General features: G+C 60.3%; 187 protein-coding genes and 7 tRNA genes (1 of these 194 running past the window's edge). 57 read left to right on the top strand and 137 right to left on the bottom strand.

The features are described 5' to 3' along the window. Positions 1-1,622, bottom strand: partial view of an ATP-dependent chaperone ClpB gene (gene clpB / locus DWW73_RS03325; protein ID WP_117778748.1) — the 5' portion only. Its footprint begins 1,006 nt before the window's first position; only the first 1,622 of its 2,628 coding nucleotides appear in the window; it begins with the start codon at positions 1,620-1,622; its stop codon lies beyond the left edge, outside the window. 845 nt (positions 1,623-2,467) lie between these two features. On the opposite strand from clpB, the gene DWW73_RS03320 reads away from it, so the two are divergent. Continuing rightward, positions 2,468-3,115 carry a hypothetical protein gene (locus DWW73_RS03320; RefSeq protein WP_117778747.1) on the top strand — a complete coding sequence of 216 codons (648 nt, stop codon included), beginning with the start codon at positions 2,468-2,470 and terminating at the stop codon, positions 3,113-3,115. Positions 3,116-3,325: 210 nt separating this feature from the next. Here the strand turns inward: DWW73_RS03320 and DWW73_RS03315 are convergent, their stop codons facing one another. The 5 genes from DWW73_RS03315 to dnaK form a co-directional block, all read right to left on the bottom strand. Further along, positions 3,326-5,626 (bottom strand): hydratase, encoded by a 2,301-nt coding sequence (locus tag DWW73_RS03315; protein WP_117778746.1) that lies wholly within the window; start codon positions 5,624-5,626, stop codon positions 3,326-3,328. A 380-nt stretch (positions 5,627-6,006) separates the two neighbouring features. Then, on the bottom strand, positions 6,007-6,423 hold the full coding sequence (locus DWW73_RS03310; RefSeq protein ID WP_006235210.1) for a heat shock protein transcriptional repressor HspR: 417 nt from the start codon (positions 6,421-6,423) through the stop codon (positions 6,007-6,009). Between the two features lie 72 nt (positions 6,424-6,495). Beyond that, positions 6,496-7,461, bottom strand: a complete 966-nt coding sequence (locus DWW73_RS03305) for a DnaJ C-terminal domain-containing protein (RefSeq protein WP_035136622.1) — start codon at positions 7,459-7,461, stop codon at positions 6,496-6,498. Between the two features lie 108 nt (positions 7,462-7,569). Next, positions 7,570-8,412: a nucleotide exchange factor GrpE gene (locus tag DWW73_RS03300; protein ID WP_117778745.1), complete on the bottom strand. Its 843-nt coding sequence runs from the start codon at positions 8,410-8,412 to the stop codon at positions 7,570-7,572. Positions 8,413-8,414: 2 nt separating this feature from the next. Further along, positions 8,415-10,307 (bottom strand): molecular chaperone DnaK, encoded by a 1,893-nt coding sequence (dnaK, locus tag DWW73_RS03295; RefSeq protein ID WP_117778744.1) that lies wholly within the window; start codon positions 10,305-10,307, stop codon positions 8,415-8,417. Positions 10,308-10,965: 658 nt separating this feature from the next. Between dnaK and DWW73_RS03290 the strand changes: the two genes are divergently transcribed. Next, positions 10,966-11,151, top strand: a complete 186-nt coding sequence (locus tag DWW73_RS03290) for a DUF362 domain-containing protein (protein WP_006235216.1) — start codon at positions 10,966-10,968, stop codon at positions 11,149-11,151. Positions 11,152-11,389: 238 nt separating this feature from the next. Here the strand turns inward: DWW73_RS03290 and DWW73_RS03285 are convergent, their stop codons facing one another. The 4 genes from DWW73_RS03285 to nadA are packed head-to-tail and all read right to left on the bottom strand — an operon-like array spanning position 11,390 to position 15,257. Next, the gene (locus tag DWW73_RS03285) at positions 11,390-11,935 is read right to left on the bottom strand and encodes a transcription repressor NadR (RefSeq protein WP_117778743.1); all 546 of its coding nucleotides are present in this window, start codon (positions 11,933-11,935) and stop codon (positions 11,390-11,392) included. Beyond that, positions 11,935-12,795, bottom strand: coding sequence for a carboxylating nicotinate-nucleotide diphosphorylase (nadC, locus tag DWW73_RS03280; protein WP_117778742.1), 861 nt, complete (start codon positions 12,793-12,795; stop codon positions 11,935-11,937). Before nadC ends, DWW73_RS03285 begins: the two co-directional genes overlap by 1 nt. 3 nt (positions 12,796-12,798) lie before the next feature. After that, on the bottom strand, positions 12,799-14,175 hold the full coding sequence (locus DWW73_RS03275; protein WP_233509104.1) for an L-aspartate oxidase: 1,377 nt from the start codon (positions 14,173-14,175) through the stop codon (positions 12,799-12,801). Positions 14,176-14,231: 56 nt separating this feature from the next. After that, complete coding sequence (nadA, locus tag DWW73_RS03270) at positions 14,232-15,257, bottom strand: quinolinate synthase NadA (RefSeq protein WP_117778740.1); 1,026 nt, start codon at positions 15,255-15,257, stop codon at positions 14,232-14,234. 293 nt (positions 15,258-15,550) lie between these two features. Here nadA and DWW73_RS03265 point away from each other — a divergent pair, with 293 nt between their 5' ends. After that, positions 15,551-16,273, top strand: a complete 723-nt coding sequence (locus DWW73_RS03265) for a LytTR family DNA-binding domain-containing protein (RefSeq protein ID WP_117767183.1) — start codon at positions 15,551-15,553, stop codon at positions 16,271-16,273. Beyond that, on the top strand, positions 16,273-17,550 hold the full coding sequence (locus DWW73_RS03260; protein WP_117778739.1) for a GHKL domain-containing protein: 1,278 nt from the start codon (positions 16,273-16,275) through the stop codon (positions 17,548-17,550). Before DWW73_RS03265 ends, DWW73_RS03260 begins: the two co-directional genes overlap by 1 nt. Before the next feature lie 64 nt (positions 17,551-17,614). Here DWW73_RS03260 and DWW73_RS03255 read toward each other — a convergent pair whose 3' ends face one another. Further along, entirely contained in the window at positions 17,615-18,190 is a 576-nt protein-coding gene (locus tag DWW73_RS03255; RefSeq protein ID WP_117778738.1) for a hypothetical protein, read from the bottom strand. Positions 18,191-18,326: 136 nt separating this feature from the next. Here DWW73_RS03255 and trxA point away from each other — a divergent pair, with 136 nt between their 5' ends. The 8 genes from trxA to DWW73_RS03215 all read left to right on the top strand — a co-directional run bounded on the left by trxA (position 18,327) and on the right by DWW73_RS03215 (position 25,544). Next, the gene (gene trxA / locus DWW73_RS03250; RefSeq protein ID WP_055250861.1) at positions 18,327-18,647 is read left to right on the top strand and encodes a thioredoxin; all 321 of its coding nucleotides are present in this window, start codon (positions 18,327-18,329) and stop codon (positions 18,645-18,647) included. Positions 18,648-18,868: 221 nt separating this feature from the next. Beyond that, the gene (locus DWW73_RS03245) at positions 18,869-19,117 is read left to right on the top strand and encodes a hypothetical protein (protein WP_006235225.1); all 249 of its coding nucleotides are present in this window, start codon (positions 18,869-18,871) and stop codon (positions 19,115-19,117) included. A gap of 1 nt (position 19,118) precedes the next feature. Then, positions 19,119-19,631: a nickel-responsive transcriptional regulator NikR gene (nikR, locus tag DWW73_RS03240; RefSeq protein WP_118205863.1), complete on the top strand. Its 513-nt coding sequence runs from the start codon at positions 19,119-19,121 to the stop codon at positions 19,629-19,631. 42 nt (positions 19,632-19,673) lie between these two features. Continuing rightward, the gene (hypF, locus tag DWW73_RS03235; protein ID WP_117778737.1) at positions 19,674-22,130 is read left to right on the top strand and encodes a carbamoyltransferase HypF; all 2,457 of its coding nucleotides are present in this window, start codon (positions 19,674-19,676) and stop codon (positions 22,128-22,130) included. A gap of 130 nt (positions 22,131-22,260) precedes the next feature. Further along, positions 22,261-22,521 (top strand): HypC/HybG/HupF family hydrogenase formation chaperone, encoded by a 261-nt coding sequence (locus DWW73_RS03230; RefSeq protein WP_055250830.1) that lies wholly within the window; start codon positions 22,261-22,263, stop codon positions 22,519-22,521. Further along, entirely contained in the window at positions 22,521-23,636 is a 1,116-nt protein-coding gene (gene hypD, locus DWW73_RS03225) for a hydrogenase formation protein HypD (RefSeq protein ID WP_117778736.1), read from the top strand. Before DWW73_RS03230 ends, hypD begins: the two co-directional genes overlap by 1 nt. Before the next feature lie 81 nt (positions 23,637-23,717). Further along, on the top strand, positions 23,718-24,752 hold the full coding sequence (hypE, locus tag DWW73_RS03220; protein ID WP_117778735.1) for a hydrogenase expression/formation protein HypE: 1,035 nt from the start codon (positions 23,718-23,720) through the stop codon (positions 24,750-24,752). 123 nt (positions 24,753-24,875) lie between these two features. Then, positions 24,876-25,544 carry an HAD family hydrolase gene (locus DWW73_RS03215; RefSeq protein WP_233509102.1) on the top strand — a complete coding sequence of 223 codons (669 nt, stop codon included), beginning with the start codon at positions 24,876-24,878 and terminating at the stop codon, positions 25,542-25,544. Positions 25,545-26,055: 511 nt separating this feature from the next. Here DWW73_RS03215 and DWW73_RS03210 read toward each other — a convergent pair. The 4 genes from DWW73_RS03210 to DWW73_RS03195 form a co-directional block, all read right to left on the bottom strand. After that, on the bottom strand, positions 26,056-26,613 hold the full coding sequence (locus DWW73_RS03210; protein ID WP_117634513.1) for a hypothetical protein: 558 nt from the start codon (positions 26,611-26,613) through the stop codon (positions 26,056-26,058). A 235-nt stretch (positions 26,614-26,848) separates the two neighbouring features. Continuing rightward, positions 26,849-27,385 carry a PTS glucose transporter subunit IIA gene (locus DWW73_RS03205; protein ID WP_055310775.1) on the bottom strand — a complete coding sequence of 179 codons (537 nt, stop codon included), beginning with the start codon at positions 27,383-27,385 and terminating at the stop codon, positions 26,849-26,851. Between the two features lie 139 nt (positions 27,386-27,524). Continuing rightward, positions 27,525-28,964 carry a glycoside hydrolase family 1 protein gene (locus DWW73_RS03200; RefSeq protein ID WP_117778733.1) on the bottom strand — a complete coding sequence of 480 codons (1,440 nt, stop codon included), beginning with the start codon at positions 28,962-28,964 and terminating at the stop codon, positions 27,525-27,527. Positions 28,965-29,219: 255 nt separating this feature from the next. After that, complete coding sequence (locus tag DWW73_RS03195; protein WP_117778732.1) at positions 29,220-30,212, bottom strand: AraC family transcriptional regulator; 993 nt, start codon at positions 30,210-30,212, stop codon at positions 29,220-29,222. 114 nt (positions 30,213-30,326) lie between these two features. On the opposite strand from DWW73_RS03195, the gene DWW73_RS03190 reads away from it, so the two are divergent. From DWW73_RS03190 to DWW73_RS03180, 3 genes are all read left to right on the top strand, one after another. After that, on the top strand, positions 30,327-32,915 hold the full coding sequence (locus DWW73_RS03190) for a glycosyl hydrolase (protein WP_117778731.1): 2,589 nt from the start codon (positions 30,327-30,329) through the stop codon (positions 32,913-32,915). A gap of 113 nt (positions 32,916-33,028) precedes the next feature. Then, the gene (locus tag DWW73_RS03185) at positions 33,029-33,883 is read left to right on the top strand and encodes a MurR/RpiR family transcriptional regulator (RefSeq protein WP_117778730.1); all 855 of its coding nucleotides are present in this window, start codon (positions 33,029-33,031) and stop codon (positions 33,881-33,883) included. Positions 33,884-34,064: 181 nt separating this feature from the next. Further along, positions 34,065-34,283, top strand: coding sequence for a hypothetical protein (locus DWW73_RS03180; RefSeq protein ID WP_147343542.1), 219 nt, complete (start codon positions 34,065-34,067; stop codon positions 34,281-34,283). A gap of 12 nt (positions 34,284-34,295) precedes the next feature. On the opposite strand, the gene pyrE is transcribed toward DWW73_RS03180, so the two are convergent. Continuing rightward, the gene (gene pyrE / locus DWW73_RS03175) at positions 34,296-34,976 is read right to left on the bottom strand and encodes an orotate phosphoribosyltransferase (protein WP_117778728.1); all 681 of its coding nucleotides are present in this window, start codon (positions 34,974-34,976) and stop codon (positions 34,296-34,298) included. A gap of 436 nt (positions 34,977-35,412) precedes the next feature. On the opposite strand from pyrE, the gene mgtA reads away from it, so the two are divergent. Beyond that, positions 35,413-38,181, top strand: a complete 2,769-nt coding sequence (gene mgtA / locus DWW73_RS03170; RefSeq protein WP_117778727.1) for a magnesium-translocating P-type ATPase — start codon at positions 35,413-35,415, stop codon at positions 38,179-38,181. A gap of 110 nt (positions 38,182-38,291) precedes the next feature. Here the strand turns inward: mgtA and DWW73_RS03165 are convergent, their stop codons facing one another. The 5 genes from DWW73_RS03165 to DWW73_RS03145 form a co-directional block, all read right to left on the bottom strand. Then, a complete protein-coding gene (locus tag DWW73_RS03165; protein ID WP_117778726.1) occupies positions 38,292-39,836 on the bottom strand; it encodes a helix-turn-helix transcriptional regulator in 1,545 nt (514 codons plus the stop codon). A gap of 391 nt (positions 39,837-40,227) precedes the next feature. Then, positions 40,228-41,139: an ROK family protein gene (locus DWW73_RS03160; RefSeq protein WP_117778725.1), complete on the bottom strand. Its 912-nt coding sequence runs from the start codon at positions 41,137-41,139 to the stop codon at positions 40,228-40,230. A 111-nt stretch (positions 41,140-41,250) separates the two neighbouring features. Then, positions 41,251-41,439 (bottom strand): DUF5605 domain-containing protein, encoded by a 189-nt coding sequence (locus DWW73_RS10360; RefSeq protein WP_117778724.1) that lies wholly within the window; start codon positions 41,437-41,439, stop codon positions 41,251-41,253. Positions 41,440-41,546: 107 nt separating this feature from the next. Continuing rightward, entirely contained in the window at positions 41,547-42,860 is a 1,314-nt protein-coding gene (locus DWW73_RS03150) for a DUF4038 domain-containing protein (protein WP_117778723.1), read from the bottom strand. A 208-nt stretch (positions 42,861-43,068) separates the two neighbouring features. Beyond that, the gene (locus DWW73_RS03145) at positions 43,069-44,496 is read right to left on the bottom strand and encodes a PTS transporter subunit EIIC (RefSeq protein ID WP_117778722.1); all 1,428 of its coding nucleotides are present in this window, start codon (positions 44,494-44,496) and stop codon (positions 43,069-43,071) included. Between the two features lie 486 nt (positions 44,497-44,982). On the opposite strand from DWW73_RS03145, the gene DWW73_RS03140 reads away from it, so the two are divergent. The 6 genes from DWW73_RS03140 (at position 44,983) to DWW73_RS03115 (ending at position 52,813) form a co-directional block, all read left to right on the top strand. After that, positions 44,983-46,320 carry a prolyl oligopeptidase family serine peptidase gene (locus DWW73_RS03140; RefSeq protein WP_117778721.1) on the top strand — a complete coding sequence of 446 codons (1,338 nt, stop codon included), beginning with the start codon at positions 44,983-44,985 and terminating at the stop codon, positions 46,318-46,320. A 266-nt stretch (positions 46,321-46,586) separates the two neighbouring features. Continuing rightward, positions 46,587-48,098 (top strand): nucleoside hydrolase-like domain-containing protein, encoded by a 1,512-nt coding sequence (locus DWW73_RS03135; RefSeq protein ID WP_117634543.1) that lies wholly within the window; start codon positions 46,587-46,589, stop codon positions 48,096-48,098. Between the two features lie 348 nt (positions 48,099-48,446). Next, complete coding sequence (locus DWW73_RS03130) at positions 48,447-49,184, top strand: DUF4428 domain-containing protein (RefSeq protein WP_117778720.1); 738 nt, start codon at positions 48,447-48,449, stop codon at positions 49,182-49,184. Positions 49,185-49,208: 24 nt separating this feature from the next. After that, entirely contained in the window at positions 49,209-50,531 is a 1,323-nt protein-coding gene (locus DWW73_RS03125; protein WP_117778719.1) for a hypothetical protein, read from the top strand. Between the two features lie 48 nt (positions 50,532-50,579). Beyond that, positions 50,580-51,821, top strand: coding sequence for an SPFH domain-containing protein (locus DWW73_RS03120; protein WP_117778718.1), 1,242 nt, complete (start codon positions 50,580-50,582; stop codon positions 51,819-51,821). A gap of 80 nt (positions 51,822-51,901) precedes the next feature. Further along, a complete protein-coding gene (locus tag DWW73_RS03115) occupies positions 51,902-52,813 on the top strand; it encodes a hypothetical protein (protein ID WP_117778717.1) in 912 nt (303 codons plus the stop codon). 41 nt (positions 52,814-52,854) lie between these two features. On the opposite strand, the gene DWW73_RS03110 is transcribed toward DWW73_RS03115, so the two are convergent. From DWW73_RS03110 to DWW73_RS03035, 16 genes are all read right to left on the bottom strand, one after another. After that, positions 52,855-53,475 (bottom strand): response regulator transcription factor, encoded by a 621-nt coding sequence (locus DWW73_RS03110; protein WP_117778716.1) that lies wholly within the window; start codon positions 53,473-53,475, stop codon positions 52,855-52,857. Beyond that, complete coding sequence (locus tag DWW73_RS03105; RefSeq protein ID WP_369833028.1) at positions 53,472-54,965, bottom strand: sensor histidine kinase; 1,494 nt, start codon at positions 54,963-54,965, stop codon at positions 53,472-53,474. The genes DWW73_RS03110 and DWW73_RS03105 overlap by 4 nt, the downstream gene beginning before the upstream one ends. Positions 54,966-54,967: 2 nt before the next feature. Then, positions 54,968-56,767 carry a histidine kinase N-terminal 7TM domain-containing protein gene (locus DWW73_RS03100; protein ID WP_158563775.1) on the bottom strand — a complete coding sequence of 600 codons (1,800 nt, stop codon included), beginning with the start codon at positions 56,765-56,767 and terminating at the stop codon, positions 54,968-54,970. Positions 56,768-57,199: 432 nt separating this feature from the next. Beyond that, entirely contained in the window at positions 57,200-58,630 is a 1,431-nt protein-coding gene (locus DWW73_RS03095) for a 6-phospho-beta-glucosidase (protein ID WP_117778713.1), read from the bottom strand. Positions 58,631-58,973: 343 nt separating this feature from the next. Next, positions 58,974-59,618: a DUF4867 family protein gene (locus tag DWW73_RS03090; RefSeq protein ID WP_117778712.1), complete on the bottom strand. Its 645-nt coding sequence runs from the start codon at positions 59,616-59,618 to the stop codon at positions 58,974-58,976. 123 nt (positions 59,619-59,741) lie between these two features. Beyond that, positions 59,742-60,722: an alpha/beta hydrolase gene (locus tag DWW73_RS03085; RefSeq protein WP_117778711.1), complete on the bottom strand. Its 981-nt coding sequence runs from the start codon at positions 60,720-60,722 to the stop codon at positions 59,742-59,744. A 105-nt stretch (positions 60,723-60,827) separates the two neighbouring features. Continuing rightward, complete coding sequence (locus DWW73_RS03080; protein ID WP_158550168.1) at positions 60,828-62,198, bottom strand: PTS transporter subunit EIIC; 1,371 nt, start codon at positions 62,196-62,198, stop codon at positions 60,828-60,830. A 68-nt stretch (positions 62,199-62,266) separates the two neighbouring features. Next, entirely contained in the window at positions 62,267-63,106 is an 840-nt protein-coding gene (locus DWW73_RS03075) for a PRD domain-containing protein (RefSeq protein WP_117646431.1), read from the bottom strand. A 200-nt stretch (positions 63,107-63,306) separates the two neighbouring features. Next, a complete protein-coding gene (locus DWW73_RS03070) occupies positions 63,307-63,795 on the bottom strand; it encodes an S-ribosylhomocysteine lyase (protein WP_117583665.1) in 489 nt (162 codons plus the stop codon). A 169-nt stretch (positions 63,796-63,964) separates the two neighbouring features. After that, positions 63,965-65,455: a glycerol kinase GlpK gene (locus DWW73_RS03065; protein ID WP_117778710.1), complete on the bottom strand. Its 1,491-nt coding sequence runs from the start codon at positions 65,453-65,455 to the stop codon at positions 63,965-63,967. A gap of 56 nt (positions 65,456-65,511) precedes the next feature. Then, a complete protein-coding gene (locus tag DWW73_RS03060) occupies positions 65,512-66,453 on the bottom strand; it encodes a transketolase family protein (protein ID WP_117778709.1) in 942 nt (313 codons plus the stop codon). Beyond that, positions 66,446-67,282, bottom strand: a complete 837-nt coding sequence (locus tag DWW73_RS03055; protein WP_197736868.1) for a transketolase — start codon at positions 67,280-67,282, stop codon at positions 66,446-66,448. The genes DWW73_RS03060 and DWW73_RS03055 overlap by 8 nt, the downstream gene beginning before the upstream one ends. Before the next feature lie 2 nt (positions 67,283-67,284). Then, complete coding sequence (locus tag DWW73_RS03050; RefSeq protein WP_117778708.1) at positions 67,285-68,685, bottom strand: L-fucose/L-arabinose isomerase family protein; 1,401 nt, start codon at positions 68,683-68,685, stop codon at positions 67,285-67,287. A 257-nt stretch (positions 68,686-68,942) separates the two neighbouring features. Then, positions 68,943-69,953: a LacI family DNA-binding transcriptional regulator gene (locus DWW73_RS03045; RefSeq protein ID WP_055252157.1), complete on the bottom strand. Its 1,011-nt coding sequence runs from the start codon at positions 69,951-69,953 to the stop codon at positions 68,943-68,945. A gap of 226 nt (positions 69,954-70,179) precedes the next feature. Beyond that, a complete protein-coding gene (locus DWW73_RS03040) occupies positions 70,180-71,154 on the bottom strand; it encodes a nucleoside hydrolase (protein ID WP_117564514.1) in 975 nt (324 codons plus the stop codon). Between the two features lie 4 nt (positions 71,155-71,158). Further along, positions 71,159-72,154, bottom strand: coding sequence for a ribokinase (locus tag DWW73_RS03035; RefSeq protein WP_117735886.1), 996 nt, complete (start codon positions 72,152-72,154; stop codon positions 71,159-71,161). 187 nt (positions 72,155-72,341) lie between these two features. Between DWW73_RS03035 and DWW73_RS03030 the strand changes: the two genes are divergently transcribed. Next, a complete protein-coding gene (locus DWW73_RS03030) occupies positions 72,342-74,558 on the top strand; it encodes an acyltransferase family protein (RefSeq protein ID WP_117778707.1) in 2,217 nt (738 codons plus the stop codon). 545 nt (positions 74,559-75,103) lie between these two features. On the opposite strand, the gene DWW73_RS03025 is transcribed toward DWW73_RS03030, so the two are convergent. From DWW73_RS03025 to DWW73_RS02990, 8 genes are all read right to left on the bottom strand, one after another. Then, positions 75,104-76,300, bottom strand: coding sequence for an Nramp family divalent metal transporter (locus DWW73_RS03025; RefSeq protein WP_117769790.1), 1,197 nt, complete (start codon positions 76,298-76,300; stop codon positions 75,104-75,106). Between the two features lie 74 nt (positions 76,301-76,374). Beyond that, complete coding sequence (locus DWW73_RS03020; protein WP_117778706.1) at positions 76,375-78,219, bottom strand: magnesium transporter; 1,845 nt, start codon at positions 78,217-78,219, stop codon at positions 76,375-76,377. A gap of 328 nt (positions 78,220-78,547) precedes the next feature. Next, entirely contained in the window at positions 78,548-79,954 is a 1,407-nt protein-coding gene (locus tag DWW73_RS03015) for a polysaccharide deacetylase family protein (protein ID WP_233509100.1), read from the bottom strand. Between the two features lie 72 nt (positions 79,955-80,026). Continuing rightward, positions 80,027-80,782 carry a PRC-barrel domain containing protein gene (locus DWW73_RS03010; protein ID WP_117634575.1) on the bottom strand — a complete coding sequence of 252 codons (756 nt, stop codon included), beginning with the start codon at positions 80,780-80,782 and terminating at the stop codon, positions 80,027-80,029. Beyond that, complete coding sequence (locus DWW73_RS03005; protein WP_117778776.1) at positions 80,782-81,171, bottom strand: YtxH domain-containing protein; 390 nt, start codon at positions 81,169-81,171, stop codon at positions 80,782-80,784. The genes DWW73_RS03010 and DWW73_RS03005 overlap by 1 nt, the downstream gene beginning before the upstream one ends. Before the next feature lie 136 nt (positions 81,172-81,307). Beyond that, positions 81,308-82,141 (bottom strand): hypothetical protein, encoded by an 834-nt coding sequence (locus DWW73_RS10260; protein WP_233504106.1) that lies wholly within the window; start codon positions 82,139-82,141, stop codon positions 81,308-81,310. Positions 82,142-82,165: 24 nt separating this feature from the next. Continuing rightward, positions 82,166-83,539 (bottom strand): hemolysin family protein, encoded by a 1,374-nt coding sequence (locus tag DWW73_RS02995; protein ID WP_117778705.1) that lies wholly within the window; start codon positions 83,537-83,539, stop codon positions 82,166-82,168. Between the two features lie 110 nt (positions 83,540-83,649). Continuing rightward, positions 83,650-84,333, bottom strand: coding sequence for a hemolysin III family protein (locus tag DWW73_RS02990; protein WP_197032173.1), 684 nt, complete (start codon positions 84,331-84,333; stop codon positions 83,650-83,652). 186 nt (positions 84,334-84,519) lie between these two features. Between DWW73_RS02990 and DWW73_RS02985 the strand changes: the two genes are divergently transcribed. Further along, on the top strand, positions 84,520-85,485 hold the full coding sequence (locus tag DWW73_RS02985) for an alpha/beta hydrolase (protein ID WP_117778704.1): 966 nt from the start codon (positions 84,520-84,522) through the stop codon (positions 85,483-85,485). A 131-nt stretch (positions 85,486-85,616) separates the two neighbouring features. On the opposite strand, the gene DWW73_RS02980 is transcribed toward DWW73_RS02985, so the two are convergent. The 6 genes from DWW73_RS02980 to DWW73_RS02955 form a co-directional block, all read right to left on the bottom strand. Further along, positions 85,617-86,822, bottom strand: coding sequence for a DUF362 domain-containing protein (locus DWW73_RS02980; protein ID WP_117769774.1), 1,206 nt, complete (start codon positions 86,820-86,822; stop codon positions 85,617-85,619). Between the two features lie 203 nt (positions 86,823-87,025). Beyond that, positions 87,026-89,692 carry an ABC transporter permease gene (locus DWW73_RS02975; protein WP_117778703.1) on the bottom strand — a complete coding sequence of 889 codons (2,667 nt, stop codon included), beginning with the start codon at positions 89,690-89,692 and terminating at the stop codon, positions 87,026-87,028. Between the two features lie 8 nt (positions 89,693-89,700). Next, entirely contained in the window at positions 89,701-90,414 is a 714-nt protein-coding gene (locus tag DWW73_RS02970) for an ABC transporter ATP-binding protein (RefSeq protein ID WP_117564507.1), read from the bottom strand. Between the two features lie 254 nt (positions 90,415-90,668). Next, a complete protein-coding gene (locus tag DWW73_RS02965) occupies positions 90,669-91,874 on the bottom strand; it encodes an ABC transporter permease (protein ID WP_117778702.1) in 1,206 nt (401 codons plus the stop codon). Then, positions 91,861-93,048, bottom strand: coding sequence for an ABC transporter permease (locus DWW73_RS02960; RefSeq protein WP_117778701.1), 1,188 nt, complete (start codon positions 93,046-93,048; stop codon positions 91,861-91,863). Before DWW73_RS02960 ends, DWW73_RS02965 begins: the two co-directional genes overlap by 14 nt. Positions 93,049-93,058: 10 nt before the next feature. Beyond that, positions 93,059-93,997, bottom strand: a complete 939-nt coding sequence (locus tag DWW73_RS02955) for an ABC transporter ATP-binding protein (RefSeq protein ID WP_117778700.1) — start codon at positions 93,995-93,997, stop codon at positions 93,059-93,061. A 210-nt stretch (positions 93,998-94,207) separates the two neighbouring features. Between DWW73_RS02955 and DWW73_RS02950 the strand changes: the two genes are divergently transcribed. Both DWW73_RS02950 and DWW73_RS02945 read left to right on the top strand, forming a co-directional pair. Next, entirely contained in the window at positions 94,208-95,353 is a 1,146-nt protein-coding gene (locus DWW73_RS02950; RefSeq protein ID WP_117778699.1) for a sensor histidine kinase, read from the top strand. Continuing rightward, a complete protein-coding gene (locus tag DWW73_RS02945; RefSeq protein ID WP_117778698.1) occupies positions 95,350-95,979 on the top strand; it encodes a response regulator transcription factor in 630 nt (209 codons plus the stop codon). The genes DWW73_RS02950 and DWW73_RS02945 overlap by 4 nt, the downstream gene beginning before the upstream one ends. Positions 95,980-96,570: 591 nt before the next feature. Here DWW73_RS02945 and DWW73_RS02940 read toward each other — a convergent pair. The 7 genes from DWW73_RS02940 to bilR form a co-directional block, all read right to left on the bottom strand. Continuing rightward, complete coding sequence (locus DWW73_RS02940) at positions 96,571-96,912, bottom strand: 4Fe-4S dicluster domain-containing protein (RefSeq protein ID WP_117564062.1); 342 nt, start codon at positions 96,910-96,912, stop codon at positions 96,571-96,573. Between the two features lie 7 nt (positions 96,913-96,919). After that, positions 96,920-98,008, bottom strand: a complete 1,089-nt coding sequence (locus DWW73_RS02935) for a nickel-dependent hydrogenase large subunit (protein WP_117564061.1) — start codon at positions 98,006-98,008, stop codon at positions 96,920-96,922. Between the two features lie 5 nt (positions 98,009-98,013). Beyond that, positions 98,014-98,730 carry an NADH-quinone oxidoreductase subunit C gene (locus tag DWW73_RS02930; protein WP_117778697.1) on the bottom strand — a complete coding sequence of 239 codons (717 nt, stop codon included), beginning with the start codon at positions 98,728-98,730 and terminating at the stop codon, positions 98,014-98,016. Continuing rightward, positions 98,730-99,302, bottom strand: coding sequence for an NADH-quinone oxidoreductase subunit B family protein (locus DWW73_RS02925; protein ID WP_117778696.1), 573 nt, complete (start codon positions 99,300-99,302; stop codon positions 98,730-98,732). The genes DWW73_RS02930 and DWW73_RS02925 overlap by 1 nt, the downstream gene beginning before the upstream one ends. Positions 99,303-99,314: 12 nt before the next feature. Next, a complete protein-coding gene (locus DWW73_RS02920) occupies positions 99,315-102,197 on the bottom strand; it encodes a proton-conducting transporter membrane subunit (protein WP_117778695.1) in 2,883 nt (960 codons plus the stop codon). 287 nt (positions 102,198-102,484) lie between these two features. Beyond that, entirely contained in the window at positions 102,485-102,880 is a 396-nt protein-coding gene (locus DWW73_RS02915; RefSeq protein ID WP_117564058.1) for a helix-turn-helix domain-containing protein, read from the bottom strand. A 449-nt stretch (positions 102,881-103,329) separates the two neighbouring features. Further along, entirely contained in the window at positions 103,330-105,360 is a 2,031-nt protein-coding gene (gene bilR / locus DWW73_RS02910) for a bilirubin reductase, long form (RefSeq protein WP_233509098.1), read from the bottom strand. 497 nt (positions 105,361-105,857) lie between these two features. Between bilR and DWW73_RS02905 the strand changes: the two genes are divergently transcribed. After that, entirely contained in the window at positions 105,858-107,171 is a 1,314-nt protein-coding gene (locus DWW73_RS02905; RefSeq protein ID WP_117778693.1) for a CdaR family transcriptional regulator, read from the top strand. 22 nt (positions 107,172-107,193) lie between these two features. On the opposite strand, the gene DWW73_RS02900 is transcribed toward DWW73_RS02905, so the two are convergent. The 9 genes from DWW73_RS02900 to DWW73_RS02860 form a co-directional block, all read right to left on the bottom strand. After that, positions 107,194-108,186, bottom strand: coding sequence for a flavodoxin family protein (locus DWW73_RS02900; protein WP_117778692.1), 993 nt, complete (start codon positions 108,184-108,186; stop codon positions 107,194-107,196). Between the two features lie 194 nt (positions 108,187-108,380). Continuing rightward, positions 108,381-109,457 (bottom strand): NADH-ubiquinone oxidoreductase-F iron-sulfur binding region domain-containing protein, encoded by a 1,077-nt coding sequence (locus tag DWW73_RS02895; RefSeq protein WP_117778691.1) that lies wholly within the window; start codon positions 109,455-109,457, stop codon positions 108,381-108,383. Positions 109,458-109,474: 17 nt separating this feature from the next. Beyond that, entirely contained in the window at positions 109,475-111,607 is a 2,133-nt protein-coding gene (locus tag DWW73_RS02890; RefSeq protein ID WP_117778690.1) for an FAD-dependent oxidoreductase, read from the bottom strand. A gap of 133 nt (positions 111,608-111,740) precedes the next feature. Continuing rightward, positions 111,741-113,246, bottom strand: a complete 1,506-nt coding sequence (locus tag DWW73_RS02885; RefSeq protein ID WP_117778689.1) for an FAD-dependent oxidoreductase — start codon at positions 113,244-113,246, stop codon at positions 111,741-111,743. Between the two features lie 255 nt (positions 113,247-113,501). Next, entirely contained in the window at positions 113,502-113,711 is a 210-nt protein-coding gene (locus DWW73_RS02880; RefSeq protein WP_055251515.1) for a hypothetical protein, read from the bottom strand. Between the two features lie 283 nt (positions 113,712-113,994). Continuing rightward, positions 113,995-114,071, bottom strand: a tRNA-Met gene (locus DWW73_RS02875). A gap of 99 nt (positions 114,072-114,170) precedes the next feature. Further along, positions 114,171-115,598, bottom strand: a complete 1,428-nt coding sequence (locus DWW73_RS02870; protein ID WP_158563774.1) for a DUF4038 domain-containing protein — start codon at positions 115,596-115,598, stop codon at positions 114,171-114,173. Between the two features lie 69 nt (positions 115,599-115,667). Continuing rightward, positions 115,668-116,912 carry a glycoside hydrolase family 1 protein gene (locus DWW73_RS02865; protein ID WP_199413456.1) on the bottom strand — a complete coding sequence of 415 codons (1,245 nt, stop codon included), beginning with the start codon at positions 116,910-116,912 and terminating at the stop codon, positions 115,668-115,670. Between the two features lie 92 nt (positions 116,913-117,004). Beyond that, positions 117,005-117,760, bottom strand: coding sequence for a ChbG/HpnK family deacetylase (locus tag DWW73_RS02860; RefSeq protein ID WP_117778687.1), 756 nt, complete (start codon positions 117,758-117,760; stop codon positions 117,005-117,007). A gap of 230 nt (positions 117,761-117,990) precedes the next feature. On the opposite strand from DWW73_RS02860, the gene DWW73_RS02855 reads away from it, so the two are divergent. The 3 genes from DWW73_RS02855 to DWW73_RS02845 all read left to right on the top strand — a co-directional run bounded on the left by DWW73_RS02855 (position 117,991) and on the right by DWW73_RS02845 (position 121,773). Then, the gene (locus DWW73_RS02855; RefSeq protein ID WP_117778686.1) at positions 117,991-119,889 is read left to right on the top strand and encodes a transcription antiterminator; all 1,899 of its coding nucleotides are present in this window, start codon (positions 117,991-117,993) and stop codon (positions 119,887-119,889) included. Between the two features lie 15 nt (positions 119,890-119,904). Then, a complete protein-coding gene (locus DWW73_RS02850) occupies positions 119,905-121,317 on the top strand; it encodes a family 1 glycosylhydrolase (protein WP_117756952.1) in 1,413 nt (470 codons plus the stop codon). A 96-nt stretch (positions 121,318-121,413) separates the two neighbouring features. Continuing rightward, the gene (locus DWW73_RS02845) at positions 121,414-121,773 is read left to right on the top strand and encodes a PTS lactose/cellobiose transporter subunit IIA (RefSeq protein ID WP_158563773.1); all 360 of its coding nucleotides are present in this window, start codon (positions 121,414-121,416) and stop codon (positions 121,771-121,773) included. Between the two features lie 254 nt (positions 121,774-122,027). Here the strand turns inward: DWW73_RS02845 and DWW73_RS02840 are convergent, their stop codons facing one another. The 6 genes from DWW73_RS02840 to DWW73_RS02820 all read right to left on the bottom strand — a co-directional run bounded on the left by DWW73_RS02840 (position 122,028) and on the right by DWW73_RS02820 (position 124,661). Next, the gene (locus tag DWW73_RS02840) at positions 122,028-123,290 is read right to left on the bottom strand and encodes a PTS sugar transporter subunit IIC (protein WP_117778684.1); all 1,263 of its coding nucleotides are present in this window, start codon (positions 123,288-123,290) and stop codon (positions 122,028-122,030) included. A gap of 14 nt (positions 123,291-123,304) precedes the next feature. After that, a complete protein-coding gene (locus DWW73_RS02835) occupies positions 123,305-123,610 on the bottom strand; it encodes a PTS sugar transporter subunit IIB (protein ID WP_117778683.1) in 306 nt (101 codons plus the stop codon). A 143-nt stretch (positions 123,611-123,753) separates the two neighbouring features. Then, positions 123,754-123,879: a hypothetical protein gene (locus tag DWW73_RS10255; RefSeq protein WP_233509096.1), complete on the bottom strand. Its 126-nt coding sequence runs from the start codon at positions 123,877-123,879 to the stop codon at positions 123,754-123,756. 8 nt (positions 123,880-123,887) lie between these two features. Continuing rightward, positions 123,888-124,265, bottom strand: coding sequence for a restriction endonuclease (locus DWW73_RS10405; RefSeq protein WP_158563772.1), 378 nt, complete (start codon positions 124,263-124,265; stop codon positions 123,888-123,890). Continuing rightward, a complete protein-coding gene (locus tag DWW73_RS10110; protein WP_158563771.1) occupies positions 124,208-124,354 on the bottom strand; it encodes a hypothetical protein in 147 nt (48 codons plus the stop codon). The genes DWW73_RS10405 and DWW73_RS10110 overlap by 58 nt, the downstream gene beginning before the upstream one ends. Before the next feature lie 230 nt (positions 124,355-124,584). Further along, positions 124,585-124,661, bottom strand: a tRNA-Met gene (locus DWW73_RS02820). A 197-nt stretch (positions 124,662-124,858) separates the two neighbouring features. On the opposite strand from DWW73_RS02820, the gene DWW73_RS02815 reads away from it, so the two are divergent. Continuing rightward, positions 124,859-125,632: a type III pantothenate kinase gene (locus tag DWW73_RS02815; protein ID WP_117778682.1), complete on the top strand. Its 774-nt coding sequence runs from the start codon at positions 124,859-124,861 to the stop codon at positions 125,630-125,632. A gap of 100 nt (positions 125,633-125,732) precedes the next feature. Here the strand turns inward: DWW73_RS02815 and DWW73_RS02810 are convergent, their stop codons facing one another. From DWW73_RS02810 to DWW73_RS02795, 4 genes are all read right to left on the bottom strand, one after another. Beyond that, the gene (locus DWW73_RS02810) at positions 125,733-126,929 is read right to left on the bottom strand and encodes an ATP-binding protein (protein WP_117778681.1); all 1,197 of its coding nucleotides are present in this window, start codon (positions 126,927-126,929) and stop codon (positions 125,733-125,735) included. Between the two features lie 251 nt (positions 126,930-127,180). Then, complete coding sequence (locus DWW73_RS02805; protein WP_117778680.1) at positions 127,181-127,882, bottom strand: hypothetical protein; 702 nt, start codon at positions 127,880-127,882, stop codon at positions 127,181-127,183. Beyond that, positions 127,883-129,622, bottom strand: coding sequence for a dihydropteroate synthase (folP, locus tag DWW73_RS02800; protein WP_117778679.1), 1,740 nt, complete (start codon positions 129,620-129,622; stop codon positions 127,883-127,885). A gap of 94 nt (positions 129,623-129,716) precedes the next feature. Then, positions 129,717-130,469: an NAD-dependent protein deacylase gene (locus DWW73_RS02795; protein WP_117778678.1), complete on the bottom strand. Its 753-nt coding sequence runs from the start codon at positions 130,467-130,469 to the stop codon at positions 129,717-129,719. A gap of 135 nt (positions 130,470-130,604) precedes the next feature. On the opposite strand from DWW73_RS02795, the gene DWW73_RS02790 reads away from it, so the two are divergent. Continuing rightward, positions 130,605-131,423, top strand: coding sequence for an exodeoxyribonuclease III (locus DWW73_RS02790; protein WP_117778677.1), 819 nt, complete (start codon positions 130,605-130,607; stop codon positions 131,421-131,423). 536 nt (positions 131,424-131,959) lie between these two features. Here DWW73_RS02790 and DWW73_RS02785 read toward each other — a convergent pair. The 5 genes from DWW73_RS02785 to DWW73_RS02765 all read right to left on the bottom strand — a co-directional run bounded on the left by DWW73_RS02785 (position 131,960) and on the right by DWW73_RS02765 (position 137,361). Then, on the bottom strand, positions 131,960-132,658 hold the full coding sequence (locus tag DWW73_RS02785) for a DUF6580 family putative transport protein (protein WP_233509095.1): 699 nt from the start codon (positions 132,656-132,658) through the stop codon (positions 131,960-131,962). A gap of 121 nt (positions 132,659-132,779) precedes the next feature. Next, positions 132,780-133,217: a hypothetical protein gene (locus tag DWW73_RS02780; protein ID WP_117778675.1), complete on the bottom strand. Its 438-nt coding sequence runs from the start codon at positions 133,215-133,217 to the stop codon at positions 132,780-132,782. Between the two features lie 78 nt (positions 133,218-133,295). Then, positions 133,296-134,486 (bottom strand): MFS transporter, encoded by a 1,191-nt coding sequence (locus DWW73_RS02775; protein ID WP_158563770.1) that lies wholly within the window; start codon positions 134,484-134,486, stop codon positions 133,296-133,298. Positions 134,487-134,500: 14 nt separating this feature from the next. Next, the gene (locus DWW73_RS02770) at positions 134,501-136,147 is read right to left on the bottom strand and encodes an amidohydrolase (protein ID WP_117778673.1); all 1,647 of its coding nucleotides are present in this window, start codon (positions 136,145-136,147) and stop codon (positions 134,501-134,503) included. 2 nt (positions 136,148-136,149) lie between these two features. Beyond that, positions 136,150-137,361, bottom strand: coding sequence for a nitrate/nitrite transporter (locus DWW73_RS02765; RefSeq protein WP_117778672.1), 1,212 nt, complete (start codon positions 137,359-137,361; stop codon positions 136,150-136,152). 201 nt (positions 137,362-137,562) lie between these two features. On the opposite strand from DWW73_RS02765, the gene DWW73_RS02760 reads away from it, so the two are divergent. Continuing rightward, positions 137,563-138,345 (top strand): helix-turn-helix transcriptional regulator, encoded by a 783-nt coding sequence (locus DWW73_RS02760; protein WP_117735860.1) that lies wholly within the window; start codon positions 137,563-137,565, stop codon positions 138,343-138,345. 24 nt (positions 138,346-138,369) lie between these two features. Here DWW73_RS02760 and DWW73_RS02755 read toward each other — a convergent pair whose 3' ends face one another. Both DWW73_RS02755 and DWW73_RS02750 read right to left on the bottom strand, forming a co-directional pair. Next, positions 138,370-140,013, bottom strand: a complete 1,644-nt coding sequence (locus DWW73_RS02755) for an ABC transporter ATP-binding protein (protein ID WP_117778671.1) — start codon at positions 140,011-140,013, stop codon at positions 138,370-138,372. Continuing rightward, positions 140,013-140,900, bottom strand: a complete 888-nt coding sequence (locus DWW73_RS02750) for an energy-coupling factor transporter transmembrane component T (RefSeq protein WP_233506729.1) — start codon at positions 140,898-140,900, stop codon at positions 140,013-140,015. The genes DWW73_RS02755 and DWW73_RS02750 overlap by 1 nt, the downstream gene beginning before the upstream one ends. Positions 140,901-141,099: 199 nt before the next feature. On the opposite strand from DWW73_RS02750, the gene glmU reads away from it, so the two are divergent. The 5 genes from glmU to gltA all read left to right on the top strand — a co-directional run bounded on the left by glmU (position 141,100) and on the right by gltA (position 147,179). After that, positions 141,100-142,512, top strand: coding sequence for a bifunctional UDP-N-acetylglucosamine diphosphorylase/glucosamine-1-phosphate N-acetyltransferase GlmU (glmU, locus tag DWW73_RS02745; protein WP_117778670.1), 1,413 nt, complete (start codon positions 141,100-141,102; stop codon positions 142,510-142,512). A gap of 192 nt (positions 142,513-142,704) precedes the next feature. Then, positions 142,705-143,691 carry a ribose-phosphate pyrophosphokinase gene (locus DWW73_RS02740; protein ID WP_089573682.1) on the top strand — a complete coding sequence of 329 codons (987 nt, stop codon included), beginning with the start codon at positions 142,705-142,707 and terminating at the stop codon, positions 143,689-143,691. Between the two features lie 244 nt (positions 143,692-143,935). Beyond that, positions 143,936-144,565, top strand: coding sequence for an aminoacyl-tRNA hydrolase (gene pth / locus DWW73_RS02735; protein ID WP_199413455.1), 630 nt, complete (start codon positions 143,936-143,938; stop codon positions 144,563-144,565). A 374-nt stretch (positions 144,566-144,939) separates the two neighbouring features. Then, the gene (locus DWW73_RS02730) at positions 144,940-145,779 is read left to right on the top strand and encodes a sulfide/dihydroorotate dehydrogenase-like FAD/NAD-binding protein (RefSeq protein WP_006235793.1); all 840 of its coding nucleotides are present in this window, start codon (positions 144,940-144,942) and stop codon (positions 145,777-145,779) included. Beyond that, a complete protein-coding gene (gene gltA, locus DWW73_RS02725) occupies positions 145,770-147,179 on the top strand; it encodes an NADPH-dependent glutamate synthase (RefSeq protein ID WP_117778669.1) in 1,410 nt (469 codons plus the stop codon). Before DWW73_RS02730 ends, gltA begins: the two co-directional genes overlap by 10 nt. Positions 147,180-147,639: 460 nt before the next feature. Here gltA and DWW73_RS02720 read toward each other — a convergent pair whose 3' ends face one another. From DWW73_RS02720 to purF, 11 genes are all read right to left on the bottom strand, one after another. After that, positions 147,640-148,263: an AAA family ATPase gene (locus DWW73_RS02720; protein ID WP_055251542.1), complete on the bottom strand. Its 624-nt coding sequence runs from the start codon at positions 148,261-148,263 to the stop codon at positions 147,640-147,642. A gap of 170 nt (positions 148,264-148,433) precedes the next feature. After that, positions 148,434-149,072 carry an amino acid ABC transporter permease gene (locus DWW73_RS02715; RefSeq protein WP_055285379.1) on the bottom strand — a complete coding sequence of 213 codons (639 nt, stop codon included), beginning with the start codon at positions 149,070-149,072 and terminating at the stop codon, positions 148,434-148,436. Positions 149,073-149,075: 3 nt separating this feature from the next. After that, positions 149,076-149,822: an amino acid ABC transporter permease gene (locus tag DWW73_RS02710; RefSeq protein WP_035136546.1), complete on the bottom strand. Its 747-nt coding sequence runs from the start codon at positions 149,820-149,822 to the stop codon at positions 149,076-149,078. A gap of 25 nt (positions 149,823-149,847) precedes the next feature. Continuing rightward, positions 149,848-150,723 (bottom strand): transporter substrate-binding domain-containing protein, encoded by an 876-nt coding sequence (locus DWW73_RS02705; protein ID WP_099432436.1) that lies wholly within the window; start codon positions 150,721-150,723, stop codon positions 149,848-149,850. An 8-nt stretch (positions 150,724-150,731) separates the two neighbouring features. Next, a complete protein-coding gene (locus tag DWW73_RS02700) occupies positions 150,732-151,463 on the bottom strand; it encodes an amino acid ABC transporter ATP-binding protein (protein WP_022094215.1) in 732 nt (243 codons plus the stop codon). Positions 151,464-151,823: 360 nt separating this feature from the next. Next, complete coding sequence (locus tag DWW73_RS02695; protein WP_006235801.1) at positions 151,824-152,267, bottom strand: GatB/YqeY domain-containing protein; 444 nt, start codon at positions 152,265-152,267, stop codon at positions 151,824-151,826. A 54-nt stretch (positions 152,268-152,321) separates the two neighbouring features. Further along, positions 152,322-153,542, bottom strand: a complete 1,221-nt coding sequence (locus tag DWW73_RS02690) for a peptidylprolyl isomerase (RefSeq protein ID WP_117778668.1) — start codon at positions 153,540-153,542, stop codon at positions 152,322-152,324. Positions 153,543-153,677: 135 nt separating this feature from the next. Further along, entirely contained in the window at positions 153,678-154,142 is a 465-nt protein-coding gene (locus DWW73_RS02685; protein WP_117778667.1) for a PTS sugar transporter subunit IIA, read from the bottom strand. A gap of 152 nt (positions 154,143-154,294) precedes the next feature. Then, positions 154,295-154,996: a phosphoribosylglycinamide formyltransferase gene (gene purN / locus DWW73_RS02680; protein WP_117778666.1), complete on the bottom strand. Its 702-nt coding sequence runs from the start codon at positions 154,994-154,996 to the stop codon at positions 154,295-154,297. Further along, positions 154,986-156,089, bottom strand: a complete 1,104-nt coding sequence (gene purM / locus DWW73_RS02675; RefSeq protein ID WP_055251557.1) for a phosphoribosylformylglycinamidine cyclo-ligase — start codon at positions 156,087-156,089, stop codon at positions 154,986-154,988. Before purM ends, purN begins: the two co-directional genes overlap by 11 nt. Positions 156,090-156,246: 157 nt before the next feature. Further along, positions 156,247-157,917: an amidophosphoribosyltransferase gene (purF, locus tag DWW73_RS02670; protein WP_055251559.1), complete on the bottom strand. Its 1,671-nt coding sequence runs from the start codon at positions 157,915-157,917 to the stop codon at positions 156,247-156,249. A gap of 287 nt (positions 157,918-158,204) precedes the next feature. Here purF and DWW73_RS02665 point away from each other — a divergent pair, with 287 nt between their 5' ends. After that, entirely contained in the window at positions 158,205-159,434 is a 1,230-nt protein-coding gene (locus tag DWW73_RS02665) for a putative ABC transporter permease (RefSeq protein WP_117778665.1), read from the top strand. A 90-nt stretch (positions 159,435-159,524) separates the two neighbouring features. On the opposite strand, the gene DWW73_RS02660 is transcribed toward DWW73_RS02665, so the two are convergent. From DWW73_RS02660 to DWW73_RS02615, 10 genes are all read right to left on the bottom strand, one after another. Further along, complete coding sequence (locus tag DWW73_RS02660) at positions 159,525-159,941, bottom strand: molybdenum cofactor biosynthesis protein MoaE (protein WP_117646157.1); 417 nt, start codon at positions 159,939-159,941, stop codon at positions 159,525-159,527. A gap of 67 nt (positions 159,942-160,008) precedes the next feature. Continuing rightward, positions 160,009-161,007 carry a class B sortase gene (locus DWW73_RS02655; RefSeq protein WP_117778664.1) on the bottom strand — a complete coding sequence of 333 codons (999 nt, stop codon included), beginning with the start codon at positions 161,005-161,007 and terminating at the stop codon, positions 160,009-160,011. A 35-nt stretch (positions 161,008-161,042) separates the two neighbouring features. Further along, positions 161,043-161,507, bottom strand: a complete 465-nt coding sequence (purE, locus tag DWW73_RS02650; protein ID WP_006235810.1) for a 5-(carboxyamino)imidazole ribonucleotide mutase — start codon at positions 161,505-161,507, stop codon at positions 161,043-161,045. A gap of 217 nt (positions 161,508-161,724) precedes the next feature. Beyond that, a complete protein-coding gene (locus DWW73_RS02645; protein WP_158563769.1) occupies positions 161,725-168,138 on the bottom strand; it encodes a discoidin domain-containing protein in 6,414 nt (2,137 codons plus the stop codon). 511 nt (positions 168,139-168,649) lie between these two features. Continuing rightward, positions 168,650-169,090, bottom strand: a complete 441-nt coding sequence (locus DWW73_RS02640) for a MarR family winged helix-turn-helix transcriptional regulator (protein ID WP_158550938.1) — start codon at positions 169,088-169,090, stop codon at positions 168,650-168,652. A gap of 104 nt (positions 169,091-169,194) precedes the next feature. Continuing rightward, positions 169,195-169,521, bottom strand: a complete 327-nt coding sequence (locus tag DWW73_RS02635; RefSeq protein WP_117646153.1) for a hypothetical protein — start codon at positions 169,519-169,521, stop codon at positions 169,195-169,197. 195 nt (positions 169,522-169,716) lie between these two features. Next, positions 169,717-170,544, bottom strand: a complete 828-nt coding sequence (locus DWW73_RS02630; RefSeq protein WP_117646152.1) for a PTS system mannose/fructose/sorbose family transporter subunit IID — start codon at positions 170,542-170,544, stop codon at positions 169,717-169,719. After that, positions 170,544-171,401 carry a PTS sugar transporter subunit IIC gene (locus DWW73_RS02625; protein WP_089572605.1) on the bottom strand — a complete coding sequence of 286 codons (858 nt, stop codon included), beginning with the start codon at positions 171,399-171,401 and terminating at the stop codon, positions 170,544-170,546. Before DWW73_RS02625 ends, DWW73_RS02630 begins: the two co-directional genes overlap by 1 nt. A 72-nt stretch (positions 171,402-171,473) precedes the next feature. Continuing rightward, positions 171,474-171,962, bottom strand: a complete 489-nt coding sequence (locus tag DWW73_RS02620; RefSeq protein WP_089572604.1) for a PTS sugar transporter subunit IIB — start codon at positions 171,960-171,962, stop codon at positions 171,474-171,476. A 79-nt stretch (positions 171,963-172,041) separates the two neighbouring features. Next, on the bottom strand, positions 172,042-172,476 hold the full coding sequence (locus DWW73_RS02615) for a PTS sugar transporter subunit IIA (protein ID WP_089572603.1): 435 nt from the start codon (positions 172,474-172,476) through the stop codon (positions 172,042-172,044). A gap of 308 nt (positions 172,477-172,784) precedes the next feature. Here DWW73_RS02615 and DWW73_RS02610 point away from each other — a divergent pair, with 308 nt between their 5' ends. Then, a complete protein-coding gene (locus DWW73_RS02610; protein WP_158551165.1) occupies positions 172,785-173,567 on the top strand; it encodes a GntR family transcriptional regulator in 783 nt (260 codons plus the stop codon). A gap of 215 nt (positions 173,568-173,782) precedes the next feature. On the opposite strand, the gene carB is transcribed toward DWW73_RS02610, so the two are convergent. From carB to rpsF, 12 genes are all read right to left on the bottom strand, one after another. Continuing rightward, on the bottom strand, positions 173,783-177,097 hold the full coding sequence (gene carB / locus DWW73_RS02605; protein WP_117646150.1) for a carbamoyl-phosphate synthase large subunit: 3,315 nt from the start codon (positions 177,095-177,097) through the stop codon (positions 173,783-173,785). A gap of 1 nt (position 177,098) precedes the next feature. Then, positions 177,099-178,538 (bottom strand): glutamine-hydrolyzing carbamoyl-phosphate synthase small subunit, encoded by a 1,440-nt coding sequence (gene carA / locus DWW73_RS02600; protein ID WP_117778662.1) that lies wholly within the window; start codon positions 178,536-178,538, stop codon positions 177,099-177,101. Between the two features lie 208 nt (positions 178,539-178,746). Beyond that, positions 178,747-179,712: a hypothetical protein gene (locus tag DWW73_RS02595; protein WP_117564028.1), complete on the bottom strand. Its 966-nt coding sequence runs from the start codon at positions 179,710-179,712 to the stop codon at positions 178,747-178,749. A gap of 19 nt (positions 179,713-179,731) precedes the next feature. Further along, complete coding sequence (locus tag DWW73_RS02590; RefSeq protein WP_117778661.1) at positions 179,732-181,504, bottom strand: ABC transporter ATP-binding protein; 1,773 nt, start codon at positions 181,502-181,504, stop codon at positions 179,732-179,734. A gap of 247 nt (positions 181,505-181,751) precedes the next feature. Beyond that, positions 181,752-182,447 (bottom strand): NUDIX domain-containing protein, encoded by a 696-nt coding sequence (locus DWW73_RS02585; RefSeq protein WP_199413454.1) that lies wholly within the window; start codon positions 182,445-182,447, stop codon positions 181,752-181,754. 21 nt (positions 182,448-182,468) lie between these two features. Beyond that, positions 182,469-183,773: a phosphoribosylamine--glycine ligase gene (gene purD, locus DWW73_RS02580; protein ID WP_117584036.1), complete on the bottom strand. Its 1,305-nt coding sequence runs from the start codon at positions 183,771-183,773 to the stop codon at positions 182,469-182,471. Positions 183,774-183,890: 117 nt separating this feature from the next. Next, complete coding sequence (locus DWW73_RS02575) at positions 183,891-185,177, bottom strand: adenylosuccinate synthase (protein ID WP_117778660.1); 1,287 nt, start codon at positions 185,175-185,177, stop codon at positions 183,891-183,893. 93 nt (positions 185,178-185,270) lie between these two features. Then, positions 185,271-186,668, bottom strand: a complete 1,398-nt coding sequence (gene dnaB / locus DWW73_RS02570; protein WP_117778659.1) for a replicative DNA helicase — start codon at positions 186,666-186,668, stop codon at positions 185,271-185,273. A gap of 218 nt (positions 186,669-186,886) precedes the next feature. Next, positions 186,887-187,426, bottom strand: coding sequence for a 50S ribosomal protein L9 (rplI, locus tag DWW73_RS02565; protein WP_117778658.1), 540 nt, complete (start codon positions 187,424-187,426; stop codon positions 186,887-186,889). A 15-nt stretch (positions 187,427-187,441) separates the two neighbouring features. Continuing rightward, positions 187,442-187,708: a 30S ribosomal protein S18 gene (gene rpsR / locus DWW73_RS02560; protein WP_117778657.1), complete on the bottom strand. Its 267-nt coding sequence runs from the start codon at positions 187,706-187,708 to the stop codon at positions 187,442-187,444. 72 nt (positions 187,709-187,780) lie between these two features. Next, positions 187,781-188,233, bottom strand: a complete 453-nt coding sequence (locus tag DWW73_RS02555; RefSeq protein WP_117778656.1) for a single-stranded DNA-binding protein — start codon at positions 188,231-188,233, stop codon at positions 187,781-187,783. A gap of 48 nt (positions 188,234-188,281) precedes the next feature. Beyond that, positions 188,282-188,575, bottom strand: a complete 294-nt coding sequence (rpsF, locus tag DWW73_RS02550; protein ID WP_006235831.1) for a 30S ribosomal protein S6 — start codon at positions 188,573-188,575, stop codon at positions 188,282-188,284. Between the two features lie 505 nt (positions 188,576-189,080). Between rpsF and DWW73_RS02545 the strand changes: the two genes are divergently transcribed. The 4 genes from DWW73_RS02545 (at position 189,081) to DWW73_RS02530 (ending at position 191,680) form a co-directional block, all read left to right on the top strand. Continuing rightward, positions 189,081-189,171 (top strand) — tRNA-Ser (locus tag DWW73_RS02545). Positions 189,172-189,219: 48 nt separating this feature from the next. After that, a tRNA-Ser gene (locus DWW73_RS02540) sits at positions 189,220-189,310 on the top strand. Positions 189,311-189,738: 428 nt separating this feature from the next. Beyond that, positions 189,739-190,428: a trimeric intracellular cation channel family protein gene (locus DWW73_RS02535; RefSeq protein ID WP_233504599.1), complete on the top strand. Its 690-nt coding sequence runs from the start codon at positions 189,739-189,741 to the stop codon at positions 190,426-190,428. A gap of 106 nt (positions 190,429-190,534) precedes the next feature. Then, positions 190,535-191,680, top strand: coding sequence for a polymer-forming cytoskeletal protein (locus DWW73_RS02530; RefSeq protein ID WP_117778655.1), 1,146 nt, complete (start codon positions 190,535-190,537; stop codon positions 191,678-191,680). Between the two features lie 148 nt (positions 191,681-191,828). Here DWW73_RS02530 and DWW73_RS02525 read toward each other — a convergent pair whose 3' ends face one another. The 17 genes from DWW73_RS02525 to DWW73_RS02445 all read right to left on the bottom strand — a co-directional run bounded on the left by DWW73_RS02525 (position 191,829) and on the right by DWW73_RS02445 (position 214,534). Then, positions 191,829-193,529, bottom strand: a complete 1,701-nt coding sequence (locus DWW73_RS02525) for an isopeptide-forming domain-containing fimbrial protein (protein WP_117778654.1) — start codon at positions 193,527-193,529, stop codon at positions 191,829-191,831. A gap of 123 nt (positions 193,530-193,652) precedes the next feature. Next, complete coding sequence (locus tag DWW73_RS02520; RefSeq protein WP_117778653.1) at positions 193,653-195,335, bottom strand: isopeptide-forming domain-containing fimbrial protein; 1,683 nt, start codon at positions 195,333-195,335, stop codon at positions 193,653-193,655. Then, positions 195,289-199,038 (bottom strand): Spy0128 family protein, encoded by a 3,750-nt coding sequence (locus DWW73_RS02515; RefSeq protein ID WP_117778652.1) that lies wholly within the window; start codon positions 199,036-199,038, stop codon positions 195,289-195,291. The genes DWW73_RS02520 and DWW73_RS02515 overlap by 47 nt, the downstream gene beginning before the upstream one ends. Positions 199,039-199,462: 424 nt before the next feature. Then, positions 199,463-201,301 carry a translational GTPase TypA gene (typA, locus tag DWW73_RS02510; protein WP_006235837.1) on the bottom strand — a complete coding sequence of 613 codons (1,839 nt, stop codon included), beginning with the start codon at positions 201,299-201,301 and terminating at the stop codon, positions 199,463-199,465. A 117-nt stretch (positions 201,302-201,418) separates the two neighbouring features. Continuing rightward, entirely contained in the window at positions 201,419-201,868 is a 450-nt protein-coding gene (locus DWW73_RS02505; RefSeq protein WP_089572580.1) for a hypothetical protein, read from the bottom strand. A gap of 30 nt (positions 201,869-201,898) precedes the next feature. Beyond that, complete coding sequence (locus DWW73_RS02500; RefSeq protein ID WP_117778651.1) at positions 201,899-202,255, bottom strand: hypothetical protein; 357 nt, start codon at positions 202,253-202,255, stop codon at positions 201,899-201,901. Between the two features lie 30 nt (positions 202,256-202,285). After that, positions 202,286-202,786, bottom strand: a complete 501-nt coding sequence (locus DWW73_RS02495; RefSeq protein ID WP_117756926.1) for a bifunctional nuclease family protein — start codon at positions 202,784-202,786, stop codon at positions 202,286-202,288. 158 nt (positions 202,787-202,944) lie between these two features. Continuing rightward, positions 202,945-203,021: transfer RNA gene (locus DWW73_RS02490), tRNA-Ile, on the bottom strand. Positions 203,022-203,025: 4 nt separating this feature from the next. Further along, positions 203,026-203,101: transfer RNA gene (locus DWW73_RS02485), tRNA-Ala, on the bottom strand. A gap of 67 nt (positions 203,102-203,168) precedes the next feature. Beyond that, positions 203,169-203,245, bottom strand: a tRNA-Ile gene (locus DWW73_RS02480). Positions 203,246-203,544: 299 nt separating this feature from the next. After that, positions 203,545-206,256 carry a DNA gyrase subunit A gene (gene gyrA, locus DWW73_RS02475; RefSeq protein ID WP_199413458.1) on the bottom strand — a complete coding sequence of 904 codons (2,712 nt, stop codon included), beginning with the start codon at positions 206,254-206,256 and terminating at the stop codon, positions 203,545-203,547. A 41-nt stretch (positions 206,257-206,297) separates the two neighbouring features. Continuing rightward, positions 206,298-208,328: a DNA topoisomerase (ATP-hydrolyzing) subunit B gene (gene gyrB, locus DWW73_RS02470; RefSeq protein ID WP_117564019.1), complete on the bottom strand. Its 2,031-nt coding sequence runs from the start codon at positions 208,326-208,328 to the stop codon at positions 206,298-206,300. A 105-nt stretch (positions 208,329-208,433) separates the two neighbouring features. Continuing rightward, positions 208,434-208,997 carry a DciA family protein gene (locus tag DWW73_RS02465; protein ID WP_117778650.1) on the bottom strand — a complete coding sequence of 188 codons (564 nt, stop codon included), beginning with the start codon at positions 208,995-208,997 and terminating at the stop codon, positions 208,434-208,436. Next, a complete protein-coding gene (locus DWW73_RS02460; RefSeq protein WP_117564017.1) occupies positions 208,984-210,090 on the bottom strand; it encodes a DNA replication/repair protein RecF in 1,107 nt (368 codons plus the stop codon). Before DWW73_RS02460 ends, DWW73_RS02465 begins: the two co-directional genes overlap by 14 nt. A 9-nt stretch (positions 210,091-210,099) precedes the next feature. Further along, a complete protein-coding gene (gene dnaN, locus DWW73_RS02455; RefSeq protein WP_022094338.1) occupies positions 210,100-211,203 on the bottom strand; it encodes a DNA polymerase III subunit beta in 1,104 nt (367 codons plus the stop codon). Between the two features lie 238 nt (positions 211,204-211,441). Continuing rightward, positions 211,442-213,166 carry a DnaA ATPase domain-containing protein gene (locus tag DWW73_RS02450; RefSeq protein ID WP_117564016.1) on the bottom strand — a complete coding sequence of 575 codons (1,725 nt, stop codon included), beginning with the start codon at positions 213,164-213,166 and terminating at the stop codon, positions 211,442-211,444. A gap of 15 nt (positions 213,167-213,181) precedes the next feature. Continuing rightward, the gene (locus DWW73_RS02445) at positions 213,182-214,534 is read right to left on the bottom strand and encodes an ATP-binding protein (RefSeq protein WP_117564015.1); all 1,353 of its coding nucleotides are present in this window, start codon (positions 214,532-214,534) and stop codon (positions 213,182-213,184) included. Positions 214,535-214,879: 345 nt separating this feature from the next. Here DWW73_RS02445 and rpmH point away from each other — a divergent pair, with 345 nt between their 5' ends. From rpmH to DWW73_RS02400, 9 genes are all read left to right on the top strand, one after another. Next, on the top strand, positions 214,880-215,014 hold the full coding sequence (gene rpmH, locus DWW73_RS02440) for a 50S ribosomal protein L34 (RefSeq protein WP_019127408.1): 135 nt from the start codon (positions 214,880-214,882) through the stop codon (positions 215,012-215,014). A 20-nt stretch (positions 215,015-215,034) separates the two neighbouring features. Then, the gene (gene rnpA, locus DWW73_RS02435) at positions 215,035-215,373 is read left to right on the top strand and encodes a ribonuclease P protein component (protein ID WP_082435526.1); all 339 of its coding nucleotides are present in this window, start codon (positions 215,035-215,037) and stop codon (positions 215,371-215,373) included. Then, positions 215,370-215,594: a membrane protein insertion efficiency factor YidD gene (gene yidD, locus DWW73_RS02430; protein WP_022093804.1), complete on the top strand. Its 225-nt coding sequence runs from the start codon at positions 215,370-215,372 to the stop codon at positions 215,592-215,594. The genes rnpA and yidD overlap by 4 nt, the downstream gene beginning before the upstream one ends. 29 nt (positions 215,595-215,623) lie before the next feature. Then, positions 215,624-216,394, top strand: a complete 771-nt coding sequence (locus DWW73_RS02425) for a YidC/Oxa1 family membrane protein insertase (RefSeq protein ID WP_117564014.1) — start codon at positions 215,624-215,626, stop codon at positions 216,392-216,394. 44 nt (positions 216,395-216,438) lie between these two features. Beyond that, the gene (locus tag DWW73_RS02420) at positions 216,439-217,008 is read left to right on the top strand and encodes a R3H domain-containing nucleic acid-binding protein (protein WP_022093802.1); all 570 of its coding nucleotides are present in this window, start codon (positions 216,439-216,441) and stop codon (positions 217,006-217,008) included. A 168-nt stretch (positions 217,009-217,176) separates the two neighbouring features. Then, positions 217,177-217,842 (top strand): 16S rRNA (guanine(527)-N(7))-methyltransferase RsmG, encoded by a 666-nt coding sequence (gene rsmG, locus DWW73_RS02415; RefSeq protein WP_233509094.1) that lies wholly within the window; start codon positions 217,177-217,179, stop codon positions 217,840-217,842. Positions 217,843-217,976: 134 nt separating this feature from the next. Next, a complete protein-coding gene (locus DWW73_RS02410) occupies positions 217,977-218,777 on the top strand; it encodes a ParA family protein (protein ID WP_055251322.1) in 801 nt (266 codons plus the stop codon). Further along, positions 218,770-219,675, top strand: a complete 906-nt coding sequence (locus tag DWW73_RS02405; RefSeq protein WP_187362344.1) for a ParB/RepB/Spo0J family partition protein — start codon at positions 218,770-218,772, stop codon at positions 219,673-219,675. Before DWW73_RS02410 ends, DWW73_RS02405 begins: the two co-directional genes overlap by 8 nt. Continuing rightward, positions 219,665-219,919 (top strand): hypothetical protein, encoded by a 255-nt coding sequence (locus DWW73_RS02400; protein WP_117564012.1) that lies wholly within the window; start codon positions 219,665-219,667, stop codon positions 219,917-219,919. The genes DWW73_RS02405 and DWW73_RS02400 overlap by 11 nt, the downstream gene beginning before the upstream one ends. Positions 219,920-220,117: 198 nt before the next feature. Here the strand turns inward: DWW73_RS02400 and rlmN are convergent, their stop codons facing one another. Then, positions 220,118-221,170, bottom strand: coding sequence for a 23S rRNA (adenine(2503)-C(2))-methyltransferase RlmN (rlmN, locus tag DWW73_RS02395; protein WP_117778649.1), 1,053 nt, complete (start codon positions 221,168-221,170; stop codon positions 220,118-220,120). 85 nt (positions 221,171-221,255) lie between these two features. Here rlmN and DWW73_RS02390 point away from each other — a divergent pair, with 85 nt between their 5' ends. Then, complete coding sequence (locus DWW73_RS02390) at positions 221,256-222,221, top strand: D-alanine--D-alanine ligase (RefSeq protein WP_117564010.1); 966 nt, start codon at positions 221,256-221,258, stop codon at positions 222,219-222,221. After that, on the top strand, positions 222,215-225,109 hold the full coding sequence (locus DWW73_RS02385; RefSeq protein ID WP_117564009.1) for a helicase C-terminal domain-containing protein: 2,895 nt from the start codon (positions 222,215-222,217) through the stop codon (positions 225,107-225,109). Before DWW73_RS02390 ends, DWW73_RS02385 begins: the two co-directional genes overlap by 7 nt. Here DWW73_RS02385 and DWW73_RS02380 read toward each other — a convergent pair. Together DWW73_RS02380 and DWW73_RS02375 are read right to left on the bottom strand one after the other, a co-directional pair. Continuing rightward, on the bottom strand, positions 225,106-226,023 hold the full coding sequence (locus tag DWW73_RS02380) for a YafY family protein (protein WP_117778648.1): 918 nt from the start codon (positions 226,021-226,023) through the stop codon (positions 225,106-225,108). The genes DWW73_RS02385 and DWW73_RS02380 overlap by 4 nt on opposite strands. Then, a complete protein-coding gene (locus DWW73_RS02375; protein WP_117564007.1) occupies positions 226,010-227,032 on the bottom strand; it encodes a YafY family protein in 1,023 nt (340 codons plus the stop codon). The genes DWW73_RS02380 and DWW73_RS02375 overlap by 14 nt, the downstream gene beginning before the upstream one ends. Positions 227,033-227,230: 198 nt before the next feature. Between DWW73_RS02375 and DWW73_RS02370 the strand changes: the two genes are divergently transcribed. Both DWW73_RS02370 and DWW73_RS02365 read left to right on the top strand, forming a co-directional pair. After that, positions 227,231-230,407, top strand: coding sequence for a hypothetical protein (locus DWW73_RS02370; RefSeq protein WP_117564006.1), 3,177 nt, complete (start codon positions 227,231-227,233; stop codon positions 230,405-230,407). Between the two features lie 21 nt (positions 230,408-230,428). Then, entirely contained in the window at positions 230,429-230,647 is a 219-nt protein-coding gene (locus DWW73_RS02365) for a hypothetical protein (protein WP_022094153.1), read from the top strand. Positions 230,648-230,686: the final 39 nt, after the last annotated feature.

The following is a 230,686-nucleotide window of genomic DNA, read 5'->3' as shown; positions in this document are numbered from 1 at the left end:
GCGATCTCATCGGAGGTCACCTGTTCGTTGAGGCCCTCGCCGTCCTGCTGCTTTTGCGCCTCGAGCGCAGCCTCGGAATCCTGAATCTGCTGCTGCAGACCCGGGATCACAGAATAGCGAAGCTCGGACGCACGGCCCAGATCGCCGTTGCGCGTCGCGCGCTCCTCTTCGCTCTTGGCCGCGTCAAGCTGGCCCTTAAGCTCCTGCACGTGGTCGATGGCGTTCTTTTGGTTGAGCCAGCCGGCCTTTTGCACGTTGAGCTTTTCCTGGACTTCGGCAATCTCTTGGCGCAGAGCCTCCAAACGCTCCTTAGAGGCGTCGTCGGTCTCTTTCATGAGCGCCTGTTCCTCGATCTGCAGCTGGGTGAGCTGACGCGTGGTGGCATCGATCTCGACCGGCATGCTGTCGAGTTCCATGCGCAGGCGGCTCGCGGCCTCATCGACCAGGTCGATAGCCTTGTCGGGCAGGAAGCGGTCGGCGATGTAGCGGTCGGAGAGGTCGGCGGCAGCCACGAGCGCGCTATCGGTGATGTGTACGCCGTGGAAGATCTCGTACTTCTCCTTCAGGCCACGCAGGATTGAAATGGTGTCCTCGACGGTAGGCTCGCTGACCATCACGGTCTGGAAACGACGGGCGAGCGCCGCGTCCTTCTCGATGTACTTGCGGTACTCGTCGAGCGTGGTCGCGCCGATCGCGTGCAGGTCGCCACGAGCGAGCGCCGGTTTGAGGATGTTGCCGGCGTCCATGGAGCCCTCGGTGGCACCCGCGCCCACGATGGTATGGAGCTCATCGATGAACAGGATGACCTTGCCTTCTGATTTTTGTACTTCCTTGAGCACGGCCTTTAAGCGGTCCTCGAACTCGCCGCGGTACTTGGCGCCGGCGACCAGCGCGCTCATGTCGAGCTCGATGAGGTCGCGATCGCGCAGGGTACTCGGCACGTCGCCGGCCACGATACGCTGGGCGATGCCCTCGACGATGGCCGTCTTACCGACGCCCGGCTCGCCGATGAGCACGGGGTTATTCTTGGTGCGGCGGGACAGGACCTGAATAGTACGACGGATCTCGTCGGTACGGCCGATGACCGGGTCGAGCTTTCCGGCGCGGGCCAGATCGCAGATGTTGCGACCGTACTGCTCCAACGCCTCAAACTGGGTCTTGTCCTCGGCAGACGTCACGCGGTCATCGCCGCGCAGCTCCTCGTAGACCTGTTCGATACGCTCCTTGGTAACGCCGGCGTCGCGCAGCACGCGGCCCGCGTCGCCCTTGTCCTCGGCAAGCGCCATCAGCAGATGCTCGGTCACCACAAAGCTGTCGCCCATCTTGGTGGCCTTTTTCTCGGCTTTCTCGATGACGCGGACGAGCTCATTGGAAAGACCCATCTGCTGGCCCTCGCCCGAAACCTTGGGCGCGTGGTCGATGGCATCCTGTGTGGCGCGCGCAAGCTGGACCGGGTCGGCACCGATGCGCTCGATGATCACGGAAATGTTGCGCTCGCCGGCACCGAGCAGGGCGGACAGCAGGTGGATGGGCTCCACCGCGCCGGCCTGTGCGTCGGCGGCGATGCCCATGGCAGTCTGCAACGCCTCGCGCGACGTCATTGCTAGCTTATCGATTCTCATGGAATCACCTCTCTTGGGGCGGCCGCCCTACGGGGCGGCTTCACGTTGTTCGAGAAGTATTGTTGCCAGCTTTGCGCGATCTTATACACAAATCTAAGTCTCTATATATAAGATTTTCTGAGTGATTGATGGATAGGGTACTGAGATGTCAGCCCGTCGCTGCCCAGGCGCACTACCATCTCGATCTATAACATCTAGCAGCCATTTTTGATCCTAGATGTTACAGATCGAGATGAAATGACCAGCGGCAACCGTTTGTCTCAATCTGTAACATCTACTCGGCAAATTAGGGTCTAACTGTTACAGATCGAGACAAGCCACGAAGGCTCATCTGAAAATCTAAATCTGTAACAGCAGGCTTACTTCCAACAGCCCAGATGTTACAGATCGAGACAAACGGAACCACCACAAAGGTGCCTGTCCCCTTTGTGGTGGTCCCAGTCTATTTTTAGCGTCCCACAAGATCCAACGAGAACACAGCGACGAAATCGAGAGCCACCGATAGCCCGTTCGCGCAGATATAGATGGAGATTCAAGACAAGGGTGCCGGCTTAAACGGCTTGGTTATCGTACGCCACAATACTCTCGTCATCGTCCCCGTCGTTTTTATAGTGCTTATAGTGAAAATAGCGGGTTTAGTGAGAATAGTATTGCGCAAAACTCGTGAACTCAATTTTTGACCCCTCGCCCAGAATGAGGGGAGGCAAATATTCCTATTAGAGATCGAATCGAAGCCCAATAGGGCCTTTTAGCCCCCCATTTCGAACGATCGCTTTCTTTTGAATATTGTCGTAAGCTTGTATCATTTATCTTAATGATTGCATATTGCATGAGAGGTGCCCACCGTGAAACGCTCCACCTATATCGGCCTGCTCGTCTTAGCGTTTGCAATTACCGCAGTCGGCGTAGGCATTATCTATCTCGCATTTCTCCCTGCCTCGGCGACGCAGGCGGCGGTTGAAACCATAAGCTATCCCATCGAAATCCTCACCGATATCGTCAAACCCGATTCAATCACCGTCGATTTCGACGGTACGCCCGCAGCGCTTGGGGTCAGCAACTATCCCCGAATCGAACTTGGAGCCACGCGCTATACCCAAGATGAGCAGCTTATCGGCAAGGCAACCAGTTTACTCAAAGGCAAGACGTTTAATCGATGGTACGGCGCCGCAATATATCGAGCCAAGAAAGGCCAAATGAATGGCGGGTATTATTCGACCCTTGAACTCGACGCGGCAAACGGGAGCATACTGTGCAACGTCTCATACGACCCCGGCTACGTGGACAACGAAGGGCCGGGAGTCTATATCTCGGATGGCAACGTGATCTACGTCATGGAAGGCGACCAGACGGCAGTCGTCGATTTTATGGATCGGTGTACCGAGGATGCCTACGAACAAACCTGCGAGCCCGATCCGCAGACAGCGCGCGACAGCGGCTCAGCACGCACTTGGCTATTTGACGATGAGATAACCTGGACCCCATCGAAATAAGAACCCGCTGGACAGGCACCTTTGTGGTGGTCCAAAAAGAAGCCGCCCCGATAACAGGGGCGGCATCAAGCAACTCTATTTATTAGCGTCCCTCAAGACCCAACGAGGACGCAGAAATGTAGCCCGGGGCTTACCCTTTCCCGAACGCGGCCCTCGTGAAGCGCGTGAGCGGGCGGGAAAGGGTAAGTCCCGGGCGGACAATTAAGTGCGTTACTCGGCAGTGGCCTTGAACTTGTTGTAGTTGATCAGGCAGCCGGCCTTGACGATGGCACGCTCCTCTGCCGTCATATCGGCAATGTAGAGCTTAATCTGCTCGACCGCACCGTCGGCGCGCACCACGTAGGCGGCGATGTCCTTTAGGTCGCCGTCGAGCGCGGCGCGGATACCCGGCACAAAGACGTAGTCGCCCACCTCAAAGTTGGGCTCGGCCTCCATCTGAAAGGGCACCATGCCCCAGTTCATCACGTTGGAGCGATAGCGCTTGGTGGCATACTCGTGGACGATGTTGGCCAGGCCGCCAATTACGCGCTGGCAGCTCGCAGCCTGCTCGCGGGCAGAACCGTCGCCCGGCTTCTTGGCATAGAGCATGGAGCCGTACTCGGTCGCCTTGGCATCGGCCGCGACACCCGCACCAGCCAGCGCCTCGAACACACCGGCAAGCTCGGCATCGAGCGCCGCCAGGTCGCCCGCGGCCTCTCCGGCCACGCGGCGCTTCTCCACGGCGTCGACCTCCTTGGAGCGGCCCACGTAGGCCGGATCGCGACGGCTCAGCGTAAACTCGGCCAGGCCCAGCGGGTTGGAGCGGAAGGAACTCGTCTCGCCCGAAGGAATGAGCTCGTCGGTCGTGGTGACCGGGTCCATGATCTTGGAGCACACCTTGAGCAGGATATCGTCGCCGAGCGGCTCCATCGCGGGCCACGGCTTGATGTTGGGGCCCTCAACCAGCTCGTCGGCAGGCTCCGCCTTGCCAAAGCCCCAGTACACACGCTTTTTGTACGGTGCGTCATCAAAGGTGTACTCGCAGGCCTCGTCCCAAGTCTCCTCGGGCAGGTCGGTCGCCGGCGTCAGAACGCCGCCGTTGGCAGCCGTCGCCGCAATGGAGCGGGCGTCCATCAGGGCCACGGCGCTCAGCTGGCCATTGCCCGGCTTGGAACCCTCGCGGTTGGGGAAGTTGCGCGTGGTGTGGCGAATGGACAGGCCGTTGTTGGCGGGCGTGTCGCCGGCGCCGAAGCACGGGCCGCAGAACGCCGTGCGCACGATCGCGCCGGCCTCCATGAGGTCGTAGATATAGCCGCGACGTGTAAGCTCGAGTGCCACAGGCTGGCTCGTGGGATAGACCGACAGCGAGAACTCGCCGCAGCCGGTGTTGGCGCCCTTGAGCACGCGGGCAGCCTGGACCACGGAGTCGTAGTTGCCGCCCGAGCAGCCGGCGATAACGCCCTGCTGCACGTGCAGCTTGCCGTCGACGATTTTGTCGAGCAGACTAAAGTGTGTCTTGCCCTCGCCGATCTTGGCGGCCTCGAGCTCCACCTCGCGCAGGATGTCCTCGAGGTTCTCGTTGAGCTCGTCGATCTCAAAGCCGTTGGAAGGATGGAATGGCAGCGCAATCATGGGCTTGATGCTCGACAGATCGACCTCGACGCAGCCGTCGTAGTAGGCAACATCGGCGGGCTTGAGCTCGCGGTAGTCGTCGCCGCGGCCGTGCATGGTCAAAAACGCGTGCGTGTCCTCGTCGGTGGCCCAGATGCTCGACAGGCAGGTGGTCTCGGTGGTCATGACGTCGACGCCGTTGCGGTAGTCGGTCGTCATGCTCGCGATGCCGGGGCCCACAAACTCCATGACCTTGTTCTTAACGTAGCCCTTGGCAAAGACGGCTCGGATGATGGCGAGCGCCACATCGTGCGGGCCGACACCGGGACGCGGGGCGCCCGTGAGGTAGATGGCGACGACGCCGGGATAGGCGACGTCGTAGGTGTCACGCAGCAACTGCTTTGCCAGCTCGCCGCCGCCCTCGCCCACGGCCATGGTGCCCAGGGCGCCGTAGCGGGTGTGCGAGTCGGAGCCCAAAATCATCTTGCCGCAGCCGGCGAAGTTCTCGCGCATAAAGGAATGGATGACCGCGATATGGGGCGGAACGAAGATGCCGCCGTACTTTTTGGCAGCCGAGAGACCGAAGACGTGGTCGTCCTCGTTGATGGTGCCGCCCACGGCGCACAGCGAATTATGGCAGTTGGTGAGCACGTAGGGCAGCGGGAACTGCCCCATGCCCGAGGCGCGCGCCGTCTGGATGATGCCGACAAAGGTGATGTCGTGGCTCGCCATGGCGTCGAAGCGAATCTTGAGCGCCTCGGGGTCGCCGGACGTATTGTGTGCCTGAAGGATCGAATACGCGATGGTGCCGCGCTTGGCATCCTCGGGCGTCTGCGTAATGCCGCGCTCAGCGGCCTCGGCTGCAGGCACAACCTCGCTGCCGCCGCGCAGGTAGATGCCGTCCTCGTACAGCTTAACCATACTGTCTCCCACTCTGCCCGAAAGGCTCGGGCGCATAGCATACATTCGTTCAATATCGTGCCATAGAACGGTTGCGAGCGGGTTACGAATCTGCGCGTTCACTTTATCTCAGTAAAGCAAAGGACGAGCCCGGTGTGGGCCGACAGATTTGGCGCAAGAGTGTCCCTTTCGACTAGTCATTTAAGAACGTCCCCAATGACTACCGCATCCGGAGCAAGGCAACGCCGCAGGTAGAGGACGGACAGCGAGCGACGTCCGGAGCGAACAAGTTGGCATGAAAAAGGCAAGGCATAGACCTTCTGGTCATGCCTTGCCCTTTGAATGACAAATTGTCGCTCCGGACGTCGCGCAGCGTCGGCCGTTCGGTAGAACGGCGGAACCTAGAGATCTCCGCCGGCGCCCAGTAGCTTGCGCATGACTTGCTCGGGGTTGACCGAGCCGTCGCGCGGGGCCAGGGCAGTGATCTTCTTCTGCATCTTGTACTCGTGCAGCTCGTCCTCGAGCTGGCGCACACGGGCGCGGAGCTTTTCGTTCTCGCGCTCGCGCTCCTCGGCACGCTCCTTCATATCGAGGATGCGCACCACGCCGGCAAGGTTGATGCCCTCGTCGGTCAGCTGGTTGATGAGCTCCAGGCGCTCGATATCGGCACGCGAATACAGACGCGTGTTACCGCCCGAGCGCTGGGGATTCACCAAGCCTTTGGACTCGTAGACGCGCAGAGTCTGCGGGTGCATGCCGGTCAGCTCGGCCGCCACGCTGATCATGTACAGCGGTTTGTTCCTATTGTCCTCGGCCATGCTACCTGACCCCTTTCCGTCTCGTTATCGTCCATCATAAGCCCGTGGACAGGCGCGGGCGCCACGACCGCCCTAGTACGTCGCCTTGTAACGGTTGACCTTCTCACGATAGTCGCGCGTGTCGGCCTCGCGTAGCTTGGTCATAGCATCGCGCTCGTCATCGGAAAGGTTCGTGGGGACCTGCACCTTGATCTCGACGAGCAGCGCACCCGTGCGGCCGCGATGCTTAACGTCGGGTGCACCCATCTCCTTAAAGCGGAACTTCTTGCCCGTCTGGGTACCCGCGGGCACCTTCAGACGAACCGTCGCACCGCCGGGCGTCGGCACGTCCACCGTGCAGCCGAGCGCCGCCTCATAGACCGAGATCGGCACCTCCATGGTCACGTCGGCACCTTTACGCTTAAACAGCGGATGCTCCTCCACGTGCGTGGTCACGACCAGATCGCCGCGCTCGCCACCCGCAACGCCATACTCGCCGCGACGCTTGTAGCGCAGCTTGCCGCCGTCGACCGCGCCCGCAGGCACCGAGACCGTAATGGTCTGTTGCTCGCCCGTCGAGGGAATACGGTAGGTGACCTTGTGCGTCACGCCGCGAAACGCGTCCTCGGCCGTCACATCGACGGTCAGCGATAGGTCGCCGCCCTTGCGAGCGCGGCTGCGACCCGCGCCGGCACCGGCAGCGCCCGCAGCCCCGGCAAAGCCCGAGCCCCAATCGCTACCCCAGGCGCCATTGCCGCTGAAGATGCTGTCGAAGATATCGCCCCAGCCGCTGGCGCCCGCGCCGGCACCGTAGCCGCCGCCATACGCGCCGCCCGCGCCCGGCATGCCGCCGAACATGAGCATCTGGTCGTACTCTTTGCGCTTCTTCTCGTCCGAAAGCGTCTCGTAGGCCTCGCTGATCTCCTTAAACTTGGCCTCGTCGCCGCCGGCATCGGGGTGATATTTTTGCGCGAGCTTGCGAAACGCGCTCTTGATCTCTTTGTCGGAGGCGCTCTTGGATACGCCCAGGATGTCATAGAAGGTTTTGCCTGCAGCCATCGTAGCTCCTCTCCTGTTACGTCCGCCGCCCATGCAGACGACGGCTCATGCTTTCATATGGCACTAGGCCAGAAAGGGCCCCGGGTGTTGCCCCGGGGCCCTTCTCAATTACTCCTCGGTGCTCTCGGCCGTATCGGCCGAAGCATCCTCGGGCGCCGCTTCGGGCTCCGGTGCGGGGCGCTTCTCGCCACCGTAGGTCACCGTCACCATCGCGGAACGCAGGATGCGATCCGCCATGCGGTAGCCCTTCTGGTACACGTCGTTGACGGTCTCGTCGTACTGCGATGCGTCCTCGACGCGACCCACAGCCTGGTGCTCGAGCGGATCGAACGCCTCGCCCTTGGGGTCGATGGGCTCAACGCCCTCGTGCGCAAACACATCGAGCAGCTTGGCATGCACCGCGTCGACGCCATCGACGAACTGCTTAAAATCGTCGGAAAGCTCCTGGCTACGGGCATGGTCGATCGCGCGCTCGATATCGTCAATCACCGGCAGCAGCGCAGTGACAAGCTTCTCGGTCGCGCGCTCGCGCTCAGCGATGCGCTCGTTGGCGGTGCGGCGACGGAAGTTCTCCCAGTCGGCCTGCAGACGGGCGGTGCGCTCGGTGGCGTCCTTTGCCTTGTCCTCGGCGGCCTTCTGGGCCTCTGCCGCAGCATCGAGCTCGTTGCGCACATCGGCAAGCTCCTTTTGGGCCTGCTCGAACTTGAGCTTAAAGTCGTTGTCGGCGGCTTCTTCACCGGCGCGGATAGCGGCTTCCACCATCTCGTCCTCGGTCATCGTCGCCTCCTTGTTGGAATCCTCTACCTGGTTCTCGGCAGCCTCGGCGGCCGGGGCCTCGTTGGCCTCGGTATCGTCGACGGCCTCTACGGGAATCTTCACGTCCTTCTCCTCAGAGTCAACGGGGGCGGTGCCAGCGGTGGCCGCCTCCGTGCGAGCTTTACGGGCGGACATGATTACTTGTCCTCGTCGTCCACAACCTCGTAGTCGGCGTCGACCACGTCATCGTCGGCAGGCTGGGCACCGGCGGCACCGTCGGTCTGCTGCTGAGCATCGGCGTAGACAACCTGGGCCAGCTCGTAGGCCACGGACTGCAGGGACTCGCCGGCGGCCTTGATGGCCTCGACGTCAGAGCCCTCGAGCGCCTTCTTGGCGTCGGCGATAGCGGTCTCGGCCTTGGACTTCACATCGGCGGAAACCTTGTCGCCCAGCTCGTTGAGGGTCTGCTCGGTGGAGTAGCACAGGCTATCGGTCTGGTTGCGGACCTCGACCTCCTCCTTCTGCTTCTTGTCCTCCTCGGCATGGGCCTCGGCGTCCTTGACCATGCGATCGACTTCGTCGTCGGACAGAGCGGTGGAGCCGGAGATGGTGATCTGCTGCTCCTTGCCGGTGCCCTTGTCCTTAGCAGAGACCTTGACGATGCCGTTGGCGTCGATGTCGAAGGTGACCTCGATCTGCGGCACGCCGCGGCGGGCAGCCGGGATGCCGGTCAGCTGGAACTTACCGAGCGACTTGTTGTCGCGAGCAAGCTCGCGCTCGCCCTGGAGCACGTTGATCTCGACGCTGGTCTGGTTGTCGGCAGCGGTGGAGTAGACCTCGGTCTTGGAGGTCGGGATCGTGGTGTTGCGGTCGATCATCTTGGTCATGATGCCGCCCATGGTCTCGACGCCCAGCGACAGCGGGGTAACGTCGAGCAGCAGGATGCCCTCGACGTCGCCGGTGAGCACGCCGCCCTGGACGGCAGCGCCGTCGGCAACGACCTCGTCGGGGTTCACGGACATGTTGGGCTGCTTGCCGGTCATGGTCTTGACCAGATCCTGGACAGCGGGCATACGGGTGGAGCCGCCGACGAGGATGACCTCGGTCAGATCGGAGAGCTTGAGCTTAGCGTCGCGCAGGGCGTTGGTGACAGGCTGCTTGCAGCGCTCGAGCAGGTCGCGGGTGATCTTCTCGAACTCGGCGCGGGTCAGCGTGTAGTTGAGGTGCAGCGGGCCAGACTGGTTCATGGTGATGAACGGCAGGTTGATGGTGGACTGCTGGGCTGCGGAGAGCTCCTTCTTGGCGTTCTCGGCGGCCTCCTTCAGACGCTGCAGGGCCATGGGGTCCTGACGCAGGTCGACACCGTTCTCCTGCTGGAACTTATCGGCCATCCAGTCGATGACGCGCTGATCCCAGTCGTCGCCGCCCAGGTGGTTGTCGCCCGAGGTGGACAGAACCTCAAACACGCCGTCGGCGAGGTCAAGGATGGAGACGTCGAAGGTGCCGCCGCCCAGGTCGAAGACCAGAATGCGCTGGTCGGTGCCCTGCTTGTCCAGGCCATAGGCCAGAGCAGCAGCGGTCGGCTCGTTGACGATACGCTTGACGTTGAGGCCGGCGATCTTACCGGCGTCCTTGGTGGCCTGACGCTGGGCGTCGTTGAAGTAGGCCGGGACGGTGATGACGGCGTCGGTGACGGTCTCGCCCAGATACTTCTCGGCGTCGGCCTTCATCTTTGCGAGCGTCATGGCGCTCACCTGCTCGGCGGTATAATCCTTGCCCTCGATATCGACGACGGCACGGCCACCCTGGCCCTCCTTGACCTCATACGGCACGGTCTTGATCTCGGAGGTGCACTCGGAGTACTTGCGGCCCATGAAGCGCTTGATGGAGAACACGGTGTTCTTGGGGTTGGTGACAGCCTGGTTCTTAGCGGCCTTACCCACAACGCGGTCGCCGTCGGCACGGAAGCCCACGACGGACGGGGTGGTGCGGTCGCCCTCGGCGTTCACGATAATGGTCGGAGAACCGCCCTCGAGAACGGCCATGGCGGAGTTAGTAGTACCAAGGTCGATACCAAGAATCTTACTCATTAGAAATTCCCTCTCTCTTTTGCGTTCGCGTCGCCTCGACGGTCTGTCGCGCGGCGCTTCGGCTTGTCTTTCAGGATGTAGTGTATCCCCTTATGGGCTGGAATATACAAAATCTAAGTCAATTCATATAAGATTTCTTATTGCTGAGAGTTTAGGTTCTTAAATGCGCAGGTAGATGCGCTGATTGAGTTCTCGGCAAATCTATTGAGATCTATGTAGAGATGGCTGAGGTTTGCGTCCGGGGGTGCCTGGGGGCCGTCTTGCGGCAAGCGTATCCCGGTTTGAGCGTGGATTCCGGGTCGCAGTTTCCGTCTGAAGGCTCAACCGGAAACCGCATCCCATTTTGAGAGCTGATACCGGGTCGCAGTTTCCGCTAGCGGGCCCAACCGGAAACTGCGACCCGGTTTTCGGCCAAATAACGGGATGCCCTTTCCGCAGGCGCGCTCAATAGGTCAATATTACAAGTCACCTATAGCTAACATTTGCGCAGCTCAACGGCCACACCTGCGCGTTTTTTAGTAAACCTTGGCATACTCGGCGAACGGTATGAAGATGCCGGCCAGAGGGTATTGCAAACGGTCGCTCCCGTGGTATGTTTTTGCCCGAATCAAACCGACGCGCATCGCCTGTAGCGTCGGTCAACAGAGAGGAAACTACCATGGCTCATCCCGTAATTGATGCCGACGAGTGCATCGCTTGTGGCGTTTGCGTCGACTCCTGCCCCGCTGGCGTTCTGGAGCTCCAGGACGTTGCTACCGTCGCTGACGAGGACTCCTGCGTCGCCTGTGGCGCTTGCCAGGACGCTTGCCCCGCTGGCGCGATCACCGAGATCGTCGAGGAGTAACAACTCCCCCACTTGCACACTCAAAAGTACACCGTGCACAAAAAAGGAGGCTTCCGCATCGCCGCGGAGGCCTCCTTTTTTGTGCGGATAACCAATTAGGCACCATCGCAGGTTGAGCTCACGTCAGCGAAAACGTCCCTAAGCGAGCAAGGTGACGTGAAAGAGGAGGGAAGCGTACTTTTGTACGCGACCGACGATTGAACGTCAGATTGCCGCTTAGGGACGTTTGCAGCATCGGCTACGATAGATCGTCCTCGTAAGGCATTAAATCGGCAAGGTAGCCTTTCTCCTTGAGCATGGCCTCGATCTCGTCGAGGGTCTGCTCGTCTTCCGCCGCGATGCGATGGAAGTGGTAGCCGCTCGTCACCGTCAGCAGCGGGAAGCTCTTGCCGCTCTCGATATCGTGCAGATAGCGCTCAACATCGCGACGATTGCGAATGTCCAGGTCGGCCGTGATCTTACCGTACACGCGGTGATTGACGATCACGTTGAGCACGGCGCCGCCCGCGTCGACGATGCTCGTGAGCTCATCGCCCGCCTGCTCCACGCCGTGGCGTACCTTGACCAGACGCGTGGGCACAGCCGGGCTACTCGCGGCTTCCTGCAGCACGTAGCCGCGGTTGGTCGCCACGATATCGTGCCCATCGGCACGCAACAGGGCAATATCCTGAACCACGACCTGACGGCTCACGCCAACCTCGCGGGCAAGTGCGCTGCCCGAAACGGGCTCCTTGGCTCCTTCGAGCACGCCCATGATGGCACGGCGACGCTCGCGGGCGTTCATTATTTACCGTCCAGCAGACGCAGGTGCTTAAGCGAGAGGTCGAGGATCGGCGCGGAGTGCGTCAGGGCGCCCGAGCTAATGTAGTCGACGCCCAGGTCGGCAAGCGCGCGGATATTGTTAGCGTCCACGTTGCCCGAGCACTCGGTCTTGGCGCGACCGGCGATAAGCTCGATGGCGGCGGCCATGTCGTCATGGGTCATGTTGTCGAACATGATAATGTCGGCACCGGCCTCCACGGCTTCGCGTACCATGTCCAGGTTCTCGCACTCAATCTCGACCGTCGTGGTAAACGACGCGTGGGCGCGCGCCATCTCGATCGCGCGCGTCACGCCACCGGCGGCATCGATGTGGTTGTCCTTGAGCATGACGGCTGTCGACAGGTTGTAGCGATGGTTGCTGCCGCCGCCGATCTCGACTGCGGCTTTCTCAAAGACGCGCATGCCCGGCGTGGTCTTGCGCGTGTCGACAAGCACGGTCTTGGTGCCCTCGAGCGCAGCCGCCATCCGATGCGTGTAAGTAGCGATGCCGCTCATGCGCTGCAGGTAGTTGAGCGCCACGCGCTCGCCCGAAAGCAGTACGCGCGCATCGCCGCGCACCTGGCCCACGTGGTCGCCGGCGTGCACCTCGTCGCCGTCCGCGACATCTAACAACACAGAGCTCTGCGGATCCAGCAGCTCAAAGGTGCGAGCGAACACATCCAAGCCCGCGATGATGCCATCGGCCTTGGCGATAAGCTCCACCGTGGCGGGACGCGCCGTGGGACACACGCTCGCCGTGCTCACGTCCTCAAAGGTAATGTCCTCGCGCAGAGCCTGCAAAATCAGGTCATCGACGACGAGCTTCATGGTAATGGGATTCATGGTCTACTCCTCCACGGCCTGCGTGCCGGCAGCGCGGGCCAAATCATCGATTGCAAGGGTATCGGCACTCAGGGCGCGGTGACGCCCGTCAAGCGCGGGCTCACCGGCCTGCTCCACGGCCAGTGACTCGCCGGTACGCATGTACCACGCGGCGCGACGACCCCAGACCAGCGCCTCGAGCAGGCTGTTCGATGCAAGGCGGTTCTTGCCGTGTACGCCATTGCAAGCCGTCTCGCCGGCGGCGTAGAGCTCGGGCATCGAGGTGCGGCCGTCCTTGTCGACCCACACGCCGCCCATAAAGTAGTGCTGCGTGGGTGTGACGGGAATGGGCTCGTCCAAGATGTCGCGGCCGTCCTCCAGACAGCGCGCACGAATATTGGCAAAGTGCCCGGTCACCACGTCGCGCTCGACGGGGGCAAAGCTCAGCCACTCGTGCTCGACGCCGTCCCGCTTCATCTGCTCGCGGATGGCGGCAGCGACCACATCGCGCGGCTGGAGCTCATCGGTAAAGCGCTCGCCGGCGGCGTTGAGCAAAATCGCGCCCTCGCCGCGGCAGCTCTCGCTGATCAGGAAGGTGCGGCCCGGTTGCGGCGAGAACAGTCCCGTGGGATGAATCTGCACGTAGTCCAGGTGCTCCATCGTGATGCCGTGCTCCTGCGCGATGTAGCAGGCGTCACCGGTGAGCTGCGGGTAGTTGGTCGAATGGTCGTACACGCCACCGATACCACCCGTTGCCCACAGCGTATGGCGGGCATGGATCTTAAACGGCTTGCCGGCATGTACGCCCTCAGCGGCATTTGCCAGCTCGTCGGCGGGACGAACCGAGTTATCCTCGTCCACGGGAACGGCGACGACGCCGGCGCACACCGTAGCGCCATCGCGCTCGGCGGTCAGGATGTCGGTCATGGCAACGTGTTCGAGAATCTGCACGTTGTCCAGCTTGCGGACAGCCTGGAGCAGCTTGGTCGTAATCTCCTTGCCCGTAATATCGGCATGGAAGGCGATGCGCGGGCGGCTGTGTGCGCCCTCGCGGGTAAAGTCGAGGCTGCCGTCGGCCTTGCGCTCAAAGTCCACGCCCATGGCCAGCAGGTCGTTGATGACCGAACGGCTCGAGCGAATCATGATGTCAACACTCTCGCGGCGGTTCTCGTAATGGCCGGCGTGCATGGTGTCCTCAAAGAAGGCATCGTAGTCAGAACCCTCGGGCAGTACGCAGATGCCGCCCTGCGCGAGCATCGAGTCGCACTCGTCGACAGCGCCCTTGGAGAGCATGATCACGCGCGTGCTCGTCGGCAGATTGAGAGCCGCATACAGGCCTGCCACGCCGCAACCGGCAATGACAACGTCACACTCCATATCGGGGTATTGTTTGGTTTCCACAGGAATCCTCTCCCTTGTAATGTGGCATAAGGAATGGTCCCTCATGTCACATTGGCTTAGCGCGCCGCGTACTCGAGCATGCGGTCGAGCGTGAGCTTGGCCTGATCGGCGGCCTCGTCCGACACGCCAATCTGCACCTCGCCCTCGCCCGTCTCCAGGCAGTGCACGAGTTTTTCGAGCGTGATGAGATCCATGTTGACGCAGGTGGGCTGCACCGCAGGGAAGTAGAACTTCTTGCCGGTGCCCTGGCAGCGGCGCTCGAGTTCGTAGAGCACGCCACGGACCGTCACGATAATGAACTCGCTCGCGTCGGACTCCTCGGCGTACTTGATGATGCCGGCGGTGGAGCCGATGTAGTCGGCCTCGGCCAAGACGTCGGCCTTGCACTCAGGATGCGCCAGCACGAGCGCGTCGGGGTGGGCCTCCGTCGCGTCAACGATCTGCTCGACGGTGATGATGTGATGGCGCGGGCAGTAGCCGTTGTTGAGGATGACGTGCTTTTGGGGCACCTGCTCGGCTACGAAGCGGCCCAGGTTCTGGTCGGGAATGAACAAGATGTGCTGCTGCGGCAGCTCGGAGACGATCTTGACGGCGTTTGAGCTGGTAACGCACACGTCACTCCAGCTCTTGATCTCGACCGTGGAGTTGACGTAGCAGACCACGGCCAGGTCGTCGCCGTACTCGGCGCGCGCCGCATCGACCGTCTCGCGCTTGACCATGTGCGCCATGGGACAGTCCGCGCCCGGCTCGGGCAGCAGCACGGTCTTGGTGGGATTGAGCAGCTTGGCGCTCTCGCCCATAAACTCCACGCCGCACAGCACGATGGTCTGCTGCGGCAGGCTCTTGGCAAGCTTTGCCAGGTAGAAGCTGTCGCCGACGTAATCGGCCACAGCCTGAACCTCGGGCGCCACGTAATAGTGCGCCAGGATCACCGCGTCGCGTTGGGTTTTAAGTTGCTGAATGGCCTCGACGAGCTCTGCGGGCACCAGTGCCGCGCGCTCCGTTGCCGTCGTTGCCGATGCTAGGCCGGCCGCGATATCGCGTGCAAGCTCCGACGCATCCATGTTCGCGCTCTGTGCCATCAAGGCCCCTCTCTTTTGGCGAATCTTGGGGCTTTAGTATGACACCTAGGTTTACAGCTGACAAGACAGCTGTAAACCTAGGTGTAAAGTTGAAATAAAGATTCGACCATGCGGCAAGTCCATATTCGAACTGGCAAGCTGAGGATAGCCGAGCTCTCGATAGCGCAGGAGGCATCTTTCGCCACCGCAATTCCGCTCGGCGCGAGTTGCACGCCGTGGGGCGCAAACGGGACACGCCTCCGCGAGCGGTCCGCGCCCAATGTGGCAAAATCGAACTACTAAGGGGGCTCAGAATGCTCAAGATTATTGCCTGCGACGATGACGTCGCTTTTCTAGATAGACTGCACCGGATGATCGACCGTTGGTCGATCGAGACGGGCACGGCGGTCGATGTTGCGCTCGTTACGCGCGGCGAGGACCTGCTGGCGCGCCATGCCGCGTCGCGCGCCGACATCATCCTGCTCGACATGATCATGCCGCTCGTCAACGGCATGGACACCGCACGCGAATTGCGCCAGGCCGACACCGCCGTGCGCCTGGTGTTCCTCACCTCGTCGCCCGAGTTTGCACTGGAGTCCTACGAGGTCCGCGCCTTCGACTATCTGCTCAAGCCCGTGACTTACGAACGCCTGGCGCAGTTACTCGACGAACTTTCGAGCATGCGCCCGGCGGCAACCGACGAGCTCGTGATCAAAACGTCCTTTGGCTACCACGCCCTGCGCCTGTCCGACATCGAATATGCCGAGGCGCGCAACAAGCACGTGGTCTTCCATCTGCGCGACGGACGCGATATCGAGGCACTCGAATCGTTCCGCAGCGTCGAGGACCGTTTGGCGCAAAATGCCACCTTCTTTAAATGCCACCGTAGCTACCAGGTCAACTTGCGCAACATCGACCACTTCGATCGCACAGACATCGTCATGCGCTCGGGCGCGTGCATTCCGCTGTCGCGCAGCAGCAAGCAGGGGTTCCAAGACGCCTACTTTGCGGTGCGCTTTGAGGGCGGGAGGCGCTGATGATCTCCTCGGTCGAAATGGTCCTTTGGGCAATCCACCACGCCACGACGCTGCTCTTTGGCGTCTTTGCCTCGGCGGCGCTGTGCGGTATCGAAATCAATCGACGCCATGCACTCGAGTTGGTGGGGGTCGGAGCCGCAACCGGCGCTGCCTTTTCGATCGCCAATGTCGTTGGCGGAGAGCTTTTTGCCCGTCAGGTCTATCCGCTCGTCGTGCACTTGCCGCTTACCGTCTACCTATGCGCGCGCTACCACTTGAGTCCGCTACTCGCGACGTTGGGCGTCACCAGCGCCTATCTGAGCTGCCAGTTCAGCAATTGGATGGGCATCGCCGCATTTGCCGCAACCGATTCTCAGATCGCGTACTATCTGGCACGCATCGCTACCACGCTCGGCGTCTTTGCCGTCCTGCTGCATTGGGCCGGCGACATTGGACCCCGCCTGGCGATTAAAAGCCCCACCGAGCTGGGCATCCTTTTAATCCTGCCGCTCGTCTATTACATCTTTGACTACGCCACCAACGTCTACACCACGCTGTTCCACTCGGGCTCGGTGGTGACGGTTGAGCTTTTGGCATTTGCGCTCTGTGCCTTCTATCTTATGTTTCTTGCCGTTTACCTGCGCGAATACGAAGAAAAGGAAACCGCCGAGCGAGAGCGTTGGATGCTCGAAACCCGCGACAGCGCCGCCATCAAAGAGCTCGAGGCTTGGCGTCAATCTGGGCGCGAGCTGTCGATTCTTCGCCACGATATGCGCCACTTCCTACGCGGCCTGGCGGCTTTAATTGAGGAGGGCCACACCGACGAGGCGCTCAAACGCATCGACGAACTCTGCGAAGCCGGCGACCGCACCGCCGTACGCCGCTTCTGCGCCAACGAGACCGTAAATATCGCGCTTTCGTCATTCAACTCAGATATCAATAGAAACGGCATTACCGCCAACCTGCGCGCCGCCGTACCCGAAACCGTCCACGTAGGTGACGCCGACCTGTTTAGCGTGCTCTCAAATGCCTTGGAAAACGCTATCACCGCCGCAAGCGCCGCACCCCAAGGAAAGCGATTCGTCGACCTTGACCTGCGACTTGAGGACGGCCAGCTGTTGCTGTTAGTTTCCAACACGTTTGACCGCGCGCCGCGCATGGTCGACGGCATGCCCGTGACCCGGCATGCGGGCCACGGCTTTGGAACCAAGAGCATCAAACTTGCCGTGGAGCGCATGAACGGCAACTGCCAGTTCCGCATTAACGGCGATCGGTTTGAGCTGCGCGCTGTGATGTAGAAGTACGGCGCCGATCTCGCGGCGCGCCTCGCCCGCCAGGCAATCGCTCGCCGGTGCCGATCCGCTACAGTGGAGCGACCGCCGGGGTCAGCTGCTTGATGTAGGCCCACATGCGCTGCTTGGCCGCTTTGTCGGTCAGCGCCGCCTCAAAGCCATCGAGCGCGAGCACGCGGCGGCCCTGCACATGGGCGACCAGGCCGGGCTTGAGCATGGCGGTGTCGAAGTCATCAATCGCCACGAGCATATCGGCGTAGGTTTCGCGCATGACATCGGCCGCGCTGTTATCGAGCAGCAGCACCGCCTCGGGATCCAGAGCCTCAAGCGCCTCGCGGAACAGCTCGCACGGCAGAGTCTCGCCCACCGCGACCGCTCCGTCGCCTGCGCCGGCGACGCTTGCCAGCACGCAAAAATCCTCGGGCGCGTAGCCGATGGCCCCAAGCGCCTTGCGCAGCGCAGCACCGTCCGGACCGGCAGCCAGCTCGCCGCCCGAACGCTCGGCCTCGTCCAAATCGCCTTTGACCAGCACGATCGGCGAGCACGCGTTGCCCACGATGCGCACGCCACGGACCGCAAGCGATGTGAGCTCCTGCTCGGCCGCCTGGGCGATGGCTTCTTTTTTCTGGCTTTGTGACGTGGACATGCGCTCTCCAATCGTTTGCGTGCCCACCATTATATAAAAGAGCTGCCCGCGAGTGGTTGCTTTGCGGGCGGCTGGGTATAAGCACGGTCGTACTGAGTTTTACGCGGCCGAGCCGCGTCGTATTATGGAGGTCACCATGGCTGACATTAAGCAGATTACCCCCGAGAACTTCGATTCCATCGTTAACGACAGCCTGCCCGTGCTGGTCGATTTTTGGGCGCCGTGGTGCGGGCCCTGCCGATCGCTCTCGCCCATCGTTGACGAGGTTGCCGATGAGCTGGCGGGCAAGCTTGCCGTTGCCAAATGCAACGTCGACGACAACCAGGACCTGGCCATGAAGTATGGCGTCATGAGCATCCCCACGCTGATTGTGTTTAAGAACGGCGAGGAGATTGACCGCTCGGTTGGCGCTCTGCCCAAGGCGAGGCTGCAGGCGCTGCTGGAGAAGCATCTGTAATACGCTTGTTACTTGCCCGCCGTCCATGAGCGGTTTTGCACCGCTCGCCGGACTGCCGGGTGCGGCGCGTGCGACCATGGATAGTATGGTAGTTACAAACAGCCCCCAGTGAACGGGTGCGAGTCGCACAGACTCGCACCCGTTTTCTTATGCAGCGGCGCGCAGAGCGGGCGTAGTAAAATCTGAATCACTGGATTACCGTCCACACAAGGAGATTTCCCATGCATGATGTTGGAATGAACATGAGCCAGCTTGCCATGAGCGTCAAGCAGGTCGACGACACCATCGAGCTCGCTCACGAGTGGAGCCATCAGTTGCTGCATGCGACCGAGAATTTTGACATGGAGCGCATCGGCGCCAAGCTCGAGGCAGCCATGGCCGCGCTGCACGAGGCCCACGACGCACTCGAGGGCTACGAAGAGGCCATCGAGGCCGACCACAACTCCGTCGGCTCCGTGAAGCTGGTGTAACGTGGCCGAACACGAGCACGGCTGCGGGTACGAGCACGAGCATCCGCACGGGGCGGACGGTGACGCAGGCTGCCACTGTAGTGGCTCCGGCTCCGAGCTGGTCCGCTTTTCGGTTACCGCACCGGACGACCTGCTGCGCCGTTTTGACGAACAGATCGCGCGCCGCGGCGACGTGGCCAACCGCTCCGAGGCCGTGCGCGACCTGATTCGCGCCTCGATCGCCAAGGAGCAGATGCGCACGCCCGATGAGCATGTTATCGGGTCGCTCACCATGATCTACGACCACCATACCGGCGACCTGACGCGCCGTCTGGACGAAGTGCAGCACGACTACACCGACGAAATCGTATCGACCATGCACGTGCATCTGGATCACCACAACTGCTTAGAGATTCTGGCGCTCAAGGGTCGCGGCGAGCGCGTCTACGAGCTGGCCGACCGTCTGCTGGGCCTGCGCGGCGTTAAGCACGGCGAGCTCACGTGCGCCGCCACCAAGCAGAGCCTGGGACTGTAGCGCACCTGTCCCTATTTGGTCGGTTTTGATGAGGGGTGTCGCATGCGACATGTGCATATTCATGTAACGGGCATTGTGCAGGGCGTTGGCATGCGGCCGTTTGTGTATCGCGAGGCCATGGCGCATGGCATTTGCGGATGGGTGCTCAACGCGGGCGACGGCGTGCATATCGAGGCGCACGCTCCGGCCGATGCGCTCGATGCTTTTGTTGCCGCGCTTTCTGAGCATGCGCCTGCGGCAGCCCGCGTAGAGTATGTCGAGGTTGTGGACCTGGCAGCCCACGGTTGGGATACCGCCAATGAACAGGGTTTTCGCATCGTAGCATCGCAGGACCAGACCGCGCACACGACGCTCGTCTCGCCCGATATCGCCACCTGCGATGATTGTCTGCGCGAGTTGTTCGACCCCGCCGATCGGCGCTATCACTACCCTTTTATCAACTGTACCAACTGCGGACCGCGCTTTACCATCATCCGGTCGCTGCCTTATGACCGAGCGGCCACGTCGATGAATTGTTTTCCTATGTGTCCTGAGTGTGCCGCGGAGTATGCCGACCCACTCGACCGGCGTTTTCACGCGCAGCCCGATGCCTGCTTTGATTGCGGGCCGCATATCATGTGGCGCGAAGCGAGCGTGGGCGATGAGCCGGGCGAAGCCGCCGCGTTGCCGGCCGTCGGCACCACGCGCGAGACCAGCGACGCCATTATCGACCGCTGTGTTGAGCTGCTGGCCGGTGGCGGTATCGTCGCCATCAAGGGTCTGGGCGGATTTCACTTGGCATGCGACGCTTCCAACGAGCAGGCGGTAGCCGAGCTTCGCCGCCGCAAACGCCGCAGCAACAAACCGCTTGCCGTTATGGTACGCGACCTTGCCGACGCTGAACGCCTGTGCCATGTCAACGACGTTGCACGCGGCTTGCTGGCCGGCAGCATTCGCCCCATTGTGCTGCTGCGCCGACGTGCTGCTTGCGAGAGCGGCGGCTCCCCCGACGCCCTCGCGCTCGCGCCGTCCGTCGCGCACGACCTTCCAGAGCTCGGTATTATGCTCCCCTACACCCCGCTTCAGCATCTGTTGCTTGCCGCGGCAGAAGCCCGCGGTATGCACGCGCTCGTCATGACCAGCGGAAACCTGAGCGAAGAGCCCGTCGAGACCGATGACGATCTTGCCTGGGAGCGCCTCGTTGCCGCCGGCATTGCCGACGCGCTGCTCGGCAACGACCGCGCGATTCTCTCGCGCTACGACGACTCCGTGGTGCGCGTGGTCGACGGCGCCGTTATGCCTGTGCGTCGCGCGCGCGGATATGCGCCGCAGCCGTTAGCGCTGCCGGCGCTCGACGGCACTGCACCCTGCGTGCTCGCCTGCGGGCCGCAGCAAAAAGCTACGATCGCGCTCACGCGCGAGGACGCCGACGGCCATGTGGCCTGTTTTGTGTCGCAGCATATCGGCGATGTCGAAAACGGCGAGACCTTCGATGCCTGGAACGCCGCGCGCACGCGCTTGGAAAACCTCTTTGACCTGGCGCCTGCCGCCTTGGCATGTGACATGCATCCCAGCTATCTGTCGAGCCAGTGGGCGCGTGAACTGGCACGGAAGCACAATCTGCCGCTTATCGAAGTCCAACATCATCATGCGCATATCGCGAGCGTGATGGCCGAGGCCATCGCCGCGGGCCAGCTTACAACCGACGCGCGTGTCCTTGGCATCGCCTTTGACGGCACCGGCGCCGGCACCGATGGGACCATTTGGGGCGGCGAGTTTCTTGTTGCCGGCCTTGCCGATTTTGAACGCGCCGCGCACCTGCGCACCTGGGCGCTCCCCGGCGGGGCGGCCTCCGTGCGCGACGCCCGCCGCAATGCCTTTGCCCTGCTGAGCGAGCTCGGCCTGCTCGAGCACCCGGGTGCCGCGGGGCTATTGGGCGCCCTCGACGAGCAAACGCGCAGCGTGACAGCCACCATGATCGAGCGCGGCATCAACAGCCCGCGTACCAGCAGCATGGGGCGTCTCTTTGATGCCGCGGCGGCAATTCTGGGCATCTGCGACAAGGCAACCTACGAGGGCGAGCCCGCCATCGAACTCGAAGCCGCCGCCTGGCGCGCGCTCGGCGGTAAGACCGTTCGTCTCGACGGCAATCATGCAGGCGTATTCACGTCTGCCGACGACTCCCCCATCTTGGACCCCCAACCGCTCATCGAATCTCTTCTGAATGGAATTGAGGCAGGCACGCCGGCCGACAGGCTCGCCCTCGAGTTTCACATCGCCATTACGCACGCTACGACCCACATCGCGTGCGAGATCTGCAATCGCGAAAACCTCGATACCGTCGCGCTCTCGGGCGGTGTGTTCATGAACCGGCTTTTGCTTCAGCTCCTTACCCACGAACTCAAAGACGCCGGTCTTGCCGTCTTGGTCCCCCATACTGTGCCCGTCAACGACGGCTGCATCGCCTACGGTCAGGCCGCCATCGCTCGCGCTCGCCTCGCGCAGACAGCATCGCGATAGGCGTTTTGCCAGCCTGCGCGCCGCCGTCTCACAGGTGTAACGCGTTTGCTCGTGACTCCCGCGAGCGCTACCATCAACTGATGGGTAATTAGGCGCCTATCCAGCGCAAAACGTATAAAAGGGGAACATTATGTGCCTTGCCGTTCCCGGTAAAGTGGTCAAACGCGACGACGACCTTAAGGCGACCGTCGACATGATGGGCATCGAGCGCCCCGTTTCGCTGCGCCTCGTGCCGACGGCACAGGTAGGCGACTATATTCTCGTGCACGCCGGCTTTGGCATTCAGATTGTCGACGAGCAGGAAGCCCAAGAGACACTCGAGCTCGTCAATACCATGACCGAGCTGGCCGAAGAGGACCAGCTCGCCACTAACCCGGCCGAGGCATACTAGTGGCGGCGGCGCAGCCGGTTCGCTCCGGTATCGACTTTTCGGCATTTCGCGACCCCAAGCTGGCTCGCGAGCTCATCGATCGTATTCATGAGCTTGTCGGCAACCGCAGCATCAACCTTATGGAAGTCTGCGGTACGCATACCGTGAGCATCGGTCGCTATGGCTTTCGCTCCATTATGCCTGCCGGGCTCAAACTGCTGAGCGGTCCGGGTTGCCCCGTCTGTGTTACCGCCAACCGCGATATCGACCATGCAATCGCGCTCGCCAAGATGGACGGCGCCATCATCACCACCTTTGGCGACATGATGCGCGTGCCCGGGTCGTCTACCTCGCTCGCCGCGCAAAAGGCGGCGGGGCGCGATATTCGCATTGTGTACTCCCCGCTCGATGCACTCGATATCGCCAAACACAACCCCGATCGCCCGGTCATCTTTATGGGCGTCGGCTTTGAGACCACGACGCCCACCATCGCCGCCGCCATTTTGGAGGCCGATGCACGCGGACTCCAGAACTTCTCGGTCTATTGCGCCCACAAGACCACGCCGCCGGCGCTGCGCGCCATCGCCAACGATCCCGAGACCACTATCGACGGCTTTATCCTTCCGGGACACGTCGCTACCATCACGGGCCTGGCACCCTTTGGGTTTTTGGTCGATGAGTTCGAGACCCCCGGCGTAGTCACCGGGTTTGAGCCGGTCGATATCCTGCAAGGTATCTGCATGCTGGTCCAGATGGTTGTCGAGAAAAGGCCGGCGATCGACAACGCCTACCGCCGTGGCGTCAACGCTGACGGCAACCCCGTAGCGCGCCAGCTGGTCGAGCAGGTATTTGAGCCGTGCGACACCACGTGGCGCGGACTGGGACCGATTGCCAACTCGGGTCTTTCCATCCGGCCCGAATTCGCGCGCTTTGATGCCGGCGCCCGCTTTGACGTACCCATTGAACCGACGGTCGAACCACGCGGGTGCCGCTGCGGCGACGTGCTGCGCGGCGCCATCACGCCGAGCGACTGCCCGCTGTTCGGCCACGCATGTACGCCCGAACATCCCGTCGGACCGTGCATGGTGAGCTCCGAAGGTAGCTGCGCGGCGTACTACCGCTACCGCGACCATTAGGTTCCGCCGTTCTAACGAACGGCGGACCGGTCGACGCTGCGCCTCACCCATATAATTCCACCCACGATTGGAGTTTTCGATATGTCCCGTACTGCCACCGATAGCATTGTCCTGCTGGGCCACGGCTCCGGCGGCCAGATGATGAAGCGCATTATCGATGAGGTCTTTCTGGATGCCTTTGGGTCGCCCGAGCTGCTTGCGGGCAACGATGCCGGTGTCGCCGCGCTGCCCGCAAGCGGGCGAATCGCCATGTCGACCGACAGCTTTGTGGTAACGCCGCAGTTCTTCCCCGGCGGCAATATCGGCCGCCTCGCCGTATGCGGAACCGTCAACGACGTCGCGACCTCGGGCGCCAACGTGCGCTACCTCTCATGCGGCTTTATCCTCGAAGAGGGCTATCCCATGGACAAGCTGCGCCAGATTGTGCAGACCATGGCCGAAACGGCACATGAGGCAGGTGTGAAGATTATCACCGGCGACACCAAGGTGGTCGAGCGTGGCGGTGCCGACGGCGTCTACATCAATACCGCCGGCGTGGGCGAGGTGCTCGCAGGCGTGACGCTCAGCGGTGCCAACTGCCGCCCCGGCGACGTCATCCTGGTATCGGGTACGCTAGGCGACCACGGCATCGCCATCATGAGCCAACGCGAGGGCCTGGCGTTTTCGAGCGCCATCGAAAGCGACGCCGCACCGCTCAATCATCTGATTGCCGACGTGCTCGCCGCCGCCCCCGACACCCGCTGCTTCCGCGACCCCACGCGCGGCGGCCTGGCATCCACGCTCAACGAGTTTGCCCAGGCCAGCGGTGTTGCCATCGAGGTCAACGAGGATGCCGTGCCTGTGCGTCCCGACGTACAGGCCGCCTGTGAGATGCTCGGCTACGATGTGCTGCAGGTGGCAAACGAGGGCAAGATGGTTGCCGTCGTGCCGGCCGAGCAAGCCGATGCCGCGCTGAGCGCCATGCGCGCCGCCCGCTACGGCGAGAATGCCGCCATCATCGGTCGCGTGCTGCCACTTGCCGAGGGCGCCCATCCCGCCGTGCGCGTGCGCACCGGCTGGGGCTCGACCCGCATTCTCGACATGCTCGTGGGAGAACAGCTGCCGAGAATTTGCTAGGGCGGAACCGCACGGTCGGCGCAATGTGACCTGATATCCCTGAAGATGTTCAGATTCCAAGCACGCCCAACGCGGAAGCCCAGTATTATGAGGTGCGTTTTAAACCCAATGACGGGAGCTTTCATGGCAGCAGCTTTTTCCCATGTGATCTTTGACCTGGACGGCACCATCCTCAACACGCTTGAGGACCTGGCGGCAGCCGGCAACCATACCTGCGAGACGCACGGCTGGCCCACGTTTGCCGTCGACGAGTACCGCTACAAGGTGGGAAACGGCATGCTCAAGCTGGTCGAACGCTTTATGCCTGCCGAGTATGCGGGCGACGGTCGCATGTTTGAGCAGACGCTTGCCGAGTTTAGGGCCTATTACGGCGAGCACAAGGAGGACCACACTGCCCCCTATGCCGGTACTATCGAGATGCTCGACCGCCTGCGCGCCGCGGGTGTGCAGCTTGCCGTGCTCACTAACAAGGACCACGTCTCGGCCGCTCCGCTTATCGAGAAATACTTTGGTTCCGAGCGCTTTGCGCTGGTGCAGGGCCGCGTCGATGCGCTTCCTCCCAAGCCCGAGGCGCCTGTTACGCTGCATGTGATGAAAGAGCTAGGCGCCGACCCGGCAACCACACTCTATGTGGGCGATTCCAATGTCGACGTCCTGACCGGTCACAATGCCGGCCTCAAGAGCGCCGGTGTCAGCTGGGGCTTCCGCGGCCGCGCAGAGCTGGAGTCCGCCGGCGCCGACTACGTGGTGGACACCCAAGACGAGCTCTCGGCGCTGATTCTGGGCGAGTAGCGGGGCTGTCGCTCAACACGGCTGGATAGATTCTGTCGCGCGGAAAGCGCATCCCGTTTTGCCGCCTCAGAATGGGATGCGCTTTCCGGTTGAGCCTTGTCGGGGAAACGGCATCCCGTTTCAGAGCAATATTCCGGGTCGCACTTTCCGCAACCCACGCCATCCGGAAACCGTGACCCGCTATTCGGCCAAATACCGGCTCGTCTTTTCCCGAGCATTCGATGCAACGCTGGCGCAAGGAGCGTCCCCAACTGCCGGCAGAAAAGGAACATCCCCAACTGCCATCTTCGGCAGCGATGGCAACGCCACAGGTACAAGTGCCACCTAAGCCAGCCAAGGAAACGCCGTTGTTTTGGCAACGACAGCGAAAGCCCGCCAGAGCGAGCAAGGTGCCTTGAAACGAGGCGGCATTGACCTTCTGGTCATGCCGCCGAAGTTGAAAGGCAGATTGCCGCTCTGGCGGGCTTGCAGCGTCGAGCAGTTGCGGCGTTTGGTAAAACGCCGCAACAAACTAGCTCATCATGGCATTCATCATCTCGTTGGTTGCGGAATCGTCGGCAGACCACTCGCCATCGTCATTGCAGGAATACTTGAAGGTGACCTTGGTGTCCTTGGTCTTAGCAGCCTTGGTCACATCGACCATAACCTGACCGGCCATCTTGTACAGCTCGTCATCGGAAGGCATCGAATCGAGCGCGGCGACCTTCTCCTGATACTGGGTGGCAAAATCCTCAACGATCTGGTTCATGGACTTGCAGGTAATGGTGACCTCGGCAGTTGCGGTGCCCTTGTCCTCGTCGACCGTCACGTCACCGATCTTGTAGTCAAAACCCTCGAGATAGCTCTTGGCGTACTCCTTGGGATCGATACCCAGCTGCTCGAACTCGTCGCCCGAGGCCTCTTCCAGGCCGGCGAGGAAGTCGTCGCCGCCGTTCTTGACCTCGTCAAACTGCGTCGTAAGATCCTCGGTGATGAGCTCCTCAACCGAAGGACCTCCGCAGCCGGAAAGCACAACCACGCACGCGACCAGAACAGCCATCAGGGGCGCAAGCAGCAGCTTCTTCTTCATGACATTCCTCCCAACAAGCGGCACCGCGCTTCCCGACGCGGTGCGCGTCGTAACAATAAGGCCATACTAGCCGATAACGAACACCCCCGGCAAAGCAAAGGCGCAGTCGGCTCGATTTAACGTCCGAACGGTTTACCGGTCCGCCCAACGCGCAATAAAACGTTCCGCCGCATTGCAATAAAAAAGGGCGGCCGGATAACCCGACCACCCCAAAACACCCTTATGTTGCCGCAGACTACTTGCGGACGACCTTGACGATGGCATCGCCGGCGGCGACAGCGGAGTCAGCCTCGACGGCGAGCTCGACGTCGGCGAACTCGGCGGTGTTGGACACGGCCACCACGACGCAGTCCTTGTAGCCGGCAGCGGCGATCTTGGCGCGGTCGATCTTGAGCATGGGCTGGCCAGCCTTAACGACGTCGTCGGCCTTGACGAAGCCCTCGAAGCCGTCGCCGTTCATGTTGACGGTATCGACGCCAACGTGCACCAGAACCTCGATGCCGCTATCGGACTGCAGGCCCACGGCGTGACCCATGGTGACGGTCACCTTGCCGTCGCAGGGAGCGTAGACCAGATCGTCCTCGGGCCACACGGCGCAGCCCTTGCCCAGAACCTCGCCACCAAAGACGGGATCGGGCACGTCGGCCATCTTGATGACCTTGCCCTTGACGGGCGAGCACAGCACGTCGGCGCCGGCAGAAGCAGAGATGGAGGCCGGAGCAGCGGCAGCCGCGGGCTCAGCCTTCTTCTTGAACATGTCAAACAGACCCATACGTTTTCTCCTCTTGATCAAGCGCAACGTTATGCGCATGCCTATGGTGATTATAGTGCCAAATGGTTCAAATGCTAAGGTGGGGACTCGAATCGCGAGCCCGTACCAAGGCTTTCCCCGGTGGCACTCATCTTGTCAATTAAGCCAGGCCCTCGGTACCGTTGGACTTGATGATCTTCTGGTAGGCGAAGAAGCTGTCCTTGCGGCGGCGCTCGTAGGTGCCGGTGCCGTCATCGTACTTATCGACGTGGATAAAGCCGTAGCGCTTGCGCATCTCGCCGGTGCCGGCGGACACCAGGTCGATGGGACCCCACCAGGTGTAGGCGATCAGGTCGACGCCGTCGGCAATGGCCTCGCCCATGGCCTTGATGTGGCTCTGCAAGTAGGCGATGCGGTACGGGTCGTGGATGGAACCGTCCTCCTCGACCTCGTCGTAGGCGCCCATGCCGTTCTCGACCACCATCAGCGGAATCTCGTAGCGGGCGTAAATCTCGTTGAGGGCGATGCGCAGGCCCAGCGGATCGATCTGCCAGCCCCAATCGGTGGACTCCAGATAGGGGTTCTTGCCGCCAAAGGTCATGTTGCCCTCGGTCATCTCGTGATCCTTGTGGGTGCCCACGGTGCCGGACATGTAGTAGCTAAAGGTGTAGAAATCGACCTTGCCGTCGGCGATATCCTGCAGGTCGCCGTCCTCCATCACGAGCTCGACATCGTTCTCGGCCCAGAAGCGCTTGGCATAGAACGGATACTTGCCGCGCACCTGCACGTCGGAGCAGTACCAGTTCATGGTATTCATCTCCTGCTGCGTGGCGAACACGTCGGCCGGATCGCACGTGGCGGCATAGGAGAGGACGAAGCAGTCCATGTTGCCCATCTTAAACTGCGGATAGTGCTCGTGGGCATAGCGCACGACGCGGCCGCTGGCGACAAACTGGTGGTGCAGGGCCTGGTAGCGCTGCTGAGCGGTGGTCTTGATGGCGCTTGCCGGACCCTCAAAGCCCTGGATCAGACCGGTCTCCATCATGGCACCTATGTCCATGGTGCCGCAGTTGATCTCGTTGAAGGTGAGCCAGAACTTGACCTTGTCCTGGTAGCGGTCGAAGACGGTCTGGCAGTACTTCTCAAAGAAGCCGATGAGCTCGCGGCTCGCCCAGCCGTTGTATTTCTCGACCAGGTGATAGGGCATCTCGTAGTGGCTGAGTGTGACGAGCGGCTCGATGTTGTGCGCGCGCAGGCAGTCGAAGACGCGGTCGTAGAAGGCGAGGCCGGCCTCGTTGGGCTCGGCATCGTCACCGTTGGGGAAGATGCGGCTCCAGGAGATGGACATGCGGAACATGGTAAAGCCCATCTCGGCGAACAGCGCGATGTCCTCCTCGTAGTGATGGTAGAAGTCGATGCCGTCGTGGTTGGGGTAGAAGCGGTTGGGGTCGATGTCGATCGTAATCTGGCGCGGCTCCTTGTAGCTGCCGCCCAGGAAATGGTCGTCTACGCTGGGGCCGCGGCCGTCCACGTCCCAAGCGCCCTCAAACTGATTTGCGGCCGTGGCGCCGCCCCAGAAAAATCCCTTGGGAAATCCCATAGGTGCCTCCTCGCAACGGGTTTTATGTGCTGAGTTGAGTATCGCGCGCACTTGGGCGCCCAAGGCGCGGAGGCGCTGCATTGGACACTTCTTTTCGCCCCGGCACGTCCGCCGGCTGACACTTTTTGATACCGAGGCCTAGACGAGGCAAAAATCGACCTGACGGCCACCTTCCAACCCGGATGGATGAAACGAAACATGAGACACAGTATTTAGGTGTGGCATATCGATAGCTAAAAGCCCGTTCCGTCTTGCTCATCCACGGTATTTTGCCGGGGTGCAGCCGTAGGCGGCGCGGAACTTGCGGTAGAAAAAGCTCATGTTCTCGTAGCCAACGGCACGCGCCGCTGCCTCGGCCGTGGCGCCCGCGCGCAAGAGCTCCGCGGCACGCGCGAGCCTGCGCTCCTGGACCAGTTGCCGATAGGTCTTTCCCACCTGCTGCTTAAGCAGCGCCGACGCGTAGTTGGGGCTCACATGAAAGTGTGCCGCCATCTCCTCGAGCGAGCAGGCGGCAAACGAGCGCTCGATGTAGCCGAGCATTCCCGTCACCAGGGCAGTGGGCCCCGCCGCGCCGTCCGCCACGCCGCGCACCAGCTCGCGCTCGTAGCAATCCATGAGCTCGGCCAAAAACAGCTGAAACAGACGCAAGACGATCTCGGGACCGTTGGGGCTCGGGTCGTACAGCTCGCAGAGCATCTCCTGCATGTAGCGCCGAATCCGACGGCTCTCGCCGCAATGAAAACGGACATGGCCCCGATGGTCCGTCTCGCTGTTGAGCGCGTTGAACAAAAACCGCGAGACCGCGCTCTCGCGCGAGAGGCTCGACTCGAGACTCCGACGCAAAAAAGAGCGTGAAACGGTCATGCTCAGCATGATGTCGTCCTCGCCAAGCGCCGCCACGGCATGCGGGCAGAGGGCGTCGAGCAAAAGCACCTCGTTGCGGCCCAGCTCGAGCCTCTCCCCCGCCACCGTCTGCGGGCAGTGCCCGCGATACACATAGCTCATCTCAACGTAGTCGTGCACATGCTCGGGCACGGCATTAAAACGCGAGTTTGTCCTTATCGTCAGGCCACGTGGCATGCCGGGCTGGGCGTAGGCAAACCCGACCTGCCCAATCTTTCGCACCGGACGTCCGTCGATTTCGACATGCTCGGTCATAATCGACCAATCAAACGCCAAGCCGTCTCTATACGCAATCTCGCTGGCACTCAGTTCGCTGAGCCTACGCTCGAGCTCGTCGATCTCCATCGCTCACCAATCGTTGATTTGGTCATAGTTCGTTGTGATTCGGATATTAGCAGAGCGCGCTGACACGTCCATAATCTGTGCCATGCAGCTAATCGACCGAGCCGAGGAGGATCCATGACCGCGTACTACCAGCAGGTGCTCAACGGCGCCTACGACAACCACGTGCTTCCGTTTTTGTGGATGAAGGGCGAGAGCCATAAGACCATTGCCGAGTATCTGGAAAAGATCGCCGGCGCCGATATCCACGAGGTCTGCCTCGAGAGCCGCCCGCACCCCGATTTTTGCGGCGAGGGTTGGTGGCGCGACCTGCGCTTTGCGATCGACATATGCAAGCAGCTGGGCCTCAAGATCTGGATTCTGGACGACGCACACTTTCCCACCGGATACGCCAACGGCGCCGTCAAGGAAGCCGCGCCCGAGCTCCGCAAGATCGTGCTCACACACCGCACGCTCGACATCGTGGGCCCCACGCCGCAGGCGAACATCGTGCTCACCAACCTGTTCGACAAGACGGAGCGCTTCTATGGCGTAACGTTTATGCAGGAAGGGCACGCCGTCGAGGTAGAGCACCGCGTCATCGAGGACGAGCACGGCATACCCTACCGCCTGGTCTTTGACGCGCCGGCCGGCATCACGCAGGCGTGCGTGATGTTCACGAGCGGCAAGACCTCCTACAACGAGGACTACATCAACATGGTCGACCGCGCCTCGGTGGCACAGCTCATCGACGCTGTGTACGAGCCGCACTTTACGCATCTGGGCGATGAGTTTGGCAAGACCATCCTGGGCTTTTTCTCCGATGAGCCCGGCTTTGCCAACGAGAAGGGCGTCACCGGCGCCGACGGCATCTCCGACACGCTCATCGGCAAGGCCACGGCTCCCCTGCCCTGGTCGGCCGAACTCAAGCGCCGCCTGCGCGCGGCGCTGGGCGAGCGCTACCTGGACGAACTCCCGCACCTGTGGGATCGCGAGCCGGCGGGCGCGCACGTGCGTCATGTGTACATGGACATCGCAAGCACGCTCTACAAGGAATGCTTCTGCGACCAGCTCGGCGGCTGGTGCCGCGCGCACGGCGTGCAGTACATCGGCCACGTGATCGAGGACAAGGACTGCCACGCGCGCTTGGGCGTGGGCGCCGGACACTACTTCCGCGCCGTGGGCGGCCAGGACATGGCGGGCGTGGACATCGTGATCAACCAGCTCGTCCCCGGTATGGACCAGGGGTTCCACTCCTACGGCCGCGGCGTATGGGACCTGGAGTTCTACAATTACGTGCTACCCAAGCTGGGCTCCTCGGCGGCGCATCTCGACCCCAAAAAGCAGGGGCGCTGCATGGCCGAGGTCTTTGGCGCCTTTGGCTGGCACGAGGGCCTGCGCGAGATGAAGTGGATCGCCGACCACTTTATGGTGCGCGGCGTTAACTGGTTTGTGCCGCACGCCTTTAGCATGGCTGCCTTCCCCGACTGGGACTGCCCGCCGCACTTCTACGCGCACGGCCAAAACCCCCAGTTTGCGCACTTTGGCAAGCTCATGAGCTACATGAATCGCACGGCGAGCCTGCTTTCGGGCGGGCGGGCCGCCACACCGGTGGCGCTTCTGTACCACGCCGATGCCGAGTGGGCCGGCGAAGCCTCGTTTATGCAGCACGCCGCCGCCGAGCTCATGCGCGCGCAAATCGACTTTGATATTGTGCCGGCCGAGGCATTTGAGGATGCCGAGCGCTATAACGTGGCGTTTACCGCGGACGGCGGGTTTACTGTAAACGGGCAGGCATACCGCTGTCTGGTCATGCCCGGCGCCGAGTTTGTCGGCGGGGCTGTACTTGACTTTGCCGCGCGCGCCGCGGCCGCAGGCGCTGCCGTGTATGCCCTGGATAAGCTGCCGAGTAAGCGCTATGACGGCGATATTGCAGGACGCGAGGGCTTTGCCTCCGTGGATGCCAGCGAGCTTGCAGGCGTTTGCGTTGTTGCCACTTCCAAGCTTGCGAGCGTGCTTGCCGCGGCCGGCATGCAGACCGTGGCATGCGCCGAGCCGCAGCCGTGGCTGCGCGCGCTGCGCTACGATCGCGCGGGCGAAAGCTACCTCATGCTGGTAAACGAGCATCCCAAGCAGGGCATCTCCACTCAGATTGCGTTTGCCGACGGCACGCCCGTTGCAGGCGCGCGCCTCGACCTGCTCAACGGCAGGGAGCCTGTCGCCTTTGAGGGCACGCTCGAACTTGCGCCCTACGAGAGCTGCATCGTGGTGCTCGGGGCCGCAGGTTCCGCGCGCGCAGCAACAGCAGGAACTGAAGCCGCATGCATCGACGGGCCCTGGACGGTCGCCTTCTCTGCCCCCGGCACCGATGCCTTTGACGAGTCTATTGAGCTTGCAGGCCTGCACGACCTTTCCTTTGCCGAGTTCCCCGGCAAGGCGGGCACCTTCCGCCACCAGGCGAGCCTCAGCGTTGACAAGGGCCTCACCAGCGCCGCGCTCGATCTCGGCGAGGTCTTTGAGACCGCAACCGTCACCCTCGACGGCACGCTCCTCGGCACGCGCATCTGTCCGCCCTACCGCTTTGAGCTCGGCACCCTTGCCGCCGGCGAGCACGGGCTCACGATCGATGTGATCAACACCCTCGACCACGCCATCCCCGACATGTTCGGCATGACCGAGCCCTCCGAGCCCAGCGGCCTGCTCGGTCCCGTCCGCGTGCTCGGGTAGCGACCCCGCGCAACAGCCCCTTACGAGACGCCCGGCTTGCTTTCCCCAGCCAAGCCGGGCGTTTTATTTACCGTTATGATTGATACATCGCGATACGAATGCATGGGAGCCATATGGATATCAAGCGCAAAATCACCCAGGGCAAGGGGCTCACCCCCACCGAGCAGCAGCTCGGGCAGACGGTTCTCGCCATGGGCGAGAACGTTCGCGGGCTCTCCATCAAGGAATTTGCGCGCCAGGCCAATGTCTCCGTTGCGAGCATCCACCGCTTTTGCAAAAAGCTCGGCCTTGAGGGCTTCAAGGAGCTCAAGGTCGAGCTGGTGCGCGCAGCCTCGTACGCAGACTCCGCCCCCGAGGTGGATATCGACTTTCCCTTCGATGCCACTTCCACCCCTGCGCAGGTGATGGAGCGCATGGAGGGGCTCTACCAGACCACCTTGGCCGAAACGCAGGAGCTGCTCGACCCTGCACAGCTCGACCACGCCGCCAAGCTCATCATGCGCGCCGGCACCGTGGACATCTACACGGGCTCGCATAACCTATATCCAGCGGGAATGTTCCGCGATCGCCTGCTTTCCGCCGGCAAAAGCGCGACGTGCCACGACAGCGTCGAGGCGCAGGTGCGCACGGCGCTCGCCTCGGGTCCCGACCATGTGGCAATCATCATCTCCTACAGCGGCCTTGCCCCCAACCTCAAGGAGATCTTGCCGATCCTTAGCAGTCGACATGTCCCGGTCATCGTCATCGGCACGCCGTACTGTACCCGCATTCACCCCGGCTTTGCCGCCTATCTCACGGTAAGCGACCACGAGAGCATGACGCACCGCATCACGCAGTTCGCCAGCCATATCGCCGTGCAATACGTACTCGATTCGCTCTATAGCAGCTACTTTGCCAAAGATTACGCCCGCTGCTCCGAGTTCTTAGAGCGCTCGTTCCCCTACACCCGCCTCCCCGGACTCAAGTAACAACGAGCGAGGATTATTGGACACTCAAATAACGAGCGTGGATAATCTCCCGTTTTTGACCTGGATGCAGGCTCAAAGTGGGAGATTATCCACGCTCATTTTGCGGGTAGTCATTGGGGACGTTCTTGAATGATTAGTCGTTTAAGAACGTCCCCAACGACTACATCAGGAGTGTCCCCAGGTGTCGGCAGAAAAGGAACGTCCCCAAGTGCCGCATCTGGACCAGGACAACGCCGATGTTTTGGTAGCGACAGCGAAAACCCGCCAGAGCGAGCAAGGTGCCTTGAAACGAGGCGGCATTGACCTTCTGGGCATGCCGCCGAAGTTGAAAGGCAGATTGCCGCTCTGGCGGGTTTGCAGCGTCGAGCCGTTACGCGGTTTGGTAAAACCGCGTAACTAACGGAGGCGGAACCTACTTGACGCCGTACTGCTCGTAGTAGGCGTCGATGGCGGTCTTGAGCTCGTCGTCGATGACGACTTTGCCGTCGATCTCGTGGTTGTAGAGGGTCTCAACAACCTCAGCCATGGAGACGATGCTCGCGACGGGGAAACCGTACTTGGCCTCGATCTCCTTCTGCGCGGTGGTCACGCCGCCCTTGCCGACCTCCATGCGATTGAGGGACACGATGAGGCCCTTGATCTCGACATCGGCAGCAGCCTTGACCTTGGGATAGGTCTCGTCGATGGACTTGCCGCTGGTGGTGACGTCCTCGACCATGACCACGCGGTCGCCGTCCTGGGGCTCGTAGCCCAGCAGGTTGCCCTTGTCGGCGCCGTGGTCCTTGGCCTCCTTGCGGTCGCAGCAGTACTTGACCTCCTTGCCGTACAGCTCGTGGTAGGCAATGGCGGTCACGACGGCCAGCGGAATACCCTTGTAGGCGGGCCCAAACAGGACATCAAAGTCGTCGCCAAAGTTATCGTGGATGGCCTGGGCGTAATACTCGCCCAGCTTCTTAAGCTGATAGCCCGTCACATAAGCGCCGGCGTTCATAAAGAACGGGGACTGGCGGCCGCTCTTGAGCGTAAAGTTGCCGAACTTAAGAACGTCGGACTCGACCATGAACTTGATGAACTCTTGCTTGTAAGCCTCCATGCGGGCTCCTCTCGTAATCGCGTACGTGCCTTCCAGTTTAGCGCAGGCAGGGCGTCGATGCGGGTGCGCTTTGAGGCCACGGCATTCTGTAAAGGCTTTGTCAGGGGCAATGGTTTTCCGAACAATGGGGTTGACACGGCAAACCCCCTCATCAAAAATACGGGCGGATTAAAACGGGTGCGAGACACCCGAAGCGCATTGCGCCCGGCCTTAAGGAGGTGTGCCATGGAAGGCAGCCATAGTCGAAAAACCTGCATGTCGCCCTCGGCACGCCGCGAGGATTCCGCACGCGCATAAGCGCCAACAGCCGATCGTCAAAACCACCACAAAGGTGCCTGTCCCTTTGTGGTGGTTCGAAAGCATGACGTGAGCGACATCTAGGTTTTTTGAAGCACATACGACACGTACGCTAACTCCCTTCAACAAGGAGGACCCTATGCTGATGCTCAAAACCGCCACGGTACTCGAAGCCATCTCCAAGCGCCGCCGCACGGCGCGCCCCGCCGCTCATACCGGCATGTCCAAGAACACCATATTCGCCGCCACCCATAGCGCCGAGGATGCCCTCGTGCTGCTCGACGCCACAGCCGACGGCCTCACCGCCGAGCACGCCGCCGAGCGCCTGAGCGCCGTCGGCCCCAACACCATCGAAGCGCCGACCAAGACGCTCGCCCGCCGCATCGCCGACGCGTTCGTCGATCCCTTCGCTGGCATCCTCGCCGCCCTCGCACTGGTCTCGCTCTACATCGACGTGCTCGCCGTGCCCGAGCTGCAGCGTGACCCCTCCACGGTCATCGTCATCGGCATCATGCTGCTGGTATCGGGCGGCATGAAGTTTATCCAGGAAGCCCGCAGCGGCAATGCGGCCGAGGCCCTTAAGGACCTGGTCTCCAACACCTGCTGCGCCCTGCGCGACGGCGAGCGCGTCGAGATCCCCTTCGACGAGCTCGTCCCCGGCGATGTAATCCGCCTCTCTGCCGGCGACATGGTGCCGGCAGATGCCCGCATCATCACCGCGCGCGACCTGTTTGTGATCGAGTCCGCACTCACCGGCGAGAGCGAGGCCGTCGAGAAGACCGCTGCCATCACCGTCGTCGAGGGTGCCGACGGCTCCGCGCTACCACTCTCTGCCTGCAAGAACATCGTCTTTACCGGCACCTCCGTGCAAAACGGCACCGCCATGGCGCTTGTCGTTGCCACCGGCTCGGACACCTACCTGGGCGGCATCGCCAAGATGCTCAACGGGCGCGGCGAGAAGAGCGCGTTTGACCGCGGCGTCTCGAGCGTCTCCATGCTGCTCGTGCGCCTCATGCTCGTTATGGCGCCGGCGGTCTTTGCCATCAACGCCGCCACCAAGGGCAACGTCATCGATGCGCTGTTGTTCGCCACGAGCGTGGCCGTGGGCATCACGCCGCAGATGCTTCCCGTCATCGTGACCACGAGCCTGTCGCAGGGCGCCAAGGACCTCGCCCGCCGCCAGGTTATCGTCAAGGAGCTGCCGGCGATCCAAAACCTCGGCGCGATGGACGTCCTGTGCTGCGACAAGACCGGCACCCTCACCGAAGACCGCATCGTGCTCGAGCGCTACCTCAACACCGACGGCAACGAGGATGCGCGGGTGCTGCGCCATGCGTTTTTGAACAGCTTCTTCCAGACCGGCCTCAAAAACCTTATCGACCTGGCCGTCATCGACCGTGCCGATGTGACGCCCTCGACCGTCGTGCCCGATTCTATGCTGGGCCAGAGCCTGCGCGACCGCTATACCAAGGTCGACGAGGTGCCCTTCGATTTCTCGCGCCGTCGCCTGAGCGTAGTTGTCGCCGACGCCCAGGGCAAAACCCAGATGGTCACCAAGGGAGCTGCCGAGGAAATGCTCGAGATCTGCTCCTTTGTCGAGGTCGATGGCGCCGCCCAGCCGCTTACCGAAGATAAGCTCGCCCAGATTCGCAAGCAGGTCGCCGGGCTCAACGCCGAGGGCCTGCGCGTGATTGCCGTGGCGCAGAAAACCAATCCGCGCTGCGTGGGCGAGTTTGGCATCGCCGACGAATGCGACATGGTATTGATGGGCTTTTTGGCCTTCCTCGATCCGCCCAAGGCGAGTGCCGCGGGCGCCGTCGCCACGCTCGAGGCCAAGGGTGTGGCGGTCAAGGTCCTGACCGGCGACAACGACCGCGTTGCCGCCACCGTCTGCGAACAGATCGGTATCGACGCGAGCAACGTCTTGCTCGGCTCCGAGATCGATGCGCTCGATGACGCCGAACTTGCCGAGCGCGCCGAGAACACCCACCTCTTCGCCAAGCTCTCGCCGCTGCAGAAGGCGCGTCTGGTGCGTGTCATGCGCGAGCTGCTCGGCCACACCGTGGGCTTTATGGGCGATGGCATCAACGACGCCGCCGCCATGCGTGCGAGCGACTGCGGCATCTCGGTCGATTCGGCCGTCGACATCGCCAAGGAATCCGCCGACATCATCTTGCTCCAGAAAGACCTGGGCGTGCTCGAGCGCGGCATCATCGAAGGCCGCCGCACCTACGGCAACCTGCTCAAGTACCTCAAGACCACGGTGAGCTCCAACTTTGGCAACGTGCTGTCCGTGACCGTCGCGAGCCTGTTCTTGCCGTTCTTGCCCATGAGCGCTCTGCAGCTGGTGCTGCTGTCGCTGGTCTACGAGATCGTGTGCATCGCGCTGCCGTGGGACACCGTCGACGACGCCTGGACTGCCCGTCCGCGTGCTTGGGACGCCGCGTCCATCAAGGGCTTTATGCTCGAGCTGGGCCCCGTGAGCTCACTGTTTGATATCGCGACTTTCGCCGCGCTCTTCTTTGTGGTGTGCCCCGCCGCCGTGGGCGCAAGCTGGGCAGAGCTTGCCGCTATAGGCGACGTCGCAGGCATGGCGGCCTTTACGGCGCTCTTCCAGAGCGGTTGGTTTGTCGAGTCCATGTGGTCGCAGACGCTCGTGGTCCACATGCTGCGCTCCCCGCGCCTGCCACGCCCGCGCGACCACGCCGCGCCCGCGCTGTGCCTCCTCACCGTGCTAGGCCTGGTGCTCGTCACCTGGCTGCCGGCAAGCCCCATCGCCGATGCGCTGGGTCTCATGCCGCTGCCGCCGAGCTTCTTCGCGCTGCTCATCGGCATTGTCGCCGCCTACATCGCGCTCACCCAGCTGGCAAAGCACCGCTACATTGCCCGCCACGGTGAGCTGCTGTAACTCCACAGGCGCTCCCGTCAAAACCACCACAAAGGTGCCTGTCCCCTTTGTGGTGGTTCGCGCTGGCAGTGGCTGCCCAAAACAGCTAAAAAAGCCCCGTCCCAAATGGGCTAGTCCTTGGGCGCCCAGGTCCAGAAAAAGTTGATGAGGGCCACACGTGAGGAGGCGCCGGTCTTTTTGTTGATCGAGGCGATATGACGGTAAAGCGTGGAGCGCGAAAGGAAGAGCGTTGCGGCGATGTCTTGAACACTCTCGCGCGATGCGACCAAGGCCTCCAAAATATCGCGCTCGCGCTGCGTAAGCTCAAAGGCGACGGCGAAGGTATCGAGACGCTCGTCGAGTGTGGACTCCGGCACCTCTGCGGGGGCGGGCTCGCTCTGGGCGGATACGGGATCCGTGCCAAGGTCGCTAGCAGCAAACGCCAGGTCGCCGCGCACTTCAACGTCATAGACCTGATGCCCAGACTGTCCCAGCAGCGAGATCGCAATGCCCACAAGCAGTACAAGCCCCACGCCCACTGCCAACAGCACGTTCTGGCTCGAGACAATCGCCACCGCCGGTGCCGTCACGAACATCGCGCAAACGTTATTGATGACGCGGCCCATGCACGGCCACAGATACGACCAATGCGCATACACCGAAATGGCGGCAAACTTCGCCGTGAAAAACACCACGAAGAAGCCCGCACCCAGATAGAAGATGACGGTGGCGGCAAGTATGTTGGCGCCGTTGGCATCGGTGATAAGCACAGCGAATGAGAGCGTGGACAACATGGCGGCGCAGGTCATGATGATGTTCATACACGAGCGCCCGCGCAGGTCAAATAGGGCGCCGGCGAGCAGAGCGCTCACGCCCATCAGCAAGCGCGACCAATCGCCCAAGTCAACGGACCCGGCGGCGTGCGAGATCGTGAGCCCCGCATTGAGGGCGGCAAACACCCCGGTAAGGCAGGCGGTTGCAATCGTCAGACGCACCACGGCGCGCCGAAAAGCCGCCGTTGACTCGGGATCGTTTTGCCATTTGGCGCCAAACTCCGATGCATCCACCGAAAGCTCGGAGATATCGGATTCAGGCCCAAACTCAGATTCGCCGCGCAGCTTGGCACGGCGGACGCCGTGGAGGAGCGCCACCTGCGCGACCGCACAGGCAACAAAAACAAACTGCTGCGGAATCCCCGCGGGTATCACCATGTGGCTGAACACCTGAAGCAGGACGCCCAGAGCATATGAAAGCGCCGCCGCGCGCGCCAAGTACGGCGTCCGCGCAAAGCGCCGCGCAAAGTTGGCGTGAGCGGTCGATCCGCAGTAGCCCAGCGTGCAACACGCCATCAAACCGCCGGCAATTACCACCTCAAACCGAACCGCCATAATCATCAGCAGCAATGCCGACACCAGCAGCACGCCCGTGATGTCGCTCGTCGTATCGATCGCGCGGGGGCGGCGATAGTACAGAATAGGACGCACAAAAAAGCCGATTACGCTCGCACCGACGATGAGGGTCTCGTAGGTAGCAACCTCGCTCGGCGGCACAAACTCGGCCACGCGCATGTCGAAGAGGTACTCGCCAGCCAAAAACGTAAAATAGAACAGCGCCAGGCATATAATCTCCCGAATGCCCCAACGCAAATACGCTGTTGTGTCTCCCATACCTTTCATGAATACCCCCCCCCCCGCAGTCGCTTAATGGCCTGCAAACTCATTCTATTAGAGAACCAGTCCTAATATCGAACCTATCCTCAAAATGTCGCTAATTTGACCCCAACAGCCCACGGCGTAAACCGATTTTGAGCCGCAAGGCCCAGAAGGGGCGCGCACGGCTTGCAGCTCGGCAAGGAGTGTCCCCAACTGCCACTCATTTAAGTACGTCCCCAATGAGTGCAAGTGCCGCAAGTGCCAATCAAATGACGAGAGCGGATAATCTCCCACTTTGAGCCCGCATGCAGGCCAAAAACGGGAGATTATCCACTCTCATTCTGTGGGTAGTCATTGGGGACGTTCTTAAACGACTAGTCAAACAAGAACGTCCCCAATGACTATGTCCAATGCGCTACACCAGGCGCATGGCCTCCTGGACAGCACCGTAAAGGTTGGCGTCGTTGCCGAGCTCGGCCGCCTTTATCTGCGGCACAGGAATGCCGGCAAGGGTCCCTTCGTAACTCGAGAGGGCCAGCGGCATCTGCGCACGCAGGGCATCGACGAGCTCGGGATGGCACGAGATGCCGCCTGCGATCACAAAGACCTCGGGGTCGAGCACGGCCTGCAGGTTGATGAGCTGTCCGTCAAATGCGCGAGCGTAGCGGTCGAGCGCGCGCTGCGCCGCCATATCGCCATCCGCGATCCACTCAAAGACGCGGCGGCCGTCCACCGGAGAATCCGCAGGCAGGCCCTTCTCGGCAACGGCGGCATCGCGGAGCGCACGCCAACCGCCCGAACCCGCAAAGGAGTTTTCCATGCTCGCAGCAGTCGTGACATCGTTGCGCAAGAAGCTAAACTCGCCCGCAAAGCAATGCGCGCCGCGCAAGACCTTGCCGTCGATAACGATGCCGCCACCGATACCTGTGCCGACAGCGAGCACCACGCCAAAACGCGTCCCGCGCAGAGCACCAGCCGCATACTCACCGAGTGCACAGCACTTACCGTCGTTATTGACGGCAATCGGCACCCCCAGAGCCTCGCGCATAAGCTTTCCGAGCGGACAGCCATCCATAAACGTGAGCGCACCACCGCGATGGATCGTTCCTGTGACATCTCCCTCGTAGATGCCGCCGGGCGCACTCACGCCCACGGCGCTCACGCGCTCGCGATACGGCTCGACGAGCGAGATCAGCGCCGCGACCGTCTCATCAGCCGTGGTAAAGCCCGTCGGCAGGCTTCCGCGCTCGCGGATGGAAAAATCCTCGCCCAGCACAGCCCATTTAACGGCCGTACCGCCCACATCGATTCCAAAAAACCCCTGCATGTTCACTCCTTACAAGCGTAGCTCCGGACGCGCATCGCCGCGACCATCACAGGGGCTACCCCCCTGCGATGGTCGTGCAGCAAGTCACGCCCGGAGCCGATTATCTCTGTTTTACGCCTCTAATTTGGTCAGGCGAAGCATCATATACTGCTTACTTGGGAGATCGATGCGGAACTTGCCCTCAAAGGTTCCGGGAAGCTCCTCCTCCGTCATGCCCCATGTGTCCACGACACTCACCTTGTATCGAGCGCCCGACTCGCCCTCAAACTCACGAGACCACTCATTTAAGTACGTCCCCAATGAGCGTGGCGGAATGGCTCCCCTTGGCAGCTTAAAGCCGTCATGCAGGAACCATTCCGTCGCAGCCTAATGAAAGGGGCTGGGCTGTAAATATTGGAGAAGAGCCGTTAGCGCCCGGGGGCCAGGATCACCAGAGCGTCGTGCTCAAAGGGATGCTGAGCCACGCGCACGGTGCCGTCACCGTTATCGCGGACGGGCAGCTTGGCGATGCGCTTGTCCTCCATGTCGAGGACCGTCGCCGTCCAGCCGCGCGCGCCGTCGAGCTTAAACTTGAGCGCCGTGGTGCGCGGCAGGTACGTGACGACGCGATCGCCAACGCGCGCCACACGAATGGCCTCGCGCGCGTCATCGAGCAGCTCCTGCGCCGGAACCACGGCAAGCGCGTCGTCGGCAGCCGTGGCACCCAGGCCGGCAAGCACATGCTCAATCGCGCCAAAGTCCCACACGCCCGCAAACTGCAGGCACTCTTGCCAGCGGAACGGCATGTCGAAGCCCTCGCCCAGCACCGAGCCTTGGCTGCGCGATGTCTGCCAGTTCCAAACGCCGTGTGCGCCGTAAGTTACGCCGGCACTGGCGCCGGCAAGAATCGACGACCATACGCTCGCGCGGCAATCCTGCGCGGTGAAGCGCCAGTACACATTGCGCGACGCACCCATCTGCTCGTAACAAGGCTCAGAGTTGACCATCGGCTTTTTAGGGTAGTTGGCGATAAAGTCCTGCGGCAGACGCCATGCCTCGGGCTGGCCCTCGTAGTTGTGGCCGGGCTGGAACATATAAAAGTCCAGACGGTCCAGATACTGCGCCGGAATGGTGCGATTGGCGCGGTTGATATGCATGGTGCGCAGCGCCTCGGGCGCGCGCTTGACGACCTCGTCGAGCGCGTCCTCGTAATAGGCGATCGCCTCGTCGCCGGCAAAGTCGGTATCGCCCGTCACCACGTAGACGGGGTTGAACTCGCCCAGGTTCTCGACGACGCGGGCAACGTGGGCACGGACCTCCTCACGCGGCATAACCTCGGCGCCGCAACGCTCGGCGATCTTGGCACCCCAGGTACCGGGCACGTAGTTGCACCACATAAGCACGAGCGCCGGACGGATGCCGTGCTCGACGGCAGCACGGCACATGGCGGCGGCGCGGTCCCAATATGCCTGGTTGGGACGGGACCAATCAAAGTGCACGCCGTCCTCGCTGGCATAGGGCCAAATGCCCAGGTCGGGGCAGCAGCGGTCCCACTGCGGCAGCGTGTTGATCTGCAGCACATTCATGCCCTGCTCGGCACGGCGGGTCAGGTAGTAGTCCCAGTCATCCTCGGCAATGCTCGTAAATGCGCTCCAGCACGTATCGGCAAACCAGAAGAACGGTTTGCCCTCGCACAAAAAGCCGTCCTGGCGACCGTTGACGGTCAGCTTTCCCAAACTCATCTGCATGTCCTTTCGTTTGATAAAGGATTTGCGAACCGCCGGGGGCTTTCGCGGTAACCCCGTGCGAAAGCCCCTGCCGCTTGGCAAACCCTCGCGGGCGAATCCCGTCCGCCCCATCAGTCTACCTTGCAAGAAGGGCCCCGCCGGGCTTACGCCTGACGGGGCCCTGTCGTGTAGGTGAGGTCATATGTGACCGAACGGTTTGGCCTTAGGCCTCCATCTCGGCGAGCTCCTCCTTGGAGAAGCCAGTGGCAAAGACGACGGCAGCTGCGATGACAAAGGAGATTGCCATACCGACGATAGCCCAGACGGTGTTCATCTGGCCACCCTGCAGGTAGTTGGTGAAGACCAGGAAGTTGGCGGCACCGCCGGCCAGGTAATAGGTAACACCCATGAGGCCGGAGAACACGGCGCCGATGGCACCGCCGATGAACATGCCAAGCATGGTGCGGCGGAAGCGCATGAGGATACCGAAGAGCGCGGGCTCGGTGACGCCGCCGGCGATGGCGGAGATGACGTAACCCAGGGCAAGACCCTTCTCGTCGGGGTCCTTCATCTTGAGGAAGGCACCGAAGGCGCAGCCCCAGACGGCGGCCATAGCGCAGTTGGTGGAAACGAAGACGAAGGGATCGTAGCCGGCGGCGATGATCTGGACCTGAGCGAGCAGGATGACGGGCATGTGCATGCCGCAGACCACGAAGAGCTGCCAGAAGGCACCGAGGATGGCCATGACGATCAGGATACCGATACCGCCAAGGTCAGCAAGACCAAAGAGGGCGTTGGCGATGAGGTTGCCGATCTCGTTGCCGATCGGTGCAAGGACGATGAAGGCGATGGGAATGGTGACGATCATGGTGCAGAACGGCGTGAAGACCGTGGACAGCACGTCGGGCATGACCTTCTTAAAGAACTTCTCAACAAAGTACAGGACGGGCGCCGAGAGGATGATCGGCAGGACGGACTGCTGGTAGTTGGCAGCGGCGATCTGGATGCCGTAGACGGAGATGATCCCGCCACCCTCCTGAGTCGCGACACTCACGACGGACGGGGCCATGAGAGCGCCGCCGAGGAGCATGCCCAGAACCGGAGAGGCGCCGAGCTTCTTGGCAGCGGCATAGCCCAGGTAGATGGGGATAAAGGTGAACGTGGCCTCGTACAGGGTGGTGTAGAGGAACGTATAAGTCGGGTCGGTGTCCGAAATAACGCCCAGCATGGTGGGGCCAAGGACAGCCGCGATGGTGCGGAACAGACCGCCGGCCATGAGCAGCGGGATCAGCTGGGTCATGGAGCCCGACAGATAGTCGAGGATGATGTTGGGCAGGTTCTTGAGCTCGAACTTCTCCTTGGGAGCATCGAGATTCTCGTCAACGGCAGCACCCTGCTTGACGCCGGAGATGGCGACGAACTCGGTGAGCACCTTGGGCACGTTCTGGCCGATGATGACCTGGAGCTGGCTGCCGGCGAACTGGCAACCCAGAACACCCTTGACCTTCTTGATCTTCTCCACGTCGGCCTTGCTGTTATCCTTGAGCGTCAGACGCAGGCGCGTCATGCAGTTGGTGGCGACGGTAACATTCTCCGCACCGCCCACGAGCTCGAGGACATCGGTGGCAATCTGCTTGTTATCTACTGCCATGGGACCCCTCCCCATATCTTCGTGTGCCTACTCGCTTGTGTAAGCACGCCTTTGGCTCGGCGACTATAACCCCTTACGGTTGCCGAACCCTTGGATACGCTGTCGTAAACAATTTGTTTACTGAACGTTTACGGGCTTTAGTTTACACGGAGTGCCTGATTTGTGGCAATTTTGCCGTCTGAAGTCCGGTGAACGGTAGGAAATGGGGGGTAAGCGTATTTAGACGGTAGAAGATGTCTATTTGACCAGATATTGATATATGGCTATTTACGTGGGCTTTTATTTTGATAAACACCTTTGTAACGAGCTAGCTCATCAACAAAAGTCCTGCTAGTTAATAGTAAACGTCTGTTTAGTAGTTCATTGCGTGTTCAGTTTTACCGTTTACCGAGTTCATCTGCTCATTCTACAGTTCTGCATTAAACTAAACATGTTTAGTCTGTATTGCCGCCCTTGTTTAGTACTTGCGGCACAAAGGAGTAGCTCATGGAACTCAAATCGTGTACCTACGCAACCGTCACCACGCTGGGCGATTTTGGCCCCTGGATCAACAAAGTGGTGCTCGACCTGCCGTGTGTTGTGCGCGCCAACGACGTGAACGAGCACACGTTCAATATCTACTGTGCCCGCCACGAGCGCGCCGGCGAGGTTCTGATGCGCAAGGAGCACGGGGCCGATCACGCAGCGCCCTCCGTAGGCTACGTGCCGGTGCTCGCCGCCTACCCCTGTGATGAGAACGGTCAGCGCCTGCCCAAGGGCACACACGTAGCGCTCGAGACGCCCGAGGTGCGTCTCACCAAAGAGATCGAGGGTGGCGTGCTGGGTTCGCGCTATATAGAGAACCGCCTGCGCGTGACGCAGCTTGTGGCGCTCCCGGGCGAAGACGGCGACGACCCCACCGCGGGCCTCGTCTTCGATCGCAGCCGCGGCGACATCTGTCCCGCGCTCAAGGGCTGGCATAACGCCGTGCAGCAGACGCCCGTCGACGGCATCGCACTCGAGTACGGCTATTTTGAGCCGAGCTTTGAGGCCGCTGACTCCGCGCTCTTCAACCCATTTGCGCCTGAGGACACGCCCGCCGTCGAGAAGGCACCGCTGATCGTGTACCTGCACGGCGCCGGCGAGGGCAAGGGCGCCACGCAGGGCGAGGGCGCCACGCGTGCCTACACCGGCAACCGCGTGACAGCGCTCTCGCAAAAGCAGATCCAGCGCTACTTTGGCGGCTTTGCCTGGGTGCTCGTGCCGCAGTCGCCCACGTTTTGGATGGACAACGGCGTCGAGCAACTCGGTCGCTCCAACCAGAGCATCTACTCCCCCGTGCTCAAGGCGCTCATCGACGAGTTTGTCGCCGAGCATGCCGATCGCATCGATACCGACCGCATCGTGGTCGCCGGTCTTTCCAACGGCGGCTTTATGACGCTGCGCCTGTGCGCCGACTATCCCGAGCTCTTCGCCGCGGGCCTTCCCTGCTGCGCCCCGTGGTACAACGCCACGGACGAGGACGTGGCCGCGCTCGCCAAGACACCGCTGTGGTTTACGCACTCTAAGGGCGACGAGCTCGTGTGCCCACAGCAGACGGTGCTGCCGTTGTTCGCGCGCTTGCGCGGGGCGGGCGCCAACGTGCACCTCACCTACTTTAGCCATGTCGAGGACCTGACCGGCGTGTATCGCGAAGCCGATGGCTCGGCCAAGAAGACGTTCAACCACGGCGTGTGGATCCACCAATTCAACGACCTGTGTTATCAAGACTTCGATGGGGGCAACGTACTCATCGACGGCGAGCCGGTGGGCTGCTGGGAGTGGTCGGCCAGGGTTTCGAGGTAACCATCCCATCGGGGGCTCTGACCTTTAGTTTTGTAAACGTCCTCGCGCATGAGCCCCGCTTATCCTGCTCCTTCGGAGCATCGGATAAGCGGGGCTCGCGCTGCGGAATGTTTACAAAACTAAAGGTCAGAGCCCCCTAAGTTAACGTTGTTCGAAACGCTGGTCGGCCGCTTCCGGCGGGCCGCCGGGTCGCGGGCGATGGGGGCGTGGGTCCCGTCTTGCCTTGCGCGTAACTGGCTGAATTGATTTTGATTGGAGCTGTTCCTATGTCCCAGAAGTTGACTCGGGTGATTGTTACCACTGATATGGAAGTCGATGATATGAACTCACTTGTTCATTTGGCTCTGTATCTCAACTTGCTTGATGTTCAGGCTGTGGTGTATACGGCTTCGCAGTATCACTTTCTTGGGGATGGGGTTCATACGCTCGGCGAGGTGAATTCGCATTGGCGGACCAAAGGGCGGCGCTCTTATGAGTGGGCTGTTGTGCCTCATGAGCCCGATCCGCTAGCCGGCGAGCTTCGTGAGTATCGGCCGTTTCCCGAGCATTGGATTGAGAGTCTCTGGAGTAATGAATATGCCCAGGCTTGGCCGCAGTTGCAGGCAAATGCGGCCGCTGCCGGTGAGCCGCCGTTTCCCACGCCCGCCCAGATGATCGAGCGCACCTTTGTGGGAAATGTTGCCTTTGAGGGTGATGTGACTGAGGAAACTGAGGGGTCTCGCGTAATTGCGCAGGCGATTCTGGATGATGATCCGCGTACGTTATGGTTGCTCAGCTGGGGTGGTATGAATACGATCGTTCGCGCCCTCATGAGTATTGCCGAGCGCTATCGCGCCACGCCCGAGTGGCCCGCCGTGCAGCAGCAGGTCTATCAGAAGGTGCGCGTGATGGGCGTTGCCGATGGCGTGGGACAGGACAACTCGTGGCTCGACCATGGGCGCGAGCTCTTTCCCGAGCTCATCTTTTGGCGTACGCCCTATATGTATGGCAACTATTTCGACGCCAAAACAGCTCAGCCCGATACGCTGCCGCTGTTTAAGGCTCCCTGGCCCGAGCAGAATCTCACGCAGGGCAACGGCCCCCTCATGGCACGCTATATGCTCTATGGCGATGGTAAGGTCTACGAAAACGAGCCTGAGCGCTTTCAGTTTGGCAAGCATGCCCGTCTGGATTGGGGCCTGGAAGGCATGCCCGCGATGCAGTTTGAGCGCGGCGATTTTATGGCCGAAGGCGACAGCATGACCTATATTCCGCTGCTGCCGTTTGGCCTGCGCGGTATCGACGACCGCGGCTTCGATACGCTGCTGGGACGCATGTTTTTTGATGGGCATCCCGATGCGAACGCGCCCGCCGGTTTTGCCTCCATCGGCACGCCCGCAGACGACAATCTCAATCCCTATCTGCGTGCCTATCAGGAAGACTTTGCCGCCCGCGCGCAATGGTGTGCCCATGATCCGGCCATCTGCTCGCATCCGGCGCATGTTGTCGAGGTCACTGCCGACCGCAGCGCCACAGCCGGCGAGCGCGTCAACCTTACAGCGACCATCGTCGACCCCGACGGCAAGGGCTTCGATGCACATTGGGATGTGGCCGTAGACCCATCGAGCTATGCAGGCGTCCAGGATCTGTCGATGTGGCAAGAATGCACGGTAGACACCGCTTTCATCGTGCCCGCCGACGCGCGACCCGGCGACCGCCTTGTGCTCACCCTCACCGTCCAGACGCGCGCCGAGCGCCCCTGCACCCGCTACGCCCAAATCGCCGTAACCGTGGCATAGCAAGGGCGGCGCCCACATTCGGCAGCCGCCGCATTCGGCAAAGAGTGTCCCCAGGCGTCAAACGAGCGGGGATTTTTGGACACCCAAACAACGAGAGTGGACAATCTCCCACTTTGAGCCCACAAGCAGGCCAAAAATGGGAGATTATCCACTCTCGTTCTGCGAGCACTCATTGGGGACGTACTTAAATGAGTAGTTTCACTCATTTAAGTACGTCCCCAATGAGTAGGAAAAATGGGCCATGTGTCCCAGTTGCGGAGACTCCTTGAGCCGTCTGGGTATCGCGAAGGATCGCGCACTCCCCCATCATCAAAAGTGACACACGCTACCAGTTGATGGGAGGCAGCCATGGGCTTCTTTGACAAGATGTTCGAGAAGAAAGAGTGCGCGACTTGCGGTACCGAGCTGGGACTTCTAGGTAAGACAAAAATCAATGAAGGCTACCTGTGCAAAGAGTGCGCCGGCAAGCTCTCCCCCTACTTTCACGGCTATCGCTCCAGCACCGCGGACGATATCCGCGAGCAGCTCGCCTACCGCGAGGCCAATGCCGAGCGCCTGGCGTCGTTCAACCCCACGCGCACGCTTTCTGCCGGGCGCACCAATATTATGCTCGATGAGGACGCGGGCCTGCTGATCATCACTTCGCAGAGCCGCTGGCGCGACGCCAATCCCGACATCATCGAGTTCTCGCAGGTACTCGGCTGCGATATGGATATCGACGAGCATCGCACCGAGATCTATCGCGAGACCAAGGACGGCGAGCGCGAGAGCTACAACCCGCCGCGCTACGACCTGGATTACGACTTTAATCTGACCATCCACGTCAACACGCCGTACTTTACCGAGATCGACCTGCGCGTGAACGACTCCACCATCGATCAGCGCGGCTCCATCGAATACCGCGAGGCCAAGCGCCAGGCAACCGAGGTGCGCGAAGCGCTGGTGCAGCTGCGCCAGGAGACGCGCGATAGCGCCGTGGCCGCCAAGGCCCCCAAGACCGCGGTGACCTGCCCCTTCTGCGGAGCCACCACCATTCCCGATGCCAGCGGGCGCTGCGAATACTGCGGCGGCGCCATCGGCGCATAGCCTCCGGCACGGAAAGGACCGATCATGGCCTTCGAGAGCGTTAACTATCAGTGCCCTGCCTGCGGTGGTCCCCTGCATTTTGCCAGCGCCGAGCAAAAGCTCGTCTGCGACTACTGTGACTCACGCTTTGAAGTCGAAGAAGTCGAGGCCCTCTATCGCGAGCGTCAGGACAAGGCAGACGCCAAAGCCGACGCGGCGGCGGCAGCACCCAAACCCGTGGCCGACGCCGCGGTACAGGAGCTCGCCCAAAACGCCGGCTACATCTGCTCGTCGTGCGGCGCCGAGCTCGTGTCCGACGGCACCGTCGCCGTCACCACCTGCCCGTACTGCGGCAACTCCGCCGTGGCGCCCGGCCAGCTCTCTGGCGACTTCTCGCCCGACCTGGTGATTCCGTTTAAGCTCGGGCGCGATGACGTCACGGCCGCACTCAAGGAACACTACAAGGGCAAGATCTTGCTGCCCAAGAGCTTTGTCACCGGCAACCACATCGACGAGGTCCAAGGTGTCTACGTGCCGTTTTGGCTCTACGGCGCCCGCGTTGACGGCGAAGTGTATTTTGACGCGACCAACGAGACCGTGACCGATGAATCCGATCGCACCGTCACGACCACCGACCACTACGATGCCTATCGCAAGGGCAATATCTCGTTTAAGCGCGTGCCCGTCGACGGATCGTCCAAGATGCCCGACGGCCACATGGACGCCATCGAGCCGTTTGACTACGACGCGCTGCGTCCGTTCTCGGTCGCATATATGCCCGGCTACATCGCCAACCGTTACGATGAGGATTGCGAGACGTGCAAGGCGCGCGCCGAGCGCCGCATGGAGGAGAGCACGATCTCGGTCCTGCGCGAGACCGTCGTCGACGAATACGACGATGCCACGGTCGAAAGCAAGCAGCTCGACTACACCTGGGAAGACAGCGACTACGCCCTGTTCCCCGTCTGGATGCTCTCCACCTCGTGGAACGGCAAGAGCTACCTGTTTGCCATGAACGGCCAGACCGGCCGCTTGGTCGGCGAGCTCCCCTGCTCCAAGCCCAAGCTCGCTATTGCCTCGGTGCTGTTCTTTGTGATCGGATTTATCCTCTCCCAGGTTCTCTTTATGGGGGAATACGCCTTCGATCCAGATTACCTCACCTTCGATATCGAGGGCATTCTCATCAACATCATCGCGCCGCTGATCATCGTGATTATCGGAGACGTGCTACTGGTAGGCCAGCTCAAGACGGCCAACGAGGCCGCCCACGCCGACGAGTACTGCGGCGAGCTCGACCTGACCGAGAAGCACGACACCTTCAGCCACACCGAGACCACCGTTGTCATGAAAGACGACAAGGACGACTAAGCAATCCAACCAATACCACCCGGCCTTTGACGAGAAAGGAAGATCACCATGGGACTCTTGAAAGCTGGATTGGGAGCTGCCGGCGGCGTCATGGCCGACCAGTGGAAGGAATTTATCTATTGCGAATCGATGCCTGCTGACGTCTTGGCCTGCAAGGGCAGCAAGCGCACCGGCGGTCGCAGCTCCAACACGCGCGGCGAGGACAACGTTATCTCCAACGGCTCCGTCATCGCCGTTAACGACGGCCAGGGCATGCTCGTGGTGCAAAACGGCAAGATCATCGAGGTTGCGCTGGAGCCCGGCGAGTTCGTCTTTGACACTGGCAGCGAGCCGAGCGTCTTTAGTGGCAACCTGGGCGACTCCATCAAGGAGACGTTCGCCAATATCGGCAGCCGCTTTACCTTTGGCGGCGACGCGGGCAAGGACCAGCGTGTCTACTTCATCAACACCAAGGAGATCATCGGCAACAAGTACGGCACCGCCTCGCCCGTGCCCTTCCGCGTGGTCGACAACAACATTGGCCTGGACGTTGACATCTCCGTTCGCTGCAACGGCGAGTATTCGTACCGCATCACCAACCCGCTGCTGTTCTATACCAACGTGTGCGGCAACGTGACCGATAGCTACACGCGCGATAAGATCGACAGCCAGCTTAAGTCCGAGCTGCTCACCGCTCTGCAGCCCGCCTTTGCCAAGATCTCGGAGATGGGCATCCGCTACAGTGCCATCCCCGGCCACACCACCGAGCTCGCCCGCGCGCTCAACGAAGTCCTCTCGGCCGACTGGCGCGACCTGCGTGGTGTCGAGATCGTGAGCTTTGGCGTCAACTCCATCGCAGCCTCGCAAGAAGACGAGCAGATGATCAAGGACCTGCAGAAGGCCGCAGTCATGCGCGATCCCACCATGGCGGCAGCCAACATTGCCAGCGCCCAGAGCGACGCAATGCGCGCGGCAGCCGCCAATCCCAACGGCGCGATGGCAGGCTTTATGGGCATGGGCATGGCAGGTGGCATGGGCGGCATGAACGCCAGCCAGCTGTTCGCCGCCGGCCAGGCACAGCAGCAGGCCGCCCCGCAGCCGGCTCCGACACCCGCTCCCGCACCGGCTCCTGCCGCTGCTCCCGCGGTCGGCACATGGACCTGCAGCTGCGGCGCCACCAACACCGGCAAGTTCTGCTCCGAGTGTGGCAGTCCCGCACCCGCCCCGGCACCGGCCAAGTGGTTCTGCCCCAACTGCGGCAGCGAAAACGGCGGCAAGTTCTGCAGCAACTGCGGAACGCCCAGGCCCTAGCCCCTCTATCTGGTAATTGGCGGGGGATCCGCCACCCCCGCATTTGCTTCTATGGGTTTCGTTCGATAAAGGAGGACACCATGAAGACAACGTTCAAAAAGTCCGTACTCGCATTTCTGACATGCGTCCTTGCGCTCGCCTTTGCCCTGACGGGCTGCAGCAGCGGCGGCAAAGACCCCAAGGCCAACTTCGTCGGCAGCTGGGAACTCTCGGGTGGAACCCTGGAGGGCGAAGAACTGACCGATGAGTACATGAAGATGCTCGAGGATTGGGGTGTGCACTGCGTCCTGATTCTCGATGAGGACGGTACAGGTGCCCTCGACCTGTTCCTTGAAGTCGTCGACCTTAAATGGGAGGCAAAGGACGCCACCACCGTAACCATCACCGCCGAAGACGAGTCGCATGACATGAAGCTCAAGGACGGCAAGCTCATCCTCGAAGAGGATGACGGCAATCTTGTCTTTACCAAGTCCGACAAGGACCTGTCCGGCACGGTGAAGAAGGATCGCGAGGCGGCCGAGAAGGAAGAAGAGATCGACGAGGCCGTCGAAGACGACGACGTCCAGAAGATTGAAATCTCCCCCGCCGTCACCGTTGCCGATGACGACCTGTGCACCATCACCATCACCGAGAAGTTCAAGGACGAGTGGGGCGACATCGGTTTTGTCGTCAACATCACCAACAAGAGCGACAAGGACCTGACCTTCTACGCTCCTTCCGGCAAGACCAACGTCAACGGCACCATGAAGGAACCCTGGTTCTCGGCTCACCTGATGCCCGGCACCAACGCCACCGAGGAATTCACGTTCTCGAGCGGCGAGCTTGACAGCCTTGACGACCTGGTCAAACACGACCATCGGCATCGACGCCTACCTGACCGATTCCTACGAGGACGTCGCCTCCTACAGCGCAACCATCGCGTAGCGGTAGACCACGACAGCCGCGGATTGGCGGACACATCCGCGCACACCAGACGGGGCCGCAGGAGTTGATCCTGCGGCCCCGTCGCTTTTATGCCGATGCGTAACGAGCGTTAGCGCTCCATGTTGGGAACGATGCTGCCCTCGGTCACCGCGCGCACGGCCAGGCGCATGATGTTGTCGTAGCCGGTCTTGTTGAGAATCTCCGAGATGCGGCGTTTGATGGTGCCCTCGCTCATAAACAGCTCGGCCGCAATCTCGCGGCGGCTTTTACCCTCGCAGGCAAGGCGCAAGATCGACAGCTCGACATCGTCGAGGGCCGCCGTGCCGGAGAAGATGCTCTCGGGCGGCTTGGGAAACGTGCAGTAACCCGCCAGCGTGGAGCGCATCACGGCGAATAGCTCGTCGATACCGACGTTCTTGTACACAAAGCTGTCGACGCCCGCCTCGCGCGCCTGGTCCACAAAGGTGATCTCGGGCATACCCGTCATGATGATGACGCGACACTCGGGCAGTTGTTCTTTGATGCGCGCCGCCGCCACGATGCCGTTGGAATCGTGCTCGGTGCACACATCCATCAGTATCATGTCCGGACGCTCCTTGAGCACAACGTCCAAGGCATCCGAGGCGTCGGCGATCGCGGCGATAACGGTCATGTCGGGCTGGTCGCCCACGGAACGCGCCAGGCTCTCGCGCAAGATAGCCTGGTCTTCGACGATTAAAACGCGGATCATGAGCTTCTCCTTTGGACCGTGGCGTTGGAGGCGAGCGGGATGGACACCGCAAGCGTAAAGGGCGGGGCGGCGTGGACTTCCAGGCTGCCGCCCAGATTCTGTGCGACATGCCTCATACCAGGGATACCCGTTCCCTCGCGATACGATACGGGTGCCGGCGCGCCGTCGTTAGAAACGGTCATCCGCGCAACAGCACCGTCTTTCGACGTCTCCTGCCACAGGCGCACATGGACCTGATGGGCTTGTGCATGCTTGGTGGCATTGGTCGAGGCTTCGCGGATAATCTGCAAAAATGCGGCGGCGACACGCGCGTCGCTTGGCAGCTCTCCCTCCACATCGATCTGCACGCTCACCAGGCCAAAGGCATGGACGATATCGCCCAGTTGCTCTGCCGGTTCGGTGTCACCCCTGCTATGCAAGTCGGCGGCAATCGAGCGCAGCAGCGGATCGATCTGCTCGAGTGACTCGTCATCCAGGCGCCCCTCCTCAAGATAACGATGGAGGATGGACAGGCGCTGACCGATCACATCGTGCACACGGGCGCGCATACGCAGATAGGCCGCATTATCAGCAACTTTTTTGACTTCTTCGATCTGGGCTTGGAGCTCTTGGCCCGCAAGCTCAAGCAGGTGGTTGGCTTGCGCCAGGCGGTCATGGGCATGTGCGTACTCCGTCACGTCCAAGCCGATGATGCGCTCCAAGGGGCGACCCGAAACCATAACGTCGTCGCACACAAACAGGCGAATCTCGGAGGGAGAAACCTCGACCACCGCGCGTGTCTCACCAAAGCGATCCAGGTCAATTCGAACGCGGTCTTTGCTGCTCTCGGGCATCTGGGCGCTGAGCTTTCGAAGGCCGTTCCATGTGCCGCTCATATCGTGCAAGTCGGTGGGCATGTGAAGCTCAGCGAGGTTTTTGCGCATGCAGCGGTTCATGAGCAACGGATGGCCCTTTGAATCCAGATACAGGATGCCGACGGGAATCACGTTGATGGTTTCGATCGTCGAGAACGCGGTGATATCCTCCTGGCGGTTACGGACGTCCATCAAGAGCGCCGCGATGGAACGGAACAGGAAGAACGCTCCCTCTGCGATAAGGACAACGGCCCACGCCGAGCCCAGGGCAAAAACCACCGGCGGTGTCACGGCGGCAACAAGCAGCAGCTCGGCCAGCATGACGGGGCGACGATAGTGCACCATAAGCACTACGCCGTAGGCAAAGATCGCGGCATTGAGCCACAGCGCTCCGCCCATTGCCCCGGCGCAAACGTCAAGCGGCGCCACCAGATATGAGCCAGACGACGCGAACAAAATGACAGCCGAGATGACCAAGTGAAGCACAAGGCTCGTCTCGTAGGCGCAAATCACCTTACGGTTATAGGACGAGCGGCGCGATGCGATGAGCGGGACGTGGATCATCTGCAGACACGCAGCCAGGGCAAAGACAACATCGAGCGCAACGATTTGGGGAAGGATGAACGAAATCTGCATCGTCACTCACCCGCCCTCGGCATCAAGACGATCATGCGCAGCTGGCCGGGCTCGCCCTCAAGGCGGTATGCCACGTTGCGCCCTTGCAGAGCGCTTTCGAGCTCTTGCGCAGCGGGCGTCTGCGAAAGATCTTCATCATCGTTGGAAAAAAGCGTGGCGCGCAGCTCGACACTGCACCGGTCATGGTCGCCCAAGTGATACATAAGCGCCGGATGGTCGGTGGTGTAGGCAAAAAACGCAAAGTCATACACGCAGTCGTACAGGGCGCTTACCGTACTGGCGTGCATCGGGCGCCGTATGGCGATAATCGAGGCGCAATCGACATCGATGGTGCGTAGGTCACTTGCAAGCTCGTTGGCGATGAGCTGAATGCGGTCGCGGTCAAAACCGCTCTCCCCGTGCTGTGCCAACGTGAGCGACCCCTTGCGTTTGCAATAGGCGACGAGCATCTTGGCGCGCTGCAGCATGCGGTAACGCTCGTGCGAAGATGCCTCATCGGTCAACGGCGGCAGCGAGCTCAGCAGGTCGTACATCCCTTCGAGCGCACGGGCAAGCGCTTGGTCCACGTCTTGGACCAGTAAGGTCTCGGCCTCTTGGTCTGCCAAATGTGTCTTAAGGTCGTAGTCGGCGGCAAGCAGCTCATTTTGGCGTTGCAGCTCCATGCGACGATGCGCCAGTTCGCGATTGAGTTCGTTGAGCTCCGAGACGCCCTGGGCAAGGAGAGCCGATCCACCCAGCAGCGGAAAGGCGCGATACATTACATCGGGATCGGACGCCACGGCAAAGGCGTGAGCGTGCCCGTGCTCTTGGACCCGCAACTCCTCACGCACGCCTACCGGCATTGGCTTTGACACCGGCGTGACATAGACTTCCTGCAGGTCACGCGTTAGAACTTTGAGGTCAAGCGGCAAGGTGCCGAAAATACCGGCGATATCGTGGTACGACGGGATGACACCGCAATCGAGACAGATTTCCATCGCCACCACGCACAGGACGCAGTAGACAAGTGAAAAATTAAGCCTCCATGCCCAGGGCACACGCAGCGCATATGAAATGGCAAAGAACGCGCCGCCCAATAGGACAAGCGCGGCCGTGCCCGAGAAACGCTGAATACGAAAAGACGAGGACCGTCCTACCAAGATAAAAAAGGCAACGAAGTTAAAGGCTGTCCATACCAGAACGGTACCGTAGCCCCAACCATATGTGTAATCGTTGCTCCAGGTTCCACTCGATCGATCGAAATGGAAGACCTGCTGATGAACATCGTTAGTAAGCACAAAGCCGATAAGCAGGACAGCCATGACCCACAAAACGGTGCGGTACCGACGCCCCATACGATGCTGTTCCAAACCCGCGAGGCGCAGACCGCACAGCTGGTAGACCAGCGGAATGAGCGTCATGGGCACGTAGTACAGGTACCACAGCACGGTGGCATAGAACGGCGTGAACGACTTATATTTGAGGATGACCTCGATCATCCACAGGGCACAAATGGCGGCGATGGCAACAAGGCGGCGGCGCAAGACGTAGTCCAAGCAGCGTAGGTACGCCAACACACCCCAGATTGAAAATGCAATTGCGGCGACAAGCAGCGGGAGAGAGCTCGAGTGGACGAGCGCATCCACGACCTCTTCGGACACCTCGCTATAGGCGGGCACGGCGTTAGAAAGTTTGGGGTCGAAGGCGAACAGCGCCGGCAAGACTGCCAAAACCATGAGGAACAGCGCGGTGATGGCGCCGGCGATAGCAAAGACGCGGTGACGGTACACCCGATGTGTTATGCCAACAAGGAATCGCGGCATGGCGAAGAGCCTGCCGCCCCTGGGATCCGCCACGGGTGCGGATCGGGCGGCCGCGTGGCCGATATGTCGCTCGCAGGTACCCATAGTGCTTTTAGTGTACCGACAGGCGGGCCCAAAAAGCGGGCCACATGTCCCAAAATCCGCCGACGGCAAAGGGTGTCCCCAGCGACTAGTCGTTTAAGAACGTCCCCAATGACTAAGACAAAACGAGCGAGGATTTTTGGACGCCCAAATGGCGAGAGTGGATAATCTCCCACTTTGAGCCCACAAACAGGCTAAAAACGGGAGATTATCCACTCTCATTCTGCGGGCACTCATTTAAGTACGTCCCCAATGAGTGCTTTCACTTCTTTTAACAAAACGCCCGGCGGGCATTAACTGCTCGCCGGGCGTTTTGGTTAGGAAACTCTGAAGTTGAGTGTCTCGGCTTCCTTAGGACAGATCCTCACCATTCGTTTCAATGACATGCTTGTACCAGTCGAAGCTCTTCTTTTTGGAACGCTTGAGGGTGCCGTTGCCCGCATCATCGCGGTCGACATAGATAAAGCCGTAGCGCTTGGACATCTCGCCCGTGCCGGCAGACACCAGGTCGATTGGGCCCCAGGTGGTGTAGCCCAGCAGGTCAACGCCGTCCTCGGTCACCGCATCGCGCATCGCGGCGATATGCTGGCGCAGGTAGTCGATACGGTAGTCGTCGTTGATGGAGCCATCCTCCTCGACAACATCCTTGGCGCCCAGACCGTTCTCGACCACAAACAGCGGCTTCTGATAACGGTCGTACAGGTCATTAAGGGTGATGCGGAAGCCCAGCGGATCGATGGCCCAGCCCCACTGGCTCTCCTGCAGGTAGGGGTTCTTGGCGCCGGCGAAGGCGTTGCCCTGGGTGCGCTTGACATCGGGGTTGTCGGCACCGGCAGAGCAACGGGTGCTGTAGTAACTAAAGCTGATGAAGTCGACGGTGTTGGCAGCCAGGACCTCGCGGTCCTCGTCGGTCATGCCCACATCGATGCCCAGGCGCTCGAGTTTCTTGACGGCATAGGCCGGGTAGTAACCGCGGCTCTGGACGTCGACGAAGAAGTAATTGTCCTGGTTGTCAAGCTGAGCCTGGCGTACATCGCCCGGACGGCAGCTGTAGGGATAGTAGGTGCCCGCGGCGAGCATGCAGCCGATCTTGACCTCGGGGTCGATCTCGTGGGCGATCTTGGTTGCCCAAGCGCTGGCGACGAGCTCGTTGTGGGCGGCCAGGTACTCGACGGCCTCCTTGTTCTCGCCCTCCTCAAAGACCAGACCGGCACCCATAAACGGCAGGTGCAGGATCATATTGATCTCGTTGAAGGTAAGCCAGTACTTTACCAGGCCCTTGTAGCGGGTGAAGATCGTGGTCGCGAGGTTCTTGTAGAAGTCGATGAGCTTGCGGTTGCGCCAGCCGCCGTACTCCTTGATGAGGTGAATCGGGCAGTCGAAGTGCGTGATGGTCACGAGCGGCTCAATGCCGTGCGCCTGACACTCGCGGAACACGTCCTCGTAGAAGGCCAGGCCGGCCTCGTTGGGCTCAGTCTCGTCGCCGTTGGGGAAGATGCGGGTCCAGGCCAGGCTCATGCGGAAGGTCTTAAAGCCCATCTCGGCAAAGAGGGCGATGTCCTCCTTGTAGTGGTGATAGAAATCGATGCCGGTCTGCGCGGGGTAGTAATAGCCGTCCTCGAAGTCGAGCATCTTGCGCTGGCCGGAGACCACCGCATAGCGCTCAGGGCCGTGCGGCGCCACGTCCACGTTGGCCAGGCCGCGGCCATCCACGTCGTAAGCGCCCTCGCACTGGTTGGCAGCCGTTGCGCCGCCCCACAGGAAGTCATTACGGAAAGCCATGCATCAATCCTTTCGCACGCTGTTGTCATAGGCTCAGTATCCCTGCAAACAACGCGTCGCTCAACGGCAACGGCGCAGGCCGACACTTCTTTTCGCACACGGCGGCCCGGCAGCCGCCCCTGCCTGACACTTTCTGATACCGCCGCCCCAAACCACCACAAAGGGGACAGGCACCTTTGTGGTGGTTTGGGGCGGTTTGTCTCGATCTGTAACAGGTAGGCAGCCAAAACCGGGCTTGGTGTTACAGATCGAGATTTTCGGGCAGCCCCCCGCAGTTTGTCTAAATCTGTAACAGGTAGAGACGATTTAGCCCGCTAGATGTTACAAATCGAGACGGAAGATGCTAGTCACAGGCGATGTCGAGGTTCTTGCCGATGAGGCCTACGTAGCCGCCCTCGGCAGCCTTGGGGCTATCGGCGTGGCAGAGAACCCACTTGTCGGCCTTCCAGTAGCAGTAGCTGTCACCGGCGGCAGGCATGTCGGCTGCAGCCTCGGGGCGCGGGCCGTTGGTGCCCGCCGGCAGCGCCACCATCACCTGAAAGCCGCCGTCGTCGACCATGCAGGGCGTGTAGTGAAGCGTGGTGGCGTAAACCTCGACGAGCGTGCCGGCGGGCGCGCGAAAGGCCTTGACCTGAGCGGTGTCGAGCTTGCCGTCGACAATTTGCTCGCGCTTGGCCAGCAGCAGAATAAAGTCGCGCGCACCCAAATTAAACTCACTGGCACGGTGATACTCCAGACAGTTGAGGCGCGTGTTGTGGCCGTTGCACCAGCCCGGCTGGAACGGACGGCCGCCGTACATGAGCAGGCCGAGCGTGTCGACACCCTCAACCTGCTCGAGCTCGGGTGCGGAGGCCACGTACTTGGTGCCCTCGGGAATGGGAGTAGCCGCAAGCGCCTCGACAAGCGGGGCGGTCAGGTTGGACGGCACGTCGTCCCACACGCGACCATAGGATTTGAACTCGGGATCTGATACAGAGTAGATATGCATGTTCGCTCCTGTTCGTTTATGTGACAGTATGAACATTCTAGAACATCATTCATCCACGACCACGATCAATACCGAAAACATTGCATGACGAAATCACCCGCTCAAAAAGCGACATGCAGCTTCCTAGTCGAGATAATCTTTAAGAAACTCAATAACGCTCATACACCAGTAGTCGGTCTCCGGCGCATGGGGCTTCATCAATGCGTGCCCCCCTTCTGAATACATGACTCCCTCATGGTGTACTCCAGCTGCATCCAGAGCATCGACCATCTTTTCATAATTGTCGGGCGATACAATATCATCGTCAGCGCATTGCCAAAGATATGTCGGAGGATACTGCTCCCACACATGCTGATTAATACAGAAATCATCGAGCGAGTCGCGACCAGCCCCGCCGCACACCGAATCAAGAAATCTATTGTCTGATGCGTTCTCAAAGCCACGAAGATCAATCGGTGCATAACACAGGACCAAGGCTTTGGGTGCCTCGCATCCGTAGGACGCAAATCCCTTGTTGTCCGTCCCCCACTCGGCAGTTAAATGCGCACCAGCAGAAAAGCCGATAACTGCATAACTTTTTGCGACATTAAATTTCGCTGAATTCTCGAAGACAAAACGGACAGCTCGATTTAAATCGTCGATTGGACGCGGCATCAAAGGCTCGACCCTCACCCTGTATGACAGTACGAACACGTTATAGCCCGCATCGTTGAGCTCGGGGGCAACGGGAAAGCCTTCCATTTGATGACAAACGCTCTGATAACCTCCGCCCGAAACCGCAATGATAAAGGGAGCCCCGGGTCTCCCGGGAAAGAAGAACAGTTTCGTGTTGCGTCGAGTCGGATCACGGATGCAGTCGGCTTCATCCCATATATCGTAGGCAACTTGCCTCCCGTCATCCACGAGCTCGACAATCCGATTCAATCCACGCAAAACGCGAGTAGTTTCATATGGATTAGCATCAGAATTCATATGAGACACGATGGGTTTATTCCACATGCGCTCCCAAGTTGAAGGCCGGCAAAGCATAAGGTGCTCGCCAAAGCCAGCGAACTCAGGAAGGAGCGCGATTTCGCCAAACGTCATATCGGCTGTAATTGTCATAGCTAGTCACTCCAAAAATGAGGGTGGGCTCGCGTGAATCAACGGCAAGCCCACCACATGCAATCTGCCGCGGGGTTTTCGGCAGCTTACATCCCAAATAATTGTCTACTCCACTACTGCCTCTTCATCAGGGCGATACAGGATGTAAACGAGAACGAAGTTAAGAATTAAACCGACGACATTGCAAAGAATTGCGCCGATGAGGCTGCTCATATCACCAGAAGGATCCATATAACCGGGGAAGCTAAAAATGCCGCTCGACGTCATAACGAACGTACAGGTGTTGAAAATCGCCGGGATAACAGCACTGATTGCTCCGGCGACCATGGAAGCGATAATGATCTTCTTGTGCTCCAAGATGATGCCGTACAGCGCCGGTTCCGTAATCCCGAAAAAGCCCGTAATGGCACAGCTGAACCCAAGACTCTTTTCACTCGGGTCCTTCGAGCGGAGGGCAAACGCCAAACAAGCGCCGACAACACCCATGCTGCAGCAGAGAAGTCCAAGGATAGGATCGGAGCCGACGGTCATAATATTGTTGATGGAAAGCACGATCAGGGCCCAATGGAGTCCAAGGGGGATCATAACGAGACCGAATATCGGCCCGAGAATAACGCCGCAAAGGACGGGGCTGAACTGATAGACCGCCAGCACTGCAGTCGCAAGCAAAGAGCTCGCCTGCTGAATAACGGGGCCGATCACAAGGAGCGAGACGGGGGCGGCAACAGCAACCGTCAGGAACGGGACGAGCGCAAATGCCACAACATCGGGAAGAACCGCCCGCAGCCACTTATTAAGAACGGATGCGAACCAAGCCGCCACGATAGCAGGAAACACCGTGGAGGAATAGCTCACCATTGTGAACTTCATGCCGAGCAAATCCAGCGCATCGCCCGCTCCGGCCGCAGCAACGAAAGTCGGATAAATCAGGATTGCACCGAGTACCGCACCGATATATCGATCGGTTCCAAAGAACTGAGCAGCAGATGATCCGACAAGAACGGGCAGAAAATACATGCAGGCATTTCCCATGCCGTACAGCAGAGTGTATATTCCGCTCTCGGCGGAAACAGCACCCGCCGTCGTCAGAATACTAAGGACGGCGTTTATCATTCCGCATGCGATCAAGGCAGGAAGAACGGGCATCATGATGCCGCTGATGAGCTTCATTAGCTTTCCCAGAAAGCCCTTAGTCTCTCCTTCGCTTGCCTCGGAATCTCCGGCATCAATCCCGGTTTCCTTGGCAACGACTTCATAGACCTTATCGACCTTAGGTCCCACAATCACCTGATATTGCCCCGCGGAATGGCGAATGTCGATCACGCCATCAATCGCCTTGACTTTTGCATCGTCTACGATGCTTTCGTCCTTAAGGTTGAACCTTAAACGAGTCATGCAGTGAGCTACAAATGTAACGTTGTCTGCGCCGCCCACCATCTCGAGAATCTCGGCAGCGAGCTTGGTTGTATCTGCCATAAATACCATTTCTCCCATGTTGAGTTTTATATGTAACCATCAGCAAAGCGCGCGCCTTTGCCAACTAATTACCTTGTTTTCGATGCAATTCGATTGATGTGCATCATGAGGTAGAGTCTTTCTTCGTCTATAAGTTCCCGCCCCGTCAGTCGGCTGAGAACAGAAGCAATATCATCGGCGCACATTGATGCCACCGGATATTCTTTTTTGAGCGAGAGGTACATCTTGCGGTTGTCGCTCACGATGCTTTCGCCAGAGTTCAACCTATTGAATAAGTACTGAAGATGGGTTGCGAACCTTGCGTAATCGAAACCTTCCCGATCAACTTGAATGCCAAGCCGATTTTCAACAGCAACGGTTGACTCCTCCAGAACACGATCGTAGATATCCGCGCTAAACTCTTTAACTACTTCGCATGAGTCCGAATCGGCCATGTTATTGATAAACGCCATGGCAATTCCAACTGCCTCATGAGCTGGAAGCCTAACGTTAAGACGTTTCCTGATTATCTTAAGTGCATACTCGCCGATTCTAAATTCGACGGGATATTGTTGGCGGACATCAAACGATAAAGGCATGCGGACAACGATATTTTGCTCTTTGCGCTTAACCGCATACGCGATATGGTCCGCAAGGATAAACGGCAAATTAGGGCTCACCTCATAAGACAGCAAACCTGTCGACATATCAATAACATCCGAGGTAAGCTCGAGAAGCTCGTCGGGGACCTCGTCAACGAGAGCGATGTAGCGAGAGCTAACGTTATAAAACGTTCGTTGAATCTCCGAAAGAGGGACCTCGTCTCCGACATTCTTAAACCCCAGACCACGGCCGAATGCAACCAACTGTCTGCCATTTCCATCGACGCAGAGGACAGCGCTGGTATTAATTCGTTTAACAATTTCCATGTGTCCCCCCCTAAACAGAACAAGGCTCCCGAAGCAGAATCCGACAATCAATATCGACAGATGCTGCTTCAGGAGCCTTGCCTGAATATCACTCTGAGGACTAGTTTAAGCGAGCTAGTGCTAATGACCTCGAATAAACACTTCTAAACAGTTAAACGGTCGATATCTCCGTGTGAACGGTTTGGAGGCAGAGGGCGGCCCTATGCCTGCTGATAGTGCAGGTGCTTCTCGTCGATATCGGCCAGGTCGCGGTCGAGATAACGACGCGCAAGCCAGTTGGCCATGGGGAGGTTCTGGTCCAGGTAGTTACCGCACTCCTCGGGAGCGGCACCGGGAACATCGCCCTCAAAGCCCGCGACAAACTCGAACAGCTCGCGCACGAGCGGCAAGATTTCCTCGCTCGTCAGCTCACCAAAAACAACCAGGTAAAAGCCCGTGCGGCAGCCCATGGGACCAAAGTAGACAATGCGGCTCGACCACTCGGCATGATTGCGAAGGAACGTGGCACCCAGGTGCTCGATGGTGTGGCACTCGGCCGTGTTCATGACCGGCTCCTTATTGGGCGTGGTCAGGCGCAGGTCAAAGGTGGTGACGGCGGCGCCGGTCGCCGGATCGCGGTCGATGCGGCTCACATACACGCCGGGCTCGAGCAGCAGATGGTCAACGGAAAAACTCGCGATACGCTCCATGGCAGTTCCTCTCGGTAGTTAAATTGGGACGGGGCTCTTTTAGCTGGTTCGAATGGTCGCACCAATCATACCAGTCAAAAAAGCCCCGCCCCAAATGAGCTGCCTAGGACGGGGATCAATGAGTTTTTTATCCCCGTCCCAGAAAAATCCTTGGGCACCGCGCAGCCGCCTAGGCAGTGTATGCAATTGTGGCGTCGACAGCATGGCGCCAGCCGGCGATCTTTTTGGCTCGCTCGTCGGCAGGCATGGCAGGCTCCACGATGCCGCGGGCGCCGTAGACGTCAACGACATCGCGCGTGTACATGCCCAGCGCAATGCCGCAGGCCCAAGCCGCACCCAGGCCGCTCATCTCGTCGTTGCTCGCAATGCGGATGGGCGAGCCGACCAGGTCGCTCTCAAACTGCATCAGGTACGCGTCGCGCGTGGGACCGCCGTCAACACGAAGCTCGGCCAGTGCCGCGCCCGAATCCTCGACCATCGCATCGATCACGTCGAAGATCTGATAGGCGATCGACTCGTCGGCGGCCTTTACGAACTCCGCACGGCCCGTGGTGCGCGTCATGCCAAAGACGCAGCCCTCGGCATCGCTCGCCCAGTGCGGCGCGCCCAGGCCAGTGAACGCCGGCACAAAGTAGACGCGGCTCGCCGGATTGGCGGCGTAGCACAGGTCGGTGACTTCCTCGGGATTGTTGATGAGCTCCAGGTCGTCGCGCAGCCACGTCTTGACGGCGCCGGCGTAGCTCACGTTGCCCTCGAGCACATACTCGGTCACACCGTCCATACGCCACGCAAGCGAGCTCGAAAGCCCGTGCGAGCTGGCGACGAACTCGTCGCCGACGTTCATCATGACCGAGCTGCCGGTGCCATAGGTCGCCTTTGCCATGCCGCGGCTATGGCAGCCCTGGGCAAACAAGGCGGCATGGCTGTCGCCGAGCACGCCGTGAATGGGCACGGGCGCCGGCAAAAAGCCGCCCAGGTTCGTCATGCCGAACAGGCCATCGGAATCGGTCACCTGCGGCAGGCAAGCCGAATCGACGCCAAAGGCCTCGCACACCGGCTCGCTCCAGCAGCCACGGCGCAGGTCAAAGAGCTGCGTGCGGCTGGCATTGGACCAGTCGCAGCGAAACTCCGCGCCGCCCGTGAGCGTCCAGACCACCCAGGCATCGATGGTGCCCAGGCACAGCTCGCCCGCCGCAGCGGCCTCGGCAGCCGCGGGAACGTTCGCGAGGATCCAGGCCATCTTGCCCGCCGGGTAGTAGGGCGAGAGCACCAGACCCGTCGTGTCGCGCACCAGCTCGGCCACGCCTTCGCGCGCAGCAAGCTCGTCGCACAGCTCGCGGGCGCGGGCGCACTGCCACACCACGGCGTCGCACAGCGGCTCGCCCGTCGTGCGCTTCCAGGCAACGGTAGTCTCGCGCTGGCTGGAGATGCCGATGCCGGCGACGTCGGCCGGATCGACCCCGGTCTCCTCCACCACGGCGCGCGCCACGGCCAGCACGTTAGCGGCGATCTCGGCTGGATCATGGCTCACCCAGCCGGCCTCGTTGACAATCTGGCGATGCGGGCGATCGGCACGATGAATCAAATGGCCGCCCTCGTCCACCAGCAGCGCCTTGGTGCCCTGCGTGGATTGATCGATTCCGATGATGTAGCGGCCCATGGCCACCCCTTTCAAAACGAATGTGACAAAGGGGCGGTCCCTTTGTCACATTCCAGTTACTCTGCGGGCAAGAACTCGGCGACGGTCTGCGCGATTCCGGCACCCGTCAGGCCGTAGTGCGCAAAGACCTCGGGGCTCGTGCCGGTGATGACCGGCGCATCGGGCAGGGAGAGGCACTTGACCGGACACGGGCAATGCTCGCCCACGACCTGCGCGACCATGGAACCCAGGCCGCCGAAGGGGCTGTGCTCCTCGACGGTCACGACGGCGCGCGTGGCACCGGCGGCCTCGATCACAGCCTCAGCATCGAGCGGCTTGACGCAATACATGTCGAGTACCGTTGCCGAGATGCCCTGCTCGGCCAGCAGATCGGCGGCGTCCACGGCATGGCGGACCATCTCGCCGGTGGCGACAATCGTCACATCGGCGCCGCGACGCACCCAAGTGGCGCGATCCATCTGGAACGGGCACTCGTCCTCGGTGTACACGTCCTCCACCGGGTTGCGGCCCACGCGGATGTAGGCCGGCTTGTTGTCGGCGACCAGGGCACGCACGAGCTCGGCGGTCTGGAATCGATCGCTCGGCAGATACACGCGCATGTTGGGAATCGCGCTCATGGCGGCGATATCCTGCGCGGAGTGATGGCTCATGCCTAAGGCGCCGTAGGACACGCCGCCCGAGATGCCGATGAGCTTGACGTTGGTGTTGGAGTACGAAACGTCGACCTTGCACTGCTCATACGAGCGCGTGGTCACAAAGGACGCCGGCGAGGCGGCCCAGGCCTTCTTGCCGCACGAGGCCATGCCGGCGGCGATGCTCACCAGGTCCTGCTCGGCAATGCCGACCTCAACGGACTGCTGGGGATACTGGTCAAAGAACGGCGTGAGCGATGCAGAGCCGCGGGAGTCGGAGCACAGGACGACGATGTCTTTATCGGTTGCGGCGGCCTCGAGCAGCGTGTCGCAGATAGCCTTGCGGTTGGCGATCTTGTTAGCCATTGATGGCCTCCTTATGGGCAGCGAAATCGGCGATGATCTGGGCATATTCCTCATCGTTGGGCAGGTGATGATGCCAGGCGGCCTTGTCCTCCATAACCGGCGAGCCGTAGCCCTTCACTGTGTTGAGGATGATGACCGTGGGCTTACCCTTGGTCTCGGCGGCCAGCGTCAGCGCGGCGTCGATGGCCTGGACGTCGTTGCCCGGAATGGACAGCACGTTCCAACCGAAGGCGGCCCAGCGCTCCTCCTGCGAATCCTGCTTCATGACGTCCTCGGTGCTGCCGCTGATCTGCAGGCGGTTGCGGTCCACGAGCGCGCACAGGTTATCGAGCTGGTAGTTGCCGCCGCTCATGGCACCCTCCCAGACCGAGCCCTCGGCAAGCTCGCCGTCGCCCATGATGGTGTAGACGCGGTAGTCGCGGCCATCCATCTTGCCGGCAAGCGCCATCCCGACGGCCACGGGCAGGCCATGACCCAGCGAGCCCGAGTTCATCTCGATGCCCTTGAGCTTGTTGTTGGGGTGGCCGATGTAGGGGCTGCCGAACTTAGAGAAGCGGGCCTTGACGTCGTCGAGGTCCAGATAGCCCTCGTGGCAGAGCACCGCGTAGTAGGCCTCCATGGCGTGGCCCTTGGAGAGTACGAAGCGATCGCGGTTGGGATCGTCGACGGTCTCGGGAGAAATGTTGAGGTGGTTGGCATAGAGGGTCATCAGCGCATCGATGACCGACATGTCGCCGCCGATGTGCCCGCCAGCGCCAGCCATGATGATATCGACGCAATCGCGTCGAAGGTCCCAACGCAGGGACTCAAGCTCTTCGATAGTTGCCATTTCTACTCTCCTCGCAGGTAAGCTTTGACGTCTTCTTCGATGGGGTCGTACAGGTCGGGGACAATGCCGATGTACTTGCACGCCTCGTAGAGCACCGGCACCACGTTGGCGTGAATGGCGACGCAGTGGTGGATGTAGGGACCCTCGACGATCTTGGCCTCGAGGCGCTTGAGGTTGTCGACCTCGACCCACAGGTAGGTGCCCATGCCGGCCGGGCCGTCGATGCCGCGGGCGTTGCCCAGCAGCAGCGAGTACTCGCCGTTGTCGCCGTCAAAGCGGGCAAGGGTGAGGTCGCCGTGCTTGGCCTCGGCCGTCAGCGCGCCGGGGTGATCGAAGGCCAGCGGATAGGTGAGCTTGGGCTTGACGGCCGCGCAGCTGCAGGGCCAGGGGCCGCAGTGCTGCAGCAGCTCGCCGTTCTCGTTATCGGGATGACGCACGGTCCAGTCGGCGAACATGCCGCGGTGACGGCCCAGGTCGGCGGCCTCGACCATCAGCGCGGTGATAGCGCCATGGATGTCGGTCTCGCAGACGATGGGGATGCCCATCTCGTTGAGGATTGCGTTGGCGGCGCAGGGCATAATGCCCAACTCGTCCTGCAGGGCGTTCCAGCACTGGATGGCGCCGGCGTTGCAGCCGTACTTCTCGACCAGGCGCTTCATGGCAATGGCGAGTCCTGCGACCGCAGGAACCTTGTCTTCGGGGATGCAGATCTCAAAGCTGTCACCAATGTGGGCGAGCATGGTTGCCATGGCCTGCTCGTCAGCCTGGGCGTCGCGCACGGCCTGGACAAGCTCGGTCATGGGGATGGGCGAAAGCTGGATGTTGAACTTCTCGAGCAGCTCGCCCTCGTTGCACATGGTCGACCAGAAGTCGAACGGACGGGTGGCCATCTGCAGGATGCGGGTGTGCTTGAAGGTCTTGACCACGTTGCAAACGGCCAAAAAGTCCCAAACGCCGCGCTCGAACTCGGGGTCGGTCAGGCGGCAGTTGGTCATGTAGGTGAAGGGAACCTGGAAGCGGCGCAGGACCTTGCCGGTGGCGAACAGGCCGCACTGGCTATCGCGCAGGCGTGTGCCGTCGGGCTCGGGGCGCTCGTCGCGCGGACCCCACAGCAGTACGGGTAGACCGAGCTCGCGGGCAAGGCGAGCGCAAACGTACTCGGTGCCAAAGTTGGCGTGGCACAGCATAATGCCATCGACGCCCTCGGCGCGGAATTTCTTGACGATGGGCTCGATATGGCTGTCGTCGAACAGCAGGCCCTCTTCATTGATGTCGTCGATATCCACGATGTCGACGCCGATCTCGCGCAGGCGATCAGCCGTCAGGCCGCGATACTTGATTGCGTCCGGCGCGCTAAAGATACTGCGGCGCGTGGGCACAAAGCCGAGCTTGATCTTGTCCATGTACGTCCTCCCCTAATCACATGTTCAGTAAACAGACGCATGTTTCGTTTTGTTCTGTTTACTAAATGTTTTACTCTACTGTTTAGTAGTTTAACGCGAAATACCCGTAGACGGTAGAGAAATCAGCCTAAACGGTATGTAAACAAACTGAACATACAAGGGCATCAAAAAGAGGGCCCAAAGGACCCTCTCTTAGTAGCGTTATGTATGGCTGCCTTAGCGAGCTTTGCCTCCCTACGGCCCAGCGTTGCCTTTGCCTAGATCTCACGCACGCTTTGGCGCTCGACAAAATAGGTCGACACGGCCGTCTTGCAGGTATAGCTCTTGGGATTGCGGATGTTGCCCACCAGGCGGCGCACCGCGATCTCGCCCACCTCGTGCTTGGGAACGTGCACCGTGGTGAGCGGCGGATTGGAGAAGGCGCCCAAAGACAGATCGTCAAAGCCGATGATTGAGACATCCTCGGGGACACGTATGCCGTGCTCGTTCAGCGCGCGCATGGCGCCTACGGCGAGCACGTCGTTTTCGGCAAAGAAAGCCGTCGGCAGGTCGTCGCGCGAGACGCTGTCGAGCCATGCGCCCATGTCGCGATAAGCACCTTCGAGCGTGGTGCCCAATGTGACGCGCCATGTCGGGTTGGCCTCAAGGTCCGCATCCTCAAGCGCTTGGCGATAGCCGCGCTCGCGATCCTTAAAGTTGCGGATGCGAAGGTCGCCTGCCAGATAGCCGATTTGCTTGTGACCCTTCTCGATAAGGTAGTCCACGGCGCGCAGCACCGAGTCGGTGTTGGCAATGACTACGGCATCGAAGTACTGACGATCGCTCCAGCCATCGAGCACGATCAAGTGGGCGGCAGCGTTGGCGAACAAGGCATAGTCTTCCTCACCCAGCTCGGTACCCATCAGCACGATGGCGGCCGACGGGTCGGCGATCAGGCCCTCGACCTGCGGGCGCACGGCGTCCAGGTCGCTAAAGTCGAGCGAGACAAAGCTCGTGCTCATGCCGTGGCGACGCGCCTGGCGCTCCACGCCCTCGATGACCGCGGGGTGGAAGGTGCTCTCGTCCAGGATGGCGCCCGTCTTGCGCGCGAGCACAAACTGGATGCTCTCGAGCTGCGTCGACTGCTGATAGCCGAGCGACTGCGCGCACTCCAGGATGACCTTGGCGGTCTCCTCGCTCACGCTGCGCTTGCGGTTGAGCGCGTTGGACACGGTTGCGGGCGAAAAACCGGTGATGCGGCTGATCTCGCGAACACTTGCTTTGGCCATTGTTCCCCCTAGCAACGGTCGTGGCGGAGCATCGTGGCCTGACCGCCCCGTGACTCGACAACTAAACGACCGCAAATTCAATCTAAACAGAATAGTAAATGTTTAATAGCTAGTTTAGCCTGTTGTCAAGCGAAGCGACGCGACTATTCCCCCAACGGGCGTATTTACTCGGTAGCTAAAAAAGCCCGTCCCAAATTGACTACATGGGACGGGGCGTGAAAATCATTTAGCCCAGGACACGAGCCATACGGGCCTTGAACTCGGACAGGAAGCGCGGGGCGTCCACGGTGAGCGCCACGAGCGCGCTCTTATCCGGATCGGACAGACGGTGCTCGTCACAGATAGTGCGGCCGCGGTACTCGCCCAGCAGGTCGACACGAAGATTGCAGCCGAGCGCACCCACGAGCGTGGGATCAATCGCCACGGCAACCGCCAGCGGATCGTGCAGCGCGCAGCCGCCCAGGTAGGGCGCGTTCATTTCGTACGAACCGATATAGTGCTCGACCATGCTCGCAAACGCGCAGCCAGCCATAGTGCCCGAGCCCGTCCAGCCGGCAACGTCGCGACGTGTGAGCACCACGCGGTGCGTCACATCCAAGCCCACCATGGTGAGCTTGCGGCCCGAGCGCAACACGGCGTCGGCAGCCTCGGGGTCGCCCGCCATGTTGGCCTCGGCGCCCGCGCTCACGTTGCCGGGCACGGTAAGCGCACCGCCCATCACGACCACGCGGCCGATGGACATCATCGCCGCCGCATCGCGCTCCAGGGCAAGCGCCAGATTGGTGAGCGGGCCGGTCGCAACGTAGACCAGATCGGGACCATAGGTACGCGCGGCATCAATCAGGTAATCGACCGCCGCATTGCCATCGGCCGACGTCGCGCCCACTGGCTCGTACGGCGAGGCGGGCACGCTTGCGCCGCCAATACCGTTCTTGCCGTGGATAAGCGTGGTGGACGCCGGCGGCGTGTAGGGTTCGGTCGCCTTCATGGGACGATCGGCGCCCAGGTACACCGGCACCTCGGGACGACCCAACAGGTCGAGCACCGCCAAGCAGTTGTGCGCCGACTGCTCGACGCGCACGTTACCAAAGCACGTGGTGATGCCGACGAGCTCCACCTCGGGGCTTGCGATGGCATAGGCGAGCGCCATCGCATCATCCACACCCATATCCAGATCAAGGATCAGCTTCTTGGTTGCCATTGTTCTACTCCGCTTCTCCGTCTACATCCAAACCGTCTAAACCAAACTTGTGCTCGACTTCCGTACGCGTGGGAATTGATTGCTGAGCGCCCAGGCGCGACACCGTCACCGCCGAGGCGCGAGCGCCCGCCGCCATGCACTCAAAGAGCGGCAGGCCCTCCAGACGAGCTGCAGCAAGCGCGCCAATAAATGTATCGCCCGCGGCCGTCGTATCGACCACCACGCTCGAAAGCGCCGGCATGCGCAGCGGCTCACCGCCATCGCCGAGCGTAACCGAGCCGGCGCCGCCCAGCGTGATGACCGCAGCCCCGGCGCCCTTATCGAGCAGCGCATTGAGCGCGGCGACGCAGCTCGCATCATCTGTGGGCAGAATGCCCGTCAGCACCTGGCACTCGGTCTCGTTGGGGCAGACCAGGTCGACCGCAGGCCACGCTCCTGCCGGCAGGTCGCAGGCGGGCGCCGGGTTAAAGATCGTATAGAACCCCAGCTCGTGAGCGCAAGAAAGCGCCGCGGCCGTTGCTGCAAGGTCACATTCGCCCTGGGCAATAAAGACGCTTCCGGCAGCCGGGGCAATCTCGCTGGCATCGCCGTCGAGCTCGTCGGCCACCAAGCGCCTCAGTGCGCGGGCAACGTCCTCGCCCGCAAGCGCATGGTTGGCGCCCGGCGACAGCACGATGCGGTTGTCGCTCTCACAGCGAATGATAGTCGCGGTACCGGTCTCCACGTCATCGCGACGCGCCACAAACTCAACGCCCACGCCGGCATCCTGGAGCCCTGCCACAAGCGCATCGCCAAAGGTATCGCGCCCAACAGCGCCAATCATGCACGTGCGCGCACCCATGCGCGCAGCGGCAACGGCCTGATTGGCTCCCTTACCGCCGGCGTTGGTGATAAAACCGCTGCCACCGACGGTCTCGCCCGCGCGCGGCATGCGCTCGCACGCCACCGAAAGGTCCATGTTCATGCTGCCGAACACCGCAACGATGCTGTGATCCGCCATGGAAACCTCCTCGTCTTCAGGCTTTGCGCCCACCGTCGACCAACGATTGTGCACTCTCGCACCCCCTATAACTTTAGTCCACTTTGATGTGGACGCGCGCTTGAGCTTGCGCCAGCAGCAAGCATTCACAGGGGCAGGCAGCTACAATGAATACGTGCTGATTATTCTCGTCATTGGATGATGTTTTATGGAACAATTCTCGCAATCGGGCTCGCGCGGTCGACGCCGCACGGGCAACGAGCCGGCGCCGCACGAACGCGTGAAGGGCGAGCGCCGTGCCAACGAGCCGCGACGCACCGCGAGCCCCCATCGCGCTTCTGCCAACAACGCGGGCCGCGCCAACACTCCCGCCGCGGAGCAGACGCCTGCTCGCCCCAAGCCCCGCTACATCCCTGCGCTCGACGGTCTGCGCACGCTTGCCGTCGTCGCGGTGGTGCTCTATCACCTCAACCTCACGTGGGCTCAGGGCGGCCTGCTTGGCGTCACGATCTTCTTTGTGCTTTCGGGCTATCTGATCACGCGCCTGCTACTCAACGAAGTCGCTAAGACCGGCCGCATCGACCTTAAGAGCTTCTGGATTCGCCGCATCCGTCGCCTGGTCCCCGCCGTGGTGACCGTTGTGATTGTAACCTGTGCGCTGTGCACCGTCTTCAACCACGTGATGCTCACCAAGATGCGTCCCGACATTCTGCCGTCGCTGCTGTTCTTTAACAACTGGTGGCAGATTATGCAGGACGTCTCGTACTTCAACGCCCTGGGCGACCCCTCGCCGCTTACGCACTTTTGGTCGCTCGCCATCGAGGAACAATTCTACCTGGTTTGGCCACCGCTGCTGTTTGCCATGGTGTCCATGCATGTGAGCAAACCCAACACGCGCCGTGTGGTCCTGGGACTCGCAACGGTATCCGCCCTTGCCATGATGGTGCTCTACAACCCTGCCGCCGACCCCAGCCGCGTGTACTACGGCACCGACACCCGCGTCTTCTCGCTGCTGCTGGGCGCCTGGATGGCCTTTATCCCCGATCGCGACCTGGCGCCGGTGCGTCTCGCTCATCGTTTGGGGCTCAATCGCCTGGCTGGCGCCGCCAAGCACGGCAAGAACGCCGAGGGCGAGCCTGGCGAGAAGGCCGACAACGCAGCCGAGACCGTCCCGGCACAGCCGAGCGCCCTCGTGCGCTTTTGGTCCTCGCCCGCATCCATCGATGTGCTGGGCGTCGTGGGTCTGGTTGGCCTTGCCGCCATGGTCGCGCTCACCAACGGCTACACCGCGTTCCAGTATCGCGGCGGCACGCTGCTATGCTCCATCCTCACGCTCATGGTCATCGCGGCCTGCGTGCAGCCCCAGGGAATGGTTGCCCGCGCACTGTCCGCCGAGCCGCTCGTGTGGGTTGGCAAGCGCTCGTACAGCATCTACCTGTGGCACTATCCGCTACTGTTGCTCATGAACCCGGTCGCCAACATCAACGATACGCCGTGGTGGCAGTACATTTTGCAGGTGTTGTTGGTGGTCGCCGTAGCCGAATGTTCATATCGCTTTATCGAGACGCCGTTTAGAAAGGGCGCCTTTGGGCGCACCGTATCCGAGTTTCGCGACGGCGCCACCACGCCCGCCAACTGGGTACGCGCGCACGTCCCTGTCTGCGCAGCCTGCGCTGTCGTGTTGGTCGTTGCACTGGGCGGCCTGGTCTTTGTGCCCGAGACGTCTGCACTGAGCGGTGAGGGCGCCGAAGTCCTCAACAAGGAAGCCAAGAACACCGCGCCAACGGACCAACAGGCAGCCGACGACACCGACAAGGACAACGACGGCTTCCCCGATGGCTCCTACGACCTGTTGATGATCGGTGACTCCGTGTCGCTGCGCGCCGTTGATTCCTTTGACGGCGTGTTCCCGGACAGCCATATCGATGCCGAAAAGGGCCGCCAGTTTGATGCGGGCCGCGCGACATTTGAGGGCTATCTCCAACAGAACCTTGCCGGCAAGATCGTGGTCTTTGCACTGGGCACCAACGGCTTGGTAACCGACGACCAGATCGACGCCATCGTGACCGATGCAGGAGATAAGCGTATTGTGGTGTTTGTGAACACGCGCAGCCCGCAGCCGTGGGTTGACTCTACCAACCAGGCCATCGCCAACGCTGCTACGCGCTACAAGAACGTGCGCGTTATCGACTGGTACGGATACAGTGCCAATCGCAACGACCTGTTCGATGGCGATGGCACGCACCTGTCGACCACTGGCGTGACTGAGTACCTCAACTTGATCCACGATGCAGTCAAGAAGGACCTGCCCGTGCATCCCGAGGATCACGTCAACGATCCGCAGCCGGCGGCCGTCAAGTCTGCCACCGACGCGCTCGTCAATGCGCTCGCTCTCAAGCCGCACAAGCTGGGCACCGACAAGTAACCTGCAACGCAAACTTCCCACATCCGGAGGGGGTGCCTGCCACGGCAGGCACCCCCTCCGGCAGTTAGGGACGTTCCTTATGTGCCGGCACCTAGGGACACTCCTGACACAGCCGAGGAACGCCCTCCTTGCGACCGAATTCTGGGCACCTCGCCACCCCGAACGTTGTTTCCAAGCCCACACCCGCAGCAAACAACCCAAAATCACTCTTTTCGAGCCGGCTCCAAGGGGTCGTGGACAAAAAGGGGCAAATATGAGTACTGTTACCATTTTAGTAGCAGGCAAAACCACCCAAAATGGCGCTCATGCGGTAGCGCGCGACCCTTCCAGTTGACCAGAATGGCCGGCTTAGGACTTGGAGACCCGCTTTTAATAAACAGATTCTTAACTATGTTCATTATTTTCTTGGTCGTAAATGCTATCGGCAAGGCAACAGTACTCATATTTGGCATTTTTTGTCCACTGCCATATAACTAACGCCCTATAGCGGGCAAAAAACAGGCCGCAGTCCATCGCTGCGGCCTGTTTGGAGTCCAAAAGAGGCGCTAAGCGCTGTAACCCATCGCCTGTAGAACAAACATGACGACCGTCAGCACCGTAATCACACCGATAGTCGCCCAAGTGAGCACATTCCACACGCGGCCGTTGCGGTTAGTGCCCATAATGTGACGGTCAGCGGCGATAACCACCTGGAACACCAGAACCACGGGCAGTAGCACGCCATTGATGACCTGCGAGGTCATCATAATCTGGAACAGATCGACGCCGGGCATAAGCACCAGCACGGCAGAGATACCGATGATGGCCGTAATGATGCCGCGATAGACCGGGGCCTCGTCCCAGCTGCGGTCGGCACCGCGCTCCCAGCCAAATGCCTCGCAGATAGCGCTCGACGTAACGCCCGGTAGCACGCAAGCAGCCAAGAAGCTCGCCGCGACCAGGCCCGAGGCAAACAGCACCGTGGACCACTGACCCGCAATAGGCTCCAGCGCGCGGGCAGCATCGGCAGCATCGCTAATCTGAATACCCGCCGGGAACAGCACCGTACCGGTCGTGATGATAATAAAGCCCGCAATGATATCAGCAGCGATCGAGCCGCTCACGGTATCAATACGCTGCAGCACGATGTCGTCCTCGCCCGCATTCTTATCGACCACGTTATTCTGCGCCAAGAAAATCATCCACGGCGCGATGGTGGTACCGATCGTTGCGACCACGAGCGACACGTAGCTGGGGTCATTTTGAATGTTAGGCACGACCAGGTCGACCGCGACCTCACCCCAGTTGGGGCCAGCCATAAACGCGGCGACGATATAGGTCACGAACACGCAGCTCACCAGCAGCAGAATCTTCTCGATGCGCTGGAAACTACCCGACATGGTAAGCATCCACACCAGCAGCGCCACCAACGGCACCGAGATGCTCGCCGGCACGCCAAAAAGAGCAAGGCCGCTGGCGATGCCCGCAAACTCCGAAATGGTCACAGCCGTGTTGGCGATCAACAGCGCCGCCATAGCAAGTACACTCTTGCGCACGCCAAAGCGCTCGCGAATGAGCGATGCCAGGCCCTTGCCCGTGACGCAGCCGCAGCGCGCCGCGGTCTCCTGCGTCACGATGAGCAGCACGGTCATGACAGGAAGCATCCACAGCATCTTGTAGCCATAGCTGGCGCCCGCGCTGGAATACGTTGCAATGCCGCCGGCGTCATTGCCCGAAAGCGCCGCCAGCAGACCAGGACCCATAGCGCCAAAGATGGCCGCGATGGTCAACTTTTGCTTGGTGCCCGACTTTTGCTTGGTATTTTGCACGCGACCACCTAACCCATGACCGACATGGCGAGCAGCACCGCGGCGATGCAATACGCCACGCACGAGATCATGACGGCAATAACGTTCATGGCGGTGCCCGACGTGTTGAGGTCATGCTCGTCACGCCAGAACAGCACCATCAGGTAAATCACGGCGCTCATGTTGCCAACCAGGCAAATAATGGCAGCGATATTAAAGCACCCGGTAAAGAGCTGCTCCTCAAACATGGGCGCATCGAGGAACGCAGCGGTGCGCACCAGCTGGGCGCACAGGTAGGTCACGAGTGACAGAATCAGGCCCATGCCCGTGCTCTGGAAGAAGAACCCCAGATACGGCTTGGGCTCGTCGTCGTGACCGTCATACTCCAGGAAGTAGTTCTTGACGAACGACACCATGCGCGAGGCCGCCAGCAGCACGAGCGGCATGGCGCACATGGGGAACACCACCAGATGCGCGGAGCCGAGCGCCGTCCCCAGCACGGTCGCCATGATGCACGACGCGATGCCCCATACAACAACCCAGTACTGGCGATGCACGAACCAGCTGAGCACGTTCGTCGAGTCGTCCGACGCGCTATCGCCCGAGCCGACACCGGCGATCTGCAGGTCCTCCTGATGCTCCTCGGCGATAACGTCCATGGCGTCGTCGAAGGTCACGATACCAAGGATATGACGGTTCTCGTCGCAGACAGGGATGGCAACCAGGTCGTACTTGGTCATCTCGTCCGTCACGTCTTCCTGGTCCTCGTCGGGCGACACATAGACCAGGTCGCGATAGGCCAACTGACCCAGCGTGGCGTCGCGGTCGGCTACGATCAGCGTGCGCAGCGAAAGCACGCCGGTCAGCATGCCGCTCGGATCCTCGGTATAGACGTAGTAGACGCTCTCGAAGTCCTCGTCGAGCTCGCGAATCGCCTCGATGGCGTCACCGACCGTTGCCGTGGCGGGCAGGGAGACAAACTCCGAGGTCATGATGCGGCCGGCGGTGTTGTCCTCATACCCCAGCAGGTTACGAATCGCTTTCTCTTCCTTGACGCCCATCAGGCGCAGGAGCTTCTCGGCCTTCTCGTAATCGAGCTCGTCGATCAGATCGGCGGCGTCGTCCGGGTCCATCATGGCCAGCATCGACGATGCGTCGGTGTCGGACAGGCCCTCGAGCATCTCGGTCATAAGCTCGTCGTCATCGAACTCCGAGATGGCCTCGGCGGCCTGGGCAGTATCGAGCTGCGCAAACACCTGCGCACGCAGACGCGGGTCGAGCTGCTCGATAATGTCGGCGATGTCGGCAGGGTGCAGCTCGCCGAGCGTCTTGTGCGACACCGAGAGTTGAATGTTCTTGGTCGAGCGGTCGAGCAGGTCCATGTAGGACCAAGCGATGATGTCCTCACTGAGCGGCTTGCCCAGGTGCTTCATAAAGCCTTCGACGATATGCTCGAGCGCGGGGCTGATGGCGCGTAGCAGACCGCGAGCACCGACCTCGGCGCCCAGCAGGCGCAGCTGGTTTTCGCCCGACATGGAAAACTTGATGTCGTTGACGCGCACGACCTTCATGCCCTGCGTGTCGACAATCTGCTTGTTGAGCACGTCGCGGGCAAGCAAGAGTTCGGTCGGCTGCAGGTACGAAAAACGGATTTCGGTGGCCGACGTCTTAAGGTGTACACCCGTCTCGTCGATACGGTCGACCCATTTGCGCCAGCTGATCATAAACGGCGTCTTGCCGGGACCGCGGAACGCGAGCGACGTCACGTGCGGAAAAACTTCGCCGGTAGCAATACCAAAATCGTTGACCACGCCGAGCTTTTCGCCGTCGACGTCCAAGACCGGCAATTTGAGCATCTCACTCAGATAATTCAATGGTGCTCCCCATCATTATTCCCCCGGACGCGGCCGCGCGCGCGGCGTCCGGGGGCTTCTGGATATGTATACGCATGCGCGGGCGGCACGCCGCTCGACGCTTACACCCCGTGCATGCGCAAAAAGCACCTGCATGGGGTCATCGACTGTATGGTCGAGGTTTGGATTTCACCTGTAACCTTTCTCTTGACCCTCATTAACCGCAGTAACTATAGCATCAGCATCGCCCTGCGGCATCGAATTTATGCGCTGCACATTGCAGGCATACCAAACGCTGACGCATCCGTGACATAGTCATTGGGGACGTTCTTAAATGACTACCCAATAACTACTCTGTGGTGTCGTTGTCCTCGGCAAGTTGGGGGAACACGGCATCCTTGGGCATGGTGACCTTCGTCAGCGAGGTGAGCTTTTTGCTCAGCGACGCGTCCGTCTTGACCAGGTCGCTGAGCGTCACGATCTTGTAGCCGTCGGCAATGAGGCCGTCGATAATCTGCGGCAGCGCCTCGAGCGTCTGCTCGGCGCATTCGTCTCTATCGGTGAGCAGCACGATATTGCCCGGCGTCACCGAATCGAGCACCGTCGAGACCTGCTCGTCGGCACCGTTGAGCAGCCAGTCGCCCGAGTCAATATTCCACGAGACCACGGCGGAGACCAGGTCCATCGCATCAATCCAGTTTTGCTCGTCAAAGGCAGCGTAGGGAGCACGCAGCAGCATCGTCTTCACGCCGGTCGCCGACTTAATCGCATCGGTGCCTTTCGTGATCTGTTCGCGTACCGCCTCACGGTCCTGACCCTTGAGCGAATCGTCGCCGTAGCTGTTGGATCCGATCTCGCACCCGGCATCGACAATCGCCTTGGCCGTGGCAGGCGATGCCTCGGCCGCATCGCCCGACAGGAAGAACGTCGCGGTGACGCCCTTTTCCTTGAGTACCTGCAAGATCTGCTTGGTAGCGCTGCTCGGACCCTCGTCAAACGTCAGCGCCACGTACTTTTTGTTGCCCTTGGGCGCCACGCTGGCGCACGCAACGACGCAATCGGTGGCGGGCACGACCTCGCCGCGGTCCTGTGTCTTGCCCGATTGCTCGCCGACCCACACCTCGGAGCGGCCCTGGACACCCCACGTCTGCACATACTCGATAGCGCCCGTACCCTCGACCTTGAGCTTGGGCTCGATAACCGTAGCCTGAACCTCGTGCTTCTCGTAGGTGTTACGGCCATCCTTGACCGTCACCTTCTCGCCGCCCTCAAGTTCGCGGCTATCCCATTTGCCCTGCTTCACGCGCTTGCCGTCGACCTTCACCGACAGCTTTTCGCCCCCATGGCGCTTGAGCACGCTGTCATCGACGGCCAGCAGGTCGCCTGCGTCGTAGGTGTCAGTCAACTCCTGGTCGTCGATGAGATTCTGCAGCGTAGAGCCCACACGCACCGCTGTCTTCTGGCCGTTGAGCTCCACGTCCACACTGCGGTTGACGTAGCCCACGACGGCAGCGATAAACAGCACGAGCGCGCAACCCACGGCGATGAGCGCGTAGGGCAGGCGAGACGAACGACGGGGTGTGCGGCTGTTGCCGATGCGCGCGCTGCGATCGCTAAAGCCGCGGCTATGGTTGAGATACATCGCGCCGGGCTTACGGTGACGGCGGCGCTGACCGCTGGGCAGCTGCCCCAGGTCGCGGCGCGCCGTCGGACGCGCACCCGAACGCCCGTTTAAGTTGGATCCGTTTTGGCGCATGTGCCCTCCCCCATAAACACAGCAAGCCGGAGCAACAGGTCTCCGGCTTGCCTCCCATCATTTGGTACGTCACTATTTTGTAGCTTTTGACGAGCCTCCGCTCGCCTTTTGGTATTCGTCCTTAAAGGCCTTGAACATGCCGCGCGTCTTGCCGAGCTGCTTGCCCAGTGCGCGGCTGCCCTTGTCCACGGCGACCGATCCCTTGTCATCGAGCACCTTGGCGCCCTTCTTGACCTTATCGCCCACCACGACACTGGCCTCGGCAGCCTTGGCGGCCGCGCCGCCCGAATACCCGAGCGCCTTGACCTCATCCGAGACAATCATCGCGCCGTTCTCGTAGCCGCGCAGCATCGTCGGCGGCACCTGCGTGTCACCAACCAAAACACTCGAAGCAGCACCAGCGGTCACATAGAATGCCTGCACGATGCCCGAGCGCGGCTTGAACTCGACGTCCGAGCAATAGCCCACGACGTCGCCCGATTCCGTGCGCACGTCCATACCGACCCAGATGATGCAATCGTCCAGGTTGATGTCGAGGCGCTTGGCGGCGGCGGCATCGTACGTGTCCTTGACGTCATCGACCGCAATGGCGCCCTCGTAGACACCAATGGCGTCGAGCGCTACGAATCGATCGGGACGCTCGATCATGCCCGCGATATCGGACTGGCGGACCATAAAGCCGACCACGCGCGTACCGCCCGGGGTAAAGACCGGAAAGTGAATCTTTCCGAGCTTTTTAGGGCTGCGCGGCGTGCCGTCCTTTTTGGTGCGCTTGTCCTCGGTAGGCTTGCGATAGATCTTGGCGCCGACAAAATCCCCGGCGCGCATTATGCCTCGGTCGAGGGCTCCGCAGCCTCGGCATCGGCCTCGACGGCGTTCTCGACCACGACGTCGGCGGCAGGCGTCACGTTGCCACCCGAAATGGCGTCGTTGAGCTGCTCGCGCAGCTGGTCCATGCGCTCGCGGGCCAGGTCGACCTTGGCGCGCAGGTCGTCGGTCTTGGCGTCGACCATCGGGCCAAAGTCATTCACCGCAGCACGGGCCTCCTCGGCGCTGTGCTCGTAGGTGTCGCGCATATTGTCCCAGGCGTCGTTGGCGATATCGGCAGCCATGGCGCGGGTCTCGGCGCCCGAGCGCGGGGCCAGAGCAACACCGATAATAGCGCCGGCAGCGGCACCAAAAAGTGCGCCGGAGACAAAGCTGAAAGTCTTACCCATGATCATTCCTCTCCTGCGGGCACGTCGGTGCCCACCGTTTGAATGCTGTCCATTATACCCGCAGCGCATCACTTGCCGCTCCGCTCATCTGCGTACGGCAAAGACGCGGGTACGTGATGGTGATAAACGCGTAGGCCTACTCCTGAGGCATAGCCGGCATGGCCACCGTGGCACCCGGGTCCTCGCCGGCGCCGTCCACGAGCGGCAGGCCGCCCTCATGCGCAGGTCCTGCCGGAACCGTCGCCGCACCGCCAAAGACGGCAGCGGAGGCCTCGTGGTTCTCGGCAACCGCGCCCTCGGTATCAATCGCCACCTGGGGCTCGTCGTCAAAGTTGGGGACGCCCTGGGGCTCGGTGGGAACGGGCTCGGCGGTCGCATCGGCAACGGGCTCGGCGTCGACCGGCACATCGCCCTCGTCAGCGCCCTCGTCCTCGGCAGCATCTTCGCCGTTCGCAGCGGCGACGGCCTCGTGAGGATCCTTGCCCTCGGCCTCGGCGCGCATGCCCAGCACCAGGTTGCGCAGGCCCGCGACCGTACCTTCCACGTCGGGGGCAGGCTGGTCGGCGTGCAGGTACGCCCAGTCCATCATAAAGGTGGCCGACGACAGCGCACCGATGGCCAGTGCGTCGTCGGGGCACGAAAGCTCGACCTCAAAGACACGCTCGTCATGCTCGCTTACGCGCGTGCGGCCGCACGAGATGCTACCGGCAAGACCGGTCTCGTTCATGAGCTCGACCGTCACGTGCTCCAGCAGGTGGCAGAGCTCGGTCTGACCCATGCAGTCCTGGAACTCGCGGCCGGAATCGCCCAGGCACAGGTGCTTGGCAATCGCCGGCACCAGGTAGTACACGCGCGCCGTGGCCTCGATATCCTCCGAGGTCATGAGCGGCATGCCGGGGTTCACCAGCACGTGCGCGCAGATCTTGTCCTCGCTGACGGTGACCTTAAGGATGTTGAACAGGCCTGCCATAACTCTCCCCTACTCTTCCTTGTCCTACTCGTCGCCGTCGTGCGGATTCGCGGAACCCGCACCCGACGTCGTCGGCTCGTCTACCGAAGACTCGGAATCCTTCTTATCGGTTTCGGCCGGAGCGATCACGCGAATGAGCGAGATGCGCTGGCCACGCATCGACTGCACTTTAAACTTGTACCCCGCGACCTCAAACACCTCTCCGATGTCGGGCACCGAGTCGCAAAGCTCCAAAATCCAGCCGGCGATGGTCTCATAATCATCGCTTTCCTCAAGCGGCCAACCAAGCTCAATCGCGTCATCGCACGAAAAACGCCCATCAACGAGCCACTCGCGGCGCGAAAGGCGCGTGAGGTACTTGTTGTCGGGGTCGAACTCGTCCTCGATCTCGCCCACGATCTCCTCGACGATGTCCTCGATGGTGATGATGCCGGCCGTGCCGCCGTACTCATCCACGACGACCACGATCTGGTCGTGCGAGGTCTGCATCTCGGACAGCAGCGGCAGGATGTCCTTGGTGTCGGGCACAAAGGTGGCGTCGCGCAAAAAGCCGGCGATGGGCTGGTCGCCCTTGCCGTCGAGCGCGGGCTGGATCAGGTCCTTGATGTGCGCGATGCCCGCGACGTTGTCGGGGTCCTCGTGATAGACGGGGATGCGGCTGAAGCCGGTCTGGCGCATGGTGGATAGCACGCTGGCGACCGTCTCGTCGTCCTCGCACATGGTGGTGTCCACGCGCGGCACCATGACCTCGCGGGCAACGGTGTCGCCCAGGTCAAAGATCTCGTGGATCATGCGCTTTTCCTCGTCGAGCAGGTCGTCCTGCTCCGAGACCATGTACTTGATCTCTTCTTCCGAGACGTTCTGACGGTCGTCGGCACTCTTGATACGCAAGATGCGGGCCAGGCCATCGGAGCAAGCGCCAGTCAGCCACACGAGCGGACGGGCGATCTTCTGGAACACGGAAAGCGGGCCCACGACCTGCTTGGACACGCCCTCGGCATTGGCCAGGCCGATGCGCTTGGGGACGAGCTCGCCGATCACGATGGACACGAAGGCGACCGCGACGGTGATGATGACCGGCGCCAGGCCGCGCGCGATGGCGGAGAGCGGCGCGATGCCAAAGCTCATGAGCCACGTGGCAAGCGGGTCGGACAGACTCGTCGAGGCGACGGCGGACGAGGCGAAGCCCACGAGCGTGATGGCGACCTGGATGGTGGCGAGCAGCTGGTCGGAGTCGGCGGCCAGCTTAATGGCACGCTCGGCGCGCTTGTCGCCTTCCTCGGCCTCATGCTCCAGCACGGCGCGCTTGGCCGTGGTGAGCGCCATCTCGGACATAGAGAAGTAGCCGTTGATGAGGGTCAAAACGAGGGTAGTGATAAGGGAGATGGTTATGTCCATCGGGAGTTTCTCGAACCTCCAAGATTCGGGACGTCAGGTCAAAACGTTGATGACGGATACGGCAATTGCACCGGCGCCCAAACGAGGACGCGGGCGCGCAGGCGCGGTCGCTAGATTACGAAGAGAATCACCGCCATGAACTGGAAGATGCTGCCGGCGAGCACCCACAGGTGAAACACACTATGCAGATAGCGCACGTTTTTGGCGATGTAGAACGGCACGCCCACGGTATAGCACACGCCGCCGACAGCGAGCAGGGCAAGTGCCACGGGGTTGAGCAGCGACACGAGCTCGGGCAGCTTAAAGACAACGAGCCAGCCCATCAGCAGGTAGACCAGGCCGCTTACCCAGTGCGGCTGGCGCTCGCGCATAAAGCACTCGAGGGCGATGCCGATAATGGCGATGGCCCATACGGCGAAGAACAGCGCAGCGCCGCCGTCGTTTGCGAGCGTGATGAGGCAAAACGGCGTATAGCTGCCGGCTATGAGCAGGTAGATGCAGCTGTGGTCGATGATGCGAAACACGCGCTTGGCGCGCGCGGGTTGAATCGCATGGTAGAGCGTGGAGGCTAGGTATTCGAGGATGATGCTGACGCCATAGACAATTGCCGCGGCCATGTGGGCCGGGCCACCGCCGCGCAGTGCAGCGAATACGATCAGGAGCACCAGACCCGCAATACCCAGCAAGCAGCCGACACCATGGGTGACGGAGTTCATAATCTCCTCGCCCACCGTGTAGTGCGGAACGGCCGCGGCCTTGGGTCGCGGCTTGGAACTGTCGCTCGAATCGGACATGCCGGTTACATCCTCCAACGTAAAGAGTTCTCAACACTATATCAAAGCGTCTGGGTGCGTGCGAAATTTGCACCATACGTGACCCTTTGTTTACCCATTCTTTGCCTGTTGACGCATCAACGGTGAACGTCCATAATGCGCTTGCATTAAATGTTGATGTATTAACATCTTATAGGAAAGCTTCTTATGTCTCAAAACGCACGTTCCCATCGAAAGCTCAAGATAGCCGGCGTCGTTGCGCTGGTGGTTGTCATTGCGCTGCTCGGATTTGCCGGCAACTTTCTGTTTGACTTCGCGCTGAATCCCCGCGCGCCATACACCATGAAGATGATGCAGGACGGCAAGGACGGCAAAGAAAGTGAGCAGCCGGATGCCGAGGGAACCGAGGCGCGGGCGTGGTTTAAAGAGAATCGCGAGAGCAGCGGCCTCACCGCAGATGACGGGACCGAGCTTGCCGCCTGGTATTTTGCTGCGTCGGAGAGCACGCACGACTACGCCGTCTGCCTGCATGGATATACCAACGAGCCCATCGGTATGGCCCGATACGTCAAGCGATTCCACGACCGCGGCATGAACGTACTCGCACCCGCCGCCCGCGCCCACGAGCGTTCCGGCGGTGACTACATCGGCATGGGCTGGCCCGAGCGACTCGATGTCGTCGCGTGGATCGGGCGGATTGTTGCGGCCGATCCCAAGGCGCGCATCCTGGTCTTTGGTGAGTCGATGGGCGCGGCGACTGCCATGAACGTAGCGGGGGAATCTCTGCCCGCAAATGTGAAATGCATTATCGAGGACTGCGGCTATACAAGCGTTTGGGACGAGTTTTCCCTGCAGCTCAAGGATGTATTTGGCCTGCCCAGTTTTCCCTTGCTCGATGTAGCAAACTTGGTGTGCAACGTGCGCGCGGGCTACGACTTTCATAAGGCGAGCAGTGTGGAGCAACTCAAACACGCGACGGTTCCCATGTTGTTCATCCACGGCGACCAGGACACCTTTGTGCCGTACGACATGCTCGACCAAAACTACGACGTGTGCGCCAGCAAGGTCAAGCAAAAGCTCACCATCCATGGCGCCACCCACGCCAAGAGCGCGCAAGTTGACCCCGAGCTCTACTGGAATACGGTCGACGAGTTCCTCGACAAGAATTTTTAAGCAAATAGTACGGTTTACTGGTCTATCTGGCCCCTAGCACTTCCAAAAAGCCGCCCGTGGGCGCTGTGCTCACGGGCGGTTTTTACTAACGTTGCGCTACAAAAGCGCTTGATATGTCCAATAGCTAGGCGCTATTTGACCTCGATGAGCTCGTACTCGCTCGTGCCCAGGCCAATCTTCTCGGCATGCGCGATGCACGCGCGCCAGTCGGTGTCGGGATGCGTGATGCAGAAGGGATCCTTGGCCTGCTCGCCCTCCAGATGCTCGTGATTATGCTCCATCTTGGCCGCGCTGTCGGTAAGCTCGGTGTTAGGCAGCGGCTCGGACGCCAGGACGGCGTCGGCGCAGGCCTGGTCGATGGCGACCGGGTCGAAGCTCGCGAACATGCCGATGTCGTTGACGATGGGCGTGTCATTCTCGGGATGGCAGTCGCAGTTGGGGCTGATGTCCATGGCGAGCGAGATGTGGAAGCTCGGGCGGCCGTCGACGATGGCCTTGGTGTACTCAGCGATCTTGTAGTTGAGTACGTCGGCCGCGGCATCATAGTCGGGCTTGATGCAGTCCTGGTTGCACGCCGCAATGCAGCGTCCGCAGCCCACGCAGCGATCGTGGTCGATGGCAGCCACATGAACCGTGCGAGTGCTGCCGTTGGCAAGCTCGCGCTCACGCGTACCGTCAAACGTGATGGCGCTGTGCGCGCATATCTTCTCGCAGGCACGGCAGCCAACGCAGTTGGTGGTATCGACGCTCGGCTTGCCAGCGGCGTGCTGCTCCATCTTGCCGGCACGGCTACCGCCGCCCATACCCAGGTTCTTCATGGCGCCGCCAAAACCGGCCTGCTCATGACCCTTAAAGTGCGTGAGGCTGATCACGATGTCGGCATCCATGAGTGCCTGACCAATCTTTGCCTCGCGCACGTACTCGCCGCCCTCGACCGGAACGAGTGCCTCGTCGGTGCCCTTGAGGCCGTCTGCGATGATGATCTGGCAGCCCGTGGCATACGGGGTAAAGCCGTTCTGGTAGGCGGTATCGATGTGCTCGAGCGCGTTTTTGCGGCTACCGACATAGAGCGTGTTGCAGTCGGTGAGGAAGGGCTTGCCGCCCAGCTCCTTGACGACATCCGCGACGGCGCGGGCGTAGTTGGGGCGCAAAAAGCTCAGATTGCCCAGCTCGCCAAAGTGAATCTTGATGGCGACGAACTTGTTCTCAAAGTCGATCTGCTCGATACCGGCGCGGCGAATGAGGCGCTTGAGTTTGTCGAGCTGGCTCTCGCGAGCATGCGTGCGCAGGTTGGTGAAGTACACCTTAGCGGGTGCTGCGGGTGCAGTTGCGGTCATAGATCTATCCCCTCGGTCTATATGGCGTTACAGACATAGAGGATGGTACCCGTTGAAGTGGGGTTGAAGTCAAGCACGGCCACTCATTGGGGACAGACTTTAATGAGTGCCGTCAGGGACAGTCCCCGCCAGCCCGGCCGACGAGCCGGCAATCCGACAAAGACTGTCCCCGATGACTAGTCGTTCAAGAACGTCCCCGATGACTACTCTTGCACCTTGAGGGCCTCGGCTAGGCTGACGTGCTTGATAGAGCGCGTGTGTAGCAGCGCCACGACCAGGTAAGTTGCAAAGCCGATGCCCACGCACGCCGCCATGGACCAAGTGGGCACGTAAATCTCGATATTGCCGTTGTAGGCGAGCAGCATCGAGCGGAAGATGGCCGTGAGCGAGCCAATAATGACCGGCAGGCTCAGCACGAGCGACGCCGCCACGCACAGCGTGATCGAGCGGATGTACAGATGCGAGATCTCACTATCGCGATAGCCAAAGACTTTCATGTAGCTGATCGAACGGGCGCTGTGGTCGATCACCGCTTTGGTCAGCAGGTACATAAACAGCAGGAAGATAAACACCGCGAGCCCGACCATCATGCCGATCATTTTGCTCATCATGCCGATGAACTGGTCACCCACGGCGCGCATGTCGTCGGGCGTGGTGTCGCCGGCAAAGTAGCGCGCGTCGAGGTCGAGCTTCTCGTCGCTCACATAGCCGTTAAAGTAGGCGGCGTCGTTGTCGAACAGCTCGTTAAAGTCGTCGATACTCATATAGATGTTCATGTCCGACTTGGAGCCCCAGGCACAGTCCTTGCCCGCGTACTCAAAGGAATAATGCTCACCCTCGTACTTGTCGCTGAGCGTGACCTTCTGGCCCTCGCTCCAGCCAAACTTATCGAGCAGACCGCCGCCAAAGACGACGCGGCCATCGCCGATGTTGAGGCCCTTCCAGTAGCGCGAATCGGACGAGATGCCGTAGACAGAAATCGTCTCCTCGCCATTGCCGTCGCCACGGTCGTACTGCAGCTGGTGAACGGCATATTTCTCGGCCTGCGCGATTGCGCCCGCGCCGTTGTCGGTCGTATTGACCGGGTGGATATCGTCGTTGTCAGTGTCGATCTTAGAGGCCTTGTCGATCAGATCGATGGCCTCATCGCGGTTGCAGCCGAGGGCATCGGCAAGATCGTCAAGGCGCGCGTAGAGCGCATCCTTCTTGTCCTGGACCTTGGCAAGCGCATCCTGCGCTGCGGTCAGGCTCTCGGCAGACGGAGATGCGGTCGCGGCATCGGCTGCCGTCTGCGCCGCATCGGCCGCGCCGTCAAGCTCGTCATCGGCATCCTGGGCGGCAGAAAGCAGCGCGCCGTCAACCGACTGCAAGCGCTCGAGTGCCGACCACTGCTCGCGCTCCTCGGTAGTGCCCTCGAGCTCCAGCGGCGCCTTGAGTGTGTACTGATGCTCGGCGACCAGGCTCGTCTCGAGGTTGTCGGCGTAGTGCGTCATCGTGGGCAAAATCGCCAGGCCAAAGAGCAGTAGCAGCGACGCAAACGCAATGCCCACGAAGAGCGTGGCGAAGTTGCCCAGGTTGCGCAGGAAAACGCGCAGACGGAAGCGGGAGACAAAGCCCATGCGTTCCGGCAGCTGCAGACCGCGCTTGGTACCCGACTTACCGCTCGCCTCGTGACGAAGGAACTGCAACGGCGTCTTGCCCATCTTGCGGAGCAGGCCCACCAGCGTAATGAGGATGAGCGCGGCGGCGGGAACCACGGCGCACTTCACGAAGATCTCCCAGCTCCAGTACACCTGGAAGGGAGGCAGGCTATACGAACCGTAATAGAGGCCGCGCATGGGCTCGGTAAAGAACGCAACGCCGAGTGCGGTGCCCAAAAGCGCCGCGACCACGCCCACGATGGCGGGAAGTGCCAGGTAGTGCAGCACGATCTCGCGGCGGCGATAGCCGCTGGCGAGCAGCGTGCCGATGATGGCGCTCTCCTCCTCGATGGTGGCGTCGGTGAGCACCACAAAGACAAACGCCATGATCACGATGATGATGTCGAGCAACGTCATCCACATCATGGAGTCGCCGTCCACGTCGTCGCGCGCATAGCCAATGCCCTGGTTGGAATCGGCATCGATCAGATCGTCCACGCGCGCATCGGCATCGGTCAGCGCCTCGACCATATCCTGCTCGGCATCAATGCGATCCGCGGTGGGGAGGTCGCGATCGGCAAAGGTGAAGGAGTAGGTGTAGGCAGGCGCGCCACCGGCATCCTCGAGCGCGGCAAAGCCGGCGTCGGTGACCTCGGCCACGCCGTACGTGATGGTGTTCACCGTAAAGTCCGAATTGTCGAGGAACAACGCCTGGCTATCGGGCTGGGTCATGATGCCGCAGATGGTGTAGGTGCGGCCCTCAAGCTCGACCTTATCGCCGATGGCGAGGTCGTTATTGGTGGCAAAGACGCGGTCGATGGCCACCTCGTCGTCCGCCTTGGGTTCCTTGCCCTCACAGTAGGACGCAATGTCCACCTTAGCGCGGTGCGCATAGGTGCGCAGGGTCCGCTTGGTGCCGTCGTCGCCGGCAGTCTTTTTGATGATGGCGTCGATAGAGAAGTTCTTGTAGAACGTAACGCCGCCGACGTCCTCAGCCGCGTCTTCGGCAGCCTTGAGCTGATCTTTGGTGGCCTCGAAGGAGGTAGTCACACGGCCGTCCTCGATCGTGTATGCATCGCGCATGTCGTCAATGAGGCAGCCGATGGAATGCGCCGCGAGCAAAAAGCCCGACGTGAGGGCGATGCTTCCGCACATAAGCAAAAAGATGCCCAGGTACTTGCCGATATTGCGGCGCAGCTCGCGCGGGAGACGTTTTGCGAGAGGTGTCATGGCGCCGCCTACCAATCGAGCTCGGCGGCCGCGACGGGTGACTCGTTGAGCTCATCCTCGACGATGCGCCCGTCGCGCAGGCGCAGCACGCGATTGGCCATGTGCGCGATGGCCGCATTGTGGGTGACAATGATGATGGTGCAGCCGTAGGTGCGGTTGACATCCTCCATGAGCCGCAAGATTTCCTTGGATGTCTTGTAGTCGAGCGCGCCCGTGGGCTCATCGCACAGCAGCAGGCCCGGATTTTTGACGAGCGCACGGCCGATGGCGCAGCGCTGCTGCTGGCCGCCCGAGACCTGGCGCGGAAACTTGTTGCGGTGCTCGTAGAGGCCCAGCGAGCGCAGCAGATCGTCGACATTGAGCGGGTTTTTGGACAGGTGCGCCATGACCTCGATGTTTTCCTTGATGGTAAGGTCGGGCACCAGGTTGTAGAACTGGAAGACAAAGCCCAGCTCGCGGCGTCGGTACTCGCCCAGATCGGCGGGCTTGAGCGCCGTGAGATCGCAGCCGTCCACCATGATGGAGCCGCCGTCGGCATCCTCCAGGCCGCCGATCAGGTTGAGAAAGGTCGACTTGCCCGAGCCCGAGGGCCCCAGCATGACGCAGATCTCGCCGCGGTTGATGGACGTGTCGATGCCGTCGAGCACCGTCAGGCGTGCATCACCGTCGCCATAGTGTTTCTTGAGTCCGTTGACCTGGACGTAGGCACGCTTTGTCGCCATGCTATCCCCCGTTGTTAGCCTTCTGCTACTTTTCTAAGGTAATAGTAAACCCAGGTGAACTATTTTTAAGCGACAGGCGCAATTTTTTCCAACCTACTCATTGGGGACAGACTTAAATGAGTGAAATCGCTCATTTAAGTCTGTCCCCAATGAGTGCCGGCAGGAAAGGAACGTCCCCAAGTGCCGACATATTGGGACAGTCCTTGCCAGCCCGGCCGGCGAATCGGCAAAGACTGTCCCCAATGACTAGGTGGCTAGGCGCGGGATTTGGCGTGTGCGAGAGCCAGGCCTACGGCGGCGATGGCAGCGGCAAAGAGCACCGTGACGCCCAGGTCGCAGGCGATGTCGCCCAGCACGGTAGACGTCAAATCAGAGGCAAGCGCCTTGCCGATCGCGTCGTTCACCCAAAACGTCGGTACAAAGTGCGCCACCGTCTGCACGGCCGAGCCCATCATCGAAAGCGGCATCCAGGCGCCGCCCAAAAACGTCATGAGCAAGCCAAGCAGGTTGCCCACACCGTTGAGTAGCTCTTCGCGCGCGCCCAGGCTCGAAAGGGCAAAGCCAACGGCCAGCGGCGTGCACGCCAGGGCAAACGTTGCCGCCAGCGCCAGGCACACACGGCCCACGCCGACCTCGGCGACCGCGCCGGCAAAGCCCACGACGCCCATCATGCTCGACACAAACCAGATACAGACAGTGAGCACGGCGGCGGCCGCGAACACGGCAAGCGAACGCTGGCGCTCGGAGAGCGGACCGGCCTCCATGCGGCGCACGCGCTCGGGCTCGTTCATGCCCGAGAACACCAATCCCACCGACACGATGACCGACGAGATGATCGCATACGCGCCAAAGTTGAAGTACGACTCGAGCGTGGCGGCGGCAGTCGAGTCAACCTTGACCTGCTCGATCTGGACCTCCGCACGCTTTGCGGCAGCATGCTCGGCGGCCTTGGCGACATCGCCGTCGGAAGCAGCTGGCTCAAGTGCGGCCGCAGCGCCCGCAAGCGAGATCCACCGCGAGGCCTCGGCAGACGAGAGCGCCGCCGCCATGGTGCCGGAGCCGTACGTCACATCGAGCTTGGGCAGGTCTTCCCCCGCACGGGCGGCTGCAACAAGATCGTCCTCAAACCCCTCCGGGATAAAGAACACGCAATCGGCGCTGCCCTTGGCAATGTTGCTCTTGGAGAGCGCGTCCGCAAGGTCGTACGTGTCGTCACCAACGCCCGTGACCAGGTCAAAGCGTGAGCCTAGGTGCTTGGTAAGCGCCCGCGAAAGGTCGCTATTGTCGCGGTCGACCACGATCACGTTGGTGTCGTAGGGCTTGTACTCGGTAAGCTGCGACGAGTTCCAGCTCACCGAAGCCGCGATGAATACGCCCATGAGCGAGATGAACACCGTATAGATGAGCAGGTATAACGGGTGTGCCAGCGCCATGCGAAGCGCGGTCTTAAAGGTGCTCATAGCGGCTCCTTCCAAAGATCAGCGTAGCGGCGACGACAAATACCAGGGTCATCAGGACGAGCGCGCCGGCGCGGACGGCGAAGGGCCCCAGGTCCTCAAAGAAATATAGGCGATTGAACATATCGCAGATGAGCTTGACGGGGTTGAGCCAGCACTCGGCCGGGAAGGCGCGGGCGACGTCGTCGGCAAGCGCCATCGCCGGCTCGCCGTAGAGGCCGGCGAACAGGGCGCACGTGGTGGCAAAGCCCGTGAGGATACCGGACTTGGACGCCTTGCCGCCCTTAACGGGAAGCGTGCCCACAAAGAGCCCCAGGCCCGTGGCGGCAAGCGCGGATGCAGCACCGCCCACCAGACACAGCCCCTCGCGCCCGCCAAAGTCGACGCCAACGACTAGGCGCACGTAGCCAATCGCGACCGCCATCGAGACAAAGGAAACCAGCCACGAGCCGACAAAGATACCGGCCAGCGACGCCGTCTTGGAAAGGCCGCCCACGCAGCGGCGCGCACCAAGGCCCGACAGATTGGGCTGCAAATCGACGACGCTCAAAGCGGCAAACTCGGCAGACATCATCGCGACCAGGCCAAAAAGCGCGTAATAGTAGATGACCGTGCCATCGGGCGTGGTGCGCGTCAGGCTCACGCGGCGGGTTCCGCCCTCGAGCGACAGGGCGCGCGCAACCGCCTCCGGGTCGGCGAGCGCCGCCGGGTTGTCTTGGGCAATCTGGGACATGAGCTCGGCATTTTGCGTATACGAGCTTGCCACCGTCTCAAGGATGCTGCGGTCGGTGAGCACCGTCGACGCACGCGAGCTGTCATAGCTCGAAAGCAGCGTGAGCTTGGGCGTGCCCGCGGCATCGACTGTGTAGATGCCCGCGACTTCGCCGGCCTTGAGTGCACGGTTCGCGGCGTCCACATCCTCGCACTCGTTGATCTCGAGCAGTTGATCGTCACTCTCCTTGGCAAGCGAGGTCGCCACGTCCTTAAAGGTCGAGACGTCCCAGGCCCCATCCGCTACGACGGCCACCGGCACCGGGTCGACCTTGCCGTCGGAGCTGAGGTTCGCAAACATAAACATGAACATCGTTGAAAGCGCAATGGGAAAGATCGCGCCCCAAACCCATGTACTCGGTCGACGCAATAGCGTCTTGAGCGTGGTGATGATGGTGTTGAACATGGCCGCCCCCCTAGTCGCGCAGCTCGCGGCCGGTGATCTCGAGGAACACGTCGTTGAGAGTCGGCGGCTCGCTCCACACGCGGCCGAGCGCCACGTCGGCAGCACGCAGCGTGTCGAGGATGTCGACCAGATTGTGCGGGCTCGCCTCGCAGGTGCAGACGAGCTCGCCGCCGGACAGCTCGACCGAAAGCACGTGCTCGAGGGCGCGCAGTCGCTCGACCGTGGCGGCCTCGACGGCACCGACCTCAACAGTCACGCGCTCGCCCATCTGGATCATGCGCTTAAGCTCGTCGTTGGTGCCCTGCGCCAGCACGCGGCCGCCGTCCATGATCATGATGCGGCTGCAGATCTGCTCGACCTCCTCCATGTAATGGCTGGTATACACCACCGTAGCGCCCTCGTCGCGCAGGCGGCAGATGCCCTCCAGGATGGCGTTGCGGCTCTGGGGGTCGACCGCCACCGTGGGCTCGTCAAAGAAGATGAGCTCGGGCTTGTGTGCGATGCCGCAGGCAATGTTGAGGCGGCGCACCAGTCCGCCCGAAAGCTTGCCGGGACGAAACTTGGTAAAGTCGCCCAGCCCGACAAAGTCGATCGCCTCGTCCACCAGCGCGCGGCGGCGCTTGCGGTCGTTAACGTAGAGGCTGCAGAAATAGTCGATGTTCTCGCGCACCGTGAGCTCGTCAAACACCGCCACCTGCTGCGGCACCACGCCGATGCGGCGCTTGAGGTCGTAGCGGGCGGGCGTCATGGGCTCGCCGAACAGCTCGATGGTGCCTTTGTCGTAGGCGAGCAGCTGCAGGATACAGTTGATGGACGTGGTCTTGCCCGAGCCGTTGGGGCCCAGCAGGCCAAAGATCTCGCCGGGGGCGATGCTCAGGTTAAAGTGGTCGAGCGCAATAAGATCGTCATAGCGCTTGACGAGGTTTTCGACATGGACGATGTCTGTCATGAGGCGGCCCTTCTGTTGGTCGTGGCCCGGTACGATTTCATCATCGCAGGAGCGGGCGGCGCGCACCAGTGAGCTTTGTCACGAGTGAGGGGGGCGGAGGCGAAACCCCCGCTCGCGCGAGCGATCGACGCCGATTTGCCGCGCGGGAGGAATGTCACGGTTGCCCCGGGCGGCCCCTCCACCACGCGCGGCTTCGCGTACAATACCCGTATGAACAGGCTTTTCGACAAATCGATTGTGCTGGCGTGCTGTATCGCAGCCGCTCTGGGCCTTGCTGTGGACGCTCGCCTGGTCGCGGCGTTTTGCCTTGGCGTTATTGCCACCTCGCTGGCTGAGCTCGCGCAGGGGAAAAGCGCCCGGCGCGCGAGCGAGACCGCGAGCTGCGCTTACATCATCGCGGCTGTCTTCGTGCCGCCGTTTGTGCCGTTTGCGCCTCTCGCCCTCTATGACATCGCGCGGCGGGTGCGCCGTGAGCACGCCTGGGCCGCGCTGGGCATTGGCGCCACCTTTGTCTTTGCGCTTGTCGCGGACCTTCGCACCGACGCGCTCACCGCCCGAACGCTCCTGCTGACTGCCATCCTTTCGGTTGCCGCTACCTTGCTATCGCTGCGCACCGCCCAGTTGGAACGCGAGCAGCAGCGCATGCGCCGCACCCGCGACGAGCTGCAGGAACGAGCCCTCGCGCTCGAAGCGCGCAACCGCGATCTTGCCGATCGCCAGGACTACGAAGTCGAGCTCGCGACGCTCGCCGAACGCGCCCGCATCGCGCGCGAGATCCACGATAACGTCGGGCACCAGCTCACGCGTACCTCGCTGCAGACCGAGGCCCTGTGCATAGTCCACGCCGATGAACCCGGCGTCGCCGCCGATTTCGCCGACGTCAAGCACACCGTTGACGAGGCGCTCCAGCTTGTGCGCACCAGCGTCCACGCGCTCAACGACAACGCCGTCGATCTTTCCGTGCAGCTCGAACGCATTGTTGAAGGCGCACGCTCGGACGGCGGCCCGCAGATTGAGCTTGAAGTTATGACCGAACATGCGCCCGCAAACGTCGCCAACTGCTTTGCGGCGGTCCTGCGCGAGGCGCTATCCAACACCATGCGCCACGCCCGCGCGCAAAACGTTGCTGTGCGATGCATGGAGCATCCATCGTTTTACCAGCTCATCGTTACCGACGATGGCATGGGCGGGACCCAGACGGGCGGTCGCGGCGCCGCCGAGGGCATGGGGCTCGGCTCCATGCGCGAGCGCGTCGAGGCGCTTGGCGGCACCTTCACCGCCGGCCCGCGCGCCGGCGTCGGCGGCTGGCGCGTGTTTGCCACCGTCCCCAAACAGCAAGGAGATGAGGCCCGATGAGGCTCATTGTTGTCGACGACGACCGCCTAGTGGTCGATTCGCTCAAGATTATCCTGGGCGCCCAGCCGCAGATCGAGGTAGTGGGCACCGGCGCCAACGGCAACGACGCGGTTTCGCTCTATGCCGAACACGCACCCGATATTGCACTGCTCGACATTCAGATGCCGGGACGCGACGGCCTATCGGCGGCGCGCGAGATCCTCGAGCGCGACCCTGCGGCGCGCGTGGTGTTTCTGACAACATTCTCGGATGACGAGTACATTGTGTCGGCGCTCAAGCTGGGCGCCCGCGGCTACCTGATTAAAACCGATGTCGCCGCCATTCCTCCGGCGTTGGCGCAGGTCATGAGCGGCAAACGCGTGCTCGAGGGTAAGGCGATCGAAGATGTTGACTTTGACGGGATGGGCAACAAGACGGGCGCGCCCCACCGGCCCGCGGCCTTTGCCGGTCTGACCGACCGCGAGTTCGAAGTCGCCGAGCTCATCGCCCGCGGTCTCGATAACAAGGAAATCGCCGCCACCGCCTATATGGGCGAAGGCACGGTGCGCAACCACATCAGCTCGATCCTTGCAAAGATGGGCCTGCGCAACCGCACGCAGATCGCCATCGCCTACCTGCGAGGGTAATTACCCAACGGTCAACCGCCCCGGCACAGCAAAATGGCTGTAACCGATTTAATGCCATTTCAAAACTATGCCGGTTTACGGGGCTAAACTCAGGACCCCCATCCATACCCGCGTTTTCTGCAAAATGACGACTCGTCTACCTGCGGTTTTATTTTCACGAATATCGGCATGGTTGGGGACTCGTGACTCAGCCCCGTAAACCGGCATAGTTTTGTTCGGGCGGCCCTGCACGAGTGCCCCCGCAAGCCTTGCGGGACCAAAATGATCCGTTTTCCTCCGTCCCCAAGGGATCAGCCGGAACCGCTCGCCACGAAACCTGCCCATCTACTACGTTTGACTCGATACCCCCGACCATACCCCCGTTTTCCAGAAAACCGCAGGCGTTCTACCTGAGGTTTTGTTTTCACATTTTTTGCCGTGGTTGGGGGTTGGCGCCCAAAAGTAGTAGATGGGCCCATTTCGTGGCAGGCGGGTCATTTTCGGGCTGGACGGGTCGCGTGGCGGCCCACCCGCGCGTTCACGCGCGGGGCCGGCGGGGCATTTTTGCCCCGCCGGCCCCTATTCCAGCGCTATACCAGCCCCATTCCAGCGCTACTCCGGCTTGGTTTCCACCGTGGGAGTCTTGTCCGCTGCGACTGGAGTGCGGGCGGTGTCCATAGTCAGGCAGTGCTTGGGGCAGCTCTCGATGCACTCACCGCACACCACGCAGGCATACGGGTCAATCGACCACATTCCGCCCTTGCGATCGACCGCAAGTGCACCCGCCGGGCAACGGCGCGCGCACATGCCGCAGCAGATGCACACGTCCATATCGTTGACGATATGCCCGCGCAGGCGCTCGGGTGCCGCGAGCTTCTCCTGCGGATAGCACACCGTTACCGGCTGCTTGACCATAGAACCCAAGGCCGTCTTGGCAAATGTCAGCAAACTCATGCCGCGCCTACCTTTCCGTGCAGCTAATACAGGGGTCGATGGTCAGGATAATCATGGGCACGTTGGCAATGAGCACGCCCTGCAGCGCATGCGTCAGACCCGCCAGATTTTGCGACGTCGGCGTGCGCACGCGAAAACGGTCCAAGTTCTTGGTGCCGTTGCCGCGCACATAGTAATACGCCTCGCCGCGCGGCTGCTCAATCACAACCTCGCCGCGTGCGCCGTCGGCCGGCGTAAGCTTGGCGCGCCCGCCGATCCCGTCGTGCGGAATCTTGCCCACAAGCTCCTTGATGATGTCCATGGCCTGCGTGACCTCGGCGCAACGCACCTGGCAGCGGGCATAGCAATCGCCATCGGTAGCAACGATGGGCTCAAACGCAGCCAGGTCCGCATAGGCACCGTCGCCGAACATGCGCACGTCGTAGTCCACGCCCGAGGCGCGCCCAAACGGGCCGACCATCGAAAGCTCCAGCGCGTCCTTCTTGCTGATCACGCCCACGCCATGCAGGCGCTCGCCGCAGCTATTGTCGTCCAAAAACGTATGCACCAGGGCCTCGTAGTCGGGGCGCATGGCATCGAGCGCCTGGACAATGCCCGCCAGCTCAGAGTCCTCAATGTCGTGTTTAAGGCCGCCGATTTCGTTGATCGACAAAATCACGCGGCCGCCGCAAGTGCTCTCAAAGATCTTGAGAATCTGCTCGCGCAGGGTCCACGAACGATAGAACAGCGCCTCAAAACCAAAGGCATCGGCAAGCAGACCCAACCACAGCAGATGCGAATGAATGCGCGAAAGCTCATGCAGAATGGTGCGGATATACTGCACGCGACCAGGCACCTCGATGCCGAGCATACGCTCGCAGGCGCTGGCGTAGCCGCAGCTATGGCCCACGGCGCAGATGCCGCAGATGCGCTCGGCGATGTAGCCAAACTGATGCATGTCGCGCTTTTCGGTGAGCTTCTCGAGTCCGCGGTGCACAAAGCCGATCTGCGGAATTGCCTCGATGACGCGGTCGTCTTCGATCACCAGGTCCAGATGAAGCGGCTCGGGCAGCACCGGGTGCTGCGGGCCAAACGGAATAACGGAGCGATGTGCCATGGACCTTACGCCTCCTTTTTCTGCTTGTCGCGGGCGGCCTTGGCGGCAAGCGCCGCGCGGACCTTGGCCGCTTTCTCGGGATCCATGGCGGCGAGCTTTGCCTCCATCTCGGCGGCCTTGAGCGCCGCCTTCGCAGCAGCCTCATCGTGCTGAGCATCGGAGCCGGCAGCCGCAGCGGGCTGAGCAGCGACGCCCGCGGCATCGCCGGCGCTCGCAGCGCCCTCCCCTGAAGCAGCCGCAGCCGCGGCGGCCTTCTCGGCCGCGGCCTTGCGCGCCTTGGCCTCGGCAGCGGCACGGACCTTCATGGCTTTCTCTCGCGCAGCCTTCACCTCGGGCGTGATAACGCTCATGGGCTCGGCAGTCGAGACCTGGTAGAAAAAGCCCTTAAAGTCGATCTGCATGTCGGTAATGGCAAGACCAAACAGGTCGTGGACCTCATTTTCAAACGGGAATACCGCCGGATAATACGAGCTGATGGACGGAATCTCCTGGTACCGGTCGATTCCCTCGACTACCAGGTTCTCAATCGCATAGCTGCCGTCCTGCGCAATATGCTCCCGAGCGGCATGAACGTTGATAAACGTATAGACCAGGCGATACGTGCCGTCGTCGACGTTGCGCTCGGCGTGCATTTGCACAAAGCGCGCGCCGACGCCCTTGAGCGCCTGGACATGCGACAGCAACTCATCGATCCCGACTGTGGTATAGATTGCCTCTTGCATTACTCGGCCTCCTTTGCAGCGACGGACGCGGCGGGCGTCCCAGTGGGCGTGTCGCCGGCCCCCGCGGCCACAAACCCGTCCTCGCCCAGTTCAACGCCACCGTCCCAGGTTGCGGCGCCGCCCACGGTAAGCGGGTCGCCGCCGGCGCGCATCACGGCCTCCTTCTGGTCCAGGATGCCGCACGCCTCCACGATGGCATCGATCACGGTCTCGGGGCGAATGGCGCATCCGGGCGCGTACACGTCCACGGGAATCGCGCGGTCCACGCCGCCGATCACGTTGTAGGCATCGCGGAAAACGCCGCCCGAGCACGCGCAGATGCCGCAGGCCACCACGCACTTGGGCTCGAGCATCTGGTTGTAAATCTGGCGCACGACGGGCAAGTTCTGAGCGTTGACCGAGCCCGTCACCAAAAAGATGTCCGCATGCTTGGGGTTGCCGGTATTGACCACGCCAAAGCGCTCCGCATCGAACAGCGGCGTGAGCGAGGCCAGCACCTCGATATCGCATCCGTTGCAGCTCGAGCCGTCGTAATGAATAACCCACGGCGAGCGCGACATTTTATGATCCATGGATGCCGCCTCCTAAATAAACACGTCGACGAGGATGGGCATAAGGTTGAGCAGGCCAAACACCAGCGCCACGCCCCAGCCGAGCTTAAAGCAGCTGCGCCAGGTGCTGCGGGCGAAGGTGTTGTCGATCAGTACCTCGACAAAATACGTCGCGACCATCACGACCAGGGCGACCACCCAGCTCACCGGGTTGTCCCAGACAAAGAACATGCCCACCCACATCAAAAACAGCACGGTCTCGCACCAGTGCATAAGGGTCATCTTGGCCAGCGTGCTGCCGCTCATCTCGGTGGCGACGCCCTGGACAATCTCCTGATGCGCGTGATGCGAGTACGAAAGGTCAAACGGCGACTTGCGCAGCTTGATGGTAAGCACCGCGAGCAGCGCGAGGAAAATGGGCGCGCTGTACACGATGATGGGGGCCGACTGCCCCGTCACGGCGATGGAATCAAAGCTGTCGGTGGCAAGGTAGAGGCCCACGCTCATCAGCAGAACGGCGGGCTCGTAACTCATGACCTGCAGCAGCTCGCGGTCGGCGCCAACCTGGGCAAACGGGCTTTGCGTCGAGGCGGACGCCAACACCACAAAGATCGCGGCGAGCGTCACCATAAAAGCGCACAGCAGCGTGTTGGAGCCCGACACAAAGATGCCGCCGCCCACGACGGTAAAGATGAGCGCGCACGCCATATAGGTATCGTCCATGGTGTTTACGCTGGCGGGGGCCTTGCGCAGCAGCTTGGCAACGTCGTAGAAGGGCTGCAGCAGGCGCGGACCCACACGGCCCTGCATGCGGGCCGAAAGCTTGCGGTCAAGGCCGTCGATCAGGCCACCCACAAGCGGCGCAATCAAGGCAAACGCCACGGTACCAATAAATATGCCCACGACACCCGAACCTTCAAAATACTTACCGCGCAGCACCGAGGGCGCACTCATGGCAAGTCTCTCGGGCCCAATCCACGCGCAACACAGCAGCGCAAACAAGATAATGCTGCAGCACACGACGCTACCCGCGGGGCCAATACGCTTCTCGCCAAGGGCGTCCTCCGAGTACCAATTGCGCTTTTCGGCCTTCACCTCGTGTCCCATCGAGCCGCGGAAATGGCGGTAATTGTCGGTTCCCACGCCCGAAAGATATACGTTTACGTGCGGTTTGTTGCTCACGCGGAATGAAGTCAGCAGCACCACGGCGATAAACGCCACGATAACCACCATCAGATACATGGCATCCTTGCCAATAACGTACGGCACGCGGCCAAACACCATGGCCAAGTAAGGCGACACCAGGCCGCTCGAGATGAGCGGGAACGCCACGCAGCAAAGAATCAGCAGCGCGGCGATGGTGTTGAGGGCCATCCATTCGGTCTTATGGACATTGACCTCAACGTTTTGAGCCGTGGGGTCGACGCCCGAAAGCTTGGCAAGCCACTTGCCCCAGAAGAAGAACGTCGCGGCCGAGCCAAAGGCAAGCACCATGATCATGAGCACGTTGCCGGTCTGCGCGAACGCCACCAGGGCGCCCCACTTGGACACGAGCATGCCAAACGGTGCCACGAACATGCCCATGATGCCCAGCATCATCAGACGCGTAAGGTGCGGCATGCGGCTGAACATACCGTCCATGTCCTCGATATTGCGGCTGCCGATATGATGCTCGGCCGTGCCCACGCACAGGAACAGCAGCGACTTGGCCACCGTGTGGAACAGGATCAGGAAGATGGCGGCCCATACGGCCTCGGGCGCGCCGACACCCAAGCAAGCACTGATGAGGCCCAAGTTGGAGATGGTGGAGTACGCGAGGACGCGTTTGGCGTTGCTCTGCGAGATGGCCATGAGGGCAGCGAGCAAAAACGTGATGGCACCCACGCTCGTGACCATAAAGCCGGTCACGGGATAGATGGCATAGAGCGGGCTGAGCTTGACCATCAGGAACACGCCGGCTTTGACCATGGTTGACGAGTGCAGCAGGGCACTCGTGGGCGTGGGGGCAACCATGGCACCCAATAGCCAAGTGTGGAACGGCATCTGTGCGGCCTTGGTGAGCGCGGCAAGCGACAGCAACAGGACCGGCATCACCAGCAGCGCGGATTGCGCGGTTCCGGCGCTGGAAAGCTCGATCATGCCCGAGATGGTCAGCGGCATGCCGTTAACGTGCAGGTACATGAGTCCGGCCAAAAACGCGATGCCGCCCAGCATGTTGAGGATGATCTGGGTGAAAGCGTTTTTTATGGCCTCGGGCGTGCGCGTGTAGCCAATCATGAGGAACGAGCACACGGTGGTGATTTCCCAGCCACAGAACAGCCACTCAAGGTTGTCGCTTGTCACGATGACGAACATGGCCGAGAGGAACAGGAACATAAGCGCCAGGAACTGCGGGCGTCGGTCGGGCGCCGCCTGCCCGCGCAGCGCTGCCTCGTGCTCGTCGTGGGCCTGGAAGTCCTTCATGTAGCCCAGGGCGTACACGCAGATAAGGCTGCCGACAATGCCGACGGCAAGCACCATGATCACACTCATGTAATCCAGGTAGAGCGGCGTGGCGGTGACAACCTCGGCCGCGGGCAGCGTCATGGCAGCGAAGGCAACCGAACCCACCAGCTGCACCACGCCGAGCACCGTGGTGAGCGTGCTCTTATATTTACGCGCGTTGTACAGGATGACGGCGCACAGGATCACGTCGATGACGGAGCTGATGATCGAGAGCACATGCGAGGTGCCGGGGGCAACCTCGAAGCTCTGCGGGCCCGTGCCAAAAAACATGACGGCGACTACAACCGTCACCGCCATAATGATGCCAGAACCTACAAGCCCTACCGCATCGCGGGCGCGGTCACCGCGCGCGAGCAGCATGCCCAGCGCCGGTACCAGCGGAAACAGGGTAAGGAAATACAGTAGCGTCATACCATCACTCCCCCATGCAAAAACGCTGCAATTGTTTAACGTTATAGCTCAGTTGAGGAGTAGCGGCAGCGAGTTTTCGGTCAACTGGGGAGTTTTAGGCGCACGGGGCAAGGAGTCTGTCCGCTTTGGAGCAGAGAGGCGACGCTCCCCCTATCGCGGCGGCGGGCGCACGGGCCACTGCGCGCGGTTTATTAACCACTTTGGAGGATGTTCCAGTAGGCTCACGACGGTCCAAAAAGTTGGCGCGGCAAGAAAAATGCGCCCCTGTGGGCGCACCATCCCGTTCGCTATTCCGCTTTTTTAACGCGCGGCTTGCGACCGCGCGGCTTATCAACCAGCGCGGACTCACCGCTCTCGCGATACTGGCGGCACCAAGCCTTGACCGAAGACTCGCTGGGAATCTTGTGCTTGATCATGGCCTCGCGAACCGTTAAGCCGTTTTCCAAGCGGTCCTTGACCACGGCGAGCTTAACTTCGTACGAATAGGTGTGATGATGCGAACCGGCGTTGAGAACGGCGTCGGCACCGCCCACGGCATACGCGCGGGCCCACTGACGAGCCGTGGCCTGGGGAATGCCAAGCTCCGCGGCGAGGGCGCGATGACCGACCCCCTCTTGGAGGACCTCGACGGCGCGCTGCCTAACCTCGGGCGCATGCGTGCGAGTCCTAGTTGCTTCCGACATACCTGCCACTTCTTAGCCTTAACCGTTAATCTGCTTTCTTACGTGCAAGTTAGATAGTAGCATTTTACTGTTTGCTCAAAGCAGTTAATTAAAATAGACGCGGTGTTATCTGGGCATTTGGCACCAATTTACGACATTTCTTTATCGATTATTTACGCTGGTAGCTGACTCGCAGCCAATCGTCATTCGCTTGTCAACAAAATTGGCATCTCTTTATGTCCTTTGCTATAGCGGATATGATTATTAACCCCTCCCCCAATTATTTTGAGTAATCGGCAAGGCAGTAGACGTCCTTACTCCTCATGATTACCGCGCATTGCCATCCACCGGAGCAAAACAAAAAGGGCGGGGCCTGCTGCGCTTGCAGGCCCCGCACCGGTTGACACCCGACGGGACACAGCCGGGCGAGACGGATCCGTGCTACCGTCCCGCCTGGCCGCGATGTTCAGCTACAGCTCGTTGGCCGCATGATACGCCGTGCGAATGGCGCTCGCGATGTCGGCGGTGCGCTCGCCCGAGCAGTCGCCCACGCAGGTCACGGGCGCCGTCACGCCGTCCAGGTCAAACGCGTTGGCCTTGGAGCCCACGGCCATCACCACGTAATCGCAGGCGATCTTCACCGGCTCCTCGGCGCCATCCTCGGTGGTGCGAACAGCCTCCACGCCCTCGTCGGTAATGGCGGTCAGGCGGGTCTTCACGTGCTGCTCCACATTGTGCTCGGCAAAGTCGCTCATAATCAGCGGCAGAATGGTCTCGGACTCGCCCGCGGCAATCTTGTCGAGCATCTCCACGATCGCCACCTCGCAGCCGTGCTGCAGCAGGTACTCGGCAGTCTCGGTGCCCACCAGGCCACCGCCAATGACGGCGACGCGCCCGCTGAGCTCCACCTTGCCGGCCAGCACGTCCCAGCTCGAGACGACCTTCTCCGAGTCGGCGCCCGGAACGGGGATGACCACGTCGTGCGCGCCCACGGCCACAATCGCGGCGTCGGCGGCGTTGAGGTCCTCAGCGGTAGCGGCATGGTTGAGCTCAACCTTCACGCCCAGGCCAGGCAGAATCTTCTCGTAGTACTCGACGGAGCGCATAATCTCGTCCTTGCGCGGAGGCGCAGCAGCCAGCACAATCTGGCCGCCCAGATGATCGCTCGCCTCGTAGACAGTCACGTCGTAGCCGCGCTTGGCCGCCACGCGCGCGGCCTCCAGGCCGGCGATGCCGCCGCCCACCACGGCGATCTTCTTGTCGCCCTCGCCCGGCTTGATGGCGATGGTCGCCTCGTCACCGTTCTCGGCATTAAGCACGCACGAGATGTACTTGCGGTTTTGAATCGCGTCGACGCAGCCCTTGTTGCAGTTGAGGCACTCGCGAATGGGTTCGCCCGTCGCGGCCTTCAGCGCAATGTCGGGGTCGCACATGAGCGAGCGGCCATAGGCGATGATGTCGGCCGAGCCATCCTCCAAGATCTTCTCGCCCGCCTCGACCGAAACAACGCGGCCGACGGTTGCCACCGGCACGGAGACCAGGGCCTTAACGCGCTCGGCCACAGGCAGCGTCCAGTTGTAGGGCATGGCGCCCATGGGCGGAATGGTGTCGCCCATGTTGCCGGTGTGGTTTGCCTGCGCGACCTGGATCATATCGATACCGGCGCCCTCGAGCAGCTTGGCGAACTCGCAGGCCTCGTCGGGCAGCAAGCCGCCCTTGCCGCGCGACGTGCCGTCGGGGTTCTCCATGATCACGGGGAGCTTGTACTCCACCATCAGCTCCGGCGCGGCCTCCTTAATGGCCGCGACGACCTCCAGCGCATAACGAACGCGGTTCTCGAACGAGCCACCGTACTCGTCCGTGCGCTTGTTGAGGATCGCGGAGCACAGCGAGCCCACCAGACGGTCGCCGTGGACCTCGATGGCGTCGATGCCAGCCTGCTGCGCGCGGGCGGCCGAGGCGGCGATGGCCTCTTTGATCTGGGTGAGCTGCTCTACGCTCGCCTCATTCACAAAGTGCTGCATATCGTGGTGCAGCTTGGCGTAGGCCTGCTTGCGGATCTCGTTGGACTCGGCCATCTTGGCGGCGAAGGTCTCCTCGTCGCCGGCGGCCTTGGCCTCCTGCGCGGCCTTGGCGGCGGCCATGGAGCCCATGACCATGCGGCCGACGCCGGGCACGTCGTACTCGGGGTGGAACAGCTGCAGCGCGACCTTGGCACCGTGCTTGTGGACGGTGTCGGCCAGCGCCTTAAACGTGGGGATCTGGGCGTCGGTCGCCAGCTTGGGCGTGGGGCTCGCGGTCATGACGGGAGCGACGTCGCCAATGACGATGTAGCTCACGCCGCCACGGGCCAGGCGCTCGTAAAAAGCCAGGCTGCGCTCGCCAATGGAACCGTCGCGCTCCTCGTAGCCGGTGGTCAGCGGCGGGAACATAATGCGGTTTTTAAGCTCAAGGGGGCCAACCGTAATGGGCTGGAGCAGTTTGGATGCGGATGCGGTCATGGACATTCCTCTCTTGTAGGCGCGGCGGCGATGTTGCCGCGTAGTTGTTTAGAGGATATGGCATGGGAGCACAGTGGCGCAACGGAAATCGGCAGACAGCAGGTAGCGGCAGGTGGATGGGGCGGGGCGGCCCGTCGGTTTGTCTCGATCTGTAACAGTAAGACCCTATTTTGCCGAGCAACTGTTACAGATTGAGACAAACCAATCTAGCCTGCCGAAAGATCTAGATCTGTAACAGTTACTCAGTAAAAACCGTCCCTCGTGTTACAGATTTAGACAAACGAAGACCGTCCTGCCGAAACATCTCAATCTGTAACAACTACAGACCAAAACCGGACCCACCTGTTACAGATCGAGACATTCTCCAACAACAGCGCCGCCCCGTTCGAGGAAACGACCGCCACACTCACCTTTTTAAACAACCTAATACTGCACAGCCTGCGATAATAATTTGGTCACGCGTCGACTACGGCGAAGACGCGGCAGAAGGGACACCCATGCAACCGAGTACCACCGATACGTCTACCGCAAAGCAAGCGCTGCTCGAGGCGCTCTTGAACGACGCGGGGCTCAAGAACCTCACGCAAACGGCCTCTGCCGCTATGGACAACCCGGTGCTCGTCGTCGATCCCGTGTACCGCTATGCCGCCCGCGGCGGCTTTGAGCTCGACGATGACGACGACTCCCCCTTTGCAGCCATCACCCGCGCCGAGCTCTCCGAAGGCGACATGCTGCAGGACGAAGCCGTACGCTACATCATCAAATGCGGCTTAGACGAGGAGATTGCCCGCTCGACAGGCCCGCTTACACGCTATAACGACATGTTCCGCCTCAACACCATGACCGATGCGATCAAGGTGCACGGCACGTGTCTGGGCCGGGCGATGATGATCGAACGCAATCACGCCTTTGGCGATAGCGATCGCGAGGTCTTTGAGTTCTTTGTCCGACTGCTCGCGCAAGAACTGCAGAAAGGTGGCTTTCTTTCGTTGGGCGGCCCGCAACAGGGGCCATATTTTCTCTCGCGCCTCCTGGACGACGAAATCCCCAACCCCATCACCTGCACACGCAAAATGCAGCTCGTCGGCTTTGCGCCGCTTCCCGCCCTCTACGTTGTATGCCTGCTCAAAAAAGATTCCCAGCTCGAGGCGCGCGAGGCGGAGAGTATCCGAGGACAATTGCAGCCGCTACTGCACCATAGCCTTATCACCATGTACGAAGGTGAGCTCGTGGCGCTGGTAAGCCGTCCGCCCTCCACGCAGCTACCCGCCAACGACGAGGCGATCCTTGCCCGCGTTGCTGCCACGAACAATTTGTTCATTGGCATCAGCAACGAGTTTTCCCAGGCAACCGATGTGCGTTCGCACCTCAATCAGGCACGCGCCGCCATTCGATACGGCTCGACCTTTACCAAAATCCTCGAAGACACCCATGTGTATCGCTATTGCGAATACACCTACATGGAAATGCTCGACATCTGCAACGACCACATCAACCTTATAAACTACTGCCATCCGGCAATCTGGGCACTTTGGAAGCATGACCAGTCGCACGATTCCGAGCTGGTCGAGACGCTCTTTGCCTTTATGCAGCACAGCTGTAACACGGTGCGCACCGCCGCGATCTTGTCGCTTCACAAAAACACGCTGCTCTATCGCATTAACCGCATAAAGGAAATCACCGGTAACGACTTGGCATCGGGAGAGGACCTCTTTTTGTTCCACCTCTCGATTCGCACCCTAATCTACCTTGGCTTTCTTGAGCCGAGGATTAAGCCCCGCACCAGCGCCGACCTGCACTGCCGCAAGTAGGCCGGGCGGGGCTTGGGCAAAACTAGTCGCGCTTAATCTCCAGCGTGGGGAACGTCATCTTGGCGTACTTTTCCATGAGCGGCTTTACTTCGTCCATATGGGCGAAGAACTCGTCGCGGGTCTTGTTGATCTCGTTGAGGTGCTCGGCGCGCGCGTGGTCGTCGTTGCGGTCGCGAATCAGACCGTTCTCGGCAATCTTGAGCTTGGGGCGACCGGTGCGCTCGTCGGTCACGATATCGCCGCCTGCGCCACAGACCGCACACTCCCACGGAAACTCGACACCGTCCCAATGCTTGTCGCCGGGGTACACCAGGGAGCTGTGGCAGTTGGGACACACGCCGTCATCCGGATCGCCCAGCCAGCAGCGCTCGTCAACAGGCGTGCGAATGGCCTTGACGATGTTCTCGCCCATCTTGTGGGCGCGGGCGATCTGTCCGCCCCACTCCACGTCGTCTCCCCACACAAAGGCATTGCCCGGGCGGCCGTCGCGCTGCGCCATATAGCGATCGACGACAGTCATCGACATGGTAAACATAGTCGCCTGCAGGCTCTCCAGTGCCAGGGACTGCCAATCGTGCATGGAGCCGCCAACGGAAATAAGGCCGGCAACGGTATGCGGATTCTCCTTTACGGCACCGATGGCAAGCAAGAACGAAAGCTCGTATGCCAAGAAGCGCTGGGCAAAGCGGGTGTACACCGAGCTGGGCGTAAGGTCGTAGGTCGGAACCGAGAAGATCACGCCCTGGCAGGTCTGCAGTTCGCGAATAATCACATCTACATCGTCTTTGTTTTTAAGAACGCAGCCGTGATATTCCTTTTGCAGGCCGGCGCCCATCTTTCCCATCTGCATGGTGCAGCCCTCGCAACCGGTGCAGGGCAAGATGTTATAGTCGAACAAATTGATCAGCTCGACCTCGCCGCCAGCCTCGCGCACCGCGCAAAGGGCCTCTTTGGCCAAAGCCTCGCCGTTGCCACCGTGCCTGCCGGCACAAATCGCCATCACTTTAAACGACATGGTCGCTCCTCTCCAGAGCATTTTGGACACGGATTCTGCCCGTGTGTACTTCGCAAAAAGCGTACGGCAGACGCAAAACATGCGCACCGTCCAGGCAACCAAGGCCCGCTCGGTATTTGCGGAATACCTCGTGCAGATAAACAAAGGCCCCTCCCGCATGCCTACAAGGGACAAAACGGAAGGGGTCGGCGCTCTTATTTGCGCTTAAAGGGAATGGGTTTGGGCGGGCACTTGGGCTTGACGGCCCCAGCCGTGACGATCGCGGCGTTGTCGCAGATATCCAGGCAGGCACCGCACTGGGTGCAAGCCTTTTGGTCGATCACGTGGATGAACCGCGGCCTTCCCAGAATCGCGTCCTCCTCGCAAACGTCCGAATCGACACACTTGTTGCATGCCTGGCATTTGGAGGCGAGGATATGGAAGGTCAAGAATGCCTGGCATTCCCCGGCAGCACAGACCTTCTTGGTGGTGTGCTGCATGATCTCGCCCTCGAACAGGTCGAGGAACGACTGCACCGTGCGCGCCAGCACGCGACCCTGCTCGCACAGGCACTGCGCCTGCATCACGGGGCAAAGGTCGCGAAGGAGCGCCAAGTCACCCGGCTTGCCCTTCTTGCGACAGATATCGGCAAGAATCGTTGCAATCTGATGCGAGCCCTCGTAGCCAAAGACACAGCGTCCGCAGCTCTCGTGACGATAGAGCGTGCAAATGTCCAAAAGCGCCTTTGCCATGCAGTTTTTGGCGGTGTAGACGCGCACGTAGTCGCTGCATAGCTCAATCTTTGAGGTGTCATCGGGCCTCAGCAGCAGACCGCTGGGATAGCCAATCCCCACCGCTTTAGCGTCGTCGGCGCCCGCCGCGGCAACCAAGGATTCCGCACTCACGACACGGTCGACCTCAACGGGCTCCTCGGCCCCGTCAATCCACACCCAGCGCTTGCCTTCGGCGGCAAGTAACTCTGATCCGCTCAGGCAGCGGTCGGCGCCATCGCCCTCGCAGCAAGATGGGAGAGGCTTTTCGCCGTCGAGCATCTTGGCCGCGGCCGAACCGTTGGCATAGACAAAGCCCAGGCTCGGGTCGCACTCGATCACGCGGCAGGACTCGCCCAACGCATCCGCGAGCGCGGCAGAGACCTCATCGCCTGCCGGCACCAAAACCGCCTGGGCACCGGCCCCTGCAATTTTTTCCGCAGCGGCCGCCACGTCCTTCTTAAGGAGCCAGAGCGCGACGGGGGCCTGCTTATGCGCAGGCATAAAGTTGATGATCGTCATGGGTTATCGCTCCTTTCCTAGTATTCGTTCCACAGGCGCGGCGTACTGATCGTTAGGCGCAAATCGCACTGCAAGCAGCGGCTCGCCTCGCACGTAGCCTCATGGTCGGTATAGGGGCACTCAAACGTATCGAAGTTATCCTTACGCGTCTGGGCATCGACAAACTCGGGCTGCACGGCATCGTCGTAGAAGCCCTCGGGGACACGCCCAATCCACTGCTCGGGAGCATCATGCTCGGTCAGCTCCTCGTCGATGTTGCCATCGCCACCCAAAGCGCGGTCGATGGCCGAGGCGCACGTGCGACCTGCGGCGATTGCCGCGATCACCGATTTGGTACCCGTCACGCAGTCGCCCGCCGACCAGATGCCTTCAACGCTCGTCTTGCCTTCGGTATCGGCCACGATATACGGGCCGTGCGTAAGCTCAAGGCCCATCTGGGCCGTGCCCTCGGGCTTTTGACCCACGGCAAAGATCACGCAGTCGGCATCGATGGTCTTCTCGCCGCCGTCGAGCAGTTCGGTGACGGCGCGGTGGTTCTCGTCAAAGTAGAACCGCTCGATCTTGTGGATCGTCATGGAACCGACCTTGCCAGAACCGTCCTCGGTCTCGTTAATGCTGGTAAAGGCATAGGCATCGTGCAGGACCACGCCTTCCTCGGCGGCCTCGGCACGCTCCTCGGGCGTCGAGGTCATCGCGTCTTGGGCCTCAAGGCAGGCGACATCGACCGAGGCGGCACCCAGACGCACGGCAGTGCGGGCGCAGTCGTACGCCACGTTGCCGCCGCCCAGCACCACGACGCGCTTGCCCGTCAGGTCCGGGGCGCTGCCCATACGGGCGGCCTTCAGAAAATCGGTGTTACGCAGCACGCCTTCGAGGTCGTGGCCGGGCATGGGAAGCACCGTTCCGTCATGCGTGCCCACCGCAACCAGCACGGCATCGAAGCCCTGGTCAAGAAGAGCCTTGGGATCGGCGATTCGCTCGCCACAGCGCAGCTCAATGCGCGGCTCGGCGTCATCACCCTGGGCGATTTCCAAAATCGTCGCGACCTCGGCGTCGACCGTGGCATCGGGCAGGCGATACGCCGGAATGCCGTAGCGCATCTGGCCGCCGACCTTCTCGTTGGCCTCGAACACCACGACCTTGTGGCCCTTCTCGGCGCAATAGAGTGCGGCGGTCAGACCGGCGGGACCGGCACCCACAACGGCGACGCTCTTGCCGCTCAACGGCTCATGGCGCACATTGGCCTTCCAGTCGCCCGTATCGCGCACGGCCGCCGCGCGCTTAAGGCGGCAGACCGAAACCGGCGTGCCGTTGAGCTCGTTGCGCTTGCAGGCATCCTGGCAGCTATGGACGCAAATGTCGCCCAAGCTCTCGGGGAACGGGACCTTCTCGCGCACCACCGCGGCGGCTCGGGTGTACTCGCCGTTGCGGATGTGACGCAGGTAGCGCGGGATATCCACGTGGGCGGGGCAGCCCGAGCGACAGGGGACCACGTTATCGGCATAGGACTTGTTCTCATCGAACATATTGAGCGTGTCGACGATCGAGCCGGTGGGACACACTTCGATACAGGCACCGCAAAAACGGCATCCGGCCTCTTGCAGACTCACGCTGCCGTCCGTACCAATGCGAATGCCGTCCTCGGTGCGCTGGTAGTCCAAGACGCCGGCGCCGCGCAGCTCGCGGCACGCGCGCACGCAGCGACCGCACCGAATGCAGCGGGTGAACATATGGGTGATCAGCGGGTTCGATTCGTCCGTGGCGACCGGACGGCTCTTGGTGCGCCAGCGCGCAGGCGAAACTCCCAGGTACTGATACATAGACTGCAGCTCGCACTTGCCGTACTTGGGGCAGCCGGTGCAATCGGCGGGATGCGTGGCCAAGATAAGCTCCATTGCCAGCTTGCGCACGCGCTCGGCCTGCTCGCCTGTCGTGTTGACGACCATCCCCTCGGCAACCTGCGTCTTGCAGGCACACACCGGCTCATCTTGGCCTTCGATCTCGACCATGCACAGACGGCATCCGCCGACGGTCTCAAGATCGGGATGTTTACACAGATGCGGAATATAGATACCGGCATCGAGCGCGGCTTCCAGGACATTTTGCCCTTCGCGTGCCTCGACCTCGGCTCCATTAATCGTTAGCTTCATTCGTTCCCCTCAAAACGTCGCTCTTGTCCAGAAAGGCGCCCGGGACCAAAGCGATCCCGAGCGCCTCGCTTGTAGGGCAAATCCCCGCCCGCACCCAACGCGTGGGTGTCTGCAGGCGCGAATAGCTGCGGTGTTACGACCACTCCTCGTCGCCCGCGTCCTCAAAGAGGGCTGCGGCGGCGTTTTCACCGGCGATGCGACCCGAGTTAAGGCAGAAGCCCATGGTGTTACCCGGAATGCAGTAGTTATAGGAGTCGCCATAGATGGTGCAGGCATCGGTGCCAACGCAGTACAGGCCGGGGATGACCTCATAGTCGTCGGTCATGACCTCCATCTTGTGGTTAATGAGCACGCCGCCCAGGGTGCCGTAGGCGCCACAGTACTGCTTGCAGCAATAGAAGGGGCCCTTCTCGAGCGGCTTCATAAACTCGCGCTCTTTCTCAAAGATGTCGTCCCAGCCGTTGTCGCACATCTCGTTGTACTCGTCGACGTTGGCGAGCAGACCCTCCACGTCGATACCCGCCTTCTCGGCAAGCTCCTCCAGCGTATCGGCCTGGCAGATCGCTGGATAGCCGGCCTCCAGGTCGCGGTTCCACTGCTCCTCAAAGCCGTCGTACAGGTCGTGCGGATGAACGTGGCTGACGATATCCGGACCATCCTTCTTCCAGTGCTTGAGCATACGGGAATCAAAGATGGCATAGGCGACCTTGCCGGGAAGATGGTTGATGGCGTTGCCGACAAAGGTGGTGTTGAAGATCTCGTCCTCCGGCATAAAGCGCTCGCCCAGGCGGTTGCACCAGTAGCACGGCTGACGGAATGCGCCCTCGACATAGAAGTGGTTCATGTTGTCGGGGATCTGGTACATGAGCTCCATGGTCACCGGGGTGTGGCCGCCGCCGACCTCGTGGCACATGTTGATGCCGTCGCCGTCCATGCCCGGAATGGCAAACGAGAACAGGTCTTTACCCCACTCAAAGTCGAGCTTCTCCTTGATGAGCTTGGCGTTGTGGCCAAAACCGCCCGTGGCGACAATCGCGGACTTGCACGAGATCTGGTACTCCTCGCCGTCCTTGTCCTTGGCGGTCACGCCGCAGATAGCGCCGTCCTCGCCCTTGATAAGACCGGTGCCCGGGCACTCAAACATAAACTCGACACCCAGGTCCTGGGCACGCTCGGTCATGCGCTTGGTCATCGTGGTCGCCGCGCGAGGACCGGGCTCCGAGCCATCCTCAGGCTGCACGACATGCCAGGTGTACTCGCCGTCGGAATAGGCACGCGTGCGCTCGCGGGCGCGGAACGCCGGACGCACGGAGTTAAACACCACGCCCATATCCTGCAGCCATGCGATGGTATCGCCCGACTTAAAGTAGTAGTCGCGTACCAGGCGAGCATCGACCTGGTAATGGGTGTAGAACATATGGCGACGGAAGAGCTCGCCAGGCGTGATCTCGATCATCGAGGCCTTCTGAAGCGGAGAGCCAGCGGCGGCAGGCCCCATGCCCATGTTGGCAGCGCCACCGGTAATGGGGGCCTTCTCCAGGGCAATGACGCGAGCGCCTGCCTCGGCTGCAGCGACCGCTGCGGCAAGGCCACTCAGACCCGCGGCAACGACAACGACGTCGGTCTCTAACTGTTTCATGCGAATCCTCCTTTATAGGGCTCTTGGACGAACCCGGACTTCATGCGAATTGCATGCGTATCGACAGCCATACTTTCGCTCGAAAACAGACTCAAAGCCATGTGCAGGCGCACCGATGTTTGCCCATAGCGACCATGGGCTTTGTGCGGATGAACCATGCGTTTGGGCAACGCTTTCGAGCGCATGGCCCTGGCGCCACACGTACAGGGGGGGGCGGTGTGCTTCACGGCGTCCGCCCCTGATAATCGAGTTTTCTTATTTATGGTTCCGCCGTGCCTCGAGCACATCGAGCGGCGTAAGCGCCTGAATAGCGCGCTCTTTTCCAAAGATTGCCGAGCACACGAGCGTTCCCGACATAACCAGGCAAACCGCGAGCGCGATTCCAAAGGCCCAGAATGCGAAGAGGTGGCCAAAGTTGATCGGCTGCTGCAGCATAAACGTGAAGAACGACGTGGCAAGACCCATAAAGACGCAGGGCACATTGGAGCAGATCGAGACAAACCAAAACCGTCCCGGCAGAAAATCTCAATCTGTAACAGTTACTCGGCAAAATCCATCCCTCGTGTTACAGATTTAGACAAACCGTCCAGGCGGGGACTCAACATCTCGATCTGTAACACCTAGCCGCCCAAATCGGGTCTAGATGTTACAGATCGAGATTTTGTTTGAGAGGCCGAGAATTGGACCGAAAACACGGTCCCGGAATAACAAAAAAGCTCGCCGGCTAGGCCGACGAGCTGCAAGTTCTTGGTCGCGGGGGCAGGATTTGAACCTACGACCTCCGGGTTATGAGCCCGGCGAGCTACCAGACTGCTCCACCCCGCAATGTCTGGACGCGCCTTTGCGCAAGAGAGTTATTACGCTCCCGCCTGCGCGATTGCAAGCCGGCTGCCCAAGGTTGTGAAGGTTGCTCCACATTCAGTCTTACCACGCGAACACTTTATCAAGTTTTCCAACCTCCACAGGCCCCCCGTACGAGCAGAGATATATTGGCGCCTCGCTGCGCTCCGCATCGGCCATGAGCAACCAATCCTCGCCTTCTCCCGCGCTCGGGGCACGCACAGTAGCGCACCCGTCGGCTACGATCTCCGGCACGGGACCACATATATCACCGTTGCGCGGGCTGTACCACCAGCACCATGCTGTCACCCAGCCCTCGGGCATCTGCAGGCACGCGGTGCCGCCGCTGGGCAAGTAAGCGAAAAGGCGCGCGCCATCTTCCGCACAACTCACCTGCACATGCGCAGCCAAATCATCCGTCTCAGGCGAAACCACGGCATGCGGACACGGAAGGGAGCCAACAACACCAGACTCATCGAGGAAGGCTCGCAGATAGCGCATCTGATTTGCTCCCTCGGCGTCGAGCGCTTCAAACCAATCCACGTGAAACATATCATTTCGTTCCTTCTCGGCAATGGAGCTCCACACCGAGCAGTGTCCATAGGTAACTCCAAACGCCCCGGCGAGCACCGACCAGTACGCTCGGCGTCGCACCATCCATGCCCCGTGACGTGGACCGGTCGGCGGCCAACTCGTGGGCATGTCCTCATACGCAGGCTCGCCATCCCAAACGGGACGCGCGGAACCAGGCTGTTCATCCTCCGCCTCGACAAGCTTCCAACTGCACACGCCTGGGCCATGACCCGACTGCAGCATGGTTAGCGCAAGCCATCGCTCGTCATCGCCCCAATAGGTAGAAGACGAGCAGTGATTTTGGTCTTCACAACTTGGATGATAGGCAAGGGGCAACCGGCGCCACGCCTCGCGGGGCGCATCAGCGGGCAGCGGGCTGCCGAGGACGCCCTCGGCAAGGCCCTCTGCCATACGCCGCCACACCGAACGGTAATCAACACCGCGGTGAACCGGCTGCCGGTCGCCGCCCAAACACCACACGATGTTCTTTCGTGAGGCATACCGCGCGCCAATCCACTTGCCAAAGTCGTAGGCGTTCTCGTCGGTCACCGTTATACCAAACGTGCCACCCATCCAGTTGTCGCCTGTCACCAACTGTCCCCACACAGGAAGCAGAAGCACGTGAAAGCCGTAGTGTTCAGCACGATCGAGCACCCAATCAAGATAGGAAAAATAGCGCTCATTGGGATGTTCGAGGTCACCGTTGATAAGTGCTGGCTCGCCCGCGGGTGAGCGCATGAGTGCATCGCGCTCGGGGTCAAGGGCAACCATCTGCAGCACAGTAAAGCCCTGCTCTTTACGGCGACGCAGATAGTATTCCACGTCATCGGCTTTTATACGCTGCGGCAGCGTCCAAGCGGTGTCGGCTATCCATGTAAAGGGCGCGCCGTCCTCCGTCACAAGATACCTGCCGTTATCACTTACGCGCAGCGCCTGCATACGCCATCTCCCCTTTCCTTCGCAACACCGATATAGGCGCCGCGTGCCCATCTCCTTGCACGAACGTATCTACATCCGCCCATTGAGCGTGCGAACCACATCCGCGTACACGCGCGCGCTTGGCTTTGCGATGCGGTCGTACGTACCGTCACGACGATCGACCTCATAAAGCCCCAGTCGACTGTCAAAAGCAGAAATCCACTCAAAGTTGTCCATAAGCGTCCAGTGGAAGTACCCCAGCACTGACAGCCCGCGCCGCACAAGCCCCGCAAGCGCGGGCAGCGATGCGCGGATGAAGTCGCAGCGCAGATGATCGTCCTCGGTAGAGATGCCATGCTCTGTAACCACGACTGGAAGGCCCGTGAGCTCGTGGATGTAGAGCACTGCACCCGCAAGCGAGCCGGGCTCCACCTGCGTGCCCATACCGTTGATGGGCTGGGTAGGATCGGGTGCGATGAGCCCTTCGTCGCCAAAGACCATGCGCTCGTAGTTCTGCACGCCGATGAAGTCATCCCCTTGAATGGCATCAACCCACTTGCCATAGCAGAGTTCGCGCTTACGCTCGCAAATTGCACGGCCGGCGGGTGTGGCCCAGTCGTCGTCCACTACTGAAAGCGAGAGTCCCACAGGGGTACCCGGCGCTACCTCACGCACCACCTCCACAGCACGGCGATGAGCGCGCGCCATAGCCTCGTCCATAGCGTCGAACTCGTCGATGTCCTGCACGTTGCCCGCACGGTAATGCGCAACGCCCGCCTTTGCCGCTGCGGCATGCAGCACCACCTGCTGGAAGGCAAACGCCTCGGGAGGCATCGCACCGTTGGCGAGGAGCTGGTTGAGGTTGGGCTCGTTAAGTGTCACCACCGCAGCGGCGCGGCCGCGGGCGAGCTCCATAACGCGCCGCACATGCGCCGCAAAGAGGTCGACGGCGTCGGGCGCGAGCCAACTACCCCGTTTGGCAAACCAATGAGGACAGGTAAAGTGGCAAAGCGTGAGCACCGGCTGAATACCGCGCGCCAGGCAACCATCCATCAGGCGGTCGTAGTGATCGAGGGCCGCCTGGTCGATGACGCCCTCCTCCTGCTCGATGCGACACCACTCAACGGAGAAGCGATACGCGTTGAGCCCCATCTCAGCAACACAGTTGAGGTCGTCCTCCCAACGCTCCCAGCTGCGGCAGGCGTCTCCCGCGGGCTCCTTAAAAACCGTCGGCTCCACATGCTCCAAGAAGGTGGTGTCGGCAGCCGCGTCGCCGCCGTCGGTCTGGTGGCCCGCCGTCGACACGCCCCAGAGGAAGTGGTCGGGTTTATTCATATTCATCCTTTCTCTATGGTGCACCACCGTTACAGCACGGGCGTCCGAAGCCAGATGGCGCCCCCGCTCTTAGCTGCGACTTGCGCAACATCCTAGTCCTCGCAGCAGTTTTCAAAATTCACCAACTGCACGTGTTTCTGTTCGATCCACTGCTCAAGCTCCTCACTCACCAGAAACGCCGTTTCCATGGGACGAATCAAGGTAAAGGACGAGTGGTCGAGCACATATTGATCCAGGTACCCCGGGTGGAATACGAGCATGCTGCAGGCGTGACGCGCAATGTCGGCCTCGTCGTCAAACAAGTACTTGCGCGGATCGTACAGGCCTCGATCATCGAGGTGATAGGGTTTTGCACACACCACACCCCACTTCTCACTCCAGACCGGATCCATGGGGTTGATATAGAAGAGCCCATTGCGCTCCGCGACGTTCTGAAGTGCCTGAAAAAACGTCGGGGAGAACACGGCATGGCCCTCAAAGTACGCCGGGTCGCGCCCGGTCAGCGCACGAAACCGATCGAGCTGCGCCTGTATTTCGCGCTCCGCTTCCTCGAGCACGATGGTGTCCTCCGTGCGCGCCCTGATGGTTCTGCTAGAACAGAACTCCCCGTGTTCATCCACGAGTGAGGGAATGGACGCGGGGTCAGAAACCGGCTTACCAAGACAGATGTTTGTATGTTGCCCCACACTCACACCGCTTGCAGCAACGAGGTCGAAGCCGTGGGAGGCAGCAGGCATGTTGGGCATGAGCCCAACGCTCTTAATCGGTCCGCAAGAAATGGCTTTGGCGATACCGTAGTTGATGCCCTCGCTCATGCCCAGGTCGTCTGCCCTAAAAATGACCTTCATCCCAAGCGCCTCCTTTACGCGCACAGCGAGAACAGACTCACTTTGTGCCATCGGTTGTACTCTGCCGTTTGCCACCCATGGTATAGGACGTCCCCGTCCGCTCAAGGACGGCTTTTTCCGCGCACAATCCGGTAAATGAGGCAATTGAGCTGCTAGGCGCAGCGCTCGTATAGTATTTCTATCAACGATATCTGAATGCGGCGAAATGCCCCGATGCCCTAGGGGGCGACATGGATAGGGAGCTCCTCAATCTTCTTGAGCTCATCGAGCAGAGCGACTATGTAACGGCAGAACAACTTGCCCAACATATTCAAAAGAGCGAGAAGACGACGCGCACGCGCCTTAAGGCGCTCCGGCAGAATCTTGCAGAAAGTGGCGCCGAGCTTGTCTCCAAGCCACGCCACGGATACCGCCTCGAGATTAACGACGCTGAGCGCTACCATGCCTGGCGACAGCGTAGCCTACAACGCATTGCCCGCCACACGCCTGAAACCGCCGAAGAGCGTCTTATGTATCTCGTAGAGCGCTTCATAAGCGGATCGTTCTTCAAGCTCGCGGACGAGTCGGAAGCCTTGTTTGTCTCTACCAAGACACTCTCGCAGGAAATTCGCCATGCAGAGTCTATCCTTACACGCTCCGGCCTCACGGTGGAGCGTGTCCCTGGATACGGGATGAGAGCCATCGGAGACGAATTTGCCTTCCGCAAGGCAATCATGCACTGCTTGCGATTCCATACGGTCGGTTTTGATGATTGCCGCAGCGTACAAGATCAAGCCGCGGCAATCATCGGAGATCTTGTCGTGCAGACCTTTGCTGCCGAAAACGTCGTAATGTCCGAGGCTGCCCTCGAAACATTCATTCTCTATCTCGTGGTGTCAAGCGCACGCTGCCACCGTGGCCACATCATAGAGGACGTTTCCGGGCGAAACGCCTGGGAAGGCGCGGAGCATGACCGACATTGCGCGCACGTCGTTATAGAACAGCTGGAAGAACACGACATCCCGCTTGACGACACCGAAGGCGAGGTCCAGCTCATAGCTGCCTTCGTTGCCGGCGGTGTCGTGCGCCACGACGCATTCGGACTCGATGGGAACCTCGTTATCTCGGAGGATATCCAGCGTCTCATCGACCCTATGCTCGATGCCATCTACGATATGTACGGCGTCGACTTCAGCGATAATTTGCGTCTGCGCCTTATGCTGGGAAACCATCTCATTGCATTTGATATACGCATGCGCTATGGCATCGAAATCACAAACCCCCTGCTTGCAGAAACACGACGCGCCTACCCCTTCGCCCACGCACTGGCGCAGCAGGCGGCATTGCCACTCGCTGCTCACTACGGACGCCCCGTATCCGAGCACGAGATTGCCTACTTCACCATAATGTTTCAAATGGGACTCGTCATGCAGCGACGCATTCCTCATAAGAGCCGTGTGCTCCTGGTTTGTGCGACGGGTAAATCGAGCTCGCGCTTTTTTGCTTATCAGTTTGAAGAAGCATTCGGCGATTACATCAGCGAGCTCACCGTCTGCAGCGTCTTTGAGCTCAACCACATCGACCTCAATACATTCGACTACATCTTCTCGTCCGTCCCCATTGACCGAGCGGTTCCCAAGCCCATCATGCAGGTGAACAGCTTCCTTGAGGCGCGCGATATGAACCGCGTACGTCGTAGACTTGAACTGGGGGATAGCTCATATCTACGCCGGTTCTACCGGCCAGAGTTCTTTTTCACGGGCCTCACGTCGCGGCGTCGAGACGACGCGCTCGCCGAACTCTGCGAACTCGTCCGACAAGTGCGACCCCTACCGGACAACTTCCTCGGCTCCGTGTTGGAGCGTGAGAAACATGGAAGCACCGATTTTGGTAACCTGGCAGCTCTGCCTCATCCCGTAGAGGTGCTTCCCGACGAAAACCTCGTGGTCGTGGGTGTTCTCAAGCGCCCCATCCGTTGGAAAACCAATGACGTCCAACTCATCATCCTTACGTCGATCTGCGACTCAACCGCAGACGAGACCCAACGATTCTATCAGACGACCGCACGGCTTCTTACCGACGAGAAGCGGGTACGCTGCATCGTAGAGGGTGGCAACTACGAAACCCTCATGCGTGCCCTGTGCGGCTAGAAGGAAGGGGTGCGCATGGCGTTACCAGCTGATTTTCTATGGGGAGCCGCTTTGGCGGCAAATCAATGTGAGGGGGCCTATCAAGAAGACGGCAAGGGTCTCTCGGTTGCCGATGTGATGACCGCCGGCGCGGTCGATACGCCTCGACGTATAACGACCGACGTTGAGGCAGGGGTCTACTACCCGAGCCACGACGGCGTGGATTTCTATCATCGCTACAAGGAAGACATAGCGCTCTTTGCCCAGATGGGACTCAAGGTCCTGCGCCTCTCCATCGCATGGAGCCGCATCTTCCCCGAAGGCGACGAGATCGAGCCCAACGAGCGCGGCCTCGCTTTCTACCGTAGCGTATTTGCCGAGCTTAAGCGCTACAACATAGAACCTGTTGTTACGCTTTCGCATTACGAGATGCCACTTGGCCTCGTGAGAAAGTACGGGGGTTGGCGCGATAGGCGTCTCGTGGACTTCTTCGCGAGGTACTGTGATATATGCTTCCGGGAGTTCGGCGATACTGTGCGCTATTGGCTCACGTTCAACGAGATCAACGTTGCCGAGTACAATCCGTGGTCGCCCACCGGCATCAATAAGCGACCGGGAGACGAGGGCTATTGGCCCACCATCTATCAGGCGGTCTACCACCAATTTGTCGCAAGCGCTAAGGCGGTCATCCGAGCGCACGAGATCGATCCCGGCCTCAAGGTCGGTTGCATGACACTCGCGGGCATTGTGTATCCAAAAACCTGCCACCCGCTCGACGCGAAGGCGGCAGACGATTTCCAAAACGATATGCTCGCCTTTGCGGATGTGCAGGTGCGCGGCTATCTCCCCTCCTTCTTAAGCAAGGCCATGGGGCGACGCGGGGTTACCCTTGTGCGCGAGGCGGGAGATGACGAGATTCTCCGCGCCGGTACGGTAGACTTCGTTGGCTTTAGCTACTACTCATCGATGGTGCAAAGCGGCACCGAAGCCGACGCCGAAAAGACAGGCGGCAACATGGTGAGCGGCGTGAAGAACCCCTACCTCGAAACGAGCGCTTGGGGTTGGCAGCTCGACCCCATGGGCCTGCGTCTGACACTCCGCCTGCTTTACAACCGCTACCAAAAGCCGCTCTTTGTGGTAGAAAATGGCCTCGGCGCAGCAGACGAGGTGGTAGATGGGCGCGTTGATGACGACTATCGCATCGCCTACCTTCGCGCGCACATAGCTGCCATGATCGACGCGGTCGATGAGGACGGTGTGGACCTGATGGGGTACACGCCCTGGAGCGCGCTCGACCTCGTCTCCGCCGGCACGGGAGAGATGAAGAAGCGCTACGGCTTCATCTATGCCGACCGGGACAACGAGGGCGCTGGCACGCTTGAGCGCATTCCTAAAAAGTCATTCTTCTGGTATCGCGACGTCATCGCATCGAATGGTACGAACCTGTAATTCGCCAATCAGTCACACGGCTGTTTATGTCACATGGACAAGCGAGCGCAACGCTGCCTTGTTGCGCTCGCACAACAACAGAAAGGATATTGCACCATGACTCCCGATGAAGAACTGCAAGTTTTTAAGCTCATCAGCACGGCAGGCACTGCAAAGAGCGCCTACATGGAGGCCATCAAGCACGCGAAAGATGGCCGAGCAGATAAGTCTCCCGCCCTCATTGCAGATGGCGATGCAAACTTTCTGGAAAGCCACGACGTTCATCTGGAAATGATCTCCTCCGCAGCTCAGGGAGTCAATGCCCCGGCATCGCTTATTCAAGTTCATGCAGAGGATCAGCTCATGACGACCGAGGTCACCAAGGCTTTTGCACGCGAGCTGGTTGACCTGTACCGCATGATCGACGCCATGCAGAACCGTATCGATGAACTGGAGAAGAAGGTCAACGCAGCGTAAATCTTGTGCGCCATAACCGGCTAGAGATAATCGGCAACGCCAAGTACAGGGCCCCGGGCATTCAGCCCGGGGCCCTTCTTGTGGGGAGGCGTCGTCCTTGTGGTGGAGGTGTCGTCCGCGCCGTCCAATCCATACGGCGCTACGAATCGAGCCCGCGCAATACGCGGCGTCGGTATACAAAACGAGGTGGGCAGCGCTTCTGCAGCACCTCCCACCTCGCAAAACAAACGCGGCAATATGAAGGGGACTTGTTACTATGCCACCTGTGCTTCCTGCTCCGCCTTGAGCCTGGTGGCGTCCATCGCCTTGATAAACGGAATCCAAATCAAGATATCGATGATGAGAAACACGACCTCAGCGATGGCAATGCTGATACCACCGGAAAGCATGCCAGTGATGACCACCGGGATGTTGAACGGCAGGATGCCGACGCATTTTGCCACAATACCCAGGGACTGCAGTGCGTACATTCCAATGACATTGACAAGAGGCGTCACGATAAACGGAATAGCAGCCACGGGGTTCAGCACAATGGGGAGGCCGAAAATAATCGGCTCGTTGATGCCAAAGAAACCGGGCGCCAGCGCCACCTTGCCGACCGTACGCAGCTGAGCGGAACGGGCGACCAAAAGGATGGCAATGGGAACGGCGGGGTAGGCAATTGCGATGGTCGTAATGTAATTGAAGTTCATACCGATGATGTTGGGGAGAGCCTCGCCAGCAGCGTAGGCGGCCTGGTTGGCACCATCGAGCATCATGAAGAGCGGGCCGATGAGGCTCGTGATAAAGCCGGGATGAATGCCGAAGCACCACAGCAGGCACATGATCACGCTAATGAGAACAACGGAAGCGATGTTGCCGCCAATCAGGCCCTGGATGGGCATCTGGATGAGAGCGTAGAAACAGCTGAACGCGTCGCCCCAGGGAGTCAGCGCAAAGATCATGCGCACCACGATAGCGCACAGCGCAATGGCAAACGCGGGAATGAGCGAAACGAAACTGTTGGACACAAAGTCGGGCGTGCCAGTGGGCATCTTAATAACAATGTTCTTAGAAACAATAAGGTGGAAGAGCTTCGTTGCAAGGAACGCAATAACGATGCCCAAGATCATGCCTTTAGTGCCCAGATAGTCAAAAGCAAGCGACGTCACACCATCTTCTGAAGTCAACGTAGGCATCAGCGCAACATAGACAACAAGGGCGAGCACACCGGCGGCAGGAGCCTTAACCCCGATGTTCTCACCGTACGAGCGCGCAACACCGTAGGTGAAGAACAGGCCGAGCATGTTGGTGGTTGCGTTCACCACGGCAGAAAGCGCCACATTGACGCCGCTCGTTGTAAGGAACTCCTGATAAGCCGGAATGGGAATGCCCGAGAACAAGCTTGCGAACGATCCGACGATGATGATGGGGAACATCGACATGATGCCCGACGAAATCGCCTGGAGAATCGTATTTTTGCTGACAGCGTTACCCCAAGAAGAAATCTTGGCAATGATACCGTTAATGGATGCCATGTGCGACGCGCCTCCTAGTTCTCACCCATAAGGGATTTGGCCTGGGCAAGCGCAGCGTTGCCATCCATCGTGCCGTACGCCACCATGTCAATGACGGTAACCGGCACGCCCGGGCATGCCGCGCGAACTTCATCGGCTTGGAACTGAATCTGAGGGCCCAGCAAAATGCAGTCGGCATCCGAGGCGACTTCTGCCGCCTTATCAGTGGAGTAAGCGGCAATGGCGCACTCGAGGCCCTCGGTGGCGGCGGCATCCTTCATCTTCTGAACCATGAGGCTCGTAGACATGCCGGAATTGCACAAGAGGATAATCTTCTTCATCGGCTTCCCCTTCTCGTTATCGTTATCGTGGAACCGTTCGAAGTGCATGCGAAGCTTCGATGACACCACTATATGAGGGGAAGTACGGCCACTCCATAGCCGTTCTTGCCACGTTCGAATCCGGCAAGGGTGGGTAGGCCCCTTTAGCGCTTGAGCTTTTCCTCGCGGGCGACGAGGGCCTGCTTGAGCGCACCGAGGTCGCGCTCGGTGCGCTTGGCGCGGCGCGACAGAACAAACGCGTAAACCGCAAGTGCGAGCCAAATGCCCACATAGGCAGCTATAACAAAAGGAGCGGCCGGGAGAACTCCTCGAACGGCACGCCGGTCCAGCCCCTGCCCTCGAAGAAGTCGCACTTGAGCGTGCCGAAGAACCCCTCGGCACGCGCGTTGTCGGGGCTCCGGGCCCTCCTCGACATCGAGCGCCTGACCCCGGGCCCGCACGCCTCGCGCCACTCGCGCCCCATGTAGACGGCGCCGCCGTCGTAGCGCTTGCATTGAATCGCCCACCATTCCCCCGCCTCGGCGGTCTGGGCCATGAGGTCGATTCCGTTGTCTTGGGTGTCGTGGACGGGACAATCGTCCCATTCGAGTGCCTGGGCTATCGTCCCGACACGGGAAAGAACAGCGCGTAGAAGGGGTCGTTCTTGAGATAGCAAACGCAGGCCGCCTCGTACTTGTCGCCCTTCTCCTTGGTCGTTGCCGACCCGTTGACGATGGGATCAAGGGCATCGTAGACGGTCTTCATATAGCGATTCCCTTGTTGTTATTCAGACGTCACTATTTTAGCTAAGGACCGCCGGAACTCTTTCTAATTGGAGTTTATCGGTCGACAAGTCAAACCGCCCGGCCCGCGATTATCAATGGTTTATATGCTTCACAAAATAAACTGCCACAGGATTCACCCGCAATTCACCCGCAAAGTAAACCAATAAAGAAAAAGCTCGGAAGCAATTATGCTTCCGAGCTGCAAGTTCTTGGTCGCGGGGGCAGGATTTGAACCTACGACCTCCGGGTTATGAGCCCGGCGAGCTACCAGACTGCTCCACCCCGCAATGTCTGGACGCCTCATGTGCGCAAGAAAGAATATTACGCGGGAGTTCGGTAAGCGGCAAGGAAAATCTCGTAGAGCATAATTCCTTCATATTTAGAACTCCTCAGCCCCTATCACCGTGAACGAATCGCAGCCGAGCGCCGCCGGCGGCGCGTATACAATGGTGCGCGTCCTTTTACGCCGACACCTGGAGTAGACATGCTGCTCGCTATCGATATGGGAAACACGCAGACGGCCATGGGCCTGTTTGACGGAGACGAGCTGGTGCAGTCGTGGCGCATGCCCACCGACCGCTCCTATACCGCCGACGAAATCCACGTGCGCCTGATGGGCTTCTTTAAGATGTACGACCTCTCGCTCGGCGCGGTCGACGCGATCGCCTTTGCCGGCGTGGTGCCGCAGCTCTCGCGCGAGTGGCACGCCGTGGCCAACCGCATCGCGGCAGACGCCATCGTCATTGGGCAGCAGACGGCGGCCGTGACCAAGCTGCGGGCGGCGCGTCCCCAGGCCGTTGGTGCCGACCGCATCGCCAACGCCGTCGCTGCCGAGACCTTCTACGGCGCTCCGGCGATCGTGGTGGACTTTGGCACCGCAACCAATATCGACGTTATCGACGAGGACGGCTATTACATTGGCGGAGCGATTGCGCCGGGCATCCGCATTTCGATGGACGCGCTCGCCGCCCGAGCCGCCAAGCTCGCTAGCGTTCCGCTCGAGGCGCCCGAGCACGCCATCGGCCGCGATACCGAGGAGTGCATCAAGGTCGGCGCCGTAACGGGCGCCGCCGCCATGGCCGAGGGCCTGGTCGCGCGCATGAAGCGCGAGCTGGGGCGCGAGGACGCCACCGTTATCGCCACGGGCGGCCTCGCCAGCATCGTCGCCGATTCGACTGATGCCTTCGACATAGTCGACGGCCAGCTCACCATCAAAGGCATCTGCGAAATCTACCGCCGCATGCAGAAGCTGGGGTAAGGCGGGGTTTAAGTCGAGCGCGAGCGGCGAACTAGGCAACGCATCGGTCCTATTCCTCAAAATCGAAATATTTTTCGATTTTGAGGAATAGGACCTTTTGCTAAGCCTCGCCGCACAACCACCTCGCCAGGTCCACGATCTGCACCCCATCGCGATCCGTGGCCTCGTGATGCGTGCGAGCAAGAATCATCTTGGGATACGCATCGCCAATGCTCAGCAGTGGCGAAATCTCGCGTTCAAACGTCTTATCCGAGCTAATGTCGTCGCTCACCTGGATATAGAGCTTCTCGCTCCGTTTGATTGCTACAAAGTCTATTTCCTTTTTATAGAGCACGCCGACGTATACCTCGTATCCGCGCCGCAGCAGCTCGATGGCCACCATGTTCTCGTATACGCGCCCCCAATCCATATCACGTGTACCAAGCAGTGCGTATTTGAACGCGTGGTCTGCCAGGTAATACTTCTCGCCGCTCTTAAGGTATTTTTTGCCGCGAATGTCGTACCGACGAACTTTATAGAAGGCAAACGCATCGCACAGGTACCCCATGTACGTGCCGACCGTCTTGTTCGTAATCTTTAGCCCATCCGCATTCAAAACATCTGTAATGCTGCGTGCCGACGTTATGTTGGAGACGTTGTCCATCATGTAATCGGCAATGCGCAGCAGTGCCGATTCGTTTCTCACATTATGCCGCTGCACGATATCCCTCACGATGAGCGTTTTGAAGACATTGGAAAGATATTGGTAGCGCTGCTCCTGCAGTGGATAAGGGTAAGAGCCGGACATACCGCCGGTTCTCGCATACTCATCGAAGTCGTGATCGACCTCGCCCTCGTCACTATAGAAGCGATACTCCTCAAACGAGAATGGGAAAACCTCGATCTCGAACGTGCGCCCCGTAAAGAGCGTCGACAGATCGCTCGACAGCAAAAAGGCGTTCGATCCGGTGGTGAAGATGTCGTACTGCTCGGATGCATGGAGGCTGTTAATCGCGCGTTCAAAGCCGTCGCACATCTGAACCTCGTCGATAAGCAGGAAGTTTTGCTTGTCGGACACTCGATGCTCTTTCACATAGGCGAGCAGGGCATGATATTCGAGCAGGCCCTCGAACTCGTCGAGGTTGTAATTGATATGGATGACATTCGAATTGGACAGATTTGCCTCCACGTAATCGCGGAGGGCCTCGAGCAATTTTGACTTACCGCTACGGCGAATGCCCGTTATGACCTTGATGTCCGGTACGCCAATAAGGCTCGTCAACGTGTCCATATATGACGTTCTATTGATGAGTTTCATTGGGCCCCCTCGCGGTCTTTTATCGCTATTCCTCAAAACTGAAAAATTTTCAGTTTTGAGGAATAGGCTCTGTAACGAATATACCTCGCGAAAGGCCGAGCTGGCTTAATCCTATTCCTCAAAAACGAAAATTATTCAGTTTTGAGGAATAGGATCGAGATGCCGCCCTGCAGTCACGCAGAAGCCCTCCCCGGTGCAAGCCGAGGAGGGCTTCTGTCGTCATCGTTATCTTTGAGCGCGGGCGCCTCGCGCTACAGACCGCGAATGCGCACGGCCTCAGGCGGAAACTCTTGCTCACTGGCGTCGGTCTTAATGGTCGCGCGGCCCCAGATGTCCAGGCCCGCAAACACGCCGACCGCGAGCGGCAGGCCGTTGGGCGACACCGCCGCGACCTGGCGACCCAACAGCGGCACCATATCGAAGTACTCACCCAGCACCGGGGCCAGCGGGCCGGCAGCGCCCTGTGGTGTGTTGGCGGCAACCGCCCAGGCGTCCACGCGAGCGAGCACCGCCGCGGCCAGTGCCTCGACCAGTACCTCATCGCCCATATCCACGCCGAGCTCGCCCAGCGCCGCACGCTCAACATCCACCGTCACCGCGGCAAACATGCCCGCGGCACCGGCACCGCCGTTGACGGCGACGCGCGCGAGCGACGTCTCAAACGCAGGCGCGCCGCACACGATGTCACTCGGCCACTGGATGCCCACTTTGCCGGCAAGCCCCAGGCCCGGCGTTGCGGCCGTGCCCGCGAGCGCGTCCATCATGCCCATTGCGGCCACAAACGGCAGACCGTGGAAGGCGTGCATGTTCACATCGGGGCGCACGACCAGCGAAAACGTCAGCGATGCATCGCCCGCGCTCCATGCGCACCAGCCCGCGGACACACCCTCGCGGCCCGCGACGCGCGCAGCGTCAAGCTCGGTACCGGCGGCTACAGCATTCGTCCCAATCATCTACATGCGCCCCAATTCGCCCACGATATGGCCCACGCGGTCCTCGGGCTCCTTGACCTCGACACCGTTGTAGCGGAAGAACCGTGCCGGGTCGTGCATCAGGTCTTCGAGCGGCACCAGCACAAAGTCGCGCTCGCCGATCAGCGGATGCGGCAGGCGCAGCTTCTTGCCGCCGTGAGTCTCGCCATCCATCCATAGCAGGTCCAGGTCGATGGTGCGCGGGCCGTTTGCCTTGGCCTTTTTGGAGCGGTCGCGGCCCAGCTCGGCCTCGATCTTCATGAGCTCGTCAAGCAGCACCAGCGGAGCCAGCTCGGTCTTGATCTCGATGACGGCGTTGGCGAACGCGTCCTGGCGCATCTCGTAGGCCGGCTCGCTCTCGTAGATGCGCGAGCAGTTGGACACGCAGGTAAGCGGGATCTCGGCAATCATGTCGCGCGCAGCACGGATGTTGTCGCAGCGATGCCCCAGGTTGGAGCCCACGGCCACAAACGCGCGGCGCGGCTGCGGCTTGGCAACGGCCCAGTAACCGTTCAGGAACTGCGCAAAGCCCGCAACGTCATGCACACGCACGATGTTGGCGCCGGCCTGGATGGCGCCCAGGCACACGCCAAACGTGGCGGCATCGCGCGCGGCGGCTTCGGTCACGCCCGAGACGGCTCCCACAAAACGTTTGCGCGACACGGCGCACATGAGCGGATAGCCCAGCGACGCCATCTTGGCGGTCTCGCGCTGGATGACGATGTCCTCGTTGGCCGTCTTGCCAAAGCCCGGACCGGGATCGATGCAGATGCGGTCGCGCGACACGCCGGCATGAATGAGCGTGCGGGCCTGGTCGGATAGAAAGCCCATGACACGGCGCATGATGGGCGCCGAATCGGGCAGGGTGAAGCGGCGGAGCTGAGAGGTGGGCACGTAGGCCTCCTCGCGGCGGGCGCTGCGGCGCATCATGGCCGCCAGGTGGTCATTGGGCTCCGGCGCGGGCTCAGGGGCCGTGGCGGCCTCGGCGACAGGGGCAGCCTGCTCGGCGACCGGCGTCTCCTGCTTCTGCTCGTCCACGGGCGCGGGTGCGGGCTCGGGCGCGGGTTCCGGATCTCCAAACGGCAGCGAAGGCTGCACCACACCACCCGGAAGCTTGGCCTCCGTCTTGGGCTCGCCCAGCAGCTTGCCACGGCGACGGCGGGCAGGCTTCTCGGCCTCGCGCGCAGCCTCGGCGGCCGCCTCGCGCGCCTTCTCGGCAACAAACGCCGCGGCCGAGGTATCGAGCTGCACCGTTGCATGCGTGCGGGTGGGCGCCGCGACCTCGCCGGCGTGCATCACGATGACGCCGCAGGTGCTCGTTGCGACAAACTCGACCATCTTGGGGTCGGTGAAGCCCGTCACGTCGTTGACGATCGAGGCGCCGCAGCGCACGGCAGCCTTGGCAACCGCCACGTGACGCGTGTCGATCGAGACGATGGCGCCCTCTTTGGCCAGCGCGCGCACCACGGGCAGCACGCGGCGAGCCTCCTCGTCGGGGTTGACCGGGGTAAAGCCGGGGCGCGTGGACTCACCGCCCACGTCGATGATGTCAGCGCCGGCGTCGAGCATCGCCAGGCCGTACTCGATAGCGGCATCCGCATCGAAGTGCTCGCCGCCGTCGCTAAACGAATCGGGCGTCACGTTGAGGACGCCCATGATGCGCGGACGGTCAAAGCTGAGCTCGTACTTTCCGCACCGCCATGTCTTGCTATCGTTCGCCATGAACATCCTCCTAAAATGCCCGCGCCGCCGCGCCTGGGCGCTGGCGGCGGGGCCGCTTTGCAATCAGTCTTTCTATTGTATCCGCGCGCGCGGGCTAGAACGCAAACGCAGCCGCGATGTCGCAAGAAATCAGCAGGTCGGCATTTGTATCCTGATCGGTGGGAGCAAGATTGCAAATGGCCAGCGTATCGCCGGTAAAGTAGCGCGTAAGGCCCGCCGCCGGATACACCACGAGCGAGGTCCCGCCCACAATGAGGGCATCGGCCGCGGCGATGGCGGCAACGGCACCGGTAAATACGCGCTCGTCGAGCGGCTCCTCGTAGAGCACCACATCGGGCTTGATGCGCCCGCCGCACGCAGGACACACGGGCACACCCGCGGCACCCTCGTGCTCGCGCGCGCAAATCCACTCGGCGCTATAGACCGCGCCGCACGCCTGGCAAATGTTGCGGTGGACCGAGCCGTGCAGTTCAAACACGCGCTGCGAGCCTGCCATCTGATGCAGACCGTCGATATTTTGCGTCACCACCGCATCCAGCTTGCCGGCCCGCTCCAGCTCGGCCAGCTTGGTGTGGCAGCGGTTGGGCTTGGCGCCAAGCGCGATCATCTTGGTACGGTAGAAGTCGAAGAACTCGGCCGGATGCGCCTCGTAAAAGCTGTGCGAGAGCATGGTCTCGGGCGGATAGGCAAACTGCTGATGATACAGGCCGTCCACGCTGCGGAAATCGGGAATGCCGTTCGCCGTGGAAACGCCCGCGCCGCCAAAGAAAACCACGCGCTCGTGGGCGTCGAACAGCTCCGCCAGCGCCGCGGAGGCCTGCTTGGGGTCCGATATTGCCTGCGTCATATGAGTCCTCCGTCCGTGTTGGTCGGGCCGCGTCGGGCGATGTCATGCACGCAGCCTTTGAGTCGGCACACGCGGAGCCCGCCGGCGCCCCTGTTGCGCTAATCTTAAGCCTGCCAACCCCGTCGAAAGGACACCATGCCTCAGACTTACACTTTTGCCTCGTGGAACGTCAACGGCCTGCGCGCCGTGCTCAAAAAGGACCCGAGCTTTATCCAGATCGCGCAGGAGCTCGATGCCGACATCCTGGCGCTGCAAGAGACCAAGCTGCAAGAGGGCCAGGTCGATATCGACCTGCCCGGCTATCACCAAACCTGGAGCTACGCCGAGCGCAAAGGCTATTCGGGCACCGCGGTCTTTAGCCGCCAGGAACCGCTGCGTGTGCTGCACGCCGATGCCCTGCTGCCCTACGCCGGCGAGGGCGAGGCGGCCGAGCTCGTAGCGCAGGCTGCAACCGAGGGCCGCGTCTGCGCGCTCGAGTTCGACAAGTTTTGGTTTGTCGACGTCTATACGCCCAATGCCCAAAACGAGCTCGCGCGCATCGACGTGCGCATGGCGTGGGACGATGCCTACCGCGGCTTTTTGGGCGCACTTGAGCGCGAGGGCGGCAAACCCGTCGTAACCTGCGGCGACTTTAACGTTGCGCACGAGGAGATCGACCTTAAGAACCCCAAGTCCAACCGCGGCAACGCGGGCTTTTCGGACGAGGAGCGCGGCAAGTTTACCGAGCTGCTCAACGCCGGCTTTACCGACACCTGGCGCGCGGCAAACCCCGACGTCGAGGGCGTCTACAGCTGGTGGAGTTACCGATTTAATGCGCGCAAGAACAACGCCGGCTGGCGCATCGATTACTTCCTGGTGAGTGACGCCATCGCCGGCAACGTACGCGACACCGGCATCCGCGGCGACATCTTCGGCAGCGACCACTGCCCCGTCACCCTCGCGCTAGAGCTCTAGCCCCAGCTGATCCCCTGGGGACGGAGGAAAACGAATCATTTTGGGCCTCGTGGGGGTATCCACGTGACCCATCCGCCACGAAACACGCCCATCTACTACGTTTAAGCCACCACCCTCAACCACAGCGAACAACGCAAAAAGAAAACCGCACGTAGAAAGCCTGCGGTTTTTCATAAAACGCGGTCATGGTCGGGACTATCAAGCTAAACGTAGTAGATGGGCCAGTTTCGTGGCAAGCGCCGCCAACTGATTCCCTGGGGACATCTGGGGACGGAAGAAAATGGATCAATTTGGCTCTCTGAGGGTCACGATGCCCGTCATATCAGCCGGCCATTCCAAAACTATGCCGGTTTACGGGGCTGAATCGCGAACCCCCAACCATATGCAATTCCGAGATAATAAAACCGCAGGTAGACGGTGTGCCCTATTTCGAAAAATGCTGGTATAGTCGGCCCGCGCCAATCTAGCCCCGTAAACCGGCATAGTTTTGAAATGGCACTTCGGCAGTATTGATTCCCGCCCCGGCGCAACCAGCCCTACAGCCCGTATTTCACGACGACACGGTTAATGCGACGGCACCAAGGCTTGTACAAGGCGGCCAAAAACACGCAGGTCGCAAGGCCGTGCGTAATATCGAACGGCACTGCCGTGGCAAGACGCGCCACGGCACCCGCCCAAGTAAGCGGCTGTACAAAACCAATGATGTCATACGCGTTGATCACGACGCCATACAGCAAGCCCGACGCAAAGCCATACGCCAACAGTGCCGGCATTCGCACGGTGCCGTCGGCGCGGTCGAACGCGCCCGCATGCGCCAGTGCGCCACCGATATAGCCCACCAGACCCCAGGCATACATCTGCCACGGCGTCCACATGCCCTGCCCAAAAAAGAAATTGCTGGTCAGCGCTGCCAACGCGCCAACCATAAAACCATTGCGGCGACCAAGCGTCGCCCCCGCGATAATGGCGATGGCGCTCACCGGTTTAAAGTCGGGAATGGGGCCAAACAAGATGCGCCCCGCCGCGGCCAACGCCGCCAACACCAGCGTGGGCATAATCTGGCGCAGGCCCGGGCGCGACGCCTCGTAACCCGCAAAGAACAGCGCAAGCACCAGCGCCACCACGACAAGCATGGCAAGCGCCGCCTGCTCAATACCTGCCAGCAACGCTGCAGCCATCACCGCAGGAACCGCCAGCAGCAGCGGGATTTCCATATGTTGCAAGACACGCGACAACGGCAGCCCCCATCAAACGAATGTCCGTTTATGGTAGCACGGGCAAAATGAGGCCGACCAATCCCCCGGCCGGCCTTGGCTGCCAGTCGATCAGGCTTTCGCCACGCGACCGGTCTTGGCGCTATTCGCCCGTAACTTTAGCGGCAATGGCCGCGACAAAGGGATCAAACAGCAAGCCGCCCACAACGACAAAGGCCCATCCGCCCACCACGAGGCGAACCCAACGCGAGAAAAACGGCACACCGTCGATAACGCCAACGCCTGACTGAAACGCGACTTCAAATAGCCCGATAATGCAGAAGAGCAGAGTAGCGCCCACAACGGTTCCGCAAATCCGTGCGCCCGGAGTGTTCCGATCAAAACCAAAAAACTCAACGCACGTCTCAATTGCTTTGCCAAAGAGCGGCAAAAAACCCACGAACTGTGCAATACCGATGGCCAGAATAAGCTGCCCCCAGAAACCAGTAAGTCCCTGAAAATCTAAGCCAGGCTTTCCCTCAACAATCGGCAGAAATGAACACATGAATAGAGGATTAACGATGCCGTTGAGAATGGTCACAGCGGTACTCTTTTTTAGTGTCAAGTAGACCAACTCCTTTTGCCCTTGTCGGCCAGGCCCAAAGGGCGAAAACAGGTGTTACATAAGTGAATCGGGAGACGGCAGGAATGGAGACGCCAGCGCCGTCGCGCCAAACAAAACAGCGCACCCAAATAGAAGCGTTTCATAGCTCTCGCCAATGCAGAAGGAGAGGGCCACGGGAATCAAAAACGTAAGCCCCAGCGAAACGGTGCTCACCACGCCACCGGCGCTTCCTGCAAGCCCCTCGCGCACCTCGGGCAACATGTAGGGTAGCGACTGAACGACCGGACCGGCGACGGCAGTCGAAACGCCAATCGCAAACATGAGCCCGACAGAAGGCTGAGAGACAAAAGCCTCTCCGGCCCACATAAGGGCACTCCCCGCCATTGCGGCGATGGCCATAAACACGCGATAGTCGCCAAATTGCGCTCGCGCGTAGGGACCGGCCACGCTGCCGACAATCGACCCAAGCGTCACGAAAGAGGCAAGAAGCCCGGCGACCTGGGGCTCGGTTGAAACCTCAAGTGCCGAGACAAGATAACCCGAGTACGCCGTAGCCGATGCAAGGGCGACTCCAAGCAGTATCGCCACGAGCCAAACCATCGGCATCTTGATTACCGTCGCAAACGCACTTGCCGACGACGAAGCAGGCTCCGCACCCTGAACGCCAAGGCCATCTGCAGCCTGCAGAACATCTGCCGATGGCGCAACCAGCAGCCACAGCAATCCAAACATGGCAAATAAAACGGCAGCAAGGGCATATGCTCGTCCGGACGTTGCAAAGAGAGGAGAGGTTGCAAGCGAGCAGGCGATTCCGCCCGACCCCGCAGCGTAGAACCATCCCATGGCCCTATCGGTTTCTCCGCCAAAAGCGGAACCAAGCACTTTTAGAACGATGGCATTCACGACGCATGGTGCCGCGCCCAGAAGCATGGTCGCTGTGAACAGCGTCGCAAACGATGCGCACTCCGCGCGAGCAACCGCTGCAATTGCAGAAATCGCCGATGCGATGAATACGAGCACCTTCACGCCATATCGATCGGCGCAAACGCCGACAGGCATGCCGAATACAACGGCAGGAACAAACGGGGCAAACAGGACGGCTGAAAACTCGGCCGAGGTCAGATGCAGGTCCGACACAACCAGATGTGCCAATCCCGACACCTGATACTGCGCGTAGTTCGCAGCAAACACGATGCCGCACACCACAAACAGCAGGGCATATTTTTCGACCGTCCCTTTGCTCACGTTCATCACCCTATCTATGCTTCATCCTTGCGATAGACGACGCGTCCGTTAAAGATCGTCGTCTCGACTTCGAGATCGCGAAGCGCCATCGGGTTCATTTCAAACGGATTGCCCGACAGGATGACGATATCGGCAAGCTTGCCGGCGGCAAGGCTGCCCAAACGGCGCTCAAAGCCCTCGACATATGCTGAGCCGAGCGTGTGCGCTTGCAGCGTCTCGCCGAGCGTCAGGGCATTCTCGCGGAAGTATCCCTCCGCCGGGTGCCCGTCAAACTCGCTACGCGTCACCGCAGCATACACGGTATCGATAGGATCGATTGACATCACCGCAGGCCAGTCAGTACCAAGCCCTAAGTGGATTCCGCCATCGGCCTCTTCCCTATAGCGCCACATGTGGCTCATGCGCTCTTCGCCAAGAGACTCCTCGTACACGCCCTGCCCAAGGCCTCCGATGGGATGCTGCGGCTGAATCGCAGCATTAATGCCCAGGCGCTTCATGCGAGCAATATCCTCGAGCTTCAGGTTATCTGTATGCTCGATAGCAAAACGCGCCCCCTTGTTGCCGCACACCTCCTCGGCACGCTCGACGGCATCGATAATCATCGTGGCCGATGCGTCGCCGATAGCATGGATACGAACATCGAAACCATTCTTGTTGGCCTCGAGCACCATACAGTCAAGCGTCTCCTGGTTGCACGCCGGCTCGCCGCGGAAGTCCTTTCCCGTGGGGGCGTTAAGATACGGCTCGTGCATGTAGGCCGTGTAGGCCTCGGGGCAGCCGTCCAAAATGTACTTGAGACCCGCCATGCGCACGCGCTCGCTGTGATGACGCGCACGCAGCGCCTGCGACTCTGCCATCGGAGCATCGAGCGCAGAATAGTAGCTGATGCGCAGCGTGCTCAGGTCCTCGCTCGCCAGTCGGTCATAGATGTCGTACACGCCGGGCGTGGTCACGCCCAAAGGATACATATCACCAATCGAAGTGATGCCGAGCTTGTTGAACTTGCGCATCGACTTGAGCAACGACGCATCAAGGTCCGGTTTGTTGAGCACAACATCGAGCAAGATGTTCGTCGCCTGGGGCTCGGACAGAAAGCCATTGGGCTCGCCGTTGTCAAAGTGGCGGATAAGGCCACCTTCAGGCGTCGGGGTATTGCGGTCGATACCGACCGCCCTGAGCGCGGCAGTATTGCACCACACCACGTGCATTGAAAAGTCCGAGAGCACGATTGGGCGGTCGATATCGAGCGCATCGAGGCTGCGGCAATCAGGGTCAGTCGGGTTTTCCCACGCGGGCGAATACCAACCCTGACCGTAAATCCACGGATTGTCAGGATGCTCGGCGGCAAATTTGGCAACAGCATCCACGCAAGCCCGCTCGCTCGGCAGAAACATCAGATCGCAACAGAAGTCTTCATCCTTCTGGATTGAGCCGAGCGCAAAGTGCATGTGCGAATCGTTGAATCCGGGCATGACCAGTTTGTTGCCGGCGTCAATGACCTCAGTATCGGGACCGATAAACGGCTGCACCTTGTCGGGCGAGCCCACAGCCACGATCTCGCTGCCGCGAACTGCAACGCATCCGGCGTGAGGCTCAAGTTCCTCGGCAGTAAACAACGCCGTCGTCTTAAGGACGATATCAGCGGGAACTACCGCCTCCATGGCTACTCACCATCCTTAGCGGCGGCAGCCTGCATGGCCTTGCGGCCGAGCTCGGGCAGGAAGAAAACCGGAACTACGGAAAGCAGGAAGCAGAGGCTCTCGAGACCCATGTTCACAGTGTAGTCGGCACCAGCAACGGCAGAGATACCGATGGGCAGGAAATAGCTCATGAGCAGGGAGATGGTGCCCACGATACCGCCAGCGGAACCGGCATACTTATCACCAATCTCGGGAAGGAGAACAGGCATGGACTGCATAATCGGGCCGTTGATGGCGGTAAAGAAGCCATTGATGACCAAAATCGTCCACAGAAGGAAGCCGACCGGGGTGTACCACGTCACGAACATCGATATGGCACCGATGAGAGTAGTGACGATGAGAAAACCCTTGAACTTTCCAAGCTTATCGCAGAACGCAGGCCCCACGATGCAGCCGAAAAAGCTGCCAACGGTAACAATTGCGGCCATGAAACCAGCAGTGGCGACGTCTATGCCCTTGCCAAGCTGAAGCGCCTGAGGCAGGAAACCGGCATAGGCAGTGGTAGAAGCAAGTCCAAAACCGACGCCAGCGGAGATTAGCCATACGCCAGGACTCTTGATAGCAACCTTAAGGTAGTCGAGCACGGGCTCGGGCTCGGGGAGCGATTGCCCCTCGGGCACATCTCGGTCAAGCACAATCCAAAGAACCCAGGAGATGGTCATGACGACAGCAGCGACCATATAAGAGTTAAAGACGCTGCCGAACAAGCCAGCACAGATCTGAGCGACAACGATGGCAACGCACGAAGCCGCGTAGAACAAGCCCATGGCGAAACCAGTCTGTTCACGGAACCAGGTGCCGAGCACCTTGATGAGGTTGGCGTTGAGTGCCGAGATTCCCATGCCAATCAGGAACATCGATGCCATCTGCATCGTGAACGAATCGAGCGTAAAGCAACGGAGAAAACCGCCGGCAACCGAAATTGCGGTGCAAACCGTGACAACTTTCTTAGAACCGATACGGTCACCAAGGGCACCCAGCGGAATTGAGAAGAAAACGGCGGTAAGCATAGGAACGAGGAACAGCATCGAAAAGCCGACGGTATCGATATTGAGCATAGGCATGACCTCGACGGCGAGTGCTGAGACCTGGTACTGCATGTAGTTAGCCATAAAGCACAGCAAGCAAACGACTGAAACAATCGCCCAACGCCATGAAGGAAGCTTCTCTTCCATGATGACTCCTTTAATAAGTCGGAATAATCAAACAGCTTGGAGAACCGGGCCCTGGCTCTTAGGTATTCATATTTTGCGATTGGCCCCTCACCGAAACCATTCGGCTAACGGCTTATCATCATTCGAAAAAAGGAGTAGTATCTCTACGCAAATTAACTAAAATGCCAGCTAAACCACTACGCAATCTCATCGGAGGTCATCTTGAGCTTTTTGTCCGATTCTGAATGGCTCTGCTTAAACGATCTCGTGCTTTCGATTAATTCCATCGACAGCGACCGCGAGTTTCGCTCGACCGTCCTCAAAAAGCTGCGTTTTCTCATCCCCTACGAGTCGGCTGCATTTTTCCTGAGCGACCTTTCCAGGGATCTCGTATCCACCCCGCAAGAATGGAAAACGCGCGTCTTTCTTGACCCTCTTGGCATCGATGTCCCCGCTGGGATGCTCGAGCTCTACACCGAAAAGTACTGGCAGCAGGACATGATCGTCGCCCACCGCAATCTTACGCGCTCGACGGTGCTGCGCGAGTCCGATCAGCTCAGCCCTGGCGATATCGACAGCAGTTATATGAAGGATTATCTTGGCGGCCGCCACGTCGTCAACGTCAGTTTCTTTAATGACGAGGGCTTTTTGGGATCGCTCAATCTTAATCGCAAGAAAGAAGAAGGCGACTTTAGCGATCGTGAAGTTCAAATCCTTGAGCTCATCGAACCGCACCTCACAAACCGACTATCAAAATGGCGTGTACGCGCCGACCGCAGTTCGTCTGAAATCGTATTTGCTCACGACTACGACGTCTCAGCGCGCGAAATCGATGTGTGTCGTTGCGTGTTATCGGGCATGGACAATGCGGCCATCGCCGAAGAGCTATCCATCAGCACCGGCACCGTTAAAAAGCATCTGGAGAACATCTTTCGAAAAACACAGGTCAACAGCCGCGTTGGGCTCATGGCGCTCCTTCAGCAGTACACGGCGCTCAAGCAGTAAGACCGTTCTCGCCCGCGAACCCGCTCACGCCCTATAAAACACGTTGTCGGCAAAGAAGTCGGTCGGCGGCTCCATGCAGGCGATCTCGCCGCCAAACATCATGGCAATGTCATCGGCAACCTGCTCGGCAAAATCCAGATCGTGCGTGGCCATAATGACGGTGCTGCCAGCCTTCGCATGGTCACGCAGGGCGCGGGCGATAATGCAGCGACTTGCCAGGTCAAGGCCCTTGGTGGGCTCATCAAGCAACAGCAGCTCGGGGCCGATCAGCAGCAGCTTTGCCAACGCAAGCAGCTGGCGCTGTCCGCCCGAAAGATCGTAGGGGTGGCGCGTCTCCAGGCCGTCCAATCCCAGTTGCGCCGCACGCTCCCGCGCCAAGTTCTCGTCATATCCGCAGGTCGAGGCCCATTCCATCAGCTCGTCGCGCACCGTCTCGGCAACCAGCAGGGCCTTGGGGTTCTGCGGCAGCAGCGCAGCCGAAGCCGCCCCGCGCACCATGCGGCCGCGCTGCAGCTTGGCGGTCTTCGCCAGCACCGAGAGCATCGTCGACTTACCGCATCCGTTGCCGCCCACGATCACATGCACCGCACCGGCCGAAAACGCCACGTCGAGCCCGCGCAGCACCCAGCCGCCCGCGCGATCGTAGCGAAACCAGCTCCCTGCCAGGGTGGTAGCCGACCCGCCGTGCATTTTTTGGAGTATTCTGCTCCCATCCGTGCGCGGAAAGGCTTCCGAGCCGTTCTCGAGCGACGTTTGCGCCACAAATTCGGACGATTTGTCCAATTCCGAACTTTTTTTCGCGCTCGATACGTCCCCGGGCGGCTCCAGAGAGCCCAAATTGTCCTCACGCCTGCTGAATACTCCGTTTTTTGCACATCGGACGGCACCCCACCCCAACATGTCGTCGGAAAACAACGATTCTCGGCGTCCCAAAGAAGCCATATCCGCCACCTCGCGCACGCGACCGTCCTCAATCCGGTACGCACACGTCGCATACTCGAGCATTGGGCGCGGTTGATGCGTAGCCACAACAACCGTGCAGCCCAACTCACGGTTCACGCGAAACAGCGCGTGCAGAAAATTCTTCTCGGCAACGGGATCGAGCTGAGACGTGGGCTCGTCGAGTAGCAGCACACGCGGACGCAGCGCCAGAACGGCGGCAAGCGACAGCAGCTGCTTGCGGCCGCCCGAAAGCGTATCGGTATCGCGATGAAGCCAGTCCTCCAGACCAAAGAAATAGCTGGTCTCAGCTACGCGACGGCGCATCTCATCACGTGCTAGCCCCAAGTTTTCCAGGCCAAACGCCATCTCGTGCCACACGGTTTCGCACACGATCTGGTTCTCGGGATCCTGGAACACATAGCCCACGCGCTCCGCCGATGCCCGCACGTCCATGTCGGCAACGTTCTCGCCCAGCACGCGCGCATCACCAGTGCGCTCGCCCGCCGGAGCGATCTCGGGCTTGAGCAGCGACAGCAGCGTCGACTTACCCGAACCGGTACCGCCAACAAGCAGCGCAAATGCACCTTGGGGAACACGCCAATCAAGCCCCTCGAGCACCGGTGCCTCGGCCCCGGGATAGGCAAAACTAAGGCCCTGCACCTCAATCGCCGGCATATCCGGGCCGCACGCCGTGCCCGACACCGGGCCCCTATCCAACCGAGCCATCAGCCAAACCTCTTCTCATCAATCGCATGAAACGCGCAAGGCAGCACCATCCAGGCAGCGTACACGACATAGCCCGGCCACGGCGCCGGCACCGAGAGCTGCGGATAAAACGAATACTGCGTCGTCGCGGTCCACGCCACTGCCACCGCGGCAGCACCAAACAGTGCGAGCCCGGCCAGCGCGGCAACGTCGCTGCGCCCCAGTCGATACCGCGCATACGTCGTACGACGCGTCGCGGCACCCCACCCGCGCGAGCGCATCGCGTCCGCACGCTCCAGCGAATCTTCCATGCCCCAGCCCATCAACACGCTCGACGCCCGCAGGCGCGAGCGCACGGGGTCGGCCGGCGCGCGGCCCGGCACGTCAATCGCATCTTGCACCGCCAGTACCGTGCGGCCGCGGCGCAAAAACTGCGGGATAAGCCGCATGCACATCGAGATCATGAGCGCAATCACCGGTGCGGCATTGCCCAGCAGCGCGAGCACCTTGTCGTATTCGAGCATCGACGCCGCGGCCTCAAACCACAGCACGCTCGCCACAAACAGCCCGCCCATGCACAGGCCGTATACCATGCTCTCCAGATACACCGCGCGCATGCCAATACGGAACAGCTCCGTCGAGCCCGAGGCGCTAAACAGCGGATTGAGCACCGCGACGATCAAAATCACCGGCAGCTGCCAGCGGAGCGCGCCCAGCGTGCGGGCAGCCCCACGCGTCGCAAATCCATACGCCAGCCCGCCCGCAAGTGACAGCGCAATCAGTACCGGCTGCATCGAGAACATAGTGAGCCCCAGCGTCAGCACTATATAGAGTGCCGGCACAGCCGGATGCGACATCGAGAATGCCGCGACGGGCTCGCCGCCAAACTCCTCTCGTATGTTATCCACGGGCACCCCCGTTCCCTCGCTCAAACAACAGCTCCGCAGCACCGCCAACGCCGCACGCACGCAGTGCAAACGCCACGCCGGCGGCGCAAGCCTCAACCGCCGCAAACCAATCGTTACGCGCTCGTCATATGCCTGCGGTATCATATTGCGCCGTGTATCGTTTCCAAACACACGTCTCTATAACGTAACAGGAGATCACATGGACGCAACCGCAATTATCCTCGCTGCCGGCGAGGGCACCCGCATGAAGTCGAACCACTGCAAGGTTTCGCACAAGATCCTGGGTAAGCCCATGGTCCAGTGGATCGTCGACGCTACCATCAAGGCCGGCTGCAGCCGCGTCGTGGTTGTCATCGGCAGCCACGCCGACGAGATGCGCGCCCTCATCGACGGCGCCTACGCCAACAGCGCCACCAAGGTCGAGTGCGTCGAGCAGACCGAGCGTCTGGGCACCGGTCACGCCGTGAAGGTCGCGCTCGAGGCCTGTGGCATCACGCAAGGCCCCGTCGTGGTGCTCAACGGCGACCTGCCGCTCATCACCTCCGACACCGTCGCCAAGTTCGCGCAAACCGTCGCCACCGGCGAGCTCGCCTGCACCGTCATGACCATGACCCCGCCCGATCCTTTTGGCTACGGCCGCATCAAGCTGGGCGCTGATGGTCAGATCGAGCGCATCATCGAGCAGAAGGACTGCACGCCCGAGCAGGCCGCCACGCTGCTGGAGTGCAACGCCGGCTGCTACGCCTTTGACGGCGCGCAGCTCGCCGCCCACATTAACGAGATCGGCAACGACAACGCGCAATCCGAGTACTACCTGCCCGACATGCTCGAGATCATCAAAGGTCACGGCCAGGCAGTCTCCATCTTCCACTGCGACGACTACCGCGACGGTCTGGGCGTCAACAGCCGTATCCAGCTCGCGCAGCTTACCGCCATCGCGCGCGACCGCATCAACGAGCACTGGATGGCCGAGGGCGTCACGTTCATCGACCCCACGCAGGCTTGGATCGGCCCCGACGCCGTTATCGGCCGCGATACCGTCGTGTGGCCGCAGACGCACCTGATCGGCCACGTCACCGTGGGCGAGGAGTGCCAGCTCGGTCCCAACAGCCGCCTCACCGACACCACCGTCGGCAGCGGCTGCGTCATCGACGAGACCATCGCCATCGAGGCCGTCATCGAGAACGGCGTCGACTGCGGCCCGCGCGCCTACCTGCGCCCGGGCACCCACATGCTCGACGGATCCAAGGCCGGCACGCACGTGGAGATCAAGAAGTCCACGATCGGCGAGGGCTCCAAGGTGCCGCACCTGTCCTACATCGGCGACACCACCATGGGCTCCGGCGTCAACGTGGGCGCGGGCTCCATCACCTGCAACTACGATGGCGTGCACAAGCACAAGACCGTCATCGGCAAGGATGCCTTCATTGGCTCCGACACCATGATGGTCGCGCCCGCCCAGATCGGCGACGGCGCGCTCGTGGCCGCTGGTTCCGTCATCACCGAGCCGGTCCCGGCCGACGCACTTGGTCTGGGCCGCGCCCGTCAGGTAAATATTGAGGGCTGGGCCGCCGATTACCGCCGCCGCCTGCACGAGGATGACGAGGTATAACGTTTTACCAAGCACAAAAGGAGCTGCTCCATGGGGGCGGCTCCTTTTTCTATCGTGACCTGCGCAACCGGATGAGTGGTCGGTTCGTGTCCGTTGGCGGTAAAGACGTTATCAGGACCCGATAAACCCCGCCGCGCGGTTACAATGCAACAAGGCATCTATATGGCATTCGATGTATAAAGGAGAAGGGTAATGCCGATTAATGATCCCGAGAAGTCGGAGAATATGCGCAAGTCCATCCGCGTGTATTCCGGTTCCTCCAACCGTCCCCTCGCTCAGAAGATTGCTGAGTACCTTGGGGTCGAGCTTTCGGGCCTTACGCTAAAGCAGTTCGCCAATGGTGAGATTTACGCCCGCTACGACGAGACCGTCCGCGGCGCCGACGTCTTCCTGATTCAGTCCGTGGCCGGCGGCAACGTCAACGACATGCTCATGGAGCTGCTCATCGCCACCGACGCTGCCAAGCGCGCATCCGCCCGCTCCATCACCGCCGTTATCACCCACTACGGCTATGCCCGCCAGGACCGCAAGGCCGGCCCGCGCGAGCCCATCACCGCCCGCCTCGTCGCCAACCTGCTCGAGCGCGCCGGCGTCAACCGCATCATCACCCTCGACCTGCACCAGGGCCAGATCCAGGGCTTCTTCGATATCCCGGTTAACCACCTGTCCGCACTGCCGCTGTTTGGCCAGTACTACAACGACATGCACTTCGACACCGACAACCTGGTTGTCGTCTCCCCCGACGTGGGTCGAGCCAAGGCCGCCAAGAAGCTGTCCGACATGCTCGGCTGCGACCTGGCCATCGCCCACAAGGGCCGTCCGCGCCACAACGCCGCCGAGGTCATGGGCATCATCGGTGACATCAAGGGCAAGACCTGCATCATCAACGACGACATGATCGACACCGCAGGCACCCTGTGCGCCAACGTCAAGGAGCTCAAGGCCATGGGCGCCGGCGACATCTACGTGTGCGCCACCCACGGCATCTTCTCCGGCCCGGCCATCGAGCGCCTGAACGATGCCCCCATCGTCGAGTGCGTCGTCACCGACGCCATCCCCGTCGAGGTCGGCGGCAAGATCAAGACTATCTCGGTCGCCGAGGAGTTCGCTCAGGCCATCTCCGCCGTTTACCACGAGGAGCCCGTCTCCACGCTCGTCGGCGGCGACTTCGCGCTGTAGTCGCTCGACCCTCGCATCCCTCCGGAAGCCCCGGACGCGCCTGCGGGGTTATCACGCGAACGTCCTCGCCGCTTTGCGGCTGCGGGATGTTCGCTTTGATAACCCCTCCCGGCGTGTCCGGGGCTTCCTGCTGTCTCGGGGCAGCTGTTTTCTGAAATGACTTTGCTGCAACCTTTCCTCGCCTTCGGCGGGCGTGGTAGCCTTTGTCGTTGATTAAACTTTTATGTGTAACGGAAGGACAAATATGGCAGCTGCACAGCCGCTTAAGATTCGCATGGTTGCCGGACTTGGCAACCCGGGTGAGGAATATGCCGAGACCCGCCACAACGCCGGCTTTAAGGCGATCGATGAGCTGGCCCGTCAGGCCGGTGTCACGTACTGGAAAAACCAGGCCGGCGCCGAGGTCGCACTCATCAACATCAACGATCCCGAGGAAGAGGGTGGCAAGCGCCAGATCGTGCTGGTCAAGCCGCAGTCGTACATGAACACCTCGGGCGGACCCATCTCCAAGCTCTGCCGCGAGTACAAGATCAAGGCCGAGGAGCTGCTCGTGATTCACGACGAGCTCGACATTCCCGCCGGTGACGTGCGCGTCAAGGTGGGCGGAGGCCATGCCGGTCACAACGGCCTGCGCTCCATCATCGACAAGATGGGCAGCCGCGACTTTAGCCGTATCCGCACCGGCATCGGCAACCCTCCCGGCAAGATGGCCGTGGCAGACTATGTGCTCAAGCAGCTGCGCGCCCGCGAGGCCGAGGACTTCCAGGACACCTGCGCCCGCGCCGCAGATGCCGCCGGTCTGGCCATCGTCCACGGCGTAATCTACGCCCGCGACCACATCAACGGCGCCGCCTCCGCCAACGGCAAGCACTAAAACCTACCGTTTAGGGACAGGTTTATTTTGGCAGGTTTTATCTGCGGAAACGCCCCGGTGGCCGCATCGCAATAAACCCCGCGCCGCCATACACGCATAACACCCCAAAGGGGGCCGGCCTCATCACAACCCGAGGCCGGCCCCCTTTGCCGTTTTGCCTGATAAAACCGACCAAAATAAACCTATCCCTATTTGGTAGGTCGAAGTGGATAAACCCTTTTCCCAACCGCCGAAGACACACGTAAACAGCATGTCCATGAGGGTATAATTTGCACCGTATGTTTGCACAACGCCTGTGCGCGTACGGTTTTACTCGGGCTACCGTCCATTTCCGTGGAGGCACGGTTCGGCGGCCCTAACAAGAGAGGGGTTCTATGTATAAGATCCTGGAGAAGACGCAGTTCTCGGAGAAGGTGTTCAAGTTCCGCATCGAGGCGCCCGCGATCGCCAAGCATGCGCACGCTGGACAGTTCCTCATGGTTCGCGCCAACGAGACGGGCGAGCGCGTCCCGTTTACCCTAGCTGGTTGGAACGGTGACGAGGGCTGGGTCGAGTTCATCTTCATGGTGATCGGCAAGACCACCGAGATGCTTTCCACCTATGAGGCCGGCGAGTCACTGCGCGACGTCGTGGGCCCGCTGGGCGTTCCCACCGAGATGGCCGAGGGCCCCTGCGCCGTCATTGGCGGCGGCGTCGGCCTGGCAATTGCCTTCCCGGTCGCCAAGCACCTGGTCGAGACCGGCCACGAGGTCCACGCCATCATGGGCGCCCGCACCAAGGACCTCCTGCTCATGGAGGACCAGTTCCGCGAGCTCCTCGACGAGGACCACATCCATATCACCACCGATGACGGCTCCTACGGCGAGCAGGGCGTTGTCACCGCTCCGCTGGAGCGCCTGCTGCAGGACAAGGCCGTGAGCCAGGTCTTCTGCGTCGGCCCCGTTCCGATGATGAAGTTCTCGACCCTCACCGCCCAGAAGTACGACACCCCCATTACCGCGTCCCTCAACCCCATCATGGTTGACGGCACCGGCATGTGCGGCTGCTGCCGCGTCGAGGTGGGCGGCGTGACCAAGTTCGCTTGCGTCGACGGCCCCGACTTCGATGCCACCCTGGTCGACTGGGATGACCTTCGTGCCCGCCAGGCCGCTTACCGTTCCGAAGAGGGCGAGTCCCTCAAGGCCTATGAGGAAAAGAGCTGCGCATGCCACTAGTTAACGGTCGTTTCGTTGCCGATATGAAGTCGCCCCGCACCCCCGATAACGAGGAGCCGGCTGCCGAGCGCGCCTGCGACTTCCGCCCCGTCGACAAGGGCTTCACCGAAGAGATGGCGCTGGCCGAGGCCGAGCGCTGCCTCAACTGCAAGAAGCCGTTCTGTGTTGAGGGCTGCCCCGTCAACATCAACATCCCCCGCTTTATCGAGCAGATCCGCGCGAAGGACTTCGGCGGCGCTCTCGATACCATCCGCGAGGACTCCATGCTTCCCGCCATCTGCGGCCGTGTCTGCCCGCAGGAGAACCAGTGCGAGGGCAAGTGCATCCGTGGCAAGAAGTCCGAGCCCGTGGCCATCGGCCAGCTCGAGCGCTTCCTGGGTGACCGCCCCGAGCTCGCCTCCACGCCCAAGATGGCCCCCAAGAACGGCAAGAAGGTCGCTGTCGTCGGCTCCGGCCCGTCCGGCATCACCTGCGCCGGCGAGCTCGCCCGTAACGGCTTTGACGTTACCGTCTTTGAGGCCTTCTTCACCGGCGGCGGCGTGCTGGTCTACGGCATCCCCGAGTTCCGCCTGCCCAAGGCGGTCGTCAAACGCGAGATTGACGGCCTGGAGGACATGGGCGTCAAGTTTGAGTACAACTCCGTCGTGGGCAACATGGCCACGGCCGAGGAGCTGTTCGAGCAGGGCTTCGACGCCATCTACGTGGCGACCGGCGCTGGCCTGCCCAAGCTCCTCAACGTCCCCGGCGAGAACCTGCCCAACGTCTTCTTCGCGAACGAGTACCTCACCCGCGTGAACCTGATGAAGGCCAACAAGTTCCCCGAGTACGACACCCCCACCAAGCACGGCAAGAACGTCGTCGTCTTTGGCGGCGGCAACGTGGCCATGGACGCCGTCCGTACCGCCAAGCGCCTGGGCGCCGAGCACGCCATCATCGCCTACCGTCGTACCGAGGACGAGATGCCCTGCCGTCGCGCCGAGCTGCACCATGCTAAGGCCGAGGGCGTCGAGGTTCTGCCGCTCGTCTCCCCGCTCGAGTTTGTCGCTGGCGAGGACGGCTCCGTGTGCGCCGTCAAGGTCCAGAAGATGGAGCTCGGCGAGCCTGACGAGTCCGGCCGTCGTCGCCCGGTGCCCATCGAGGGCGCCATCGAGGAGATCCCCTGCGACGTCGCGATCTCGGCTATCGGCACCAACGCCAACCCCTTCGCAAAGAAGATCGGCGGCAAGATGGAGCTCAACAAGTGGGGCTACATCGTCGCCGACGAGGAGACCGGCCAGACCACCGATCCCCGCATCTGGGCCGGCGGCGACATCGTCACCGGTGCCGCTACGGTCATTCTGGCGATGGGCGCCGGCAAGAAGGCCGCCGCTTCCATCACCAAGAGCCTGCTGGGCGAGTAATCACCTACAGCACTAGCTATCAAACGGCAAAGTCCCCGTCGAGCACACGCCCGGCGGGGACTTTTTCTATGCCGGCCGCCCAAACCACCACGATGGGGCAGGCACCTTTGTGGTGGTTTGGGACTTGCCCGGTCGTTTTGTCTCAATCTGTAACAGCTGGAGTCCGTTGAGCCCTGCAGTTGTTACAGATCAAGATATTGTGCCGGCCGGCCACGCTGCATCTCAATCTGTAACAGTTAGAGACCAAATATGCCGCCTGGTGTTACAGATCAAGACGTTGGGCTGACGGCCGAACGGTTCATCTCAATCTGTAACAGTTAGAGCCATTTTCGCTGGCTTGGTGTTACAGATCGAGACTATGCAAAAGCCGAGGATAGGCACTGCCGCCAAGGCCTTCCCCTCGGCCTAAAACAAAAACCACCACAAAGGCGCCTGTCCCCTTTGTGGTGGTTTCGACCGGTTAGCCTTCGAGCTGAGCCACCTTGTAGCGGTAGGCAGCGGCGATGACGTCCTTGCAGCCCTCGCGGCCCAGCTTGGCGCGGTTGACGACGATGTCCTTGCCGCTCGTCATCTTCCACTTGCCGGCGCTGTAGCGCTTATAGAACGCCTCGCGCGCCTTCTGCTGCTGTTTGACCAGCTTGGCACCTTTCTTTTTGTTAAGTCCGCGCTTCTTGCGCACAATCTCGACGCGGTCCTCAAAGGGTGCGGTCACCAACACGGCAATGTGGTTGGGGTTGTTACGCAGAAGGTAATCGGACAGGCGACCCTCGATAATGCAGCTCTCGGTCTCGCCCAGGTCCAAAATCACCTGGCTCATCTTTTGAAACAACTTATCCGAGTACGAACGCGCATCGTAGCGGTCGGGCAGAAACGCCATGTTCTCCACGGCCAGGCGCTCATCATAGGCGGCCATCTTATCGAGCGACTCGCCCGCGCGCAGCGACGCACGCACCAGCAGCTCGTTGTCATACAGCGGAATCCCCAACTCGTCGGCAAGCATGCGACCAATCTCGTGGCCCTCGGCGCCAAAGTCGCGCGCGATGGTAATGACCACAGGATTCTTCTTATTCTCCAGATCGCTCATCGCGATTCCTTTCTAACAAATGAGAAAAGGCAATTCCTGATTCCCATTTTGTCACTTACGACCGTCCTGGTTTCCCAAGTGCGGCAGATTGCCCCGAAAGAGGAGCGCCGCGTACTAAATGTACGCAAGCGACGATTGAGGGGCAAGGTGCCGTGCTTGGGGAAGCAGGACTATGCGGCCACGATGCGGCGTTGATATGCCCTCACCAGCAGCGAGATACCAAAGTTGAGCACAAAGTACATCGCAAACACCAGGCCGTAGAGCATAAGCACCTGCGACAGATCGATCGCGTGAGCCATCACGACGTTTGCCGTGTACATGAGCTCGGCCACGTTAATGCCCGAAAGATACGAGCTGTCCTTGATGACGGTCGTGCATTGGCTAAACAGCGCCGGGATGATCGTCTTAAACGTCTGCGGCAGAATGATGTAGCGCATGGTGGCAAAGAAGCCAAAGCCCTGGCTCTGCGCTGCCTCAAACTGGCCGCGCGGAATCGAGTTGAGGCCGCCGCGTACAATCTCGGCCATAACAGCGCTGGTAAACAGCGTAAAGGCGATGGTCGAAATCACAATGTCCAAACCCTGCACCGTAAAGTAGATAAACAGGATCCACAGCAGGTTCGGCGTGCAACGGAACAGCTCGATATAGGCGCTCACCAGAATACGGAACGGGCGGGGCGCATAGCTTTTAACAAGCGCCAGCACCGTGCCAAAGATGAGCGAGAAAAAGATCGACAGCGCCGAGATCTCGATGGTCTTAACAAAGCCGCCCCAAATGTAGAGCAGGTTGGTCGCGTTGAAGATTTCCATGCGCTAGGCCTCCTCTACGTTGTCGAGCCCCAGCTCGGCGAGGCTCACGCCGCGCGGACGCTCCTTGGAGCGGCGCTCGAGCCACTGCACCAGCATGGCGAGCGGAAAGCAGATGATGAAGTACATAAGGCAGCAGACGATGTATCCCTGCAGGTAACCGTACAGACTCACAAAGTTGTCGGAGCGGTACATAAGGTCGCCGCCGGCCACAAGCGCCAGCACCGACGTGTTCTTGACCAGGTTGAGTGCCTGGTTACACAGCGGCGGCAGAATGATCTTGAACGTCTGGGGCAGCACGATGTACCAGTACGCCTGGGCACGGGTGAAGCCCTGGCTCTGGGCCGCCTCCATCTGACCGCGCGGAACCGCCTCGATACCGGTGCGGATGACCTCCGAAATGTAGGCCGCGTGATACAGGCCCACGCCCAAGAAGCCCAGCACGAACGGCGCGATGCGCACCGGCTGGTCGGCACCGGTTATGGCTTGCAAAAACTGCGGACCGGCCATGTACATAAAGAGCACCTGCACGGGCAACGGGGTGTTCTGGTAAAACTCCACGTACACGCGGCTTATGGCGCGCAGCACGCGCGAACGGGTGGTGGAGAACACGCCCAGCAGCGTGCCCAGCACCAGCGACAGCAGCAGACCGGCAACGACCACCTGTAGCGTCACGCCAAAGCCCTCCCAGAAGGGCCCCATGTTTTGAAATGTCGTCGACCAACGGTCGGCGTCAAATAATCCTTCGAGCATTTGATTCCTTCCTTGGACGATGCGCCTATACAAGACCCCAGGTCTTGACCTCTTGGTCGAGCCAGCCGTCGGCCAGGCGATCGCAAATCACCTGATCGACCACGGCCGAAAGGTCGCAGCCCTTCTTGGTCGCCACGCCGTAGCCCTGCTCGCCAAACTTGACCTCGGGCTGCAGCAGCTCAACGGTCTCGTTCATGTAGCCGGCCAGCGTGGAGCGGTCCATGGCAAAGACGTCGATATTGCCGGCGTCGAGGGAACTCTTGATGATGGGATAGCCGCTAAAGGCCCTAAACTCGGGCTTACAGCTAAAGCCGTTGTCCTTGATCATCTGCTCGATCAGGCCCTGCGTGGTAGCACCCTGGCTCACGCCAATGACCTTGCCGTCCAGGTCCTCAATCGAGGTAAAGCCCGAACGCTTCTTGACCATGAGTCCCACGTAGTCGGTACGGTACGGCGTCGAGAAATCCCAGCTCTTCTTGCGCTCGTCGGTGATGGTGTAGGTCGCCGCAACCACATCGAGCTGGCCGTTATCGATCAGCGGGCCGCGCGTCTTGGGCGTTACGTCGGTAAACTCGACAAGCTCCTGGGCACGGGCGTCCTTGTAGCTCACGCCAAAGACGGCAGCGGCGATCTGGTAGCACAAATCGACTTCCATGCCCTCAAAGCGACCCTTGGCGGTGTCGTAATAGCCGTAACCGGGAACGTCCTTCTTAACGCCGGCATTCAGATGGCCACGCGACTTAATGGCCGCAAGCTTGGACCCCTTGTCGGAGCCCTCGCCGCTGGTAGAGTTGCCGCAACCGGTAAGCGCGGTCCCCGTCAGCGCAAGCATGCCGGCGCCAGCCAGCTGCAAAAAGTGACGGCGCGACACGGCCGCCCTCGTCATATCCGTCATGTCCATCACCGCGCCTAGTGCAGAATCTTGGACAGGAACTCGCGGCAGCGCGGGTTCTCGGGGTTATCGAAGAAGTGCTCGGGCGTGCCCTCCTCCAGAATGCGGCCGTCCTCCATAAAGATGACGCGGTCGGCCACCTGGCGCGCAAAGCCCATCTCATGCGTCACGCAGATCATGGTGATGTCCTCCTGCGCGAGCTCAATCATAACGTCAAGGACTTCCTGGACCATCTCGGGGTCGAGCGCCGAGGTCGGCTCATCAAACAGGATGATGGGCTGCTTGGTGCACAGGGCACGGGCGATGGCGATGCGCTGCTGCTGACCGCCCGAGAGGTTCTGCGGATACTCGCCGGCCTTATGCGCCATGCCGACGCGCTTGAGCGCGGCGATGGCGATCTCGGTCGCCTCCTCCTTGCTCTTCTTTTGTAGCTTGATGGGCGCGAGCGTCAGGTTGCCCAGCACCGTCATGTTGGGATACAGGTTGAACTGCTGAAACACCATGGAACTATACTTGCGAGCCATCTCCAGGTGATTCTTTTTGGTAAGCGGCGTACCGTCGATGACGACCTCGCCCGACGTGGGCTCCTCCAGATAGTCGACGCAACGGATGAGCGTCGACTTGCCCGAGCCGGAAGGCCCGATCATTACGAGCTTCTCGCCGCGCTTGACGGTGAGATTGATATCTTTGAGCACATGCAGGTCGCCAAAGTACTTGTTGAGATGCTTGATCTCGATCATGTCTGCCATGAATGTCCCTTCCCTGCGTTTACACGAGTTGAACTATTGTACGGAAAGAACCACGTTTCCGCAGCCCACACTACATTCCCGTAAAGAACCCGCAATCTTCCACCCACTCATTGGGGACAGACTTAAATGAGTACCTGCTCATTGGGCACTCATTTAAGTCTGTCCCCAATGAGCGCCGAAAATAGTACAACCGTCCTTGTTGAGCATAAGTCAGCGAAAACCCGTACACGCGAGCAAGGTGACGTGAAATGAAAGGGCGCAGACCTTATGGTCGCGCCCTTGAAATTGAACGTCAGATTGCCGTGTGTACGGGTTTGCAGCGTCGAGCCGTTATGCGGTTTGGTAAAACCGCATAACAAATTACGCGAGTTTGGCTCCGACGATCTTTGCCGCGGCCGGCTTATCGAAGTTGCCGCCAGTGGCCTTGCCGAGTGCACCCATAACCTGGCCCATCTGCTTCTTGGACGTGGCGCCCAGCTCGGCGATGACCTGCTCGATCAGAGCCTCGAGCTCCTCGCCCGAAACCTGCGCGGGCAGCAGGCTCTCCAGAATCTTGACCTGCTCGGTCAGGTTGTCGGTACGCTCCTGGTCGGTGCCGGCCTTGATGGACATCTCCAGCGTCTCGCTCGTCTGCTTGATCAGACGCTTGATCATGCTGTTGACGTCTTCCTCGGTCACATCGCGGCGCTCATTGACCTCGATATTCTTCACCTCGGCCTTAACCTGGCGAATGATGGACAGGCGAACCTTGTCCTTGGCCTTCATGGCCGCGATCATTTCCTTCTGCAGCTCTTCGTTGGTCATCTGCAAATCCTCTCTAATAGCGTGGGCGGCACTCGCGCGAGCACCGCCCCATGATTACTCAGTCGTCGACGAATCGTCGGTCGAGCTCTCGGTGACGCCCTTCAGACTGACGTTGTATGGCACGTCTTTGGGCATGGGGTTGACGGTGATGTCGGCATCCTTCTTGTACTGCTCCAACCACTCGCTGTATGCAGTACTGGCCGCCTGCGTCTTCACCACGTTGGAAACGTACTTCTTGATGTCCTTGGGCACCTGCTTGATGTCATCGACCTGGCTATCGACATGGAAGTAGTCGGTGCACTTGATGATGTGGTAGCCATAGGTCGACTCGACGACTTCGCTCACGTCGCCCTTGTTGAGCCCCTCGAGCGCCGTCTGGTAGCTGTCGACAAAGGTGGTGAGCTTATCCCAGCCCACATCGCCCTTCTTTTCCTTGGAACCGGTGTCCTCGGAGTACTGCTCAACGGCGTCCTCAAAGCTCAGCTCACCGGAGTTGATCTTGTCCAGGCACTCCTGCGCCTTGGCCTTGGCGGCAGCCTTGTCCTCGTCGGAAGCGTCGGAATCAACCTTGATCAGGATGTTCGACGAGCGACGGGCGTCATTGTAGTTGGACAGGTTCTCGTTGATGTAATCGACAATCTCGCTGTCCTTGGGCTTGCTTGTGGGCGCTACCGCATCCTTAAGCTTTTGCTGCGCCAGGCTCTCCTTGAGCGAGTCCTTGTAGGTGTCCTCGGTGTAGCCGTAGGTCTTAAGGGTCTTCTTAAAGGCCTTGGCACCGCCCGCGCTCTTGCACGCGTCCTTCCAAGCCTTCTCGACCTCCTCGTCCGACACCGTCACGCCGTTCTCCTTCTGTGCCTGCTGAAGCAGAATCTGCTGCGTGTAGGAGTCGATGAGTTGCTTGCGGTACTTCTTGGGCGTGAGGTCGTTGTCGACCAGATACTGTGCCCAGTCCTTGTCCTTGGTGTAGCCGTAGGACGTGCGCATGCTCATGATCTGCTTGGTCACGGTGTCCTCGGTGAGGTTGGTGCCGTTGATAGTGGCAGCTACACCGCCGGTAAGCTTGTAGCCCGAGGTATCCTCTGCCTGCGACATCAGGCCGGAGCACGCCATGGCCGAGACGGAAAGCAGCATTGCCAGCACGCCGATGACCACCAGAACGATCTTGACGGTCTTGGACACGCGGGTCTTGCGCTGCTTCTTGCGAGAGCTGGAGGCGGCGCGAGCCTGCTGCTCGGGCGTCGGCTCGGGTGCGGGGTTCTTTTTCTTATTTGCCATAGTTGGCCTTTCGCATAACGAATCGAACAAACGCCATTGTGTCACAACGCAGCCCCCGCGGCACGCTTGGTGCATTGGGGACAGGTTAATCTGCACCATTTTGGTGCAAAGGGGACAGCTCTGGCAGCCGGCACCTTAGAAGTGGCGGCGGATGGCGTCGACCATGCCCTGCGGCGTGGTCTGGCCGAGCACGTCGGCCGCGGCGTCGGCATCCATAAAGATATTCATGAGCGCCTGCAGGGCCTCGACCTGGCCGCCCGGCTCGGCGATGCCCAGATTGATGACGATCTGCGCCGGCACCGGAGCGCCCATGCCAGCCATAGCGTTAAATGTCACGGGCGCGGCGGGCTTCACCACCGCGATATAGGGCTTGGCCACAAACCCCGGATCGGTATGCGGAATGGCAATGTTTGCCGCCGGCATGGCAAGACCCGTGGGATAGGCATCCTCGCGCGTGCGAACGGCGTCGAGCCAACCGTCGGCAATGTAGCCGCGCGGAGCAAGCTCACTCTCGAGCTGCGCAAACACCTCACCCGGCGTCGCACACTCCCAATCAAAAAACACCAGCTCAGGCGTAAACAGCGCTTCGTTATCCGCCATGTGCTCACCTCTCTCACCTAGTCACCTGCGACGTTCTTAAACGACTAGTCATTCAAGAACGTCGCAGGTGACTACCCAAAACAAAAGGTGGCCACGCGCGCCTTGGCGCCAATGACCACCCTGACCACTCAACTAAATTGTACTGTGCACCGCTAGCCGCGAGGCGCGTCAATTGCGACCTTGCCGCTCTCCAGCACGTGGACGCGGCCGTCGGCGAGCATTTGCACGACCTCGGGATACAGCACGTGCTCAATCGCGTGGATGTGCTCCTCGAGCGTGTCGACATCCCAGCCCTCCTCGACAGCCAGCGCACGCTGGGCGATGATGGGACCGTTGTCGTAGACCTCGTTGGCAAAATGCACAGTCACGCCAGTTACCTTGACGCCGCGCGCAAAGGCATCGTCAATCGCATGCGCACCGGTAAAGCTCGGCAGCAGCGCCGGATGCAAGTTGACCACGCGGTTGGGAAACGCCGCCAGCAGAGGCGTGTGCACCATGCGCATGTAGCCGGCCATGACCACATACTCGCAGCCGCGCTCGAGCAGCTCGTGCGCGATGATCTCGTCGGCGGCGATGGGGTCGGCATAGACATCCTTGGACAGCGTGAGCGTCTGGATGCCCGCGCGCTCAGCGCGCTGCAAACCCTTAGCCGAAGGACGGCTCGACACCACAAGCTCAATCGAAGCGTTGAGCTTGCCGGCGGCGATTAGGTCGATCAGCGCTTGCAGATTGGTGCCGGAGCCGCTGATGAGCACACCGATCTTAAGCGGCTCGGCCGTATCGGTGGCGGTCGGACGGGTATAGGGCACAAAGTCCAGGCCCTCGGCGGCAGCCATCTGCTCGTTAGCGCTCATCGGAGTACACGACCTTACCGGAACCCTCGACGCACTCGCCCACGCGGAACGGCTTCTCGCCCAGCGCGACCAGGGCCTCGGTAACCGCGGCCTCGTCCTCGGGGGCGACGATCAGGCACAGGCCAACGCCCATGTTGAAGGTCTTGCATGCCTCGTTGGGGGCGAGCTCGGCCTGGCGCGACACGTAGGTGATGACGGGAGGAACGTCCCAACCCATCTCGGCGCCGTTGCGGGTGACCACGGCGTCAACGTCGTCGGCGAGCGCGCGGTTGAGGTTCTCGGTAATACCGCCGCCGGTGATGTGGGCGATAGCATGCACGTTGGCGCCGCCGCGCAGCAGCTCAAGAATCGGCTTCACATAAATGCGCGTGGGGGCCAGCAGGGCGTCAGCCAGCGAAGCGCCACCGAGCTCCTCGAGCGGACGGCTCAGCTCCTCGGCCTTAGCGGCGGCCTCGGGCGTGCCCGGCTTGATGCCGTCGACGCCGATGACCTTGCGCACGAGCGAGTAGCCGTTGGAGTGCACGCCGGTGGAAGGCAGGCCCAGGATCACGTCGCCGGGGCGGACGTTTGCGGGGTCGAGCATCTTGGGACGGTCGACGACGCCCACGGTAAAGCCGGCGAGGTCGTAGTCGGCCGGAGCCATGACGCCCGGGTGCTCGGCCATCTCGCCGCCCACGAGCGCGCAGCCCGCGAGCTTGCAGCCGTCGGCCACACCCTTGATAATCTTTGCCATGTGCTCGGCCTCTATGTGACCGATGGCGACGTAGTCCAGGAAGAACAGCGGCTCGGCGCCCGAAGCCAAAATGTCGTTGACGCACATAGCGACCAGATCCTGGCCCACCGTCTCGTGACGGTCCATGATCTGGGCGAGCACGAGCTTGGTGCCCACGCCGTCGGTACCGCTGATCAGGATCGGGTCTTCCATATCCTTAAGCGCGGCGGCCGAGAACAGGCCACCAAAGCCACCGATGCCGCCGATAACTTCGGGACGATTGGTGTCCTTGACCATCTGCTTAATCGCGTCGACGGCGCGACCGCCCTCGGCGGTATCGACGCCGGCGTCCTCGTACGTCACATGCTTGCTGTCGCTCATCTGAGCCTTCCTCTCCCACTACCGTCGCGCCGCGCGGGCGCCAAACGGTGCTCATAATTGCGTTCATTTCGGCGTGTGCCATAACAGCACCCGCCGTCATATCAACAAAACAGCAGGTAAAACCTACCAAAATATACCTGTCCCCATATGGCAGGTTTTAGGCCTCGCCGTGCTCCTCTTCCCAGCTGCGGTCGTCGTATTTCTCGACCACGGCGTCGTCGTCAAAGTACAGCGGCTTGTCCAGGTTGCGGGGCTTAAAGCCCTCCATAAACTTGTCGCGGCCAAAGCTCTCGGGAATCGCCACGGGATAGCGGCCGGTAAAGCACGCGTCGCAGTAGCCGCCCTTGGGCATGACCTTAAGCAGGCCCTCGACCGAAAGGAAGGCCAGCGAATCGGCGCCGATATACTCGCAAATCTCGTCGACCGTCTTGTTGGCGCTGATAAGCTGCGACTGCACGTCGGTATCGATACCGTAGAAGCACGGCCAGATGACCTCGGGCGAGTTGATGCGGATATGAATCTCCTTGGCGCCGGCGTTGCGCAGCATCTTGACGAGCTGCACCATGGTGGTGCCGCGCACGATGGAGTCGTCGATGACGACCAGGCGCTTGCCCTCGATGTTGTCGCGCAGCGGGTTGAGTTTCATACGCACGCCCATGGCGCGCAACTCCTGCGTAGGCTCGATAAACGTACGGCCCACGTAGCGGTTCTTGATAAGGCCCTCGCCAAAGGGAATACCGCTCTCGTGCGAATACCCCTCCGCAGGCGGCAGGCCGGAGTCGGGCACGCCGATGACCAGGTCGGCCTCGACAGGCTCCTCATGTGCCAGCTGACGACCCATGTCGTAACGGCAGGCATAGACGCTCTTGCCGTTCATGATGGAGTCGGGGCGGGCAAAGTAGACCTGCTCAAAGATGCAGTTGGCGGGCTCTTCGGCTGCAGGCACGCCCTGCTCGGATACCAGGCCCTCGGCGCTGATGCGCAAGATCTCGCCGGGACGGACGTCACGGACGTACTCGGCACCCACGATGTCGAGTGCGCAGGTCTCGGAAGCAACGACCCAGCCGCCGGCGCGCGTGACACGGACGGCGGAGTCGACCGTCGCGGCGCCGTCCTGCGACGGCAGCTGCGAAACGGCTGCGGCATCGGCCTGGTCCAGACCCTCGTCCACCAGCTTGCCCAGCACGAGCGGGCGAATGCCGTGTGGATCGCGAAATGCGTAGAGCGCCTGCTCGTTGATGAGCGTCATGGCGTAGCCGCCGCGCACGAGCTCCATGGTCTTGCGAATACCCTCGCGCAGGTGGCCCGTACGCTGGGTAAAGTAGCCGATAAGCTTGGTCGCGACCTCGGAATCCGAATTGGAGAGGAACGGCACGCCCAGCTCGATCAGCTGACGGCGCAGCTCGTCGGTGTTGACGAGGGTGCCGTTGTGCGCGAGCGCGATAATGACGCTGTTGATGGTAGAGAGGTGCGGCTGAGAGGCTTCCCAGCTCTTGGCACCGGCGGTGCCATAGCGCACGTGGCCCACGGCCAGCTGGCCGGAGAGCGTCGACAGGTCGGCGTTGGAGAACACGCGGTCGAGCAGGCCCAGATCTTTGCGGACCATAACCGTGCCGCCGTCACCCACGGCGATTCCAGCCGATTCCTGGCCACGGTGCTGCAGCGCACGCAGGCCAAAGTACGTCAGTCGAGCCACGTCGCGATCGGGCGCCCATACGCCGAAAATGCCACATTCCTCATGCAGCTGGTCGGAGTCCGGATCATACGTCGACATGGTGTTCACCTGTCCCGCGGCACGCTCGGCCGCGCGGATGGTTTCTTGAGACATGGTATCCCCTCAGAGCCTCGTATTTTTGGCGTTACCCGCCTTATTATACGCACGGCGCGACGTGCTCCCCAGCGCATGAGCAGCGCTTTTTAAAAGCCCACCGAGCTAATAATCAGTTTTGTTGCCAAACATTTTATCGGTCTGTCCAGTGTAAGTGCCCGCGCCCCCCAGATGGCCGCCGCGTCTGCCGTTGGGGATTACAAAGTTGCAATTGGGACGTTCGTCCTGTCTTTTGGCAGGTCGGCGGCGTATCCTTATAACCTACAACAAAGCGAGAAAGGTTCTGTATGGATCGAAACGAACTCGACCCTAGCGTCCCCAGCGCCACAGAGGTCAAGAAGATTCCCCTCATCATTAAGGTGTACGCCGTCCTGTGCATCCTTTCCGGCGTGGGCACGCTCCCGTCGGTCGCTGCCTTTATGTGGCAGGTCATCACGGCACTTGTTAACGGCAACGCCACCGAAAAGCTCGGCGACAACACGCTCGTCGCAGTCGGCCTTATCGTCGCCGGCATCATGCTCTCTGCGGCAAGTGCCGTCATCCTAATCATCTTTGGCCTGGACCTTATCAAAAACCAGCGCCGCAACGCCGCCCGCCTGTCCTACATCCTTATTGCATTCACCGTCGTCGAGCTTTTGGTCGACGTGATGCTCCAGGGTATCGGGCCCTTCTTGCTGCGCCCCGCTATTCAGCTCGGCATCCTCATCGCGCTTTCGGCCACCGTCGACCCCACGCTGCGTCAGGAGCGCGAGCTGCAGCGCCGCCTGCAGGAGATGCTCGACCGCGATGCCGCCGCCGAGGGCATGCTCGGCCGCGATGAGACCGGCGAGGGCTACATCAAGCTCAACTACTTCAACCTGTTCTGGGTATTCTTCGTCTGCTGCGTACTGGGACTTATCTTGGAGGACATCTGGCACATGACGGTCAACGACCCGGGCGTCTACCAGGACCGCGCCGGCATGCTGTTTGGCCCTTTCAGCCCCATCTACGGATTTGGCGCCGTGCTCATGACCATGGTGCTTAACCGCTTCTACAAAAAGAACCCCATCATCATTTTCCTGGTGAGCGCTGTGCTCGGCGCGAGCTTTGAGGTGTTCGTGGGCTGGTTTATGCAGACCGCGTTTGGCGTGGTCTCGTGGAGCTACTCGCACATAACGCTGTTTGGTTTGCCCGATCCGCTCGTGGTCCTCACGGGCGGACGCACCTGCACGGGCTTTGCCTGCCTGTGGGGCCTAGGTGGCCTCATCTGGATCAAGCTGCTGCTACCGAGGCTGCTTAAGCTCATCAACAAGATCCCCTGGAAGAGCCGCTACTCGGCCACCGTCATCTTTACCGTCATTATGCTGGTCGACGGCGTCATGACGCTGCAGTCGCTCGACTACTGGTACCAGCGCGTTAACGGCACGGAGCCGGACATTCCCGTCGCACAGTTCTACGGCAAGTATTTCGATAACGACTACATGGAGAACCGCTTCCAGAGCATGACCATGAGCCCCAAGGACGCCACGCGCGTTTAGCGCCCGCCGCGCCCAAAACGCAAAATGCCCGCCGGTATCACACGTACCGGTGGGCATTTTTATAAACGATCCTTCTATCGACGCAATCCTCTATGCCTCGCGCTCGACCTCACTCACGCATTCGTTCTTGATGGTGCCAACGAGCGCCTGCAGTGCATCGACCACGTGTGGGCGAATGTCCCCGCCGATAAGCACGAGCATGATGTCGTCACCTACGGTAAGCTCGCCGCTTGCCAGCCACACGCGCACATAGCCGATACCCGGCATCGCGCGCGTAGTCTCGATAGCAGACCGTACCTTTTCGGCGTCGTAGTCAAAGACCATGCCGCCCACCCTGTGGCCTGGCGCCACGCCATCGGTCTCGACTCCGCGCACCTCAGCCTTGGGCGTCGCGCGCACCACACCGTTATGCGTCAGATACATCCCACAGCCTGCCGCCGAAGCATCGGCCTTGGCCTCGCGCAGCCAAGCATCAATCGAAGGCATCAATTTGCCACTCTCGAGCATCATTTCTCCCTTACCGTCGTCGAGTAGCCAATTTGGGACGGGGCCTTTTTAGCTACTCTCGAACAACTTATTCCTCGACCGGCGTGAGCACCATGACGGCGCGTGTGTTGCTCAGCGACAGCGAACGACAGGTCACAAGCGTTACAACCTTAGTTGCCGAAGCGGCACGATCGGTGGCATCACTCGCCACGGCAGAAGCGCCGTCGAGCATCTCGGACAGGTAGTTCTTGAGTCCGTCGTCGCCCTCAAAATTGGTCGTGCGCGCCTTGGCATACGTGTCCTCGACCACCTTGGTCGCCAGCGGACGCAACTTATACGTCGCATCGCGCGTGATGTAGTACACATATTCAATGCTATCGAACGTTGCCTGGTCAGTCGTATCCGAAATCACGTTGAACATCGACCCATCGTTCATATGGTGGCCGTAGATCGTGGTCTGCTGGTCGACCATTCCCGGCGCGGTGTCATCGCTATCCAAGAAGATGGCACCCGAGGCGTTAGACGTGCCATCGAACAGCGTGTTGAGGTATTTGGAGTTGTTGTTGGTCTGCACCACGGGATAGTTGATGTTGGTTCCCGGCACGTAAATCCAACCCACAATCTCGGGGTTCGTCTGAGCAAGCGCATCAAAGTCGATAATCGGCATGCCGCTGGCGTCCTTATCGCTTACATATTGCTTCTCGATTTTCTGATACGAATCGCTCGCCTGCTTATAGCCAATCTGGGCATTAATAAAAATAGCGGCGGCGGCGACAATCAGACCGATACCGATGATGATGAGCAGAATGGGAATAATGGAGTGGCGCTTTTTGCGCGGCGGCTCGGTGCGATCCGACGGCGCGGCATGCGATGAAGACCGGGGCGGCTTCTTAGCGGAGCTATAAGACGAAGGACGATATGCGGCCGGCGCGTCCTGTCGACGATGCGTCGCCGGTGTCACGGGGCGCGGCGCGCGCGGCTGCTGAGGAGAGGATGTCCGACCCTGCTGTGCCGCACGGGCAGCACCCGGCTTCGACGGATCGGGAATCTGAGAAGCCTTGAATCGTTTTCCCTGATAATCGGACATGGCTCTCCTTATACTGCGGTGAAACGGCGGAACGCTTAGGCGTCAGCCATCTCCTGCTTCATCTTCTCGATAACCTTGCGGTACTCGGGGTCGCAAGCACCCAGAATCTGTGTGGCATAGATGGCGGCGTTCTTGGCACCGTTGATGGCAACGCAGGCCACGGGCACGCCCGAAGGCATCTGCACCATCGACAGCAGCGAATCCATACCGCCCAGGTCACTCGTCTTCATAGGCACGCCGATAACCGGCAGCGGCGTAAAGGCAGCCACGACACCACCCAAGTGAGCGGCCTTGCCGGCGGCGGCGATAATCACTTTGATACCGCGATCGGCGGCAGTCGAAGCCCACTCGTGGACCTTCGCCGGCGTGCGGTGCGCGCTCGCAATGACGAGCTCATAGGGCACACCCAGTGCCTCGAGCTCGGCGGTGCAGCCTTCCATAACGCCCAGATCGGACTTGGAACCCATGATGATCCCGACAACCGGCTTCTGATCTGCCATAAACATAGACCTCCTGTTGAGAGCGGTGACGCAGCGAATCCGCGACCCTTAACTGCAAATAATTCAAGTATAGCCACCGATGCCGATGTGTTCGGTGAGAGACGGAATGCTTTGCGAGATTAAGGCCGAAGGGTCGGAGCTTTCCGCCTACATTCAAAAAGCATGCCCACCGTCCTTGGGTGGGACGGCGGGCACGCTTGCTTAGCTGTTGCTGGGGCTACTTGGCCTTGCTGCGACGATGGAAGAAAGCGCCGATCGCGGCGATGATGGCGCCGAGACCACCGACGGTCACGACGGTCGCCGCCGTCTGGTCGCCGGTATTGGGGATCGCCGAACCGTTCTTCTTGCTGCCCTGGGCCTTGTCGCCTGCGGGCTTGCCCGCCTGGTTGCCGCCGTTCGAGCCATTGCCGGAACCCTGGTTGCCCGAGCCGCCCTGGTTGCCGGAGTCGGCATCCCTGAGGCTCTCAATGGCCAGCTTGAGCTGGTCATAGGCCGCCTGGAGCTGGGTGTCGGAAGCATTCTCATCACCCAAGACGTCCTCGGCGTAGGTAATGGCATCCGTCAGGGCCTTGACAGACTCGTCCGTCTTGCCCCTGGTGTCAGTCTCCTTCGCCTGCTTGACCAGGGCCTTGAGCTGCTTCTTAGTCGGATTCTCGACCGGGACCACCGGGGTCTTCTCGAGCGCGCCGCGGGCGCTCTCGAGCGCCCTGAGCGCCTGGTCGACCTCGTCCTGCGTGGCGTCCTCATCGCTCAAGATGGCGCGGGCGCTCGCCAGGGCGTTCTCGAGCGCCGTCCAGGAGGCCTCGGTGTAGTCACCGGCCTTGAGGTCGCCGGCAGCAACCTCGGCATCAACCTTTTCGATCGCGGTAGCGAGATCATCCTTCGCCACCGGATCGGGGACGGCCGTACCGTAGAACTTGAGCTCCGCCATGCTGCAGTAGGCATCAACGTCGCCACCGCCGGCGTGAATCACCTTGACGGTCACGTAGCGACCGCGCGCGGCGCCAAAGCTCATCTGCTTCCAGTCGCCACGGTCGGTGAGCACGCGGCCGTCGTTGTCGAAGGCGAACGTACCCATCGACGCGGCGGTGCCCATCTCATAACCGTCGGCAGTGTCGGAGACCAGTATCTCGGCCTCGAAGATATCGCCGTTAGTGCCGCCGTCCTGGCGCGGCAGGAATGTAACGTCGGTGAGATCGTAGTCGCGGCCCAGGTCGACACTCAGATACTGGGGCATACCGGTCCCATGGGCCCAGTCGCTGTGCCAAAGCGTCCGCTCGTCGCCGTCGAGAGCGTTGACGGCGTTGCTGCCCTCGTAGTCGGCCTCACTCGAGAAGTCGGCCACCTTGACGTTCTTGCGGTTCTCGGGCGTGTTGATGAGGATCTTCTCATCGACAGGGCGCATCTTGAGGCCGTCGATTGCCTTCTCGATCTTGGCAGTGGCGTCTGCGACATCCTTCTTGCTATAGCTGCCCTGGCCGCTGTCGAGGAGCTTCCGAGCCGCCTCGACCGCAGTGGTGAGAGCTGCATAGGAATCCTTGGTGTAGACGGACTCGCTGTAGCCCGCGGCCTTGGAAAGCGCTGCCACGAGCGCAGAGGTATCGACACCAGCCTTGACCTCGACCTCATAGGATGCGGTCTTGGAGGGGTCGAGTACCGACGCCACCGTGATCTTTGCCTTGCCGGCCTTGTTGGCACGCAGGTAGTAGCTCACGCTATCGCCAGCCTGAACAGCGGAGACGCTTACCACAGAGGGGTCGGAGCTCTCGACCGTCACATAGGGGTAGCCAGCGCTCTCAGGCGTAGCCTTGGCGTCGACGGGCGTAATGTCGCCTTCAAAGAACTCGGTCTGGTTCTTGCCTAGCTCGACACCCTCGATGGCCTCGACACCCTGCGTGTAGTTGAAGTTGACCTCACGCAGTGTGAGCATCTGGTCACCCGATGCCTCAAGCGGCGTGACCTCGACCTTGGTCGCCTTCTTGCCCTTGTTCTCGGCAGAGAGGTCAAAGGCGTAGCGAGCCAGGAAGGAATCGTACTCCCCGCCCGCGAACTCTTGGATCGAGCCATCCTCGAACGTCACGACGGCCTTGATCTTCTGTACGGTTCCGTTGCCGCCGTTGCGGTTAACGACCTCGACGCTATCGAGTTTCGACGGCGTCTTAAATGCGAATGTCATCGTGGTGGGAAGCTTCACGTAACTCGGTAGCTTACCCTCGCTGTCCCAGTTGCCACTCCAGTTCCACAGGAACTCAAAGCCGTTGTCGCCCTCGTTATTATCGAACAGCGCGTTATAGCTCTTCTGCTGGATAAGTTTCTCGACGTTGGTCCCGTCGTCGGTCGTGAGCTCATCGTTGGTCATCGTGATGTTGAAGGCATCCTGGGCGTACTCGGCGACCGTTGGCTGAGGAACGTCCGGCATCGTCACCGTGCCGTCGCTCGCAAACTCAAGTGCGTCGCATGCCGGGCCGATAAGCCAAGATGTCGAGGGCAGTTCGACCTTTCCGGCGGTCTTGGCCTTGAGCTTGAAACTCGCCACCGCGCCAGTACCGTTGTAGAGCTTGCCATCGCCGCGGTTGGCAAAGGCGAGATTGATAGTCTGCGTTCCGTCCACGAACTGGACCTTCTCGCGAGACAGGTTCTCCATGCCGGCAGTCGAGCCGTCCTGCGCGATGCTCTCGGACACAAACTCGAACTGGTCGCTCTTGAAGTTGACGAGGGCGCCCAGGGCGTTGACGTTCTTGGCGTCGGCCGCATAGACATCAACGGTGATCTCATCACCGGCCTCGACCTCGGTCTTGCTCGGAATCACCGCGAGCGAACCTGCGACCTTGCCCTTTTGTTTAGTGCCGCCGTCAAGACCCGCCATGGTGAACGAGTAATCGTAGACGTCGTAAACGCCGTTATCGTTGAGGTCGGCGAAGTGGTCGCGGATCTGCGAACCGAACGTCGGGGTATCGGGCTCGCGATTCTCGAGGCCCAGATAGTTCTTCATGTTGGAGTAGTCTCCGTCGGAGATCGTGGCCTTGTTGAGGTTGGAGCCCACGGCGAAGCCATCCGTGCCGTCGGTCTTGTAGATGGCAATCTCGGACGCGGAGAAGAAATTGCCGACCGAGGCGAGCGGTGTCATGCGCACGTAACGGGCGGCCACGGTGCCGTCAAACGCTACCGTCTTACAATCAGCGGAACGTGCCCAATCGACCTCCTGGCTCGTCCAGTGGACGCCATCGAGACTCGTCTCAACACGCATCTTGGTCACGGTGCCGTTGCCGGCGTCATCGCGCGGATAGTACTCGAGCTTATCGAGCTTGTAAGCGCGTCCATAGTCAACGGTAAGCGCCTTGCCCAGATCGTTGCCACCGGAGTGGAAACCGCCGTCGCCCGACTGGAACTCATGGTCGAAGGCGAGCTCGGCCTTATGGCTGCCGTAAAGTGAGCCCTCCCAGGTGATTTCCTCGGCGTCGGGGACGTTCCGCCACGGATCGAGTGCGGAGTTCGCCTCGAGCACATCGCTCCAGGCGGAGTAACCTTCGGCGTTGCGCGAACGAATCTGGTAGGTGTGCTTGCTATTGTAGGCGAGGTCGGTGTGCGTGAACTCGGCCGCATCACCCACGGCAAACACAGTGCCGTCGACCTTAAGGTCGTAGGAGGTAGCACCATCGACCTTTCCCCAGGTGAGCTTGATGCTCGTTGGGGTCGTGGCGTCCTCGGGGGCAGCAAGGTTCGTGGGTGCGGAGAGGTTCTCGTTGAGGCGATCGGCTGTGAGCGTGGCGTCGGCGTTCACGAAACCGCCCAGCTCAAGCGTCTGCGCCGCTGCAGCAACATCGGTCTTCGCGAACTTGACGTAGACCTTGGGGTTCGTGGTGATCTTGGTGTTGTTGAAGCTCTCGCCCTGCTCGGCCTCGGTGCCGTCCGCATCGCTGCCGTAGTGGTTGAGGTTGGGGGTCTCGCTGTAGAAGTAGACCGCCTGGCCGGCCTCGGGGGTCGCGGCGTCAAAGGTCTCCTGCGAGTCGACCTCAACCACGTTGAGTGCGGATCCGCCGTTCTTGGCGACAACGCTCGTGGGCTTGGCGGACACATTGGCCACGAAGGTCGTGGTGCGGTTGGAGTCGTAGCCGTTGTAGCCGCCCTGCGAGGCCTCGGCGGTAAAGGTCGCGGTGCCGCCTGCGGCCTTGGAGCTGTAGACGGTGCTCACATGCTCACCGTAGGAGATATTGTCGATCGTGCCGTAGGAATCGTCCTCAGTCGTGTTGTTCTCGATGGAGGAGCCGTCGTCCTCGTACTGCGTAAAGGTGCCGTCGCCCTCGGTGGCGAAGAACTCGACGATACGCTGGCTGCGGTCGGTACCCTTGGTGTTGGTGTCGCTCACGGCCTCGGGGTTGTTGTTCTCGGCGTACATCGGCACGATAGCGTTGGCCTTCACAAACAGCGGCAGCTTCCAAAGCGGAGCCTCGTAGTTGTTGAGAACCTGGCCGCCGCGATACTGCTTACCCGAGAAGTAATCGATCCAGATGGTGGGATTCTCGTCGGTGCCGTAGTTGGGGAGGTAAATCCCATTGCGAATGTCGTTGCCGTTCTCGTCTGCCTGGGTATCCTGATACACCGGTGCCACTAGGAAGTTCTCACCGAACATATACTGGTACTGCGTCGAAGTGCTTGCGGCGTACTCGGAGTTGTCGGAAAGCAGCATGGCGCGGATCATGGGCAGGCCGGCATCGCCGTTACCCGTGTCGATGTTGGCCGCCGAGGCCGCGCTCGTGTAGATATAGGGCATGAGCTGCGCCTTGAGCTTGAGGTAGAAGCGCGAGATGCCTGTGTAGGGATCGCCGTGCGTCATGGGCGATTTACGGTAGGTGCCCCAACCGTCCATGTCAAGCATAGAGGGCGTGAACGTCTTCCACTGGTAGTCACGCGCAGAGATGATGGGGTCGCCGCCAAAGATGCCATCCATGTCGGAGCCGATGTTGGGGTTGCCCGAAAGACTCTGACCGATATACGTGGGGATATGGAAGCGAATGTACTCCCAGTTACCGCCATACTGGTCGCCGGTCCAAATGCCACCAAAGCGCTGCGTGCCGGCCCAACCATCGAGCGTGATGATGTTGGGGCGCTTGTTAGCGCCGGTCGTCACCGTGTCATAAGCTGTCTTGATGCCATTAAGACCAAAGGAGTAGCCAGATCCAACCCAGGCAACGTCGGTCTTAAGGGTAGTGATGCCTCCCGTCTTGACCTCGGCGTCGAAGTCGCGAAGCAGATGCCACGGGGTCTCAGGGTTGCTGTCGGGCTCAAGGTTGGACTGGGTCCACAAGCCCGTGCTCACACCCTTGGAGTTGGCATACTCGGTGAACTTCTTAAGGTTGTCGACATTGGCACGCACAGCGTTAAGACGGTCGGCCGAGCTCGCTCCGTCGGAGTTGACGCCGCCGGTCTTGTAGTAACCGTTCTGGCCATAGCCGGCGCCGTAACCGTCGTTCGGCAGGAGCCAGCCGAGCGGCATGTCGTTGTCCTCGTAGTCATCGATAACCTGACGAGCAGAGAACTGGCGGTCGAAATCGGTCGCTTTCATGTTCTCGGTATCAACCGTAGGGCCCTCACCGTTGAGCGTCTCGGCCGCAAGTGTGCCGTCGAGCTTGTAGCCCGTCGACATGCCAGACTCGTACTTAACGTCGCCCTTCTCGCTCGAGGACTTGCTGCCCTTGGTCTCCCACTTCTTTTGACCCGAGGTCGTTGACCAGCCATCACGGTTATAGGCATTAAGATGACCAAGGTAGAACCCGTACTCGGGCAGCAGTACCGGGTTACCGGTCACCTTGTAGTAGTCCTGCAGCATCTCGGTTGCCACGTTCGAAGCGCCCTCGTTGGTCGCCACGAAGTAGTAGGCATCAAACTCATTCTCGCTGTGCAAAGTCGTGACCGTCGATGAGTCCGTGGAACCGAAGTCGTAGGAACCCTCTGCAAACGTGTTTCGGAGTACGCCGTAGCCGTCACTCGTCCAATAAAACGGGTTGGGCGAGGCAACGCCGCCATCGGTCCAGTTGTTCGTGTTGGAGATGGCGATGGTCTGGTTGGTGTGCAGGAAGCGTCCGTTCTGGGTGCCGCCGCCAAAGAAGTTCTCGGACTTCTCCTTGGCGAGCGTCTGGACGGTACCCTTCTTATCAAGGTCGAGGGACGCGGACTCGGAAACCACGACACGGTCGCCTGACTTGATACTCATCTTGCCAGTCGCCTTGTCCAGGATCACGGTCGCCTTTCCGCCGGTGATCTCGATAGTGTCGCCCTTGTCGGCAACCGTCGCACTCGGCTTGCTGTAGGTGTCCGAGGTATCGGGCTGAGCCTGGATCTTAGCCGTGTGGGACTTACTACGCGGCGTGGCGTACTCGGAAAACTCACCCTTGGGGTCGACGTTATAACGGAAAATACCGTCCTCGAGGAACGTAATACGGCCCTTGATGCCGTCAGCGAAATCGATGTCGACGACATTCGAGGCAGACTGGGACACGGTCGCCGAGTCGACGCCCTTGAGTGGCGTGGCAATCGCCTGCTGGGGATTGGCAAACACGAGCGTCGCTGCAGTGGCAACGAGGACCGCGCTTCCCTTCACCCACCGTTTCGTAAAAATGGAATTCCTGCGCATCTGGTCTCCTTTCTTCCGACATGCTGAGGTGCCGAGGACGCCCCCCGGCAGCATGGGAAAACGTATCAAACGGAGATGTTCGGTACATTCCGCACAATGGGGGCCACCCGTTACCAAGGGGCCAACTGGTAGTAACCAGATAGCCACCTACTAGGTCATATCAACATATGGGAGCACTTGCGCACCCAAGTTCGGAATTCTCCCAGCGGCAGCAAAATAAGCGTCAACGGCAAGGTGGGCTTAATAAGCCATACCAATTGGTTCTTCAGTCAAATACCAATCTAGCAAAAATGTACTGTTTGTCTGGTATTACACAGACCATACCTTTCCCTCGGGAACTGGGCTTCGCGAAGTTTCCCGAGGGAAAGGCTCAGCCGCCATCCTGCAACCTACCGGGGATTGCCATGACGTACGTTGGCTGATTTGGTTTGGAATGAGATGTTGACGGTGGCTGATGGGCACAACTGTCCCGGGTGCATTTCAAGATGCACCTAAATGTCTGTCTTTATCCTTATAGATTGTCCAGGTAGTCGTCGGCATCATAGGTAAGGCTGTAAGCTTTATTCAGGATGCGCACGAGCTCCTGGGCATCGTGCTCGCCGAGCGCTGAGAGTTGTTTCGAGAGCGATGCCACACTCTCGGCATTTTTTTTCGCCGCGAAATCACGGCCTTCCTCGGTAATGCTCACCAGCACACGCCGACGATCGTTTGGATCAGTCCTGCGCTGAACGTAACCCTTACTCTCGAGTGAATCCAAGATATGCGACATGCGCGCACGGGAGAATTTCAGCTTCTTGGCAATCTCGGAGGGAATGACATCACCGTCAATACCCGATAGATACTGTAAAACCGGTGCCTCGCCCACACTGGCGCCGCCGGCAGCACTCAAGGATCCCTTGGCAAGGGAACGTGAGTACACAATCAGTTTTCGAGCGACGTCATCGTAATCCACTGGGGATATTGTCCTTTGCAACTCTAGAAGGGCCATAAAACCGTCATTTGCCGTACATTAGTTAACATTCGCAACAATTATTTATGATACCCCAACGCGGAAGTCTATTGCTCGTCCTTCTTGCGTCGCATAAGCTCCTCAACGTCGACACCAGCGGCCTCGAGCATGCGCTCGACATTCTTTTTGGCGTTGGTCGTGCCGACCTTAAGCACGATCGAAAGCGGAGTGCCCACCACCAGGCACACGATGCCCACGGGGACACCCCAGCCGGGGCCGCCCTGCATACCCCACATCCCCATCAAAAAGCCAATCGCCACGAGCGAATAGCCCAGGCGCAGCCAAACATTGAGCCGCTGAATAGCATCGGTCTGCATCTTTGCCTCGCGAATCAAGTCGTCGCGCGAAAGGTCGTGTCCATGTTTCTCGTGCATATGGTCCTCCTCGTGCAAAGTGTGCATCATGCGCAAGTGCATCGTTTGTCGAATACGTCATCTTTCAAGAGCAATATAGCGGGTGTCGTGTAGGCGATGGAGGTCGCTGGCCATATTGCCCTTGAAGGGCGGCGCAAAATCAGAAGGCCGTGCGGTTGAGGCCGCACGGCCTTACAGGGGGCCAGGGGATGATGACTAGTAGCTCAGTGCCGGGTCGAAGAAGCCAATGAGAACGCCCACAAATGCGATCACAACGAGGATCAGCATCATAACGATGGGGTTGACCTTCTTCTTGGTCATCATGTACCAGCAGAAGATGATGAAGATCATCGGCAGCAGGTGCGGATAGATGCCATCGAGCGTGTCCTGGAACTTACCGCCACCGGGCAGCACCAGGTTGGGGCTGCAGGTGATGGAGACCCAGGTAGCACCGACTGCACCGATGACCATGGTACCGACCATCACGATGGAATCACGCAGAGCCTTGGCCTTGGGGCCGACGAGGGCCTCGACCGCCTTGCCGCCGAGCTCATAGCCCTGGTTGTAGGCAAAGCGCATGCCAAGGAACATGAGCAGGTTCCACACGACAATATAGAAGATGGCGCCGAGCGGGGAGCCGCCGGTCGAGAGACCGAGGGCAATACCGAGCAGGATCGGGATCAGGGTACCGACGATCAGCGAGTCGCCAAGGCCGGCGAGCGGGCCCATGAGGCCGGCGCGGATGCCGTTGATGGCGTCGTCGTCGATGGCCTCGCCGTTTGCGCGAGCCTCCTCGAGGCCGGCGGTGACGCCGACAATCATGGTGCCGATCTGCGGCTCGGTGTTGAAGAACGCGGAGTAGGTCTGGAGGGCCTGCTTCTGCTCCTCGGGCGTGTCGTAGAGCTCCTCGACAATCGGAAGCATGGCGCACAGGTAACCGAAGGTCTGCATGTGCTCCTGCGAGAAGCAGGTCAGGTTGCCATAGGACCAGTTACGGAACGACTTGGCAAGCGTTTTCTTAGAGAGCTTTTTCTTCTCTGCCATTAGATGTCCTCCTCTTCCTCATCATCTGAGCCCGAGGCGATAGCTGCCTTGGGAGCGTTTGCGAGGTCGATCTTGAGCGAAGCGATCTCATAGTTGATCAGGGCGAAGAAGCAGCCGATGCCGGCAGCGGCGATCAGGTTGCAGCCCATAACAGCGGACAGGGTGAAGCCGAAGAAGAACGTCAGGAAGTCCGTCGGCTTGGAGATGACCTGCTTGAGCAGGATGGCGATACCGACGGTAGGCAGCAGCGAGCCGACGGTAAACAGCGTCTTCATCGCGATGCCGTCCATGGGCATGTAGGTCTTCATGAGGTCGACCATGGCGGTGCCGCCCATGGTGATGATGAACGTCGGGAGGAACGAGCAGACGATGTGACCGATCCAAGGCAGAACGTTGTTGACCAGGTAGAGCTTGTGGAGATCGCCCTTCTCGAGCCACTTCCAGCCCATGCCCTGCCACACCAGGTTGATGGTGGCGGTGCCATAGAAGAGCACAGTGCCGAGCGTGCCGACGGCGGCACCGAGGGATGCGGCCATGCCGGCAGCCTCAGCGGAGGCGGGATCGATGCCCGAGTTCTTGATGGCGAGGATCGCCAGCGGGATGCCGATATAGGACACGGCGCGGACGTCGGCGGAGACGGTTCCGCCGGGGGTCACGAGAGCGATGTAGACAACCTGGATGGCAGCGCCGACGAGGATACCCGTCTGCATATCGCCCATGATGATGCCGACGATGAGGCCGGCGACCAGAGGACGACCCAGAGTGTAGTTGCCGATCGTCGTGCCGCCCATGCCAGGCAGTGATGCCAGGCAGGCGAACAGGCCGAACAGCGCGGCTTGGAATGCATTGATTGCCATGCTTTCCCCTTTCTTTATTCCTCAGCCCCTTTCACCAAGGGCTGTAGATACCAAAATGCGGCTGGCACCTAACTAGAAGCCAAACTGACCGCGGAACTTGGGCCACTCACCGATGGACTTCTCCTTGATAAGGGCGAACTCGACCGTGTAACCGGCGTTGGTGAGATCCTCGAGCGCCTGGGCCTCTTCCTGCGTGATCGACTGGTTGTTGCCAAGCTTGGTGGTGCCGGGACGATCGTTGCAGGGACCGACGATGATGCGGTCCATGCCGGGCTTAAAGCCAAAATCGACGAGAAGTTCCTTCATGTCGAGCGGGTTCTTGGTGATCAGGAAGTACTTGGTGTCGGACTTGAGAACCTTCTCGGAGACCTCCTTGAAGTGCTCCTTGGTCCACACGAACGTCTTCTTGCCCGAGGCACTCTTGTAGGCCTCCTTGAGCACGGGGTTGGACGCTGCAGCGTCGTTGACGGCGATAAGACCGTCGCAGGGATACTCGAGGGCCCAACGGGTAACGGTCTGTCCATGGATCATACGGTCATCAATACGGATGAACGAAATCATGCGTTCTCCCTTTCTTTATCACCGGGGGTCTTTCCTCTTAACCCCCGCTCCATCACGAAAATTTGGGCGGATGCGCTGCCTAGATGTCGTCGTCCTCGTCGTCGGCGTCATCGGTCGGGACAACGAGCTCGGACATACCGTTCTTGCCCTCCTGCAGCATCATCTGCTTGAGGGAATCCAGGTCCATGGTGGCAAGCCCCATCATGGCGGTCATAGCCATGGGCAGATTCATACCGCCGAAGGCAATGGTGTGGGCGAGCAAACCCTTCTCGGCCAGCGTGTTCATGGCATTGGTGAGCGGCGATCCGCCCAGGATGTCACCAAGCAGGACAACCTCGTCATCGGCGGTAACGGGAGCGAGCATCGCCTTGACGTTCTCGACATACTCGTCAGCGCCCATGCCGTCCACGAGACTCGTCGACAAGATGTTCGGGGCGTCATTGCCGAGCATCTTGAGGACACTGTGCAGTCCGGGAGCGAGCGTTCCGTGACTGACCATTACCAGATACCGCATGCGGTCTCCTCTCGACCTGCCGTGTGTCGCACGGCTTTGCTTTTTGCTGAGATTATTGTTGCGCCGGGGCATGTTCGGTACAAGAAAATAGTTGCGAACGGCAACTATTCATCGGTTAACGGTAGTAACTATTTTTGTGCCTAAATTATTTTTTCTTCTAATTATTTTTAAAATAGCAGGTAGATTGCCTGATAAATGTTTTATGTTCCTTATGCACCATACATACCAGCAAGAATCGGGCCTGGCATCTCCGGTTTGCCCCGCAGTGTCAGACCATGTCACGTACGCCCACGACATGGAGGTACCCCATGGATATGATCTCGTTTCTCGCCTCCGAACCCTTCGACCGCAGCGGTGATACGCCGCTCTATGTCCAGCTTAAACATCGAATCGCTCTGCTTATCGCCAGCCAGGCGTTCGACACCAAGACGCCGCTGCCACGCGAGCTCGAAATCTGTGAGCGGCTGGAGTTATCGCGCGCGACCGTGCGCCGTTGCTTCCAAGATCTCGTCATCGAGGGGCGCGTGGTGCGCAAGCGCGGCCAGGGCACGTTCATCAAGCCCCAAACTTCAGCACCCGGCATCGACCTGGCCCTGAATTTCAGCGCGCGGATGCGCGAAGCGGGACGGGTTCCGAGCTCGCAGATTCTCGCCTTTTCAAGCATACCGGCCGTCCGCGGCATCGCCTCCGGGCTCAAAGTGCCCGAAGGGACACCCGTCTGGGAGATTCGCCGCCTGCGTCTCGCCAACGACAAACCCATGGAGCTCAACTACGTCTATATCCCCGTGTCACTTTGCCCCGAGCTCACGCGCAAAGACGTGGATGGCTCGCTCTACGCCTACATCGCGGAAAAGACCGGCATCCTGCCCGCAAGCGTCGATGCCGTCTACGAGACGGTCAACCTCGACAAGCATGAGGCGCGTCTTTTGGGACAGAACACCGGTAAGGCGGCGATGCGCATCGTGCGTTCGACCTACGACAAGACGGGAACCCCGTTCGAGGTAGGCGTGCTCATCAGCTGCGACGGTCAGGCAAAGCTGCACGTGCACATCGCCGCCGACAAAACAACCTTCACCGCCACAGCCCAATAAATCCAAAACGTGGGCGCCGTCGTTCAAACGAACGACGGCGCCCACACTCATTTTCTATTCAGCCCTAGTCATCGCACAAAGCCCCTTCGGCAGCACACGGTGCAACCGAGTCACCGTAGGCCGGGGCGGGAGGCGGTCCTTTCTCTCGGAAAACTTCGCGAAGCCCAGTTTCCGAGAGAAAGTGTCCGGCTGCCGCCCCGGCCGACCAGGTCACATTACACCGTGTGCTGCGGCAGGTCCTGCAGGGCGATGACGTCCATGCCCATGTCGTTGGCGCTGCCGTGACCCTGCTGGTCCTCACGCACCGCCTCGATGGCACTCACGTACGTGTTGGCGGCAGACATCGCGGTCACGCAGGTCACACCGCGTCGCACTGCCTCGGTGCGCAGCAGATAGCCGTCGCCGCGCGAGCCCGGACCGTACGGCGTGTTGATGATCACCGCGATCTTGCCATCGGCGATGAGGTCGCCGATGTTGGGGCGCTCGCCGTCGTGCGGGCCGCTAATCTTCTCCACGATCTCGCACGTCACGTTGCCTCCACGCAGCACGCGCGCCGTACCCTCGGTAGAGCAGATGTCAAAGCCCAGATAGCGCAGGATACGGGCGACCGAAAGGATATGGCGCTTGTCGCGGTCGCACACGCTAATGAACACCTTGCCGCAACTCGGGCCGGGCAGCTTGTAGTCGATCGCCAGCTGCGTCTTGGCGTATGCCTCGGGATAGCTCTTGGCGATACCCATGACCTCGCCCGTCGACTTCATCTCGGGCCCCAGGATGACGTCGGCGCCCGGGAAACGGCCCCAGGGCATAACGGCTTCCTTCATGCAGAACCAGTCCAGCTGACGCTCATCGCTCGGCAGGCCCAAGCTCGCGATGGAATCGCCCGCCATGATACGCGCCGCGCACTTGGCCAGCGGCACGCCGGTGGCCTTGGAGATAAACGGCACGGTACGGCTGGCACGCGGGTTGGCCTCGATCACGTAGACGGTCTCACCCTTGATGGCATACTGCACGTTGACCAGGCCGCGTACGCCCAGCGCCATCGCGATGCGGCGCGTGGTCTCGCGGAGCTTCGCCTGCAGGCTCTCGCTAAAGCTAAACGGCGGAATGCAGGTCGCAGAGTCGCCGGAGTGAATACCGGCCTCCTCAATATGCTCCAGGATGCCGCCGATGTAGACCTCTTCGCCGTCGCACAGGGCATCGACATCGGACTCAATCGCACCCTCCAGGAAGCGGTCGAGGTACACCGGGTAGTCGGGGCTAATGCGCGCAGCCTCGGCCATGTAATCGCGTAGATGCCCGGCATCGTAGGCGATCATCATGCCGCGGCCACCCAGCACGTAGCTCGGACGCACCAGCAGCGGGTAGCCGATGTGCGCGGCCACGGCCTCGGCCTCCTCAAACGAGGTGGCCTGACCCGCCGGCGGGTACATAATGCCCAGCTTGTCGAGTAGGGCGGCAAAGCGCTCGCGGTCCTCGGCAAAGTCGATGGCGTCGGGCTTTGTGCCCATAATGTTGACGCCGCTCTCCTCGAGCATGCGCGCCAGTTTAAGCGGGGTCTGGCCGCCGAGCGTCACCACGACGCCGTCGGGGCGCTCGACATCGATAACGTCCATGACGTCCTCGTAGGTGAGCGGCTCAAAGTACAGACGGTCGGACGTGTCATAGTCGGTCGAGACGGTCTCGGGATTGCAGTTGACCATGATGGTCTCGAAGCCGCGGGCCGCCAGCGCGTAGCTCGCGTGCACGCAGCAGTAATCGAACTCGATACCCTGGCCAATGCGGTTGGGGCCGGCGCCCAGGATCATCGCCTTGGGCTTGTCCGCCGGCGTGGTCTCGTCGGGAGCCACGCACTTCTTGGCATCCGGGCTCGTGCGGTAGATGTTCTCGTACGTCTTGTAGTGGTACTCCGTGGCGCTCGAAAACTCCGCAGCGCAGGTATCGACCGTCTTCATGCTGGGAACCACGCCCAGACCCTTGCGATAGGCGCGCACAAAGCGCTCGTCCGAGCCGGTCAGCGCGGCAATCTCGGCGTCGCTCGTGCCGTACTGCTTGAGCAGGCGCATCGCGTCGGCGTCGATATCCTCCACACGCAGGCCGCGGATGCTCTCCTGGACCTGCACCATGTCGTTGATACGGTTGAGGTACCACGGATCGATACCGCAGATGGCATGGATGTGGGCGATGTCCCAGCCACGGCGCAGGGCCTCGACCACAAAGAAGATGCGGTGCTCGGTCGGGGTTGCCACGGCCTGAGCGAGCTCATCGTCGCTCAGCTTGTCGGCACCCTCCTTGCCACCGGCGCAGATGCCCTGGTGACCGTCCTCCAGTGAGCGCATGGCCTTGCCGAAGGCCTCCTCAAAGGTGCGGCCGATCGCCATAATCTCGCCCACGGCCTTCATGCGCGTGGTGAGCGTGGGGTCGGTACCCTTAAACTTCTCGAAGGCAAAGCGCGGCACCTTGACCACACAGTAGTCGATCGTGGGCTCAAAGCAGGCGGGCGTTGCCTTGGTGATGTCGTTGACGATCTCGTCGAGCGTGTAGCCCACGGCCAGGCGAGCGGCGGCCTTGGCGATGGGGAAGCCCGTGGCCTTGGAGGCCAGTGCGGACGAACGGCTCACGCGCGGGTTCATCTCGATGACGATCAGACGGCCGGTCTGGGGGTTCACGGCAAACTGCACGTTGGAGCCGCCGGTCTCGACGCCAATCTTCTCCAGAATGGCGAGCGACGCGACACGCATGCGCTGGTACTCAAGGTCGGAGAGGGTCTGCGCTGGCGCCACGGTGATGGAGTCGCCGGTGTGCACGCCCATGGGGTCGAGGTTCTCGATGGAGCACACGATGATGCCGTTGCCGGCGTGGTCGCGCATGACCTCCATCTCATACTCTTTCCAACCCTCGATGGACTCCTCGACCAGCACCTCATGGGCAGGCGAGAGCTCAAGGCCCTGGCTCACGATGGAGACGAGCTCCTCGTGGGTATGCGCGATGCCGCCGCCGGCGCCACCGAGGGTAAAGCTCGGGCGCAGTACGCAGGGATATCCCACGCGCTCGGCGATAGCCTCGGCGTCGGCCACGCTGTAGGCATAGCCCGAGCGCGCGACCTCCAGGCCGATCTCGGCCATGGCCTCGTTAAAGAGTTTGCGGTCCTCGCCGCGCTCGATAGCGGCCAGGTCGCAGCCGATCATCTCGACGCCGTACTTGTCGAGCGTGCCGTCCTTTGCCAGCTCGACGGCGGCGTTCAGACCGGTCTGGCCGCCCAGCGTGGGCAGCAGCGCGTCCGGGCGCTCTTTCTTGATCACGCGCTCGATAAACTCGGCGGTGATAGGCTCAACATAGGTGCGGTCGGCCAAGCCCGGGTCGGTCATGATGGTCGCCGGATTGGAGTTGACCAGGATGACCTCAAAGCCATCCTCCTTGAGCACCTTGCAGGCCTGGGCGCCGGAGTAGTCGAACTCGCAGGCCTGGCCAATAACGATGGGGCCCGAACCAATAACGAGGATGCGCTTGATGTCAGTACGTTTAGGCATGTTAGTTCTCCTCGGTCGCAGCGTTCTCGGACTCGGCGAAATTCCAGCCGGCGAGGCGGTCCTTCGCGGTGTCGATGTCCAGGTAGTTCTCCTCGCCGTCCATGAGTCGCGTAAAGGCGGTAAAGAGATAGTGGGCATCGGTGGGGCCGGGCGAAGCCTCGGGGTGGTACTGGACCGAGAAACACGGGGCGTCGAGCAGCTGGATGCCCTCGGCGGTGCCGTCGTTGAGGTTCACATGTGTCAGGCGAATGCGACCAAAGCGCTCGTTCATCACGACCGGCGCGACGCCGCGACGCACCCAGGCGCGCAGGTCGCCATCGGCCGCATGCTCGGTTTCGCCGCCGGAAAGCTCCGGAATCAGTTTGCCCAGACTGGGGAACAGCAGGCCAAAGCCGTGGTTTTGCGCGGTGATCTCCACGCGACGGCTCACCAGATTCATAACCGGCTGGTTACCGCCACGGTGACCGAATTTAAGCTTTTCCATTTGGGCGCCGCAGGCCAAGCTGATCATCTGGTGACCCAGGCAAATACCAAAGACCGGCACCTTGCCGATCAGCTGCTGCACCTGCTCGTAGGTCTCCACCACGGCATCGGGGTCGCCGGGGCCGTTGGACAAAAAGACGCCATCAGGATTCATGTCGAGCACCTGCTGGGCGGGCGTATCCCACGGCACGACGGTGAGGTCGCAGCCGGCACGGACCAGGCCCTCCAGAATACCGCGCTTCACACCGCAGTCGTAGGCGACCGCTTTGTGACGGGCAGGAGCGGCAGCCACAAGCGCAAAGCCATGCGTGGCAGGCAGGTCGGCGGCCACAAACTCGTGAGGCGCGGGACAGCTCACGGTCTTGACCAGGTTCTCGCCCACCAGCGTGGGCGCTGCGTCCAGACGCTCGGCGAGCTCGTCGACGTCGAAGATCTCGGTCGAGATAATGCCCATCTTGGAACCATTGTCGCGCAGATGGCGCACCAGAGCGCGGGTGTCGATACCCTCGATAGCGACGATGCCGTGAGCGCGCAGGTACTCCGGCACGCTGACGGCCGAGCGCCAGTTAGAAGGCGTGGCGCACATGTCGCGAACGATCATGCCGCGCATAGCCGGAGCGCTCGCAGGGCGCACGGCGTCGCCGGGGAAGGCCGACTGGACATCGGTCTCGTCGATACCGTAATTGCCGATCTGCGGATAGGTCATGGTTACAATTTGGCCGGCATAACTCGGGTCGGTCATGACCTCAAAGTAGCCCTCGAGCGAGGTGTTGAAGCAGACTTCGCCGGTCGCGGTGCCCTCGGCGCCGCATGCACGTCCATAAAAAATGGTCCCATCCTCAAGATACAGGATACAGGGACCGCAGGTGCCCTTGCTGGTTTTGGCCAGCATACGCTGGCAAAGCTCGCTGGGCGCGAAGGTGCGGGCGGCAGCGCCCGCGGTATGGTTGTTCGCCATAATTCTCCTTCCCGGTCTCACAGGACCGGCTTAAAGGTGTGTAGTTAGGCCTCGCGGTATTGTAACCGCAAGCATGCCTCATGGCGTTAATTTCATCGAAATGTTTACGAAATGATAATTATGACTTTCTATGCATAATGATTATTTAATCCCCGTCCCAGAAAAATTATCCCGCGTGGGCTTGTGGCTCACGCGGGATAATGGCCTCTTACTTTTGCTTGTCCTGTTCCAGCAGATCGGACGGTGAGCGATCGGGCTTGCCGCCGCGGAAAATCTCGCGGCCATGCAGACGATGCTCCAGGTCACGTTCGGCCTTTTCCTCGTCAATCTTGGTCTGGCTCACCACCGGGTCCTCGATCAGCGACGAAACCGAGTTCACCTGTTTTTGAATGCGCTCGGCAATGGTGTCGTCCATGCTTACGATGCGCATCTTCCAGTCGATACTCGTGGCGTTGGATGAGCTCTTGGTCCACACAAACGTCAAAATGGCGCTCTGATGACCCCGCGCGGGAAACATGCCAAAAAAGGAATCGTGCTGAATGTTGCTATCCTCGTCGATATAGGCGTGAACGTTATACACCACGCGGTCGATCTTATCGTTGAGCAGGGCGTTGGTCGCAAGCGCCGCGGCCTGGATCTGCCCGTTGGACAGCAGCTCGAGCTCATTGGCAGACGATGTGTCCAACACCGTCACCTCAACCGTGCCCGTGCGCTCATCGGCCTCGTCGACGGTAAAATCGAGCGGAAACTGCGTAAAGCCGTTGCCCCACTCAAGGCCGCCCTTCAGCGCCGTCGAGACGGTATCCACCGAAACGCTCTCGGACAGGTTGGCGGTATTCAGACGGCGCATCACGCCGTAGCCGATCTGCATGCCCACGATCAGCACCAGAATACCGATGACCACGGCCATCGCGGTCTTCGTAATGGTATGGCTCACCTGCGAGCCCGAAGGATCGTCCTCAGACAGCGGGTCGATATGTTTTGCCTGGCTCGCACGGTCCTCGCTGCGCAGCTGCGCTAGCGCCGCTTTGTCACCGCGCTTGGCCGCAGCCTCCTTCTCACGCATGCGCTCGGTTCGCTTTTTGGCAAGCGTGGGATCCAAGACGCCGGATGCATCGATTTCGGAGAATAACTCCGTCACTTCTTCCGGAGTCAAAGGGTTCTTGTCAGCCATAAACTTCCTGTCATATCAATCAGTCGAGCTCGTGCGCACGCGCACCTTCGAACTGCATTCGATAGTAACGGGCATAGGTGCCGCCACGGGCGAGAAGCTCCTCGTGCGTGCCACGCTCCACAACGCGACCATGCTCAACGGTCGCAATCTCATCGGCATGCTTAATGGTCGAAAGACGATGGGCGATGATAATCGTGGTGCGGCCGCGTGCCAGCTCTTCGAGCGACTCCTGCACCGCCTCCTCGCTCTCGTTATCCAAAGCACTCGTCGCCTCGTCCAAAATCAGGATCTTGGGGTTCTTGAGAAACACACGCGCGATGGCAACGCGCTGCTTCTGTCCGCCCGAAAGACGGCTGCCGCGCTCGCCCACGACCGTGTCATAGCCCTGTGGAAGCGACTCGATAAAGGCATCGATGTTGGCGCGACGGGCGGCCTCGGCGATCTCTCCTGCCGTAGCGCCCGGCTTGCCGTAGGCGATGTTCTCGCCGATTGTTCCGTCAAACAGGTAGACATCCTGCTGCACCAGGCCGATAGCGCGGCGCAGGCTCTGCTGCGTCACATCGCGCACGTCCTGACCGTCGATGCTAATGGACCCAGCGGCAACGTCGTAAAAGCGCGGCAGCAGCGAACAGGTCGTGGACTTGCCACCGCCCGAAGGGCCAACCAAAGCGATGGTCTGCCCGGGCTTGATGGACAGATTCATATGGTCGATAACGGGACGCTCTTCGGCATCGCCCTCGCCCAGCTCAACGTCCTCGTAGTTAAAGCACACGTCGTGATACTCCACGGCGCCGGCAGTCACCTGCAGATCCGTAGCGCCCGGCTTGTCCTGGATATCCGGCGCGGTCGAGAGCACCTCGTCCATGCGCTTAAAGCCGGCGATGGCCTTCTGATACGTTTCGGCCGAATTGACGAGTGTCTCGAGCGGCGTGCAGAACAGCGAAATATAGAGTGCAAAGGTCGCCATATCGACCGCCTGCAGCTGTCCCTGGGCGACCAGCCAGCCGCCCAGCAGCACCACGATCACATAGAGCACACCCGAGAGCAGGCCATACGTCGCGGTATAGACGCCCATGGCGTGATACATGTTCTCCTTGGACGAAAGATAGCGATTGTTGGAGGCGCGGAACTTGAAGCGTTCGGTCTCCTCATTGGCAAAACTCTTGACCACGCGCATGCCCGCCAGCGAATCCTGCAGCTGCGCATTGATGCCGCTGATCTTTTTGCGGTTGTCGCTAAAGACCTCGCGCATGCGCATGTTCTGCCAAAACATGATGACCGCAAACGCCGCCGTCACCACAGCCATGGCAAGCGCCAGCACCGGGGCGATGGTAAAGAGGATCACAAACGAGCCGATAATCTCGATGCCGCAGATGATGATCCACTCGGGCACGTGATGCGCCGCCTCGCAGATATCGAACAGGTCGTTGACCACGCGGCTCATCATGTCGCCCGAGCTGTTGCGGTCAAAGTACGCAAAGCTAAAGCGCTCATACTGGTCAAACAGGTCCTCGCGCATTTTGGACTCCATACGCGCGCCCATCACGTGACCCCAATAGCTCACAAAATAGCGGCAGGCGCAGCGGACGGCATACATCAGCACCAAGCCCACCGCGATCATGCCGAGCGCCTGCATAATGACAGCCTGACCCTGAGTAAACAGCCCACCGGTCAAATTGCGCAGGATAATGGGGAACGCCAGGTCAATGGCGGCAAGCACCAGAGCACAAACAGTATCAGCAACAAAAAGCCCCATCTGGGGCTCGTAATACGAGAGAAACCTTTTAAACATGCAATCCTCGAAGAGAAATAAATAGCGTGAGAAATCCGGTTGAACCGGTCAGGCTGAAAACAAAGCGTCCCAACAAGCATAACGCCGATGTTCTGGCAGCGTCAGCGAAAACGTCCCTAAGCGAGCAAGGTGCCTTGAAAGAGGAGCGACGCGTACTTCGGTACGCGAGCGACGATTGAAAGGCAGATTGCCGCTTAGGGGCGTTTGCAGCGTCGACTCGTTACGCGGTTTGGTAAAACCGCGTAACCTAGAGCTCTGCCCCGCCTAGTCGGTGAGCGATACTGTCGCAGGCAAGAGCGCCCACGACGGTCTTGGCGTCTTCGATCTTGCCGTCGAGCACGGCGTCGATCAGCTCGTGCAGCGGCACCAGGTCCACGTTGACAAACTCGTCATCGTCGGGGTTGGGCGCATCAAACTCGAGCTTGGTAGCCAAGTAGATGTGGATGATCTCATCGCAAAAACCGCAGGACGTGACAATCGACGTCAAAAAGCGAATGCGACCAGCCCTAAAGCCCGTCTCCTCATGCAGTTCGCGCTTGGCGCAATCGAGCGGGTCCTCACCTGAATCGAGCTTGCCGGCGGGAATCTCGACCGTCACGCGGTCGATGGCGGTGCGGTACTGACGCACCAGTACGATCTTGCCACTCTCGGTCAGCGCCACAACGGCCGCCGCACCCGGATGGCGAACGATATCGCGGGCGCTGCGGCGACCGTTGGGCAGCTCAACCTCAAGACGGTGGACGTCGAGGATCTTGCCCTTCCAGGCGCACTCCTCCGAAAGAATCTTTTCGTGCAGCTCGGCATCGTGCGGGTCATCGTCGCCCAGCACCAGCGCTGGCTCGTCAGCGACCTCGCCACCAGGTTCGCCCTCGGCGTGCCCATACACGCGGCTGTCCTCCTCGACGATCTGCGCATCCACGAGCTCTTCGTTCTTTTCGTCCATCCGTCTCATTCCTCTCGGACTTTAGGCATCCCAGGCGTCGCGGCCGCGCAGCGCGCGCAGGCCGATGTCGTGACGCAGGGTCTTACCCTCAAAATCAATCTTCTCGCAGGCCTCGTAGGCAAGGTTGCGAGCGTTCTCGAACGTGTCGCCCAGAGCGGTCACGGCAAGCACGCGACCACCATTGGTCAAGAGCTGGCCGTTCACCACAGCAGTACCCGCGTGGTACACGGTCACGTTCTCCATGGCCTCGGCATCGGTGATACCGGCGATGACCTTGCCCCTCTCGTAGCTGCCGGGATAGCCCGCGCTCGTCAGGACAACGGCCACGGCCCACTCGTCGCGCCAGTCGAGCTCAATCTGATCGAGCTCACAGTTGGCGCAGGCCAGCATGACCTCAACCAGGTCGTTCTTAAGGCGCGGCAGCACGACCTGCGTCTCGGGGTCGCCAAAGCGGGCATTGAACTCCAGCACCTTGGGGCCGGCGGGCGTGAGCATAAAGCCGCCGTACAGGCAGCCGCGGTAGTCGATGCCCTCGGCAGCAAGCTCGGCAACGGTCTGCTCCATGACCTTCACCATGGTGGCGTGCTCCTCGTCGGTCACGATGGGCACCGGGCTGTAGACACCCATGCCGCCGGTGTTGGGGCCCTTGTCGCCCTCGAGCGCGCGCTTGTGGTCCTGCGAGGTGGCCATGGGGCGCACGGTCTTGCCGTCGGTAAAGGCCAAAAGCGAGCACTCGGGGCCGGTCAGCATCTCCTCGATAACCACGGTGTTGCCGGCATCGCCAAAGGTGCCGCCAAAGCACTCGCGCACGGCCTCCTCGGCCTGCTCAAGTTCGGTCGCCACGATAACGCCCTTGCCCGCGGCAAGGCCGTCGGCCTTGACGACCAGCGGAGCGCCCTGCTCACGCACATAAGCAAGAGCCGAAGCCTCGTCGGTAAACGAGCCGTAGGCTGCCGTCGGAATGCCCGCGCGCTCCATGAGCTGCTTGGAGAACAGCTTAGAGCCCTCCATCTGGGCGCCCTCGGCACCCGGGCCAAAGCAGGGAATACCCACCGCGCGCACGGCGTCGGCCACGCCCGCCACGAGCGGAGCCTCGGGGCCAATTACCACGAGTCCGCATCCGTGGCTCTGGGCAAACGCCGCCACGGCCGCAGGATCGCAATCGTCGAGAACAACGTTCTCGCCGCAGCTCGCGGTGCCGCCGTTACCCGGCGCGATGTAGAGCTTGCCGGCGCGCGGTGATGCTGCGAGCTTAGCTGCCAAAGCATGCTCACGGCCGCCGCTGCCCAACAACAGGATGTCGATGGTTTGAGTGTCCGCCTTCAAGGGTGCCTCCTCTATGGATGAATGGCCCGCTCCACGCGAGCCCTTTGCAAGCAAATATACCCCTCGGCCGCCCGTCTGGGCTGCAAAGGGGTATATCGCAATAACCGTATAAACCGATTACTTCCAGAATCGGTTGATGATCTGCTCGCGACCGGCGCCAACGCCAATGAACGTCACGCGGGTGTGTGCCAGATCCTCGATAAACGCCACGTAGTCCTGGGCCTCCTGCGGCAGCTCGTCAAAGCTGCGGCAGCCGGTGATGTCGCACTTCCAGCCAGGGAGCTCCTCGTAGATGGGCTTGGCGTTCTCAAAACGCACCTGATGCTCGGGCACACTCGTGTAGCGCTCGCCATCGACGTCGTAGGCAACGCACACCTTAATGGTGTCGAAGGCCGAAAGCACGTCGAGCTTGGTCAGGGCGATATCGGTGAGACCGTTGACGCGCGAGGCGTAGTTGGCGATGGGGCCGTCAAACCAGCCGCAGCGACGACGGCGACCGGTGGTCACGCCGTACTCGTAGCCCTCCTCGGTCAGCGTGTGACCGGCTTCGGACTCATAGGAAAGCTCGGTGGGCATGGGGCCCGAACCGACACGGGTGATATAGGCCTTCATGACGCCCAGCACGCGGTCGACGTTCTTCATGCCGACGCCGGAGCCGGTGATGGCGCCGCCGGCGGTGCAGTTAGAAGACGTCACGTACGGATAGGTGCCGTGATCGATGTCGAGCAGCGTCGCCTGGGCGCCCTCAAACAGCAGGTCCTTGCCCTCATCGATCATGTTGTTGAGCAGCAGGCTCGTCTCGGTGATGTAGGGGCGCAGACGCTCGGCCATGGGCAGGTACTCGTCGCAGATCTGGTCCACGGTGTAGGTGGGCAGGTGGTAGATGAGCTCGAGCTCAGGATTTACGCGGGCAAGAGCGGTCTCCAGCTTGTCGCGGAACAGCGCCTCGTCCAGCATGTCCTGCATGCGCAGTCCGATGCGGGCCATCTTGTCCTGATAGCACGGACCGATACCGCGCTTGGTGGTACCGATGTTCTTCTTGCCGAGCTTCTGCTCAAAAGCACCATCCAGATCAATGTGGTACGGCATGATGACATGCGCGTTACCACTGATCTTGAGGTTCTTGGTGGTGATGCCGTCGGCCTCGAACATGTCAATCTCCTCAAGGACAACCTTGGGGTTGACGATACAGCCGTTACCGATCACCGACACATGGTCGGAATACATGATGCCGGAGGGCACCTGGTGCAGGCCGTACTTCTTGCCGTTGACGACGATGGTGTGGCCGGCGTTATTGCCGCCCGAATAGCGCACGACGGCATCGAAGTCGCCGGCGACCAGGTCGCAAATCTTACCCTTGCCCTCATCGCCCCACTGGGCACCGACCAAAACGGTTGACGGCATGTTTACTCCTTACATTCATGGACTGTCTACGCGCCACACTGGCACGCAGAAGCACAAAACATTCCCAGTATACCCGTGCAACGGGCGCCTGTCCTACTCCTCGGTATGCGCCCCATCAAGCTCATAGAACTTGGTGGATGCCGGCAGGAACATCAGGTCGACGTCACCGATCGGGCCCGAACGGTTCTTGGCCACGACGATACGCGTAACGCCCTCGTCGGGTCGATCGTCGCGCGAGGCCTCGGCCTCGTCGGCAGAACGGTCCAAGAACATGACAATATCGGCATCTTGCTCGATGGAGCCCGATTCACGCAGGTCGGACAGCTGTGGGCGCTTGCCGGTACGGGACTCGACCTGACGCGACAGCTGCGACAGCGCGATCAACGGAATCTTGAGCTCCTTGGCCATAATCTTCAGACCACGCGACATCTCGGAGACCTCGACGGTACGGCTCTCGGAACGACGTCCCGGCGGAGGACTCACCAGCTGCAAGTAGTCCAGGATGATGATGGCCTTCTCCTTGTTATGGAGCATGCGGCGGCTCTTGGCGCGAATCTCGGTCACCGTGGTGCCGGGCGTATCGTCAATCAGAATATCGAGCTTGGACAGCGTCTGCGTGGCCTCATTGATGTTGGCCCACTGCTCGGGACTAATGCGGCCCGTACGGAAATCGCTGATCGAGATCATGGCATAGGCGCAAATCAGACGCTGAGCAATTTCCTTGCCCGACATCTCCAACGAGAAGAAGCCGACGGTATAGCCCGCTGCGGCGGCATTGAGCGCCAAGTTCAGGGCGAACGACGTCTTACCCACGGCGGGGCGGGCGCCGATAATGATGAGCTGGCCCTCGCGGAAGCCCATGAGCATACGGTCGAGCGACGGGAAGCCCGTGGGCACGCCTGCAGCCTGACCGCCGGCCTTGCACACTTCCTCGGCCTCGTTATAGGCCTCGACCATAAACTCGGTCAGCGTCTTGTAGCTCGACTTAACCTCACGCGCCGTAACCTTGAGCAGCTTGCTCTCGGCTAGCTCCACGACCTCTTTGGTGTCGGTGGGGGCGTTGTAGGCCAGCGCGTTGATCTCGTTGGTAGCGCCAATCAGCTCACGCAGCATCGAGTCGCGACGAACGATGGCGGCATGGTGCTGCCAGTTGACGAGCGACAGGGTCTGACCCATCAGCTCCAAAATGTACGCCTCGCCGCCCACGGCATCGAGCTTGTTGATGCTTCGCAGGTAATCGATCAACGAGATGGAGTCGATGGGGATGCGGCTGTTGTACATATCGACCATCGCGGTATAGATGGTCTTATGAATAGGCCGGTAGAAGTCATCGGGCTGCAGCTCGACTTGGGCCTCTTCGACCACCTCGGGCGATAGCAGCATAGCGGCCAGTACGTTGGCCTCTGCATCTTGGTTTTGGGGGAGACCCAACTTGGAACCGCGATCCTCGACCGTCAACCCCGTCTCCCTATCGTCATATGCCATGAGCATCCTCATTCATATCGCTTGCGAGCATCCATAGTATCAGCCACGGCTATAAATCGAGCCGCGCCTTGGTAATCATCACCGAACCAAACGGATGAACGGTCCCATACACGGAGCCGCATCTCAATGGCTGTTACGACACTCACCCAGCGCAAATAATAAAAGGGCGCCCTGGTCTCCCAGAGCGCCCTTCTTAGAACAAGATTGTTGCGTTGCAGCAAATGCTACTCGGCAGCAGCCTCGGTCTCGACCTCGGCGGTCTCGGCCTCGGCGACCTCAGCGGTCTCCTCAACCTCAGCCTCGGCAGCGAGCTCCTCGGCGGTAACGCCGACGAGAACGACAACCTCGGCCTTGATCTCGCGGTACAGCGAGATAGCGACGGTGTGGGCACCGGCAACCTTGATGGGCTTACCGAGCTCGACGCGCTTGCGGTCGATGTCCATACCGAGCTGATCCTTGATGGCGTCAGCGATCATAGCGGCGGTAACGGAGCCAAAGAGGATGCCCTCGTCGCCGACCTTGACGTCAACGGTGACCTGCTTGCCCTCGAGGGCAGCCTTGGTCTCGTTGGCGGTAGCCAGACGGACGGCCTCGCGCTTGGCGATGTTGTTGCGACGCTCGTCAAGCTGCTTGAGGTTGCCCTTGGTGGCGGCAACGGCGAGCTTCTTGGGGAACAGGAAGTTCTCAGCGTAACCCTGAGCGACCTCTACGACGTCACCCTCGCCGCCCTTGCCCTTGATCTCATCGAGAAGAATAACCTTCATGATGCGTCTCCCTTCTTAGCCGCGGTCGCGGTTGCCACGAGAGGAAACCACGGGGACGGTGTACGGCAGGAGAGCCATCTCGCGGGCGCGCTTGATGGCGTTGGCGATGTCATGCTGATGCTGCGTGCAAGCGCCAGTGACGCGACGGGGCTTGATCTTGCCACGGTCGGTCATGTACTTACGGAGAAGCTGAGTGTCCTTATAGTCGATGAACTCAGTGTTCTCCTTGCAGAACTGGCAGTACTTACGACGCGGCTGACGTGCAGAATAATCATTAGCCATGTCAAAATACCTTTCATTTGGCAACTTCGGCGAGCCGAAGCCGCCTCTCACTCAAAAATAGGTGAACAACCCTTAGAACGGGATGTCCTCATCGTAGACGTCGACCGCGGGCGGTGTTGCCACCGGTGCGGCGGGACGCGCTGCGGGCGCGGGAGCTGCGGGGGCGTAACTGCCCTGATCGTAGCCACCCTGGCCACCACGGGAGCTCATAAACTCGATCTCATCGACGATGACCTCAAGTTTGCTCCTGCGCTGACCATCGCGCTCCCAAGAGCTGTAGCGCAGCTTGCCCTCGATCGCGACCTTGTTTCCCTTTGCCAGGAAACGGCTCACGGCCTCGGCGCGGGTGCCAAACATAGTGCAGTCGACAAAGTTGGGATAGTCCTCCCACTCGCCCGTCTGCGCATTGCGGCGGCGATCGTTCACAGCGACGCCAAAGGACAGAACCTGGGTTCCGCCGGCGGTGGCGCGCAGCTCGGGATCGCGGGTGAGGTTACCGGTGATGTTCACTCGATTGATGCTCATAACTCACTACTTCCTCTTGGGGCACAAGCCCAGTCCAAAACGACAGTCTTACTCCTGGTCGTCGCGACGGACGATCATGTGGCGGACCACAGCGTCGGTGATGCGCAGGACGCGATCAAGCTCGGCGATCTGGGTAGGATCTGCGTGGAAGTTGATGAGGGTGTAGTCACCATCGGTGAGGTCGTTGATCTCGTAGGCGAGCTTGCGCTTGCCCCACTCGTCAACGGAGTCGACCTTGCCAGCGCCCTCAGCGATCGTGGTATCGATACGCTTCATAACAGCGAGACGAGTCTCGGGGTCGAGCGACGGGTCAACAAAGAACAGCAGTTCATAAGCCTTCATATTGTCACCTCCTCTGGGCAAATGTGGCTTCAGGTCGTGAAGGTGCGCCTGAAGCAGGAAAAGACTTGGTAATAATATCTTTCAACCTCCCAGGCTGCAAGAATATGCAGCTACAACCTCATGACCTCCACATATGTCCATGCTTACACGGCTCTTCATGCGCATTCCAACCAAATGCTGACCAAATGCTTGACGGATCTGTGTTCAAGATACGGTGCCGTGGGGACAAGCTGAGCCAAGCCGCAGGTCAGCGGGCACAAGGCTGTGGTCGCAAAATGCATACCAGTGGCCCACAGCACCACCCAAAGATTTTTAAATTCATTGCCAAGTCGCTTATGAATACCCTTTTTTGAACAATTGAGTTGATCAACCACGCTGGTCGGAAGCCGTTTTTTGGGACCTCAAGCCCCACTGCAGCGCCAAGCACGGCCAAGCGTTTTAAAAAATGCCAACTTTTCTGTTTGCACTTTGCGATTCCTCGTGTATACTGACTTTCGCATTTAACGGAGAGTTGTCCGAGTGGCCGAAGGAGCACGATTGGAAATCGTGTAGGCGTCAAAAGCGTCTCCAGGGTTCAAATCCCTGACTCTCCGCCAGTTAATTCCAAAGCAGGCCTTCGAGCCTGCTTTGTTTTTACCCCACGCGGAGGGGTGGCAGAGTGGTTGAATGCGGCGGTCTCGAAAACCGTTTGGCCTGTATAAGGTCACGAGGGTTCGAATCCCTCCTCCTCCGCCATTTTGGTTGAGAAAGCTCCCGAAAACGGGGGCTTTTTTGTTTAGAGTCCCTTACAAGCAAATACGGCGGAGGAGGAGGGATTCGAACCCGTCAGGACGCGGAGCGTAAAGAAAACGCGCCAGTGGCGCGTTTTTAGCGCAGTGCGGTCGGTGCAAGCCGACCGCATAAATTTTGAGCTCCGCTCAAAATTTGGACATCCCTCCTATTCAGCCACGCCCCCCATTGCTTTCGATTTCGCCTTGAATCTCAAACATGTACGTCACCCTCCAAAACCGACATTTTTCGACATCTTTGAAGGCTGATGTATATGTTTGGTACCCATGACCGTTCCCAGTCCCGACCGTTTACCGAGCAATAGGGTCACCACGCCCGCCAACCATGTACTATGTACGGGCATTGTCTAAACCCGCAACCAAAAGGACCCCATCTTGCCCGTCGTCGCCGCTATGACTGTTACCTCACACGCCACGGATGCCATGGTCGCTATCCCATTTTGGCTCGAGATGTTCGCTGTTGTCGCTGCATCGATCTCGGGCGTGTTGGTCGCACGCGAGCACAAGCTCGACTTGGTGGGCGCGGTCGCGCTCGCCGTGGTCTGTGGCTTGGGCGGCGGTCTTTTACGCGATATGACGCTGCAGGTGGGCAACGTCTACATCCTCAACCAGCCGATGGCGCTCCCGCTTTCCATTGCCACGGCAGCCATCATCTATATTTTCCCGGCAATCGTCGACAAACCCGAAAAACTCATTCCCCTGCTCGACATCATCTCGGTCGGCATCTATGCCGCCACTGGAGCAGACAAGGCGCTGGTCTACGGCTTTGCGCCGGCGGTGTGCATCATGATGGGCTTTTTCACCGCGGTGGGCGGCGGCATGCTGCGCGACAGTTTTATGGGCGTGGTACCGGGAATTTTCCAGCGCACCAACTTCTATGCCATCGCAGCCATCGCCGGCTCGGCGAGCTATGTATGCCTTGTCATGAGCGGCGTCGTCAGCAACATCACCGCGTTGATCGTATGCGTTGCGGTAACCATGGGGCTGCGCTGGCTGTCGCTGCGTTTTGACATCAAAAGCCCCACCGAAGAGGACATAGCGCGCTTTTTGCACCACAAAAAGTAGATTGCGCGGGCTCATCCTTCGAAATGCAACCGAGAGGTTCTTTTAGAGCGCCCACGCGTTGGGTACCCTGTTAGGTGCATATCGAGCATCTGACGAAGGATTCACTATGCCCCACAATCAATTCCCGTCGACCCAACGCCGTAAAGCGTGGGGCCGCATCACCATCCTATTCGCGCTCATCGCTCTGGCGCTCACCGCACTTCCCGCTACGGCTCTTGCCGGCACGGACACCGCAGGCAACGTACTTGCGACCGACAATGACGCCAATCCGTCCGGCGTCGAAGGTGACCTGTACTGGGCAGGTCAGAGCCTCAACCTGGACGACACCTCCATCGACCGCGATATCATCGCCGCGGGCGATACTCTCTCGATCCGCGACTGCACGGTGGGCGGCGCCATTCGTCTTGCGGGGCGCACCATCGACATTGCCAAGACCACGGTTGATGGCAGCGTCACGGTCGTCGGTCAGCATGTCGTGCTCAATTCCGACAGCACCGCCAACTGTTTCTATGCGATAGGCGAGACGGTTGCCCTGCGCGGCTCTACCAAGTCGGCAGCGCTTGCGGGCGATACGGTGACCATCGATGGCACCGTCGAGGGCGATGTCGAGGTCTGGGCCGACAAGCTCATCCTGGGCAAGAACGCCCACATCACCGGCACCGTGAATGCACACGTCTCCGAGGACCCCGAGCGCGCCGCGGGAGCCGAGGTCGGCGCGCTCAAGATCGACCGCACCGAAAACGAAGATACTTCCACCGCCAACGATGTCATCGGCGGTATCGTCGCCGCTGCCCTCTCGACCTGCTTTGTCGCTCTGCTGCTCGAGCTCGTCTTTCCGCGCGCGACCGCCGGCGCCGCCGGCATGCTCCACCAGCGTCCCATGCCTCTGTGGGTGAGCGGTCTTCTGGGTGCGATCGCTATCGCCCCCGCCGTCCTACTGCTGATTATCTCTATCGCAGGTCTGTCGCTTGCCGGAGCCCTCTTGTGCGGCGTTATCGGCATCGCGTTGGTGTCGAGTGCCTTTGCTGGGTGCGCAATCGCCCGCATGGTCGGACACAACCAGAACCGCTACGCCATGGCAGCCGTGGGCGGTATCGCCGCGGGCGTGCTTACGGCAATCCCCCTCGTAGGCGACTTCATCAGCGGCGTGGCCTTCGTCTTTACACTCGGCTACATCATCCAAATCATCTGGCGCAACGCCCACCTCAAGTCGCAACAGCCGGCTAATACGCCGGAACTCCCCGCCGCTTAGCCGCCAACCACCACAAAGGGGACAGGCACCTTTGTGGTGGTGCAAAGGGGTCAGGTTACTTTGCACCAACAAACGAGGCGGGGCACCCGATCGCATCGACCGGGTGCCCCGCTTTTTCATATCTCGTGTTGATATTCGAGGAGAACGATTACTCCTCAGAACCCTCGTCGCGCTTACGACTACGGATGAGATGCGCCACACCAACGCACAGCACCGCGCCACCAGCAATCCAAGTAAAGGTCACGCCGTTAAGGCCGGTCAGCGGGAGGTTAATCTGTTTGGTATTGCCGACGGTAATGTTAAAGGTGCCGTCGGAGTCCTTCTCCGAGTCAGACTTCGCCGTCAGCTTGTTGTCGCCAGAATTTCCGTCGGTGAGGCCGGCGATAATCTTGTCGTTCTGGTTCTTAGGATCAAGCGTACTTCCGAGCAGAGTAAGACCGGCACCCGGATCATCGGCCTTCATGGTCGGCTTGATCTCGAAGGTGAAGGGGTCGACCTTAGCGTAACCAGAGGGGGCAGAAACCTCCGTGACGGTATAGGTGCCGGCATCGAGTCCGGGGACCGTGATGACACCGCCGTTGGCGGTCTTGAATTTGTGGGCGTCGGTACCAAGGGAACCACCCTCCTGGACGTACAAGCCCTTGGAAGCATCATCGTCCGCACCAGTGGCCTGAATGGTGAACTCGGCGTCATCCAGGGCCGTCTCGGTGCCAAGGTCGACCTTGTTGATCTTGAGGCCGTAGGTATAGTCCTTGACCTTGTCAGGCGGAGTCTGGCCCTTGCTATCCTTGTCCATGGGATTGTTGGAGTAGTTAAGTATCACGGTGTTGTCGTTACTCTCAGTGCCGGCAACAATAGCGTCCGTGTTAATCCGCGCCTTATAGGAGACGACGACACAGGATTGTTTAGTGATTCCGCTGACGTCCTTCAGGTTTTCACAGGTCCACTTTGTCGTCTTAGCACCAGTCGTACTATCGACAGTTTCAGCACTCTGGTTAAAGTTGTTCGTAATTTTCTGACCGGTCTTGTGGGTCAGATCGCCTTTTGCATCGCTCACGCTATCGTATAGATAGACCTCAGCGCCCGACTGCAGCGTCAGGCCCTTGGAGATCTGGTCGGAGAACTGATAGAAATACGTATCGTACTTATCGAAGTTCTCGGCGACGGTGCCGTAGAGGTTGTACGTCACGTCCTGGCCGATCTGGGAGTCGGCAGCGTCATGCTCTTTGCCGTCGGCATCGCTCACGATCTTCTTCTCGACGGTAGGGATTCCGGTTTTCTCGGTGACTTTAACGGGCGTGTTCCCCACGACAGTGAAGATGGGAGACGAGCCCGCTTCGCCGTCTCCGATGTTGCCGGCATCGGTCACAAAGAGCCAGTAACCGTGCTCTAGACCGGAGGCAACACCAGCACTCGTTGTCTTTTTGTCAGTAAGATCGTCCACAGCAGCGGCAATCTTATAAGCAATGTTGTCGGGGCCAACGCAATATGCATCGTTGGTTCCCGTCACCTTATCCGTGATCCAGTCCGCGGCATCTTGGGCGGTCTTACCGCTGTAAGTCGGCTCCTCATCCTTAATGACGCCCTCGACAGCCGCCTTCACATTATCGTTCGCCCAGGTGATATTACTCACAACCGTCTTATCTTCGACTGTCGCAACATCAGCCATAAAAATCTGATAGCCATCGAATTCGGTATGGTTGCCCTCAACGTTCTTGATGGTCACCGAGCCGTTCGCGGTACCCTCAGCAAACGCCATCGTGGCCGGTGCCATAACTCCACCGAAGCTCAACGCTGCGGTAAGTCCGGCGGTTACTGCCAGGCGGGCGATGCTCTTGGTTGTCTTCATGTTTAGTCCTCTTTCTTGGAGGGTTCTCTAGTAACTTTTTCAAAACCAATGATCATCAGGTCGGTAGGCCTGCGCGTCACTCGCTACGGAGGCAGTACGCCATTGAGCAAGGGGGGGGGACAATTATTTTTCACGGCGACCTCCTCCCCGCTTGATGACGAGCGCGGCAACAATAGCCGCCACTCCGATGGCAGCCAAAGCCGCCACCAGCACCAACGTTCTATCTCCCGTCGAGGGCATAAAGCCTCGACTTGCTTCTTTGCTTGGGGTGTTGAGCACCGACAGTCCAATCGAACCCGTCCCGGCATCGGCGGTATCAACCCGCAGGGGGCTTTCGGCCGACACGGTCACTTTGGGCTTCGCGGCTGCTACCTGTTTAACGTCCAGTCCCTCAGCCGTAACCGTCACCGTACGTTTGCCCCCAAAGGCGGTGTAGCCCTTGGGTGCCGCGATTTCCTCGACGGCGTAGACGCCCGCGTCCACACCGGTCAATTCCACATGGCCATCCGCGCCCGTGGTGACGCACGCGTCGGCATCCGTCGACCACGAGCCGTCAGTCGTTAGAATGCGCCCGCGGTCATCGATGATGCGCAGCTTGGCGCCCGCGAGCGGTTTATCGTCCGAGCTTGAGCGCTTGATCAGACTGAGTCCCCAGGTGTAGGCGCACGCGTCATCGCTCGGCGTGCGGGTGAAGCCAGCGTCGCCGGACTGGTCGGCTAAGGGAGAGCGCGGGTAACGCAGGTAGACCTCGTTGGGATTGCCCTTGGTAGCGCCTCGATTGCAGCTGGCCCCCAACGGCGCATTGTAGACAGCAACCACGCGGGCGCCCGCGGTGAAGGCGTCGGCCCCGCCGAGCGCGGCGACCAGGTCGCCGGTGCGCACGGTGAAGGCATTCCCCTCGATCGAGACCTTGCACTGTGAAGTAATGTCTGTCCACCCTTTAGCCGACGTCGAGTTGGCATTGCCGCCCTCACATGCAACGGCGTCGAAGCCGCCGTCCGCGCCCGTCGCCACGTACACGCGCATGCTCGTGGCCACCTTGGATAGGTCGAGCCCCGCGCTCATGGTGTCGACGAACTGCACCGTATAGGTGTCGTAGGCGGCAAGACCCGCCGGGACCGTGGCAGAGAGGCGCCAGTACAGGTCGTCGGCGACCGCGGCGTCGGCGGCCTTCTGCCATGCGGCGGTACTGTCCTCCAGCACGTGCTTGGCGACCTTGGGCGTCGCGGCCTTGGGCTTGACGGTTACGGCGCTGCCGCCGACCAGCGCCACGATCGGCGCGGTGCCGGCCTCGCCCTGGGCGATGGCGTCGTCGTCGGCGACGATGAGCCAGTAGCCGCAGGGCAGCTCGGCCGCCGTGCCTGCGTTAAGGGCCACGGAAGGGACGCCGGCTTTGACAATTGCGCGGGCAAGTTTTGCCGTCAGCGTGGTCGTCATGTGCCCGTCGGCATTCATCCATTCGGCAGCCTCTTGCGCCGTCGATGCCGAGCCATCAAGTCCAGCATCATGAAGCACGGGGAGAACGGCCTGGCAAACGGCATCATTCGCCCACGTTACGTCAGTTGCAATTTTTTGGCCGGCATCGTCATCGTCAACAACGGTCGCCGAAAAGAGCTGGCACGCGTCATACCGCGTCGCAACCGTACCGTCCACCGTAATGGCACCAGCATCGGCAGCATGAGCCGTCCCAGGGGCAATCGCGAAAGACAGAATAGCGACCGTAACTATCGTCGCGACGGCCAACAAGCGGCGACAAAGCCTACTCACGGCGACCACCTCGATCTTGATCGCGATGGCGACGAGCATGCATCCATGTCGCAGCAAAACACAGCAGCGATGCACCAGCCAGATACGTCATAGTCAAGCCAGCCCCGCCCGCCTCAGGAAGCGTGGTCGAATACTTATTGGTAAAGGTCGGTGGGGTTGTAGAGCCGTTGTCGTAGGTAACCTCGGTGTTTAGCTTTCCTTCTCCATTAGTCACGACAACCTTAACCTCATGTTTGGTCGTGTCGTAAGTGATGTGGTCCTTGACGTTGTTCTCGGCGCCCTCGGGGACGACCTCAGAGATGGTGTAAGTGTAGGTATCGGCCTTGTTGTAGTCGACGTTGAAGGAGACATTGCCCTTGGCGTCGTTGGTCACCGTCTGGAGCACCTTACCGTCGCCGTCCTTAAGCGCAAACGAGAACTGCCCTTCCTTGAACGTTCCACCTTCGAGCACCTTCTTTGCGTTAATGACCGCCTTGCCCGTCATGCGGTTGTCGTAGACCCAGATCTCGTCCTTCTTTGTATCGTCGATGATCTCCGCACCGTCGACGATGTCCTTTGCCTTAGTTAGCGCAGCCTGATAATCCTCGTAGCTCGCGCTGCCCTTGAGCATGATCCACGTGGGATCAGCCTTGGCATAGCCAACAGGCGCCTTGGTCTCCACGAGCTGGTAGAGCACGCAATTACTCATCTTCTTGTCGCTTGTGCCGAACGAGATTTTGCCGTTGGCGTCGGTGGGGACGTCGGTCGCGGCCTCGTCAAACGGCGTTCTGGCGTTCTCTACATTTCCGTCATACGCAGCCTGGCCCATATCCACCCTGTAGAGTGTGAACTTCGCCCCCTCGAGCGTCGCTCCAACCTGCTGCGCATCGTACTTGGTCATCGTGATGCCGTAACCATTGCCACCCGCACTGGCGGAAGCGTTCTGGATGGTCCATATTTGCTCGTCAATCGCCGTGCCTTCCGTCACACCCGTAAGCTTGGCGGTATTGGAAAGAGACACCTCTTCACCGGGGTTTCCGGTCGGGATAACCTCGTACTCGACCTTGAGGTATTTCTCGTCGGGCACCTCAAGAGTCAGCTTCGTACGCGAGCCAGATTCATCCTTGACTTGCTCCATCTTCGACGAATAGTCCTCATCAGCCAGCGGTGACCAGGCACCATTCACCCGCTCATAGACCTTAAGCGTCGACGGCACCAGCGTGCACTCGGCATCCATGGTGTCCACGAGCTCGAGGAAGTCAGTGCCATTCTTAAGGGCAACGCCAGACTCGTTAACAAGAATGGTGTACTTAATACGGTTGCTATTACTGACTTGCTCACCAGTCTTTTTGATGACGTTGTTCTTGATGGTGACGGTGCCGCTACCGGTATCGAATTTCTTGTCTCCCGACTCGGCGCTTGCCGAGTTGATGAACTTCACCTCATTCTTAGAGACATCGAGCTCGCTGCGCTTGACCGCTGTTTTGTATGTGAGCTTCGCATAGCCGGCATAGTCGCCAAGCCCAGTTGTGGGGATGGAGAAAGTGACCGTATTGCCGGCGCTGCTGACGTTGTCGGTGGCAAGCTGTTGATTATCAACGACCGTCTTGGCCTCACTTCCGCGACCAAGCCCCGTATGCTCTTCGTAGGGATTCTGCACGAGTGTGAACTTTGCGGAATTCGCGACATAGCTCATACCATCCGGAAGGCTATCAACGATATTCAGCGGTTTCCCGCCCAGCTTTCCAGCTCCAAAGCATTCGAACTCGCCATTTGCGCCCTTATTACCCTTTTGGCGGTTTGCATACACCGTCCAGTCGACGATCCAGGCGCCCTTCTCATCCGAGCCGTTAACGGTATGCCAATCGAAGTTCTCAACCCAAGACACCTTCGACTCCGCTTTCGGCTTCTCGACCGCAGGCTTCGTTTCTTGGTTGACAACGTACTTGACGGGTTCGGTGAACGACCGCTGTAATTTCAGGCCCGGCGCGCTGACCGACGCAAAGTTTGAGTACCAGCCCGACAGCGCTTCTGATGTGGTGTTGTAGGTGATAACGGCGTAGTCCTCGTTCTCGAGAGCGGCTTTCACTTTGTCGGTAACGATGATTTTGAGGTCGTAGTTTTTCTTTGTTTCATTACCCGGATAGCTGGTCGTTGGTCTCCAGTCGGTGCCCGGAACCAGCTCGGTATTGCCGATTTTAATGGTAATGGAGCTTTCGTCGACACCGAGTTTCTGCGACCATGCCGACTGAAACGTGTCCTTCACCGTCACCTCGCCTGGATGGACCGCATTGACGATCGCCTTCAGCGCGACCTTCGTCTCCCATGTCGCCCTGCCCGTCGTCGCCGCCTCATCGGATCTCACGAGCCTCTTGATGATCGGCACAACACCCGTCAGCTGCGGCGTGAAACTGCCTTCATCGGTACCGGAAACGGAGCCTTCGCGCTCGATGGCCGCGTCGTTATGCACGGTATCGTACGAGCTCGTATCGTTCATCTTTGTGTGATAGACGATGCGGTAGGTGGCGTACTTGTCGACAAGATCGGTCGGGAATGTGTAGGTAAACGAGCTCTGCGACGAGTCAAGCACGCCGCCCGGAAGAACCTCCGACCCCGAGCTGCCCTTGTAAACCGTGTAGCTCCCCATATAGGCCTGCTTATCGTCAAGCGTATCGGTGAACTTGTAGCCGCTCATGTCGGCCTTGATCTCGCCTTGGTTGAGCGTGACCGTCCACGTGATGTCGGACGGTGTACCCGAGCCGTTGGACTTGTTGATCATGTCGTAACGAAACTTGCTGGGAGCAGCAGTCACGGAGCCGCTCTGGCGATTGCTCAAGCCGCCCCACTCCCACGTTGCCGTGTTCTTAGACGCTTCCTGCTCATCGATGAACTCGCCATTGTTAACCGAAACGCTTCTCTTCAGTTTCGTCTCATAGGCAATCGTGTGCTCCCCCTGGGAAACGTTGCCTAAGGTGTCGAGAGTCGCAATCTGACCGTTGATCGTTGGCTGCGGGCCGAGCTTCTTGCCATCGAGCGTGAAGCTGCCGTCCACAAACTCAAAGTTGTCGCCTAGGCTGTCAGTAAACTTGACGTTCGTAGCGTACGACTCGACGGTGAGCTTAACAGACCAGGTGACCTTGGCCACGCCGTCGGCTCCCTGGGAGAAGGCTCCCGATTTCTCCCCTTTGACGGCGCCATCCGTAGTTGGAATATTGATTGATCCCGCACCGGGGAACTTGATAGGTGTACTGCTGTCCGAGCCAGCGTTCTTATTTGCTAACTCAAATGAAAAATTGGCTCCGACAAAAATTTCCGCAGGGTTTTTGTCAAGCCAGCTCTTATCAAACGTAAAGATGATCTTATTGTCCTCGATTTTCCACGTGCCAGCCTTGTCAGCGGTCGCCTCCGGGCCCTCCATGAGGTTGCCACCGGCGTTATCGTCAACGACGATGGTGCCGGGAAGCTCATAGACAGCGATATAGTTCTCGGGCGAAGGCGCCTCGCCGCTTTTGAATTGTGCCGAAAAAGCTCCATAGAGCTTCGAAGTAGACGTTACGGCGCCATTGAGCTCTTGAGTATGGTTCTCATCGGTATACAGCTTGACCTCAACCGTTGCCGTATCACCGTTGATCTCAATCGGCGTCGGCGTCGTCACGTCATCGGCGCGCACGGGGGCTGCGCCGTGGAAAACTGCGACGGTGAGGCTAATTAAAATGAAGATCAGGGCCGCCATACCCAGCGACCGTGAGCGGTGTGTGTCCATAGTTGTCCCCTAATTCCTACAACACGTTGTGGAATACGGCGAATCGTCGGATCGAACACAAACCCCAACATCAACGAGAACCTACCTAGCGCATTGCAAGAACCCATTGGGGAGCAACTTCTAAGACGGTTCGTCTATGCCACAATGCATAAAATACAATATAGATACCAGTCATGTAAACCGCAGGTAAAGAGGTCTTTTAATTTAATACCAGTTGATATTTACCTGTGACAGTTTTGTATCAAAGCGGTTGTATTTCAATGATTCGTGTATATGTTTAAACAACTTAACTTTGCCTGAAAAACAGCCGGGGGGGATAACCTCCTCCACCGTGGTGCAAACGGACCCGTCCCCCTTGCACCAAAAAGGGCGCCGACCATCGCGGTCGACGCCCTTTCTTATTGGCGGTTATAAGCCCCAGCGCTTATTTGTTGACCTGACCGGCGCGGACGGCAGCCTTCTTGCGGTCGGTGGCGTTGAGCAGACGCTTGCGCAGGCGGATGTTCTTGGGGGTAATCTCGACCAGCTCGTCGTCGGCGATGTACTCCAGCGCCTCCTCCAGCGAGAAGGTGCGGGGCGGCACCAGCTGGACGGAGATATCGGAGGTCGAAGAACGCTGGTTGCCCAGGTTCTTGGTGCGGGCGATGTTGACGACCATGTCGCCGGCCTTGCTGCGCTCGCCCACGATCATGCCCTCGTAGCACTCGGTGCCCGGCTCAACAAACAGCTGGCCGCGCTCCTGCAGTGTGCCCAGGGCGTAGGCAACGGCCTTCTCGGTGGTCATGGAGATCATAGCGCCGTTCTGACGGTTGCCGATCTCGCCGGCGTAGGGGCCATACTCCAAGAAGGTGTGGTAGAACACGCCCTCGCCGTGGGTGACGTTCATGATGCGGTTCTTAAGGCCCATGATGCCGCGGGTCGGGATCTTAAACTCGAGGTGCGTCACGATGCCCGAGGTATCCATGCTCGTCATGATGCCGCCGGAGGTACCGAAGACCTCAACGACCTTGCCCGAGTACTCGTCCGGGCACTCGACGACGGCCTGCTCGACGGGCTCCATCTTGTTGCCGTTCTCGTCCTTCTTAAACAGAACGCGGGGACGGCCAACCTGGAACTCAAAGCCCTCGCGACGCATGGACTCCATCAGAACGGACAGGTGCAGGATGCCGCGACCCGAGACCTCGACGCCGCTCTTGTCCTCGAGCTCCTCGATCTTCATGGTCACGTTGTTCTCGGCCTCGTTGAACAGGCGTTCCTTGAGCTGACGGGCACCAACGATGTCGCCGTCGCGACCGACGAGCGGGGAGGTCGAAGCCTCAAAGACGATGGACAGGGTCGGCGGGTCGATCTCGATGGGCTCGAGCTCAACGGGGTTCTCGGGATCGGTGTAGACATCGCCGATATCGGTGCGGTCGATGCCCACGACGGCAGCGATGTCGCCGGCGCCGACTTCCTGGCACTCGGTGCGGCCCAGGTAGTCGAAGGTAAAGAGCTGTTTGACGGTAGCGGTGGCGCTGGAGCCGTCGTTCTTGACAACCAGGATCTGGTCGCCCTGGTGGATGGTGCCGGAGTACACGCGGCCGATGCCGATACGGCCGACGAAGTTGGAGTGGTCGATGGTCACGCACTGCATGGCGAGCGGGGCGTTCTCGTCAACCTCGGGTGCGGGCATGTCGTCGATGATCATGTCGAGCAGCGGGTACATGTCCATGTTGCCGTCGTTGGGGTCAAGGCGGGCAAAGCCATTCATGGCGCTGGCGTAGACCACGTGCTCCATGGCGAACTCGAGCTGGTCGTCGGTGGCACCCAAGTCGGCCATGAGGTCCAGGCAGTCGTTGTAGGCCTTCTCGGGGTTGGCGCCCGGACGATCGATCTTGTTGATGACGATCATGATCTTGAGGCCGGTGTCGATAGCGTGACGCAGCACGAAACGGGTCTGGGGCATGGGGCCCTCAAAAGCGTCGACCAGCAGCAGGGCGCCGTCGGCCATACGCAGCACGCGCTCGACCTCGCCGCCAAAGTCGGCGTGGCCCGGGGTGTCGATGACGTTGATCTTGACGTCCTTGTACTCGATAGAGATGTTCTTGGCGAGAATCGTGATGCCGCGCTCGCGCTCCTGGTCGTTAGAGTCCAGGACGCGGTCCTCGACCTGCTGGTTGGCACGGAAGGCGTCCGTGGCACGCAGGAGCTTGTCGACCATCGTCGTCTTGCCGTGGTCGACGTGGGCGATGATGGCGATGTTCCTCAGATTGTCTACGCGCATGTAGTTCCCCTATCTTCTATCCATATACAAACGGCACGCGTATGCGGCCCGCCCAGCGACACAACGCTCAGCGGGAATATTGAGCCTTTTACCGAAAACTCGTTTATTTTAGCGATTTTAGATGAGAGGGGTTTCCTCACCTGCAGGTTCAGGGTCGCTCCACATAAAACCATCGCCGGCACCCATGCCCTCATACAGCACGTATGCCGAAAAACCGCTCTCGAGCGTGGTTTCGAAGAAGCTCACGAGCAGGGCGTCGTGATAGCCGCCGTCAATTTCGACACAACCGGTGTAGCCGATGGCATAGCGGGCGATGCGGCCCAGCCCCTCGTCCTTAAGACCCATCTTGTGCTCGGAGATAAAGTTGGTGGCAGCCTCGAGGCATGCCTCCTCGCCATCTTCGTCGAGCGCCGCCAGATATCGGTTGGAAGCAGCGTCCTCGATCGCCACAACTACGCCCGGATTCTCGCCGGCGGCAAGGTCGTCCAAGAACGCGCCGATCAGATCGCACACCATGGCGTCGAGCTCGGCGGAGACGTTACCGGCGTCCTGCATATCCTGTGCCATCTTTAGACCTTCCCATCGAGTCTGGCGTCGTTACAGTTCCTGTGCCTCGGCAGCGATCTTGGCGGCAGCGTCGCGGGCGCGCATCATATCCATCGCGCGCTTGTCGAGTACCTTGATCTGGTTGGTCAGCATGACCGCATCGACCACACCCCAGATTACCAAGCCTGTTGAAATCGAAAACCCAAGCGCACCAACTGTACCACGAAGGGGCGAGCAGATTACCGCGACAAGGGCGGAGACGACAACCATCTTGATAAACGAGCCGCGGCGCTCGCGAAGCGTGCGGGCCTGCGTCACATAGGCAATGCGAGCCGCCTCAGAAGCCTCCGAGCGCATCTGGGCCTCGCGCGCAATGGCCGCCGCCTCAGCCGATACGCGGGTACCCATCAGCGACCTCTCCGCTCGCGTGCCAGACATTTAGAAATCATCGGGGGAGAGCGTATGGACGAACTCGTCGAACTTCTCGAACTCCTGCTCGTCGTCGACATCCTCGGCGTGGGTGGAAACAGTGCCCAGGCGATTCATGATGTCGTCCTCCACAAACATGGGGGCATTGCTGCGCACGGCAAGGGCAATGGCATCACTGGGGCGGGCGTCGATCTTGCGCTCCTCGCCATCGGCCAGTACGACGATCGTCGCGTAGAACACCGGCGGCTCGGCGCGAACGATCTCGATGCGCTCGAGCTTGGCGCCCAGGGCGTCAACGGTATCGAGCAGCAGGTCATGGGTAATCGGGCGCTCGGCGCGGCCGCTATCGATGCCGCGGCTGATGGCAGCAGCTTCAAACGAACCAGTCTGAATGGAAAGGGAACGCAGCGGCGCGGGCGAGTCCGATTTGCTGCTGCGCTCACGAAGTACGATAAGCGATGGCACGGGACCGGCGGCCATGACGATGGTCTCTATGTCGACGCGAACCATGGAACACCTCCGGTACGTAGCGGTTAACACGCGGCAGCGCGCCGCATTGAATAGCTATACTACCCAATCTTTCGCACAGCACACAAAACCAAAATGAGATTTATCGCAGACAAGAAAAAAGCCCTGAGGCAACGCCCCAAGGCTCTTCACAGTTTTGATGGTGGACCTGACAAGATTCGAACTTGTGACCTCCCGGTTATCAGCCGGACGCTCTAACCAACTGAGCTACAGGTCCATCATGGTGGAGGTTAGGGGGATCGAACCCCTGACCTCAGGCTTGCAAAGCCCGCGCTCTCCCAGCTGAGCTAAACCCCCACGGAGACAGTAATAAACACCCCAGCGGCGACTCGGCTCTCGCTGGGGTGTTTATTGCGAAAGAAAGTGGTGGACCTGACAAGATTCGAACTTGTGACCTCCCGGTTATCAGCCGGACGCTCTAACCAACTGAGCTACAGGTCCATCGCGCAAGGGATATATTAGACGAGTCGTTACGCGCACGTCAACAACTTTTTTGAAAATCTTTGAGGGGTGTCGGCCCCGGCTGCCCGGCGGCATGCGAAGTCGCCTGCTCGGACAGTCCTGCTCGCACGGAGAGCACATTAAGTGCTCTCCGGCTCGTGCGGAACTCGCGATCGACTTCGCATGCCGCCGGGCGGCCGGGGCCGACGCGAGGTTCAAGATTGTCAAAAAAGCGGTCGGCACGCAGTGCGCCGACCGCCGATATATGGGGTCTGATATTTTCTACCAGCTAGGGCCTCTTACTCGTCTAGGAGATCCTCTGGCATGTCGTTGCCGTCGCCTAGATCGACAGGGGTTTCTTCGGGGGCGGAGCCGTCTTCTGTGGCTTCGCCTTCGGGCTTCTCCTTGGCGGCCGTCATGCGGGCTACGGCGCAGATGCGGTCGTTGTCGTCGACGGTCATCATCTTGACGCCCTGGGTGGCGCGGCCGGTCTGGCTGATCTCGTCGGTCTTGACGCGAATGACCGTCGCGCCCTCCGTCACGATGAACAGCTCGTGCTGCGGGCCCACCGTCTTCATGGCCGCGAGGTTACCCTTACGCTCGGTCATTTGGATGGTGTAGACGCCCTGGCCGCCGCGATTCTGCTCCGGGTAGTCCGCGACCGGCGTGCGCTTGCCGTAGCCGCGCTCGGTGATGACGAACAGATCGCCGTTGCCGTTAGTGACTTCCATGCCCAGAACGCTCACGCCGTCCTTCATACCGATACCGCGAACGCCGCTGGTATCGCGGCCGGTGGCGCGCACCTGCTCCTCGGAGAACATGATCGCCTTGCCCGCGGTGGTGGCCAGGATAATCTTGTCGCCCTCGCGCACGCGGCGCACGTTCAGCAGCGCGTCGTCGTCACGCAGGTTGATAGCGATCAGGCCGTCGCGACGGCTGCGGTCATATGCGCTCATCACGGTCTTCTTGACCATGCCGCTCTTGGTGGCAAACATCAGATACTCGTCGGCAGGGAACTCGCGGCAGCTGATGACGCTCGCGATCTTCTCGCCCTCCTCGAAGGGCAGCAGGTTGACGATCGCGGTACCGCGCGCCTGGCGCGTACCCACCGGCAGCTCGTGCACCTTCAGGCGATAGACCTTGCCCTTGCTCGAGAAGAACAGCACGTACTCGTGCGTGGACGCGATGAACATCTCGTCGATGACATCGTCCTCTTTGAGGTTGACGCCCGAGACGCCCTTGCCGCCGCGCTTCTGGGCGCGGTAGGCGGCCACCGGGATGCGCTTGACATAGCCGGTGTGGGTGATGGTCACGACCATGTCCTCGTCGGCAATGAGGTCCTCGACGTCCAGGTCCTTCTCGACATGGCTGATCTCGGTGCGGCGCTTATCGCCGAACTTCTTGGAGATCTCGCGCATCTCTTCCTTAATGACGCCCAGGATCTTCTCCTCGTGCGCCAGCAGGTCCTCGTAGTAGGCGATGGCGCGGCGCAGGCCGTCCAGCTCTTCCTGAATCTTGTCGCGCTCCAGGCCGGTCAGGCGGCGCAGCTTCATCTCGAGGATGGCCGTGGTCTGCTCGGGCGTAAAGCCAAAGCGCTCGATCAGGCGGCTGCTGGCCTCGGAGTCGGTCTGCGAGGAGCGGATAATGCTGATGACCTCGTCAATATGATCGAGAGCCATCAGGTAGCCCTCGAGGATATGCGCGCGGGCCTGGGCCTTCTTAAGGTCGAAGCGGGTGCGGCGGGTGACGACGTCGACCTGGTGGTCGATGTAGTGCTGCAGCATCTCGCGCAGGCTCAGGCATTTGGGAACGCCGTTGACGAGCGCCAGGTTGTTGGCGCCGAAGGTCGTCTGCAGCGAGGTGTACTTATACAGGTTGTTGAGCACGACCTGCGGAATGACGCCCTTCTTGAGCTCGATGACCAGACGGATGCCCTTCTGGTTGGACTCATCGCGCATATCCGAGATGCCCTCGATGCGCTTGTCGTTGACGAGCTGGGCGATCTTCTCCTGCAGGGTGCCCTTGTTGACCATGTAGGGAATCTCGGTAAAGACCAAGCGGCTGCGGCCGGTCTTGGTGGACTCCACGTGGGCCTTGGCGCGCACGGTAATGGAGCCGCGGCCGGTCTCGTAGCTCTGCTTAATGCCGGCGCTGCCCATGATGATGGCGCCGGTGGGGAAGTCCGGACCGGGCATGATCTGCATGAGCTCGTCGACGGTGGCGTCGGGGTTGTCGATCAGGTAGCAGGTGGCCTCGATCGCCTCAGTGAGGTTATGCGGGGCGATGTTGGTGGCCATGCCGACGGCGATGCCCTGGCTGCCGTTGACCAGCAGGTTGGGGAAGCGCGCAGGCAGCGCCACGGGCTCGGCGAGCGATTCGTCGTAGTTGGGCTGCCAGTCGACGGTATCCTTCTGCAGGTCACGCAGCAGCTCCATGGCGGGCTTTGCCAGGCGGCTCTCGGTGTAACGCATGGCAGCGGCGCCGTCGCCGTCGATGTTGCCGAAGTTGCCGTGGCCGTCGATGAGCGGCGTGCGCATGGAGAACCACTGCGCCAGGCGAACCATTGCCTCGTAGACCGCGGAGTCACCGTGCGGATGGTACTTACCGATAACTTCGCCGACCGTCCAAGCGGACTTCTTGTGCGGACGGTTGGGGTAGATGCCGCTCTCGTTCATCGCGTACAGGATGCGGCGGTGCACCGGCTTTAAGCCGTCGCGCACGTCCGGCAGGGCGCGCGCCGTGATGACCGACATCGAATACTCGATAAATGACTGCTTCATCTCGCGGCCAAACTCCGAAATCTGGAGCTGGCCGCCGTTTATATCCTCGCCGGCCGAGGCGCCACGATCGACTTCGCCAAAGCTCTCCTCGAGCTCACCGTCGTCGTCCTCTTCCTCGTCATCATCGGCATCGGGGTTATAGGCGTCAGGATCGCCGTCCTCGCCCTGCTCAGCACGGGCAAGCAGGCGCTTCAGATCGTCGGGCATACCGGCATCGCCGGCCTCGCCCATGCCCTCGTTATTGTTGATATCGTCTGCCACGTTACCTCCTCTTAAGCGTCAAGGAAGCGTGCATCATGTGCATGCTTCTCGATGTACTCGCGGCGATAGCCGACCTCGGAACCCATCAGCTCGCGCACGGCGCGGTCTGCCACCACGGCGTCCTCGATCGACACACGCTGCAGAATGCGGGTCTTGGGGTCCATCGTCGTCGAGGCAAGCTGCTTGGGGTCCATCTCGCCCAGGCCCTTGTAGCGCTGGACGGTATAGCCCTTGCGCTTTTTGGTGATCTTGCCGTCCTTGGCCTTGCCGTCCTCGTCGTTATCGTCGGGGTTCAGTCCCAGACCCTGGATGGTGTCGCGCAGGATCTCGTCTTCGGGCTGGCGGCCGTTGGGATACACGTAGTGGATCTTGTTGCGCACCTTGATGCCAAAGATGGGCGGACAGGCAACATAGACGTAGCCGGCATCGATCAGCGGACGCATGTACTTGTAGAAGAACGTCAGCAGCAGGATGCGGATATGCGCACCGTCGACGTCTGCATCGGTCATGATGATGATCTTGTGGTAGCGAGCCTTAGTGATATCGAAGTCGCCGCCGTCGCCGGCACTCGTCGTGACACCGCAGCCGATCGCGGTAATCAGCGACTGGATGGTGTCGCTCGAGAACGCGCGATGGTCACCAACGCGTTCGACGTTCAGAATCTTGCCGCGCAGGGGCAGAATCGCCTGGATGTCTCGGCGACGGCCGTCCTTGGCCGAACCGCCTGCCGAGTCGCCCTCTACGATGAAGAGCTCGGTCAGCTCGGCATCGCGCACCGAGCAGTCAGCGAGCTTACCGGGCAGGGACGCCGTCTCGAGCAGGCTCTTGCGGCGGGTCGCCTCGCGCGCCTTGCGGGCGGCGTTGCGCGCCTTGCAGGCCTGTTGCGCCTTCTTGACGATCTCGCGGGCGGGCTTGGGATGCTCCTCCAAGTAATCGGCGAGGCCGTCGGTCACGATCTTGAGCGTGAGCGCGCGCATATAGGAGCTACCGAGCTTTGCCTTGGTCTGGCCCTCAAACTGCGGATCGGGCAGCTTGACCGAGATAACGGCCGAAAGGCCCTCGCGCACATCGTCGCCGGTCAGGTTGGCGTCTTTTTCCTTGAGCAGGTTCTGTTTGCGCGCGTAGTCGTTGATTACGCGGGTGAGCGCGGTGCGGAAGCCCTCAAGGTGCATGCCGCCCTCGGGAGTGTAGATGTCGTTGGCGAACGACATGACGTTCTCGCCGTAGCCGCTATTCCACTGCAGGGAAACCTCAACCTCGCCCATCTTGGCCACAGGCGCGTCCGGATCCGATTTGCCCTCGATGTAGATGGGCTCCTTAAAGGCCTCAGGGACGTCCTTGCCCTCGTTGAGAAACTTGACGAAGTCGACGATGCCGCCCTCGTAGCAAAACTCCTCCACGTGGGGAGTCGCCTCGCGCTCGTCGGTCAGCACGATTTTGAGGTTCTTATTGAGGAACGCCGTCTCCTGCAGACGGTTGTACAGCGTATCGAAATCGTAGATGCAGGTCTCGAAGATCTCGTCGTCGGGCCAGAAGGTGACGGTGGTACCCGTCGAATCCGAGGTGCCCACGACCTCCATCTTCTTGACGGTCTTGCCGCGCGAGAACTCCATCTCGTAGGTGTTGCCATCGCGACGAACCTGAACGACCACGCGCTTGGACAGTGCGTTGACGACGGAGATGCCCACGCCGTGCAGGCCGCCCGAGACCTTATAGGCCGAGTTATCGAACTTACCGCCGGCGTGCAAGATCGTCATGACGACCTCGAGCGTCGGGATCTTTTTAACAGGGTGCTCGTCGACGGGGATGCCGCGCCCGTTGTCGACGACCGTGATGGAGTTGTCGGCGTGGACCGTCACCTGGATCTCGGTGCAGAAACCGGCCATGGCCTCGTCGACGGAGTTGTCAACGATCTCCCACACCAGGTGATGCAGACCGCTGGCGCTCGTCGAGCCGATATACATGCCCGGGCGCTTACGAACGGCCTCGAGACCTTCGAGAATCTTAATCTCGCCGCCATCGTAATCGTTTTCGTTTGCCACACGTCCTCCTTCAGTCAAGAAAATGTGTACAGCCTTACTAGTTTATCGTAAAAAAATACCCTCGGGAACGAGGGTATTTGGCTCTACAAGGCCACCAGATGCGATTTAAGGCTCTTTTTTGCTTTGCACGCCCTTGGCCCACTCGGCACTGGCTCTCATGGCATTCTCGAGGGCCTCGCGCAGTTTTTGGTCTTCGATGGGCGCCACTTGGCGCTCGATCTCGGTACGCTCGGCCTCACTTAGGTCGGCGTGCGGGGCCGGCGGTCGCTCGGTCGTCGCCGGGCGCAGGCACTCCTTGGCGGCGGGCGGTGTGTGACCGGGCGCGGTGGTTTTGAACACCAGGCCGTCCACATGCGCACCGGCGCGCTCCATGCGTGCGCGGATGATCTCGCGCAACAGCGTCATTTCCTGCGTCCACGAGGGCGAGTCGAGATACACCAGCAGCTCATTGGACTCGGGCAGGTAGCGCAGTCCCGTCACATGCCGCCCCTCGCGCGTGCCCGAGCACACCGCGTTCCATGCGCGATAGACCGTGCGCGACTCCTCGGCAGCCTCCATCTGCGCACGGCGCTTAGGCGTTGCAGCCGCCAGGATGCGCTGGCGCTCTGCGTTCAAAAACCCGCTGAAGGCGACTGTCTCGCTCTCGCGCTCGTAATTAGCACGTCTCACCCATGCTCACCACCTTGGCTCGATCAAGCAGGTCATCGGTAAAGTACCCCAAGTTGGTCGTAGTTATGACCGTCTGGATATCATCGCCGATCAGCCGCAGGAAAGCACCGCGACGCTCGCCGTCGAGCTCGCTCATCACGTCGTCCAACAGCAGCAGTGGGGCGGTGCCCAGGACATCGCGAGCCACGGCAACCTCGGCCACCTTCCAGGACAGCACCAGTGTACGCTGCTGTCCTTGGCTGGCAAATGAACGGGCGGAGCGACCCGCCACGGTAAACTCAATCTCGTCGCGATGCGGTCCCACCAACGTCACGCCGCGGCGGATTTCCTCGTCGGCGTGCTCATCAAGGGCAGCCAGCATGCGCTCGTACGCCCAGCCCTTCAGCTCTTCGCGATCCTCGACCTGGGGCAAATCCCCCAGCGTGGACGCATAGGTCACGCTGGCGGCCTCACCGGACGCCACTTGCCCGTAGGCAGTGTGCACATGGCCCGCCAGCCGGTCGAGCAGGGCCAACCGGTGCACGAGCAGGGCCGAGCCCGCGCGGGCAATCGAATCGTTCCACGCGCCGAGCATCTCGCGGCAGCACCAAATCTCCTTGAGCAAGGCGTTACGCTGGGTCACGCAGCGCCCATAGGTGCTCGCAAGATCGGCATAGCGTGCGCTCAGCTGCATGCCAAAGTCATCGAGGGCGGCGCGGCGCACACTGGCGCCTCGCTTAACCATGTCCAGATGGTCGGGGCAAAACAGCACGCTCGGCAGAACCCCGCGCACACCGGCGGCAGAGCATCTCTTGCCGTTGCGGCTAAACGAGCGCCTACCGTCCTCCGCGCTCAATCCCATATCAAGCACGCGGCCGTCGCCCTCGAGCCTCAGCTCAATCTTGCACGAGCCCACGCCGTCATGGACGAGCTCGGCTGCGGTCGGATGCCTAAACGAGGCGCCGCTCGTCAGCAGCTGCAGTGCCTCTATGAGATTGGTCTTTCCCGCCGCGTTGGGTCCCGCAAGTATCGTCACGCCCTCGTCCAGGGCAAGGCGATAGTTATCGAAGCTGCGGTAGTGCGCGACGGAAAGATCGCGGGCGAACATGGTCATGGCGCAGCGCTAGATGCGGACCGGCATGACCAGGTACAGGTAGTTAATCTTGTCGTAGGACTTAAAGATGCCCGCCTGCGAGTAACTCTTGAGCTCCAGCGTGATCTCCTTCTCCTTGGACAGGGCATTGAGGCAGCCGAAGATGTAGTGGTAGTTGAAGGCGATGGTGCCCGACTCGCCCTCGGCCTCGACATCGATCGTCTCCTGCGCAAGGTCCTGGTCATTGGAAATGGAGGACAGGCCCATCTGCCCGTTCTCGACATCGATCTCGAACTTGACGGCGGGGTTGGCGCTCGCGATAACGGCCACGCGCTTGAGGGCGGCGTTAAAGGCGGCGACATCGATCTTGACGCTCGTCACGCACGAATCGGGGATGAGCTGCTTGTAGTTAGGGTACACGCCCTCGATGCGACGCGACACGTAGGTGGTGTTGCCGGCCTCGAAGACGACCTGGGTGTCGGTAGCCCCGATCATGATGGTCGCCTGGCTGGCCATGATGTTCAGCGCGTCGTTAAAGGCGTCAGCCGGAACGTTGAGCTCAAAGGAGCCCTCGAGGGTCGAGGTCTCGACCTGCGTATCGCACACGGCCAAGCGGAAGGAATCGGTCGCCACCAGGCGTACGGTGTTGTTCTCGACCTTCATGTGCACGCCGCCCAGGATGGGGCGAGCCTTGTCGGTCGAGGTGACGCGCCACACGCGGCCGACCATTTCGGACAAGATATCGGTCGGCAGCTCCACGGCACTCTCGATGGCATAGGCCGGAAACTCGGGGAAGTCATTGGCATCGAGCGTGTTCAGCCTAAAAGAGCTCTTCTCGCAACCAATCAGCACCTGGCGCTCGGACAGCTCAAAGGTGACCGGGGCATCGGGGAGGGTCTTGGTGATATTGGAGAGCATCTTACAGGGGATAACCATCTCGCCCTCTTCTTCGACATGCGCCGCGATGCGATGACGGATCGAGATGGTGTAGTTAGAGGTCTGGAATTCCAAGATGCCGTCTTGGGCCTTAACGAGCACGCCCGACAGGATGGGAAGGGTGGATGCCGAAGCGACACCCTTCATAACGACGCCGATGGCTTGTGTAAGCGAGCTCTGGCTGACGGTGAACTTCATCTTTTAATACCTTTCTATAGATATAAATATCTTAATAATAGTAATAGCACTGACGAAACTGTTGATTACTCCCAAAGACGCAGGTCAGACCCAGAAAGAGAATCGACAGCAACCTGTGTGCAACAGGGGTGGTTTTTCACGTTCAAAACCTGCGCAAAACTTTTCATCACCGCGGGTTGGGTTTTAGACACCTTATGCCCGTGGTTTCGACAAGTTTTCAACAGGTGTCTCTATTTCCCTACGAGCGCAGTGTAATTTTATCGCGCAGCGACTTGAGGTCTTCGGTGACGGTGCGGTCTTCCTGGATCATCTTCTGGACCTTTTTGTAACTCGTGCTGACGGTCGAGTGGTTGCGGTTGCCAAATTCGGCGCCCACCGCCGTGGTCGTCATCTCGCACATCTCGATGGCCAGATAGATGGCAATATGGCGTGCTTTGGCGATATTGGCGTTGCGACGCGGGCCGATGAGCTCCTCGTGCGTCACGCCGTACTGCTCTTCGATGACGGACTGAACCGTCTGGACGTTGATCTTTTTGGCCGATGTGTCGAAGTACTGGCTGGCGATGGCGTCGATATCGTCAAAGGTGAGCTCCCCGCCCTCGCGCTCGCGGTCGCCCGCCTCGCCGGCGCAGCGCTCGCAAAAGCTCTCGAGTTCGCGGATGTTGGTGCCCGAGACCTCGGCCATGTGTTTAAAGTGCTCGTCGGTCAGGTGCCCGCCGTCGCCCCCATAGGCCGCCAGCAGCGAGTCGTCGCCTGCCTCGGGAGCGGCGACGATGGTGTTCTCGTAATAGCGCTGCAAGATCTTGTATTTCATCTCGTAGCTGGGCTCTGCGACCAGGCAGAGCATGCCGGCGTTGAAGCGGCTGGTCAGACGCTCGTCCATGCTCAGGTCCTTGGGGGCGCGGTCTGCCGCGATGACGACCTTCTTGTTGTTGCGGATGAACTCGTCCATGAGCTGGAAAAAGTAGTCCACGCTCGCGCGCTTGCCGATGATGTTTTGGATGTCGTCGATGATGAGCACGTCCACGCCGTGGTACGCCTGCATGATGGGGGCGTTGCTCTTCTTTTGGCGGTCGAACTCGGTCATCAGGTCGTCCAGATATGCCTGGGAGTTGGCATACTTGACCTTGATCTCGGGCGACTTCTCGGCGAGCTCGTTTTTGATGGCAAGCAGCAGGTGCGTCTTGCCCAGGCCCGATTTGCCGTAGATGAACAGTGATGTGCACGTGCCCCGCTCGTCCGCGAGGGCGGCAAACTTGAGTGCCGAGCGATAGGCATGGCTGTTCTCGGGGCCGTAGACAAAGTTCTCAAAGGTAAATTTTGAGTTCGCGGCGAGCGGGGCTCCATCCGTATTCTGTTCGGCCGGCGCGGTCGGTGCTGGCATGGGTGAAGCGGGGGTCGCAGCTTGCGTGGATTTAGTCGGCGCTCCGCCCTTCATCTGGTTCATCATGCGACGAAAATCATCGGCCGAGAGCGTGTTCTTGATTGCAATGCCCGAATCCGCGCCCGCCGCTGCGTCGTGAGCGATGGGCATGTGCGTGGCGGGTGCGTTCGTTGACGTCGCCGCCGCGGTCGGCAACGGTGCCATGGTTTCACGGGAAACATCGCTGTGCTGGTGCTCGATTGCCGGCACGTCGCCTGCGGAGGCTGGCGCCGCAGGGGAAGCAGCGGGAGCCGTGGCGGGCACCGTCGCGGCACCGGATTCGGCCGTTGCGCCTTGCGGTGCCACGATGTCGAGCGCAATCGGTGCAAAGGCGATTTCTTCCAGATAGGCCTCAATGGTCGGCTGATGCTTTTTGAGCTGCGCGATGGCAAAGCGCGAGGGGGCCTCGATCGTGAGCGTATCTTCGGTCAGGCTTATGGCGCGCGATTGCCCCAGCATGTTGATGAGGCGTGCATCTTGGCCGTCGCGCTGGCAAAAGGCGATGGCATCCCCCAGGATGATGCTTGCTTCCTCGTCCACTATCTCTCCCGTTCTTTAGCTCTGAGCTCGCACGCGAGCGGCGCCGAGTTCGGTCAGATGGTATTTCTGGCCATGCTTGATGACCAAGCCGGCCTGCGCCAAGTCATTGAGCGTGCGTGACCAAGTGGGGGCCGAGTTTCCAAACGCCCTCGCCAGATCGGTTGCACCGCACGCTTGATTTTGCGCCAGATAGCCCAGCGCGGCGTTGCCGCGATCGCTTACGAACACGTCCGGTTGTGGCTGCGCATACTGATTTGCTGCATTAGGATACATCATTTGAGCTGCTGGTTGTTGAGAACTCTGCATCGGCGGCATTTGCTGTTGAAAACTTTGAGGCCACTGTTGGTAAGGCTGCGGAGGCATCTGCTGGGCCCAGGGGTTGTACTGCTGCTGCGGCATCTGCTGGTACGGTTGCTGATATCCCTGCTGGTACTGCTGCGGGAACTGCTGGCCATACCCCAGTGGCGGCATCTGCTGATATGGATATCCCTGTTGGTACGGCTGATAGCCCATTTGCTGGCCACCCGGCGCCCCCGTCGCCTGCTGCATTGCTGCTGTATCCTGATCCGCCAGCGGCATGGCCTGTGGCACGTTTGGCGGCATCGACATCGACGCCGCCTGGGGCTCTTGTGTAGGAAGCATTCCGGGCTGCTGCATCTGTCCCACGCGGGGCTGCATCTGTTGCGTTGCCATGGGCTGCTGCGCAAAAGCTCCCGGCAGGGGATATGCGGGCTGCTCCGTCTCGGGCCGCACGGCAGCACCGCGCCCGCCGGCGCGTTCGATTTCCTGCACGCGTTTAGGGTCCAGGCTTACCGTAACCACGGTGCCGTTGCCCATGTTGTCCTCGATGGACACGGCCCCGCCGGCGTTTTCCAAATACTCCTGCACCATGGGAAACCCTGCTCCGGTTCCACGGATATAGCGCTTCATCTTGCTGTTTGCGCTGGTAACGCCAAAGTCGAAAGCACGCTCCTTGTCGTCGATGCCGGGTCCTTGGTCAGCAAAGCGGATGGTGTCTCCGCCGTCCAGAATCGAGATGATGGGCTCGGCAAAGTGCGCGTGGATAAAGTTTTCGACAATCTCGCGGATGACCATGAGCGAGATATGGCCACCTTGTTCTTTCATGCACTGGTAGACGGTGTTGGTCGTCTCTTCCAAATACGTGCGGACATCTTGCGGATCAATGACGATCACACGCGGTGTCGACAGCATATCGTCATAGACGGCGATGCGCGCGGCGTACATGGCTTTTGGCGCCTGCGTGGTCGTCTGCTCGCCTTCCTCACGCTCTTCGCGCACGCCGGTGATGTGCTCGTTGTCGGGTGCCGGGTCTCCGGAATCGACCATGGTGTAAAAGTCGTCAGACATGCCGCTCGCAATCTTTCAAAAGGTTTCGAACAAATAGTAGCTCACCGTGCAATGTTTCTCATCTTTCGACAACTTTTCAAAACCTGTTGAAAACTTTGGAAAACGGACGAAAAGTTCTCAACATTGCCAATATGACCTGTTGAAAACTCGATGAAATATCGTGAAAAGTTGCCATGCACCGTTAAATCGAGCTCGGCTTATGGGGGAACCGTGTGAACTGCGCAACCTTTTACCTTTGATTTCTTGACATTTGAACATTGATTTCCCTACAATCTTCAAGCTCACGTGTCTATATCTGCGTCCGCGCCCCCGCGGACACTCGAAATGCAGCAGGAGGAACTTAAGATGAAGCGTACGTATCAGCCTAATAAGCGTAAGCGTGCCAAGACCCATGGCTTCCGTGCCCGTATGGCCACTAAGGGTGGTCGTGCCGTGCTCGCCCGTCGTCGCGCCAAGGGCCGCAAGCGTCTCACTGTCTAGCAGCGATACACACATCTCGCATGAAGACTATTAAGTCTCGGCAAGATTTCGAGCATGTGTTCAGTCAGGGGCGTCGTTTTAATCACCCTCTGATTCGAATGACCATATGTGAATCGGTTGGCGAAGGCGACTCCGGAAGGGTCGCCTTCGTTGGTGCTAAACGGCTCGGTTGTGCTGTCGTGCGCAACCGTTCTAAGCGTGTGATGCGCGAGGCCGCCCGCAGCTGTGGATTTCCCGTTGCGGGTTATGACATCATCTTGTTCGCAACTCCCAAGACGAGGGTTTCTTCGCCTCAGGAGATGGACAATGCATTGCGTTCGCTTATGAAACGCGCCGGCGTTGCCGGGGAGGAGCGATGAGCAATCACGTTTTGCGACGTGTTGCCATCGCTCCTATTCGCATATATCAACAGGTTATTTCGCCCTTATTGCCTGACGCCTGCATTTATTACCCAACGTGCTCGCAATACGCCGTCCAGGCGATTGAGAAGTACGGTGTTTTGAGAGGCTGCTGGCTTGCCGTGAGGCGCATCGCTCGCTGCAATCCCCTGCACGTCGGCGGTTATGACCCTGTGCCCTAGCGGGCACTCGCTATCGGAGGAAAACTTACATGTGGGATTGGATCGTTAACATCCTTTTCGAGCTGCTCAAGCTCATCCAGACCTTTGCGGTCGACTGGGGCCTGTCCATCATCATCCTGGTGGTCATCATCCGTCTGCTACTGACGCCGCTTATGCTCAAGTCGACTAAGTCGACGGCACGCATGCAGGTGCTGCAGCCCAAGATGCTCGAGATCCAGGAGCGCTATGCCGACGATCCCCAGCGTCAGGCCGAGGAAATGCAGAAGTTCTACAGCGAGAACAAGTTCAACCCGATGGCTGGTTGTCTGCCGCTGTTGATTCAGATGCCTGTCCTGTTCGCCCTATTTACGCTGCTGCGTAACCTGCCGGACTACTTTAACGACGGCGCGTTCTCGTTCTTTAATATTCTGCCCGACCTGACCACCACGCCGAGTGCCTCCTTTGCCGATGGCTTTATGGTCGCGCTGCCTGCGCTGGTCTGCCTGATCCTGTTCGCTGTCCTGACCCTGATTCCGCAGCTCTATATGTCGCGCAACCAGACCGGCCAGCAGGCTCAGAGCATGCGTATGATGGCCGTTGTCATGACGGTCATGATGCTTTGGATGGGCTGGAGCCTTCCCGTTGGTGTTCTGCTGTACTACGACGTCTCGTCTGCTTGGCAGGTTATCCAGCAGATTTTTGTGACGCAGAAGGTCATCGACAAGGCGAAGGCCGATGAGGAGGAGCGCCTTAAGAACGCGCCGCTGCAGGTTGAGGTCACTCGTCGCGAGAAGAAGCCGCGCCCGCACAAGAAGAAGTAGCGGGATATCAATCTTATTTAGGTACCTAACTTTTGGAGTACGTTATGTCTGAAGAGATCATCGAGGATATGCTTGAGGAGGTTGCCCCGCAGGTCGCGGGCGATTATCCCGAGATTGCACAGCGCTACAAGGCCGGTGAAGAGCTGACCGACGAGGAGCTCGACACCATTGCCGATGTCGCGATTTCCATCCTGCGTTCCATCCTTTCGCACTTCGATGCCGCCAACTCTCCTATCGATGAGTATGAGGGCGACGAGGGTGAGCTGATTCTGGATGTAACGGCTCCCGACCTTGCTGTTCTCATTGGCCGTCATGGTCGCACCCTTGATGCCCTTCAGGTTATGTTCTCTTTGCTAGTGAGCCGCAAGCTTGGCTTTAGGTATCCGGTTGTAGTGGACGTCGAGGGATACAAGAGCCGCCGTCAGGACAAGGTTGCCTCCATGGCTCAGTCTGCAGCCGAGCGTGCCATCCGCACTCATAAGAGTGTTTCGCTTCCGCCCATGAATGCCTACGAGCGCCGACTGGTTCACATTGCACTTCGTGGCAATGACGCCGTCGATACTCATTCTGAGGGTTCTGACCCCGATCGCCATGTGGTGATTGTTGCTCGATAATCTACTCGAGCTTATGCTAAGGGGACGTGGTTTCCACGTCCCCTTTTTTTGTCAAAAGTTCTCGATACACTGATTTTTGTCAGAAAGGAGCTTTCGTTGTTAGTACTTACTGATCAGCAAGCTGACGAGATGTTGACTCGTCTAACTTCCTATTGCAAAGAGTATTCCTTGAGCGTATCTGATGTTGAGATGAGGAATTGTATTCAGCATTTGGATTTGGTTCTGGAAACAAATAAGACAACTAATCTCACCCGTATTCTTAACGTTGAAGATGCTGCGGTACTTCATATCCTCGACTCACTTGTTTTGCTCCCCTATATCAATAAGGCTCCTGAGGGAGCTTTGCTCGATATGGGGACAGGTGCGGGCTTCCCTGGTATTCCGTTAACCATAACCACGCATCGTAAAGCTACTTATATTGACTCTGTTGGTAAGAAGGTTGATGCCGTCAATTCTTTTGTTCATGCTCTTGGGTTGAAACATGCTCATGCGGTCCATGATCGTCTTGAAGAATATGCTCGAAGCCATAAGAAGCAGTTCTCTGTCGTAACTGCCCGCGCACTGGCTCCTCTACCGATTCTTGTTGAGTATGCAGCTCCGTTCCTCAAGGATGGAGGGCTATTTGTTATCACCAAGGGCAATCCTTCGGATGAGGAGCTTGCTTCTGGCATGTCAGCAGCTAAGATTTGTGGCTTCACTTTGCTTCTGAATGACGCAATCGATTTGCCTGAGGGCTTGGGCCACAGGGAGTTCATTGTTCTTAAGAAGAGTCATCCAGCATCTGTTTCATTGCCTCGTGCAAATGGCATGGCAAAGAAGAATCCGCTTGCCTAGATGTTTCACGTGAAACATAATGGATACTAACAACTTGCAGTGTTTCACGTGAAACATGGCAGTTGATATCGAATCGGAATGTTTCACGTGAAACATCCTCCGTTTGACAGCTTTAATACACACCAGGAGGGACCGTGGGATTTCGCGACGTTAAGCGTTCTAAGAACGCAAAAGACACGCGTATCATTGCAATCATCAATCAAAAAGGCGGCGTCGGTAAGTCAACAACGGCTGTAAACCTTGCAGCAGCACTGGGTGAGCAGGGTCGTAAGACACTGATTGTCGATTTTGATCCGCAGGGAAACAGTACCAGTGGATTTGGAATTGAAAAAGAAGACCTTGATCACTGCATCTATGATGCATTGTTGAATGATGTGCCGGCAGAATCGCTTGTTCTTGATACAAATTGCAAAAAGGTATTCGTAATTCCAGCTACGATTCAGCTTGCAGGTGCTGAAATTGAGCTCGTAAGCGCAATTGCTCGTGAAACCCGCCTCAAAGACTTGCTTGAGCCGATTCAGGACGAGTTCGATTTTATTTTCATTGACTGTCCTCCTTCGCTCGGCCTGCTTACAATCAATGCCTTGACCGCAGCAGATAGCGTTTTGATTCCAATCCAGTGTGAGTATTACGCACTCGAGGGCGTTACGAAGCTGCTTGAGTCAATGAAGATGGTCAAATCACGTCTGAACAAGGGCTTAGACACCTATGGCGTGCTTATGACCATGTATGACTCACGTACTTCTTTGTCGAATCAGGTTGTTGAGGAAGTTCAATCGTACTTTGGTGATAAGGCGTTTAAGACGCTGATTCCCCGTACTGTTAAAATCTCTGAAGCTCCGTCTTTTGGAGAACCGGTAATTACCTATGCACCTCAAAATAAGGGTGCAAAAGCGTATATGAACCTTGCAAAAGAGGTGATCAAGCGTGCCTAGTGCAAAGAAACGCGGTGGATTGGGACGCGGACTCAATGCTTTGGTCTCAGAGGCTGAGTATGAGACCGGTGGTTCTGCTGCATCTGCTTCAAATACAGCATCTGAAACAAAACTACCGGTTGAGGATATCGTTCCCAACCCTAATCAACCGCGAATTCACTTTAATGAAACTGAACTTCGCGAGTTGAGCGAGTCAATCCAAGAACATGGCGTTTTGCAGCCGCTTTTGGTTCGCAAGCATGGAAACGGCTATGAGATCATCGCTGGTGAGCGTCGTTACCAGGCGTCAAAGCTTGCTGGTCTTGAGGAGCTGCCTGTCATCATTAAAGATGTTAATGATGAAGAGATGCTGGCTCTTGCTCTTATCGAAAACCTTCAGCGTTCTGATCTGAATCCCGTCGAAGAGGCTAAGGGCTATCGCCAGCTCATTGATGCCAGCGGTATGACCCAGGAGGCATTGTCGAAGGCAGTAAGCAAATCACGCTCTGCAATTACAAATTCGCTGCGCCTTCTCGATCTCCCCGAAGTAGTTCAGCAGATGATTTTTGAGGGTAAACTTACTGCTGGTCACGCACGTGCGATTCTTGCAGTTCCCTATGAGGATGCTCGAATTCGACTTGCAGAGAAGGTTGTTGCGGAGGGCCTTTCTGTAAGAGCGACAGAAAATCTTGCTCCATTGTTTTCTGCCGGAGAGACACCTAAGACGCCGCGGCCTGCAACGCCTCAGTCTTTTAAAAAGGCTGCGCGTGTACTTCGTCAGGTATTTAATACCAACGTGCGCGTGAAAAGCTCGCGTGGAAAGAATAAGATTGAGATTGAGTTTAAAGACGAGGAAGAGCTCTCTCGTATTCTTGGTGAAATGATTCAGTTTGATCAAGGAGGCCAAGATGAGGAATAAGATTTTAACTGCGATTGCATTGGTGACGACTGTCGCGGCCGGTGCCTTTGCTGGCTATAAGATCGCGACAGACGATGAACTTCGAGGTCGTTTGCTTCGTGGTGCGCAAGATATTGTCGATACTTCCAAGAAGAAAATGGATGTTATGACAGAAGATGTTGCCATGCGCACTGCTCAGGTAACAAAAAATCCTAAGATTAATCAAGGTTGGGTTAGCAACCAATGGGAAAATGTAGGCTATTAGGTACCTAACAATTACCCTGCATATTTTGAGCGGCCCTTGTCTGATTCATGAGACAAGGGCTGCTTATTTTGTCCGTAAACAATGGGGAAGCTAGCAGCGGTCCAAAATTGAGGTCAATAAATGAAACGGCCCCTGTTGCATATCCTGCAACAGGGGCCGTCCGATGTTTCACATGAAACGTTTTGGAGTGCGACTCCCCTATGCGCTCTTCTGAACTTTGAAGCGCTGTTTCAGCTGTCCGCAAGCGGCGTCAATATCGTTACCACGGGAGTTACGAATCGTGGTCTCGATGCCACGGGACTCAAGACGACGCTGAAGATCCTCAACCTTATGAATCGGCGACGGCTTGAGCGGGCTGCCCTCGATGTCGTTAAGTTGAATCAGGTTAACGTGGCACAGCGTTCCCTCGCAGAAGTCGTAGAGTGCCTGCATCTCGGGATTCGTATCGTTGACGCCTTCGATCATGGCATACTCATAGGTCGGGCGGCGGCCAGTCTTCTCGGTGTAGAGCTGAAGCGCTTCGTGAAGGCGAAGCAGCGTGTATTTCTTAACACCGGGCATGAGCTTATTGCGCGTCGACTGGATGGCGGAATGCAGGGAAACGGCAAGAGTGAACTGCTCGGGGATATCGGCAAATTTGCGAATACCGGGAATAACGCCGCTGGTAGAGACGGTGAGGTGACGAGCGCCGATACCGATACCATCGGGGTCGTTGAGGATACGCAATGCCTTGAGAACCTCGTCGTAGTTGGCAAACGGCTCGCCCTGGCCCATGAAGACAACGCTTGTGGCACGCTCGCCAAAGTCGTTGGATACATGAAGCACCTGGTCGACGATCTCTTGAGCGGTCAGAGAGCGCTTGAGGCCGTTGAGACCGGTAGCGCAAAAGGCGCAGCCCATGCCGCAGCCTGCCTGGGTTGAAACGCAGACGGAAAGTTTGTTACGACGGGGCATGCCGACAGTCTCGACGGAAATGCCATCGTGGTACTCGAGCAGATACTTGCGCGAGCCATCTTTGGAAACCTGCTTGGTGAGTTCAGTCGGCGTATCAAAGGCAAAAGCCTCTTTAAGCTGCTCACGGAAAGCCTTGGGAAGGTTGGTCATATCGTCAAACGAACAAACGTTCTTCTCAAAGACCCATTCGATGAGCTGCTTTGCGCGGAAGGCGGGCTGGCCAAGTTCGGCCACAAGCTCGCGAATATCGTTTTGGCTCAAGTCGCGAATGTCCTGAGATTTAGTCCTGGGATTCATGGAAGCCTTTCGATTTTGGGGAAACGTAGAGGGTATCGCTACAATATGGTATCAGCTGCAGAAATTATAGAGGAGGAGTCTGCCCATGCCGGGTAAAAGCCTAGAGAACATGCACGTAGCGGTCTTGGCGGGCGGTCGTTCCGCCGAGCGCGAGATCTCGCTCAATTCGGGAAAGAACGTCGTGGTGGCACTGAAGGAAGCCGGCTACACTTCGGTGGAGCTGCTCGACACGGCTGCCGATGACTTTATGGTAACCATGGCGACCGGTGGTTTCGACGTGGCGTTTATTGCCATGCACGGTGCCGGCGGTGAAGATGGTGCCATGCAGGGTGCCATGGAGACCCTGGGTATCCCCTACACGGCCTCGGGCGTGCTTGCCAGCGCTTGCGGTGCCGACAAGGAGGTCTCGAAGCTCCTGTACGCCAAGGCGGGCATTCCCATTGCCCCCGGCCTCGCGCTCGAGGCGGGCGATGAAGTCGATATCGATCATATCGTCGAGGTTTGTGGCGAGCGCTGCTTTGTGAAGCCGGCCGTAAACGGTTCCAGCTATGGCATTTCCCTGGTCCATGAGCCCTCCGAGCTGCCCGCGGCAATCGCCAAGGCGTTTGAGTACGGCGACAAAGTGCTGGTCGAGAAGTGCATCGAGGGTACCGAGATCACCGTCGGCGTATACGGCGAGGATGACGTGCGCGCCCTGCCGATTGTTGAAATCCGTAAGCCCGAGGACTGCGAGTTCTACGATCTGGACGTGAAGTATGTCGACCCTACGGACATCCATCGCATTCCGGCGCAGATTTCACCCGAGAACTACGCTCGTGCTCAGGAGCTCGCCTGTGCTGCCCATAAGGCACTCGGCTGCCTGGGTATCTCGCGCAGCGACTTTATCGTGAGCGAGGATGGCCCCGTCATCCTCGAGACCAACACGATTCCCGGCATGACCGATACATCGCTGTATCCGGATGAGATTCGCCACACCGATGACATGACGTTCCCGCGGGTGTGTGACAGTCTGATTCGTATGGGACTTCGTCGAGCGGGCGTTGCATGCTAATCGAGGACGCTGTTTCGTCGGGAACGCCGCAGTTTGTCATCGATTCCTATGCCACGCTTGCCGGGCGCGCCAAAACCCAATCGTTTGGTCTCATCGAGGAAGATGTTATCGTCCTCGATACCGAGACCACGGGTCTTTCGGTGCAGGACAACGAGCTTATCGAGATATCAGCGGCCCGCCTTTCGGGCCGCGAGGTTGTCGATCGGTTCGATACCTTCGTGCATCCCAAGCAGCTGATTCCCGCCGAGATTACCGAACTCACGAGCATTACAAACGCCGATGTGGTGGATGCCCCATCGGCCGTCGAGGCCGTGGCCGCTCTCGCCGATTTTGTCGGCGGCTGCCCGGTGATTGCGCATAATGCCACCTTCGACCGTTCGTTTATCGAGTCGGTCAAGGGCGGTGTCAACGTCAGCGACATCTGGATCGATTCGCTGGCACTGTCGCGCATCGCGCTTCCGCGCCTGGCCTCGCATAAGCTGTCTTTCATGGCCGACCTGTTTGGCTGCGACTCGGTGTCGCACCGCGCCAACGCCGATGTCGACGCCCTGTGTGGTGTGTGGCGCGTGCTGCTCGTGGCGCTCACCGACTTGCCTCAGGGCTTAATGGCGCGCCTGGCCGACATGCACCCCGACGTGCCCTGGTCCTATCGTCCCATCTTCTCGTTCTTGGCGGGACAGAACCCCGGTTCCATCTTCTCTCTCAGCGCCGCCCGCGCCGACGTGCTCAAGGCCGATCGGGCCGATGATCGCGTCGATGCGGACGAGCTGCCGGTCCTTAAGATGCCGAGCCGCGAGGAAATCGAGGCGGACTATGCCCCGGGCGGCCTGGTTAATCGCATGTATCCCACGTATGAGCCGCGCGATGAGCAGATCGCGATGGCGCTCGAGGTCCGTGACGCACTCGTTACGGGAACGCATCGCGTGATTGAGGCGGGGACAGGCGTCGGTAAATCGATGGCCTATCTGGTGCCTTTTGCCGAGGCCGCGCGCCGCAACAATATCACGGTTGGTATCGCGACTAAATCGAATAATCTTGCCGACCAGCTCATGTATCATGAGCTGCCCAAACTTGCCGAGCAGCTGGACGGAGGCCTATCGTTTTGCGCCCTCAAGGGCTATGACCACTATCCATGCTTGCGTAAGCTTGAGCGCATGAGCCGCGGCCAAGTCGAAATTACGACTAAGCGTGATCCCGCCGACACGCTTACGGCAGTCGCGGTCATCATGGCGTACGTGTGTCAGTCGGCCGATGGCGACCTCGACTCGCTTGGCATTCGCTGGCGCAGCGTCAACCGTCCCGACTTCACAACGGCCTCGCGCGAGTGTGCCCGTCGCCTCTGCCCGTTTTTCCCCGATAAATGCCTGGTCCACGGCGCCCGCCGTCGCGCGGCGCATGCCGATGTGGTGGTCACCAACCATTCCCTGTTGTTCCGCAATGTTGCGGCCGAGGGCAGAATCTTGCCTCCGATTCGTCACTGGGTGATCGATGAGGCCCACTCCATCGAGCGCGAGGCACGCCGTCAATGGGCGCGCGTGGTGTCGGCGGATGAATCGCGCGTTCTGTTTGAGCGCCTGGGCGGCTCGAGCACCGGTGCGCTGAGCCAGGTTTCCCGCGATTTGGCAACCTCGGAGGGCTCTACGCTTTACCTGGGTCTTACCGCCAAGGCGACGTCGACGGTTGTACGTGCGAGCATGGCGATTGCCGATGTGTTTGACGGCGTTCGCGAGCTTGGCCGCCGTGCCCGCGGCGGCTATGACAATGCGAACCTATGGATTGGCCCCGAACTGCGCGAATCTGACGACTGGCATGATTTCTTACAGTCGGCCTACGCTGCCATCGATGCATTGGAACAAGCTGACAAGAGCGTCGACGCGCTGGTGCAAGCCGTTGCCGCCGACAAGCCCGAGGTTGTTGTCGGCCTGGGTGATATCTCGCGCCGCCTACACGAGCTGGCCGAGAACCTCAAACTCATCATTGACGGTACCGATGAGCACTACGTGTACTCGCTGCAAGTCAATCGCAGATTGCGCGCCGGCGGCGAGTCGATGACCGCGGAGCGCATCGATATTGGCGAGGCCTTGGCAACCGAGTGGCTGCCCGAGGTCCACACGGCTATCTTTGCATCGGCGACCATGACGGTTTCCAAGAGCTTTGAGCATTTTAACCACGCCGTCGGACTCGATCGTATCGGTGCCTCGACATCATCGTCGCTGCACTTGGATTCGAGCTACGACTTCGATTCGAATATGGCCGTGGTCGTGGCTGGGGATATTCCTGATCCGCGCGACCGCGAAGGCTATCTTACGGCGCTCGAGCGAGTGCTGGTCGACGCCCATCTTGCCATGGGCGGATCGGTGCTCACGCTGTTCACCAACAGGCGCGACATGGAGGAGCTGTACGCTCGCGTCGAGCCCAAGATGGCTCGTGCGGGTCTGGAACTCAACTGCCAGCAGCGCAACTCGTCCCCTCGCCGTCTACGCGATCGCTTTATCAACGAACCGACCTCGTCGCTCTTTGCGCTTAAGGCCTTTTGGGAAGGGTTTGACGCCAGCGGCGAGACGCTGCGCTGCGTCATCATCCCCAAGCTGCCGTTCTCGAGCCCCACAGACCCGCTCTCATGCGAGCGCAATCTGCGCGAAGACCGCGCTTGGGTGCGCTATTCTCTGCCCGAGGCCGTGCTCGAGGTCAAGCAGGCAGCCGGTCGCCTCATTCGCTCATCGACCGATTGCGGTGTGCTGATTCTGGCCGACCCGCGCCTAGTGACGAAGGGCTACGGAAAGAAGTTCTTAACGTCGCTGCCCACGAGCTCCTACCAGCGCATCGAATCGGCGCAGATCGGTCACTATCTGCAGCTGTGGCGCGCACGCCACGAGCGGCGCCGCTAAAGCGGACAGACGAGGGATTTTGCCATATCGCACAGACGCTCTGACAGGGCGGGGTCATCCAAGATGCGGATGGGCCCGCCCGCTGCGATTACCTGGCTTAACAGCCAGCGCTCGGAGCCGTAGCGCACATTCGCTGTCGAGCTGTCCGCCCCATTGGGTTCAATCGACATGATGCCGGGCCAGTCTAGGCGCTCTGCCAAGGCGCGCGGCATGAGAAGTTTCGCGCTCCGCTCCGCCTGGGCGAGGGAGTCATGGAGGGTCGCGGGCTCCGGTTCGTGGCGCACGACGGAGTCGTCGGTCAAGACCAGGCCCTCGATTTTATCCATACGATAGGTACGCTGTTCGTCGACCGCGACATCCCAGGCAATCAGATACGTTTGGTCGCCGTTTGTTGTGATGTGCAAGGGGTCGACCAAACGCTCGCGCGCTTGTGTGTCATCCATCGAGCGATACGAGATGCGGCAGCGAACGCCGTCCCGAATGGCGCAGCTCAGCTGCTGCCAGTGCGATCCGTGGGCGACGGTGTCAAAGACGCGCTGGTTGTAGCCGAGCTCTTTGGGAAGAAGGGCGCGCCGTATTCGAGCCGCCGCTTGGGGTTCGATCCCCAATGATTCAAGTTCATGGTTGAGCACAGCGCCCTCGGCGGCACTCAGCCGCAGCGGTAGCACGCGCCCCGCATCACCGGTGAGGATCACGCACTCGCCGCGGCGTTCGCAGATAATACGTGCGCCCGATTCTCGGTCCGCAAGCGTCGAGACGATCTCGAGAATCTCGTCGAGAGATGTCCCCGTGATATCAAAGCGGCTGCAAAGCTCGTCTCGTGCCATGCCATTCTCGCCGGCGGCGTAGAGGGCCTCCATGATGTCGATGGCGCGCGAGAATCTTTGCTCGCTGGTGAGTTTACGCACGGGCATGCTCGTGCACCGTCCTTTCGATGAGGTGATTCCACGTCTGCTTGAGGGAATCGGGGGCGACGGGCCTCATGCCATCCATGGCATGAGCCATGCAAAACGAGGCTGCGGCTTCAAGGTCGCGCGCGTCAACGGTCCAGGTCCATCCCGAATCGGTGTGTGCGAGCTCACCTCGCCCGCGTGTGAGACCGCTGATCATATCGGCCTGCGCTTCACGCGCGAACGAGAACGTAGCTGAAACGGGTGGGCGGTCGGCAAAATCGAAGTCAAAGAATAAGTAATCGTTGAGGTTGAAATCCGCAGGGATGGCGTAGGCCTTCGAAGGTCTCCAGGCGCGAACGATGCGGTCGCAGCGGAATGTTCTGATATTGCCTGTGGCATTGTCGAGGCCGCAGAAGTATGCCGTACCCTCGCGCTCGAACATGCCGTAGATGCAAACGGTCCGCTCGCGTTGTTCACCGCGCCCGTTTTGGTACAAAAAGCGCAGCGCGCAACGCTCGGCAAAGGCACTCCATACCGCATCGACGGCGGGAGAGCGGCGGATCGGTGCCTCTCCTGTCGTCGACATGCCGGTAAGGTAGGCAATCTTGGAGCGAATGTCGGCAAGCGGCGCGGAAAAGGTGGATGAGCCCGCCGCGAGTGTCTGGTCGATGGCGTTGAGCAGGATGTCGGCATCGTCTGCGGTGATGAGACCACCCGCGGCAAACGTGTGCTCGCGGTCGATCGTCCAGGCGCTCTCCTCGGTTTCCTGCGCTCCGGCAGCACGAACCTCCCTGATAACGATGCCGCGTTCGAGCAGCTTGTCGCGATCGCGGCGGAACTTACGCTTGTCTGAGTCGATATTGCCCGAGCCGTATCCCAAATCGGAATCCAGGACGATTTGCTCGGTCGTCAGCGGTTCGGGAGAACTGTTGAGTACAAAGAAAAGGTTGAGGATGCGCTGAGCCGTTTTATCGAAACCGGGCTCGGGTGCCCCCTTTTTAATTGTCGCGGTCGCGTCGCTTGCCGTCATAGAATCCTCGCATGAGAAGGTCGTTTGATGCCATGATTTTAGTCCGATATGGAGATTAGGCTATATCCTTGTCCGCTCGTGGCGTTAAGATGGCCCGAATTCGGTCGTTTGCGCTCGCTCGGGGTATACTTTCGACTATATACGGTTCTAATGTGCATGCATTGGGCCTATTTGTCGGATTATGGATGTGGAGCGCACATGGCGAACACCCAGAACTATATTAACCACCTGCTGCAGAGCACCGGCATTACGCCGGCGTGCAGTGAAGAAGAGCGCCTGGCTGCCGAGGATATCGCTCAGATTTTCCGCAACCACGGCTTTGACCCCGAGGTGCAGGAATTTAATGCTCCCGCGCCCAGCAGGTTGGCGTTTGCCGTTACCGGTATTCTGGCGTTTGCCGGCGCCCTGCTGATGGGCATCGGCGGCGGTATCGGCTTGGTCGGCACCTTGCTGGCCATTGTCGGTGCCGTGCTCTACGTGCTCGAGCGCACGGGGCATCCCGTGGTTTCGCGCCTGGGAAAGACCGGTGTGAGCCAAAATGTCATCGCCTATCACAAGGCCTCGGGCCCGCTTGCGTCTCCGCGCAACCGCCCGGTCGTCGTGGTGGCGCACTATGATTCCCCCCGTGCCGAGCTCCTTGCTCGCGAGCCCTACGCTCCGTATCGCGCGCTCATCGCCAAGCTCCTGCCTGTTGCCACGATCGCGCCCGCGGCTGTTGCCATCCTGCGTATCCTGCCGCTTCCCGGCGCGCTCAAGGTTCTGCTGTGGATTGTCGCGATCCTCGCTTCCCTCGTTGCGCTCGCCAACGCGGCAAACATCATCTCTAACCGCTACATTCTTCCCTATACGTCCGGCGCGGTGTGCAACAAGTCTTCTGTCGCCGCTATGCTCGGTGTTATGGACAACGTTGCTCCTTTCCAGGGCGAAAACGAGTTTCCCAACGATGTTCCGTTCGATACCTATTTTGGGGAGCAGAAGCGTCGTGCCGAGGAAATGGCGCGCGCAGCGGCGGAGTATGCCGCGGCCCAGCAGCAAAACGACTACGGCAACACCATCGAGTATGAAGAGCCTACCTACGCCGAGGACGAGTTCGGTCAGCCGATTGCTCCCGACGCTCAGGCCGAGCCCGAACAGGGTGAGGCTTTCGACGAGCAGATCGAGGGCTTTGAGGGTGCGTCTGCCGACGAGACGCTGATTGGCGCCATTGTGCCCGAGGATCAGAATCAGGCTGTCCAGGCCGAAGAGTTCAATGACGAGGTTCCCGCTGCCGAGCCGGCGGAGGAGCCTGTCGCGGCCGAGCCCGAGCCCAAGCTCTATCGCAATGCCGCCGGCAACATCCGCTTTGGTTCGGATGCCATCCGTGCGCTCGGAATGCTTCCCGAGTCCTGCACGCTCGATTACGAGGAGGGCGAGGAGCCGACGTTTGAGCCCGAGCCTGCCCCCGTCGTGACCGTGGATGATGAGTCTGCCGCGGTTACCGCTGCCGTTGCCGAGTCCGAGGCGGTGTCCGCGATCGATCCCGCGGCAGGACTGGACATTTTGGCTCCCGCCGCGCCGGCGCAAGACGTTGCGGACGAGTCTGACGACGATTACGCTGAACAGCCGAGGCGCGTGTCTTACGAGAGCGATACTGATTTCTCGGCCGAGATTCCCGCGGCAACGCCCCATGCCGATATTGCATCCGCGTTCTCTTCGATTGGCGCCAGCGCTTCCAACTTCTTTAAGGGTGCGCTTGCAAAGGGCAAGAAATTTGTCGACGATTTCGAGGAGAAGCGCGCTGCCGCACGCGAGGCTGCCGAGCAGGAGGCTATCGCTCAGCAGCAGGCGGCCGAGGCGGCACGCGAGCGCGCAGCACAGGAGTTCGAGCAGAACGAGGCTATGCAGTCCGTGCCCGTCGACGCTGCCGAAGCTACGACGTCCTTTGAGTCCCAGCAACCGGCGTCCGCGGATGTTGTTGAGGCGACGACGTCTTTCGAGGCTCAGCAGCACGTCGATAGCACCATGTCGTTTGATGCCGCGCAGTTCGATTCTACGATAACGTTTGAAAAGCAAGGCACCGCGATTGCCGAGCCCCTTCCTGTTTCCGATGAGCAGGGCGACGCGGCAGACGATGACGAGCCTATTGATGCTGCTGAAATCCAAGATGTCGCCGAGGACGAGCCCGTCGAGGCCAACTCTGACGAAGAGCAATACGCGGCAGCCGAGCAAGATGATTCGACCGAGGTCGAGCAGGAGGAAGTGCCTGCGGTTTCCGAAGCTTCCGAGACAGATGAGTCGAGGCCTTACTCCACGCAGATTTTCACCATGCCGACCCCGAGTGGTTCCGGTGCCACGGTTGCCGATGTTGCTCCCACCCAGGACGAAACAGTCGATTCCCTTATGGCCCAGATTTCCTCCCAGGCATCACCACGCCCGCAGATGAATGTTCCCGATCCGGCGTCGGCTCCGTCGCCTGCACCTTCCTCGTCTCCGCTAGCTTCGGTCCCCGATCCGTCGCTGCCGTCGATGAAGCAGGCAAACGTTGCGTCTCGCACGTCGCTGTTCGACCTTCCCGACCCCTCCGCACAGGTCAACGACCCCTTTGCTACCGCTCAGGGTCCCGAACCCACATCGGCACCCGTTGCGCCTCCTAGGCCCGTTGCGTCGGGCGCACAGCCGATCGAGACCATTTCGGCTCCCGCCCCGGCGGCACCCAAGTCTCGCAAGCGCGGCCTGGGCGGCCTGTTCGGTCGTAAAAAGAAAAACGAACAGGACAGCATGAGTGACTGGCTGGGCGTCGAAGACGATTACGATGCCAAGAAGTCCGGTCGCGGCATCGGTTCGTGGGATAATTTCGAGGACGATAACGATGGCTGGAAGGGCGGCGCTACGTCTTCCGACGGCGCTTCTTCCGAAGATATGCTCTCGGCTGTTGCCTCTATGGGTGACGATGAGCTGCTCGGTCACGATATCTGGTTTGTGGCAACGGGCGCCTCGGATTGTGATGGCGCCGGTATGAAGGCCTTCTTGGCTTCGCATCGCGATAAGCTCCGCGGCGTATTCTTCATCAATCTTGAATCCGTCGGCGCCGGTAGGCTTTCGGTGGTGACGGTTGAGGGCGAACAGCAGCTGCTCAAGGGCGATCGCCGCATCATGAACCTGGTCAGCAAGGTGTGCAAGTCGTTCCATGTCGATTGTGGCGCGCTCGAGATGCCCTATGCCAAGACCGATGCCTATGCCGCGCTCGAGGCGAGCCGCCGAGCCCTCACCATCGCCGGCGTGGACGGCACGCGCCTGGCTTGTGCTCGTACCGAGGACGACCTGCCCCACAATGTCAACCCGACGAACATTGCCACGGTATCCGAGGTCGTGACCGAGGTTATCCGCCGTTCGTAGACGGAGCTCTAAGGAGTCAACGTGTTTTCGTATATTAAGCGCCATTGGCCTGTCTACGTGATTTTGACCTTGATTGCCATTGCGTTAGGGTTTGGAGCTGCCTACATCGTGGGCGCGAAGGGCTCGACCCCCGCCTCCGCAATCAGCGAAGAGGTGGAGCAAGAACAGAGCACGGGCGCCGATGGGATTCCTGAGTCCGAGCAGGCAATCGTTGATGGTGGATCTTCGTCTGCAGAGTAGATACGGCGATTTAGATGATTGAAAGCGGGCGAGCCGGGG

The organism is Collinsella sp. AF16-8, from assembly GCF_003462695.1.
Taxonomy (GTDB): domain Bacteria; phylum Actinomycetota; class Coriobacteriia; order Coriobacteriales; family Coriobacteriaceae; genus Collinsella.
Note: the sequence above shows the minus strand (reverse complement) of the source record. Positions and strands in the feature narration are given on the sequence as shown.

Coding starts and splice junctions, on each gene's coding strand:
- DWW73_RS03315 (WP_117778746.1), bottom strand. CDS start 5,626: ATGGTTAAGCTGTACGAGGACGGCATCTACCTGCGCGGCGGCAGCGAG.
- DWW73_RS03310 (WP_006235210.1), bottom strand. CDS start 6,423: ATGGCCGAGGACAATAGGAACAAACCGCTGTACATGATCAGCGTGGCG.
- DWW73_RS03305 (WP_035136622.1), bottom strand. CDS start 7,461: ATGGCTGCAGGCAAAACCTTCTATGACATCCTGGGCGTATCCAAGAGC.
- DWW73_RS03300 (WP_117778745.1), bottom strand. CDS start 8,412: ATGTCCGCCCGTAAAGCTCGCACGGAGGCGGCCACCGCTGGCACCGCC.
- dnaK (WP_117778744.1), bottom strand. CDS start 10,307: ATGAGTAAGATTCTTGGTATCGACCTTGGTACTACTAACTCCGCCATG.
- DWW73_RS03290 (WP_006235216.1), top strand. CDS start 10,966: ATGGCTCATCCCGTAATTGATGCCGACGAGTGCATCGCTTGTGGCGTT.
- DWW73_RS03285 (WP_117778743.1), bottom strand. CDS start 11,935: ATGAACGCCCGCGAGCGTCGCCGTGCCATCATGGGCGTGCTCGAAGGA.
- nadC (WP_117778742.1), bottom strand. CDS start 12,795: ATGAATCCCATTACCATGAAGCTCGTCGTCGATGACCTGATTTTGCAG.
- nadA (WP_117778740.1), bottom strand. CDS start 15,257: ATGGCACAGAGCGCGAACATGGATGCGTCGGAGCTTGCACGCGATATC.
- DWW73_RS03265 (WP_117767183.1), top strand. CDS start 15,551: ATGCTCAAGATTATTGCCTGCGACGATGACGTCGCTTTTCTAGATAGA.
- DWW73_RS03260 (WP_117778739.1), top strand. CDS start 16,273: ATGATCTCCTCGGTCGAAATGGTCCTTTGGGCAATCCACCACGCCACG.
- DWW73_RS03255 (WP_117778738.1), bottom strand. CDS start 18,190: ATGTCCACGTCACAAAGCCAGAAAAAAGAAGCCATCGCCCAGGCGGCC.
- trxA (WP_055250861.1), top strand. CDS start 18,327: ATGGCTGACATTAAGCAGATTACCCCCGAGAACTTCGATTCCATCGTT.
- DWW73_RS03245 (WP_006235225.1), top strand. CDS start 18,869: ATGCATGATGTTGGAATGAACATGAGCCAGCTTGCCATGAGCGTCAAG.
- hypF (WP_117778737.1), top strand. CDS start 19,674: ATGCGACATGTGCATATTCATGTAACGGGCATTGTGCAGGGCGTTGGC.
- DWW73_RS03230 (WP_055250830.1), top strand. CDS start 22,261: ATGTGCCTTGCCGTTCCCGGTAAAGTGGTCAAACGCGACGACGACCTT.
- hypE (WP_117778735.1), top strand. CDS start 23,718: ATGTCCCGTACTGCCACCGATAGCATTGTCCTGCTGGGCCACGGCTCC.
- DWW73_RS03215 (WP_233509102.1), top strand. CDS start 24,876: ATGGCAGCAGCTTTTTCCCATGTGATCTTTGACCTGGACGGCACCATC.
- DWW73_RS03210 (WP_117634513.1), bottom strand. CDS start 26,613: ATGAAGAAGAAGCTGCTGCTTGCGCCCCTGATGGCTGTTCTGGTCGCG.
- DWW73_RS03205 (WP_055310775.1), bottom strand. CDS start 27,385: ATGGGTCTGTTTGACATGTTCAAGAAGAAGGCTGAGCCCGCGGCTGCC.
- DWW73_RS03200 (WP_117778733.1), bottom strand. CDS start 28,964: ATGGGATTTCCCAAGGGATTTTTCTGGGGCGGCGCCACGGCCGCAAAT.
- DWW73_RS03195 (WP_117778732.1), bottom strand. CDS start 30,212: ATGGAGATCGACGAGCTCGAGCGTAGGCTCAGCGAACTGAGTGCCAGC.
- DWW73_RS03190 (WP_117778731.1), top strand. CDS start 30,327: ATGACCGCGTACTACCAGCAGGTGCTCAACGGCGCCTACGACAACCAC.
- DWW73_RS03185 (WP_117778730.1), top strand. CDS start 33,029: ATGGATATCAAGCGCAAAATCACCCAGGGCAAGGGGCTCACCCCCACC.
- pyrE (WP_117778728.1), bottom strand. CDS start 34,976: ATGGAGGCTTACAAGCAAGAGTTCATCAAGTTCATGGTCGAGTCCGAC.
- mgtA (WP_117778727.1), top strand. CDS start 35,413: ATGCTGATGCTCAAAACCGCCACGGTACTCGAAGCCATCTCCAAGCGC.
- DWW73_RS03165 (WP_117778726.1), bottom strand. CDS start 39,836: ATGAAAGGTATGGGAGACACAACAGCGTATTTGCGTTGGGGCATTCGG.
- DWW73_RS03160 (WP_117778725.1), bottom strand. CDS start 41,139: ATGCAGGGGTTTTTTGGAATCGATGTGGGCGGTACGGCCGTTAAATGG.
- DWW73_RS03150 (WP_117778723.1), bottom strand. CDS start 42,860: ATGAGTTTGGGAAAGCTGACCGTCAACGGTCGCCAGGACGGCTTTTTG.
- DWW73_RS03145 (WP_117778722.1), bottom strand. CDS start 44,496: ATGGCAGTAGATAACAAGCAGATTGCCACCGATGTCCTCGAGCTCGTG.
- DWW73_RS03140 (WP_117778721.1), top strand. CDS start 44,983: ATGGAACTCAAATCGTGTACCTACGCAACCGTCACCACGCTGGGCGAT.
- DWW73_RS03135 (WP_117634543.1), top strand. CDS start 46,587: ATGTCCCAGAAGTTGACTCGGGTGATTGTTACCACTGATATGGAAGTC.
- DWW73_RS03130 (WP_117778720.1), top strand. CDS start 48,447: ATGGGCTTCTTTGACAAGATGTTCGAGAAGAAAGAGTGCGCGACTTGC.
- DWW73_RS03125 (WP_117778719.1), top strand. CDS start 49,209: ATGGCCTTCGAGAGCGTTAACTATCAGTGCCCTGCCTGCGGTGGTCCC.
- DWW73_RS03120 (WP_117778718.1), top strand. CDS start 50,580: ATGGGACTCTTGAAAGCTGGATTGGGAGCTGCCGGCGGCGTCATGGCC.
- DWW73_RS03115 (WP_117778717.1), top strand. CDS start 51,902: ATGAAGACAACGTTCAAAAAGTCCGTACTCGCATTTCTGACATGCGTC.
- DWW73_RS03110 (WP_117778716.1), bottom strand. CDS start 53,475: ATGATCCGCGTTTTAATCGTCGAAGACCAGGCTATCTTGCGCGAGAGC.
- DWW73_RS03105 (WP_369833028.1), bottom strand. CDS start 54,965: ATGCAGATTTCGTTCATCCTTCCCCAAATCGTTGCGCTCGATGTTGTC.
- DWW73_RS03100 (WP_158563775.1), bottom strand. CDS start 56,767: ATGCCGCGATTCCTTGTTGGCATAACACATCGGGTGTACCGTCACCGC.
- DWW73_RS03095 (WP_117778713.1), bottom strand. CDS start 58,630: ATGGCTTTCCGTAATGACTTCCTGTGGGGCGGCGCAACGGCTGCCAAC.
- DWW73_RS03090 (WP_117778712.1), bottom strand. CDS start 59,618: ATGCATATCTACTCTGTATCAGATCCCGAGTTCAAATCCTATGGTCGC.
- DWW73_RS03085 (WP_117778711.1), bottom strand. CDS start 60,722: ATGACAATTACAGCCGATATGACGTTTGGCGAAATCGCGCTCCTTCCT.
- DWW73_RS03080 (WP_158550168.1), bottom strand. CDS start 62,198: ATGGCAGATACAACCAAGCTCGCTGCCGAGATTCTCGAGATGGTGGGC.
- DWW73_RS03075 (WP_117646431.1), bottom strand. CDS start 63,106: ATGGAAATTGTTAAACGAATTAATACCAGCGCTGTCCTCTGCGTCGAT.
- DWW73_RS03070 (WP_117583665.1), bottom strand. CDS start 63,795: ATGGAGCGTATCGCGAGTTTTTCCGTTGACCATCTGCTGCTCGAGCCC.
- DWW73_RS03065 (WP_117778710.1), bottom strand. CDS start 65,455: ATGGGCCGCTACATCATCGGAATCGATCAATCCACGCAGGGCACCAAG.
- DWW73_RS03060 (WP_117778709.1), bottom strand. CDS start 66,453: ATGGCTAACAAGATCGCCAACCGCAAGGCTATCTGCGACACGCTGCTC.
- DWW73_RS03055 (WP_197736868.1), bottom strand. CDS start 67,282: ATGGCAACTATCGAAGAGCTTGAGTCCCTGCGTTGGGACCTTCGACGC.
- DWW73_RS03050 (WP_117778708.1), bottom strand. CDS start 68,685: ATGGACAAGATCAAGCTCGGCTTTGTGCCCACGCGCCGCAGTATCTTT.
- DWW73_RS03045 (WP_055252157.1), bottom strand. CDS start 69,953: ATGGCCAAAGCAAGTGTTCGCGAGATCAGCCGCATCACCGGTTTTTCG.
- DWW73_RS03040 (WP_117564514.1), bottom strand. CDS start 71,154: ATGGCAACCAAGAAGCTGATCCTTGATCTGGATATGGGTGTGGATGAT.
- DWW73_RS03035 (WP_117735886.1), bottom strand. CDS start 72,154: ATGGCGGATCACAGCATCGTTGCGGTGTTCGGCAGCATGAACATGGAC.
- DWW73_RS03030 (WP_117778707.1), top strand. CDS start 72,342: ATGGAACAATTCTCGCAATCGGGCTCGCGCGGTCGACGCCGCACGGGC.
- DWW73_RS03025 (WP_117769790.1), bottom strand. CDS start 76,300: ATGGGTCCTGGTCTGCTGGCGGCGCTTTCGGGCAATGACGCCGGCGGC.
- DWW73_RS03015 (WP_233509100.1), bottom strand. CDS start 79,954: ATGCGCCAAAACGGATCCAACTTAAACGGGCGTTCGGGTGCGCGTCCG.
- DWW73_RS03010 (WP_117634575.1), bottom strand. CDS start 80,782: ATGCGCGCCGGGGATTTTGTCGGCGCCAAGATCTATCGCAAGCCTACC.
- DWW73_RS03005 (WP_117778776.1), bottom strand. CDS start 81,171: ATGGGTAAGACTTTCAGCTTTGTCTCCGGCGCACTTTTTGGTGCCGCT.
- DWW73_RS10260 (WP_233504106.1), bottom strand. CDS start 82,141: ATGGCAGGCCTGTTCAACATCCTTAAGGTCACCGTCAGCGAGGACAAG.
- DWW73_RS02995 (WP_117778705.1), bottom strand. CDS start 83,539: ATGGACATAACCATCTCCCTTATCACTACCCTCGTTTTGACCCTCATC.
- DWW73_RS02990 (WP_197032173.1), bottom strand. CDS start 84,333: ATGTCCGATTCGAGCGACAGTTCCAAGCCGCGACCCAAGGCCGCGGCC.
- DWW73_RS02985 (WP_117778704.1), top strand. CDS start 84,520: ATGTCTCAAAACGCACGTTCCCATCGAAAGCTCAAGATAGCCGGCGTC.
- DWW73_RS02980 (WP_117769774.1), bottom strand. CDS start 86,822: ATGACCGCAACTGCACCCGCAGCACCCGCTAAGGTGTACTTCACCAAC.
- DWW73_RS02975 (WP_117778703.1), bottom strand. CDS start 89,692: ATGACACCTCTCGCAAAACGTCTCCCGCGCGAGCTGCGCCGCAATATC.
- DWW73_RS02970 (WP_117564507.1), bottom strand. CDS start 90,414: ATGGCGACAAAGCGTGCCTACGTCCAGGTCAACGGACTCAAGAAACAC.
- DWW73_RS02965 (WP_117778702.1), bottom strand. CDS start 91,874: ATGAGCACCTTTAAGACCGCGCTTCGCATGGCGCTGGCACACCCGTTA.
- DWW73_RS02960 (WP_117778701.1), bottom strand. CDS start 93,048: ATGTTCAACACCATCATCACCACGCTCAAGACGCTATTGCGTCGACCG.
- DWW73_RS02955 (WP_117778700.1), bottom strand. CDS start 93,997: ATGACAGACATCGTCCATGTCGAAAACCTCGTCAAGCGCTATGACGAT.
- DWW73_RS02950 (WP_117778699.1), top strand. CDS start 94,208: ATGAACAGGCTTTTCGACAAATCGATTGTGCTGGCGTGCTGTATCGCA.
- DWW73_RS02945 (WP_117778698.1), top strand. CDS start 95,350: ATGAGGCTCATTGTTGTCGACGACGACCGCCTAGTGGTCGATTCGCTC.
- DWW73_RS02940 (WP_117564062.1), bottom strand. CDS start 96,912: ATGAGTTTGCTGACATTTGCCAAGACGGCCTTGGGTTCTATGGTCAAG.
- DWW73_RS02935 (WP_117564061.1), bottom strand. CDS start 98,008: ATGGCACATCGCTCCGTTATTCCGTTTGGCCCGCAGCACCCGGTGCTG.
- DWW73_RS02930 (WP_117778697.1), bottom strand. CDS start 98,730: ATGCAAGAGGCAATCTATACCACAGTCGGGATCGATGAGTTGCTGTCG.
- DWW73_RS02925 (WP_117778696.1), bottom strand. CDS start 99,302: ATGGATCATAAAATGTCGCGCTCGCCGTGGGTTATTCATTACGACGGC.
- DWW73_RS02920 (WP_117778695.1), bottom strand. CDS start 102,197: ATGACGCTACTGTATTTCCTTACCCTGTTTCCGCTGGTACCGGCGCTG.
- DWW73_RS02915 (WP_117564058.1), bottom strand. CDS start 102,880: ATGTCGGAAGCAACTAGGACTCGCACGCATGCGCCCGAGGTTAGGCAG.
- bilR (WP_233509098.1), bottom strand. CDS start 105,360: ATGACCGCATCCGCATCCAAACTGCTCCAGCCCATTACGGTTGGCCCC.
- DWW73_RS02905 (WP_117778693.1), top strand. CDS start 105,858: ATGCAACCGAGTACCACCGATACGTCTACCGCAAAGCAAGCGCTGCTC.
- DWW73_RS02900 (WP_117778692.1), bottom strand. CDS start 108,186: ATGTCGTTTAAAGTGATGGCGATTTGTGCCGGCAGGCACGGTGGCAAC.
- DWW73_RS02895 (WP_117778691.1), bottom strand. CDS start 109,457: ATGACGATCATCAACTTTATGCCTGCGCATAAGCAGGCCCCCGTCGCG.
- DWW73_RS02890 (WP_117778690.1), bottom strand. CDS start 111,607: ATGAAGCTAACGATTAATGGAGCCGAGGTCGAGGCACGCGAAGGGCAA.
- DWW73_RS02885 (WP_117778689.1), bottom strand. CDS start 113,246: ATGAAACAGTTAGAGACCGACGTCGTTGTCGTTGCCGCGGGTCTGAGT.
- DWW73_RS02880 (WP_055251515.1), bottom strand. CDS start 113,711: ATGGGTCTTGCCACGTCGTTCTTCACGTTTATGCTGCAGCAGCCGATC.
- DWW73_RS02870 (WP_158563774.1), bottom strand. CDS start 115,598: ATGCAGGCGCTGCGCGTAAGTGATAACGGCAGGTATCTTGTGACGGAG.
- DWW73_RS02865 (WP_199413456.1), bottom strand. CDS start 116,912: ATGAATAAACCCGACCACTTCCTCTGGGGCGTGTCGACGGCGGGCCAC.
- DWW73_RS02860 (WP_117778687.1), bottom strand. CDS start 117,760: ATGAAGGTCATTTTTAGGGCAGACGACCTGGGCATGAGCGAGGGCATC.
- DWW73_RS02855 (WP_117778686.1), top strand. CDS start 117,991: ATGGATAGGGAGCTCCTCAATCTTCTTGAGCTCATCGAGCAGAGCGAC.
- DWW73_RS02850 (WP_117756952.1), top strand. CDS start 119,905: ATGGCGTTACCAGCTGATTTTCTATGGGGAGCCGCTTTGGCGGCAAAT.
- DWW73_RS02845 (WP_158563773.1), top strand. CDS start 121,414: ATGACTCCCGATGAAGAACTGCAAGTTTTTAAGCTCATCAGCACGGCA.
- DWW73_RS02840 (WP_117778684.1), bottom strand. CDS start 123,290: ATGGCATCCATTAACGGTATCATTGCCAAGATTTCTTCTTGGGGTAAC.
- DWW73_RS02835 (WP_117778683.1), bottom strand. CDS start 123,610: ATGAAGAAGATTATCCTCTTGTGCAATTCCGGCATGTCTACGAGCCTC.
- DWW73_RS10110 (WP_158563771.1), bottom strand. CDS start 124,354: ATGAAGACCGTCTACGATGCCCTTGATCCCATCGTCAACGGGTCGGCA.
- DWW73_RS02815 (WP_117778682.1), top strand. CDS start 124,859: ATGCTGCTCGCTATCGATATGGGAAACACGCAGACGGCCATGGGCCTG.
- DWW73_RS02810 (WP_117778681.1), bottom strand. CDS start 126,929: ATGAAACTCATCAATAGAACGTCATATATGGACACGTTGACGAGCCTT.
- DWW73_RS02805 (WP_117778680.1), bottom strand. CDS start 127,882: ATGATTGGGACGAATGCTGTAGCCGCCGGTACCGAGCTTGACGCTGCG.
- folP (WP_117778679.1), bottom strand. CDS start 129,622: ATGGCGAACGATAGCAAGACATGGCGGTGCGGAAAGTACGAGCTCAGC.
- DWW73_RS02795 (WP_117778678.1), bottom strand. CDS start 130,469: ATGACGCAGGCAATATCGGACCCCAAGCAGGCCTCCGCGGCGCTGGCG.
- DWW73_RS02790 (WP_117778677.1), top strand. CDS start 130,605: ATGCCTCAGACTTACACTTTTGCCTCGTGGAACGTCAACGGCCTGCGC.
- DWW73_RS02770 (WP_117778673.1), bottom strand. CDS start 136,147: ATGGAGGCGGTAGTTCCCGCTGATATCGTCCTTAAGACGACGGCGTTG.
- DWW73_RS02765 (WP_117778672.1), bottom strand. CDS start 137,361: ATGGAAGAGAAGCTTCCTTCATGGCGTTGGGCGATTGTTTCAGTCGTT.
- DWW73_RS02755 (WP_117778671.1), bottom strand. CDS start 140,013: ATGGCTCGGTTGGATAGGGGCCCGGTGTCGGGCACGGCGTGCGGCCCG.
- glmU (WP_117778670.1), top strand. CDS start 141,100: ATGGACGCAACCGCAATTATCCTCGCTGCCGGCGAGGGCACCCGCATG.
- DWW73_RS02740 (WP_089573682.1), top strand. CDS start 142,705: ATGCCGATTAATGATCCCGAGAAGTCGGAGAATATGCGCAAGTCCATC.
- pth (WP_199413455.1), top strand. CDS start 143,936: ATGGCAGCTGCACAGCCGCTTAAGATTCGCATGGTTGCCGGACTTGGC.
- DWW73_RS02730 (WP_006235793.1), top strand. CDS start 144,940: ATGTATAAGATCCTGGAGAAGACGCAGTTCTCGGAGAAGGTGTTCAAG.
- gltA (WP_117778669.1), top strand. CDS start 145,770: ATGCCACTAGTTAACGGTCGTTTCGTTGCCGATATGAAGTCGCCCCGC.
- DWW73_RS02720 (WP_055251542.1), bottom strand. CDS start 148,263: ATGAGCGATCTGGAGAATAAGAAGAATCCTGTGGTCATTACCATCGCG.
- DWW73_RS02715 (WP_055285379.1), bottom strand. CDS start 149,072: ATGGAAATCTTCAACGCGACCAACCTGCTCTACATTTGGGGCGGCTTT.
- DWW73_RS02710 (WP_035136546.1), bottom strand. CDS start 149,822: ATGCTCGAAGGATTATTTGACGCCGACCGTTGGTCGACGACATTTCAA.
- DWW73_RS02705 (WP_099432436.1), bottom strand. CDS start 150,723: ATGGACATGACGGATATGACGAGGGCGGCCGTGTCGCGCCGTCACTTT.
- DWW73_RS02700 (WP_022094215.1), bottom strand. CDS start 151,463: ATGGCAGACATGATCGAGATCAAGCATCTCAACAAGTACTTTGGCGAC.
- DWW73_RS02695 (WP_006235801.1), bottom strand. CDS start 152,267: ATGACCAACGAAGAGCTGCAGAAGGAAATGATCGCGGCCATGAAGGCC.
- DWW73_RS02690 (WP_117778668.1), bottom strand. CDS start 153,542: ATGGCAAATAAGAAAAAGAACCCCGCACCCGAGCCGACGCCCGAGCAG.
- DWW73_RS02685 (WP_117778667.1), bottom strand. CDS start 154,142: ATGGCGGATAACGAAGCGCTGTTTACGCCTGAGCTGGTGTTTTTTGAT.
- purN (WP_117778666.1), bottom strand. CDS start 154,996: ATGAGCGCTAACGAGCAGATGGCTGCCGCCGAGGGCCTGGACTTTGTG.
- purM (WP_055251557.1), bottom strand. CDS start 156,089: ATGAGCGACAGCAAGCATGTGACGTACGAGGACGCCGGCGTCGATACC.
- purF (WP_055251559.1), bottom strand. CDS start 157,917: ATGTCTCAAGAAACCATCCGCGCGGCCGAGCGTGCCGCGGGACAGGTG.
- DWW73_RS02665 (WP_117778665.1), top strand. CDS start 158,205: ATGGATCGAAACGAACTCGACCCTAGCGTCCCCAGCGCCACAGAGGTC.
- DWW73_RS02660 (WP_117646157.1), bottom strand. CDS start 159,941: ATGCTCGAGAGTGGCAAATTGATGCCTTCGATTGATGCTTGGCTGCGC.
- DWW73_RS02655 (WP_117778664.1), bottom strand. CDS start 161,007: ATGTCCGATTATCAGGGAAAACGATTCAAGGCTTCTCAGATTCCCGAT.
- purE (WP_006235810.1), bottom strand. CDS start 161,507: ATGGCAGATCAGAAGCCGGTTGTCGGGATCATCATGGGTTCCAAGTCC.
- DWW73_RS02645 (WP_158563769.1), bottom strand. CDS start 168,138: ATGCGCAGGAATTCCATTTTTACGAAACGGTGGGTGAAGGGAAGCGCG.
- DWW73_RS02635 (WP_117646153.1), bottom strand. CDS start 169,521: ATGCACGAGAAACATGGACACGACCTTTCGCGCGACGACTTGATTCGC.
- DWW73_RS02630 (WP_117646152.1), bottom strand. CDS start 170,544: ATGGCAGAGAAGAAAAAGCTCTCTAAGAAAACGCTTGCCAAGTCGTTC.
- DWW73_RS02625 (WP_089572605.1), bottom strand. CDS start 171,401: ATGGCAATCAATGCATTCCAAGCCGCGCTGTTCGGCCTGTTCGCCTGC.
- DWW73_RS02620 (WP_089572604.1), bottom strand. CDS start 171,962: ATGATTTCGTTCATCCGTATTGATGACCGTATGATCCATGGACAGACC.
- DWW73_RS02615 (WP_089572603.1), bottom strand. CDS start 172,476: ATGCGGTATCTGGTAATGGTCAGTCACGGAACGCTCGCTCCCGGACTG.
- DWW73_RS02610 (WP_158551165.1), top strand. CDS start 172,785: ATGGATATGATCTCGTTTCTCGCCTCCGAACCCTTCGACCGCAGCGGT.
- carB (WP_117646150.1), bottom strand. CDS start 177,097: ATGCCTAAACGTACTGACATCAAGCGCATCCTCGTTATTGGTTCGGGC.
- carA (WP_117778662.1), bottom strand. CDS start 178,538: ATGGCGAACAACCATACCGCGGGCGCTGCCGCCCGCACCTTCGCGCCC.
- DWW73_RS02595 (WP_117564028.1), bottom strand. CDS start 179,712: ATGGCTGACAAGAACCCTTTGACTCCGGAAGAAGTGACGGAGTTATTC.
- DWW73_RS02590 (WP_117778661.1), bottom strand. CDS start 181,504: ATGTTTAAAAGGTTTCTCTCGTATTACGAGCCCCAGATGGGGCTTTTT.
- DWW73_RS02585 (WP_199413454.1), bottom strand. CDS start 182,447: ATGGACGAAAAGAACGAAGAGCTCGTGGATGCGCAGATCGTCGAGGAG.
- DWW73_RS02575 (WP_117778660.1), bottom strand. CDS start 185,177: ATGCCGTCAACCGTTTTGGTCGGTGCCCAGTGGGGCGATGAGGGCAAG.
- dnaB (WP_117778659.1), bottom strand. CDS start 186,668: ATGCTCATGGCATATGACGATAGGGAGACGGGGTTGACGGTCGAGGAT.
- rplI (WP_117778658.1), bottom strand. CDS start 187,426: ATGAAGGTTATTCTTCTCGATGAGATCAAGGGCAAGGGCGGCGAGGGT.
- rpsR (WP_117778657.1), bottom strand. CDS start 187,708: ATGGCTAATGATTATTCTGCACGTCAGCCGCGTCGTAAGTACTGCCAG.
- DWW73_RS02555 (WP_117778656.1), bottom strand. CDS start 188,233: ATGAGCATCAATCGAGTGAACATCACCGGTAACCTCACCCGCGATCCC.
- rpsF (WP_006235831.1), bottom strand. CDS start 188,575: ATGAAGGCTTATGAACTGCTGTTCTTTGTTGACCCGTCGCTCGACCCC.
- DWW73_RS02530 (WP_117778655.1), top strand. CDS start 190,535: ATGCCCCACAATCAATTCCCGTCGACCCAACGCCGTAAAGCGTGGGGC.
- DWW73_RS02525 (WP_117778654.1), bottom strand. CDS start 193,529: ATGAAGACAACCAAGAGCATCGCCCGCCTGGCAGTAACCGCCGGACTT.
- DWW73_RS02520 (WP_117778653.1), bottom strand. CDS start 195,335: ATGCTCGTCGCCATCGCGATCAAGATCGAGGTGGTCGCCGTGAGTAGG.
- DWW73_RS02515 (WP_117778652.1), bottom strand. CDS start 199,038: ATGGACACACACCGCTCACGGTCGCTGGGTATGGCGGCCCTGATCTTC.
- typA (WP_006235837.1), bottom strand. CDS start 201,301: ATGCGCGTAGACAATCTGAGGAACATCGCCATCATCGCCCACGTCGAC.
- DWW73_RS02505 (WP_089572580.1), bottom strand. CDS start 201,868: ATGGCACAGGATATGCAGGACGCCGGTAACGTCTCCGCCGAGCTCGAC.
- DWW73_RS02500 (WP_117778651.1), bottom strand. CDS start 202,255: ATGGGTACCCGCGTATCGGCTGAGGCGGCGGCCATTGCGCGCGAGGCC.
- DWW73_RS02495 (WP_117756926.1), bottom strand. CDS start 202,786: ATGGTTCGCGTCGACATAGAGACCATCGTCATGGCCGCCGGTCCCGTG.
- gyrA (WP_199413458.1), bottom strand. CDS start 206,256: ATGGGCGAGGCCGGCGATGCCGGTATGCCCGACGATCTGAAGCGCCTG.
- DWW73_RS02460 (WP_117564017.1), bottom strand. CDS start 210,090: ATGACCATGTTCGCCCGCGATCTTTCCGTCGCGCACTACCGCAGCTTC.
- dnaN (WP_022094338.1), bottom strand. CDS start 211,203: ATGAAGTTCACCGTCAGCCAGAGCTCGCTTACACAAGCCATCGGCGTC.
- DWW73_RS02445 (WP_117564015.1), bottom strand. CDS start 214,534: ATGTCTGACGACTTTTACACCATGGTCGATTCCGGAGACCCGGCACCC.
- rpmH (WP_019127408.1), top strand. CDS start 214,880: ATGAAGCGTACGTATCAGCCTAATAAGCGTAAGCGTGCCAAGACCCAT.
- rnpA (WP_082435526.1), top strand. CDS start 215,035: ATGAAGACTATTAAGTCTCGGCAAGATTTCGAGCATGTGTTCAGTCAG.
- yidD (WP_022093804.1), top strand. CDS start 215,370: ATGAGCAATCACGTTTTGCGACGTGTTGCCATCGCTCCTATTCGCATA.
- DWW73_RS02425 (WP_117564014.1), top strand. CDS start 215,624: ATGTGGGATTGGATCGTTAACATCCTTTTCGAGCTGCTCAAGCTCATC.
- DWW73_RS02420 (WP_022093802.1), top strand. CDS start 216,439: ATGTCTGAAGAGATCATCGAGGATATGCTTGAGGAGGTTGCCCCGCAG.
- DWW73_RS02400 (WP_117564012.1), top strand. CDS start 219,665: ATGAGGAATAAGATTTTAACTGCGATTGCATTGGTGACGACTGTCGCG.
- rlmN (WP_117778649.1), bottom strand. CDS start 221,170: ATGAATCCCAGGACTAAATCTCAGGACATTCGCGACTTGAGCCAAAAC.
- DWW73_RS02390 (WP_117564010.1), top strand. CDS start 221,256: ATGCCGGGTAAAAGCCTAGAGAACATGCACGTAGCGGTCTTGGCGGGC.
- DWW73_RS02385 (WP_117564009.1), top strand. CDS start 222,215: ATGCTAATCGAGGACGCTGTTTCGTCGGGAACGCCGCAGTTTGTCATC.
- DWW73_RS02380 (WP_117778648.1), bottom strand. CDS start 226,023: ATGCCCGTGCGTAAACTCACCAGCGAGCAAAGATTCTCGCGCGCCATC.
- DWW73_RS02375 (WP_117564007.1), bottom strand. CDS start 227,032: ATGACGGCAAGCGACGCGACCGCGACAATTAAAAAGGGGGCACCCGAG.
- DWW73_RS02370 (WP_117564006.1), top strand. CDS start 227,231: ATGGCGAACACCCAGAACTATATTAACCACCTGCTGCAGAGCACCGGC.